At 71.5% G+C, this 203,131-nt stretch carries 174 protein-coding genes, 2 tRNA genes and 2 pseudogenes (1 of these 178 running past the window's edge); 94 read left to right on the top strand and 84 right to left on the bottom strand.

Annotation, left to right across the window (positions count from 1 at the left end; translation table 11 throughout):
- Positions 1–450: 450 nt before the first annotated feature.
- Complete coding sequence (locus ACFQO7_RS08880; RefSeq protein ID WP_360538444.1) at positions 451–1,713, top strand: amidohydrolase; 1,263 nt, start codon at positions 451–453, stop codon at positions 1,711–1,713.
- Positions 1,714–1,775: 62 nt separating this feature from the next.
- Here ACFQO7_RS08880 and ACFQO7_RS08875 read toward each other — a convergent pair whose 3' ends face one another.
- On the bottom strand, positions 1,776–2,744 hold the full coding sequence (locus ACFQO7_RS08875; RefSeq protein ID WP_376805949.1) for a DUF4349 domain-containing protein: 969 nt from the start codon (positions 2,742–2,744) through the stop codon (positions 1,776–1,778).
- An 81-nt stretch (positions 2,745–2,825) separates the two neighbouring features.
- Between ACFQO7_RS08875 and ACFQO7_RS08870 the strand changes: the two genes are divergently transcribed.
- Positions 2,826–3,464: an MBL fold metallo-hydrolase gene (locus tag ACFQO7_RS08870; RefSeq protein ID WP_376805948.1), complete on the top strand. Its 639-nt coding sequence runs from the start codon at positions 2,826–2,828 to the stop codon at positions 3,462–3,464.
- On the opposite strand, the gene ACFQO7_RS08865 is transcribed toward ACFQO7_RS08870, so the two are convergent.
- Positions 3,461–4,036 carry a 3'-5' exonuclease family protein gene (locus ACFQO7_RS08865; protein WP_376805947.1) on the bottom strand — a complete coding sequence of 192 codons (576 nt, stop codon included), beginning with the start codon at positions 4,034–4,036 and terminating at the stop codon, positions 3,461–3,463. The genes ACFQO7_RS08870 and ACFQO7_RS08865 overlap by 4 nt on opposite strands.
- A 147-nt stretch (positions 4,037–4,183) precedes the next feature.
- Here ACFQO7_RS08865 and ACFQO7_RS08860 point away from each other — a divergent pair, with 147 nt between their 5' ends.
- Both ACFQO7_RS08860 and ACFQO7_RS08855 read left to right on the top strand, forming a co-directional pair.
- Positions 4,184–4,921, top strand: a complete 738-nt coding sequence (locus ACFQO7_RS08860; RefSeq protein ID WP_361056360.1) for an SCO6745 family protein — start codon at positions 4,184–4,186, stop codon at positions 4,919–4,921.
- 40 nt (positions 4,922–4,961) lie between these two features.
- A complete protein-coding gene (locus tag ACFQO7_RS08855; protein ID WP_376805946.1) occupies positions 4,962–5,888 on the top strand; it encodes a GNAT family N-acetyltransferase in 927 nt (308 codons plus the stop codon).
- On the opposite strand, the gene ACFQO7_RS08850 is transcribed toward ACFQO7_RS08855, so the two are convergent.
- Positions 5,885–6,340 carry a gamma-glutamylcyclotransferase family protein gene (locus tag ACFQO7_RS08850; RefSeq protein ID WP_203693259.1) on the bottom strand — a complete coding sequence of 152 codons (456 nt, stop codon included), beginning with the start codon at positions 6,338–6,340 and terminating at the stop codon, positions 5,885–5,887. The two genes, ACFQO7_RS08855 and ACFQO7_RS08850, sit on opposite strands and share 4 nt — an antisense overlap.
- A 146-nt stretch (positions 6,341–6,486) precedes the next feature.
- On the opposite strand from ACFQO7_RS08850, the gene ACFQO7_RS08845 reads away from it, so the two are divergent.
- The 7 genes from ACFQO7_RS08845 (at position 6,487) to ACFQO7_RS08815 (ending at position 14,636) form a co-directional block, all read left to right on the top strand.
- Positions 6,487–7,890: an NAD(P)H-quinone dehydrogenase gene (locus ACFQO7_RS08845; protein WP_376805945.1), complete on the top strand. Its 1,404-nt coding sequence runs from the start codon at positions 6,487–6,489 to the stop codon at positions 7,888–7,890.
- Between the two features lie 240 nt (positions 7,891–8,130).
- The gene (locus ACFQO7_RS08840; RefSeq protein ID WP_376805944.1) at positions 8,131–9,717 is read left to right on the top strand and encodes a circularly permuted type 2 ATP-grasp protein; all 1,587 of its coding nucleotides are present in this window, start codon (positions 8,131–8,133) and stop codon (positions 9,715–9,717) included.
- Complete coding sequence (locus tag ACFQO7_RS08835) at positions 9,711–10,667, top strand: alpha-E domain-containing protein (RefSeq protein ID WP_376805943.1); 957 nt, start codon at positions 9,711–9,713, stop codon at positions 10,665–10,667. Before ACFQO7_RS08840 ends, ACFQO7_RS08835 begins: the two co-directional genes overlap by 7 nt.
- A 127-nt stretch (positions 10,668–10,794) precedes the next feature.
- Positions 10,795–11,655, top strand: a complete 861-nt coding sequence (locus ACFQO7_RS08830) for a transglutaminase family protein (RefSeq protein WP_376805942.1) — start codon at positions 10,795–10,797, stop codon at positions 11,653–11,655.
- A gap of 78 nt (positions 11,656–11,733) precedes the next feature.
- Positions 11,734–12,780 carry a Fic family protein gene (locus ACFQO7_RS08825; protein ID WP_376805941.1) on the top strand — a complete coding sequence of 349 codons (1,047 nt, stop codon included), beginning with the start codon at positions 11,734–11,736 and terminating at the stop codon, positions 12,778–12,780.
- Positions 12,781–12,837: 57 nt separating this feature from the next.
- A complete protein-coding gene (locus ACFQO7_RS08820) occupies positions 12,838–14,277 on the top strand; it encodes a GuaB1 family IMP dehydrogenase-related protein (protein WP_376805940.1) in 1,440 nt (479 codons plus the stop codon).
- Between the two features lie 98 nt (positions 14,278–14,375).
- A complete protein-coding gene (locus ACFQO7_RS08815) occupies positions 14,376–14,636 on the top strand; it encodes a hypothetical protein (protein WP_376805939.1) in 261 nt (86 codons plus the stop codon).
- Between the two features lie 103 nt (positions 14,637–14,739).
- Here ACFQO7_RS08815 and ACFQO7_RS08810 read toward each other — a convergent pair whose 3' ends face one another.
- The gene (locus ACFQO7_RS08810; RefSeq protein WP_376805963.1) at positions 14,740–16,488 is read right to left on the bottom strand and encodes an acetyl/propionyl/methylcrotonyl-CoA carboxylase subunit alpha; all 1,749 of its coding nucleotides are present in this window, start codon (positions 16,486–16,488) and stop codon (positions 14,740–14,742) included.
- A gap of 169 nt (positions 16,489–16,657) precedes the next feature.
- Between ACFQO7_RS08810 and ACFQO7_RS08805 the strand changes: the two genes are divergently transcribed.
- The 4 genes from ACFQO7_RS08805 to ACFQO7_RS08790 all read left to right on the top strand — a co-directional run bounded on the left by ACFQO7_RS08805 (position 16,658) and on the right by ACFQO7_RS08790 (position 20,457).
- A complete protein-coding gene (locus ACFQO7_RS08805) occupies positions 16,658–17,266 on the top strand; it encodes a helix-turn-helix transcriptional regulator (protein ID WP_376805938.1) in 609 nt (202 codons plus the stop codon).
- 67 nt (positions 17,267–17,333) lie between these two features.
- Positions 17,334–18,320 carry an ATP-binding cassette domain-containing protein gene (locus tag ACFQO7_RS08800; RefSeq protein ID WP_376805962.1) on the top strand — a complete coding sequence of 329 codons (987 nt, stop codon included), beginning with the start codon at positions 17,334–17,336 and terminating at the stop codon, positions 18,318–18,320.
- Positions 18,321–18,323: 3 nt separating this feature from the next.
- The gene (locus ACFQO7_RS08795; RefSeq protein ID WP_203693252.1) at positions 18,324–19,085 is read left to right on the top strand and encodes an ABC transporter permease; all 762 of its coding nucleotides are present in this window, start codon (positions 18,324–18,326) and stop codon (positions 19,083–19,085) included.
- Positions 19,086–19,143: 58 nt separating this feature from the next.
- Positions 19,144–20,457: an MFS transporter gene (locus ACFQO7_RS08790; protein ID WP_376805937.1), complete on the top strand. Its 1,314-nt coding sequence runs from the start codon at positions 19,144–19,146 to the stop codon at positions 20,455–20,457.
- A 120-nt stretch (positions 20,458–20,577) separates the two neighbouring features.
- On the opposite strand, the gene ACFQO7_RS08785 is transcribed toward ACFQO7_RS08790, so the two are convergent.
- From ACFQO7_RS08785 to ACFQO7_RS08750, 8 genes and pseudogenes are all read right to left on the bottom strand, one after another.
- Positions 20,578–21,237, bottom strand: coding sequence for an O-methyltransferase (locus tag ACFQO7_RS08785; protein WP_376805961.1), 660 nt, complete (start codon positions 21,235–21,237; stop codon positions 20,578–20,580).
- A 33-nt stretch (positions 21,238–21,270) separates the two neighbouring features.
- A pseudogene (locus ACFQO7_RS08780) lies at positions 21,271–21,968 on the bottom strand (Maf family protein); the annotation flags it as partial.
- Positions 21,969–22,158: 190 nt separating this feature from the next.
- The gene (locus tag ACFQO7_RS08775) at positions 22,159–23,310 is read right to left on the bottom strand and encodes a S8 family serine peptidase (protein ID WP_376805936.1); all 1,152 of its coding nucleotides are present in this window, start codon (positions 23,308–23,310) and stop codon (positions 22,159–22,161) included.
- Complete coding sequence (locus ACFQO7_RS08770; RefSeq protein ID WP_376805935.1) at positions 23,307–24,557, bottom strand: hypothetical protein; 1,251 nt, start codon at positions 24,555–24,557, stop codon at positions 23,307–23,309. Before ACFQO7_RS08770 ends, ACFQO7_RS08775 begins: the two co-directional genes overlap by 4 nt.
- On the bottom strand, positions 24,557–25,123 hold the full coding sequence (locus tag ACFQO7_RS08765; RefSeq protein WP_376805934.1) for a hypothetical protein: 567 nt from the start codon (positions 25,121–25,123) through the stop codon (positions 24,557–24,559). The genes ACFQO7_RS08770 and ACFQO7_RS08765 overlap by 1 nt, the downstream gene beginning before the upstream one ends.
- 135 nt (positions 25,124–25,258) lie before the next feature.
- Entirely contained in the window at positions 25,259–25,459 is a 201-nt protein-coding gene (locus ACFQO7_RS08760; protein ID WP_376805933.1) for an acyl-CoA carboxylase subunit epsilon, read from the bottom strand.
- Position 25,460: 1 nt separating this feature from the next.
- A complete protein-coding gene (locus ACFQO7_RS08755) occupies positions 25,461–26,423 on the bottom strand; it encodes an NYN domain-containing protein (RefSeq protein WP_360521660.1) in 963 nt (320 codons plus the stop codon).
- 77 nt (positions 26,424–26,500) lie between these two features.
- Positions 26,501–28,084 (bottom strand): acyl-CoA carboxylase subunit beta, encoded by a 1,584-nt coding sequence (locus tag ACFQO7_RS08750; RefSeq protein WP_376805960.1) that lies wholly within the window; start codon positions 28,082–28,084, stop codon positions 26,501–26,503.
- Between the two features lie 227 nt (positions 28,085–28,311).
- On the opposite strand from ACFQO7_RS08750, the gene ACFQO7_RS08745 reads away from it, so the two are divergent.
- From ACFQO7_RS08745 to ACFQO7_RS08735, 3 genes are all read left to right on the top strand, one after another.
- Complete coding sequence (locus ACFQO7_RS08745) at positions 28,312–29,022, top strand: TrbL/VirB6 family protein (RefSeq protein ID WP_376805932.1); 711 nt, start codon at positions 28,312–28,314, stop codon at positions 29,020–29,022.
- A gap of 30 nt (positions 29,023–29,052) precedes the next feature.
- Positions 29,053–29,841: a biotin--[acetyl-CoA-carboxylase] ligase gene (locus ACFQO7_RS08740; protein WP_376805959.1), complete on the top strand. Its 789-nt coding sequence runs from the start codon at positions 29,053–29,055 to the stop codon at positions 29,839–29,841.
- 146 nt (positions 29,842–29,987) lie between these two features.
- Positions 29,988–30,536 (top strand): PH domain-containing protein, encoded by a 549-nt coding sequence (locus tag ACFQO7_RS08735; RefSeq protein WP_360521651.1) that lies wholly within the window; start codon positions 29,988–29,990, stop codon positions 30,534–30,536.
- Between the two features lie 6 nt (positions 30,537–30,542).
- On the opposite strand, the gene ACFQO7_RS08730 is transcribed toward ACFQO7_RS08735, so the two are convergent.
- The 3 genes from ACFQO7_RS08730 to ACFQO7_RS08720 all read right to left on the bottom strand — a co-directional run bounded on the left by ACFQO7_RS08730 (position 30,543) and on the right by ACFQO7_RS08720 (position 34,639).
- A complete protein-coding gene (locus ACFQO7_RS08730; RefSeq protein ID WP_376805958.1) occupies positions 30,543–31,256 on the bottom strand; it encodes a GtrA family protein in 714 nt (237 codons plus the stop codon).
- 80 nt (positions 31,257–31,336) lie between these two features.
- Positions 31,337–31,849, bottom strand: coding sequence for a GtrA family protein (locus ACFQO7_RS08725; RefSeq protein ID WP_376805931.1), 513 nt, complete (start codon positions 31,847–31,849; stop codon positions 31,337–31,339).
- 9 nt (positions 31,850–31,858) lie between these two features.
- Positions 31,859–34,639 carry a sigma-70 family RNA polymerase sigma factor gene (locus ACFQO7_RS08720; RefSeq protein ID WP_376805930.1) on the bottom strand — a complete coding sequence of 927 codons (2,781 nt, stop codon included), beginning with the start codon at positions 34,637–34,639 and terminating at the stop codon, positions 31,859–31,861.
- A gap of 397 nt (positions 34,640–35,036) precedes the next feature.
- Between ACFQO7_RS08720 and ACFQO7_RS08715 the strand changes: the two genes are divergently transcribed.
- The 6 genes from ACFQO7_RS08715 to ACFQO7_RS08690 all read left to right on the top strand — a co-directional run bounded on the left by ACFQO7_RS08715 (position 35,037) and on the right by ACFQO7_RS08690 (position 41,536).
- The gene (locus tag ACFQO7_RS08715) at positions 35,037–36,872 is read left to right on the top strand and encodes a phosphoenolpyruvate carboxykinase (GTP) (RefSeq protein ID WP_360521642.1); all 1,836 of its coding nucleotides are present in this window, start codon (positions 35,037–35,039) and stop codon (positions 36,870–36,872) included.
- A 148-nt stretch (positions 36,873–37,020) separates the two neighbouring features.
- Positions 37,021–37,476, top strand: a complete 456-nt coding sequence (locus ACFQO7_RS08710; protein ID WP_203693238.1) for an RrF2 family transcriptional regulator — start codon at positions 37,021–37,023, stop codon at positions 37,474–37,476.
- Between the two features lie 29 nt (positions 37,477–37,505).
- Entirely contained in the window at positions 37,506–38,276 is a 771-nt protein-coding gene (locus ACFQO7_RS08705) for an isoprenyl transferase (protein ID WP_203693237.1), read from the top strand.
- Between the two features lie 167 nt (positions 38,277–38,443).
- Positions 38,444–39,139: an aggregation-promoting factor C-terminal-like domain-containing protein gene (locus ACFQO7_RS08700; protein ID WP_376805929.1), complete on the top strand. Its 696-nt coding sequence runs from the start codon at positions 38,444–38,446 to the stop codon at positions 39,137–39,139.
- 170 nt (positions 39,140–39,309) lie between these two features.
- The gene (locus tag ACFQO7_RS08695) at positions 39,310–40,629 is read left to right on the top strand and encodes a PhoH family protein (RefSeq protein ID WP_376805928.1); all 1,320 of its coding nucleotides are present in this window, start codon (positions 39,310–39,312) and stop codon (positions 40,627–40,629) included.
- A 241-nt stretch (positions 40,630–40,870) separates the two neighbouring features.
- Positions 40,871–41,536 (top strand): aggregation-promoting factor C-terminal-like domain-containing protein, encoded by a 666-nt coding sequence (locus ACFQO7_RS08690; RefSeq protein WP_376805927.1) that lies wholly within the window; start codon positions 40,871–40,873, stop codon positions 41,534–41,536.
- Positions 41,537–41,539: 3 nt separating this feature from the next.
- Here the strand turns inward: ACFQO7_RS08690 and ACFQO7_RS08685 are convergent, their stop codons facing one another.
- The gene (locus ACFQO7_RS08685; protein WP_376805926.1) at positions 41,540–42,172 is read right to left on the bottom strand and encodes a MerR family transcriptional regulator; all 633 of its coding nucleotides are present in this window, start codon (positions 42,170–42,172) and stop codon (positions 41,540–41,542) included.
- Positions 42,173–42,235: 63 nt separating this feature from the next.
- On the opposite strand from ACFQO7_RS08685, the gene ACFQO7_RS08680 reads away from it, so the two are divergent.
- The 3 genes from ACFQO7_RS08680 to ACFQO7_RS08670 are packed head-to-tail and all read left to right on the top strand — an operon-like array spanning position 42,236 to position 44,581.
- Entirely contained in the window at positions 42,236–42,718 is a 483-nt protein-coding gene (locus ACFQO7_RS08680; protein WP_376805925.1) for a DUF4188 domain-containing protein, read from the top strand.
- Positions 42,719–42,776: 58 nt separating this feature from the next.
- The gene (locus ACFQO7_RS08675; protein ID WP_376805924.1) at positions 42,777–43,565 is read left to right on the top strand and encodes a S1 family peptidase; all 789 of its coding nucleotides are present in this window, start codon (positions 42,777–42,779) and stop codon (positions 43,563–43,565) included.
- Positions 43,566–43,612: 47 nt separating this feature from the next.
- The gene (locus tag ACFQO7_RS08670; protein WP_376805923.1) at positions 43,613–44,581 is read left to right on the top strand and encodes an NAD(P)/FAD-dependent oxidoreductase; all 969 of its coding nucleotides are present in this window, start codon (positions 43,613–43,615) and stop codon (positions 44,579–44,581) included.
- A gap of 91 nt (positions 44,582–44,672) precedes the next feature.
- Here the strand turns inward: ACFQO7_RS08670 and ACFQO7_RS08665 are convergent, their stop codons facing one another.
- Both ACFQO7_RS08665 and ACFQO7_RS08660 read right to left on the bottom strand, forming a co-directional pair.
- Positions 44,673–45,596, bottom strand: coding sequence for a carbohydrate kinase family protein (locus ACFQO7_RS08665; RefSeq protein ID WP_376805922.1), 924 nt, complete (start codon positions 45,594–45,596; stop codon positions 44,673–44,675).
- A 46-nt stretch (positions 45,597–45,642) separates the two neighbouring features.
- On the bottom strand, positions 45,643–46,347 hold the full coding sequence (locus tag ACFQO7_RS08660) for a TetR/AcrR family transcriptional regulator (protein WP_376805921.1): 705 nt from the start codon (positions 46,345–46,347) through the stop codon (positions 45,643–45,645).
- 121 nt (positions 46,348–46,468) lie between these two features.
- Here ACFQO7_RS08660 and ACFQO7_RS08655 point away from each other — a divergent pair, with 121 nt between their 5' ends.
- Positions 46,469–47,386, top strand: a complete 918-nt coding sequence (locus ACFQO7_RS08655) for an NAD-dependent epimerase/dehydratase family protein (RefSeq protein WP_376805920.1) — start codon at positions 46,469–46,471, stop codon at positions 47,384–47,386.
- Here ACFQO7_RS08655 and ACFQO7_RS08650 read toward each other — a convergent pair whose 3' ends face one another.
- The 3 genes from ACFQO7_RS08650 to ACFQO7_RS08640 form a co-directional block, all read right to left on the bottom strand.
- Positions 47,387–48,967 carry a hypothetical protein gene (locus ACFQO7_RS08650; RefSeq protein ID WP_376805919.1) on the bottom strand — a complete coding sequence of 527 codons (1,581 nt, stop codon included), beginning with the start codon at positions 48,965–48,967 and terminating at the stop codon, positions 47,387–47,389.
- 46 nt (positions 48,968–49,013) lie between these two features.
- On the bottom strand, positions 49,014–50,006 hold the full coding sequence (locus tag ACFQO7_RS08645) for a hypothetical protein (RefSeq protein ID WP_376805918.1): 993 nt from the start codon (positions 50,004–50,006) through the stop codon (positions 49,014–49,016).
- A 247-nt stretch (positions 50,007–50,253) separates the two neighbouring features.
- Positions 50,254–50,790, bottom strand: coding sequence for a DUF4245 family protein (locus ACFQO7_RS08640; RefSeq protein ID WP_376805917.1), 537 nt, complete (start codon positions 50,788–50,790; stop codon positions 50,254–50,256).
- Positions 50,791–50,912: 122 nt separating this feature from the next.
- Here ACFQO7_RS08640 and glpX point away from each other — a divergent pair, with 122 nt between their 5' ends.
- Together glpX and ACFQO7_RS08630 are read left to right on the top strand one after the other, a co-directional pair.
- Positions 50,913–51,959, top strand: coding sequence for a class II fructose-bisphosphatase (gene glpX, locus ACFQO7_RS08635; protein ID WP_376805916.1), 1,047 nt, complete (start codon positions 50,913–50,915; stop codon positions 51,957–51,959).
- Between the two features lie 22 nt (positions 51,960–51,981).
- On the top strand, positions 51,982–52,902 hold the full coding sequence (locus ACFQO7_RS08630) for a DMT family transporter (protein ID WP_376805915.1): 921 nt from the start codon (positions 51,982–51,984) through the stop codon (positions 52,900–52,902).
- Between the two features lie 111 nt (positions 52,903–53,013).
- Here ACFQO7_RS08630 and ACFQO7_RS08625 read toward each other — a convergent pair whose 3' ends face one another.
- Complete coding sequence (locus ACFQO7_RS08625) at positions 53,014–53,223, bottom strand: exodeoxyribonuclease VII small subunit (RefSeq protein WP_376805914.1); 210 nt, start codon at positions 53,221–53,223, stop codon at positions 53,014–53,016.
- Positions 53,220–54,446 (bottom strand): exodeoxyribonuclease VII large subunit, encoded by a 1,227-nt coding sequence (xseA, locus tag ACFQO7_RS08620; RefSeq protein WP_376805913.1) that lies wholly within the window; start codon positions 54,444–54,446, stop codon positions 53,220–53,222. The genes ACFQO7_RS08625 and xseA overlap by 4 nt, the downstream gene beginning before the upstream one ends.
- Before the next feature lie 10 nt (positions 54,447–54,456).
- On the opposite strand from xseA, the gene ACFQO7_RS08615 reads away from it, so the two are divergent.
- A complete protein-coding gene (locus tag ACFQO7_RS08615) occupies positions 54,457–55,449 on the top strand; it encodes a 4-hydroxy-3-methylbut-2-enyl diphosphate reductase (protein ID WP_376805957.1) in 993 nt (330 codons plus the stop codon).
- 92 nt (positions 55,450–55,541) lie between these two features.
- Here ACFQO7_RS08615 and ACFQO7_RS08610 read toward each other — a convergent pair whose 3' ends face one another.
- The 5 genes from ACFQO7_RS08610 to ACFQO7_RS08590 all read right to left on the bottom strand — a co-directional run bounded on the left by ACFQO7_RS08610 (position 55,542) and on the right by ACFQO7_RS08590 (position 61,048).
- On the bottom strand, positions 55,542–56,762 hold the full coding sequence (locus tag ACFQO7_RS08610; RefSeq protein WP_376805912.1) for a SigE family RNA polymerase sigma factor: 1,221 nt from the start codon (positions 56,760–56,762) through the stop codon (positions 55,542–55,544).
- Between the two features lie 169 nt (positions 56,763–56,931).
- The gene (locus tag ACFQO7_RS08605; RefSeq protein WP_376805911.1) at positions 56,932–58,377 is read right to left on the bottom strand and encodes a S10 family peptidase; all 1,446 of its coding nucleotides are present in this window, start codon (positions 58,375–58,377) and stop codon (positions 56,932–56,934) included.
- Between the two features lie 30 nt (positions 58,378–58,407).
- On the bottom strand, positions 58,408–58,959 hold the full coding sequence (locus tag ACFQO7_RS08600) for a winged helix-turn-helix domain-containing protein (protein WP_376805910.1): 552 nt from the start codon (positions 58,957–58,959) through the stop codon (positions 58,408–58,410).
- 173 nt (positions 58,960–59,132) lie between these two features.
- Positions 59,133–59,582, bottom strand: a complete 450-nt coding sequence (locus ACFQO7_RS08595; protein ID WP_376805909.1) for a methylated-DNA--[protein]-cysteine S-methyltransferase — start codon at positions 59,580–59,582, stop codon at positions 59,133–59,135.
- Complete coding sequence (locus ACFQO7_RS08590) at positions 59,579–61,048, bottom strand: AlkA N-terminal domain-containing protein (RefSeq protein WP_376805908.1); 1,470 nt, start codon at positions 61,046–61,048, stop codon at positions 59,579–59,581. Before ACFQO7_RS08590 ends, ACFQO7_RS08595 begins: the two co-directional genes overlap by 4 nt.
- Before the next feature lie 306 nt (positions 61,049–61,354).
- On the opposite strand from ACFQO7_RS08590, the gene ychF reads away from it, so the two are divergent.
- Positions 61,355–62,440 (top strand): redox-regulated ATPase YchF, encoded by a 1,086-nt coding sequence (ychF, locus tag ACFQO7_RS08585; RefSeq protein WP_376805907.1) that lies wholly within the window; start codon positions 61,355–61,357, stop codon positions 62,438–62,440.
- 74 nt (positions 62,441–62,514) lie between these two features.
- On the opposite strand, the gene ACFQO7_RS08580 is transcribed toward ychF, so the two are convergent.
- Entirely contained in the window at positions 62,515–62,775 is a 261-nt protein-coding gene (locus ACFQO7_RS08580; protein WP_376805906.1) for a hypothetical protein, read from the bottom strand.
- A gap of 509 nt (positions 62,776–63,284) precedes the next feature.
- Between ACFQO7_RS08580 and ACFQO7_RS08575 the strand changes: the two genes are divergently transcribed.
- Positions 63,285–64,088: a GntR family transcriptional regulator gene (locus ACFQO7_RS08575; RefSeq protein WP_376805905.1), complete on the top strand. Its 804-nt coding sequence runs from the start codon at positions 63,285–63,287 to the stop codon at positions 64,086–64,088.
- A gap of 3 nt (positions 64,089–64,091) precedes the next feature.
- Positions 64,092–64,979, top strand: coding sequence for a DMT family transporter (locus tag ACFQO7_RS08570; RefSeq protein WP_376805904.1), 888 nt, complete (start codon positions 64,092–64,094; stop codon positions 64,977–64,979).
- 81 nt (positions 64,980–65,060) lie between these two features.
- Here ACFQO7_RS08570 and ACFQO7_RS08565 read toward each other — a convergent pair whose 3' ends face one another.
- Genes ACFQO7_RS08565 through ACFQO7_RS08555 form a run of 3 tightly spaced genes read right to left on the bottom strand, consistent with a single transcriptional unit; the run spans position 65,061 to position 66,836 of the window.
- A complete protein-coding gene (locus tag ACFQO7_RS08565) occupies positions 65,061–65,513 on the bottom strand; it encodes a GNAT family N-acetyltransferase (protein WP_376805903.1) in 453 nt (150 codons plus the stop codon).
- On the bottom strand, positions 65,510–66,490 hold the full coding sequence (locus ACFQO7_RS08560; protein WP_376805902.1) for a tetratricopeptide repeat protein: 981 nt from the start codon (positions 66,488–66,490) through the stop codon (positions 65,510–65,512). The genes ACFQO7_RS08565 and ACFQO7_RS08560 overlap by 4 nt, the downstream gene beginning before the upstream one ends.
- A gap of 40 nt (positions 66,491–66,530) precedes the next feature.
- On the bottom strand, positions 66,531–66,836 hold the full coding sequence (locus ACFQO7_RS08555; protein ID WP_360521553.1) for a 4a-hydroxytetrahydrobiopterin dehydratase: 306 nt from the start codon (positions 66,834–66,836) through the stop codon (positions 66,531–66,533).
- A 216-nt stretch (positions 66,837–67,052) separates the two neighbouring features.
- Between ACFQO7_RS08555 and ACFQO7_RS08550 the strand changes: the two genes are divergently transcribed.
- From ACFQO7_RS08550 to ACFQO7_RS08530, 5 genes are all read left to right on the top strand, one after another.
- Positions 67,053–67,466, top strand: a complete 414-nt coding sequence (locus tag ACFQO7_RS08550) for a (deoxy)nucleoside triphosphate pyrophosphohydrolase (RefSeq protein WP_376805901.1) — start codon at positions 67,053–67,055, stop codon at positions 67,464–67,466.
- 92 nt (positions 67,467–67,558) lie between these two features.
- On the top strand, positions 67,559–68,560 hold the full coding sequence (locus tag ACFQO7_RS08545; protein ID WP_376805900.1) for a FecCD family ABC transporter permease: 1,002 nt from the start codon (positions 67,559–67,561) through the stop codon (positions 68,558–68,560).
- Positions 68,557–69,561, top strand: a complete 1,005-nt coding sequence (locus ACFQO7_RS08540) for a FecCD family ABC transporter permease (protein WP_376805899.1) — start codon at positions 68,557–68,559, stop codon at positions 69,559–69,561. Before ACFQO7_RS08545 ends, ACFQO7_RS08540 begins: the two co-directional genes overlap by 4 nt.
- Positions 69,558–70,385, top strand: coding sequence for an ABC transporter ATP-binding protein (locus tag ACFQO7_RS08535; protein WP_376805898.1), 828 nt, complete (start codon positions 69,558–69,560; stop codon positions 70,383–70,385). The genes ACFQO7_RS08540 and ACFQO7_RS08535 overlap by 4 nt, the downstream gene beginning before the upstream one ends.
- A gap of 161 nt (positions 70,386–70,546) precedes the next feature.
- The gene (locus ACFQO7_RS08530; protein WP_376805897.1) at positions 70,547–71,482 is read left to right on the top strand and encodes an ABC transporter substrate-binding protein; all 936 of its coding nucleotides are present in this window, start codon (positions 70,547–70,549) and stop codon (positions 71,480–71,482) included.
- Between the two features lie 69 nt (positions 71,483–71,551).
- Here the strand turns inward: ACFQO7_RS08530 and ACFQO7_RS08525 are convergent, their stop codons facing one another.
- From ACFQO7_RS08525 to ACFQO7_RS08505, 5 genes are all read right to left on the bottom strand, one after another.
- Positions 71,552–72,547: a succinate dehydrogenase/fumarate reductase iron-sulfur subunit gene (locus tag ACFQO7_RS08525; RefSeq protein WP_360521535.1), complete on the bottom strand. Its 996-nt coding sequence runs from the start codon at positions 72,545–72,547 to the stop codon at positions 71,552–71,554.
- Positions 72,544–74,427 carry a fumarate reductase/succinate dehydrogenase flavoprotein subunit gene (locus ACFQO7_RS08520; protein WP_376805896.1) on the bottom strand — a complete coding sequence of 628 codons (1,884 nt, stop codon included), beginning with the start codon at positions 74,425–74,427 and terminating at the stop codon, positions 72,544–72,546. The genes ACFQO7_RS08525 and ACFQO7_RS08520 overlap by 4 nt, the downstream gene beginning before the upstream one ends.
- A 19-nt stretch (positions 74,428–74,446) precedes the next feature.
- Positions 74,447–75,253, bottom strand: coding sequence for a hypothetical protein (locus ACFQO7_RS08515; protein ID WP_376805895.1), 807 nt, complete (start codon positions 75,251–75,253; stop codon positions 74,447–74,449).
- A 247-nt stretch (positions 75,254–75,500) separates the two neighbouring features.
- The gene (locus ACFQO7_RS08510) at positions 75,501–76,814 is read right to left on the bottom strand and encodes a TldD/PmbA family protein (protein WP_376805894.1); all 1,314 of its coding nucleotides are present in this window, start codon (positions 76,812–76,814) and stop codon (positions 75,501–75,503) included.
- Between the two features lie 64 nt (positions 76,815–76,878).
- Positions 76,879–78,315 carry a TldD/PmbA family protein gene (locus tag ACFQO7_RS08505; RefSeq protein ID WP_376805893.1) on the bottom strand — a complete coding sequence of 479 codons (1,437 nt, stop codon included), beginning with the start codon at positions 78,313–78,315 and terminating at the stop codon, positions 76,879–76,881.
- 240 nt (positions 78,316–78,555) lie between these two features.
- Here ACFQO7_RS08505 and ACFQO7_RS08500 point away from each other — a divergent pair, with 240 nt between their 5' ends.
- From ACFQO7_RS08500 to ACFQO7_RS08480, 5 genes are all read left to right on the top strand, one after another.
- Positions 78,556–79,698, top strand: coding sequence for an ABC transporter ATP-binding protein (locus ACFQO7_RS08500; protein WP_376805892.1), 1,143 nt, complete (start codon positions 78,556–78,558; stop codon positions 79,696–79,698).
- Entirely contained in the window at positions 79,695–80,807 is a 1,113-nt protein-coding gene (locus tag ACFQO7_RS08495) for an ABC transporter ATP-binding protein (RefSeq protein ID WP_376805891.1), read from the top strand. Before ACFQO7_RS08500 ends, ACFQO7_RS08495 begins: the two co-directional genes overlap by 4 nt.
- Entirely contained in the window at positions 80,804–81,802 is a 999-nt protein-coding gene (locus ACFQO7_RS08490; protein WP_376805890.1) for an ABC transporter permease, read from the top strand. The genes ACFQO7_RS08495 and ACFQO7_RS08490 overlap by 4 nt, the downstream gene beginning before the upstream one ends.
- A gap of 10 nt (positions 81,803–81,812) precedes the next feature.
- Positions 81,813–82,799 carry an ABC transporter permease gene (locus ACFQO7_RS08485; protein WP_376805889.1) on the top strand — a complete coding sequence of 329 codons (987 nt, stop codon included), beginning with the start codon at positions 81,813–81,815 and terminating at the stop codon, positions 82,797–82,799.
- Positions 82,800–82,896: 97 nt separating this feature from the next.
- On the top strand, positions 82,897–84,627 hold the full coding sequence (locus ACFQO7_RS08480) for an ABC transporter substrate-binding protein (RefSeq protein WP_376805888.1): 1,731 nt from the start codon (positions 82,897–82,899) through the stop codon (positions 84,625–84,627).
- A 193-nt stretch (positions 84,628–84,820) separates the two neighbouring features.
- On the opposite strand, the gene ACFQO7_RS08475 is transcribed toward ACFQO7_RS08480, so the two are convergent.
- Positions 84,821–86,536 carry a S9 family peptidase gene (locus ACFQO7_RS08475; protein WP_376805887.1) on the bottom strand — a complete coding sequence of 572 codons (1,716 nt, stop codon included), beginning with the start codon at positions 86,534–86,536 and terminating at the stop codon, positions 84,821–84,823.
- 68 nt (positions 86,537–86,604) lie between these two features.
- On the opposite strand from ACFQO7_RS08475, the gene mshB reads away from it, so the two are divergent.
- The gene (gene mshB, locus ACFQO7_RS08470; RefSeq protein ID WP_376805886.1) at positions 86,605–87,483 is read left to right on the top strand and encodes an N-acetyl-1-D-myo-inositol-2-amino-2-deoxy-alpha-D-glucopyranoside deacetylase; all 879 of its coding nucleotides are present in this window, start codon (positions 86,605–86,607) and stop codon (positions 87,481–87,483) included.
- Positions 87,480–87,914 carry a hypothetical protein gene (locus tag ACFQO7_RS08465; protein ID WP_376805885.1) on the top strand — a complete coding sequence of 145 codons (435 nt, stop codon included), beginning with the start codon at positions 87,480–87,482 and terminating at the stop codon, positions 87,912–87,914. Before mshB ends, ACFQO7_RS08465 begins: the two co-directional genes overlap by 4 nt.
- A gap of 88 nt (positions 87,915–88,002) precedes the next feature.
- Here the strand turns inward: ACFQO7_RS08465 and ACFQO7_RS08460 are convergent, their stop codons facing one another.
- A complete protein-coding gene (locus ACFQO7_RS08460) occupies positions 88,003–88,758 on the bottom strand; it encodes a bestrophin-like domain (RefSeq protein WP_376805884.1) in 756 nt (251 codons plus the stop codon).
- A gap of 59 nt (positions 88,759–88,817) precedes the next feature.
- Between ACFQO7_RS08460 and ACFQO7_RS08455 the strand changes: the two are divergent.
- Positions 88,818–89,501: pseudogene (locus ACFQO7_RS08455) on the top strand (DUF6923 family protein); the annotation flags it as partial.
- Positions 89,502–90,116: 615 nt separating this feature from the next.
- Positions 90,117–90,245 carry a hypothetical protein gene (locus ACFQO7_RS08450; protein WP_376805964.1) on the top strand — a complete coding sequence of 43 codons (129 nt, stop codon included), beginning with the start codon at positions 90,117–90,119 and terminating at the stop codon, positions 90,243–90,245.
- Between the two features lie 100 nt (positions 90,246–90,345).
- Here ACFQO7_RS08450 and ACFQO7_RS08445 read toward each other — a convergent pair whose 3' ends face one another.
- Positions 90,346–91,755: a DUF2254 domain-containing protein gene (locus ACFQO7_RS08445; RefSeq protein ID WP_376805883.1), complete on the bottom strand. Its 1,410-nt coding sequence runs from the start codon at positions 91,753–91,755 to the stop codon at positions 90,346–90,348.
- 91 nt (positions 91,756–91,846) lie between these two features.
- On the opposite strand from ACFQO7_RS08445, the gene ACFQO7_RS08440 reads away from it, so the two are divergent.
- Positions 91,847–93,559: a VanW family protein gene (locus ACFQO7_RS08440; RefSeq protein WP_376805882.1), complete on the top strand. Its 1,713-nt coding sequence runs from the start codon at positions 91,847–91,849 to the stop codon at positions 93,557–93,559.
- Between the two features lie 10 nt (positions 93,560–93,569).
- Positions 93,570–94,019 carry a hypothetical protein gene (locus ACFQO7_RS08435; RefSeq protein WP_376805881.1) on the top strand — a complete coding sequence of 150 codons (450 nt, stop codon included), beginning with the start codon at positions 93,570–93,572 and terminating at the stop codon, positions 94,017–94,019.
- Between the two features lie 223 nt (positions 94,020–94,242).
- Here ACFQO7_RS08435 and ACFQO7_RS08430 read toward each other — a convergent pair whose 3' ends face one another.
- Positions 94,243–95,193: a GNAT family N-acetyltransferase gene (locus ACFQO7_RS08430; RefSeq protein WP_376805880.1), complete on the bottom strand. Its 951-nt coding sequence runs from the start codon at positions 95,191–95,193 to the stop codon at positions 94,243–94,245.
- Positions 95,194–95,299: 106 nt separating this feature from the next.
- Here ACFQO7_RS08430 and fdxA point away from each other — a divergent pair, with 106 nt between their 5' ends.
- On the top strand, positions 95,300–95,626 hold the full coding sequence (gene fdxA, locus ACFQO7_RS08425; protein ID WP_120318129.1) for a ferredoxin: 327 nt from the start codon (positions 95,300–95,302) through the stop codon (positions 95,624–95,626).
- Between the two features lie 32 nt (positions 95,627–95,658).
- The gene (dapC, locus tag ACFQO7_RS08420; protein ID WP_376805956.1) at positions 95,659–96,726 is read left to right on the top strand and encodes a succinyldiaminopimelate transaminase; all 1,068 of its coding nucleotides are present in this window, start codon (positions 95,659–95,661) and stop codon (positions 96,724–96,726) included.
- Positions 96,727–96,856: 130 nt separating this feature from the next.
- Here the strand turns inward: dapC and ACFQO7_RS08415 are convergent, their stop codons facing one another.
- From ACFQO7_RS08415 to ACFQO7_RS08400, 4 genes are read right to left on the bottom strand one after another with little or no spacing between them, the layout of a single operon-like run.
- Entirely contained in the window at positions 96,857–98,143 is a 1,287-nt protein-coding gene (locus tag ACFQO7_RS08415; RefSeq protein ID WP_376805879.1) for an AAA family ATPase, read from the bottom strand.
- The gene (locus ACFQO7_RS08410) at positions 98,140–99,603 is read right to left on the bottom strand and encodes a hypothetical protein (RefSeq protein WP_376805878.1); all 1,464 of its coding nucleotides are present in this window, start codon (positions 99,601–99,603) and stop codon (positions 98,140–98,142) included. Before ACFQO7_RS08410 ends, ACFQO7_RS08415 begins: the two co-directional genes overlap by 4 nt.
- A complete protein-coding gene (locus ACFQO7_RS08405) occupies positions 99,600–100,550 on the bottom strand; it encodes a hypothetical protein (protein ID WP_376805877.1) in 951 nt (316 codons plus the stop codon). Before ACFQO7_RS08405 ends, ACFQO7_RS08410 begins: the two co-directional genes overlap by 4 nt.
- A 20-nt stretch (positions 100,551–100,570) precedes the next feature.
- Positions 100,571–101,509: a DapH/DapD/GlmU-related protein gene (locus ACFQO7_RS08400; protein ID WP_376805876.1), complete on the bottom strand. Its 939-nt coding sequence runs from the start codon at positions 101,507–101,509 to the stop codon at positions 100,571–100,573.
- Positions 101,510–101,527: 18 nt separating this feature from the next.
- On the opposite strand from ACFQO7_RS08400, the gene dapE reads away from it, so the two are divergent.
- The gene (dapE, locus tag ACFQO7_RS08395) at positions 101,528–102,598 is read left to right on the top strand and encodes a succinyl-diaminopimelate desuccinylase (RefSeq protein ID WP_376805875.1); all 1,071 of its coding nucleotides are present in this window, start codon (positions 101,528–101,530) and stop codon (positions 102,596–102,598) included.
- A gap of 6 nt (positions 102,599–102,604) precedes the next feature.
- Here dapE and ACFQO7_RS08390 read toward each other — a convergent pair whose 3' ends face one another.
- The gene (locus tag ACFQO7_RS08390; RefSeq protein ID WP_376805874.1) at positions 102,605–102,751 is read right to left on the bottom strand and encodes a hypothetical protein; all 147 of its coding nucleotides are present in this window, start codon (positions 102,749–102,751) and stop codon (positions 102,605–102,607) included.
- Between the two features lie 117 nt (positions 102,752–102,868).
- Positions 102,869–104,125, bottom strand: coding sequence for an RNA-guided endonuclease InsQ/TnpB family protein (locus tag ACFQO7_RS08385; RefSeq protein WP_376805873.1), 1,257 nt, complete (start codon positions 104,123–104,125; stop codon positions 102,869–102,871).
- A gap of 153 nt (positions 104,126–104,278) precedes the next feature.
- On the opposite strand from ACFQO7_RS08385, the gene ACFQO7_RS08380 reads away from it, so the two are divergent.
- Positions 104,279–105,067, top strand: a complete 789-nt coding sequence (locus ACFQO7_RS08380; RefSeq protein WP_376805872.1) for an LOG family protein — start codon at positions 104,279–104,281, stop codon at positions 105,065–105,067.
- Positions 105,068–105,121: 54 nt separating this feature from the next.
- On the opposite strand, the gene ACFQO7_RS08375 is transcribed toward ACFQO7_RS08380, so the two are convergent.
- Complete coding sequence (locus ACFQO7_RS08375) at positions 105,122–106,546, bottom strand: DUF4407 domain-containing protein (RefSeq protein ID WP_376805871.1); 1,425 nt, start codon at positions 106,544–106,546, stop codon at positions 105,122–105,124.
- A gap of 383 nt (positions 106,547–106,929) precedes the next feature.
- On the opposite strand from ACFQO7_RS08375, the gene ACFQO7_RS08370 reads away from it, so the two are divergent.
- The 10 genes from ACFQO7_RS08370 (at position 106,930) to nudC (ending at position 124,638) form a co-directional block, all read left to right on the top strand.
- Positions 106,930–108,930, top strand: coding sequence for a glycosyl hydrolase family 28-related protein (locus ACFQO7_RS08370; protein WP_376805870.1), 2,001 nt, complete (start codon positions 106,930–106,932; stop codon positions 108,928–108,930).
- Positions 108,931–109,269: 339 nt separating this feature from the next.
- Positions 109,270–110,910: a PKD domain-containing protein gene (locus ACFQO7_RS08365; protein WP_376805869.1), complete on the top strand. Its 1,641-nt coding sequence runs from the start codon at positions 109,270–109,272 to the stop codon at positions 110,908–110,910.
- A gap of 159 nt (positions 110,911–111,069) precedes the next feature.
- Positions 111,070–114,384 (top strand): ATP-dependent helicase, encoded by a 3,315-nt coding sequence (locus tag ACFQO7_RS08360; RefSeq protein ID WP_376805868.1) that lies wholly within the window; start codon positions 111,070–111,072, stop codon positions 114,382–114,384.
- Positions 114,381–117,704: an ATP-dependent helicase gene (locus ACFQO7_RS08355; protein WP_376805867.1), complete on the top strand. Its 3,324-nt coding sequence runs from the start codon at positions 114,381–114,383 to the stop codon at positions 117,702–117,704. Before ACFQO7_RS08360 ends, ACFQO7_RS08355 begins: the two co-directional genes overlap by 4 nt.
- Before the next feature lie 148 nt (positions 117,705–117,852).
- Positions 117,853–118,005 (top strand): hypothetical protein, encoded by a 153-nt coding sequence (locus tag ACFQO7_RS08350; RefSeq protein ID WP_360521433.1) that lies wholly within the window; start codon positions 117,853–117,855, stop codon positions 118,003–118,005.
- A 44-nt stretch (positions 118,006–118,049) separates the two neighbouring features.
- On the top strand, positions 118,050–119,252 hold the full coding sequence (locus ACFQO7_RS08345) for a S8 family serine peptidase (protein WP_376805866.1): 1,203 nt from the start codon (positions 118,050–118,052) through the stop codon (positions 119,250–119,252).
- Positions 119,253–119,469: 217 nt separating this feature from the next.
- Entirely contained in the window at positions 119,470–120,990 is a 1,521-nt protein-coding gene (locus ACFQO7_RS08340) for an FAD/NAD(P)-binding protein (RefSeq protein ID WP_376805865.1), read from the top strand.
- Positions 120,991–121,071: 81 nt separating this feature from the next.
- Positions 121,072–122,385: a M16 family metallopeptidase gene (locus tag ACFQO7_RS08335; protein WP_376805864.1), complete on the top strand. Its 1,314-nt coding sequence runs from the start codon at positions 121,072–121,074 to the stop codon at positions 122,383–122,385.
- Entirely contained in the window at positions 122,382–123,707 is a 1,326-nt protein-coding gene (locus ACFQO7_RS08330) for a M16 family metallopeptidase (protein ID WP_376805863.1), read from the top strand. Before ACFQO7_RS08335 ends, ACFQO7_RS08330 begins: the two co-directional genes overlap by 4 nt.
- 25 nt (positions 123,708–123,732) lie before the next feature.
- The gene (gene nudC / locus ACFQO7_RS08325; protein WP_376805862.1) at positions 123,733–124,638 is read left to right on the top strand and encodes an NAD(+) diphosphatase; all 906 of its coding nucleotides are present in this window, start codon (positions 123,733–123,735) and stop codon (positions 124,636–124,638) included.
- Here the strand turns inward: nudC and ACFQO7_RS08320 are convergent.
- Both ACFQO7_RS08320 and ACFQO7_RS08315 read right to left on the bottom strand, forming a co-directional pair.
- Positions 124,561–125,817, bottom strand: coding sequence for an MFS transporter (locus ACFQO7_RS08320; RefSeq protein ID WP_376805861.1), 1,257 nt, complete (start codon positions 125,815–125,817; stop codon positions 124,561–124,563). The two genes, nudC and ACFQO7_RS08320, sit on opposite strands and share 78 nt — an antisense overlap.
- A gap of 33 nt (positions 125,818–125,850) precedes the next feature.
- The gene (locus ACFQO7_RS08315) at positions 125,851–126,423 is read right to left on the bottom strand and encodes a helix-turn-helix domain-containing protein (protein WP_376805860.1); all 573 of its coding nucleotides are present in this window, start codon (positions 126,421–126,423) and stop codon (positions 125,851–125,853) included.
- Positions 126,424–126,643: 220 nt separating this feature from the next.
- Here ACFQO7_RS08315 and ACFQO7_RS08310 point away from each other — a divergent pair, with 220 nt between their 5' ends.
- Entirely contained in the window at positions 126,644–127,579 is a 936-nt protein-coding gene (locus ACFQO7_RS08310; RefSeq protein WP_376805859.1) for a helix-turn-helix domain-containing protein, read from the top strand.
- Positions 127,580–127,756: 177 nt separating this feature from the next.
- Complete coding sequence (locus ACFQO7_RS08305; RefSeq protein ID WP_203693850.1) at positions 127,757–128,005, top strand: hypothetical protein; 249 nt, start codon at positions 127,757–127,759, stop codon at positions 128,003–128,005.
- Between the two features lie 123 nt (positions 128,006–128,128).
- Here the strand turns inward: ACFQO7_RS08305 and ACFQO7_RS08300 are convergent, their stop codons facing one another.
- Complete coding sequence (locus ACFQO7_RS08300) at positions 128,129–128,389, bottom strand: mycoredoxin (RefSeq protein WP_360521411.1); 261 nt, start codon at positions 128,387–128,389, stop codon at positions 128,129–128,131.
- 83 nt (positions 128,390–128,472) lie between these two features.
- Here ACFQO7_RS08300 and ACFQO7_RS08295 point away from each other — a divergent pair, with 83 nt between their 5' ends.
- The 3 genes from ACFQO7_RS08295 (at position 128,473) to ACFQO7_RS08285 (ending at position 131,629) form a co-directional block, all read left to right on the top strand.
- Positions 128,473–130,650: an ATP-dependent DNA helicase UvrD2 gene (locus ACFQO7_RS08295; RefSeq protein ID WP_376805858.1), complete on the top strand. Its 2,178-nt coding sequence runs from the start codon at positions 128,473–128,475 to the stop codon at positions 130,648–130,650.
- 126 nt (positions 130,651–130,776) lie between these two features.
- Positions 130,777–131,148, top strand: a complete 372-nt coding sequence (locus ACFQO7_RS08290) for a hypothetical protein (RefSeq protein ID WP_376805857.1) — start codon at positions 130,777–130,779, stop codon at positions 131,146–131,148.
- Positions 131,149–131,269: 121 nt separating this feature from the next.
- Positions 131,270–131,629, top strand: a complete 360-nt coding sequence (locus tag ACFQO7_RS08285; RefSeq protein ID WP_360521402.1) for a WhiB family transcriptional regulator — start codon at positions 131,270–131,272, stop codon at positions 131,627–131,629.
- A 280-nt stretch (positions 131,630–131,909) separates the two neighbouring features.
- Here the strand turns inward: ACFQO7_RS08285 and ACFQO7_RS08280 are convergent, their stop codons facing one another.
- From ACFQO7_RS08280 to ACFQO7_RS08270, 3 genes are all read right to left on the bottom strand, one after another.
- Positions 131,910–133,244, bottom strand: coding sequence for an ABC1 kinase family protein (locus tag ACFQO7_RS08280; protein ID WP_376805856.1), 1,335 nt, complete (start codon positions 133,242–133,244; stop codon positions 131,910–131,912).
- A gap of 65 nt (positions 133,245–133,309) precedes the next feature.
- Positions 133,310–134,281 carry a PqqD family protein gene (locus ACFQO7_RS08275; protein WP_376805855.1) on the bottom strand — a complete coding sequence of 324 codons (972 nt, stop codon included), beginning with the start codon at positions 134,279–134,281 and terminating at the stop codon, positions 133,310–133,312.
- A gap of 175 nt (positions 134,282–134,456) precedes the next feature.
- Positions 134,457–134,612 carry a DUF5679 domain-containing protein gene (locus tag ACFQO7_RS08270; protein ID WP_166381884.1) on the bottom strand — a complete coding sequence of 52 codons (156 nt, stop codon included), beginning with the start codon at positions 134,610–134,612 and terminating at the stop codon, positions 134,457–134,459.
- A gap of 362 nt (positions 134,613–134,974) precedes the next feature.
- Here ACFQO7_RS08270 and ACFQO7_RS08265 point away from each other — a divergent pair, with 362 nt between their 5' ends.
- Positions 134,975–135,502, top strand: a complete 528-nt coding sequence (locus tag ACFQO7_RS08265; RefSeq protein ID WP_360521393.1) for a M48 metallopeptidase family protein — start codon at positions 134,975–134,977, stop codon at positions 135,500–135,502.
- Between the two features lie 201 nt (positions 135,503–135,703).
- Here ACFQO7_RS08265 and ACFQO7_RS08260 read toward each other — a convergent pair whose 3' ends face one another.
- Positions 135,704–136,975: a zinc-dependent metalloprotease gene (locus ACFQO7_RS08260; RefSeq protein ID WP_376805854.1), complete on the bottom strand. Its 1,272-nt coding sequence runs from the start codon at positions 136,973–136,975 to the stop codon at positions 135,704–135,706.
- A 108-nt stretch (positions 136,976–137,083) separates the two neighbouring features.
- On the opposite strand from ACFQO7_RS08260, the gene ACFQO7_RS08255 reads away from it, so the two are divergent.
- From ACFQO7_RS08255 to ACFQO7_RS08240, 4 genes are all read left to right on the top strand, one after another.
- The gene (locus ACFQO7_RS08255; protein ID WP_376805853.1) at positions 137,084–138,157 is read left to right on the top strand and encodes a YlbL family protein; all 1,074 of its coding nucleotides are present in this window, start codon (positions 137,084–137,086) and stop codon (positions 138,155–138,157) included.
- Positions 138,158–138,341: 184 nt separating this feature from the next.
- Entirely contained in the window at positions 138,342–141,233 is a 2,892-nt protein-coding gene (locus ACFQO7_RS08250; protein ID WP_376805852.1) for a UPF0182 family membrane protein, read from the top strand.
- Positions 141,234–141,333: 100 nt separating this feature from the next.
- Positions 141,334–141,407, top strand: a tRNA-Met gene (locus tag ACFQO7_RS08245).
- Positions 141,408–141,513: 106 nt separating this feature from the next.
- Entirely contained in the window at positions 141,514–141,909 is a 396-nt protein-coding gene (locus tag ACFQO7_RS08240; RefSeq protein ID WP_376805955.1) for a helix-turn-helix transcriptional regulator, read from the top strand.
- Between the two features lie 9 nt (positions 141,910–141,918).
- Here the strand turns inward: ACFQO7_RS08240 and ACFQO7_RS08235 are convergent, their stop codons facing one another.
- Positions 141,919–143,421 (bottom strand): cellulose binding domain-containing protein, encoded by a 1,503-nt coding sequence (locus ACFQO7_RS08235; RefSeq protein ID WP_376805851.1) that lies wholly within the window; start codon positions 143,419–143,421, stop codon positions 141,919–141,921.
- Positions 143,422–143,561: 140 nt separating this feature from the next.
- Here ACFQO7_RS08235 and ACFQO7_RS08230 point away from each other — a divergent pair.
- Positions 143,562–143,638, top strand: a tRNA-Met gene (locus tag ACFQO7_RS08230).
- 64 nt (positions 143,639–143,702) lie between these two features.
- On the opposite strand, the gene ACFQO7_RS08225 is transcribed toward ACFQO7_RS08230, so the two are convergent.
- From ACFQO7_RS08225 to ACFQO7_RS08205, 5 genes are all read right to left on the bottom strand, one after another.
- The gene (locus tag ACFQO7_RS08225) at positions 143,703–145,787 is read right to left on the bottom strand and encodes an acyltransferase family protein (protein ID WP_376805850.1); all 2,085 of its coding nucleotides are present in this window, start codon (positions 145,785–145,787) and stop codon (positions 143,703–143,705) included.
- A gap of 165 nt (positions 145,788–145,952) precedes the next feature.
- Positions 145,953–147,440: a S1 family peptidase gene (locus tag ACFQO7_RS08220; protein ID WP_376805849.1), complete on the bottom strand. Its 1,488-nt coding sequence runs from the start codon at positions 147,438–147,440 to the stop codon at positions 145,953–145,955.
- Positions 147,441–147,492: 52 nt separating this feature from the next.
- Entirely contained in the window at positions 147,493–148,470 is a 978-nt protein-coding gene (locus ACFQO7_RS08215) for a LysR family transcriptional regulator (RefSeq protein ID WP_376805848.1), read from the bottom strand.
- Positions 148,471–148,633: 163 nt separating this feature from the next.
- Positions 148,634–149,719 (bottom strand): hypothetical protein, encoded by a 1,086-nt coding sequence (locus tag ACFQO7_RS08210; protein ID WP_376805847.1) that lies wholly within the window; start codon positions 149,717–149,719, stop codon positions 148,634–148,636.
- Positions 149,716–150,264, bottom strand: a complete 549-nt coding sequence (locus tag ACFQO7_RS08205; protein WP_376805846.1) for an RNA polymerase sigma factor — start codon at positions 150,262–150,264, stop codon at positions 149,716–149,718. Before ACFQO7_RS08205 ends, ACFQO7_RS08210 begins: the two co-directional genes overlap by 4 nt.
- Positions 150,265–150,363: 99 nt before the next feature.
- Here ACFQO7_RS08205 and ACFQO7_RS08200 point away from each other — a divergent pair, with 99 nt between their 5' ends.
- The 3 genes from ACFQO7_RS08200 (at position 150,364) to ACFQO7_RS08190 (ending at position 154,165) form a co-directional block, all read left to right on the top strand.
- Positions 150,364–150,732: an iron chaperone gene (locus ACFQO7_RS08200; RefSeq protein ID WP_360521364.1), complete on the top strand. Its 369-nt coding sequence runs from the start codon at positions 150,364–150,366 to the stop codon at positions 150,730–150,732.
- Between the two features lie 71 nt (positions 150,733–150,803).
- Positions 150,804–152,621, top strand: a complete 1,818-nt coding sequence (recQ, locus tag ACFQO7_RS08195) for a DNA helicase RecQ (protein ID WP_376805845.1) — start codon at positions 150,804–150,806, stop codon at positions 152,619–152,621.
- A 110-nt stretch (positions 152,622–152,731) separates the two neighbouring features.
- Positions 152,732–154,165, top strand: a complete 1,434-nt coding sequence (locus ACFQO7_RS08190) for a glycoside hydrolase family 76 protein (protein ID WP_376805844.1) — start codon at positions 152,732–152,734, stop codon at positions 154,163–154,165.
- Positions 154,166–154,335: 170 nt separating this feature from the next.
- Here the strand turns inward: ACFQO7_RS08190 and ACFQO7_RS08185 are convergent, their stop codons facing one another.
- On the bottom strand, positions 154,336–155,229 hold the full coding sequence (locus ACFQO7_RS08185) for a siderophore-interacting protein (RefSeq protein ID WP_376805843.1): 894 nt from the start codon (positions 155,227–155,229) through the stop codon (positions 154,336–154,338).
- A gap of 130 nt (positions 155,230–155,359) precedes the next feature.
- On the opposite strand from ACFQO7_RS08185, the gene ACFQO7_RS08180 reads away from it, so the two are divergent.
- Both ACFQO7_RS08180 and ACFQO7_RS08175 read left to right on the top strand, forming a co-directional pair.
- Positions 155,360–155,632 carry a hypothetical protein gene (locus ACFQO7_RS08180; RefSeq protein WP_376805842.1) on the top strand — a complete coding sequence of 91 codons (273 nt, stop codon included), beginning with the start codon at positions 155,360–155,362 and terminating at the stop codon, positions 155,630–155,632.
- A gap of 29 nt (positions 155,633–155,661) precedes the next feature.
- Positions 155,662–157,062 carry a hypothetical protein gene (locus ACFQO7_RS08175; protein WP_376805841.1) on the top strand — a complete coding sequence of 467 codons (1,401 nt, stop codon included), beginning with the start codon at positions 155,662–155,664 and terminating at the stop codon, positions 157,060–157,062.
- Here ACFQO7_RS08175 and ACFQO7_RS08170 read toward each other — a convergent pair.
- The 4 genes from ACFQO7_RS08170 to ACFQO7_RS08155 all read right to left on the bottom strand — a co-directional run bounded on the left by ACFQO7_RS08170 (position 156,946) and on the right by ACFQO7_RS08155 (position 159,745).
- A complete protein-coding gene (locus tag ACFQO7_RS08170) occupies positions 156,946–157,515 on the bottom strand; it encodes a hypothetical protein (RefSeq protein WP_376805840.1) in 570 nt (189 codons plus the stop codon). The two genes, ACFQO7_RS08175 and ACFQO7_RS08170, sit on opposite strands and share 117 nt — an antisense overlap.
- Entirely contained in the window at positions 157,512–158,081 is a 570-nt protein-coding gene (locus tag ACFQO7_RS08165) for a hypothetical protein (protein ID WP_376805839.1), read from the bottom strand. Before ACFQO7_RS08165 ends, ACFQO7_RS08170 begins: the two co-directional genes overlap by 4 nt.
- Before the next feature lie 16 nt (positions 158,082–158,097).
- Positions 158,098–158,838 (bottom strand): hypothetical protein, encoded by a 741-nt coding sequence (locus tag ACFQO7_RS08160; RefSeq protein WP_376805838.1) that lies wholly within the window; start codon positions 158,836–158,838, stop codon positions 158,098–158,100.
- Positions 158,839–158,911: 73 nt separating this feature from the next.
- Complete coding sequence (locus tag ACFQO7_RS08155; protein WP_376805837.1) at positions 158,912–159,745, bottom strand: aldo/keto reductase; 834 nt, start codon at positions 159,743–159,745, stop codon at positions 158,912–158,914.
- Between the two features lie 321 nt (positions 159,746–160,066).
- Here ACFQO7_RS08155 and ACFQO7_RS08150 point away from each other — a divergent pair, with 321 nt between their 5' ends.
- Positions 160,067–163,018, top strand: coding sequence for a glycoside hydrolase family 48 protein (locus tag ACFQO7_RS08150; RefSeq protein WP_376805836.1), 2,952 nt, complete (start codon positions 160,067–160,069; stop codon positions 163,016–163,018).
- 639 nt (positions 163,019–163,657) lie between these two features.
- Here the strand turns inward: ACFQO7_RS08150 and ACFQO7_RS08145 are convergent.
- From ACFQO7_RS08145 to ACFQO7_RS08125, 5 genes are all read right to left on the bottom strand, one after another.
- On the bottom strand, positions 163,658–164,221 hold the full coding sequence (locus tag ACFQO7_RS08145; protein ID WP_376805835.1) for a hypothetical protein: 564 nt from the start codon (positions 164,219–164,221) through the stop codon (positions 163,658–163,660).
- A 3-nt stretch (positions 164,222–164,224) separates the two neighbouring features.
- Complete coding sequence (locus ACFQO7_RS08140; protein WP_376805834.1) at positions 164,225–165,058, bottom strand: carbohydrate ABC transporter permease; 834 nt, start codon at positions 165,056–165,058, stop codon at positions 164,225–164,227.
- Complete coding sequence (locus ACFQO7_RS08135) at positions 165,058–166,044, bottom strand: carbohydrate ABC transporter permease (protein ID WP_376805833.1); 987 nt, start codon at positions 166,042–166,044, stop codon at positions 165,058–165,060. The genes ACFQO7_RS08140 and ACFQO7_RS08135 overlap by 1 nt, the downstream gene beginning before the upstream one ends.
- A gap of 156 nt (positions 166,045–166,200) precedes the next feature.
- The gene (locus ACFQO7_RS08130) at positions 166,201–167,568 is read right to left on the bottom strand and encodes an ABC transporter substrate-binding protein (RefSeq protein ID WP_376805832.1); all 1,368 of its coding nucleotides are present in this window, start codon (positions 167,566–167,568) and stop codon (positions 166,201–166,203) included.
- A 5-nt stretch (positions 167,569–167,573) separates the two neighbouring features.
- A complete protein-coding gene (locus ACFQO7_RS08125) occupies positions 167,574–168,620 on the bottom strand; it encodes a LacI family DNA-binding transcriptional regulator (protein ID WP_376805831.1) in 1,047 nt (348 codons plus the stop codon).
- Between the two features lie 248 nt (positions 168,621–168,868).
- On the opposite strand from ACFQO7_RS08125, the gene ACFQO7_RS08120 reads away from it, so the two are divergent.
- The 9 genes from ACFQO7_RS08120 to ACFQO7_RS08080 all read left to right on the top strand — a co-directional run bounded on the left by ACFQO7_RS08120 (position 168,869) and on the right by ACFQO7_RS08080 (position 179,648).
- The gene (locus ACFQO7_RS08120) at positions 168,869–170,182 is read left to right on the top strand and encodes a Gfo/Idh/MocA family protein (protein WP_376805830.1); all 1,314 of its coding nucleotides are present in this window, start codon (positions 168,869–168,871) and stop codon (positions 170,180–170,182) included.
- A gap of 4 nt (positions 170,183–170,186) precedes the next feature.
- Positions 170,187–171,644, top strand: a complete 1,458-nt coding sequence (gene uxaC / locus ACFQO7_RS08115; protein WP_376805829.1) for a glucuronate isomerase — start codon at positions 170,187–170,189, stop codon at positions 171,642–171,644.
- Entirely contained in the window at positions 171,641–172,921 is a 1,281-nt protein-coding gene (locus ACFQO7_RS08110) for an enolase C-terminal domain-like protein (protein ID WP_376805828.1), read from the top strand. Before uxaC ends, ACFQO7_RS08110 begins: the two co-directional genes overlap by 4 nt.
- Positions 172,912–174,276 (top strand): mannitol dehydrogenase family protein, encoded by a 1,365-nt coding sequence (locus tag ACFQO7_RS08105; protein WP_376805827.1) that lies wholly within the window; start codon positions 172,912–172,914, stop codon positions 174,274–174,276. The genes ACFQO7_RS08110 and ACFQO7_RS08105 overlap by 10 nt, the downstream gene beginning before the upstream one ends.
- Positions 174,277–174,466: 190 nt before the next feature.
- Complete coding sequence (locus ACFQO7_RS08100) at positions 174,467–175,582, top strand: Gfo/Idh/MocA family protein (protein ID WP_376805826.1); 1,116 nt, start codon at positions 174,467–174,469, stop codon at positions 175,580–175,582.
- A gap of 178 nt (positions 175,583–175,760) precedes the next feature.
- Complete coding sequence (locus ACFQO7_RS08095) at positions 175,761–177,116, top strand: pectate lyase family protein (RefSeq protein WP_376805825.1); 1,356 nt, start codon at positions 175,761–175,763, stop codon at positions 177,114–177,116.
- Between the two features lie 157 nt (positions 177,117–177,273).
- The gene (locus ACFQO7_RS08090; protein ID WP_376805824.1) at positions 177,274–178,920 is read left to right on the top strand and encodes a pectate lyase family protein; all 1,647 of its coding nucleotides are present in this window, start codon (positions 177,274–177,276) and stop codon (positions 178,918–178,920) included.
- A 12-nt stretch (positions 178,921–178,932) separates the two neighbouring features.
- Positions 178,933–179,157: a hypothetical protein gene (locus ACFQO7_RS08085; RefSeq protein WP_376805823.1), complete on the top strand. Its 225-nt coding sequence runs from the start codon at positions 178,933–178,935 to the stop codon at positions 179,155–179,157.
- On the top strand, positions 179,148–179,648 hold the full coding sequence (locus tag ACFQO7_RS08080; protein ID WP_376805822.1) for a pectate lyase family protein: 501 nt from the start codon (positions 179,148–179,150) through the stop codon (positions 179,646–179,648). The genes ACFQO7_RS08085 and ACFQO7_RS08080 overlap by 10 nt, the downstream gene beginning before the upstream one ends.
- Before the next feature lie 95 nt (positions 179,649–179,743).
- Here the strand turns inward: ACFQO7_RS08080 and ACFQO7_RS08075 are convergent, their stop codons facing one another.
- The 9 genes from ACFQO7_RS08075 to ACFQO7_RS08035 all read right to left on the bottom strand — a co-directional run bounded on the left by ACFQO7_RS08075 (position 179,744) and on the right by ACFQO7_RS08035 (position 192,000).
- Positions 179,744–180,220 (bottom strand): hypothetical protein, encoded by a 477-nt coding sequence (locus ACFQO7_RS08075; protein ID WP_376805821.1) that lies wholly within the window; start codon positions 180,218–180,220, stop codon positions 179,744–179,746.
- Positions 180,221–180,240: 20 nt separating this feature from the next.
- On the bottom strand, positions 180,241–181,362 hold the full coding sequence (locus ACFQO7_RS08070) for a WXG100 family type VII secretion target (RefSeq protein ID WP_376805820.1): 1,122 nt from the start codon (positions 181,360–181,362) through the stop codon (positions 180,241–180,243).
- Positions 181,359–181,679: a type VII secretion target gene (locus ACFQO7_RS08065; protein WP_376805819.1), complete on the bottom strand. Its 321-nt coding sequence runs from the start codon at positions 181,677–181,679 to the stop codon at positions 181,359–181,361. The genes ACFQO7_RS08070 and ACFQO7_RS08065 overlap by 4 nt, the downstream gene beginning before the upstream one ends.
- On the bottom strand, positions 181,669–181,989 hold the full coding sequence (locus tag ACFQO7_RS08060; protein ID WP_376805818.1) for a YbaB/EbfC family nucleoid-associated protein: 321 nt from the start codon (positions 181,987–181,989) through the stop codon (positions 181,669–181,671). The genes ACFQO7_RS08065 and ACFQO7_RS08060 overlap by 11 nt, the downstream gene beginning before the upstream one ends.
- 170 nt (positions 181,990–182,159) lie before the next feature.
- Complete coding sequence (locus tag ACFQO7_RS08055) at positions 182,160–184,946, bottom strand: glycoside hydrolase family 9 protein (RefSeq protein ID WP_376805817.1); 2,787 nt, start codon at positions 184,944–184,946, stop codon at positions 182,160–182,162.
- Positions 184,947–185,320: 374 nt separating this feature from the next.
- Positions 185,321–186,367 carry a LacI family DNA-binding transcriptional regulator gene (locus ACFQO7_RS08050; protein ID WP_376805816.1) on the bottom strand — a complete coding sequence of 349 codons (1,047 nt, stop codon included), beginning with the start codon at positions 186,365–186,367 and terminating at the stop codon, positions 185,321–185,323.
- A gap of 55 nt (positions 186,368–186,422) precedes the next feature.
- A complete protein-coding gene (locus ACFQO7_RS08045) occupies positions 186,423–189,254 on the bottom strand; it encodes a glycoside hydrolase family 3 C-terminal domain-containing protein (RefSeq protein ID WP_376805815.1) in 2,832 nt (943 codons plus the stop codon).
- Between the two features lie 324 nt (positions 189,255–189,578).
- Entirely contained in the window at positions 189,579–190,598 is a 1,020-nt protein-coding gene (locus ACFQO7_RS08040; RefSeq protein WP_376805814.1) for a sulfotransferase family protein, read from the bottom strand.
- A 190-nt stretch (positions 190,599–190,788) separates the two neighbouring features.
- Complete coding sequence (locus ACFQO7_RS08035) at positions 190,789–192,000, bottom strand: ROK family protein (protein WP_376805954.1); 1,212 nt, start codon at positions 191,998–192,000, stop codon at positions 190,789–190,791.
- 229 nt (positions 192,001–192,229) lie between these two features.
- Between ACFQO7_RS08035 and ACFQO7_RS08030 the strand changes: the two genes are divergently transcribed.
- The 3 genes from ACFQO7_RS08030 to ACFQO7_RS08020 are packed head-to-tail and all read left to right on the top strand — an operon-like array spanning position 192,230 to position 195,973.
- A complete protein-coding gene (locus ACFQO7_RS08030) occupies positions 192,230–193,900 on the top strand; it encodes an extracellular solute-binding protein (RefSeq protein WP_376805813.1) in 1,671 nt (556 codons plus the stop codon).
- Positions 193,901–193,913: 13 nt separating this feature from the next.
- Entirely contained in the window at positions 193,914–195,044 is a 1,131-nt protein-coding gene (locus tag ACFQO7_RS08025; protein ID WP_376805812.1) for an ABC transporter permease, read from the top strand.
- Between the two features lie 17 nt (positions 195,045–195,061).
- Positions 195,062–195,973, top strand: coding sequence for a carbohydrate ABC transporter permease (locus tag ACFQO7_RS08020; protein WP_376805811.1), 912 nt, complete (start codon positions 195,062–195,064; stop codon positions 195,971–195,973).
- 87 nt (positions 195,974–196,060) lie between these two features.
- On the opposite strand, the gene ACFQO7_RS08015 is transcribed toward ACFQO7_RS08020, so the two are convergent.
- The 3 genes from ACFQO7_RS08015 to ACFQO7_RS08005 form a co-directional block, all read right to left on the bottom strand.
- Positions 196,061–196,825, bottom strand: coding sequence for an alpha/beta fold hydrolase (locus ACFQO7_RS08015; RefSeq protein ID WP_376805810.1), 765 nt, complete (start codon positions 196,823–196,825; stop codon positions 196,061–196,063).
- 217 nt (positions 196,826–197,042) lie between these two features.
- Positions 197,043–198,434, bottom strand: coding sequence for a xylulokinase (xylB, locus tag ACFQO7_RS08010; protein ID WP_376805809.1), 1,392 nt, complete (start codon positions 198,432–198,434; stop codon positions 197,043–197,045).
- 5 nt (positions 198,435–198,439) lie between these two features.
- Positions 198,440–200,839, bottom strand: a complete 2,400-nt coding sequence (locus ACFQO7_RS08005) for a TIM-barrel domain-containing protein (RefSeq protein WP_376805808.1) — start codon at positions 200,837–200,839, stop codon at positions 198,440–198,442.
- A gap of 73 nt (positions 200,840–200,912) precedes the next feature.
- Here ACFQO7_RS08005 and ACFQO7_RS08000 point away from each other — a divergent pair, with 73 nt between their 5' ends.
- Positions 200,913–202,883 (top strand): beta-galactosidase, encoded by a 1,971-nt coding sequence (locus ACFQO7_RS08000; RefSeq protein WP_376805807.1) that lies wholly within the window; start codon positions 200,913–200,915, stop codon positions 202,881–202,883.
- Positions 202,884–202,892: 9 nt separating this feature from the next.
- Here the strand turns inward: ACFQO7_RS08000 and ACFQO7_RS07995 are convergent, their stop codons facing one another.
- A protein-coding gene (locus tag ACFQO7_RS07995) for a hypothetical protein (RefSeq protein WP_376805806.1) crosses the window boundary here: on the bottom strand, positions 202,893–203,131 show its 3' portion. The gene runs 154 nt beyond the window's last position; 239 of the gene's 393 nt are visible here — the last part of the coding sequence; the start codon falls outside the window, past its right edge; it ends in the stop codon at positions 202,893–202,895.

Here is a 203,131-nt window from a genome sequence, read left to right as displayed (position 1 = left end):
CACGCACGGTTTTCACCCGTGAACGGGCCGCCATTCAGGCGAAGGGACTAACCCCCCACCCCACCGGGCGACCCCCGGTGGGGTGGTCCCGCTTCGGGGTTGATCATGAACTTATGGCACGGTTCGGCGGTGTTTCCTGTCCACAGGTTCCTGATCGAATCGGCCGTGCGGTCCTCCTTGTGGGACAACGGAATCGGCGCGCACCGAATGTGCGACGGAAATATCGGTGGTGATGTCAGTCTCGCGTGTTGCGTGACCCGGCACGTCGTCACCCGTTGTAGGAGGTGAGGACACTTGCCATCGAGGGTCCTGCACGCTTGCTAAGGCTCCGACCTGCTCGAATGTGACTCTGAGCAACCCAACTACTACAAAGATGTAGTTGCGCAGAGTCACCGGTGCAGGGCTAGGCTGGACGCTGTTTATCCCATCGACCGAGATCGAGAATCTGCCGTGACGAGTGCGCTGGCGCTGCCCAAGAGCAGCTTGCTGACGTCGTCCATGGTGTCCGAGATCATGTCGGACACCGATCCGCTACCTGGCCGGCTCGACCGCTGGCTCGCCGCGCACGGCGCGAACCTGGTAGCGGTACGACGTCACCTTCACGCGCACCCGGAACTCTCGCACCAGGAGTTCGAGACCGCCGCACTGGTCGCCCGCGAGCTCGCGGCGGCCGGTCTGCAGCCGAAGTTCCTGCCGCGCGGCAACGGCGTGATGTGCGACATCGGCGAGGGCGACCGGGTCATCGCGCTGCGCGCCGACCTCGACGCGCTGCCGCTGCCGGACACCAAGGACGTGCCGTACCGCTCGACGGTCGCCAACGCGGCCCACGCCTGCGGCCACGACGTGCACACCACGGTGCTGCTCGGGGTCGGCCTGGCGCTGGCCCAGCTGGAGCAGCAGGGCGGCATCGGCGGCCGGGTGCGGCTGATCTTCCAGCCCGCCGAGGAGTCGATCAACTCGGGAGCGCCCGAGATGATCTCCGCGGGTGCGCTGAAGGACGTCGCGGCGATCTACGCGCTGCACTGTGCGCCGCAGCTGCCCGTGGGCATCGTGGGCGTGCGCTCCGGTGCGATCACCGCCGCCTGTGACGCGGTCGAGGTGCGGCTGAGCGGCAAGGGCGGCCACACCGCCCGCCCCCACCTGACCGCCGACCTGGTGTACGCGCTGGGACGGGTGGTGACGGAGGTGCCCGCGTTGCTGGGCCGCCGGGTCGACCCGCGGGCCGGGCTGTCCATGGTCTTCGGTTCGATCCACGCCGGCGAGGCCTCCAACGCGATCCCGAACGAGGGCAGCGCCAAGGGCACCATCCGGGTGCTCAACCGCGACGCCTGGCGCGAGGCCCCCGACCTGGTCACCCAGCTCATCAAGGACGTGGTCGCCGGCACGGGCGCGAAGGCCGACGTGCGCTACACCCGCGGCGTGCCCCCGGTGATCAATGACCGGATGGCCTCCGCGGTGATCGCGGGCGCGGCCGGCGCGGCGCTGGGCGCGGAGCGGGTCGTCGAGGCCGAGATCAGCATGGGCGGCGAGGACTTCGCGTTCTACCTGGAGCACGTGCCCGGCGCGATGATCCGCCTGGGCACCGGCATCCCCGGCTCCGCCCCGATGGACATCCACCAGTCCGCCTTCGACGTCGACGAGCGCGCCATCGGCTACGGCGTCCGCACCATGGTCCACACCGCTCTGGCGGCCCTGGCCTCCCCCTCCTTCTGACCTGATCCGCCACACGAAGCCCCGGCCCGCGACGGCGAGCCGGGGCTTCCGCGTTCAGCGGGTCAGTCGTCGGTGGAGTGGGTGGGCGGGGCCGCGGGCACGGTGGCGGGGGCCGGAGCGGGTGGGGTGGGCCTGCGCCGGCGGCGCAGGGCGATCACCAGGCCGACCGGGATCGCGAGGGCGATCAGGAACGGCAGCAGGAAGCCCAGGATCGCCAGCGCCACCTGCACGGAGGCGACGAAGGCGTCCCAGCCCGCCTCCAGTCCGCCCAGGAAGCCCGGCAGGGGCTCCTCCTCGGGCTCGGGCAGCGGGGTGTGCGGGCCGACCAGCGTCACGGTGATCGTGGACAGCGAGACCAGGTCGTCCAGGCCCGCCTTCTTGCGCTCCAGGGAGGCCAGCTCGGCCTGGCGCTGGTTCAGCTCGCGCTCCAGCATCACCACTTCGCTGAGCTGCTTGGCCTGCGCGAACATCCGGCGCACCGACTCGACGCTGGCCTTCTGGGCGGCGATGCGGGTGTCGAGGTCGACGACCGCCTCGGTGACGTCCTCGGTGTTCGAGCTCCGGCTGAGCTCGGTGCCCAGCTTCGCGACCTGCTCCACCACGCCGTGGAACTGCTTCGCGGGCACCCGGACCGTGATCGAGGCCTGGGACTCGGTGCCGTCGTTGACACGCTTCTCCGCCCCGATGTGCCCGCCCGCCGTGGTGACCAGCGAGGTCAGCCGGTCGGCGGACGCGGCGACGTCGTCGACGCGGACGGAGATGTCGCCCCGGTAGATCAGGGACCGGCCGACGACCGGGCCGCCGGTGGCGGTGACGCCCTCCGGAGCGACCGCGGCGCCCTCCCCGGTCTTGCCGTTCTGCTGGTATCCGAGGCCGGCGCCGCCGTCCGCGGGCGCCTCGGGCGCGGCGCCCCCCGGCATGCCCGTGTCGGTCGCCGTCCCGTCGGCCGCCGAACAACCCGCGAGCAACAGCAGAGCGCTCAGTGCCACTGTTACGAACGTCTTCTTCATGCCTTTGCGGACGTCACTCATGACCCCTCAGGTTCCGGCAGACTGGTCACGGAAGGACGACATTCGGGCCACGAATTCACGAGACACGGAAGGCGGCCACCGATGCGGGTGACGAAGTTCTCGCACTCCTGCCTGCGGATCGAGCACGACGACGCGGTCGTGGTGATCGATCCCGGGGTATGGAGCGAGTCGGAGCGCGCCCTCGACGGGGCAGACGCGGTGCTGCTCACCCACGAGCATGCCGACCACGTGGACGCCGACCGGCTGGCCGACGCGCTGGCCAAGCGGCCCTCGATCACGATCCATGCGCACCCGGACGTGGTGGACAAGTTCTCCGCGCAGTGGGCGGGCGCGGCCGTGCCGGTCACCTCCGGGCACGCGTTCACCGCGGCCAACCTGCTGGTACGGGCGTACGGCGGGCTGCACGCCGTGATCCACCCGGAGATCCCGCAGGTGGCGAACCTGGGCTTCCTGGTCAACGAATCGCTCTACCACCCCGGGGACTCGTTCGACGTGCCCGCGGGCGTGAACGTGGAGACCCTCTTCGTGCCGATCTCCGGCCCCTGGCTGAAACTGGCCGAGTCGATCGACTTCGTGCGGGCCGTCAAGCCGCGGCGGGCGTACGCCATGCACGACTGCCTGTTCAACGAGCAGGGGCTGGCGCTCACCGACGCGCACATGACGGCGCGCTCCGGAGCCGAGTACGCGCGGCTGGCCGCCGGGACCACGGTGGAGGTCTAGGCGGAGCCGTCCCAGGACATCAGGTTCGCGAACAGGTCGGCCTGCTCGACCGCGTCGTCAAGGGCGTGGTGCGTGTGCCGCCGGGTGGACATCAGGTGCCGCGGCATGGCGCGCTTGGTCGCCCGGCCGAGCGGCACGCCCGCCCTGATCGCGTACGCCGTCTTCACGTCCAGGCAGCCGGAGTGCCCGAACACGCTGGCCCCGGTGAACCGGATCAGGTACCAGTACACGAACATCCAGTCGAAACTGGCCGGATACGCGACGAACACCGGCCGGAACTCGCCGGCCGTGGCGGTGACCCACTTGCTGAACTCCCGCATCGCCACCACCGGCTCCGTGCCCTCGCGCCGCAGCGCCGCCCGGTCCAGCCCGGACACCTCCAGCGCGGCCGGCACGAACTCGTCGCTGATCGGCTTCAGCTCGCGGTAGAACGTCGCCGCGGTCGGCTCGGCCCGCGCGAAGGCCTCACCCCGGGTCCCGGCCACCGCCGCGCCGAAGCTCAGCATCGAGTACGGCCCCGGGATCGGGCCGTCGGCCTCGACATCGACCGAGAAGTACATGTCCGCGCGCACCGCGCACCACGCTTTCGACGAGGGTGTATGCAACGCGAGCCAGCCTAGGGCGGCCCGGTCCACGTCGCACCCGCTTTCCGGGGGGCTGACCCGGCGCGTCCGGCGCGGCACAATCCACATGTGACACCCCCTTTGACGGCCACGCCCATGCAGACCGCGGCGATGGCGGCCGATGCGGTGAACCGGCTCGGCGGCGCGTTCCTGGAATGCCCCCGCACCCTGCGCCGTGCCCGTGAACTCGGCCTCACCGGCTGGGCCTGTTACGTCGCCGGACGGGGCGGGGCGCTGGGGGACGTACGCCCCGACACCGTCGCCGCGGCGCTGGGCCTGATCACTCCCGAGGCGGTGCGCGACGGCTGGGACGCGGCCCGACGCGCGCTGTCGCCCCGCGAGGTCGCCGCGCACCTGCTCGCCGAGTGCTGCCGCTGGGGCAGCGAACACCTCGACGACGCGGCCAAGGTGGACCGGCTGGTGGAGCTGACCGAGAAGGCGGTGCTCGCCGCCGACGGCTCGGGCCTGCCGCTGTTCGCCGCGTGGCGGGCGATGCCGGTGCCCGACGACGGGCCGGGCGCCCGCGCCGCCGTCGCGCTGCACCTGCTGCGCGAGCACCGGGCCGGGGCGCTGCTGCTCGGGGTGCGGTCCAGCGGCCTGAGCCCGGTCCAGGCGCTGATCGCGGGCCCCGAGGGCGAGGCGGCCGCGGTCGCGTTCGGCTGGCAGCCGCCGTACCCGCCGGTGGCTCCGCTGCTGCGCCGCCGGGCCTGGGCCGACGCGGTGGCCGACCGCATCAGCGGCCAGGCCGTCCAGAACTTCACCCCCGCCGAGCGCGGCGAATGGATCACGATTCTCAAGGACACCACCCGCACCGTCTTCTCCCGCCGCCGCTAATCCGCTGGTGGTCATCGGGGTGGGTTGTCAGGATGGCGGCGTGACGAACGAACTTCCCGAGGGCTGGTCATTCCGGCCGACGCGTGACGAGGACGCCGCCGACCTGCTGGCGCTCGTGCATGCCAGCGACATGACCGCGGTCGGCTTCGCCGACTTCGCCCCGGAGGACGTCGCCGAGGCGCTGTCGGGGCCGTACAGCACGGTCGCGGTGACCGCCGCCGGTGCGATCGCCGGCTGGGGCTACCTGGAGAACCCGGGCGAAGCCCCGCGCGACTTCCTGGAGGTGTACGTCCACCCCGAGGGCGGACGCCCCGCGATGCGCCCGCTGCTGGCGCGCATGCTGGCCGAGACGGAGCGCCGGGCGCGCGAGCGCGGCGAGGGCACGGTGCGGGCCGGGGCCATCCCGGTCGAGGCCTACTGGATCGAGTCGCTGACCGCGGCGGGCTTCGAGTTCGTCAAGCAGTACGCCCGCATGCAGCTCGACCTGCCCGCCCCGGCGTTCGACCAGGTGCCCGGCGTGACCGTGCGCCCGGTGACCGACGCGGACATGCCGGAGTTCTTCGACGTGCTCGATGCCGCGTTCCGGGACACCCCCGACTACCAGCCGACCGGCTACGACCGGTGGCGCGAGCGTTTCCTCGACGGCCACCGGGTGCGCCTGGACGAGTGGTTCGTCGCCGAGGTCGACGGGGCCATGGCGGGCATCCTGCAGTCGTCGGAGCAGAGCGAGGCCGTCAACGAGGGCTGGGTGAAGCACCTGGCGGTGCGCGCCGAGTTCCGCAAGCGCGGCGTCGGCCGGGCGCTGCTCGCCGCCGCGTTCGCCCGCTACCTGGACAACGGCCGGGTCTCGGCAGGACTGGGCGTGGACCTGGCAAACCCGACCGAGGCCATCCGGCTCTACACCGGCGTCGGCATGCGGGCGGCCTACCAGGCCAACATCTACGAGCGGCCGGCCCTGCCGAGCTAGGGCCGGACGGTGCGGGTGGGCCGGGCGCGCAGGGCGGCGACGTAGTCGTCGGGCGCGCCCGCCTTCTCCGCCGCGTTCGCGATCTCGGACAGGTACCAGGCGGTCGGCAGGCCGCCCTCGTACCCGTTGAAGACGTAGACGTAGGCCAGCGCGCTGCCGTCCAGGGTCGCGACCCGCAGCTGCAGCTTGGTGTAGGTGCCCGCGTTCGCGCCCTCGACCTCGTCGAGCGCCGCCTCGTCCCACGGGTGCACGTCGTACAGCGCCACGAAGATCCGGTCTCCGGGCGACTCCACGATCGTGGTGACCGCGCCTTCCCAGCCGACCTCGTCCTCGCCTGCGAAGGTCAGCCGCCAATCTTCGAGCCAGCCGGTCCCGACCATAGGCGAGTGCGGACAGTAGGCCCGCATGCGGGCTGGGTCCAGGTTCGAGCCGTACGCTGCGTAATGACGCACGGCGATGACGATAGCCGCCCGGACGCCTTGCTGAGAATACGCCCGTGCGTGTCGGACCACTCGGTGTCTTTTCCGGCACGCTGGGTGAGCGTGAGCCCGGTCGCATCCGCGCCTGGCCGACTTGCCCGGTAGGGAAGAATGACACCGTGAGTCGGATTGTGATCATCGGTGGCGGCCCCGCCGGATACGAGGCGGCGCTCGTCGCCGCGCAGCTCGACGCGGACGTCACGGTCGTGGAGGCCGACGGCGCCGGCGGCGCCTGCGTGCTGCACGACTGCGTCCCGTCCAAGACCTTCATCGCCAGCTCCGAGGTCGTGACGAGCTATCGGGACACCGAGGAGTTCGGCGTCCACTACGAGGGCGCGGGCACCGTCACCGTCGACGCCGCCGCGGTCCACGGCCGGGTCAAGCGGCTGGCCCTGGCCCAGTCCGGCGACATCCACGCGAAGCTGATCAAGGCCGGGGTCACCCTGGTCAAGGGCACCGCGAAGATGGGCGACGACACCCTCGGCCACACCCACCGGGTGCGGGTGCGCCCGGCCGACGGCGACGCCGAGTACGCCATCGACGCGAGCACCGTGCTCATCGCGACCGGTGCGACGCCGCGCCGGCTGGCCAGCGCGCTACCCGACGGCGAGCGCATCCTGACCTGGCGCCAGGTGTACGACCTGCCCGCGCTGCCCGAGCACCTGATCGTCATCGGCTCGGGTGTCACCGGCGCCGAGTTCGCCTCGTCATACCTGGCCATGGGCGTGCCGGTGACCCTGGTGTCGTCCCGCGACCGGGTCATGCCGCACGAGGACGCCGACGCGGCCATGGCGATCGAGCGGGTGTTCCGCGCCCGCGGCATGACCATCCTGAACAACTCGCGGGCCGACGCGGTCAAGCGGGTCGGCGACGGCGTAGAGGTCACCCTCGCCGACGGCCGGGTGGTCACCGGCTCGCACGCGCTGATGGCGGTCGGCTCCATCCCCAACACCACCGACCTGGGCCTGACCGAATACGGCGTCAACGTGGGCCCTGGCGGTTACGTCACGGTCGACCGGGTGTCGCGCACCAACGTGCCCGGGGTGTACGCCGCGGGCGACTGCACCGGCGTGCTCCCGCTCGCCAGCGTCGCGGCCATGCAGGGCCGGATCGCGATGTGGCACGCGCTCGGCGAGGCGGTGGCCCCGCTGCGGCTGCGCACCGTCGCCGCGAACGTGTTCACGGACCCGGAGCTGGCCACGGTCGGCGTCTCGCAGGCCGACGTGGACAGCGGCAAGGTCCCGGCCCGGCAGGTCATGCTGCCGCTGGCCGGCAACGCCCGCGCCAAGATGGCCGGCCTGGACGACGGCTTCATCAAGCTGTTCTGCCGCCCGGCCAGCGGCATCGTGGTCGGCGGCGTCGTCGTCGCGCCCCGGGCCAGCGAGCTGATCATGCCGCTGACCATGGCCGTCGAGAACCATATGACGGTGGACCAGCTGGCCCACACCATCACCATCTACCCGTCGCTGAGCGGCAGCCTCGCCGAGGCGGCCCGCCAGCTTATGCAGCACGACGTCGAGTAGGCGATGCCATGCTCGCCGGCTACCGCGGCCTTAATCGATGCCATCCTCCGCTGCGCTGCGGATGACACCGAGCGGCCGCTACCGCTGGCGACGTGCACTTCATCGCAACTCCAGTTATGGTAACTGGAGTTGCGATGAAGTGATTCAGTCTAACCAGACATGGTGCTGACCGTTTTGTTCCGGCGTCCCACATCTCACATCGTTTACGCAATCGCAACGCTTGCCGCGTAGCGTCGGGACATGGCGGACCTTTTCGAGGATTACCCGCTCGGACCCGGCTGGGACGAGATGTTCGGGGTTCCCGGCGAGCCCCGGCCGACCTACGAGGCGCTGCACGCGACCCTGCGCCCGCTGGCCGGCGGCGAGCTGCGCATCCGGGCCGAGGTGCTGGCCAGAGCCTTCCTCGACCAGGGCATCACGTTCGCCCTCAAGGGCGTCGAGCGGCCGTTCCCGCTGGACATCGTGCCCCGCATCATCGCCGCCGAGCAGTGGCGGCACGTCGAGGCCGGTGTCGCCCAGCGGGTGCGCACGCTGGAGGCGTTCCTGGCCGACGTGTACGGCGAGGGCAACGTCCTCAAGGACGGCATCGTGCCCCGGCGGCTCATCGTGACCAGCGCCCACTTCCACCGCGAGGCGACCGGCATCGTGCCGCCGAACGGGGTGCGCGTGCACGTCGCCGGTGTCGACCTGATCCGCGACGAGGCCGGCGAGTTCCGGGTCCTGGAGGACAACGTGCGCACCCCGTCGGGGGTGAGCTACGTGATGGAGAACCGGCGCGCCATGGCGCACGTGCTGCCCGAGGTGTTCGCACAGACGCGGGTGCGGCCCGTGGAGTCGTACCCCGGCATGCTCCTGCAGGCCCTGCGCGCCTCGGCACCGGCCGGAGTGGACGATCCGACCGTGGTGGTGCTCACCCCGGGCGTGCACAACTCGGCGTACTTCGAGCACGCGCTGCTGGCCCGGGAGATGGGCGTGGAGCTGGTCGAGGGGCGTGACCTGGTCTGCGCAGGCAACGAGGTGGCCATGCGCACCACCGCGGGCGAGCAGCGCGTCGACGTCATCTACCGGCGCATCGACGACGAATTCCTCGACCCGGTGCACTTCCGGGCCGACTCGATGCTCGGCTGCGCGGGCCTGCTCAACGCCGCGCGCGCCGGCAACGTCACCATCGCGAACGCGGTCGGCAACGGCGTCGCCGACGACAAGCTGCTCTACACGTACGTGCCCGACCTGATCCGTTACTACCTGGGCGAGGAACCGCTGCTGGCCAACGTGGAGACGTACCGGCTGGACGACCCGGACGTGCGCACCCACGTGCTGAGTCGGTTGGACGAGCTGGTGCTCAAGCCGGTCGACGGGTCCGGCGGCGCGGGCATCGTGATCGGTTCGCAGGCCACCGAGGAGCAGCTGGAGCACGTACGCCAGCGCATCCGGCTCGATCCGCGCGGCTGGATCGCCCAGCGTGAGGTGAAGCTGTCCATGGTGCCGACGCTGATCGAGGACCGGCTCCGGCCCCGGCACGTGGACCTGCGGCCATTCGCGGTCAACGACGGCAACCAGGTCCGGGTGCTGCCCGGCGGGCTGACCCGGGTGGCGCTGCCCGAGGGCGCGCTGGTCGTCAACTCCAGCCAGGGCGGCGGCTCGAAGGACACCTGGGTGCTGCCCGAGCCCGGCTCCCCGGCCGAGGACTGGCAGGACCCGTTCCCCGGCGAGATCACCGTGATCCCGTCGCCACGCCGTCCCGACCCGGGACCCGGCCAGTCCGGCAACAACCAGCAACAGCAGCAGCAACAGCAGGCACGGCCGGACGGGAGGGTGCAATGCTGAGCCGCATCGCCGAATCGCTGTACTGGATCGGCCGCTACGTCGAGCGGGCCGAGGACACCGCCCGCATCCTCGACGTGCACCTGCACCGCATGCTGCAGGACCCGTGGACCGACGAGGAGCAGGCCTGCCGGTCACTGCTGTCGGTCATGGGGCTGCCGGTCGGCCCCGACGAGAGCGCCAGCCTGCCCGGCGTCGTCGAGCGCCTCGGCCTCGACCTGACCAGCACCAGCTCGGTGCTCGGCGCGCTGGCCGCCGCCCGGGAGAACGCCCGCGGCGCGCGCGAGACGGTCAGTGCGGAGATGTGGGAGTGCCTCAACACCACCTGGCTCGGCCTGGCCGGCTCGCGCCGCCGCATCGAGGAGGGCGGCGTGCACCAGTTCTTCACCTGGGTACGCGAACGCTGCTCGGTGCTGGCCGGACTCGCCGACGCCACCATGAGCCGCGACGAGGGCTGGCTGTTCCTGGTGCTGGGCCGCAGCGTGGAGCGGGTCGACATGACCGCCCGGCTGCTGTCCACGCACACCCGGGCCGGCGGCAGCATCCCGAACTGGCTGACCCTGCTGCGCTCGTGCGGGGCGTGGGAGACCTACCTGCGCACCTACCGCGGCTCGCTGCGCGACCGGCACGCGGCCGAGTTCCTGCTGCTCGACCGGCTGTTCCCGCGGTCGATCCTGGCCGCGCTGGTCACCGCCGAGTCCTGCCTGGCCGAGCTGGAACCCGTCGCGGGCACCACCCGCACCGGCCGGGTCGGCATGGGCACCGACGCGCAGCGCATCCTCGGCCGCGCCCGCACCGACCTGGCCTACCGCTCGCCCGATGAGCTGCTCGCCGACCTCGGCCCGGTCCTGTCCGGCCTGGAACGCACCTGCTCCCAGGTCAACGACGCGGTCTCCGCCCGCTACTTCCGCCAGACCGCCGCCGTCCACTGGCAGGCCGGAGCGGTCGCATGACCCCCTCCCGCCCTCTGTCGCAACTCTTGAAGAGTCGCGGCCATCGGGACGCGCCGAAGGCGCATGTCTTTAAGAGTTGCGCCGGGCCGGTGGGCCGCCGGGGCGCCGAGTGGAGTGAGGTGGGGGCGTGACGGTTTCGGGGCCGGGGTGGCGGGTGCAGATTCGGCACAGGACCGGTTTTCAGTACGGGGGGCCGGTGGCTTCGTCGTACAACGAGGCGCGGATGTCGCCGAGTTCGGAGGCGCGGCAGACGGTGCTCGACGCCCGGGTCAGCGTGTGGCCCACCGCCCGCACCTACCGCTACCAGGACTACTGGGGCACCACGGTGACCTCGTTCGACGTCCAGGTGCCGCACGAGGTGCTGGAGGTGATCGCCGACGCGACCGTGGAGACGTCCGGCCCGGCCGCGCTGCGTGCCGACGGCCCGTCCTGGGCGGAGCTGACCGACCCGAACGACGTCGACCGCTGGCAGGAGCTGCTGCTGCCGACCCCGCGCACCGCGCTCGACGAGGAACTGGGCGCGCTCGCTACGGAGCTGCGCGCCGCGCACGGGCCCGACGAGGCGGCGCTGGCGGTGTTCGACCTGGTGCGGCGGGAGGTGGAGTACACGCCGGGGGCGACCGGGGTGATGACCGACGCGGTGCACGTGTGGCGACAGAAGCAGGGCGTCTGCCAGGACATCTCGCACCTGTCGGTGGCGCTGCTGCGGGCCATGGGCCTGCCCGCCCGGTACGTCTCCGGCTACCTGCACCCGACCCCGAACGCGCCGCTGGGCAAGCCGGTGACCGGGCAGAGCCACGCGTGGGTGGAGTGGTGGTCGGGGCAGTGGCACGCGTACGACCCGACGAACGGCGTACCGGTCGGCGAGCGCCACGTGGTCGTCGGCCGCGGCCGCGACTACGGCGACGTGCCCCCGCTCAAGGGCGTCTACGCGGGCCCTTCCAACACCGGCCAGTCCGTCGAAGTCACCCTGACCCGCATCCGCTAAACGCTTAGCGCAATGAGCTAAACTAACTAATCCGGCTCGTTCTTAGTATGTTTAGCTCATTGATTGGTAGGTTTCCGCGTGCACGGGTTCACGGAACTCGACACGCTGCTGGGTAGCGTTCCGGCACGCGTCGTCACGTTGCTCAGGACGGTCGACATCGGCCAGGGTTCCGAGGGGCTCTATCGCAACCAGCTGCCCGGAGTGCTCGCATCGTTGGCCAGGCGAGCGCGGGTCGCCAGCGTCACCGCGTCGTCCGAGATCGAAGGCATCGTCGTCCCGGACCAGATTCGGGCCGAGAAGATCATCGAAGGCCGGACCATGGTCCTGCGCACCCGCAGCGAGCAGGAACTGGCCGGATACCGGGACGCGCTCGACTATCTGTTCCAGTCGTCGTGGCAACCCGTGAACCTTGGTCTGGTGCTGCACCTCCACCGGTTGCTCTTCGGCCGGACGGCCAGCCCCGGCGGGCAGTTCAAGCCGCATGACAACGTGGTGGTCGATCGTGCCGCCGACGGCAGCACCACGGTCAGGTTCCGCCCCGTGCCCGCCGCGCGCACCGAGTTCTACATGGCGGAGCTGATCGACCGGTTCCAGGCCGCGATGGCCGCCGGTGCCCACCACCCGGTGCTGCTCATCGGGCTTTTCGTGCTCGACCTGACCATCGTGCACCCCTTCGAGGACGGCAACGGACGTGTCGCCCGGGTGATCACCAATGCCCTGCTGGCCGACTCCGGATACGAGGTGGTCCGCTACGTGAGCCTCGAACAGCTGATCGCTGATTCGGCGGACGAGTACTACCAGGCATTGCTGAACTCCACCCGCGGCTGGCACGAGCACCGTGCCGATCCGTGGCCTTGGCTCGGCTACTTCGTCGCGACGCTGGCAGAGGCCTACCGGTTGTTCGGCCGGCGCGCGGCCGCCGACCGCAGCACGGGCAACAAACAGGACCGCGTCCGTGACTACGTCCGGCGGCAGGCACCCGGTGTCTTTCGGCTTGCCGACATCCGCCAGGCGCTTCCGGGGATCAGCGATCCGACCATTCGCATCGTCCTCGACCAGCTCCGCAAAGACGACATCGTGGCGGTGGACGGCGTCGGCCGCGCCGCGACCTGGCGGCGTCTCTGAGTCGGTGAAATGCCGGTCGGGGCGGGGCGTGCCCGGTTGATGGGTGAAGATGGCCTCATGCGGTTCCTGTCCGGTGCGCAGCCCGCGCACGATCTGACCTACAGCGATGTCTTCATGGCGCCGAGCCGTTCCGAGGTCGGCTCGCGCATGGAGGTGGATCTGTCCACCGCCGACGGCACCGGGTGCACCATCCCGATCGTGGTGGCGAACATGACCGCGATCGCCGGGCGGCGCATGGCCGAGACGGTGTCGCGGCGCGGCGGCCTCGCAGTGATCCCGCAGGACATCCCGAGCGCCGTGGTGACCGAGGTGGTCGGCTGGGTGAAGCAGCGGCACCTGGTGCACGACACGGCCATCACGCTACGCCCGCACGAGACCGTCGGCGACGCCATCCACCTGCTGCCCAAGCGGGCGCACGGGGCCGTGGTGGTCGTCGACGAGCAGGGCCGCCCACTGGGGCTGGTCACCGAGTCCGACACGATGGGCGTGGACCGGTTCTCCCAGGTACGCGACGTGATGTCGACGGAGCTGCTGACGGTGCCCGCCATGGCCAGCCCGCGCGAGGCGTTCGACATCCTCAACCAGGGTCGGCGCAAGGTCGCCCCGGTGGTCGACCACGAGGGGCGGCTGGCGGGGATCACGACCAGGCAGGGGGCGCTGCGGGCGACGCTGTACACCCCGGCGCTGGACGAGAAGGGGCGGCTGCGGGTTGCGGCGGCGATCGGCATCAACGGCGACGTGGCCGGCAAGGCCGCCGAGCTGCTGGAGGGCGGCGTGGACGTGCTGGTCGTGGACACCGCGCACGGCCACCAATCCCGCATGATCAACGCGCTGCGGGCGGTGCGCTCGGTCGATCCGCAGGTGCCGGTCGTGGCGGGCAACGTGGTGACCGCCGAGGGGGTACGCGACCTCGTCGAGGCGGGAGCCGACATCATCAAGGTCGGCGTGGGCCCCGGCGCGATGTGCACCACGCGCATGATGACCGGGGTGGGCCGACCCCAGTTCTCGGCGGTGCTGGAGTGCGCGGCGGCGGCCCGTGAGCTGGGCCGGCACGTGTGGGCCGACGGCGGCGTACGCCATCCTCGGGATGTGGCCCTGGCCCTGGCCGCGGGCGCGGCGAACGTGATGATCGGGTCGTGGCTGGCGGGCACCTACGAATCGCCCGGCGACCTTTACACCGACCCGGACGGGCGGCGCTACAAGGAGAACTTCGGCATGGCGTCGGCGCGGGCGGTCAGCGCGCGCACCGCCGAGGACTCGGCGTTCGACCGAGCCCGCAAGGCCGTCTTCGAGGAGGGCATCTCCACCGCCAAGATGTACCTGGACCCGGCCCGTCCCGGGGTCGAGGACGTCATCGACGAGATCGTCGCCGGGGTCCGCAGCGCCTGCACCTACGCGGGCGCCACGGACCTGGAGGAGTTCCACGCCCGAGCCCTCATCGGTGTCCAGTCGACGGCGGGCTACACCGAGGGCATGCCCCTGCCCACGTCCTGGTGAGAAGCCACCGCACGGGTCACAGGGTGTTCCGTGTCACCCGGATCAGGTCCGGCGTCCTATAGGCTGGGGCGCATATGGCTACTTATCGAAGTGCTGCAGTGCTGATCTCCGCGGACGGCACGCGAACGTCCGGCTCCGCCGCTCTGTTCACCGAACCCGGCCGCAACGGCGGCGTCCGGCCCTGGGCGGGCGATTTCCGGCTCGCGGCCGACTCCGCGGCCATCAAGAACCCGGTCGGCCTGACCCTGACCCTGGAGATGCCGGACGGCCGTTCCGCCAAGGTGGTCGTCCAGAGCCTCAAGGGCGGCTCCAAGAACACCATCCTCGCCCTGCTCGGCGAAGACCAGGCCCCCTTCTGACCCACCCGGACGCCCTCCCGGATCTTGAAAGTCGCGGCCTCAAGGAGTCTTGAGGCCGCGACTTTTCAAGAGTTGCGCCAGGTGGGGGCCGGGCAGGGCGGGCTTATTTGATCTCGCAGAGGGTGGTGCCGGACTGGACGACCTCGCCGACCGCCGCGGTCAGGCCGGTGATCACGCCGGATTTGTGGGCGGTGAGGGGCTGTTCCATCTTCATGGCTTCCAGGACCAGGACGGTGTCGCCCTCGGCCACGGTGTCGCCGTCGGCGACCGCGAGCTTGACGATGGTGCCCTGCATGGGGGCGGTCAGCGCGTCGCCGCCTGCGGCGACCTTCGCGCCGCGCTTGGCTCCGGGCCGCTTGGCGGGACGTCCGGCCGCGGCGGGCGCGGCCACGGCCGTACCCCCGAACGAGGCCGGGAGGGAGACCTCCAGGCGCTTGCCGCCGACCTCGACCACGACGGTCTGCCGCTCGCCGGCCTCCTCGTCGCCGGCGGCCGCGGCAGTGAACGGCGGCACGGTGTTGTTCCACTCCGTCTCGATCCACCGGGTGTGCACGATGAACTCGACGAACGCGGGGTCGCGCACGATGGCGCGGTGGAACGGCAGGGCGGTGGCCATGCCCTCGACGACCATCTCGTCCAGGGCGCGGCGGGCGCGCTCCAGGGCCTCGGTGCGGTTCTCGCCGGTGATGATCACCTTGGCGAGCAGCGAGTCGAAGTTGCCGCTGATGGCGTTGCCGGTCTCGAAACCGGTGTCGACGCGTACGCCGGGGCCGCCGGGCAGGTGCATCTTGGTGATCGCGCCGGGGGCGGGCAGGAAGTTGCGGCCCGGGTCCTCGCCGTTGATCCGGAACTCGATCGAGTGGCCGCGCGGGGCCGGGTCGGCCTGCAGGCGCAGCTTCTCGCCCGCGGCGATCCGGAACTGCTCGCGGACCAGGTCGATGCCGGAGGTCTCCTCGGTGACCGGGTGCTCGACCTGGAGCCGGGTGTTGACCTCCAGGAACGAGATGGTGCCGTCGACGCCGACGAGGTATTCGACGGTGCCCGCGCCGTGGTAGCCGGCCTCGCGGCAGATCGCCTTCGCGGAGTCGTGAATGGCCGCGCGCTGGGCCTCGGTCAGGAACGGCGCGGGGGCCTCCTCGACCAGCTTCTGGTGTCGGCGCTGCAGCGAGCAGTCGCGGGTGCCGACGACGATGACGTTGCCGTGCTGGTCGGCCAGCACCTGGGCTTCGACGTGACGGGGCCGGTCGAGGTAGCGCTCGACGAAGCACTCGCCGCGGCCGAACGCGGCGACGGCCTCGCGGGTGGCCGAGTCGAACAGCTCGGGGATCTCCTCCAGAGTGCGGGCGACCTTGAGGCCGCGCCCGCCGCCGCCGAACGCCGCCTTGATGGCGACGGGCAGGCCGTGCTCCTGGGCGAAGGCGACGATCTCGTCGGCGTGCTTCACCGGGTCGGGCGTGCCGGGCACCAGTGGAGCGCCGGCGCGCTGCGCGATGTGCCGGGCGGTGACCTTGTCGCCGAGGTCGCGGATGGCCTGCGGGGTCGGGCCGACCCAGGTCAGGCCCGCCTCGATGACGGCTTCGGCGAACGCGGCGTTCTCGGACAGGAAGCCGTAGCCGGGGTGCACCGCGTCGGCGCCGGAGCGCTGCGCGACCTCGATCAGCTTGTCGATGCGCAGGTACGTGTCGGCGCCGGTCTCGCCGCCGAGGGCGTACGCCTCGTCGGCGATGGTCACGTGGAGCGCGTCGCGGTCCCCGTCGGCGTACACAGCGACGCTGGCCAGGCCCGCGTCGCGGCACGCGCGTGCCACGCGTACGGCGATCTCGCCACGGTTCGCGATCAACACTTTGGACAGCATCGTCATCATCGTCCTCCCCGAACGGGCCTGCGCGGAGTCTATCGGTGGAGTTGATCATTAACGAGCGCTCAGGTGGCATGTGACCTGTGTCATGAACGCTCGTTCATGTCACCGCTGGTGGGGGTGGCATACCCCCGATCGCCGGTACGGCCGCACACTGTTCACCGTGTCGACGACCCGAATGATGATCCTCGGCGTGGTGCGGATGGCGCAGCCGGTGCACGGCTACGACGTCCGCCGGGAGCTGCTGAGCTGGCACGCGGACAAGTGGGCCAACGTGCAGCCCGGCTCGGTCTACCACGCGCTGAAGAAGCTCGCCGAGGAGGGCGCGCTGCGGGAGGTCGGCAGCGAGCAGGTGGGCGGCCGGCCCGCGCGGACGCGGTACGAGATGACCCCCAAGGGTGACGAGCAGTTCCGGGACCTGCTGTCGGCCGCGCTGTGGGAGCAGCGGGAGGTGGAGGACCCGTTCCTGGCCGGGTTCTCGCTGATGACAGAGCTGCCTCGGGAGGAGGTGGCGGCCGCGCTGCGGCACCGGGCCCGGAAGTTGCGGGCGGACAACGAGGGCGCGCAGGCCGCGATCGCCTCGGGCTGGGCGGTGCCGGAGAACAAGCCGGTCCACGTGCGCTGGATGCTCGAACTGGGCATCGCCCGCAACGAGGGCGAGATCGCGTGGTGCGAGCGGGTCGCCGAGCGGATCGAGGCGGGGGAGCCGTACCTGTCGGCGGAGTTGCAGGAGCGCTGGAAGCGCGGGTTCGATAACTCCGCAACCGATTAATCAAACTTGACTACCGTCAGACCCCAGCCCTAGGCTCCAGGTCACCCCTGACCTTGGAGTAAAAATGATCATCGAGACCTCCGGGCTGCGGAAGTCCTTCCGCTCCCGCGCCGGTCGCGCTGAGCGACATGGCGCTGACGGGCAAGCCCGCCAGCGGCAGAAGACCGTGGAGGCGGTACGCGGCGTCGACCTGAGCGTCGCCGAGGGCGAGATCTTCGGCTTCCTCGGCCCGAACGGCGCCGGCAAGACCACCACCCTGCGGATGCTCGCGACCCTGCTGGAGCCCGACGGCGGCAGCGCCGTCATCGCGGGCGCCGACCTGCGCAAGGAGCCAGGCGAGGTGCGCCGCCGCATCGGCTACGTCGCCCAGGGCGGCAGCACCTGGGACGAGTCCACCGGCCGCGAGGAACTGGTGCTGCACGCGCGCATGTACGGCATCGGCAAGGCCGACGCGCAGCGCCGCGCCGACGAGGCCCTGCAGACCTTCGAGCTGGCCGAGTACGCCGACCGCCGCTGCAAGACCTACTCCGGCGGGCAGCGCCGCCGCGTCGACATCGCGCTCGGCATCATCCACTCGCCGAAGGTCGTCTTCCTCGACGAGCCGACCACCGGCCTGGACCCGCAGTCCCGCGCCCACATGTGGGGCGAGGTACGCAAGCTGCGGGAGATGGGCATGACCGTCTTCCTCACCACGCACTACCTGGACGAGGCCGACGCGCTCTGCGACCGGCTGGCGATCATGGACCACGGCCAGATCGTGGCCGAGGGCACGCCCGCCGACCTCAAGCAGGAGGTGCTCGGCGACGTCGTCTCCGTCAACGCCCGCGAGGTCGCCAAGGCCGCCGACCTGTTCGACAACGCCGAGTACGTGCGCAAGGTCGAGACCACCGAGCAGTCGCTGCGGCTGTACGTCGAGGACGGCGCGAGCGCCATCCCGCACGTGCTGCGCACCCTGGACGCCGAAGGCGTCGCCATCGAGGGCATCGAGCTGCACCGGCCCAGCCTCGACGACGTGTTCCTGGCCAAGACCGGCCGCAGCCTGAGGGAGAGCTGAGCAGTGAAGTTCCTTCGTGACACCTGGCTGGTCTTCCAGCGCCAGATGCAGCTGCTGCTGCGCAACCCGGTCTGGGTCGCCGTCGGCATCATCCAGCCGATGTTCTACCTGCTGCTGTTCGCGCCGCTGATGAAGCAGGCGCTCAGCCAGGGCGGCCCGATGACCGACGAGCAGGCGTACCGGATCTTCGTGCCCGGCATGCTGGTCATGGTCGCCCTGTTCAGCGCCTTCTCCGGGTTCGGCATCATCGCCGAGCTGCGGGCCGGGGTGATCGAGCGCAACCGGGTCACCCCGGTCAGCCGGGTCGCGCTGCTGCTCGGCCGCTCGCTGCGTGACGTGGTGCAGTTGCTGTTCCAGGCCGTGCTCGTGACGCTGCTCGCGGTGCCGTTCGGGCTGCGGGTGGCGGTCGGCGACGCGCTGCTGGCGTACCTGCTGATCGGCCTGATGACGCTGCTGCTGTCGTCGACCGGCTACGCGCTGGGCCTGACCCTGCGCAGCGAGGACGCCATGGCCCCGATGCTGAACACGGTCATCCAGCCGATCATGCTGCTGGCGGGCATCTTCCTGCCGCTCACCTTCGCCCCGGAGTGGCTGAAGAACGTCGCCAAGGCCAACCCGTTCAAGTGGGCGACCGACGGCGTGCGCGCGCTGTTCGCGGGCAACCCCGGTGACGACGCGGTCTGGCAGGCGCTGGCGATCCTGACCCCGCTGACCGTGGTCGCGCTGATCATCTCGTCGCGGACGTTCGCCAAGTCCGTGCGCTGAGTGTTGGCTCCGTCTCAACCCGAGGCCGGGGTACCTGTAAGGAGCGTAGCTTCGGTAGGTGCCCCGGCTTTCGCGTGACCTCGCCACCTGGTTGATCTACCTTCAGCTGGGGCTCTGGGGCTACTTCAACTACGGCTTCGGCCCGATCGTGCCGCTGCTGCGTGCCGAGCAGGGCACCTCGGCCGCCGTGGCCGGGCTGCACAGCACCGCCATCGCGGTCGGCGCGGTCGCGGGCGGCGCGCTCTACCCCCACCTGTCCCGGCGCTTCGGCCGCGGACCCGTGCTCTGGGCCTGCCAGGCCGTCATCGCCGCGGGTGTGCTCGGCTTCGTGCTGCTGCCCGCGTACTTCGCGGTCACCATCGGGCTCACCGTCGTCATCGCCACAGCCGGCATCGCCGCGATCGGCGGCATCGTCTCCGCGCTGGCCGAGCGGCACGGACCGGCCGGTCCCGCCGCGATCAGCGAGGCCAACGCCGTCGCCTGCGCCGCGGGCCTGGTCGCCCCGCTGATCATCGGCGCGGCCATCCGCGCGGGCTGGGGCTGGCGGGCCGGTCTCGCCCTGCTGGTCGCCCTGATCGCCCTGGTCGCGGTGGCCGCGATGATCAAGGGGGTACGCATCCCGTCCGGCCACGCCGCGCCGGTCGTGGCCGGGACGGGCCTCGCCGTCGTGCCTGCCACCGCGGACCGCGTCGCGGCATCGGACGCCGAACGGGTCGCGGCGGTCGCCGTCGACAGCCGGGCTGCTGCGCCGGCCGGTGACGGTCCGGTCCACCCTCGGGGCGTCCGGCTACCTGGGGCGTACTGGCTGGCCTGGGGCATGATGACGGTCACCGGCGCGGTCGAGGTGGTGCTGTCGATGTGGACCGCGGAGGTGCTGCGGGGCCAGGTCGGGCTGTCCGCCGGGGCGGCCACCGCGGTCATGTCCGCCATGGTCGGCGGCATGTTCGCCGGCCGGCTGGCCGGGGCCCGGATCGCGCTGCGGATGTCCGCCATCCCGCTCTACTTCGGTGCGCTGGCGCTGAGTCTCGCCGGGTTCATCGTCTTCTGGAGCGCCGGCAGCGCGGTGGTGGCGGTGGCGGGCCTGATCGTGGTCGGGCTCGGCAACGCGATGCACTACCCGCTGGCCATCTCGCTGGCCGTGGCGGCCGCACCGGGCCAGGCGGACCGGGCCGCCGGGGTGGCGTCGTACTCGATGGCGGTCAGCTTCGGGGCGGGGCCGCTGCTGCTCGGGCTGGTCGCCGACCAGGTCGGCGCGCACGCCGCGTTCCTGTTCATCCCGCTGCTGATCGCGGGCGCTGCTTACCTGGCCTGGCGCTTCGCCGCGACCGGCCGCACCTCGCTCACCCCGGCCCTGGCCACGGACCCCGCCTGACCCGCCGCTGAGCGGTGGCCGGCGACGGGGTTGCCGGGGAAGATCGCCGTTTCGGGTCAGAACCTGGCGTCGAAACGCAGATCATGACCGGAAACGTCATGCACTTCCACGCCGGGCCGGTCAGCGCTTGCGCGCCAGGGTGACGCCGTCGGAGAAGGGGAGCATGACGACGTCGACGCGGTCGTCGGCGGCGGCCTTGGCGTTGAAGGCGATCAGCGCGGCGGTGGACGTGTCCTTGGGCTTGTCGTCCAGGACGTGGCCCGACCACAGCACGTTGTCCACGATCAGCATCCCGCCGGGGCGCATCCGCGGCACCAGGGCGTCCCAGTAGGCCGCGTAGCCCTCCTTGTCGGCGTCGATGAAGGCCAGATCCAGATGGGGTTCGGCGGGTAGCGCGGCCAGCCCTTCGACGGCCGGCCCGAGGCGCAGCTCGATGCGGTCTGCCAGCCCAGCCCGCTGCCAGTAACGCTGCGCGATGGCCGTGTACTCGGCGGAGATGTCGAAGCAGACCAGCCTGCCGCCGTCGGCCAGCCCTCGGCCGATGGCCAGCGAGGACATGCCGGTGAAGGTGCCCACCTCGACCGCGTTGCGGGCGTTCACCAGCCTGGTCAGCATCGTCAGCAGGGCGGCGTACTCGGGCTCGATCTGCATCCGGGACGCGCCGCCGGTCGCCCGCAGCGTCTCGGCGACCAGGTCGCGTTCCAGGTCGCCGGGCGGGGTGCCGTGCGCGACGACGTAATCGTGCAGCTCGTCGGTGACCGTGATGAAGGCGCGGCCCATGACTCCTCCACTCCGCCCGCCCGGGGTACGCCGGGCCGAGCTGTCCAACACGCGGGGCCCGGGTGTGCCCGGTGGCCCCACCGCCGACCCTATGCCAGGTGGGCGGGTCAGCGCTGCCGCCAGAGCTCCGTGATCGGGATGTCCAGCGCGGCCAGCAGGCGGCGCAGCAGGGGCAGGGAGAGCCCGACGACGTTGGTGTGGTCGCCCTCGATGCGCTCGACGAAGGGGCCGCCCAGCCCGTCGATGGTGAAGGAGCCCGCGACCCACAGCGGCTCACCGGTCGCGACGTACGCCTCGATCTCGGCGTCGGCGATGTCCGCGAAGTGGACCACGGTCGAGCCGACCTCCTCGGTGACCCGGCCGGTGGGCAGCTCCACCAGGCAGTGGCCGGTGTGCAGCACGCCGCTGCGTCCCCGCATGGCCTGCCAGCGCTTGACGGCGTCGTCGGCGTCGTCGGGCTTGCCGAGGATCTGCCCGTCGAAGGCGAGCACGGAGTCGCAGCCCAGGACGAGTGCCCTGGCCGGGGCGGTGGCGCTGTGCCGCAGGCGCTCGGCGACCGCGTGCGCCTTCATCCGGGCCAGCACCGCGCTCAGCGCCTCCGCCGTGGTCGCCTCGACGGCGTCCTCGTCGACCCCGCTGACGATCACCTCGGCGTCGATGCCCGCCGAGTCGAGCAGGGTGCGCCGGGCCGGGCTCGCGGAGGCGAGGATGAAGGTCGGTCGAGCTGCCATGCAGGGCAGCGTACCGGCGTCCGGAGCGCCAGGCCCGCCACGGGCGGCGGCGGCACGCGCGACCGCCGAGGCCAGCCGCTTCCGCCCAGCTTGACGGCTTACGGCGTTAGGAAGGGCACCTTTCACAACGCATAGCGATGTACCGCGTCGCTGCTCGTCTCGCTGACGCGAGCCGACGATGCCCTTCCTTTCAGCGGCGTTTGCGGAGGACCAGGAAGACGGCGATGCCGGCGACCACCAGGACGGTGCCGATGAGCAGCATGACGATCAGGCCGACGCCCATGAAGAGCCCGCTCAGCCCGCTGTTGTCCGGGGTGCCGGGCAGCTCGGGCAGGGACACCTCGATCGAGGGGGCGATGGTGGGGGCGGCGGCCGACGGCGATGCGGCCGGGGCGGTCAGCGCGGCGACGGGATCGATCAGGCCGAAGCCGTAGTCGTTGTCGCGGCCCGCGGGGCCCTTGTCCACGGCGGTGCGGGTCATCCGCTCCAGCACCTCGTCGGCAGTGAGCTGGGGGTACTTCGACCAGACCAGTGCCGCGACCCCGGCCGTGATGGCGGTCGCCGGGCTGGTGCCGCTGGACTTGCGGTACTGCGTGTTGGTGGCCTTGTTGATGCGGCTGGTGCTGGTGATGTCGACGCCTGGGGCGACGAGCTGCACCTCCGCGCCGCGGGTCGAGACCGGGGCGACCGCGCCCTTCTGGTCGACCGCGCCGACCGCGACCGCGCCGGGGTAGCGGCCCGGGGCGGCGACGTAGAAGTTCTCCGGCTGGTTGCCCGCGGCCGCGATGATCAGCACACCCGCCGCGTGGGCGCGTTCCACCGCCTTGATCAGCACCGAGGAGTCCGCGGACGGGGCCGACTCCGAGATCGAGATGATCTTCACACCGCGCTTGACGGCCTCGTCGATGCCGATCGCGATGGCGTCGCCGCCGCCGTGGCCCTTGGCCGTGGAGATCCGGATCGGCAGGATCTTCGCCTTCGGGGCCAGGCCCAGCACGCCGTCGCGGTTGCCCGCGCCGTGGCCGTGGCCGGCGATCAGGCCGGCCATGCTGCTGCCGTGGCCCTCGTCGTCGCCCCAGCCGTCGCCGTCGCCGCCGACGATCGTGTCGAAGCCCTTGAGCACGTTGCCGGTGAGGTCGGGGTGCCCGCCCTCCACCCCGCTGTCGATGAGGGCGACGGTCACGCCTTCGCCCTGGCTGATCGCGTGTGCCTCGCTGACCCGCAGGAACGGCAGGAACCACTGGTCGTTGCGGTACCGGTCGGCGTGGGCGGGAGCGCCCACCCCGACCGTGGCGACGGCGGCGAGCAGGCTCGCCGCCGCCAGACGTGCGGCGAACCTCATCGGGCGAGCCCGATCGCCGGACCCGGGTCCACCGGACCGGGCGCGTCCGGCGCGTCCAGCACCGGAGCACCGCCCTGATCCACGGCCCACAGGGTGTCCGGATCGAAGTCGGGATCGTCCTCGTCACGACGTCGGCCCGCGCCCGGCGCACCGCCCATGGGCGCGCCGAAGCCGTTCGTGCCGCGACCGCTGACCGTGCCCGCCGCGCCGCGGCCGCCCATGCCGCCGCCCGGTCCGCCGATCATGCCGCCGACCGGGTTGGCGCGCGCCCCCGCGACGCCGGGGCGGCCGCCCATGCCGGCACCGGGAGCGCCGCCGATGACCCCACCCGCGGGCATCGCGCGCGGCGCGCCGAGGCCCGGACCGGGGTTGCCGATGACGGGAGTGCCGATGGTGGGCTTGCCCATGCCGGGCAGCACGGGTGGCGGAGCGCCGATCACCGGGCCGGTGTTGAACGGCGGCGTGCCGCCGGGCGTGACCGGCGGCGGTGTGCCGGGGATCGTGGGCGTGGGGGTGGGCGCCGTCGGCGCCGGGGCCAGCCCGGTCAGGTCGGGGCCCGTGGCCACCGGCACCGGGGCCAGCGTGGCGCCGCCGACCGTGGGCGTCGGGGCGATCGCGCCGCCGTAGGGCATCACCGGCGGGATCACCGGCGGCACCACGCCGCTGTAGTCCCGCTCGTCGCCGCTCTGGTGCTTGACCGGCGGCAGGTACGGCTTGGGCGGGGCCATGCCGACCCGGACCAGCGACAGGTCCGCCGACAGCCCGCGCATCACGCCACGGGCCTCGTTCAGCTTGCCCTCCAGAAACTTCTCCGGCGTCTGTCCACTCGGGAGCGGCGTCGGCTCGCCGTTGCGCAGGGCGCGGTCGATGCGGTTGTACTCCTCGCGGATCGGCTGGAGCTTGCGCTCGGCCTCGCTGAACGCGGCCGGGATGTCCCGGGAGTACTGGTGGTTCTGGGCGGAAACGCGGGCCACGTCCTCGACCGCGACGATCAGCTCGTCGAGCTTGGCCAGGTAGGCCTTGGCGGCGTCGCTGGACTCCGGCGGCCAGGCCTGCGCCAGCCGCTCGCGGTAGGTCTGCAGGCGGCTCTTGTGCAGGTAGGCCAGCTCGCCGGCCCGCTTCCAGCCGGACGCCTGGGTGTAGTGGGGCTCCAGTTGGCGGCCCGCCACCAGGTCCCACATCTGCTGCATCGACTTGCCGTACCAGTTGGTGCCGGCCGGGGCGCGGTCCTCGGGTGGGATGCCCATCAGTAGTCCCCTCCGTCGGTCGTGGTGCCGCCCGTCGGAGTGACCTGCGGGATCGTCGTGGTCGGTGCGGTGGTGGCCGGCGCGGTGGTGGTGCCGGGCTGCTGCACGGTCGTGGGCACCTGCGCCGTGGTGGGCACCGCGACGGCCAGGTTCTTGTTCACGTCCTGGGCCTTGGCCGCGCCGAGCGCGTCGGCCTCGCCGTACTTCTTGCTGATCTGACGGGCGGCGGTGACGAACGCCAGCACCGCCTGATCGTGCTTGAGCAGCGCGTCGGAGGTCTGCACCAGCAGCTCGCGCTGCCAGCCGAGGCTGGCGCACAGCTCGATGAAGTCGGCGTGCGGGTCGGCGACCTTCGCGGACATGTCCTTGAAGACCTCCTGCGCATGTGGCCGGTAGTCCTTGGTGTGCTCCGTCTCCAGCGCTTCGGCGAAGTCGACCAGGCTCTGCAGGTCGACGGCGAGCGAGCCGTCGTCGTAACCCGTGAACGTGTTCGCCTTCGTGTACCCGCTCTCGCGACCGTAGTCGCGCAGCCAGGCAGGTCCTTTGTCCTCTTCGGGCAGACCCATCTCGCACGCCCTCCCCAGGGGTTCTCGTCCGCGATCGGCGGTGCCGCGGTCGGTGACCAACGCGGTCCAGCGCTAGCAGACTACCGAAATGGGGCAAGGATGCACACCGGGCTATCGGCCGTGCTCACCCGCTGGTCAGCGGGGCAGGCCGGAACTCCGCCAGGCGCCCGGCCCGGCCGCGATCACCGCGGGCAGCCCGCTGCGCCACCACGCGGACACCTGCGCCGACGGCTCGGCGACCGCCGCGGGACGGGCCGACAGCACCGCCACCAGTGCTGCGACCTCCTCGGCCGTCGGCGTGCCCCGTTCGATCCGGATCACCGGCTGCTCCGTCATCTCAACCCTCCCCATGCGGCCTGGCCAGGCCGAACTCGCGATACACCCGCGACCAGAAGCCGTCGCGGACCCACAGCCGTGCCTTCTCGAAGGGGCGCAGCGAGATGCCGAGCTCCTTCTCCGCCTCCACCAGCAGCTCCTTGTCGATGACCGTCGGCAGCAGCGGACCCGGCAGCAGGTCGCCGATGTTGTCACGACCGCGGGTGAGGATCCACTTCTGGGCCACGTACTCGCCGATGTCGACGAGCTGGGTGCGCTCCGGCGGTTGCGGCTGCCAGCGGCGCGCGGCCGGCACCGGGCGCGGCTCCGGGGGAGCCGAGACCTGGGCGGCGGGCAGCGCGATGGCGGGCCGGCCGGAGAACACCTCGGCGGGCGTGGGCGTACGGATCCGCCCGGTCGCCGTGAAGTACGGCCGGACGAAGTCCGCGTCCAGCGTGTACACCGTGTCGCTCTCCCAGACCAGCCGTTCGGCCTGGTTGGTGCCGTACGGCGGCTCGACGCCCCACAGGTGCACCCGCACGCCGTAGCTCTGCGCCCCCTCGACCGCCGAGAGCATGTCCTCGTCCCCGGCGACCAGCACCGCGTCGGTGACCGAGCGGTGCCGGGCCAGCGTCTCCAGGTCGCTGCGGATCTGCGCGTCCACGCCTTTCTGCTGCCCGCGCAGGTTCAGGTTGCCCAGCCGCAGTTTGACCTGCGCCATCTGGGCGATGACGCGCTGGTCGATGGTGGGCACCCGGTCGCGTGCCGCGTCGAACCAGTACAGCCGGAGCAGGTCGGCGCCGAGGCAGCTCGCGGCCTGCGCCATGAGCGCGTGAATCATCGACTCGGCGTCCACTTTGAACTCCGAGCGGTTCGACGTGCCGAGCAGCAGCTCCCCGGAGGCCGCGTACAGGTAGCCCACGTCCACCAGCACCGTGTAGCGGCGCGGCAGCAGGTGGCGATCGGCAGGCTCCTGCACGGTCATCCCGACATAGTCGCACAGCGACCGGTCAGCGTGAACGTTCTGCCACATGACCGTCACTCAACGATTAACAGGCATGCTCACAGCGGGATGTTGCCGTGCTTCTTGGGCGGCAGCGTCTCCCGCTTGGTAGCCAGCGTGCGCAGGCCCCGCACGATGTGCGCACGGGTCGCCGACGGCCTGATCACCGCGTCCACGTAGCCGCGCTCGGCGGCCACGTACGGGTTGGCCAAGGCGTCCTCGTATTCGCCGATCAGCTCGGCGCGGCGGGCCACCGGGTCGTCGGCCGCGGCCAGTTCCGCGCGGTAGAGGATGTTGACCGCGCCCTGCGCGCCCATGACCGCGATCTGCGCCGTCGGCCACGCGAAGTTGAGGTCCGCGCCGAGGTGCTTGGAGCCCATGACGTCGTACGCGCCGCCGTACGCCTTGCGGGTGATCACGGTGATCTTCGGGACGGTGGCCTCGGCGTACGCGTAGATGAGCTTCGCACCGCGGCGGATGATGCCGTCCCACTCCTGGCTCGTGCCGGGCAGGAAGCCGGGCACGTCCACGAACGTCAGCACCGGGATGTTGAACGCGTCACAGGTGCGCACGAAGCGCGCGGCCTTCTCCGACGCCGCGATGTCCAGGCAGCCCGCGAAGTGCATCGGCTGGTTCGCGACCACGCCGACCGGCCGCCCCTCGACCCGGCCGAACCCGGTCAGGATGTTCTGCGCGTACAGCGGCTGCACTTCCAGGAACTCGCCGTCGTCGAGGATCGACTCCAGCACCGCGTGCATGTCGTAGGGCTGGTTAGCCGAGTCCGGGATCAGCGTGTCCAGTTCGGCGTCCGTGTCGCTGGTGGCCAGGTCCGCGGCGGCCGGCCAGACCGGCGCGGCGTCCAGGTTGTTGCTCGGCAGGTACGACAACAGCGCCTTCACGTAGTCGACCGCGTCCTGCTCGTCGCTCGCCAGGTAGTGCGCGTTGCCGCTCTTGGTGTTGTGCGTGCGCGCGCCGCCCAGCTCTTCCATGCCCACGTCCTCGCCGGTGACCGTCTTGATGACGTCCGGCCCCGTGATGAACATGTGCGAGGTCTGATCGACCATCACCGTGAAGTCGGTGACCGCCGGCGAATACACGGCCCCGCCCGCACACGGCCCCATGACCAGCGAGATCTGCGGGATCACTCCCGAGGCCCGCACGTTCCGGAAGAAGATCTCCCCGTACAACCCGAGCGAGACCACCCCTTCCTGGATCCGCGCCCCACCCGAGTCGTTGATCCCGATGACCGGGCACCCGGTCTTCATCGCCAGGTCCATCACCTTGACGATCTTCTCCCCGAAGACCTCACCCAGCGACCCGCCGAACACGGTGAAGTCCTGCGCGAACACGTACACCGGCCGCCCGTCCACGGTCCCGTACCCGGTGACCACCCCGTCGCCGTAGGGCCGGTTCCGCTCCTGCCCGAACGCCGTCGACCGGTGCCGCGCCAGCTCGTCGAGCTCCACGAAGGAGCCCTCGTCGAGCAGCATCGCGATCCGCTCCCGCGCGGTCTTCTTCCCCCGCGCATGCTGCTTCTCCACCGCCCGAGCCGACCCCGCGTGCACGGCCTCCTCGACCCGCCGCTCGAAGTCCGCAAGCTTCCCAGCCGTGGTCCGCCCATCAACCCGGCCCTTGTCCGGCACCGTAGTAGTCACGCCCCGGACTCTATAACCCACCTGAACCCCCGTTCAGTCATCTACACCACACCACCCCACCGCCGCCCCACCCTTTCCTGGTGGCGATCTTGCGTGGACTGTGGGCGCGACACGCGCGTATGGGACGAATGGGCAAATGTTCGCGCAAGATCGTCGTGATCATGCACCGTTCGGGTCGTCGTTTCGTCCGGTTCGGGCGAATCGTTGAGAATGTTGTGACGACACTGTTCGGGGTGCTGCTGCTGGTGGGCGGCTTTACGGTGCTCGCCGTGGTGCGGCCGTGGCAGTCGGATGACCGTGCGCGCAGGGAGGTCGAGCCGCCCGTCGAGGGCGGGTTTCCGCCGTCCCGGCCGCGACCGGGACCGCGCCGGGGCACGACGGTGAGCAAGGCCGCCGGGACCGGGGCCGGTGCCGGCAAGACGGGCGTGGGCAGCGGCGCCGCGGCGGACGAGACGGCAGGCGGTTCGGTGCGCGGCTCCGCGGCGGTGGCCGGTGCCGCCCGCCGGCCCAGGCCGGTGCGTGGTGTGCCGGTCGTGGCGTCCGACCTGGTCCGTGGTGCGGCGGCCGAGACGGACAGCCCGGTGCGCGGCTCGGTGGCCGACGTGGCCAGCCTGGCGCGCGGCGCGGCCGCCGACGTCGACAACCGGTGGCGTGGTGCGGTGGCCGACATGGACAGCCCGGAGCGGGGCTCGTCGGCCGAGGCGTCGAGTCCCGTGGTGCCGCTGAAGCCGCGACCCGTCGCTCGGCGTGCCGAGCCGCGAGGCGACCGGGTTCCGTTGCGTCACCACCGGGTGGAGAGCATCCAGCGGGGACGGCGGGTGTCCGCCGAGCCGGGCGACACCGAGATCGTGCTGCCGGAGTGGCTCGGCCCGATGTCCGTGCCCGGCGACGACGCCGCGCCGGTGCGCGCCCGCCACGCCGGCTGACCCGCGGCTCGATACGCTCCCGGGGTGGAGATGAGCAGGCCGCCGCTGGACCGGGCACGACTCGCGGCACTGCCGCGCTGGCACGTCGAGGTGAGCGAGGAGACCGGCTCCACCAACGCCGACGCCGCCGCGGCCGCGCGGGACGGCGCGGCGGAGGGCCTGGTAGTGACCACGGAGTCGCAGACGGCCGGGCGGGGGAGGCTCGGCCGCACCTGGCAGTCGCCGCCGCGCGCCGGGCTGGCGGTGTCGGTGCTGCTGCGCCCGGCCTCGGACGTCTCCGGCTGGGGCTGGCTCCCGCTGCTCGGCGGGGTCGCGCTGGCCGAGGCGGTACGCGCGGTGACGGGGCTGGAGTCCGCCCTGAAGTGGCCCAACGATCTGCTGGTCGGCGGGCGCAAATGTGCCGGGCTGCTGGCCGAGGTGCCCGCGCCGGGCGCGGTGGTGATCGGCATCGGCCTGAACGTGAGCCTGCGGCCCGAGGAACTGCCCGACACCCCGACCGGCCTGCCCGCGACCTCGCTGCTGCTGTCCGGCGCGTCAGCGGCGGACCGGACCGAACTGCTGGCCGTGCTGCTGGAGCGGCTGGGCGCACGCTACGACGCGTGGCAGCAGGCGGGCGGCGACCCGGACAAGAGCGGCCTGCGGGACGCGTACCTGCGGATGTGCGCGACGCTCGGCAGGGCGGTGTCGGTGCTGCTGCCCGGCGGCGACGCGGACCTGACCGGCGAGGCGGTGACGGTCGACACCGAAGGGCGGCTCGTGGTCCGGACCGCGACCGGCGATCGGGCGGTCGCCGCGGGCGACGTCGTCCACCTGCGCTGATCTGGCTGCTCCCGGTGCTGCCTTCGCGGCGCAAAGACTGATTGCCGACGTACGCCCGATGGCGGATGGCCCGGCGTCGCCTCGTGGAACTACCCTGCTCGCGGACAATCGTGCGTTTGATCGCAGGCTGTAACGAGGAGGCACGGATGGCGTTCCCCGAGGACGTGTTGACCGCGGACGAGCACGTGGTGCTCGACCTGCACCCCCATTGGAAGGCCATGATCCGGCCGGTGACGGTCCTGGTGCTGGCGGTGGCGGCGGTGATCACCGCGCTGCTGTTCGACCTCGACGCGATCCTGGTCTACATCGTGGCGGGCCTGGCCCTGGTCGCCGTGGCCTGGCTGACGTTCTGGCCGTGGCTGGTCTGGCGCACCACGCACTACGTGCTGACCAACGAGCGCGTGCTGCTGCAGACCGGTGTCTTCTCGCGTGACCGCCGGGACATCCCGCTGTCGCGGGTGAACGACCACGCGATGAGCCAGAAGTTCATCGAGCGGCTGCTCGGCTGCGGCACGCTGACCATCGAGTCGGCGGGCGAGCGCGGCCAGTCGGTGCTCAACGACATCCCGCACGTCGAGAAGGTGCAGACGACGCTGTACGAGCTGGTCGAGGCCGACCGGGACGCGCACTCGTACAACGACAACGAGCGCCCGGCCGCCCCGGCTCAGCAGTCCAAGGTCGAAGAGAAGAAGTGAGTCGGGCTACCGCTCTGGGCGCGGCTTCGCGCGCGTGAGCTCCTCGGCGAGCTCCGTGTCGGTGAACTCCGCGTCCAGGGCGGCCAGCTGCTCGGCCTCGGCGGCGAACTCCGCCTCCAGCGGGGCGGTGAGCCGGGAGAAGTCGTCCGGGCGCACCTGCGCGGGCACCGGCACACCGGCCAGCGCGCTCGCGGCCGCCTCGGCGTCGACCAGCTCCTCGACGCTGTCGAGGTGGACGTGGGCCGGGCCGAAGTCGGCGTCGACGCCGCCGGCCGCGACGGCCACCTGGTTCGCGGGGGCGAACACGAAGGTGCGGTAGGTGTAGAAGCGGAAGAGCGTGCCGAGCACCAGGCCCAGGAGCTTGGCCGCGTTGAGCGCCAGCAGGCCGTGCAGGCCCAGCATGTACTTGGTGGCGCCCATGATGGCGAGCTCGATGGCCAGACCCGCCGCGTTGAACACGACGAACAGCAGGAACTCGCGGCCCATGGCCTGGCTCATCCGGTCGCGGTAGGTCCAGTGCCGGTTCATCAGGTAGGACGTGACCATCGCCACGATGGTGGCGACGACGTTGGCCTTCAGCTGGCCCGTCGGGAAGACCGTCAGCACCAGGGCGTTCAGCACCACGAAGTTGACCACGGTGTTCACGCCGCCGACGATGGCGAACTTGAGAGCCTCCGGACCCATCTTGCGGAGTCGGGCGGGCAGCAGGCGATCGAGCATCGTCAGGTCAGGGCGCACTGGGTCACCTTACGCGAGTCGGTGCGAACGGGGCGGCATCGCAACTCCGAATGCAAGCCAACTCACCCGACCTGGGCCGGAGCGGGCGTGGCGGCGGGTGCGCCGTTGAAGACGAACCGCCGATATGCCCAGAACCGGAAGACGCTGGCGATGGCGTTGCCGACCAGCATCTTGGCGACGTTGTCGGCCAGCCGCGTCTGGAACAGCTGCGGCCACACGGCCCCGAGCACGTCGTGGCTCAACCACAGCACGCCGACGCTGATGCCCAGCCCGACCACGTTGAAGAAGAAGTAGAGCAGGTACTCCCGGGCCAGGCTGGAGCGCTCGCGGTCGCGCCAGGTCCAGTACCGGTTGCCGATGAAGGCGCCGGTCGCCGCGACCGTGGTGGAGATGACCGTGGCCGTCAGCCAGCCGGTCGTCGACAGCAGCAGATTGAAGATCATAAGATCGACGACGTACGCGGCACCGCCGACGACACCGAACTTGCCCAGCTCATGGATCAGGTGCCGGAACTGCGCGACGAGCCTCAGCGGCAGTGCTGGGGCCGGTGGCGCGCTCGGCGGTTTGGGGGTCACCCCGCGAGCCTACCGTGCCGGCGTGGCCTTGCCCGCCGTGCGCGGCGGCCCGGTGATCACCGCGAGCAGGCCCACCTCCATCGGATCGCCGCCTGTCCGCAGCTCGGCGACGCCGCCGGCCGGGGCCTTGCCGTCCACCCGGAGCACGTCCAGGCCGGGCGTGCGCCAGGGGCACAGGCCGGGCACGGAGCGGCAGGCCAGCGCGGCGGCCCCGGCGTTGCGCCCGCCGCCGAGGTTGCCCGGCTCGCCCACCGGCGCACCGTCGATGAACAGCTCGTCGCCGGTCAGCGCGAGGTCGCCGTCCCACAGCGCGAGACCGAGGCCGACCGGTCCCGCACCGCCCAGCCCGATGACGGTCGGCGCGTCGCCGCGCCCGGTACGCGGGCCGAGGTACACGGCCGCCTCACCGCGCGGCGCGTCACGGTGCTCGTACATCACGGCCAGCGTCCAGCCCGCGAACTGCTTCTTCCCGCGCGGCAGCGGCCCGGCCGGGGCGGCCAGCCACCAGTCCCCACCGCCGCCCTTGCGAAGCAGCCTCGTGACGTCGGCGAAGCCCTGGGTCAGCGACGTGCCCGACTCGGCGTGCCCGAACCGCACCTCCACCGGCGCCCAGTCGCCTTTCGGCCCGTGCAGCGCGACCAGCTCGGGCAGCTCGGCCGCCGAGGCGGCGACGACCAGCCCGGCCCAGCGCACCTTCGCGCCGTCCGGCAGCTCCAGCCGGGCCCCGCTGGCCGCCTTCTCCCCGGCCAGCGCCGCGATCGGCCCGTCCGGCCCGGCCGGTCCCCGTTCGTCGAGCAGGCCGCCGGGTGCGGCGGGCTCGCCGAACGCGGGCAGCAGCGGCGTCATGTCCAGCACGTTGTTGTCCGAGCCGAGCAGGCACAACGGGCGCGGCCGGCACGACAGCAGGGTGCTGCCCGCCAGCGCGACGTCGACCCGGCCCCGGGCGGCGTGCCCGAGGCGCAGCCCGGACGGCGCGACGGGCACCCGGAACGCGGTCGCGCTCTGCCGCCGCCCGTACGTCGCGGCGACGCCTATCTCCTGGAAGCCGCTGACCGTGGCGTCGGCCAGCACCGGCACCCGGGCCACCGAACGAGCTCCCTTCTTCCAGCGCGGCCGGTCGCAGGACGCGCCGGTCGCGGTCGCCTCGCACTGCCAGCCATCCCCGGCCCCGGTGCCGGCCAGCCGCATACCCGAGGGCAGCGTCACATCGATGCGTACGGCCCCGGGCGGCGCGGCAGCAGAGGGAGAACCGCTCGGCGCCGGTTCGGGTTCGGCGACGCTCGCGGCCACGATCCGCGCGCCTGTCGCGGTGGCAACTTCTCCGGTCTGGTCGGCCGACGTGTCAGGGGCGTTCTCCTGTTGGTCGGCACGGTCGTCGGAGGAGGCGCGCACCGGGATGGGCAGCGTGCCCGCGCGGCCGGCCACGAGGTCGACCTCGGTGAACTCGGGGGCCGACACCTCGGCGTCCGGCTCGGCAGGGGGTGCCGGGGCCACCGGTTGCGGAGCCACGGGAGCGGGAGCCGCGGGCGGCGGCTTGGGCACGGTGACCGGGGGTCGGACCGGGGGCAGCGCGATCGCCGGGGGCTGCGTGGTGCGGCCGGGCGGCGACGGCGAGTAGGTCGGCACCAAGGTCGACGGCGCCAAGGTCGACGGCTCCGGCGACGGCGGCGCGGGTACGAACACCGGCGGCGCGGCGGGCACCGGCACCGGCACCGCTCGCGACGGGGCCGTGGGCGGCGTGGGGGTCGCCGTCATCGCGACGAACACGGCGATCCCGGCCAGCGCCGCGATGCCCACGCCGCTCCCGGCGACGATGCTCGCGCCGCCGTACCGGCTGATCAGGCGGCCGGGCGCGGTCAGCAGCCACCGCCCGGCGGCGAGCGCCACCCCGGCGGCCGCGGCCGACCACGTGCCCAGGTTCTCGCAGACCTGCTGCCACCACAGCACGAGCGCTCCCCAGGCGACGGTCAGTCGGCCGCCGAGCGCGCCCGTGCCGGCCAGGTAGGCCGGCGCGGCCGCGCCCAGTAACAGGGGTGCGACGACACCGCGCAGGCCGGCGTTCTCCTCGGTCAGCTCGCGGTGCAGGCGGCGGCATTCGGCGCAGCCGGACAGGTGCTCGTCGACCTTGCCGCGATCGCGTTTGGCCAGCGCGGCGCGCACGTATCCGGCCAGGTGCGAGCCGGTCCAGTGGCAGCGCGGGTTGCCGGTGAGCGCGATGTGCTCCTGCAGGTACATCTGGCGCAGCCCTTCCCGGGCCCGGTAGGCGAGCGCCGCGACACCGTTGGGGGTGAGCCCGAGCAGCGGGGCCACCTGGGACGGGCTCTCGCCCTCGACCTCGGTGTGCCAGAGCACGGCCCGCCAGCGTTCGGGCAGCCGGTTGAAGGCGCGGGCGGCGTACGACGTCTCCAGCCGCGAGATGGTCGGGTCGTCGACCGGTTCCGCGGTCTCGTACCGGGTGAGGTCGTCGGTGAGCTCGACGCGGCGCTCGCGCCGGGCCCGGTCGTAGCGGGTGTGCCGCATGGTGGTGAGCAGGTACGCCCGGAACGCGGTGTCCGGCCCGCCGCCGTTGCGCAGCACCGCCAGCACCTTGGCGAAGGTGTCCGCGATCAGGTCGTCGGCGTCGGCGTGATCGGTGCTGAGCACCCGCGCGAGCCGCCGCGCCGATTCGAGGTGGCGTTCGTAGAGCAGCCCGAACGCGTCGGTGTCGCCGCCGCGTACCAGGGAGATGAGTTGTGGATCGCTCTGCGCGTCGGTGGACTGATCTTGGGCAGGGTAAAACGCACTGGTCACGGCCGCCTCCGGGGGGAATGTCACGGTTTCGCCGGCTGCTAGGGACGTTAGACCAATCACCCGATTTGCGGAATATGCGGAGCTCATGATGAAGTCGCGATAGCCGCGTTCGCCGGAGCCCGAAGCGGGTACAGGTAGTGGGTGACGGGGTCCGCTCGCGTCAGTGCTGTCGCGCTGCGCTGTGATCAAAAAGGGGATTTGCGGAAACGTGCGCGTTCGGCCGAAGAATCGTGCGCGAAGAAGCACCCAGACCGACGCTTGTGCACTTATTCACAAGGCGGGAAGGGCCTCCAGCAACAAACCGGGCTTACGCTGAGGCCACATCCCGGACGACGCACGGCCACCCGGCCGTGGTCCGTCGTATCCGTCGGTCAAAGACGACCACGAGGAGAACTCCATGACCGCGCCGGCAGTCATCGCAGGGCTTGACCAGCATCCGACCTCGCACCCGAAGCTGCTCGCCTGGGTGCGCCAGATCGCAGAGCTCACCACGCCGGACAGCATCGTGTGGTGCGACGGCTCCGAGGACGAGTGGCAGCGCCTCACCGCCGAACTCGTCACCGCGGGCAGCCTGGTCCAGCTGGACCCGGTCAAGCGGCCCAACTCCTTCTGGGCGCGCACCGACCCGTCCGACGTGGCGCGGGTCGAGGAGCGCACGTTCATCTGCTCGGTGGACGAGGCCGACGCCGGCCCGACCAACAACTGGATGGCCCCGGCCGAGATGAAGCAGCTCATGACCGAGCTGTACCGGGGCTGCATGCGCGGCCGCACCATGTACGTCATCCCGTTCTGCATGGGCCCGCTCGACGCCGAGAACCCGATGTTCGGCGTGGAGATCACCGACTCGGCGTACGTCGTGGCCAGCATGCGCATCATGACCCGGATGGGCACGCACGTGCTCGAGGCGATGGGCGAGACCGCCGAGTTCGTGCCGGCGCTGCACTCGGTCGGCGCACCGCTGGAGCCGGGCCAGGCCGACGTGCCGTGGCCATGCTCGACCACCAAGTACATCTCCCACTTCCCGGAGACCCGCGAGATCTGGTCGTTCGGCTCCGGCTACGGCGGCAACTCGCTGCTGGGCAAGAAGTGCTACTCGCTGCGCATCGCCAGCGTGATGGGCCGCGACGAGGGCTGGCTCGCCGAGCACATGCTGATCCTCAAGCTGACCAGCCCGGCCGGCAAGGTCCACTACATCGCGGCGGCGTTCCCGTCGGCGTGCGGCAAGACCAACCTCGCCATGCTGGAGCCGACCATCCCCGGCTGGAAGGTCGAGACCCTGGGCGACGACATCGCCTGGATGCGCTTCGGCGCCGACGGCCGCCTGTACGCGGTGAACCCGGAGTACGGCCTGTTCGGCGTCGCGCCGGGCACCGACTGGAAGACCAACCCGAACGCGATGCGTACGCTCGCCGCCGGCAACTCGCTGTTCACCAACGTGGCCCGCACCGACGACGGCGACATCTGGTGGGAGGGCATGGGCGAGCCCCCGGCCCACCTGACCGACTGGCACGGCAACGACTGGACCCCGGACTCCGAGCAGGTCTCCAGCCACCCGAACTCGCGTTTCTGCACCCCGATCACGCAGTGCCCGATCCTGGCGCCGGAGTACGACGACCCGCAGGGTGTGCCGATCTCGGCGATCCTGTTCGGTGGCCGCCGCAAGACCACGATCCCGCTGGTCAGCCAGGCCCGCGACTGGGTGCACGGCGTCTTCCAGGGCGCGACCCTGTCCTCGGAGACCACCGCCGCCGCCGTCGGCCAGGTGGGCGTGGTCCGCCGCGACCCGATGGCGATGCTGCCGTTCATCGGCTACAACGCCGGCGACTACTTCCGCCACTGGATCGCCATGGGCAAGGGCGTCGACGGCAACGCCGACAAGCTGCCCGCGATCTTCTACGTGAACTGGTTCCGCCGCGGCGACGACGGCCGCTTCCTGTGGCCCGGATTCGGCGAGAACTCCCGCGTCCTCAAGTGGGTCGTCGAGCGCCTGGAGGGCGAGGCCGCCGCGGTCGAAACCCCCGTCGGCTTCGTCCCCCGCGCCGAGGACCTCGACCTCACCGGCCTCGACCTCCCCACCACGGACGTCGAGCTGGCCCTCGAAGTCCGCCAGGACGAGTGGGCCGCGGAGATCCCGCAGATCACCGAGTGGTTCGACAAGTTCGGCGACAAGCTCCCCGCAGTCCTCTGGTCCGAGCTCGACGCCCTCAAGGCCCGCCTCAACGTCACCGAGTAGCCGCTCGGTCGACGATCTTGCGTGAACGGTGGGCATGACACGCCCTTAACGGGCAAACTCACCACAGTTCGCGCAAGATCGTCACGATCTTGGCACAGTCGCGCAGGCCCCCCGGCGGAGTCGGGGGGCCTGCGGGCATCATGGGGGTGTGCAGATCTCGGCTAGAGGCGACTATGCGGTCCGGGCCGCTCTGGAGCTGGCCAACGCGTACCCGGCCACCATCTCGGCGCAGGCTTTGGCGGACGCGCAGGGGCTGCCGCGCAAGTTCCTGGAGGCGGTGCTCGCCGACCTGCGGCGCAGCGGCGTGATTCACGCCGTCCGGGGCGCGGACGGCGGGTACAGCCTCAGTTCGCCGCCGGCCGAGGTGACCATCGGCACGGTGCTCAGGGCCGTGGACGGGCCGCTGGCGGGTGTCCGGGGCCACCGTCCCGAGCAGACCAGCTACACCGGCACCTCCACTCACCTGCCGCTGGTATGGGTCGCGGTGCGGTCCGCGGTGCGCGGTGTCGTCGACGAGGTGACGCTGGCTCAGGCCGTCACCGGGCAGCTGCCGGAGGCGGTCCGAGATCTCACCACGGTCCCGGACGCCTGGCAGCCGCGCTGATCTGCGCAAGCGGCGTTAGGCTGCCCAGGATGAAACTCCGCGACCTCGTCTACTCCGTGTACGAACGCCGCCTGATCCAGCTGCTGGCGGGCAAACCGCGTCCCCGGCACGTCGGAGTCATGTGCGACGGCAACCGCCGCTGGGCGCGCGACATGGGCTACGTGGACCCCAACGACGGCCACCGGGTCGGCGCCGAGCGGATCAAGGAACTGCTGCGGTGGTGCGACGAGGCCGGCATCGCCCACGTCACGCTGTACCTGCTGGCCACCGACAATCTGCGCCGCCCGGCCGCCGAGCTGGACCCGCTGCTGCAGATCATCGAGGACCTGAGCACCGAGCTGGCCGAGGACGGCAACCCCTGGCAGCTGCGCATGGTCGGAGCGCTGGACCTGCTGCCCGCCGACACCGCCGCCGCGCTGAAGGCCGCCCAGGAGCGCACCGCGGGCCGCCACGGCGGCGCGCACGTCAACATCGCGGTCGGCTACACCGGCCGCCGGGAGATCGCCGACGCGGTGCGCTCCCTGCTGCAGGAGCACGCCAAGGCCGGCGCGACCCTGGAGGAGGTGGCCGAGAAGCTCGATGTCGAGCACATCGCCGAGCACCTTTACACCCGCGGTCAGCCCGATCCGGATCTGATCATCCGGACCAGCGGCGAGCAGCGGCTGTCCGGCTTCCTGCTGTGGCAGTCCGCCCACTCGGAGTTCTACTTCTGCGAGCTGAACTGGCCGGACTTCCGGCACGTGGACTTCCTGCGCGCGCTGCGGGCGTACGCCGGCCGCCAGCGCCGTTTCGGCGCATAGCTTGAGTCCGATTTCTTCCCCTCTCCCACCTGCGCTCCCGTTGAGAATGTGACCTGTTTCACGATCGACGTGACCGGGTTGGCACGTCGCCGGAAAACCCGGCAGGGTCCCTGACCAGCGCCTTCCTCCCCCGGAGGCGCGGCAACCCCCTACGAAGGGACCGACTCGTGTCGACACCCCGTTACCCCCTGCTGGGCCGCCACCGTGAAACCCGTCAGCGCAGCGGCCCGGCCCGCCTGCTGGCCGCCCACTCCCGGAAGATCGCGCTCGGCGTGCTCTGCGCCGCCGTGCTCGGCGCGCTCGGCTACGGCCTCGTCGGCAAGTCCGACCCCGAGCCGCTGGCCGCCGACCTCGCCGCCGCCCGCGCCGCCGAGGCCGAGGCGGCGACCCGCGACTACGACCGCCTCGTCGAGGCGTCGCCGAGCGCCTCGGCCACCCCGACGCCGAGCGTGAGCCCGACCCGGGCCACCACCCCGAAGGCCCACGTGCCGTCGACGGCGCCGTCGAAGCCGGCCGTCAAGCGCACCGCGTCGACGCCCACGCCGACCTCGTGCAAGAGCTTCACCGGCAACCAGCTCACCGCCTGCAAGCTGCTGCCCAGCTTCGGCTTCGCGTACAGCCAGATGGGTCCGCTGGTGAAGCTGTGGCAGCACGAGAGCGGCTGGAACCACAAGGCCGAGAACTCCGGCTCCGGCGCGTACGGCATCCCGCAGGCGCTGCCCGGCGACAAGATGGCGAAGTTCGGCGACGACTGGAAGACCAACCCCGCCACGCAGATCAAGTGGGGCCTGGACTACATCAAGAACCGATACCAGACACCCGCCGGCGCGTGGGCGCATTTCCAGGACGTCAGCTGGTACTGACCCGTGGATTCGCCGCTCGTTTCACGACTTTCAGTCACGCAGCGACTACGTGAAGCGAGCGGCGATCCGGCCTCGGCATCCCCCGACCGGGTGATGCCGACATCGGCGGATCGTCGGACAGATCGCGAAGACATGCTGGCCAAACGGGTTTCTTGCGGTTAGCGTGAGTCATGGTCGATGTCCCGATACGAACGTACGTACTCGACACCTCCGTGCTGCTGGCGGATCCGGCCGCGATCCGCCGCTTCTCCGAGCACAACGTCGTGCTGCCGCTCGTGGTCATCTCCGAGCTGGAGGGCAAGCGGCACCACCCGGAGCTCGGCTGGTTCGCCCGGCAGTCGCTGCGACTGCTCGACGACCTGCGCATCAAGCACGGCAGGCTGGACGTGCCGCTGCCGGTGAACGATTCCGGCGGAACTCTGCGCGTGGAGCTCAACCACTCCGACCCGCAGATCCTGCCCAGCGCGCTCCGCCGTGAGGTGGACCGGCAGTTCGGTCGCAATGACACGAACGACGCCCGCATCCTCGCGGTGGCGCTCGGTCTGGCGGCCGACGGGCAGCAGGTGACCCTCGTCAGCAAGGACATGCCGTTGCGAGTCAAGGCCGCGGCGGTGGGCCTGGCGGCCGACGAGTACCGGCACGACCAGGCGGTCGACCCGACCTGGTCCGGCCTGGCGGAGGTGGACCTGACGGATGCCCAGATGGCCGCCCTCTACGGCGGCGAGGACATCGACCTGGACGAAGCGGCGGGACTGCCCGTCCATACCGGACTGATCCTGCACGCCGGGCGCGGTTCGGCGCTCGGGCGCGTGCACACCGACAAGACGGTGCGGCTGGTCCGCGGCGACCGGGAGGCGTTCGGGCTGCGCGGGCGCTCGGCGGAGCAGCGCATCGCGCTGGACCTGCTGCTCGACGACAGCATCGGCATCGTCTCGCTGGGCGGCCGGGCGGGCACCGGCAAGTCGGCGCTGGCCCTGTGCGCCGGCCTGGAACAGGTGATGGAGCGAGGCAAGCACAAGAAGGTCATCGTGTTCCGCCCGCTGTATGCCGTCGGCGGCCAGGAGCTGGGCTACCTGCCCGGCACCGAGGCGGAGAAGATGTCGCCGTGGGCGCAGGCGGTGTTCGACACCCTCGGCGCGCTGGTGCACGACAACGTGCGCGACGAGGTGCTGCACCGGGGGATGCTGGAGGTGCTGCCGCTGACCCACATCCGCGGCCGCAGCCTGCACGACGCGTTCGTCATCGTCGACGAGGCGCAGTCGCTGGAGCGGGGTGTGCTGCTCACCGTGCTGTCGCGCATCGGTGCGGGTTCGCGCGTGGTGCTCACGCACGACGTCGCCCAGCGCGACAACCTGAGGGTGGGCAAACACGACGGTGTCACGGCGGTGATCGAGACCCTCAAGGGGCATCCGCTCTTCGCCCACGTGACCCTCACCCGGTCGGAGCGTTCCGCCATCGCCGAAGTGGTCACCGATCTCCTGGAGGAGTGACTCTGTCCATATTTGACACCCTTTAGGGTGTGACCGGGGTCACAGTCGCCTGGCCGGGCGACGACAGGCCCCGGTCCTTTGCGTAAGGGTGGGGTGGAGCGCCCCGCAACCCGGCGCCCCGGCGTGCCATCCCCCCGGCGCGCCGAGCGGCCCGCGCGTTGCCCGGCAAGGCGTGCTCCCCTGCGACCGTCCACCCCCGACTTCGGACGGACCCGGGGCCCCACCGCCGAGAGGATCCCCTGTGTCCCGGCAACGCCGCGCCCCTCGCCGGGCGCACCCCGCGACCGGTCGTGTGATCGTCCGTGGCCTCGCCGTGCTGACCCTGCTGGGCGGGGTGGCCGGTGCGATGCGGCTCGACGAGACCGCGCAGTGGCAGGCCGACGCGTCGACCGCGGGCGGGCAGGCGCACATCGCCGCGCAGGCCGAGTCGGCCGCGCTCACCCTGCAGCAGCACCAGCTCCTGCTGGCGGCGCAGGACCGCGCCGCGGCCGAGGCCAAGGCCGCCGCGGCCCGCGCCGCCGCCGTGGAGAAGGAGGCCAGCCGCCGCGGCGCCAACCGCACCGCCACCGTCGACTTCGGGCCCATTCCGAGCAGCTGCAACGAGTTCAGCGGCAACCGTGCGATCGGGTGCGCGCTGGTGCTCGCCGCGGGCATGGACCTCACCCAGATGGCCTGCCTCAACAAGCTGTGGACCCGGGAGTCCGGCTGGAACCACCGCGCCGAGAACAAGAGCTCCGGGGCGTATGGCATCCCGCAGTCGCTGCCCGGCGACAAGATGGCGAAGTTCGGCGACGACTGGCAGACCAACCCCGCCACGCAGATCAAGTGGGGCCTGGACTACATCAAGAAGCGCTACGGCAAGCCGTGCGACGCCTGGGCGCACTCCGAGGCCAAGGGCTGGTACTGACCGTCAGCCGGGCTCGGTGAGGCCGGCGCTGGTGTGCTCCTGGGCGAGCCGGCGCAGCGCGGTGAGCACGGCCTCGCCGAGCACGGTGCCGGTGACCAGGCCCTCGACCATGGCGGCCCGGTCGCCGCGGGCCAGCACCAGGGCCACCTCCTGGCCGGCCAGCCGCTCGGTGGCCTCGGCGTAGTCGTCGACCATCGCCAGCATGTCCTCCTGCCCGAGTTCGCGCAGCGCCGCGATGGCGTCGGCGAGCTGGTCCAGGCCGGGGGCGTTCGCGTGCACCCGCCAGCCCCGGTCGGCCACGACCCGGGCGGCCTCGGCGCGCGCCGCCGACCAGCCGGGCGTGGTGCGATCGGCGCGCGCCGCGCCCGCGATCGCCTCGTGCGCGGTGCCGAGCAGGTGGTGACCGGGCAGCTCGGCGTCGTCGACGGCCTGCAGCACCTGGCGCACCCCGGCCACGCTCAGGCCGCCCACGTCGATCAGCGCCCGGATCAGGCGCAGTCGGCGCAGGTGCGCCTCGCCGTACTCGGCCTGGTTGCGGACCAGCGAGCGGCCGGGCGGGAGCAGCCCTTCACGCAGGTAGTACTTGACTGTGGGCAGCGACACGCCACTGGTGCGGCTGAGTTCGGAAATCTTCATCGGGGTTGACGATACCCACCGGATAGCAGATAGTCATACTATCCATGATGTGAGGGGGAAGTCATGGCAGCCGTGGTTCCCGGCCGGATGTCGGCCGACATCGAGGGTGACTTCGTGGTCTTCCTGATCGGCATGCGGTTCAACAAGTTCTGGAAGATCCACAAGTGGTGGGGCGCGTTCACCGCGATGCCGCGGATGCTGAAGGTGCTCGCCGAGCGGCCGGAGCTCGGCCTGCTCGCGGTGGAGTACGCGATCACGCCGCGCGGCCCGCTGACCGTGCAGTACTGGCGCAGCGTCGAGCAGCTGGAGGCGTTCGCGCGCGACGCCGCACTGCCGCACCACCCGGCCTGGCGCGCCTTCAACAAGCTGGTCGGCGGCAGTGGCGACGTCGGGATCTGGCACGAGACCTACCTGGTCGGCGCGGGCCGGTACGAGGTCCTCTACGGCAACATGCCGCGCTTCGGGCTGGCACGGGCGGGCGAGCACGTGCCGGTGGCGCGCAAGGGCGAGACCGCTGCCGCCCGCCGGGGCGCTTCGCCAACGTAAGGGATTAATCGCCCAAACAAGCTAATATAGGCATCACTGTCGACCTCGGAGGATGCTGATGCGGGCGATCGCGCTGTTGATGTGCGTGGCGGCGATGGCCGTGGCGTCGCCCGCCGCCGCCCGGCCCGACGACCCGCCGCAGGTCGAGGTCATCGGCGGGGTCCGCGCCGGGGCGGGGGAGTTCCCGTGGATGGTGCGGTTGGACAACGGCTGCGCGGGCACCCTGGTGCGCACCCAGTACGTGCTCACCGCCGCCCACTGCGTGAGCCGCACCGGCGCCAACTCCTCGATCAGCGTGCGGGGCGGCTCGGCCGACCTCGGCTCCGGCAAGACGTTCCAGGTGCGCAGCAGTCACGTGTGGCGGGCCCGCGGCTTCTCCGACGTGACCCGCGGCGACGACTGGGCGGTGATCCGGCTGTCCCGCCCCGTCGACGTGCCGGTGGTCGCGCTGCCCTCCGGCGGGGGCCTGGACGGCGGCACGCTCACCGCGGTCGGTTGGGGCGCGACCCGCGAGGGCTCCCGCGCCCAGCAGCGCTACCTGCGCAAGGTGCAGGTGCCGTTCGTCGGCGACGGGACCTGCGGCAAGATCTACCACTCGCACGGGTACGGCTTCACCGACTCGGACATGATCTGCGCCGGCGACCTCAAGCACGGCGGCAAGGACAGCTGCCAGGGCGACTCCGGCGGCCCGCTGCTGCGGCGCGACGGCGCGCGCTGGGTGCAGGTCGGGATCGTCAGCTGGGGCGTGGGGTGCGGCCGCGCCGCATACCCCGGCGTCTACACCCAGGTGTCGCACTTCGCCGCGGATATCAACGCGGCCATTGAGGAGAAGCCCGCGCGCGGTTAGGTTCACCCCATGAGCGAACGAGTCGAATGGCTCGATGAGGAGGCGGCGTGAGCGAGCGTGGCGAGGTCGATGTCGCGATCATCGGGGCGGGGCCGACCGGCCTGTTCGCGGCGTACTACGCCGGGTTCCGAGGGCTGAGCACGCTGGTCGTCGACGCGTTGCCGGAGGCCGGCGGGCAGGTCACCGCCATGTACCCGGAGAAGATGATTTTCGACGTGGCCGGGTTCCCGGCGGTGCGCGGGCGCGAGCTGATCGCGAATCTCGTCGCGCAGGCGGGTGCCTTCTCCCCGGCGTACCGGCTGGGTGTGCAGGCCGCGACGCTGACGTACGAGGACGGCATGCCGATCCTCGGCCTGGGCGACGGCACCGAGGTGCGCTGCGGCGCGGTGCTGATCACCGGTGGCCTGGGTTCGTTCACGCCCCGCCCGCTGCCCGCGGCGGCCGGCTTCACCGGCGACGGCATCATCTTCTTCGTGCCGGACCCGACGATGCTGGCCGGCAAGCACGTGGTGATCGTGGGCGGCGGCGACTCGGCGTTCGACTGGGCGCTGGCGCTGGCCGGGGTCGCCGCGAGCGTCACCCTGGTGCACCGGCGCGACAAGTTCCGGGCGCACGCAGCGACGGTGGCCCGGGTCAAGGCGCTGCCGGTGCGGATCGAGGTCAACAGCCAGGTCACCAAGATCCTCGGCAGTGGCCGGGTGGAGTCGGTCGAGCTGAACGGCACCGAGGAGATCCCCGCCGACGTCGTCGTGGCCGCGCTCGGCTTCACCGCCGACCTCGGCCCGCTGGCCATGTGGGGCCTGGCCCTGGACAAGCGTCACATCACCGTCGACTCCACGATGGCCACCAACCTGCCCCGCGTCTTCGCCGCCGGCGACATCGTCGAGTACCCCGGCAAGGTCCGCCTCATCGCGACAGGTTTCGGCGAAGCCGCCACCGCCGTCAACAACGCCGCCATACGCATCGACCCGTCGGCCCACCTCTTCCCCGGCCACTCCTCCGAAGACGTGGTCTAACCGGCCCGCCTCGCTCTCGCCCCACTGCGGTGATCATGAAGTTATGGCAGGGACACGCCGTCGAGCCTTGCCATAAGTTCATGATCAACGCCTAGGTGAGTTGGAAGGCGCGGAGTTCGTCGAGGGTGGGCGGGTCGGCGCCGGGGCGGGTGCAGGTCAGGGCGGCGGCGTCGCACATGTGGCGGAGCATCAGGCGCAGGGTTTCCGGGGCGAGTTCGCGTTTGAGCTGGTCGGTGAGGCGGCCGGCGGTGTGGAGCCAGGCCAGGAGGGCGCCCATGGCGGTGTCGCCGGCGCCGATGGTGTCGATCATCGAGATGGCGGGGGCGGCGACGGTGACCTCGTCGGTCGCGGTCAGCGCCACCGCGCCCGCGTCGCCGTGGGTCAGCACCAGCAGGCGCGGGCCGGCCGCCAGCCAGCGCCGCGCCGTCTCCATCGGCGGCACGTGGGGGTACGCGTGCGTCAGGTCGCCTTCGCTGGCGCGTACCAGGTGGGCCAGCTCGACCAGGCGCTCCAGCCGGACCAGCGAGTCCGGGCGGGCCAGCGCGACGCCGCGCACGTTCGGGTCGAAGGTGATCGTGCACCGGTCGCGGTGGCGCAGCGCCCAGCGCTCCAGCGTGTCCGCGCCGGGCGGCAGGAACGCGGCCAGCGAGCCGATGTGGATGGTGCTGCCGTCGGGCAGCTCGGGCAGCTCGCGCTCGCGCCAGCCGAAGTCGGCGGCCCCGGCCAGCCAGAAGTCGTACTGCGCCTCGCCGCCGTCGTCGACCGTGGCCAGGGCCAGCGCCGACGGCTGCGAGGTGGCCACCAGGTATTGCCCGTCCACGCCGGACGCGGTCAGCCGCTGACGGAACGCGCTGCCGAACGAGTCGCGCCCGACCCGGGCCGCCATCGCCACGGGCGCGCCGAGCCGGGCCGCCGCGATGGCGGTGTTGGCCGGTCCGCCGCCGAGCGCGGCCCGCAGCAGGCCCTCCCCGGCCGGGACGAGGTCGACTACTTGCTCTCCGGCTACCACGATCACCCGGATAGTGTGGCGGCCCCGCGACGGCCGGGCAATGCCGTACCCGTCATCGCAGACCGATGTGTCCCGCCATCACCCGCAGCTGGTGGTCGTAGAACGCGCGGCGGTTGTCCTCGATCATGTTCTGGAAGCGCCCGAACAGCTCGAAGGTGACGACGCCGAACATCTGGATCCAGCCGGTCAATCCACGGACCAGCAGGTCGCGCGGCACGGTCGGGCTGATCAGCGCGCCGATCCGGTCCAGCTCCGCGGCGAGGTCCGGGGTCGGCGGCAGAACTGCCGTGTCCGGGCCGGGGGCGGGCAGCGTCCCGGCGGCCACGCCGTCGGCGAGCATCGTGAGCATCAGGTCCGTGGTGCGGGCGGCTGGGCCGATCGTGGTCTGCGGAGCCCGGTAGCCGGGCACCGGCGAGCCGTAGATCAGGGCGTACTCGGCGGGGTGGGCCAAAGCCCAGTCGCGGATGCCGTGGCCGATGGCGAGCCAGCGGCCGAGCAGGTCGGCGCGGTCCACCGCCGCCTCCGCGGTCTCCGCCGCCGCGCCCAGCTCGTCGTAGCAGTCGATGATCAGCGCGGTGAGCAGGTCGTCGCGGCTCGGGAAGTAGCGGTAGACCGCCGACGAGACCATGCCCAGCTCCCGGGCGACCGCGCGCAGCGACAGGTTGGCCCCTTCGGTGGCGAGCTGCCGCCGCGCGATCGCCTTGATCTCGCTGGTCAGCTCGTCGCGTACGCGGGCGCGGATGTTCTTGGCGGTCATGTCCGAGAGCGTAACAACAAAACGAGAGCAGTGCTCTTGACAGTTGTCGCCAGTGACGTGTTGACTGTTCTCAACAGAGAGCGGTGCTCTCGAAACGAAGCAGAGATCTGGGGAGACTGAGATGCACGTGATCGTCGGCGCGGGACCTGTCGGCACCGCCACCGCACTGCTGCTGGCCGAGCGCGGCGAGCAGGTCCGGATCGTCACCCGCCGCGGCACCGGCCCGCAGGCGCCCGGCATCGAACTCGTCGCCGCCGACGCCGCCGACCCGAACCGGCTCGCCGCGCTGACCGAAGGCGCGGCGGCCCTCTACAACTGCGCGAACCCGGCCTACCACCGCTGGCTCACCGACTGGCCGCCGCTGGCCGCGTCGCTGCTGCACGCCGCGGAGACCTCCGGCGCGGTCCTGGTGACCATGGGCAACCTGTACGGCTACGGCCCCGTCACCGCGCCGATCACCCACGACACCCCGCTCGCCGCCACTCACCCGAAGCTGGTGACACGGGTGCGGATGTGGGAGGACGCGCTGGCCGCGCACCGGGCCGGCCGGCTGCGCGCCACCGAGGCCAGGGCGAGCGACTTCGCCGGGCCGGGCTCGTACGGGGTGCTGAACGAGATGGCGCTGTCGCGCACCGCGAAGGGCGGCACCGCGTACGTGATGGGCGACCCGGACGCCCCGCACAGCTGGACCGCGATCGCCGACGTGGCCCGCACCCTGGTCACGCTCGCGACCGACGAGCGCGCCTGGGGCCAGGCCTGGCTGGTGCCCACCCCGCCGCCGGTGTCCATCCGCGAGGCGGCCCGGCGCGCGAACGAGCTGATCGGCCTGCCCGCGCCGCGGGTCGCCCGCATCCCCTACCCGGTCCTGTGGACCGCGGGCCTGTTCAACACCATGCTCAGGGAGATGCGGACCACCCACTACCAGTTCGCCGCGCCGTTCGTGCTGGACAGCTCGCACACCGAGCAGGTCTTCGGCCTCAAGCCGACGCCGCTGGACGACACCCTCGCCGCGACCGCGGCCGGGTATCGCGCCGCCTGATCAGCCCTCGGCGGTGTCCGCCGGCGGTGGAGCGGCAGCACGCAACGCCGGCGGACCTGCCGGTTCGGCGACCGGAGCAACCGGGTGCACGGGGGCGGGCCAAGGGGCCGGTTCCGGTGCGGGCGGGCGTCGGGCGACGGCGGCGGTCACGATCACGCCGACCAGTCCCAGCACGAACACCACGAGCGCGGCCAGCGCCGAGGCCTGGTAGTTCGTGGTCGCGCCCGAGCCCCACACGACGTACGGCACGTACACCGCGACCCCGACGAGCGCCGGGAGCAGCAGCCCGCGCGCGGTCATCACTCGCCGGCCCACACCTATCGACAACGTCACCACCGGCACGAGCACGAGCGCCGCGACACCCCCGAGGATCAGGACCGGGGAAACGTCGCCCAGCAGCGCGGAGCCGGGGCCGAGCGGCACGGCGAGGCCCGCCACGATCAGGCATGGTCCGAGCAGGGTGAGGACACCGGTCGTCACCGCCGACCCGTGGAAGTGCGCGCGGTACAGCGCGACGACGGTGCCGGCGACCAGGCACAGCAGCATCGCGAGCAGCCCCCACAGCGCCTCCGGCACGATGTGGGCGAGCCACTCGTCCACCGGCAGCAGTCCCGACGGCAGCGGCGCGGCCGGATCACGCCCGTCGCCGACCCGGGTCCAGGTGCCGGTGACGTCCCGGACCAGCACACCGTCGTGCCCGTTGGCCACCGCGACCACGTGCCCGCCGTCGGGCAGCGCATAGGTGACCAGTCCGTACGACAGGACACCGCTCGAGCCGAGGAAGCTCGAATGGTCGCGTGCCAGCAGTTCACGGGTGCGTTCGGGCAGTTCCCAGGCCACGGACCAGGTCCGCCGGTCGTCGTCGGACCGCTCGACTCGCAGCCGGCCGTACTCGACCCGGTAGCAGATCGGCTGCTTCGCGACGCAGTGCTCCGGCTGCGACCCGGTGAAGTCGGTGAACGGCAGCTCCTGCGTGAAGGTGTACGGCGTGAAGGTGCGGCCGCCGTCGGTGCTGCGCAGGTCGCCCCGTTCCGCCCGGATGACCAGGGCACCCGAGTCGTCGGAGCCGATCGCGACGTGCTCGCCGGTGGTGTCGGCGGAGGTCGCCGCGACCCCGAGCAGCGCGACCGGAAGCACCACGAGCAGGCGCAGCGCGCGGGCCGACGGGGTCGGGGCCGGGCGGGTGCGGGCGTGCCGCCACACCGCGAGCGCGCCGAGCAGGGCGGGCAGGGCCAGCAGGTCGGTGAGGTCGGCGCGCACGGTCGACGGTCCGGCCACGACGGTCCACACCGCCGAGGCGGCGGCCGCTGCCGTACCGCTGGATTTGACGGCGGCGAAGCCGACGCCGACCGCGACCGTCGCGCCGATCGCGACCGCACGGGCCGGAAGCCGCGGCGCGCACAGGGTCACCAGGACCGCGAGCAGCGGCGGCGCGACCAGCAGCCCGGCGAAGTCGCTGAGCTTGCCGGTCACCGTCCCCGGCCAGGCGGCTTTGAGCACGTGGTCGTTGACCAGCAACAGGGCGAGCGCCAGCAGCGACACCGGGTGAGCCAGCCAGGCGAGCGAGATCCGCGCGGTCATCCCCGCAGGATCGCACCCATCGGCAACCTTCGTGGCCCCGTGGCCGTCACGCCAGCTTCGCGCGGGCCTCCGCGGCGCGGGCTTCCAGGGCCGTCCACGCGGCGTCCAGTTCGGCGAGCTGGTCGGCGTGGTCCTCGGTGAACGCGGCCAGCTCGGACTGCGCCAGGCTCATCGCACCGGCCCAGGCCGGGGTGCGGCAGGTGGTGTCGGCCTTGACCGCGTCCTGCTGGTACGCCGTCGCGTGCGGCATCAGCGAGGACTCGGGCCGCAGCGGCGTGCCCTCGTCGTCGCGGAACTTCGCGCTCACCGCCGCGTACAGCTCGCCGACCGTGTGCACGGGGTAGCCGAGCTTGGCCATGCACGAGGAGTAGAACTCCATCCGCGACGCCACCTCGACGTCGGCGCCGATGCGGCGCAGCATGTCGAGGAACTCGGCGTCCAGGTCGCCGCTGACCTCGGGGGTGCTGACCTCGGTCTGCCCCTCGATCGGGGGCTCGCACATCAGCGCGGTGTCGTCGTAGAGCCGGCGCTTGGCCGCGGACAGCCGCTTGTACGACGGGTCCTTGGGCCGCTCCACCGCCGCCTCGGGCTCCTCCGCCACGGCCTGCGGGACCAGCTTGAGCGCGTCGGCGGCGCCGGGGTCGACGACCGCGGACACCTCGGTCGGCAGCAGCAGGCGCGGGCTGTCCGCGAGCGGGTCGGCGAACGGGGCGAGCGTGTACCGGAAGCCCGACGACTTCATGCACTCGCGGACCGGCTCCTCGCGGGCCACGTGGGCGATCACCAGCGCGGCGGAACGCTGGGCCGGACTGCCCTGGATGCGCTCGTACAGCGCGCGCAGGTCGGCGGCGACGGCGGTGGCCTGCGCGGTGTCCAGCGTCGGCCGGTGGGCCGCGGCAGCGCAGGTGGCCAGCGCCAGCACGGCGAGCCCGCCCGCGATCGCGGCGTTGACCCGGTTGCCGCGGCCCGCCTTGGGCCGCCTGCCGGCCGGGGCCCGGCGAGGGGCACGCGAAAGGTCCGGGGAAGGGTGAGCAGTCATGGTGATGTCCTCGTGGCTTCGCGGCGCAGAGCGGGCCCGTGCGGGGTCGTGGCCCGCGCGGCACGAGTGCGTCTCGCGACGGCGCGGCGGGCGGGTATCACCGTAGCCGTTAACAATTGCGTGCGGCGTCCGCCTGTACGGCGGAGGGGGTCCCCGGATCGTCTGGTCCCGGCTCGCCCGGCGAGGCAGAAATGGTGGGGAGAATCCGACAGAGGTGTTCCGCCCGAAGGCGCGTACGGGCGTCCGGTCAGCGGGCGATCGCCGCGGCCAGCCCGGTCAGGTCGGCATTCTCCGCGCCGATCAGCAGCGTGGTGGTGTTGCCGGCGGTTCGGGCCAGCGCGGTCTGCTCGTCCGGGCCGCGGAAGCGCTGCCAGGTCACCGCGCCGACCACGGTTTCGCCGTCGGCCACGGCCTTGCCGTCCAGCTCGTCCTTGACCAGCGTGTTCAGCGCGGCACGGGACTGCACCAGCCGGGCCCCGTGGTTGTCCGGGTCGAGGTAGCCGATGCGCAGCACGCCCGGCTCCCACTTCGCGGTGACGGTCTGCCAGCCCTCGGGCGCGGCCAGCGGCAGCGGGGCGAACGAGGCCCGCTCCGCGCTGGCGATCGCGTTCGCCGGGTCCACCGTCACGGCGGTGTCCCAGCCGTAGAACAGCCGGTAGCCCAGGACCACCAGCAGCAGCGGGACCAGCAGCACGCCGAGCGACAGGGTCATGTCCTTCGGGGTGCGGCTGCCCGACGCGGGCACGGCCGCCTGCTCGGTCTGCTCGGTCTCCACGCTGCTCACCCCACCATCTTGACCGATGTCACAGGTCACACCGCCACGAGGTCACCCCGATGCAACATCCCGAACGTACGTTCAGGTCGGGGCATGACAGGATCAGTTCAGCCGATCGTAGGAGGAGCAGCATGGCTGTGCAGGAGGGTCTGGGGGGTGCGCGGGGGGCGCAGCCCCCCGCGGGTACCCGTACTCCGCAGGATCTCGACCGGAACCTGGCACTCGATCTCGTCCGGGTGACCGAGGCGGCGGCCATGGCCGCGGGCCGCTGGGTCGGCCGCGGCGACAAGGAGGGCGGCGACGGCGCGGCCGTCGACGCCATGCGCAAGCTGATCAACTCGCTGCCCATGACCGGCACCGTCGTCATCGGCGAGGGCGAGAAGGACAACGCTCCGATGCTGTTCAACGGCGAGCGGGTCGGCGACGGCACCGGCCCCGAGGTCGACGTCGCGGTGGACCCGATCGACGGCACCACGCTGATGAGCAAGGGCATGCCGAACGCGCTGGCCGTGCTCGCCGTCGCCGAGCGCGGCGCGATGTTCGACCCCAGCGCCGTGTTCTACATGGAGAAGCTGGTCGTCGGCCCCGAGGCGGCCGACGTCATCGACATCACCGCCGGCTGGACCGAGAACCTGCGCCGCATCGCCAAGGCCAAGCGGGTGCGCGTGTCCGACCTGACCGTCTGCATCCTCGACCGGCCCCGCCACGCCGACCTGGTCCGCGAGGTACGCGACGCGGGCGCCCGGATCAACTTCATCTCCGACGGCGACATCGCCGGGGCCATCTACGCCGCCCGCGACCAGTCCGACGTCGACGTGCTGATGGGCATCGGCGGCACGCCCGAGGGCATCACCGCCGCGTGCGCGCTCAAGTGCCTCGGCGGCGCGATGCAGGGCCGGCTGTGGCCGCAGGACGACGCCGAGCGCGAGCGCGCCATCGCGGCCGGGCACGACCTCGACCGGGTGCTCACCACCGACGACCTGGTCACCGGCGAGAACGTCTTCTTCGTGGCCACCGGCGTCACCTCCGGCGACCTGCTGCGCGGCGTGCGCTACCGGGACAACGGCGCGTACACCCAGTCGATCGTCATGCGCTCGAAGTCGGGCACCATCCGCGTCATCGACTCGTACCACCGCCTGGAGAAGCTCGCCGGCTACTCCGTGGTCGACTTCGCGTGATCCGAACCGCAACGGCCCGGTCGTGAGCGTCGGCTCCGACCGGGCCGCCTTCGTGGCCCTGGCCGTGCTCGGCGGCGGCTGCCTGGCCCTGCAGTCACGCATCAACGGCGAACTCGGCCACCAGCTCGGCGACGGCATCGCCGCCGCGACCGTCTCGTTCGGCGTCGGCCTGGCCGTCATGCTGCTGGCGCTGCCGTGGATGCACCGCAACACCGGCCGCATCCTGCACGCGCTGCGCTCCGGGCAGCTGCGCTGGTGGCAGTGCATCGGCGGGGCCTGCGGCGCGTTCCTGGTCACCACCCAGGGCCTGACGGTGCCCTGGCTCGGCGTCTCGATCTTCATCGTGGCCCTGGTCGCCGGGCAGTCCGCGTCCAGCCTGGCCATGGACCGGCTCGGCGTCGGCCCCGGCGGCCCTCGCCTGATCACCCGTAATCGGGCCCTCGGCGCGCTGCTGTGCGTCGGCGCGGTCGTCATCGCGGTCGGCGACAGCTTCGGCGATCCGCGCTCCCTCGGCTTCGCGGCCCTGCCGCTGCTGGCCGGCATCGGCGTCGCCTGGCAGCAGGGCGTCAACGGGCGGGTGGCGCTCGCCGCCACCTCCCCGTGGCCGGCGACCCTGCTGAACTTCGCGGTGGGCACGGTCGCCCTGTCGGTCGCACTCGCCATCGAGTCCGCGGTACGCGGCGGCGGCCCGCCCGGCGCGTTCCCCGCCGAACCCTGGCTCTACGTCGGCGGCCCGCTCGGCATCGTCTTCATCGCCATCTCGGCGGCAGTCGTGCACCGCATCGGCGTGCTGCTGCTCGGCCTCGGCATGATCGCCGGCCAGGTCCTCGGCGCACTCGCCATCGACGCCGTCCTCCCGGGCCCCGCCGGCCGCCCCGACCTGCTTACCCTGACCGGCGCCGCCCTCACCCTGGTCGCCGTCCGCATCGCCGCCCGCGGCTGACTGCCGCCCGCCCACCCCACCCCCTACCGCAACTCTTAAAGAGTCGCGGCTTCGGCGGGCGGGTAAGGCCGCGACTCTTTAAGAGTTGCGGCCCGAAGCGGCGGGACGGGCTCAGTTCGCGGCGGCGTCGAGTTTGGCCTTGGCGCCGTCGAGCCAGCGCTGGCAGACGGCGGCGAGGTGCTCGCCGCGCTCCCAGAGGGCGAGGGACTCCTCCAGGGTCCCGCCGCCCGACTCCAGCTTCTGCACCACCTCGGCCAGTTCGCCGCGCGCCTGCTCGTAGGACAGCTTCTCCTCGGCCACGGCCTCGTTCCGCTTGCTCATGCCTTCTCCTCGCTGGTCGTGGTCACGGTGCTGGTCAGCTCGCCCTCGGCGAGGCGGATCCGCAGCGCGTCGCCGGTCGATACTTCGCCCGCAGCGCGGACCACATGGCCGTCGGCGCGCTGGACGATGGCGTACCCCCTGGTCAGAGTGGCGGCGGGGGACAGTGCCCGCAGCCGGGCCAGGGTGTGGGTGAGGTCGCCCTCGGCGCGGTGCACCCGATGGGTGAGCGCCCGCGCCGCGCGGTCGCGCAGGGCCGCGACGTCGGTCGCCCGGGTCTCGATCATCTGGTACGGCTTCGCCAGCGCCGGCCTGCTGCGCAGGCTGTCGAGGCGCTGCTGCTCGCGCTCGACGCGGTGCCGCATCGCCCGGTTGACCCGGCCCCGGGCTTGCTCGATCAGGCGAATCTCGTCACCCAGATCGGGGACCACCCGTTTGGCGGCGTCCGTCGGCGTCGACGCGCGTACGTCGGCCACCCAGTCCACCAACGGCGTGTCCGGTTCATGCCCGATCGCGGAGATCACCGGCGTACGGCAGGCGAACACCGCCCGGCACAGCGCCTCGTCACTGAACGGCAGCAGGTCCTCGACCGCGCCGCCACCGCGGGCCATGATGATCACGTCCACGCTCTCGTCGCCGTCCAGCGACTGCAGCGCGCCGATGATCGACGGGACCGCGGTCGGCCCCTGCACGGTGACGTTGACCACTCGGAAGTCCACGGCGGGCCAGCGGCGGCGCGCGTTGGTGAGCACGTCGCGCTCGGCCGCGCTGGCCCGCGCCGTGATCAGGCCGATCCGGCGGGGCAGGAACGGCAGCCGCCGCTTGCGGCGCGGGTCGAACAGGCCCTCGGCCTGCAGCAGCTTCTTCAGCTGCTCCAGGCGGGCCAGCAGCTCGCCGACGCCGACCTGGCGGATCTCGTCGGCGCGCAGGCTCAGCGTGCCGCGCTGGGCGAACCACTCCGGCTTGGCGTGCAGCACCACCCGCGCACCCTCGCTGAGCTGCGGTGCGCCGCTGTCGAGCACGTCCCGGCTGGCGGTGACGGTCAGGCTCAGGTCGGCCGACGGGTCGCGCAGGGTGAGGAACACCGTCGCCGAACCCGGACGCCGGGACAGCTGTGCCACCTGCCCGTCAACCCAGATCCAGCCAAGTCGCCCGATCCAGGCGTTGATCTTCTGGCTGACCACTCTTACGGGCCACGGCTGCTCCGCCGAGCTCTGCTCCGTCACAGGGCTCACCATAGGCCGACGGTACGATGGTCGGGTGATCGAGACTCCTCGCAAGCGTGTCCTGCTGGCCAAGCCCCGTGGTTACTGTGCCGGCGTGGACCGCGCCGTGCAGACCGTTGAGGAGGCGCTGAAGCTCTACGGCGCCCCCATCTACGTGCGCAAGGAGATCGTGCACAACAAGCACGTCGTGACGACCCTGCAGGCCAAGGGCGCCATCTTCGTCGAAGAGAACGAGGAGGTCCCCGAGGGCTCCACCGTGATCTTCTCGGCGCACGGCGTCGCCCCGGTGGTGCACGACCAGGCCCGTGAGCGCAATCTCAAGGCGATCGACGCCACCTGCCCGCTGGTGACCAAGGTCCACCACGAGGCCAAGCGCTTCGCCGCGGAGGACTACGACATCCTGCTCATCGGCCACGAGGGGCACGAGGAGGTCATCGGCACCTCCGGCGAGGCTCCCGAGCACATCCAGCTCGTCGACGGCCCCGAGGGCGTGGACGCGGTGACCGTGCGCGACCCGAGCAAGGTCGTCTGGCTGTCGCAGACCACGCTCAGCGTCGACGAGACCATGGAGACCGTGGCCAAGCTCAAGGAGAAGCTGCCGCTGCTGCAGTCGCCGCCCAGCGACGACATCTGCTATGCGACGCAGAACCGCCAGCAGGTGATGAAGCAGATCGCGCCCGAGTGCGACGTGATCCTGGTGGTCGGCTCGCGCAACTCGTCGAACTCGGTCCGCATGGTCGAGGTCGCCGTGAACGCCGGCGCGCGCCAGGGCCACCTGATCGACTTCGCCCACGAGATCGACCCCGGCTGGCTCGCCGACGCGACCACGGTCGGCCTGTCCTCCGGCGCGAGCGTCCCCGAGGAGCTGGTCACCGAGGTGCTGGCCCGCCTGGCCGAACTCGGCTTCGCCGACGTGGAGGAGGTCGTCACCGTCCAGGAGCGCCTCACCTTCTCGCTGCCCCAGGAGCTCAAGCGCGACATGAAAGCCGCCGCCGCCTCCTGACCCGTACCAAGAAGGGCACCTTCACGACGCTCCGCGTTGTAGAAGGTGCCCTTCTTGACGTCATGACGCCAGGAGCAGGCGGGACGGGCCGGTCAGCAGGGGCTCGCGCCGTTGCCCAGCTTGTTGCCACCGAAGGCGGCGTCCTGGTCGGCGACCTGGATGTCGTCGGGGAAGCTGACCGCGTTGACGCCGTAGTACCAGGCTCCGCCGCAGGCGGTGAACGCGATCGCGGTGGACCAGGTGGGTGCGTCCTTGTTCAGGTTCTGCGTGCCCGAGTCGGCCCGGTGCAACACCCCGTCCTCACCCAGCGTGTAGCTGGCCCACCACACCGCCCGCTGCGTACCGCAGAACTCCAGCTTCCCGCCGACCGCCTCGGCGGTGAACTCCAGGGCACCGCCCGAGCCGGGACCGGTGGCGGTGACGTTGACCGACACCTGGCACGGCGGCGACGGCGAGGGGGTGGGTGACTTGGTCGGGCTGGCCGGCGGGTTGCCCGGACGCGGTGAGGTGCCCGGCCGGGTCGGGCTGGGGGTCGGCCTGCCTGGGGAGGCACTGGGCTGCGCACTCGGCGGCGCGGTCGTGCCGCTCGGCGTCGGCAGCGGTTCCTCTGTCGCGGACGGTTCGGGCCAGGCGAGCTCCGGGGTGGCGCTCGCGGAGACCTCCGGCGCGGCGCTGCCGCCGGCCGGTTCGGCGGCCCACTTCGTCACGCCGACGACCCCCGCCACCAGCAGGGCCACCGCGCCGAGGGCCACCAGGGAGCCCTTACGGCGTGAGCGGCGCGTCGGGGCGAGGGAGTGCGAGCGCGCCCGCTTCGGCGGCTCGGCGTCCATACGCGCACGCGGCACCGTGATCTCCCAGCCGGTGCACAGCTGGGCGAACAGGGTGGCCGGGTCGTGGCCGGGAAGCGCGGCGGCCAGGTATTCCAGCGCCTCGTCCCATTGGGCGGCGGGGATCGCGGTCGCGCCGAGTTCGACGTATTCGTGTGAGGGCACCTCGGCCAGCAGCAGCACCACGGTCCGGCGGGTGGACGGGGGAAGCTCGGCCAGCGCGGTGACCATCGCGGGAGCGGACTCGTCGCCATCGGGCCGGGACGTGCCGAGCCACCGCTCGTCGACGCGCTGCCAGGCCTCCTGCCGGGACCAGCGGACCGGGTCCTCCTGCCGTTCCAGCCTGGTCCAGCGGCTGCCCGCCAGGCTGAAGACCTCCTGGGCGATCTCACCCGCGGCAGCGCGGTCGCCGGTGAACGCGTAGATCTCGGCGGCGATCCGGGGCTGCCAGATCTGCTGGAACTCGCGGAAATCTGACGACGACACGAACGGCTCCTCATTAGGCACGGCGCACAGAGCCTAGATGCGATCGCCCGCCCGCGGCAGACCAGGAGTGAGTTTTGTTCGGCCACCGGGAGTCACGCCACCCGGGCCGACCCGGCGACAGCTGACGTTCGGGCAGCTCTGTCGCCGGGTCGCGCCGCGGGGCGTGCGGTCAGGCCGTGACGAACTCCGCCAGGTGCTGCGCCTGGGCCAGGCGGCTCGGCTCGTGCACGTACATCATGTGGCCGGCCTCGTAGTACTTGAACTCGATGTTGCCGCGCAGCTCGGCGGGGATCTCCAGGTGCGCGAAGGTGTGCTCGGAGGCGTAGTAGGGCGTCGCCCCGTCGTGGTAGCCGCACGCCACCTGTACGCGCAGGTGCGGATTGGCGCGCATCGCGGCGGCGAGCTTGTCGGCGACGTTGACGTGCTGCCCCTCGAACTCCTTGAACGACCAGGGCTGCACGTCGCCGGTGAGCGTCTTGTACGGCAGGTCGTTGCGGTATCCCAGGTCGGACCGCAGGTACTGGTTGATCGCCGCGGTGTACGGCCCCATGATCGCGTCCAGGGACGGGTCGCTGGACCAGTGCTCGCGCCCGTAGTCGGCGTCCCAGCCCAGGAAGCGCCCGTCCAGCCGGCCCACCGTGCGCCGCCGCGAGCGCAGCAGCTCGGTGAAGAAGCGCACGTGCTCGGGCCGCAGGTCGACCCGGTCCACGTAGTCCGGGTCCAGCCCGGTCAGCCGGGCCACGGTGCCGACCGCCGCGGTGCGCTCGGCCTCGGACAGCCGCGCCCCACGCGCCAGCGCCCACGGGTAGCTGCGGTCGGCGAACTCCTCCGCCTCGGCCAGCACCTCGCGCAGCGGCCGGTCGCCGTGCAGCCCGTGGTAGTGCGCGATCGCCGCGTACGTCGGCAGGAACAGCGGGTACGCCCCGTCGTGGTGCGGGTGGAACTCCAGCGTGCCGATGTTGAGCACGCTCGACACCAGCATCAGCCCGTTGAGCCACATGCCGTGCCGGTCCTGCAGGTGGTGGGCCAGCGCCGCGGCGCGCAGCGTGCCGTACGACTCGCCGCACAGGTACTTCGGGGAGCCCCAGCGCCCGTGCCGGGACGTCCACAGCCGGATCAGCTCGCCGACGCTGTCCACGTCGCCGCTGAAGCCGTGGTGGTCCTTGCTCTTGCCGCCCTTGACCGCCCGCGAGTAACCGGTCGACACGGGGTCGATGAAGACGAGGTCGGAGTGGCGCAGCAGGGTCTCGGCGTTGTCGGCCAGCCCGTACGGCGGGGCGGTCAGCGCGCCCGCGTCACCCATCAGCACCCGCTGCGGCCCGAGCAGGCCCAGGTGCAGCCACACGCTGGACGACCCGGGGCCGCCGTTGAAGGCGAACGTCACCGGCCTGGTGGCCGGGTCGGCGCCGTCCAGCGTGTACGCGACCACGAACATCTCGGCCTTGGCCTGGTGCCCGTCGAACGCGTCGTCGGTGTGCGACTCGGCGCGTACCACGAGCCGGCCCGCGGTGGCGGTGTAGCGGAGCCCGGCGACCTCGTGGTGGGTGACGCTGAGGTCGTCGGCGGGCTCAGCGTCCGGGGTGGGAGCGCCGTTGTTCTTCTGCTCGTCTGCCATGGCGACAGACCCTACTGCGGCCTGCTGGGATCAGGCGGTGCGCCGCAGCCCGATGCCCCGGCCCGGCTCCAGCCGGTAGCCGAAGCCGTGCACCGTGGCCAGCCCCGCGCCGTGCTCGCCGAGCTTGGCTCGCAACCGGCGCACGTGCACGTCCACGGTGCGCTCGCCGCTGAACTCGTGCCCCCAGACCGCCCGCATCAGCTGCAACCGAGTGAACGCCGCGCCGGTGTGGCGTACCAGGAAGAACAGCAGCTCGAACTCGCGGCGGGTGAACCGCACCGGCGCGCCGTGCACCGTGACGGTGCGGCTCGTCGTGTCGATCAGCACCGCGTTCTCGGGGCTGGGCAGCGCGGGCGGCTCGGGCGCGGCGAGCTCGCCGTCCCAGACCGTGTCGCGCAGCGGTTCCGCGTCGGCCAGCGCGTGCACCAGGCGGGTCGCGGCGGTCGCCGCATCGGGGCCGGTCAGCTTGAGGGTCAGCGTGACCGTGAGCGGTTCGTCGCCGCCCGCCGGGATGTCGGCGGAACGGTGGACGATCGGCACCGCCACGTCGGTGTACGCGGGCTCGGTGAGCAGGACTGTCATCTCGGAACTCCTGGTCGTTGCGGGTCGGGTGGGCAGGTGCGCGAATGCCCGGCGACATCGGAACGTTCGCGGCACGGGACCCTCCACGAGCGACTCAGCAATTACCTGGACAGCGTAACTCGATAACTCCTATCGGGCTAGTAGGAAATACGTGAGCTCGCGTGAGCCCCGTCTCAGCGGCTCGCGGCCTCATGCTTGAGCAGCCATTGCTTGACCTCCACGCCCCAGCGGTAGCCGCCGGGCGTGCCGTCGGCGCGCAGCACCCGGTGGCAGGGCACGATCAGCGCGACCTGGTTGCGGGCGCAGCCCTGCGCCGCCGCGCGCACCGCCGCCGGGCGGCCGGTCAGCTCGGCCAGCCGCCGGTACGACACCGGCTCGTCCAGCGTGCGCAGCGTGTCCCAGCACTGCTCCAGGTAGGCGGTCCCGTGCTGGTTCACCGCGATGGCATCCAGCGCGCCCAGTTCGCCGCCGAAGTAGGCGCGCACCGCCTCGACCGCCCCGGGCGGCACCTCGCCGGGCGTCGCCCACCCCTCGGGCAGGGTGTCGCCGAAGACGGCCGCCGTGACGGCCGTTCCGTCACCCGTCATCGTGAACGGGCCGACCGGAGTGTCAATCGTGATCATGCTGCTCTCCAGAGTCTGATCTGTGCGTACGAGCGCCACGGCCGCCAGCGTTCGGCGTGCCGGGCGAGGTCGGCGGGGTCGTCGGGCAGGCCGAGCGCCTGCGCGCCGCGGCGGGTGCCCAGGTCGGTGGTGAGTAGGACGTCCGGGTCGCCGAGCGCGCGCAGCGCGATGTAGTCGGCGGTCCACGGGCCGACCCCGGGCAGCGCCAGCAGCGCTTCCCTGGTCGCCGCCCGGTCGCTGCCCGCGTCCAGGCGCAGCCCGTCGCGCACCGCCTCGGCGACCGCGCGCAGCGTGCGCCGCCGCGACGCGGGCATCGAGAACGCCTCGTCGGGCAGCGCCAGCAACTGCTCGGGCGTGGGGAACAACCCGGTCGGCAGGCCGGGTCCGTCCGCCGGGTCCCGGTCGGCGGGTGGGAGGAGCCGGGCCAGCACGGTACGCGCGCCCGCCACGCTGATCTGCTGCCCGACCACGGCCCGCACCGCCATCTCGAACCCGTCCACGCTGCGCGGCAGCCGTACCCCCGGCTCCGCGGCGACGACCGCGGCCAGCGCGGGATCGGCGGCCAGCACCGCGTCCACGGCCGCCGGGTCGGCGTCCAGGTCGAGCAACCGGCGGCACCGCGCCACCGCGGGCGTCAGGTCCCGCATGTCCGACAGCCGCAACTCCGCCTCGATGAACCCGGCCCCCGTCCCGGCACGTCGCGCGGCATCGAGGCCGGCCGGGTCGACGCTGGCCGGCCAGAGGGTGACCGTCGCCGGGCCGTGCGGCAGGAGCATCGACCGGGTGTAGCGCCCGTCGGCGTAGCTGTCCACGCCGGTGATCGTGCGTGCGCCGAGGAATCCGAAAAGCGCCTCGACGTGCAGCGGTGCCCGGTAGCTCAGCCGCAGCGACACCACCCCGTCGACCGCCGCGCCCTCGCGCCGCAGTGTGGAGGGCGCGCAGCCGTACACCTCGCGGAAGGTGTCGTTGAACTGCCGGACGCTGCCGAAGCCGGCCGCGAACGCGATCTCCGACAGCCCGAGCCCGGTCTTCGTGATCAGCGTCTTGGCGGTCTGCGCGCGCTGGGTCCGCGCCAACGCCAGCGGCCCCGCCCCCAGCTCCTCGCTGAGCAGCCGGTTCAGGTGCCGCTCGGTGTACCCCAGCCGCGACGCCAGCTCCGGCACCCCGCCCCGGTCCACCACCCCGTCCCCGATCAACCGCACGGCCCGCGCCGTCACATCGGCCCGGTTGTCCCACTGCGGCGACCCCGGCACCGCATCCGGCGCACACCGCCGGCAGGCCCGGAATCCGTTCCGCGCCGCCGCCGCCGCGCTCGGGAAGTAGCGCACGTTCTCCGACTTGGGCGTCCGCGCCGGGCAGGACGGCCGGCAGTAGATCCCCGTCGACGTCACGCCGAACCAGAACCGCCCGTCAAACCGCCCGTCCCGACTGCTCACCGCCCGGTAATAACTCTCCACACTCTCCACCCTGCCCGCCGCCCCGCCCCACCTGCTAGCGGAAATCGGACCTCACCTCGGCTCGCTCACCCACCCGGAGCACGACGCCGCACGCGACCCGCATGAAGATCTGTTTTTGTGGACGCTGGACGCCCCCATAGGGGCCGCCGGCGTCCACAAAAACGGATCAACGCGCGGGCGGCCGGGTGAACTGGGTCGTATGTCCGGTTGGTCGGCGGGCTGGTGGGTGCGTGGTCGGGTGGCGCGGGCGACTGCGGTCACTGCGCGGGGCGGGCACGGGCAGGGCGAGCCGCCGGGTAAGTAAGATTTGCTGTCGTGAGCCTCAGCATCGGTATCGTCGGCCTGCCCAACGTCGGCAAGAGCACCCTGTTCAATGCGCTGACCCGCAACAACGTGCTCGCGGCGAACTACCCGTTCGCCACGATCGAGCCGAACGTCGGCGTCGTCGGGCTGCCCGACCAGCGGCTGGACAAGCTCGCCGAGCTGTACGGCTCGCAGCGCATCCTGCCCGCGCCGGTGAGCTTCACCGACATCGCGGGCCTGGTCAAGGGCGCCTCGAAGGGGCAGGGCAAGGGCAACGCGTTCCTCGCCAACATCCGCGACTGCGACGCCATCTGCCAGGTCGTGCGCGCCTTCAGCGACCCGAACGTGGTGCACGTCGACGGCAAGGTCTCGCCCGCCGACGACATCGAGACCATCAACACCGAGCTGATGCTCGCCGACCTGCAGACGATCGAGAAGGCGCTGCCGCGGCTGGAGAAGGAGCTCCGGGTCCGCAAGGACCGGGCCGGCATCGTCGCCGCCGCGAAGGCCGCCCACGCCGTGCTGGACGGCGGCACGACGCTGTTCGCCGGTGCGGCCAAGGCCGGCATCGACCTCGCCGAGCTGCGCGAGCTGCACCTGATGACCGCGAAGCCGTTCCTGTATGTCTTCAACGTCGACGAGGCCGAGCTGCACAACAACGAGTTCCTCGACGAGCTGCGCGCCCTGGTCGCCCCGGCCGAGGCCGTGTTCATGGACGCGAAGATCGAGTCCGAGCTGATCGACCTGTCGCCGGAGGACGCGGCCGAGATGCTGGAGTCCATCGGGCAGTCCGAGCCGGGTCTCAACCAGCTGATCCGGGTCGGGTTTGGCACGCTCGGCCTGCAGACCTACCTCACGGCGGGCCCGAAGGAGGCGCGCGCCTGGACCATCCCGGTCGGCGCGACCGCCCCCGAGGCCGCCGGGGTCATCCACACCGACTTCCAGCGCGGCTTCATCAAGGCCGAGATCGTGGCGTACGACGACCTGATGGCGGCCGGCTCGATGGCGGCGGCGAAGGCGGCCGGCAAGGTCCGCATGGAGGGCAAGGAGTACGTCATGTCCGACGGCGACGTGGTGGAGTTCCGCTTCAACGTCTGACCCGCCAGGGTCACTCAAGCGTGCCGGGGTGCGGGTCAGGCCGGGCACCCCGGCTGGACCGGTCAGCCGTCGGTCTAGCCTTGCGAGCTGGGATCCGGAGCATCCGACATGTCCACCGTGCAACGGTCGTACGGGTGTGCCGGCTGCAACGTCTCGGGGTCGAAGTCGACCACGCCGACGGCGCCGTCGTCAGCCCACAGGCTGACCTGGGCGGGCCCGGTGAAAACGAGCCGTTCGAGCAACACCTCAGGGCTGTCCATGGTGCCGTCGCCGAAGCAGGCGATCTCGGCTGACTCGCGGCTCAGCAGACCTTCCCGCGAGCGCAGCCGCAGCACCTGGAATGTACCTGGAGGACGCCTACGCCGACGTGGCGGCGCTCTTCCGTGCGGCCGCCGCTGATCGCGAAGCAGTCCTCGTCTGGATGTCCTGACGAGATGAAGAGACCGAGCACTGCGCGAGATGGCGCGGAACCCGCCGTGCCCGGCCCCTTCGGCCTGGCCGTGTCCATGGGAGATGGGGCCAGGAGTCTGGTCAGACGATCGGGTGCCGGATGTATGGCCTTATCAACGAGTACGTCGGCAGCAGGATCGTGTAGCCACACACCCAACACTGGCAGGCGAGGCCGTGTGGCGGCGGTGCAGCGGGGGCGGTCGTAGGCGTGCTCGGCGCTGGGCGGCGGTGCACCTGTAGCCACTTCGGGAGTTTCACGGCGTCCACCTGTGCTTCCAAGATTGGCGATAGCTCTGCGACACTGGCTTAAGCCAGTAGTGGCTTGAGCCAGTGTTGGTGCCGGGCTGTCGTATCGTCAATAGGTGGCTCAAGCCAGTTGCGGTAGCGTGCGTGAGTGAACGACGACTGGGCGGATGACATGGCAGAGCAGAACGCGGACCGAAGACCGCCAAGCAGGCGTATCGCGGACACGCTGCGCGAGAAGATCGAGGGCGGCGAGTTCGCCGCCGGCGACCGACTGCCCTCGGAACGGGAACTGGCCGCCACCTACCAGACCGCGCGCAACACGGCGCGGGAGGCGCTGTCGATCCTGCAAACCGAGGGCCTCGCCATGGCACAGCACGGCAAAGGCGTCTTCGTTCGCGACCGCAAGCCGTTGATGAGGCTGGGCTCCGATCGCTACTCCAAGCGGGCACGCGACGAGAGCGGTCTGTCGCCGTTCCGGATCGAGGTCATGAAGCAGGGCCGTGTGCCCGGCACCGAATGCCGGTCGGTCACACAGGTCGCCCCGCCGGCCGATGTCGCCGAGCGCCTGGACCTGGACCCGGCGCGGGACACGGTCGTCCGTCGCGAGAACTGGTACTTCGCGGACGGGGAACCGGTGCAGGTCGGCGTCACCTACATCCCGGTGGCTGTGGCGCGAGACTCGGCGCTCGCCACGGAGAAGACCCTCGGCCGCGGCAGCATCTATGCCCGGTTCGAGGAACTCGGGCATGCCGTCACCCGCAGCCGGGAAGAGATCAGCTCGCGGATGCCCACGCCAGAGGAGGCGTCAGGGCTGCTGATGCCGCCCGGTGTGCCGGTGCTGGTCGTGCTGCACACCAGCTTCGATCAGAACCTGAAGGCGTTCGAGGTCACGAGGTTCGTCATGCGGGCGGATCTCACTGGTCTGGACTACCGCATACCGGTTGAGGACTGATCGTTGAGCAGGGCAAATGTCGGTCGGCTTGCGCTGCTGGCCCTGCTGTGGGGGTCGAGCTTCCTCTGGATCAAGTTGGCGCTCCGGGGCTTCAGCCCGGTCCAACTGGTCTTCCTGCGGTTGCTGCTCGGGTTCGCCGTGCTCGCGCCGATCGTGCTCCTCCGGCGGCTTCCCATGCCCCGTGGGCTCGCTATCTGGGGCCATCTGTTCGTCGCCGCACTGATCGCGAACGCGGTGCCGTACGTGCTGTTCGGCATCGGGGAGCAGACCGTCGACTCGAACGTGGCGGGGGTGCTCAACGCGACCACCCCACTGTGGACCGTCGTCGTCGCCTATCTCGCGGGCACGGATCGAGCGGTGACGGCCATGCGGGCCGCAGGCATCGCGCTCGGGTTCCTCGGCACGGTTCTGATCTTCTCGCCCTGGGAGACCGCCGGTGAGATCGCGAGCCCAGGGGGCCTCGCCTGCCTCGGCGCGGCGGCCTGTTACGGGGTGAGCTACGTGTACATGGGCCGATTCCTGGCCGGCCGGGGCATCGCACCCCTGATGCTGTCGGCCGGACAACTGGGCGCCGCCACCGTCCTACTGTCGCTGGCGCTGCCGTTCTTCGGGAGCCAGACGATCACGTGGCGAGCCGACGCCGTGGTCAGCGTCGCGATCCTGGGCGCACTGGGCACCGGCATGGCGTACGTGCTCAACTATCGGCTCATCGCCGACGAGGGCCCCACGGCCGCGTCGGTGGTCACCTACCTGCTACCGGTGGTGGCGATCGTCCTCGGCTCCGTCTTCCTCAGTGAGACGCTGACCGTCGCGATGGTGGGCGGCACGGTCCTGGTACTGCTGGGAGTGCTGCTGACTCAGCGAGGGAAGCAGCGCGCACACCACGGATGAGCCGGCCGAGTTCCGCTTCCGCGGCTATGGGTGAAGTCCTCACCGAAGCGCGGTGGCAGCCTCGCTCATGCTCTGCTCGCCTCAGTGCTGTTCGTTGCGTAGGACGTAGCGCAGGAAGCCGCTGTGCGGGGTGTACCGGTCGTAGAGCGCCCGCGCCCGGTAGTTGTTCTCCCTGGTCTGCCAGTACAGCGTTGCCCAGCCGCGTGCCCTCGTCTCGGCCCACAGCCAGTCGATCAGCGCCGCGCCGCAACCCTGGGCGCGGGCTGCCGGGTCGACGAACAGGTCTTGCAGGTAGCAGGACGGGGTGAGTGCGGACGTGTTCTCGTGCAGCAGGTAGTTCGCGATCCCGATGACTGCCCCGTCGGCCTCCGCGACGACGGCGTACACGGGCACGCCGTCGTCCAAGACGCGTGCCCACAGGTGCCGGGTGACGGCCTCGTCGGGCTCACGCTCGTAGAAGCGGGTGTACGCGTCCCAGAGCTCCCGCCAGCGGCTCTCGTCGGCGGGCGTGGCGGGCCGGATGACCAGGTTCATCGCATCTCCTCCGAGTGGGCGTCGGCCGGCGAGGACGTGATCTGGACGAGCAGCCGCCTGGCGTCGGCCAGCCGACGGGCTGCCAGGGCGTCTCCCGGCCGGTCGAGTTCGGAGAACCGCTGCAGGGCCTCCCGAGCCGCGGTCAGCGCCTGGTCGTCGCCCGCCCGGTGCCCGGCGTACGCCGCGGCGTAGCAGGCCAGCGCGAGCCCTTCGCCGCCCTTGACGGCCTTGGTCCGGTCCAGTCGCCGGAACTCCTCCAGCGCGGCGGCAGCGGCGGGGCAGCCGTCGAGGCCGCTGTCGGTCTGGGCCAGGGCGAGTGCCACGTTGGCCCAGCCCTGGGCCGTCTCCCGCAGATCTGCCGGCTTCGGCGGGGCGCTCGAAGCCAGCTGGGCCGCGTGCGTGGCCATCGTGAGCGCCTCCGGGATCCGGTCGCCCCGGTGCAACGCCAGGCTGGTGCCGGCGGCGAACAGGGCGCGGCTGACGAGGGCTTCGCCGTCGGGGTCGGCGGCGTCGCCGATGGCGACGGACTGTTCCAGGTGCGCGAGTGCGGTCTCGTCGCGGCCGAGCCTGGCCAGCAGACGCCCCAGCGCGTACAGGGAGGTTGCATGTCGCAGGCTGTTCGGCCGGAGCCGGGCGATGAGGTCGGCGGACGCGGTCGCGGCGGTGAGGGCGGCATCGAGGCGTCCTGCGGCGAGCGCCTGGCCGGAGTGGTATCCGAGCAGGTCGGCTAGCGCCGCATCCGGGGCCGGCCGGCGGCGTCGGCGCAGCCAGGTGCCTTGGCGCAGGAGCAGCGCCAGCCCGTCCTCGGTGTGCCCGCGCATGATGAGCTTTTCGGCGCGGGCGATGCGCCACGCCTGCCGGCGGCGTGGAAGGTGACGCCTCAGCAGGACGAGGAGGAGGCAGAACACCAGGAAGGCGATGCAGACCAGGCCTGGTCCCATGAAGATCAGTTCGAAGAGATCCGCGCCGGAGGGCATGGGCCGGGAGCCTAGCCCCCTTCGAGGGGGCGCGGGGGGACTACTGGTTCAGGGACTGGTAGGCGGCCTCGACGCGGGCTGCCATGCCGATCTCGGCGGAGGTGAGCGCACCGTTGTCACCGGCGCAGAGCTGGATCTGGGTGCGGCCGTCGAGGCGGCGGATGTGGGGGCGTACCCCGAAGGTGTCTGCGGCGACCGAGATGTGCTCGGTCAGCACGGCATGTTCGGTGTCGTCGAGGGGAAGGGTGCGCTTGAGGCAGTCGCCTTCGTGGACCCAGCCGGTGAGTTGGGAGAGTGCGTCGCTGATGTAGTCGCGTCGTCGGCCCCGTTTCCAGACCGCACCCATCCGCACCTCCGATACCTCCCACGCGGCGATATCGGCTTGTGGCCGAATCTTGTCCGCACCGACACTTCGGTGAGACCTATCCTGCCCTCTATCGCGGCGCGTGTCCACGCGAACAAAACCGACTTCCTGCACTTCACGGGACGGTGTGTGCAGCGCGGACTCGCTTGGTGACACCGCGTCCACCACGAAGCCGGTTTGTCTGGCACGCTGTCCGCCGTGCCTAACTTCTCCTCCGAGATCCGAATCATCGTCGGTGCAGCCATCATCGCCGACGGGCGCGTGCTGGCCTGTGAGCGTTCCGAACCGGCCGAGGTGGCCGGACGGTGGGAGTTTCCTGGCGGAAAGGTGGAGCCCGGTGAAACGGAGCACGACGCGCTCGTCCGCGAGTGCGAGGAGGAGCTGGGCGTGACCGTCGAGGTCGGCGAGCGGGTCGGCCAGGACGTGATGCTCGGCCACGGCCGCGCGGTGCTCAAGGTGTACACGGCGCGGCTGGTCACGGGCGTGCCGCAGCTGATCGAGCACGCCGAGTTCCGCTGGCTGGCCGCGCACGAGCTGCACACCGTGCCGTGGCTGCCCGCCGACGCGCCGATCGTCGCGGCCCTGCCGAAGTTCATGGGAGATGGGGCGTAGCTCACGCTACCTCGACAATTAAGGCCTGCCTTACCTAAGCTCCGTTTCCGTTGGCTGAACCCCTACGAAGCGGGCGGCCGGGGAGGCTCGTGGTGCACGGTGCGGTGAGGCGCGGCGGTGTCGCCGTGCTCGGCGTGCTCGTGCTGCTGGCCGCGGTCGCGGCGAGCCTGACCGTCGGCAGTCGGCACGTTCCCCTGGCCGAGGCGCTCGACGCGCTGCTGCGTCCGGCGCCGACCGAGGCCGCGCTGATCGTCCGTGAGCTGCGTGTGCCGCGTACCCTAGTCGGGCTCGAGGTAGGCGCGGCGCTGGCGCTGGCCGGCGTGATCATGCAGGCGCTGACCCGCAACCCGCTCGCCGAGGCCCGGGTCCTGGGCATCTCCGCGGGCGCGGCGACCGGTGTCGTCTGCGCGATCGCGTTTGCCGGTGCGGCGAGCCTCGCCTCCTGGATCTGGTTCGGGCTGGCCGGGGCCGCGGCCGCCGGGGCGCTGGTGTTCATCGTCGCCGCCCGCACCCGGGATGGCTCCGGCCCGGTGAGCCTCGCGCTGTCCGGCGCGGCCATCGACGCCGGGCTCGGCGCGCTCATCTACGGCGTCCTCAGCATCGACGCGGCCACCTTCGAGCAGTACCGCTTCTGGGTCGTCGGCTCCATCGCCGGGCGTACCCCCGCCATGGCCGCGCAGGTCGCGCCGTTCCTGCTGGCCGGGCTGCTGCTCGCGGCGGTCGCGGCGCGCGGCCTGGACGCGCTGGCGCTGGGCGACGACGTCGCCCGCGGCCTGGGCCACCGCATTCAGCGGGTACGCCTCGCCGCCGCCGTCGCCGCGATCGTGCTCACCGGCGCGGCCGTCGCCCTGGCCGGCCCGATCGCGTTCGTCGGCCTCGCCGTGCCGCACCTGGCCCGCGCCCTGGTCGGCACCGCGCACCGCTGGGTCCTGCCGCTGTCGGCCCTGCTCGGCGCGGCCCTGGTGCTGTTCGCAGACGTGCTGGGCCGGATCATCACGCCGCCCGGCGAGGTCCCCGCAGGTGTGGTCACCGCACTCGTTGGCGCGCCCGTGCTGCTCTGGCTGGTTCGCCGCGCCAAGGTGGTGACCGCGTGATCGTCCGGGCCGGTTTCGCGAGCTTCGTGCTGCCGCGCCGCACCCTGCTGGTCACGCTGGGGCTCGGCGTGGCGCTGGTGGCCGCGATGATCGCCGCGGTCAGCCTCGGCACGATGACCGTGCCACCGGCGGACGTGGTCCGCTCCCTGCTCACCGGCGGCACCGACTACGACCTCGTCGTACGCGAGCTGCGCTGGCCGCGCGTCGTGCTCGGGGCGGCCTGCGGGGCCGCGTTCGGGCTGGGCGGCGCGCTGATCCAGTCCGTGGCCCGCAACCCCCTGTCCAGCCCGGACGTCATCGGCGTGACCCAGGGCGCGGGGCTGGCGGCGACCATCGCGCTGACCTCCGGCATGGCGTACGAGCTGATCGCCCCCACCGCGATGGCGGGCGGCCTGCTCGCCGCGGTCGTGGTGTTCGCCTTCGGCGCGCGCACCGGGTTCGCGGCCAACCGGTTCGTGCTGGCCGGGGTCGCGGTCGCGTTCGCGCTGCGGGCCGGCATCGAGGTGGTGATGTCGTCGGCGGAGACCATCGACGCGCTGCGCGCCCAGATCTGGCTCATCGGCTCGCTCAACGGCCGCGGCTACGAGGAGGCCGGCGCGATCGGCCTGGTGCTGCTGATCGCCCTGCCGCTGCTGCTGTGGGCTGCCAGGGCACTGCGGACCAGCGCCCTGGACGACGACACCGCCCGCGCCCTCGGGACCCGTCCGGCCGCCCGCCGGGTCGCGGTCGGGGCGCTGGGCGTGGTGCTCGCCGCGGCGGCGACCGCGCAGGTCGGCGCGGTGGACTTCGTCGCACTGGTCGCGCCGCAGGTCGCCCGGCGGCTGTCCCGGGCCGAACGCCCACCCCTGGCCGCGTCCGCGCTGGCCGGTGCGACGCTGGTGGTCGCGGCCGACCTCGCCGCCCGGATGCTGCTCGCCCCGACCCAGCTGCCCGTCGGCGTGCTCACCGCCGGCATCGGCGGCCCCTACCTGGTCTACCTGCTCATCAGGAGGCGCCGATGAAGTCCGCCCCGCCCTCGGCCGACGTCGCCGGGCCCGTCCACGGGGAGGCTCCGCTGAGGCTCGCCGGACAGGATCTCGTCGTCGGCTACGACGAACGGACCGTCATCGACGGGCTCTCCGTCGACATCCCGAGCGGCCGGCTCACCGTCATCATCGGGCCGAACGCGTGCGGCAAGTCGACGCTGCTGAGGACCCTCGGCCGCCTGCTCAAGCCGAAGGGCGGCAGCGTGCTGCTCGACGGCGAGCTGCTGCACGAACTCCCGCCCCGCCGGGTCGCCCAGCGCCTCGGCGTGCTGCCGCAGTCGCCGCTGGTGCCCGAGGGCGTCACCGTCGCGGACCTGGTGGCCCGCGGCCGCCAGCCGCATCAGCGCTGGTGGCAGCAGTGGTCCCCGGCCGACCAGGAGGCTGTCAGGGCGGCCCTGGCCGACGCCGACATCGCCGACCTGGCCGACCGCCCCGTCGAGGCGCTGTCGGGCGGCCAGCGCCAGCGCGTCTGGATCGCCATGGCACTGGCCCAGCAGACCGAGGCGCTGCTGCTCGACGAGCCGACCACGTTCCTCGACGTCGCCCACCAGGTCGAGGTGCTGCGCCTGATGCGCCGCCTCCAGCAGGGCGGCCGCACCGTGGTGGCGGTCCTGCACGAGCTGAACCAGGCCGCCCGCTACGCCGACCATGTGATCGCCATGAAGGCAGGCCGCATCGTCGCTTCCGGGCCGCCCGCCGAAGTCATCACGACGGCCCTGATCACCGACGTCTTCTCCCTCGACTGCACCGTCGTCCCCTGCCCGGTCACCGCCACCCCGCTGGTGATCCCCAACCCCTGACCACCCCTGGCGATCTTGCGTGAACTGTGGGCACGACACGCGCCAAGCGGACATCTCGCCGACAGTCCGCGCAAGATCGCCGCGATCTCGGCATGAGCCGGGAGGACTTCGCCGCGGAACGAGCGGCGGAGCGTACAGAGATCCAGGAAGGAAGTGGCGCTGTGAAGAGGCGTCTTGTTCTCGTGGCGGCGGTTGCCGCCTCGCTCGCGCTGGCGGGCTGCGGCACGGCGAAGGAGGACGCCGGCGATGGCGCGGCCACCGTCGAGGTCACCCACGCGATGGGCACGACGAAGGTCCCGGCCGCGCCCAAGCGTGTCGTCGTGCTGGACACCGACAAGGTCGACACCGCGCTGACGCTGGGCGTCAAGCCGGTCGGCGCGGCCCGCGCCGGCGAGCTGACCGGCTGGCCGACGTACTTCGGCGCCGGCGCGACCGACGGCATCACCGAGGTCGGCGTGCTCGACGAGCCCGACCTCGAAGGCATCGCCGCGCTCAAGCCCGACCTGATCCTCGGCTCCAAGTTCCGCCAGGAGAAGTTCTACGCCGAGCTGTCGAAGATCGCCCCCACGGTGTTCACCGAGAACGTGGGCAAGACCTGGAAGGCCAACTTCCTGCTCGACGGCTTGGCCCTCGGCAAGGAGCAGCAGGCCAAGGACCTCCTCGCGGCGTACGAGAAGCGCGCCAAGGAGGTCGGCGCGGCCATCCCCAACGCCGCCAACCTGAAGATCTCCCTGGTCCGCTTCATGCCCGACCACATCCGCGTCTACGGCCCCGAGTCCTTCTCCGGCATCGTCCTCGGCGACACCGGCCTCGGCCGCCCCGAGCGCCAGCTCCTGTCCGCCAAGGACGACAAGCGCTTCGACAAGGTCAGCGCCGAGCGCCTCACCGAGGTCGACGGCGACTTCATCTTCATCGCCGCCTACGGCGAGAAGTCCGCCACCGAGCAGGCCAAAATCACCGCCGGCCCCCTCTGGGCGACCCTCGGCGCGGTGAAGGCCGGCAAGACCCGGATCGTCGCCGACGAAACCTGGATGACCGGCATCGGCGTCACCGCCGCCAACAAGATCCTCGACGACCTCACGAGCCACCTGAAGTAGCCCCGGTAACGACGATCGCGGCGATCACCGTGGCCCGTGGGCCACAGGGTGATCGCCGCGATCGTGTCTTCAGCGCTCGGGGTGGTAGTAGTTCAGCGTGGCCGGGTTGATGGGGAACGTGATGTCGTCGCCGAAGGGGGAGGCGGCAGCCGCCCGGTCGGAGAGCATTTCGTTCAGGTTCACGTGGCCGGAGGGGTTGACCTCTGACGGCTGGGGCGGCGTTAGTTCGCGGCCGAAGTCGACCGGGGCCTGGCCGTCGGTGACCGTCACGGGGCCGGCGTGCACGGTGGGGCCGGCGGGCACGGTGGCGGCCAGCTGGTCACGGCGGAGAATTTTGCGTCCGAATACCACCAGCGGATCATAGCGGCGATCCACGACCCGTTCCTTCATGGGGATGATGGCGTTGTCGGTGATCTTGATGTGTTCGGGGCAGACCTCGGTGCAGCACTTGGTGATGTTGCAGTAGCCCAGGCCCTGGGACTGCTGCGCGATCTCCTTGCGGTCGTGGCGGGCGTCGAGGGGGTGCATGTCCAGCTCGGCGGCGCGGATGAACAGGCGCGGGCCGGAGAAGGCCGGCTTGTTCTCGTCGTGGTCGCGTACGACGTGGCAGGTGTTCTGGCACAGGAAGCACTCGATGCACTTGCGGAACTCCTGCGAGCGCTCCACGTCGATCTGCTGCATCCGGTACTCGCCGGGGGCCACGTCGGCGGGCGGCGCGAACGCGGGCATCTCCTGTGCCTTCTGGTAGTTGAAGGACACGTCGGTGACCAGGTCGCGGATGACCGGGAAGGTCCGCAGCGGGGTGACCGTGATGGTCTCGTCCTCCTCGAAGGTGGACATCCGGGTCATGCAGCCGAGGCGGGGCATGCCGTTGATCTCCATCGAGCAGGAGCCGCACTTGCCGGCCTTGCAGTTCCAGCGGCAGGCCAGGTCGGGTTCCTGGGTGGCCTGCAGCCGGTGGATGACGTCGAGCACGACCTCACCCTCGTTGACCTCGACCTTGTAGTCGTTGAGCTGGCCGCCGGCCGCGTCCCCGCGCCACACCTTGAATTGCCGCACGGTCATGACAGCTCCTTGTCGGTCATGTACTTGGCCAGCTCGGACTTGTCGAACAGGGCGAGCAGGTCGGGGGTCATCATGGGGATCGGCTGGTGGGTGAGGTCCACGTCGCCGGTGGGGGTGAGCGCGCAGACCAGGTTGACCTGCCGCCACTTCGGGTCCATCTTCGGGAAGTCCTCGCGGGTGTGGCCGCCGCGCGACTCCTCGCGCTCCAGCGCGGCCTTCGCGGTGCACTCCGACACGACCAGCATGTTGCGCAGGTCGAGGGCGAGGTGCCAGCCCGGGTTGTACCGGCGGCCGCCGGTCGCGCCGACCTTGCGGATGCGCTCCTTCAGCTCCGACAGGCGCGACAGCGACTCCTGCAGCTCGCCCTTGCGGCGGATGATGCCGACCAGGTCGCCCATCACGTCCTGAAGGTCACTCTGCAGGGTGTACGGGTTCTCGCCGCCGTCGCGGGCCAGCGGGGTGAGCGCCTCCTCGACCGCCGCGGCGACCTGCTTGTCGTTCACCTTGGGCCGCTTGGCCAGGGTGTCGGTGTAGCTCGCCGCGTACTCGCCCGCGCGCTTGCCGAAGACCAGCAGGTCGGACAGGGAGTTGCCGCCGAGGCGGTTGGAGCCGTGCATGCCGCCGGACACCTCGCCGGCCGCGTAGAGGCCCAGCACGCCCGCGGACGCGGTGTCCGGGTCGACCTCGACGCCGCCCATCACGTAGTGGCAGGTCGGGCCGACCTCCATCGGCTGCGAGGTGATGTCGACGTCGGCCAGTTCCTTGAACTGGTGGTACATCGACGGCAGCTTCTTGAGGATCTCCGCGGCCGGGCGGCGCGAGGCGATGTCGAGGTAGACGCCGCCCGCCTTGGTGCCGCGACCGGCCTTGACCTCGGAGTTGATGGCACGGGCCACCTCGTCGCGGGGCAGCAGCTCGGGGGGACGCCGGTTGTTGTCCGGGTCGGTGTACCAGCGGTCGGCCTCCTCGGGCGTCTCCGCGTACTGCTTGCGGAACACGTCCGGGACGTACTCGAACATGAAGCGCTTGCCGTCGGAGTTCTTGAGGATGCCGCCGTCGCCGCGGACCGACTCGGTGACCAGGATGCCCCGCACCGACGGCGGCCACACCATGCCGGTCGGGTGGAACTGCAGGAACTCCATGTTGATCAGCTTCGCCCCGGCGCGCAGCGCCAGCGCGTGGCCGTCACCGGTGTACTCCCAGGAGTTCGAGGTGACCTTGTAGGAGCGGCCGACGCCGCCGGTGGCCAGCACCACGGCGGGGGCCTCGAACAGCACGAACTCGCCGGACTCGCGGTGGTAGCCGAACGCGCCCGCGATCCGCTTCTGACCGCCGGTCTCGTCGAGCAGCAGCTCGGTGATGGTGCACTCGGCGAACACGCGCAGCCGGGCGTCGTACGCGCCGTGCTGGGCCTTGTCCTCCTGCTGCAGCGAGACGATCTTCTGCTGCAGGGTGCGGATCAGTTCCAGGCCGGTGCGGTCGCCGACGTGGGCCAGGCGCGGGTACTCGTGGCCGCCGAAGTTGCGCTGCGAGATCTTGCCGTCCTTGGTCCGGTCGAAGAGCGCGCCGTACGTCTCCAGCTCCCAGATCCGCTCCGGCGCCTCCTTGGCGTGCAGCTCGGCCATCCGGTAGTTGTTCAGGAACTTGCCGCCGCGCATGGTGTCGCGGAAGTGGACCATCCAGTTGTCGTTCGGGTTGACGTTGCCCATCGCGGCGGCCGCGCCGCCCTCGGCCATGACCGTGTGGGCCTTGCCGAACAGCGACTTCGAGATGATGGCGACCTTCTTGCCGGCCAGCCGGGCCTCGATCGCGGCGCGCAGACCCGCGCCGCCGGCGCCGATCACGACGACGTCGTACCAGTGCTTCTCAATGTTGATCATTTGTGCCACCTATCCCGGCTCAGCCGATGAACCGCAGGTCGCTCCACCAGCCGGCGGCGAGACCCATGATGTAGAAGTCGGTGAGGGCCAGCGTCGCCAGCGTGATCCAGGCGAGCCCCATGTGCCGGGCGTTCAGCTTGGACACCCAACCCCAGAGCCGGTAGCGCACCGGGTGCTTGGAGAAGTGCTTGAGGCGGCCGCCGATGATGTGCCGGCAGGAGTGGCAGGAGGCGGTGTACGCCCACAGCATGATCACGTTGATCCACAGGATCACGTTGCCCAGCCCGAACCCGAAGCCGCTCGGGGAGTGCATCGCGATGACGGCGTCCCAGGTGTTCAGGAGCGAGATCAGCACGGCGGCGTAGAAGGCGTACCGGTGCGCGTTCTGGAAGATGAGCGGGAACCGGGTCTCGCCGGAGTACTTCGTGTGCCCGTCGGGCACCGCGCAGGCTGGCGGCGACAGCCAGAACGACCGGTAGTACGCCTTGCGGTAGTAGTAGCAGGTCAGCCGGAAGAGCAGCAGGAACGGCAGGGACAGCGCCGCGAACGGGATCAGCGGGCTGTCCGGGATGAACCGTCCGAACTCGGCGGCGGCCGGGTCGCAGCCCAGCGAGACGCAGGGGGAGTAGAACGGGGTCAGGTAGTGGTACGCGTCGACCCAGTACAGCTTCTGCATGAACACCCGGAAGGTCGCGTACGCGACCCAGGCGGTGAGGCCAATGACCGTCAGCACCGGTGCGAGCCACCAGCGGTCGGTGCGCAACGTCTTGGCCTCGATCGCGGCGCGCGGTTTCGCGCCGGCCGGCCTCGTTGCCGTCGTCGTCATCTTCGTCGCTCCCTGAGATACGCAGTCGTGGGAACACGTGCGTGGATCAATCACGGACACGTTACGCCGAAAGATGTCGATCATGTGACTCGGGACACTGTGATGTGTCGCATCGCAGCCTTGTCGACTGCCGCCACCAGCGGTAATGCGGCCAAGATCGCTCGACTTGCCAGGCAGGTGTGCGAATGCGAGCGCAAGATACGCACAGGTGCCGGGCAAGTCGAGCGATCAAGGGCCGGGCGGGACGTCAGCCGCTGGCGTTGCCGGTGATGTTCCAGGAGGCCAGGTGCAGGGCCGGGGAGGTCCATGCGCCGAGGAAGACGCGCGACGGCTGGGGCACCGCTTCCGCGCCGACGCCGAGCACCGCGCCCGGCCCGAGGGCCTGCGGGTAGAGCTGGGTGAAGCGCATGTTGCGCACCGGGCGGGTCACCTCGCCCCCCTCGATCAGCCAGACGCCGTTGCGGGTCAGACCGGTGAGCGCCAGGGTGCGCGGGTCGAGGACCCGGGTGTACCAGAGATCGGTGATCAGCAGGCCGCGCCGCACCCGCGAGATCATCTCCTCGACGCCGCTACTGCCCGGGGCGAAGCCGAGGTTGTTCGGCATCGGACCCCAGGCCGGGCTGCCCCCGTGGCCGGTCGACGCGGTCCCGGCCGCCGCGGCGGTGCGCCGGTCGTGCGCCAGCGCCGTCGTGACGCCCTTCTCCACCAGGGCGAGCCGGGTGCGCGGGGTGCCCTCACCGTCGAACGGCTCGCGCGGGTCGTCGTACAGGCTGATCGCCTCGTCGAACTGTGCCGCGCCCAGCTCGGCGAACGAGCGCCGCTCCTGGACCGCCTTGGCGTTGAAGCCGAACAACGAGAAGTTGGTGAGCAGGTCGGCCACGGCCTCCGGTTCGAGGACCACTTCGTAGTGGCCGGGCGGCAGTTCGACCGGGTCCGCCTGGGAGCGGGCCTTGGCCGCGGCGCGAGCGCCCTGAGCCGCCCCGTCGAGGTCGGACAGCCGCACGCTGGAGCGGCGGGCCACCCCGTCCGCGCCGTTCTCCCGCGCGATGCCGTCCAGCTCCGCGGTCGTGGCCTGTGCGGACAGCGCCTGACCCGCGGAGTTGCGGTAGACGCCGGACCAGTGGCCGGTCTGGCAGTAGCCGGCCGTCTCCAGGCCGCCCGCCGCGTCGACGAAGGCCCGCACCCTGGCCGCCCGGTCGTCGGGGGAGGCGTCGCGGGTCGCCTCGTCCACCGTGCCGGGCAGCACGAGCGGGGCCGGGCCGGCCAGGCCGGGCCAGCCGGGGTCGCGGGGAGCCGAGCGCACCGCGGCGGCCGTGCGCGCGACCAGCGAGGTCAGCCCTTCGGGGCCGGTCAGCGTGGTGGTCGTGCTGACGGTACGGCCGTCGAGGTGGGCGCGCAGCCGCACGGCGACGGTGTCCTCGGCGACGTTCTGGTGGATGCGCGAGTTGGCGAACCGGGTCAGCGCCCGGTGCACCGCGTCGGCGGTCACGTCGATCTCGGCCCCGGGCAGCGCCCGCTGGGCCAGCTCCAGCACCTGCTCGGCAGCGTTGGAAACGTTCATGCCCGCTCCTCGCTTCGCTCGTCACCGGCATGTGTCGTGCTCATGATTCGCTCGCTGTGCTCGCTCATGCCCGCACCCCCACGCGCACGTTCTGGAAGCGGGCCGGCGCGGACGGGTGGCCGGTGTGGCCGACCTGGGTCGGCTGGCCCTTGCCGCAGTTCGGCGTGCCCCAGTACTCGATCTCGCTGGACAGCATGTCCATGGACTGCCAGAACTTCGGCCCGATCCCGGTGTACGTGGGATTGCGCAGCATCCGGCCCTTCTTCCCGTTCTTCACCTCGTACGCGATCTCGCAGCCGAACTGGAAGTTGAGCCGCTTGTCGTCGATGGACCAGGAGCGGTTGTTCTCCATGAACACCCCGTCGTCGGTCTCGGCGATGATCTGCTCCAGGGTGTGCGGGCCGGGTTCGAGGCCGACGTTGGTCATCCGCACCATGGGCAGCCGGGCCCAGCCGTCGGCCCGCACGCTGCCGCCGTAGTCGAGTCCGGCCAGTGTCGCCGAGTCCCGCCCGGCCAGCACACCGACCCAGATCCCGTCCTTGACGGCGTACCGCTTGGCCGCCGGGGTGCCCTCGTCGTCGAAGCCGAAGCTGCCCAGCGCGCCGGGCAGGGTCGGGTCGATGGTGATGTTCATCAACTCCGAGCCGTAGCGCAGCGAGCCGAGCTGGGCCAGGTCCAGCCAGGACGTGCCGGCGAAGGCGGCCTCCCAGCCGAGGATGCGGTCCAGCTCGATGGCGTGCCCGACGGACTCGTGGATCTGCAGGAACAGCTGCTCGCCGCCGAGGATCAGCGCGGTCTCGCCGCTCGGGCACAGCGGCGCGGTCAGCAGCGCGCGCGACTCGTCGGCCAGGCGCGGCGCGTGGGCGAGCAGGTCCAGGCCCTGGACGAGCTCCCAGCCGCGGGTGCCGTACTGGCCGCGGGCCGCCGGGTAGGAGCGCACCTGGGTCTCGCCCTCGCCGATCGCGGTGGCCTGGATGCCCGCGCCGCACTCGCGTACGTGCTGGTCGATGCGGTGGCCTTCGCTGGAGACGAACCACTTGCGGGTGTCCCAGATCTGGTAGACGCCGGTGGCCTGGTCCGCGCCGTGCTCGACCATCGTCTTGGTGGCGTGGGTGAGCAGGTCGCCCTTGTCGGACAGCGGCACGGCGAGCGGGTCGATCAGGCACTCGCTGGCCCAGGTCGCGCTGCCGACGGTGGTCGGCACCAGGTCCACGCCCGGCCCGGCGACGCGGGCGCTGGCCTTGGCGATGGCCGTGGCACGGGCGCCGGCGAGCCGGGCCGCGCTGTCGGACAGGTCCGGTACGGCATAGAAGCCCCAGCTGGAGCCGACGAGCGCGCGTACGCCGAGGCCGGCGGACTCGTCCGAGTTCAGTTCCTCGACCTCGCCGTTGCGGGCCTCCATGGACTCGTAGCGCTTGTGCATCACCCGCGCGTCGGCGTAGCGCGCACCCGCGTCCAGCGCCGCCGCCACCGCCGCCTCCGCGACGTCGAAAAAGCTCATGATCGCCACCCTAGTCCGCGACTGACCGATCCGACGCCCCTGCGCCGTGATCGTCGGACTTGCCTGGCAATCGGGGGAATCATGGGCGCTCTTTCGCCCGTTTGCCAGGCAATTCGAGTGATCAATCCGATGGCGTTAGCCACTTGTTACTTAGCGCGTCTGGTGACGACACGCCGGGGTCCGTTACCTTTTGGCGCACGAGTATGAAAGTTTTCTTCATCGGCAGGGACGGGAGCGGCAATGACGCACGACGCTGCAAGCCCCCCGTATCTGCAGGTCGACGACCTGCGGGTGCGCTTCAACACCGCGGACGGCGAGGTCCGTGCGGTGGACGGGGTGAGCTTCGGCCTCCACAGAGGGCGAACGCTCGGCATCGTCGGCGAGTCCGGCTCGGGCAAGAGCGTCACGAGTCTAGCGGTGATGGGCCTGCACGATCCGGCCCGCACCCGGATCACCGGCGGCATCACGCTGGGCGGGCGGCAGCTCGTCGGGCTGTCCGACGGCGACATGCGCAAGCTGCGCGGCCGTGACGTCGCCATGATCTTCCAGGACCCGCTGTCGGCGCTGCACCCGTTCTACACGGTCGGCCGGCAGTTGGTGGAGGCCTACCGCACGCACCATCCGGACGCGTCGAAGGCGCAGGCCAGGCAGCGCGCACTGGACATGCTCGACCGGGTGGGCATCCCGCAGCCGGACCGGCGCCTGCACCAGTACCCGCACGAGTTCTCCGGCGGCATGCGCCAGCGCGTGATGATCGCGATGTCGCTGATGAACGATCCGGCGCTGCTCATCGCCGACGAGCCGACCACCGCGCTCGACGTGACCGTGCAGGCGCAGATCCTCGACCTGCTCGCCGACCTGCAGCGCGAGTTCCACAGCGCGATCATCCTGATCACCCACGACCTGGGCGTGGTGAGCCAGGTCGCCGACGAGGTGCTGGTCATGTACGGCGGCCGGGCCGTCGAGCACGGCACCGTCGCGCAGGTGATGCGCGGGCCGCAGCACCCGTACACGTGGGGCCTGCTGGCCAGCATCCCGAGCCTGCACGGCGACCCCGAGGTCGAGCTCAAGCCGATCAAGGGCAACCCGCCGAGCCTCATCAACGTGCCGACCGGCTGCGCGTTCCACCCGCGCTGCGCGTACGCGATGAAGCCCGAGCCGTGCGCCGCGCAGGTGCCACAGCTGCTCGCCGTGCAGGCCGACGGCCGTGACACCGGGATCCCGCTACGCGGCCTTAATCGGTCGTCGTCCTCCGCTCCGCTACAGACGACACCGAGCGGCCGCTCCGACGGGATCCCGCACCGGGTGGCCTGCCACCTGCCTGAGCCGCAGCGCATCAGCACCTATACCGACGAGATCGCACACGTGGGGGTGGCCCAGTGACGCAACCGTTGCTCAGGGTGCGGGGGCTGACCAAGCATTTCGCCGTGCGCCAGGGGGCGACCGGGGCGAAGGCGGCGGTGCGCGCGGTCGACGGGCTCGACTTCGACGTGCACGCCGGCGAGACGCTCGGGCTGGTCGGGGAGTCGGGCTGCGGCAAGACCACCACCGGCCGAATGCTGGTGCGCCTGCTGGAGCCGACCGCGGGCAGCATCGAGTTCGAGGGTCGCGACATCACCAAGTTGGGCCGCCGCGCGATGCGCCCGCTGCGGCAGGACCTGCAGATCATCTTCCAGGACCCGTACTCGTCGCTGAACCCCCGGCACACCGTCGGCAAGATCGTGGCGATGCCGCTGGAGGTCAACGGCATCAACCCGCCCGGCGGGGTCAAGGCCCGGGTGCAGGAGCTGCTGGAGCTGGTCGGGCTCAACCCGGAGCACTACAACCGCTTCCCGCACGAGTTCTCCGGCGGGCAGCGCCAGCGCATCGGCATCGCGCGGGCGCTCGCACTGCGCCCGAAGCTGATCGTCGCCGACGAGCCGGTGTCGGCCCTGGACGTGTCGATCCAGGCCCAGGTGGTGAACCTGCTGCGCGAGCTGCAGCGGGAGCTGGACCTGGCCTTCGTCTTCATCGCGCACGACCTGGCCATCGTGCGCCACTTCAGCCGCCGGGTCGCCGTGATGTACCTGGGCAAGGTCGTCGAGATCGGCGACCGGGCCGACATCTACGAGCGCCCGCGGCACCCGTACACCAAGGCACTGCTGTCGGCGGTGCCGGACGTCGCCGCGTTCGGCGAGCCCCGGCAGCGCATCCGCCTGACCGGCGACGTGCCGACCCCGCTGAACCCCCCGTCCGGCTGCCGCTTCCGCACCCGCTGCTGGAAGGCCCAGGACGTGTGCGCGACGGAAGAGCCGCCGCTGCTGGTCCGTGAAGGGAGTGGGCAGGAGGTCGCTTGTCACTTCCCGGAGCCTGCGGAGGGAAGCGGCAAGCACAGTCCGGAGCCTGCGGAGGGAAGCGGCAAGCAGAGCCCGGAGCCTGGCGACCGAACGACGGCGCCCAGCCAGGCGCATTCCGGAGCAGGCCAGGAGAACGGACACGAGGTGGCGGCATGAGCCTGTCGCAGATCGAGACGGACGCCGTCGGCGTCGACGCGGCCGTGACACCGGTCGCGCAGCCCGGCATGGTGGGCCGCTCACCCGGCCGGCTGGCCTGGGCCCGGCTGCGGGCCAACCGCACCGCGATGGTCAGCGGCTGGATCATGGTGTTCTTCGTCGTGCTCGGACTGGCCGCGCCCCTGGTCGAGCTGGTGTACGGGATCAGCCCGTTCGAGCAGTTCCAGGACAAGATCGCCAACAACAGCCTGCCGCTGGGCTACTTCGGCGGCGTCTCGGGCGAGCACTGGTTCGGCCTGGAGCCGCAGCTGGGCCGCGACATCTTCATCCGGCTCGTGTACGGACTGCGCACGTCGCTGTTCATCGCGGTCTCGGCGGCGCTGTTGACCACAGGGCTGGGCATCGTGCTCGGCATCGTCGCGGGCTACCTGGGCGGCTGGATCGACGCGGTGATCAGCTGGGTCATCGACTTCGCGCTGGCGCTGCCGTTCCTCATCTTCGCGCTGGCCATCATGCCGACGGTGACCGCACGCTTCTACGGGCCGCGCGACGAGATCCCGGTGCCGTTCCGGATCGGCGTCATGATCTTCCTGTTCGCGCTGTTCGGCTGGACCGGCACGGCCCGCCTGGTCCGCGGGCAGGTGATCTCGCTGCGCGAGCGGGAGTTCATCGAGGCGGCACGGGCCAGCGGCGCGGGGTTGTTCCACATCCTGTTCCGCCAGCTGCTGCCGAACCTGTGGGCGCCGATCCTGGTGTCGTTCTCGCTGGCGGTGCCGGGCTACATCACCGGTGAGGCGGCGCTGTCCTTCCTGGGCATCGGCGTGGTCGACCCGACCCCGGACTTCGGCGTGATGATCAACAAGAGCCTGAGCTACGCGCAGACCGATCCGGCGTACCTCATCTTCCCGGGCGTGGTGATCTTCCTGCTGGTGCTGGCGTTCAACCTGTTCGGCGACGGCCTGCGCGACGCGCTCGACCCCAAGTCGTCCCGGTAGGAGGCACGAGATGCTGCGATTCCTGATCAAGCGCCTGCTGCTCGGTGCGCTGACGATGTTCGCCGTCAGCCTGGTCGCCTTCGGCATGTTCTTCATGCTGCCGCGCGACGCGGTGGCCACCATGTGCGTGAAGAACTGCAACCCCGAGCGGCTGGAGCGGGTGCGCGTCGAGCTGGGTCTCAAGGACCCGCTGATCGACCAGTACACCGGCTACATGAAAGGCATCTTCGTGGGCCGGGACCTGGGCAGCGCGCAGGGCGGCTACTGCGACGCGCCGTGCCTGGGCTACTCGTACACCAGCAGTGAAGAGGTGTCCGACATCTTCGCCCGGGTGCTGCCGGTGACGCTGAGCATCGTGCTCCCGGCGGCCGTGCTGTGGCTGGGACTGGGCATCGGCCTGGGCATGCTGTCGGCGCTCAAGCGCGGCACCGTCTTCGACCGGCTGGCCATCGGCTTCTCGCTGACCGGCGCGTCCATGCAGCTCTACTTCGTGGGCGGCATGCTGATGATCATCTTCGTGTACACGCTGAAGATCCTGCCGGTGCCGCACTACACCTCGCTGTGGGAGGACCCGCTGGACTGGGCGGGCGGGCTGGTGCTCGCCTGGGTGGCGCTGGCCTTCCTGTTCTCCGCGGTCTACGCGCGGCTGTCGCGGGCGCAGATGCTGGAGACCCTGGCCGAGGACTTCGTGCGCACCGCGCGGGCCAAGGGCCTGAGCAGATCGCGGGCGTACGGCCGGCATGCGCTGCGCGCGGCGATCACCCCGATCGTGACCATCGCCGGGCTGGACATCGGCGGCGCGCTAGGCGGCACCGTGATCACCGAGACCACCTTCGGCATCCAGGGCCTGGGCCGCACCGCCGTCGAGGCGGTCCGCCTCGGCGACCTTCCGACGATCATGGCGACCGTGCTCATCTCGGCGGTCTTCATCGTCGTCGCCAACATCGTGGTCGACCTGCTCTACGCGGTCATCGACCCGCGGGTGCGGCTCGGCTAGCGCACCCCGCCCGCCGTACGAAGAGGTATGGCGAAATTCGTCAATCACTGCTACACAGTTCGTAAGTTTCCTTCACACCACCGGCACGGGAGTGAATATGAGATCGAGAGCGGTATTGGCCCTGGGCAGCGTGCTCGCGCTGTCCGTGGCCCTGGGCGCGTGCAGCGAGAACACGAACACCGATAGCGGCGTCGACACCGACCGCCAGTCCAGCGGCGTGATCGCGACGGACCCGAAGGACTCGATGGGCCCCGCGGCCGCGGTCTCGGGCGCCAGCAAGGGCGGCACGTTCACCGTCATCCGGCAGACCAAGATCTCGCACATGGACCCGCAGCGGGTCTACTCGTTCGTGGGCCTCAACACCGCCCCGCTCTACGCGCGCTTCCTCACCACCTGGAAGGACGACGGCAAGGGCAAGGTCGTGCTGGTAGGCGACCTCGCGGAGACCCCCGGCGTCAACGTCAACAAGGACTGCAAGGTCTGGGAATTCAAGATCAAGGACGGGGTGAAGTTCGAGGACGGCAGTGCGATCACCTCCAAGGAGATCGCGTACGGCATCGCCCGCTCGTTCGACCCGGACCTGGCCGGCGGCCCGACCTACATCCAGGAGTGGCTGGCCGACGACGCCGCCTTCGACAAGAAGTGGGACTTCAAGGCCAACAAGACGTCGCTGCCCCCGGGCCTGACCACGCCCGACGCCAAGACGCTGCGCTTCGAGTTCGCCAAGCCGCACTGCGACCTGCCCTTCGCCGCGTCGCTGCCGGCCACCGCGCCGCTGCCGCCGGCCAAGGACCTCGGTGTCGACCTGGACAACAAGCCGTTCTCGTCCGGCCCGTACAAGCTGGTCAAGAACACGGTCGGCGTGGAGATGGTGTTCGAGCGCAACGAGCACTGGGACGCCAACACCGACCCGGTGCGCAACGCGTACCCGGACAAGTTCGTCTACCAGTTCGGCCCGAACGCCGAGGCGCAGACCAACCGCCTCATCGCCGACGGTGACGCCGACAAGGCCACCCTCGGCTGGAACGGCGTGGACTCCTCGCTGGTCGCCAAGGTCGCCGGGGACAAGGCCCTGATGGACCGCACCCTGCGCGAGCCCACCCCGAGCGCGTGGCGTCTGTCCATCAACACCCAGCGGGTGCCGGACCTGTCGGTCCGCCAGGCGCTCAACTACGCCATCGACCGTCCCGGCATGGTCAAGGCCGCCGGCGGCGACCTGAAGGTGGCCCCGCTGACCACCCTGATGCCGCCGTCGACGCTCGGCTTCAAGAAGTACGACGCCTACCCGGCCGACATCGAGAAGGCGAAGTCGACGCTGGCCGGCAAGACCCCCGAGCTGGTTATGGTCATCGGCGACGACTCGGGCGCGCAGGAGCTGGGCACCCAGGTGAAGAACAACCTGGAGAAGGCCGGCTTCAAGATCACGATCAAGGTCATCCCGGCGGACAGCAAGCTGGACGAGACCAAGAAGAAGAACAACCCCTGGGACCTGTACCTGGACACCTGGGCGGCGGACTGGCCGAGCGGCGCCGCGCTGCTGCCGGTGCTCTTCGACGGCCGCACCATCAAGGACGAGGGCAACAGCAACACGTCCTACGTCAACAGCGACGCGATCAACGCCGAGTTCGACCGCGTGCTGGCCCTCGACCCGGCCGCCCAGGCGCCCGAGTGGGCCAAGCTGGACGAGCGGATCATGAGGGAGCTGGCCCCGGCCGTGCCGCTGTACGCGGACGTCATGTTCGTGATGCACGGCTCGAAGGTCGGTGGCGTCTACATCGACAGCATCTTCGGCTACCCCGCCTTCACCCGCGCCTTCGTCAAGCAGTAACGGGAACCTCGCACCACCGGGGCGGCACCCTTCGGGGCGCCGCCCTTTCCTGTCCTGGTGTTCCCGTTCGGCCATGGGCAGCTGACACCCCCACGAACCGTCCGCCCACGCATCTGGCTGCGGTGGGCGGAGTTGTCTCGCCGGTGCGGGTGCACGCGACGGGCGGCGGTCGGTGAAGGAGTGGGTCGGCGGGTCAGGTGCGGATCTCGGCCGGCTCGGTCTCCTGGATGATCACGGTGGGTGGGAGGTCGTCCAGGGCGTGCCGGGCGTAGATCTCGCTGTCCAGCTCCTGCGGGCCGAGGTAGCGCTCGGCGAGCGGGAGGGGCAGCAGCGCCCAGTCCCACGGCTCGACCGCCACCGCCGCCCGGACCGTCTCCGGCCGCCGGGCCGCCAACAGTGCCGCCAGCCACCCGCCGAAGCCGCGGCCGTACGCGGTGACCCGGGTCAGATCCAGGTCGGAGTGCTTGTCGGCGATGATGCGCAGCGCTTCGGCGTGATCGGCGACGGCCAGGTCGGCCACCCGGCGGTGGGTCACCTTCTCGAAGCTCGGCGACACCCCGACGGTGCCCCGGCCGTCGACCATGACCACGGCGAACCCGGCCTCGGCCCAGTGCCGGGCGGCGGTGAACGCGTCGTGGTCGTTGCGTACCTGCTGCTGGGTCGGGGTGTCCGGGAGGCACAGCAGCACGGGCAGGCGGCGGCCGAAGACGTGGCCCGGCGGGTACAGCACGGCGGTGGGCAGCCGCCGGTCGGTCACCCGGTCCAGGGCGGGGCGGTTCGTCGTCGCGGGCACCGGGCGGCGCGGGGTCAGTTCGGCCACCTGATTGCCGCCGAACCATACGGTGAGCTGCACGTCCTCGTCGTCGAGGCTGCGCAGGCCGGTCACCACGGTGTCCCCGCCGCAGGCGGCGCTGTGCCAGCCGGGCTGGCTGGTCAGCCGGTGCACCACCATGCCGCCGCTGGTGCTGCTGCGCACCCGGAACAGGTGCTGCTCGGCGGGCTCGCCCTCGCTGGCCTCGATGAGCAGGTCGCCCAGCTCGCCGCCGGCCGAGCCGGGGCCGAGCCGTCCGACGACGCGCCGGACGTACAGGTTCGGCGGGGTGAGCAGGGTGCCGTCGGCGAACAGGCAGCGCGCGTCGTACCCGTCATGGGAGATCTCACCGCCGACCAGCACCCGCCCGTCGGCGAGGTGGCGGGGCGTGCCGGCGATGGGGTTGACCCAGCGCGGGTCGGCCAGCTCGGCGTGCACCTGGGTCTCCCCGGTGCGGCGGTCCACCGCCAGCACCAGGCCGTGCCCCTGTGACCGGCGCAGGGCCGTGATCAGCGGACCGCCGTCGGCCCAGCGCACCATGCCCAGGTACGGGTAGATCTCGCGGTCCCAGTGCACGTCGACCCAGCCGCCGTCGAGGTCCAGCAGGTGCAGCGAGACCTGGTCGCCGCTGCGGCGGGTGGCCAGGATGCTCTCCCCGTCAGGCGACCACCACCAGCCGGTATGCCGTCCGAACCAGCCCGCGTACGGATCGGCCTCGCCCCAGCGGACCCCGTCCGGCTCGCCGGCCAGCAGCTCGTCCTCGCCGCCGGTGGCCACCCGCAGCGCGCCGTCGTGCAGGTACGCGATGCGGCGGCCGGTCGGGTCGGGCCGGGCCGCCAGGACCGGGCCCGGGGTCGGCAGGACGGCCGTGCCGTCGGCGTCGCGGCGATGGAGCCGGCCGCCCGAGGTCCAGACGACCACGGCCCCGGTGCGGTCGAACGCGAAGTCGTCCACCGCGTCGGCCACGGTATGGCTCCGGCCCGAGGCCGGTTCACACACGTCCAGCACATGATCATGCAGGTGGCCCACCCGAAGCCCGTCAGCACTGACGGCTATGCGGTGGCCAGGACCTGGACCGTCAGGCTGCTGCGCCTCCATGGCCGCGATGCTATCGACGCGGGAGGCGGGCGCGTGGCGGTTTGCCTGATGCGGGCTAGAGTGACCGGGTGGCTCGCAGCATCCTCTTCGTGCACGCGCATCCCGACGACGAGTCGATCGGCACCGGCGCGACCATGGCTCACTACGCGGCACAGGGCGCACACGTCACCCTGGTGACCTGCACGCTCGGTGAGGAGGGCGAGATCCACGTCCCCGAGCTCGCGCAGCTGGAGGCCGCACAGGGCGACCAGCTGGGCGGATACCGGCTGTCCGAGTTGAAGACGGCACTGGGCGCGCTGGGCGAGATCGACCACCGCATGCTCGGCGGGGCGGGGCGCTACCGTGACTCCGGCATGATGGGCACGCCCGCCAACGAGCACCCGCGCAGCTTCTGGGGCGCCGACCTCGAAGAGGCGTCCGCGCACCTCGTCGAGATCATGGACGAGGTCCGGCCCCAGGTCGTCGTCACGTACGACGCGAACGGCTTCTACGGCCACCCCGACCACATCCAGGCCCACCGGGTCGCCATGCGCGCCTCCGAGATCGCCGCCGAGCGCGGCTTCGGCCCGTCCAAGATCTACTGGACGGCGATGCCGCTGAGCGTGCTCAAGGCCGGTGTCGAGGCACTGGCCGACTCGACGGACAACCCGTTCGCGGGGATCACCGACGTGGCCGACTTCCCGTTCGGCACGCCCGACGAGGAGGTCGCGGCCTGCATCGACGGCTCCGACCACCACGACGCCAAGGTCGCCGCGCTGAAGGCGCACGCCACCCAGATCCCGGAGACGTCCTGGCTCTACTCCATCGCCGGCAACTTCGGCCAGGAGTTCATGGGCGTCGAGCACTACACGCTGGCGCACGGGGTGCGCGGGCGCGGCGACGGGCCGTACGGGTGGGAGACCGACCTGTTCAGCGGCCTGCCCGACGGTTCGCCGCTCGCGCGGTGAGGCTGCTGCTCGACTCCGCGCTACGCGCGATCGGGGCGCTGCTCGCGATCGTCCTGGGCACTGCGTCGGCGGTGCTGGAGGCGGTCTTCACGCCGTACCGCATCGCCGGGTGGCCGGCGGTGTGGCTGGTGCCGACGGCGCTGGTGGTCAGCCTGTTCCTGAGCTGGTTCGCCCGTGCGGCGACGGGTCTGGCCTGGGGCTGGTGGCTCGCCGCGGTACCGTGGTTCCTCGTCATGATCTTCGCGGTGGGCGGCACGCAGGAGGGCGACCAGATCGCCGCCAGCTGGCTCGGCCTGCTGGTGCTCGCCACGGGCGGCATCGGCTTCGTCGGCCCCGCGGCCTACCGCGCCGGCAAGCGCACCACCGCGCCACCCTCGCGAACCACCGCACCGCAACTCGCCGCTCCACAGCCGGGCCCATCCGCACCCTGACCGCATCCCCCCAGCTCAGAACCGCTGGCAGGTAAGGAAGGGCACCCTGCGCACCATATGCGTTAAGAAGGTGCCCTTCCTTCCTTGGTCAGGTGGTGGGGTTGTCGAGGCGGGTTATGACGTTCTGGTAGGCCGTGGCGGGGACGCGTTCGGTGCTGGTGAACGGGCGCTCGATCTGGTGGATCGTGAACAGCAGCAACGTGATCATGCCGACCACGGCGGTGGTCATCGCGAGCTGCGTGCCGATGTGGTCGAATCGGAAGAACAGGATCGGCATTCCGGCCAGCAGCGCGCCGAACAGCAGCGCGAACCAGGTCACGTCGCCGATCCGCTTGTCAGCCAGAGCGAGCCGGTCCTCGCGGGCCTGCATCACCGCGTGCACCGTGGTCTCCGGCGACTCGCTCTCCGGTGGGACCGGCACTCGGGCCGTGGCCTCGCGCAGGTCGTTGAGCAGCGTCCAGCCCTGCTCGCCGACCGGTTTTCCGGCCCGCAGCCGGGGCAGTTCCTGGTCGAGGATCTCGCGCAGGTAGGCGCGCGTCAGCAGCCGGATCGAGGCGCGCACCTCCGGCGGGCCGGTCTCGGCGGCCCACGCCACCGACTGCACCGCCTGCGCCTCGCGGTACGTCGCGTCTCGCGCGTCGTTGCCGATCTGCCACACGTCGATGAACACGAACGCGGCGACCACGGCGTACAACGTGCCGGTCATCGAGAACACCACGCTGAGCACGTCGTGGGTGTCGGCGCGGCGGTCCGGCGGCCACGAGCGGCGGATGAGCACCACGGCGAGCGCCGCGATGCCGCAGATGCCGAGGAACCACAGGAGACCGCTCGCGTACGTCCGCATGAGTTTCCTCCAAAAACACTATTCGCCCAAACAGGGCGTTTAGGGCTATACAAGATGCTATGCGTGCGACGTCCAGATTTCGACCCCTCGTCGTGGGGCTGTTCCTGGCCACGGCGATCGGCCTCCCGTCAGCCGTCGCGCTGCTGTCTCCGCGCGCCGCGCTGGGACACGCCGTCGCACCGCCGGGTGAACTGCTACAGGTGCGGTCCGCGGTGCCCAACGCACCGTCCGAGCTGGTCAGTCTGAATCCCGACACCGGTGCGGTGATACGCCGAAGATGGCTGCAGCACACCGTCAACGCCATCGGGTACGACCCGGCGCAAGGACTGCTCTTCGGCATCGCGGCGCGGTTCCGGCTGGTCCCGCTCGGTGGTGGCGGACATCTCGTCGCGATCCGTCCGGATGGGACGGTCGTCGATCACGGGTCGGTCCATGGTTCCCTGAGCAGTGCGAATGCGGGGGCCGTCGTCGGTGGGGAGTTGCTGCTTCCGGTCGGCGGGCGGTTGAAAGGCATCGACGTGCGGGCCGGTTCGGCGACGTTCGGGCAGGTCACGAGGAATGTGGCGCTGTCCGGACCGGTGCGCGTGGATGACTGGGACTACGACCCGTCCCGGCAGGTCCTGGTGGGAGTGGACGGGTCGGGGCCGTCGCCTCGGCTGGTCGCGGTGGATCCGGTCAGTGGGCAGGTCAGCCGCAGCGATCTCACCGGTGACCTGCGGTCGGGCGGGTCTTACGGTTCCGTGGCGCTGATCGGCGACACGCTGCACGTCACCGCCAACGGGCTTGGCCGGCCGCTGCGGCAGTACCGCATCGCGCTGTCCACCGGGGTCGCGACGCTGCTGTCCGGCTCGCAGCCGGTGTACCTCACGGACGCGGCCTGGCTGCCCGCCACCCCGAGCCCACCGTCCCCGAGTCCATCGCCATCGCCATCTCCGAGCCCGAGCCCATCACCGAGCCCAAGCCCGTCACCGTCGCCAAGTCCGAGCCCGTCACCAAGCCCTAGCCCGAGCCCGTCCGCGTCTCCCAGCCCTAGCCTGTCGCCGAGCCCGAGCCCGAGCCCGAGCCCGAGCCCGAGCCCGAGCCCGAGCCCGAGCCCGTCACCGTCTCCGAGTCCGTCCCCGTCACCGTCGCCAAGTCCGTCCCCGTCACCGTCTCCGAGCCCGTCCCCGTCGCCACCCCCATCCCCGAGCCCGTCACCGTCGCCGAGCCCGTCGCCCAGCGCCGTGCCGCCGCCCGTGGGGGTGGCTCCGGTCGTGCCGCTGCCGGTGCCGCCTGTGCCGCCGTCTCCGTCTCCGGAGCCCAGTCCGTCCCCGGAGCCGTCGCCCCCTCCGCCGCCGAGCCCGGCGCGGCGACCCGTCGTGTTGGTGCAGGAGCAGGTGCGTCATGTCCGGAGCGTCACCGAGACAGGCCGGAACACGGTCGTGATCTTCATCCTCGGCCTGTCGGGCAGCCGCCTGCTGCTCGCCGCGCGGAGGCGACGCCGCTGACCCGCGGCCGCGTACGCGAAGATCATCGGTCTTGCCTGGCAGCTGTGCGTATCTTGACCGCGCTTTCGCCCGGTTGCCGGGCAAGTCGAATGATCAAGGGTCAGGTCGGTGGTGGGCCGGGCGGCGTGCCGGTCGCACGGGTGGCGGCGGCTTCCACGATGGCGAGGTCGGCGGGCAGCATGTCGGTGGCGCGAGCGCCCTGCAGGGTCAGCTCGATCTGGCGGTCCAGCGCGGCGATGGTGCGTACCCGATCGGGGGTCATCTCGCCGCGGTAGCCGGACAGGCAGCAGTCGCGCAGCATGCCCATGGTCCGCAGCAGCGGCACGACGACGCTGGGATGGGGCGCGGCGTAGCGCCGCAGCTGGTTGAACGCGTGCTCGACGAACTCGGTGTGGTCCAGGTCGCACGGGGTGAGCAGGATGCGGCCCTCGGCGTCGCGTACCGCCTGGGTCGGGCAGTCGGCGAGCAGCAGGGGCCGCATGACCGAGCCGATGCGCAGCACGACCTCGACCGCGGTGGTCGGGTCGTTGACCGCGGGGGACAGGGCGCGCAGGGCGACGTCGGACAGCTGGCGCAGGCCGAAGTCGATGTCCTGCTGCATGGTGCGGGCGGGACCGACGATGACGGCTTCGGCGATGAGGCGTGCCGCGATGGCGGTGTCGGCGGGCGGCGGCCAGATGGTGGCGAGCGGGGTGCCCGCGGTGAGGAACGCGCCGACCCTGGTCTCCAGGCGCAGGACCGTGCCGGCCGGCACGGCGGCGACGACGGCACGTCGGCTGAGCTGCTGTACCCAGCCGTCGGCGGCCGCGGTGACGATCATCGGTGGGCCGAGCGTGCCGACGTCGGGCGGGTCGACGGGGTCGCCGACCTTGGCCCCGATGTGGGCGCCGTACGGCAGCTCGCTGATCAGGCCCTGGGTCTCCCGGGCGACGCGCTGCACGATCCGGCCGACGTACTGGTTGCGGCTGATCCGGTCCAGGTAGACGACGATCGCGATGACAGAGAGCAGCGTGAGCAGCAGCGCGAAGCCCACGGTGAGCGGGGGAGCGTGCACGGCGGCGGTGTCGATGCGCGCGAGTGCCAGCACGCAGAACGCGAACGTGCTGAGCAGGAGGCCGACGAGGACCTGGCCGTGGCGGTCGCGCCAGAACCCGCGCAGCACCCGCGGCGAGAACTGCCCGCTGGCCAGCTGCAGCGAGACCACCAGCAGCGAGAAGACGACACCGGCGGTGGTGATCGTGGCGCCGGCGATGATGCCGAGCAGGGTGACGGCGACGTCCGGGGTGAACGTGATCATCTCATTGGGGTTGATCATGTATCGCTCGTCGATCTCGGCGAGGACCCCGCCGAGCACTACGGCTCCGGCCAGCATCATCATCGGCAGGAACAGCAGGCTCTCCGCCAGGCGGTCGCGCAGCGCCCGGGAGCGCAGCCGGCGTACGTGCGGGGCCACCTCGTGCTCGTAGTAGGCGGCCGTCCCACCGTCACCATCTCGGACATATCCGGCCATTAGCCACCATTTTCTCGAATGTGGGCGACTTTCGTGTAATGCGCTAGCCTTGCCGGTCAACGTCTCCCACCAATGATGATGAGGTGCCGTCTTGTCCGTCGCCCCCGTTCCGCACCGACGCTGGCTGATCGCAGGTCTGGCCTCCGTGCTCGCGCTCACCGTGTCCGGCGCGTTCGCCGGCCACGCCTTCAGCGCCGACGTGCCCCGCGGCGCGAAGGTGCTCGGCATCGACATCGGCGGGACCACGACCGAGGCGGCCGACGCGCTGCGTACCGGGCTCGCGGGCAAGGCCGACCAGCTCGCCGCGCCGCTGACCGTACGCGTCGGGGAGCAGACCGCGACCGTGCAGCCGCAGGACGTCGGCCTGGCGGTCGACGTGGACGCCACCGTCGCGGCGGCTGTGAAGCGCGGTCACAACCCGTTCGCCACCCTGTTCGGCGGCGACGAGGTGGCCCCCGTGGTCACCGTCGACGAGGCGCGGCTGGCGTCGGCGCTGGCCCCGGCGGCGCAGAAGTCCGGCACGGCGATGACCCTGCCGGGGGTGAGCTTCGACGGCACCACGCCGAAGCCGGTGTACCCGAAGGCGGGTCGCGGCCTCGACTCCGCCGACGCGGCGGACGCGGTCCGCGACGGCTGGCTGCGGCACGCCGAGGTCGAGGTGCCGCTCGGCGACCGGGACCCGGCCAGCTCGAACGCCGACGTCGACAAGATGATCGCCGAGGTGGCCCAGCCTGCCGTGTCCGCGCCGGTCGCGGTCACCACGGCCAAGGGCACCGTCACCGTGTCGCCGAAGGCGATCGCGGCGAGCCTCGTGATCGGTGCAGACGCCGACGGCAAGCTCTACAGCCGGGTCGACGAGAAGCGGCTGCGCAAGGCGCTGGGCAAGGACCTGGCCAAGGTCGAGGTGCAGCCCAAGAACGCGACCATCGACGGCTCCGGCGGCGTGCCGCAGGTCGTGGCGGCCAGCGGCGGCACGCTGGTCGACACCGCGAAGCTCGCCACGGACCTGATGCCGGTGCTCAAGCGCACCACGGACCGCACCGTGCCGGCCGGCTTCAAGGAGGTCAAGCCCGCGACGACCACCGGCGACCTCGCCCAGCTGGGCATCAAGGAGCAGGTCTCCAGCTTCACGACGTACTTCACCGGCGGGCTGTCCAGCCCGCGCAGCAAGAACATCGTGCAGATCGCGAAGGAGGTCGACGGCGCGATCGTGCGGCCGGGCGAGACCTTCTCGCTGAACGGGCACACCGGTCCGCGCGGTTACGCCGAGGGCTACCACGACGCGCCCGTGATCATGGACGGCAAGCTGGTCCCCGGCGTCGGCGGCGGCGCGTCGCAGTTCACCACGACGATCTTCAACGCCTCCTACTACGCGGGCATGAAGGACGTCGAGCACAAGCCGCACTCGTACTACTTCACCCGGTACCCGGCGGTCATCGAGTCGACCATCATGTACCCGACGCTGGACCTCAGGTTCACCAACACCACGCCGTACGGCGTGCTCATCGACACCTCGCACACCGAGGACTCGGTGACGGTCAGCATGTGGTCGACCAAGGTCTACGACAGCATCACCACGCAGTACGACCCGAAGCGCGACATCGCGCAGCCGGAAAAGGTGGTGCTGGAGGACGGCCCGACCTGCATCGCTACTGCGGGTAGCGAAGGTTTCACTCAGGATGCCTGGCGTATCTTCCGCAAGGACGGTAAAGAGATCAAGCGGGAGAAGTTCACCTGGCGGTATGACGCTGAGCCGCAGTTCGTGTGCGAGGCGAAGAAGCCGCCACTGACTGCCAAGCCCTGAGGAGGCTTCGATGAAGGAGCGGTGGCTGCCGGTAGGCGTGATCGCCGGCGTGCTGTTCGTGATCAACGTGATCGCCCGCTGGGTGGCCAAGGGCATCGATGATCCGGACACGGAGGCCACGGCGGGGTTCATCGCACTGGGTGTGGTCGGGCTCGTGTTCTTCGCGATGGCGCTGTACTGGGGCCGTACCCGGCCGTGGTCGCGGGTGGCCGCCGACCTCGGCTTCGCGGCCCTGGCCGGCTGCCTGCTGAGCATCTTCCTCGGCCCCCTGGCCGCCGGTGAGAGCCCCTTCGTGCACGGCGCGGGCGCGTTCTTCCAGCAGGTCTGGTTCTACGGCGCGGTCTTCGCCGCCGGCACCGGCCTGGGCATGGCGGCCCTGATGGCGTTCGCCGCCGACTACCGGGCCAAGCAGCTCAAGGCCTACTCCGACCGCGCCAAGGCCCACCCCCGCCGCGTCTAGCCCAAAGGAAGGGCACCTTCGTCGGCTCGCGTCAGCGAGCCGAGCCGCAGCGCAGATCGCTCCGCGTTATAGAAGGTGCCCTTCTAAACGTCTCAATGCGGTTGAGCTGCGGGTTCAAAGGCCGTCAGGTTCAGCATCCAAACCCCCAGGTCGCGCTGGGGCTCGCGTTAACAAGGGCACCTTCCTCTACGCATGGCGATGGGAAGGTGCCCTTCCTTTGCGTTCAGCGGAGTTGGTAGCGGGTGTAGTGGTGATGGCGGGTGAAGGCGAGTTTGGCGTACATGGCCAGGGCGGCGGTGTTGCGGGATTCGACCTGGAGGAAGGCGTCGGTCGCGCCGCGCTGGGCGGCCCAGCGGGCCAGGGCGCCCATGGACTGCTGGGCCAGGCCGCGGCGGCGGGCGGCGGGGGCCGTTTCGACGCCGAAGACGCCCAGCCAGCGGCCCTTGCCGGTGACGGTGCCGCGGGCGCGGGCCAGCAGGGTGCCGTCGTCGTCGTACCGCTGGGCGAACACCAGCTCGGGCACCGCGGTCAGCACGTGCAGCGCGGCGTCCGGCAGCGGGCCCCGGTCGTCGGCGACCATCGCCAGGTAGCCCGGCGACATGGTCGCGGTCAGCTCGAACCCGTCGCCGGGCGGGGTCACCGCGATCAGCTCGTCGATCGGGCAGACCTGCACCTCGACCGTGCACTCGGCGTGCCAGCCGGCCTTGCGCAGCTCCCGCTCGACGCTCGCGGCCAGCGGGAGCGGCACGTCGACCTGCGGGGGCAGGCCCTGTCGGCGGTAGAAGGCGACGACGGCGTCCAGCGCCTCGGGCAGCGGCAGGCCGGGGTCGCCGACGGGCAGCGCGGAGTTGGCCCGGCCGGTGTAGCCGCCGGCCGCCCGCAGCCGCCAGGCGCCCAGTTCCTCGACCACCGGCGGCGGCCAGGCCTCGGTGGCGGCCAGTTCCAGGGCCGCGATCTCGCGGGCGGTCGGGCCGCGCCGGGCCGGCACGACCTTCGCGCGGTGCACCTCGGCCAGCGGTACGACGACCACTCCGTGGGACGTCGCGACGGTCAGGGACGTGTCGCCGAGCTCGGTGAGATCGCCCAGCACATCGGTGAACTGCGGGCGATCCTCCCGGATTCCGACGAATCTGCGTACCACCACGCGGGACCCGAGATCATGCTTAGCCAACACTGACTACCTACCTCCCTCACCCGGATACTAGGCTTTGACTTGGCCGCGTGGAGCGGCGGAACGTGCACTGTCATGTTCCGTATGAGAGTGCGTGGAGGGACGACCCGTGACCTACATCATCGCCGAGCCGTGCGTCGATGTGCTCGACAAGGCCTGCATCGAGGAGTGCCCTGTCGACTGCATCTACGAGGGCAACCGCATGCTCTACATCCACCCGGACGAGTGCGTCGACTGCGGTGCGTGTGAGCCGGTCTGCCCGGTGGAGGCGATCTTCTACGAGGACGACGTGCCGGAGCAGTGGCGCGACTACACCACCGCGAACTACGAGTTCTTCAACGAGCTCGGCTCGCCCGGTGGCGCCTCGAAGATCGGAAAGATCAGCGCGGACGCGCCGTTCGTCGCGGCCCAGCCCGCCAAGGAAGGCGACCACTGAGCACGCCGGTTTCCGGTCCAGGCCGGCGGAGGATCTCCGCCGGCCTGCCGGACTTCCCCTGGGACCTGCTGGAGCCGTCGAAGCGCCGCGCCGCGGCGCACCCTGACGGCATCGTGGACCTGTCGATCGGCACGCCGGTCGACCCGGTGCCCGCGGTCGTGCGCAAGGCGCTGGCCGAGGCGTCCGACGCGCCCGGTTACCCGCTGACCGCCGGGACCGTCGAGCTCCGGCAGGAGATCACCGCCTGGACCGCTCGGTCCTGCGGGGCTGCTCCCGGGTTCGGCGTGCTGCCCACGATCGGCTCCAAGGAGCTGGTCGCCTGGCTGCCCACGCTGCTCGGCGTCGGCGCCGGTGACACCGTCGTCATCCCCGAGGTGTGCTACCCGACGTACGAGGTCGGTGTGCAGCTGGCCGGGGCGCGGGTGCTGCGGGCCGACGTGCCTCCCGAGGGCGAGCGGCCCGCCCTGATCTGGATCAACTCGCCCGGCAACCCGCACGGACGGGTGGCGTCGGAGGCGGAACTGCGCGCGTGGATCGCGTACGCCCGCGCGACCGGCGCGGTGCTGGTGAGCGATGAGTGCTATCTCACTCTGCCGTGGACGGCGCAGCCGGTCTCGGTGCTGTCGCTGTGCGACGGGGACTACACCGGCGTGCTGGCGGTGCACTCGCTGTCCAAGCGGTCCAACCTGGCCGGATACCGTGCCGGGTTCGTGGCCGGTGACGCGGAGCTGGTGGGGGAGCTGCTGGCGGTGCGCAAGCACGCCGGCATGATCATGCCCGCGCCGGTGCAGGCCGCGATGATCGCGGCGCTGGCCGATGAGTCCCACGTGGACGAGCAGCGGGCCCGCTACGCCGCCCGCCGCGAGCTGCTGCGGGACGCCCTGCTCGGTGCGGGGTTCGCCATCGAGCACTCCGAGGCCGGGCTCTACCTGTGGGCGACCCGCGGCGAGGACTGCTGGACGACGGTGGACGCGCTGGCCGAGCTGGGGGTGCTGGTCGCTCCCGGGGCGATCTACGGGCCCGGCGGCGCGAAGCACGTCCGGGTGGCGCTGACCGCCACCGACGAGCGCGTCCGGGCCGCGGTCGAGCGGCTGTCCTGAGCCGTCAGGACGCTTTGACCGGCACCTGGACCGCCCAGTAAATCTGCTCCTGCGGGCCGTGGAAGACCAGCGCGACCAGCCCGTCAGGTGCGCAGGACTGTAGCGGCCGGCCGCCACCGGGGCTGCCCGGTCAGCGGGTGGTGATGCGGTGCGGGTTCAGCCGTTCCAGGAAAGCCCGGTTGGCCTCCCAGCCGTCGACCTGCGGCGGATCCGTGCCGAGCCAGACCGGCTCCGCTGCGGGGTACGCGTGCAGCTGCTCCTCGACGCCCGCCCGGCTGACCACGACACACGCCTGCCGGTGCCGGGACGCGAGCACGCACAGCCGTCCCGCCTCCAGGTGGAACGCGCTGGCGTCACGCCGCCCGCTGAGCGGATGCCAGGCCAGCACCACCTCGTACTGTCTGCCCTGCAGCCGGTTGGCGGTGTCGACGGTGACCCCGGTGACGCCCCGGCGCTGCAGCGCGGCTTCGACGTGCGCCTTCTGGTCCCGGTGCACCACGCCGACGGCGACGTCGGCCCGGCTCAGTGGGCGGGGCCCCGACGGGTCCACGGTGGACACCTCGGCGGTGACGAGCTGGTGCACCAGGTCGGCCAGCGTCGCGACCAGGGCCGGGTCGGTCCGCGGCACGTGCGCGGCGGGCAGTTCCAGCAGCGCCCAGCCGTGCTCGGCGGCGTGCGCCAGCGCCGGGTGGGCCAGGCTGGCCAGTTCCAGCCGCCGGTCGGTCGGGGCGGCTCCGGCGGTGAACGCGCGGGTGTAGAACGCGTCGGAGATGACCGGTGCGGTGTGCGGGGCGAGCCGCCAGCTCACCGGCAGCGGGATGACGGGCGTGTCCGGGTGGTGGCGCAGCAGCGTGCCGGCCGCGGTGTCCAGCGGCCAGGTGGCCAGCGAGCGGACCGAGTGCTCGTCGGCGACCGTGAACGGGGCGAGCTGTCCCGGGTCGCCGACCAGCAGCAACCGGTCGAACAGGTGCCCGACGCGGACCAGCGCCGCCGCCGACATCTGGTACGCCTCGTCGATGACGCCCAGCGGCCAGGTGCGCTCGTCGGCCTTGACGTACGCCCACTTCGCGGCCGTGCCCACGATGACGTCGCAGCCGCCCAGTTCGCCGAGCTTGGTGCCGGTGCGTACCTTTTGCCGGGGCCAGCCCGCGGGCGGCGTCCACTCCTGGCCGTGCAGGCGCCCCGTGGACAGCCCGGCTCCGGCGAGCGCGATCACCAGGTCGTCGGCCTGGTCGTTGGTCTGCACCACGATCGGCACGTGCTCGCCGACCGCCACCAGGCGTTTCGCGAGTTCACGGACCAGCGTGGACTTGCCCGCGCCGGGCGGGGAGTCGACGACGACCGCCCGGTCGCCGCCGCGCACCCGGTTCCAGACCTCCTCGATCGCGGCCTCGTGCCGCGCTCCGGCGCTGCTCACCGCGCACCTCGCGGGTCGGTCTCCGGGGCGGTCGCGAGGTCGGTGTCCACGTCGTCGTCGATCTCCGGCTCGGGCGCGGCCCGCGGGCGCGACGAGCGGGCCGGCCAGGGCAGCTCGTCGGGCAGGTTGTCGGGGAAGTGCTGCAACGGCCCGAACGGGGCGAGCACCACCTCGGCGTCGGCGTCGGGCAGCAGGCCCAGCTTGGGCCGGGTCACCGCGCCGCTGGTCACCATCAGCTCGACGGTGTCGTCGGTGGAGCCGCGCACCACCATGCCGACCTTGCCCCACCACAGCTCCGTGCCCGCGGGCCGGTCGAACGCGGCCGGAGTGCGCACCCACAGCAGCGGCCGCAGCACCGACCGGCCGCCGGAGTTGACGACCGTGTGCTCGGGGTCGCGTTTGATGACGACCCCGGCGACGGCCTCGCCGGTGGCCAGGTAACGGGCCATCACCAGCGGATCGTCCAGGGCCATCTGCCGCTCCAGGGCGGCCGTGCGGGTCTCCAGCTCGTGCAGGAAGCGGTACGCCGGCACGTCGGACAGCCGCGCGCTGAACGACACCGTGCCCGCGAGCACCCGCTCCCGGTGCCGGGTCCACGACCAGCGGTCCGACTCCCAGCGCTTGGCCACGTGCTCGCCCGGCGGCAGCATCCGCACCAGGTCGATCGCCGCCCAGGTGTCCCGCCAGGCCCCGTCGAGCACCTCGGCGGCGGCCAGCTTGAGCCGGCGCACGTCGCCCTGCTCCTTGGCCCGCTCCAGGGCGGGGCGCAGCACGACCTGGTCCCAGGACGGGTCGCTGGCGGGCCCGGCCGGCGGCATCGCCTCGGCGTCGCGGGCGGCCTGCCAGGCGTCGGACCCGGCGGGTGGCTCGATCCAGGCCAGCAGACGGCCCAGGTGGCCGTCCTCGGTGGGCAGCTGGCCGGTGCGCCAGTGCGTGGTGAGCAGGTCGGTCGCGGTCAGCAGCACGCTCGACCCGGGCAGGTGGCGGCGCGAGGCGATCCAGCCCAGGTGCGCCCCGGCGGCGGCGAGCACCGGGTCGTCGAGGGTGCGCAGGTACTGCCCGAGCAGGCCGACCCAGTGGGCGGTGGCCTCGTTGGGCACCACCAGCTGCGGGGCGTCCACGCAGCACTGGTCCACGTCCAGCTCGCGGCCGTTGCCGGTGGCCCTGACGACCGGCTCGGTGACGGTGTAGCGGCTCAGGTAGGTGGCCAGGTCGCGGGCGAGCCCGCCGAGCGCGGCGAAGCGCAGCGCGCGGTCGCGCGGCTCGGCGACGGTGAGCAGCTTGGGGGAGTCGCGGAAGGAGCCGTAGCGGATGGCGACCGGGGCGGACGGCTCACCGGCCAGGTGGTATCCGGTCAGCAGCCAGGGCCGCGGGGACAGGTGCCGGTGCGCGCGGGACGCCGCGGGCACCGCCCGGCCCTGCGACAGCGCCAGCAGCCGCTGGTACACGTCGAGGCTCATGAGGCATCCCGTCTACCGGCGGCAGCGGATCCGCCGACCGCCCAGCCGTACGCGGCGGCAGCGCGGGCCAGCTCGTCCGAGATCGCCTGCTCCGCCTCGCCGGACGGGGTCCGCTCGCCGTGGGCCAGGGCCAGCGCGTGCACGGCCGTGCTGACCGGCCCGCACAGGTTCGCCGCCGCACCGCCCGCACGGGCGACCGTGCCGGAGCGTTCCGCGTCCTGGCGGCAGTGGGTGTACATCGGACAGCTCGGGCAGCCGTCGCCGAACCGCGCCTCGACTTCGGTCAAGGCGTTGACCAGGGTGTCTCCGGCGAGCTGGGGCAGCCGCAGCGCGGACGGCAGGTCGACGGCGTCGAGCTGGGCCAGCGACCAGCTCAGCCGCCGCACCTGGGGCGCGACGTCGAGCAGGGTGCCGACCGGGGCGAGGCCGAAGTTGCGCGGCAGCACCAGCAGGCAGCGGCTGCTGACGCGCTCCGGCACCGGCGCGGCCTGCCGGAGCGCCGCCACGACGACTGCCAGCTCGCGGGCGGTGCCGGCGACCTTGGCCGGGTCGGCGTGACCGTCCAGGCAGGCGTACGACCTGATCTCCACCGGGTGCAGCAGCTTGCCGTCACCGGCCAGCACGATCTGCTCCGGGGTGACCGGCAGCCCGCCGAGGCGCAGCTTCGGCGAGCGCCACACCCACAGGCCCGCGCCGACCGGCAGCTCCGACGTCTCGACGGCGGCCGCGCAGTCGATGCCGAGATGCCGCCCGACCAGTTCGGGCAGCCGGGCCGTGGCCAGGTGCGTGAACGTCCCGTCCCGCTCCCGGGCGTACGGGCTCTGCCCGCCCGGCGGTGCGCCGATGGCCTCGGCCAGCAGACCGAGGTCGACCTGCGCGGCGTCCAGGACCTGCCGGCGACGGCAGCCGGGCGCGTCGAGCAGCCCGGCTATCCGTCGCGGGTCCACCAGGCGCCTCCGTGGTGAGGTCAGTCGTTGGCGTGCAGGGCGGCGTTGAGCACGATGCCGGTGCCGGTGCGCGGCCGGGCCTCGACCGCGCCGGTCACCGAGTTGCGCAGGAACAGCACGTTGGACGCGCCGGACAGGGTGGCCGCCTTGACGACCTCGCCGGTGGCCGTGAGCGTGACCTTGGTGCCCGCGGTGACGTAGCAGCCGGCCTCGACCACGCAGTCGTCGCCGAGCGAGATGCCGATGCCGGCGTTCGCGCCGACGAGGCTGCGCTGCCCGACGCTGATGGTCTCCTTGCCGCCGCCGGACAGGGTGCCCATGATGGACGCGCCCGCGCCGATGTCGGAGCCCCCGCCGACGACGACACCGGCGGAGATGCTGCCCTCGACCATGGAGGTGCCCAGCGTGCCGGCGTTGAAGTTGACGAAGCCCTTCTGCATGACCGTGGTGCCCGAGGACAGGTGCGCGCCCAGCCGCACCCGGTCGGCGTCGGCGATGCGCACGCCCGCCGGCACGACGTAGTCGGTCATCCGCGGGAACTTGTCCACGCCGTACACGGCGAGGTGGCGGCCGGCGGCGCGCTCGATCAGGCGCAGCTCGTCGACCCGGTCCGGCGGGCACACGCCGGCCGAGGTCCAGGCGTTGTTCGGCAGCAGCCCGAAGATGCCGTCGAGGTTGGCCTGGTGCGGCCGGATGAGCCGGTTCGAGAGCAGGTGCAACCGCAGGTACGCGTCGGCGGTGTCGCGCGGCGGCTCGGCCAGCGTGGGGATGACCGTGTGCACTCGCGCGACCCGCAGGCCGGGCAGGGCGGGCTCGGCGCCCTTGAGGTCCAGCGCGGAGACGCCGCAGATGTCGAGGCCGAGCTGGCCGGTCGGGTACCACACTTCGAGGGTCTGGTCGCCGCTGACGGTGGCAAGACCGAAGCCCCAGGCGGGCCGGTCGGAACGTGTGCTGCTCACGGTGTCTACGCTACCGGTATGCCCAACCCGCTGACGCCGCAGGTGCTCGCCGATCCCATCGCCCTGACCCGTGCGCTGGTCGACATCGAGTCCGTCTCGGGCAACGAGAAGGAGATCGCCGACGCGGTGCAGGAGGCGCTCGAAAGCTGCGCCCACCTGCGGGTGGAGCGCCTCGGGCACACCGTGATCGCGCGCACCGAGCTGGGCCGCGAGCAGCGGGTGGTCCTGGCCGGACACCTGGACACGGTGCCGATCGCGGACAACTTCCCGTCCACCGTGGACGGCAAGATCATGTGGGGCTGCGGCACCTCGGACATGAAAAGCGGCACGGCCATCGCGCTGCACCTGGCGGCGACCTGCCCGGACCCGCGCTACGACGTCACGTACTTCTTCTACGAGTGCGAGGAGGTCGAGGCGGTCCGCAACGGCCTGAAGATCGTCGGCGACCTGCGGCCGGAGCTGCTGGAGGCCGACTTCGCGGTGCTGCTGGAGCCGACGTACGGCATCGTCGAGGCGGGCTGTCAGGGCACCATGCGGGCACGGGTGCGCACCGGTGGCGTGCGGGCGCACGCGGCCCGCTCGTGGCTGGGCGACAACGCGATCCACAAGGCGGGCGAGGTGCTCCGGCGGCTGTCGGACTACCGGGCCCGCGAGGTCGAGATCGACGGCTGCCGGTACCGGGAAGGCCTGAACGCGGTGTCGATCAGGGGCGGGGTGGCCGGCAACGTCATCCCTGACGCCTGCGAGATCGAGGTGAACTTCCGCTTCGCCCCGGACCGCTCGGAGGAGCAGGCCGAGGCGCACCTGCGCGAGGTGTTCGGCGGATACGAGATCGAGATCACGGACTCGGCGCCGGGCGCGCTGCCCGGCCTGTCGGCGCCGCCCGCGGCGGAGTTCCTGGCGCTGACCGGGGCGACGCCCGCGGCGAAGCTGGGCTGGACGGACGTGGCGCGGTTCGCGGCACTGGGCATCCCGGCGCTCAACTTCGGGCCGGGCGATCCCAACCTGGCGCACAAGCCCGACGAGCACGTGGAGATCGACAAGATCGAGACCGGCGCGGACCTGCTCCGCCGCTGGCTGGCGGCTTGAGCCTGCTCAGCGTGCTGCGGCGGTCTCCTCGACCGGCTCGAATTCCTTGGCGTCGACCACCATGGCGATGCGGCGGGCGTGCACGGTGGCGCGGATGCGCTGGCGCATGGCCTGCTTCTGGCGGAGCACCTCGCTGCGGGTCATCACATTCATCGCCTCCCTCGTCGTCGGCCTTATTCAAGCAACGCTGTATGACAACCTTGACGCCACAGCATGGCGAAAAGTTGCGTAATCCGCTGGGAATTTGCTGGGGATGTGCGTGCCACGTCGTCACGTAAACGAGCGAGCCGGACTACGGTGATGCCTTGACATCCTCCCCGCCCTGAAGAACGGGATTCCCTTGGCCGCCCTCGGGTCTTCCTGTTTCGTCGACGACTGCCCCGTCCGAGAGGTTCCTCGTTGAGGTCTTACATCGTCTCCGCAGGCTGTCACCGCCAGTCCGGCGGCCAGGATGTTACGTGCCGCGTTCACGTCACGGTCGTGCACGGCCCCGCACGGGCAAATCCACTCCCGCACGTTCAGCGGCATCTTCTGCGCGAGTGCGCCGCAGGCCGAACAGAGCCTGGTCGAGGGGAACCAGCGGTCCACGACGATCAGGTCCCGGCCGTGCCAGGCGGCCTTGTACTCCAGCATGGTCCGCAGCTGCCGCCACGCCGCGTCACTGATCGCGCGGGCCAGCCTGTGGTTCTTGACCATGTTACGAACGGCGAGGTCCTCGATCACGATCGCTTGGGTCTCACGAACGAGCCGAGTCGTCAACTTGTGCAGGTGGTCACGCCGCCGGTCGGCGATCCGGGCATGGATCCGGGCGACCTTGACCCGGGCCTTGGCGCGGTTGGCCGAGCCTTTCTGCTTGCGGGCCAGGTCACGCTGGGCGCGGGCCAGTCGCTGCCGGTCGGCACGTTCATGCCGGGGGTTGGTGATCTTCTCGCCGGTGGACAGGGTCAGCAGGCTGTCCAGCCCGGCATCGATCCCGACAATTCCCGTGGCCGGGTCCTGGGTGGTGACATCGTCGCAGAGCAGGGACACGAACCAGCGCCCGGCCGCGTCGCACGACACGGTCACCGTCGACGGCGACGCCCCGTCGGGCAGCGGCCGCGACCACACGATGTGGAGGGGTTCGGTCATCTTCGCCAGGGTCAGCGTGCCGTTGCGCCACCGGAACGCGCTGGCTGTGTACTCCGCCGAGCGGCGCGAACGCCTTTTGGACTTGTAAGTCGGGTGCTTGGCGCGTCTGGCCCAAAAGTTGGTGTACGCGGTCTGCAGGTGCCGCAGCGCCTGCTGCAACGGAACGCAGGAGACCTCGTTGAGAAATGCGAGGTCGGCGGTCTTCTTCCAAGCGGTGAGCAGGGCGGAGGTGGCGTTGTAGTTGATCCGCTCCCGCCGCTCGGCCCACGCCTCGGCGCGGGCTTGCAGGGCCATGTTGTAGACCAGCCGGACGCACCCGAACGTGCGCGACAGCTCAGCTGCCTGCGCGTTGGTCGGGTGGAAGCGGTATTTGAACGCGCGCTTCACCGCCCTGGACACAACCGGAATCCTAACAGGATTGACGTCCTGACTCGAACTGGCGTGCGAATGAGCGCTGGTCCGCCTTCACGCCGGATCGGCTGTGCCTGCCCTGCGCCGCAGGCGTTCCGTTTCCCCCCGGCCTGAAGGCCGAGTATCCACGGAAGGAATCTGATGACGCAAAGCAACCATCGACGCGAGCGGCACCGCGGCCCGGTGACCCTGCGCCGCGACGCGGTGTCCGCGGCCACCGCCGACCAGGCCCTGCTGGACTCAGCCGGGCGTCCGGATTGGAAGGTTCGTGACTCGTGGCGGACGCTGCGCATTCTGAGTGAGTTCGTCGAAGGCTTCGACACGTTGAGTGACCTCCCTCCAGCGGTGAGCGTGTTCGGCAGCGCTCGCAGCGCCGCCGACTCGCCCGAGTGCGAGATGGCGCAACGGCTGGGCGCGGCGCTGGCCCGCGCGGGATACGCGGTGATCACCGGTGGCGGGCCGGGGGTGATGGAGGCGGCCAACCGCGGGTGCACGGAGGCCAGCGGGCTCTCCGTCGGGCTGGGCATCGAGCTGCCGTTCGAGCAGGGCATGAACGAGTGGGTCGACGTCGGCATCGACTTCCGCTACTTCTTCGTCCGCAAGACCATGTTCGTGAAGTACGCCCAGGCCTTCGTGGTGCTGCCCGGCGGCATGGGCACCATGGACGAGCTGTTCGAGGCGCTCACCCTGGTGCAGACGGAGAAGGTCACCCGGTTCCCGGTGGTGATGATGGGCACGGCCTACTGGAGCGGCCTGCTGGCCTGGATGCGCGAGACCATGCTGGCCGACGGCAAGATCAGCGCAGCGGACCTGGACCTCATCATCTGCACCGACGACGTCGACGAGGCCGTCGAGCACATCGTGCACGCCGACAAGACCCTCGCCGCCGAACAGCAGGCCATCCGCTCCTCCGGCGGCCTCGCCGACTGACGAAGCAAGGGCACCTTCACATCGCATAGCGATGTGAAGGTGCCCTTCCTTTGGTTAGACGCGTTCGCTGAGGCGGTCGGCGGCGCGGTGCAGGCGCGAGTTGAGTTCGGCTTTGTGTTCCAGGATCTCCAGGTCGATCTCGGCGCGGCGTTTGCGGAGGATCGCCTCGCGCTCGGCGTACTCGGCTTCGATGTCGTGGTTGAGGTCGCGCTCGGCGACCGCGAGCTGGGCGCTGACCAGCTTGTCGTAGGTCGTGGAGCCGCCGACGAACTTGACCAGGATCGGCATGCAGTCGACCAGGATGAAGAAGATGCGCACCGCCCAGATGCCCACGGCCAGCACGCCGCTGGAGTCGGCCAGGTCGTGCAGCGCGCCCAGGCGTTCCAGCAGGCCGATCCGGCCCTGGTGGCTGCGCTCCTCGGCGACCCGCTCCTTGATCTTCGTTTCCCGCTCGGCCTCGAACGCGGCGTGCGAGGTGCGGGCCGCGGATTCCAGTTCCGAGATCTGGGTACGCAGGTTGACCAGCTTCACGCCGTTGGCGTCGATCTGGCGGGTGCGTTTGAACGCGTCCGCCTCGGCGCGCAGCCGGCGGCAGTTGGGGCCGACGCCGCGCTGACCGGTCAGGCCGGCCCCGGAGTCGCCGACGCACTCCCGCCGGGCCATGTCGTTGATGGCCCGCAGCTGGACCGAGTCAGCGTCGACGGTCTTGGCCAGCGCGTCCGCGTCGGCGCGGCGGGTGGCCAGCTCGCGCAGCGTCGCCACCGGGGACTGGTCGAAGTTGAAGGTCTCGGTGGCCTTGCAGTCGGCGGGCGCGGCCGGTTCGGTCGAGCCGGGCACCGGGTTGCAGGTCTTGAGCCGCCCGGCGAGTTGTGCGAGCGCCTCGGTGCGCTGGTCGGCGACGTGCTGGATGACGGCGGTCTCGAAGATGCGCAGCACCAGCGGCTCGGCGATGATCACTCCGAAGAAGAACGCCATCAGCACGCGCATGGCCAGCACCGGCACCCGGCGGAACCAGCCCTCGCCGAGCCGGCTGGAGACCAGCCAGCGGTCCACGTTCAGGATGAACAGGAACCAGACCAGCACCGGGAACACGGCGAGCCAGCTCGACGCGCCCATCGCCTGGGTGATCGCGAAGTACATGGAGATGGCGGCGATGGTCGCGGTGCCCAGCACCACGCCGCCGAGCGAGGTGTACCAGGCGCGTTCCTGCGGCACCCGGTCGAGCAACTTCTCGTCGACGCCGGCCAGCACGCGCAACCGCCGCCCGAGCTGCGGCCGGGGCAGCCGCCGCCGCGGCGTGCCAGGCTTGGCCGGCGCGGTGGGCGGCTCCTTCGGGCCCGGCGCTGGCTGCTGCCCCGCTGCCGGTTCGGGTGCGGAAGCGGAGGGGCGCAGCGGCACGGTGTCATCCGGATCGGACGGCAGGGCGTGGCGGCCCGGTGGATCGGCTTCCGGTTGCGCTGAGGGTTCCGAGGGGTACACGCCTAGCTCCCTGTCGCTGGGTTGCGGTCCATCTTCCTGTCAACACACGCCCACTGTCTGTCCGGTGGTTGCCGGGGTAGGCCCCTAAGTGCACCATCGCGCCGCTTCCGATCGACTGCTGTCTTCGCAAGGAATTGCGTTGGGAGCGCAACAACCTAATGGCTACTTGTATTTGCCGTGCCAGCGTTACGAAAAGATTACGCAGAACCTTGTGGTGGGTGACACAGGGAATCTAAAGTCACCTACACCTCCTGGCGTCCGCTCCGCCTCGAGCGTCTCAGGCGTTCCATCGTTCCTCCGTTCCCTCCAGAAACGAGTCTTCGATGTCACGGAGCATCACAGGAGCTGCGGCGGGGTCCCGCCGGCCTCGGCGGTGGGCCCCGATGGCGGTCGCCTCCGCCACCGTCGCCGCCGTCGGTCTCAGCCTCGTCGGCAGCGCCGGCACGGCCAATGCCGCCACCACCGGCGCGGCGCCCGTGGTCACGCGCGCCGCGCTCGACCCGGCTCTCGTCGCGGGCCGCGGCGCCAGCGTGAACTTCCTCGAGCAGGAAGCCGAGAACGCGGCGACCAACGGCACCGTCATCGGGCCCGACCGCGCGGCGTACACGCTGCCCGCGGAGGCCTCCGGCCGCAAGGCGGTCAAGCTGACCCCCGGCCAGCACGTGGAGTTCACGCTGCCGGCCGCTGCGAACGCGATCACCGTTCGCTACAGCATCCCGGACGCGCCGAACGGCGGCGGCATCCAAGCCCCGCTGAACGTCACCGTCAACGGCAAGAACAAGCAGGTCATGACCCTGACCTCCGAGTTCGCCTGGCTGTACAACCAGTACCCGTTCAGCAACGACCCCAACGCGGGCCTGCTGCACGAGGACTGGTGGATCACCGAGTGCGCGTGCGTGCCGGCGTTCACCGACCCGAAGCCGGTCATCAGCACGCCGTTCCGCCCCATGCACTTCTACGACGAGCAGCGCCTGCTGCTCGGCAAGACGTACAAGGCGGGCGACAAGGTGCGGCTGACCGTGCCGGCCGGCAGCAACGCGGCCTGGACCGTCATCGACCTGCTCGACTCCGAGCTGGTCGGCAAGCCGCACGTGCGCCTGGTGGCGTCCAACGTGCTGGCGTTCGGCGCGGACCCGACGGGCCGCCGCGAGTCGGCCGGCGCGTTCGACCGGGCCATCGCGTTCGCCAAGAAGTGGAACCTGAAGGTGTACGTCCCGGCGGGCGTGTATCAAGTCAACCGGCACATCGTCGTCGACGACGTGACGATCGAGGGCGCGGGCAGCTGGTACACGATCATCAAGGGCAAGGAGGTCGCGCTCACCGAGCCGGCCGAGGACGGCTCGGTGCACACCGGCGTCGGCTTCTACGGCAAGTACGCCGAGGACGGCGGCAGCAGCAACGTGCACCTGTCCGGCTTCACCATCCAGGGCGACGTGCGCGAGCGCATCGACACCGACCAGGTCAACGGCATCGGCGGCGCGCTGAGCGATTCGACGATCGAGGGCCTGTACATCCGGCACACCAAGGTCGGCATGTGGTTCGACGGTCCGATGGACAACATCAAGATCAAGAACAACATCATCGTGGACCAGATCGCCGACGCGCTGAACTTCCGCAAGGGGGTCACGAACTCGCTGGTGCAGAACAACTTCGTGCGCAACACCGGTGACGACGGCCTGGCCATGTGGTCCGACGGCGTCGCCGACGCGAACAACGTGTACGACCACAACACCGTGCAGACCCCGACGCTGGCCAACGGCATCGCGATCTACGGCGGCACGAACAACACCGTGTCGAACAACCTGGTCGCCGACCCGATCCGGGAGGGCTCCGGCCTGCACGCCGGGTCCCGGTTCGGCGCGACCGCGTTCGACGGCTACCTGAAGTTCACGAACAACAGCGTGGTCCGGGCCGGCACGTACGAGCTGAACTGGAACATCGGCCTCGGCGCGATCTGGATCTACGCGCTGGACAAGACCATCGACGCGGACATCCAGGTGACCGGGGACCACTACCTCGACAGCACCTACAACGCGATCATGATGGTCAGCGAGTGGTCGGTGAAGGACCTGTACCAGATCCGCGGCGTCAAGTTCAAGGACCTGCGGATCGACGGCACCGGCACCTCCGTGGTCAGCGGCCGGGTCGAGGGCGGCGCGTCGTTCGAGAACGTGGACGCCCGCAACGTCGGCGCGGTCGGCATCAACAACTGCGGCTCGTTCCACTTCACCCCGGCCGGTTCCGAGTTCGTGGTGACCGACCTGGGCGGCAACGACGGCGGCGGCACCACCGGCCCCTGGATGGCCTCCTGGGAACTGCCGAACACCATCACCTGCGACGACCGCCCGCCGGTCGTCGTGCCCCCGGCGCCGTCCCCCTGGTGACGACGCGTTACTGCCAGACCGGATGAGGCACGGGCGGGCGTTCGAGTGCACGGACACCGGGCGCCCGACCGGAAATCCGGTACCCGCCGCGGGCGGGATGCGAGCGAAAGCGGCTCGCATCCCGCCCGCGGCCTTTTCGTATGCCCACCGTGACGGCTTTCCGACGCTCAATCGGGGACCGTCGGCCGTCCAGCCCGGATCGTGCGTTCAGCGAGGTCGCACCTTTCCGAGCGGATACGGATGCGTCCGGATGACCCCGCTTATCGGCTCATTGGGTTATGGAGCGTTCCATGCCTGCGTGCGAGGGTGTAACCCGGCCACGATGAGGGGGATCATCCTATGCAGATCAGCAAGACGCGGTTGCTCCGCTCAGTCGGCAGACTGGGCGTGGCCACCGTGCTGGTGGCCGCCGGTGTCGCCGTGGGTGCCGCACCGGCACACGCGGTCGCCACCAAGACGGTCGCCTTCTGGAGCATGGACGAGCCGAACGGCTCGACCGTGCTCGTGGACAGCAGCGGCAACGGCCGCAACGGCACCATCGGGTCGGACCTGACCACCGGTGTCGTCTACGGCGGGGCCACCGGCCATCGCTTCCCGGTCGTGCTGCCGGGCGAGATGGCCTACAAGCCTGGCCACATCAACCGGGTTCCGGCGCACAGCGACCTGAACCCCGACTCCGGCGACTTCTCGCTCACCATCCGCTACCGCAGCACCTACTCCTTCGGCAACATCATGCAGAAGGGCCAGGGCGCGACGGCCGGCGGCTACTGGAAGTTCGAAGCGCCAGGCGGCATCCCGCGCTGCCTGTTCCGGGGCGGCAACGGCGCCTCGCGGACCGGCTACGCGACCGCGTCGATCGCCGACGGGCAGTGGCATACCGTCACCTGCAACCGCACCTCCGCCTACGTCGAGATGTACGTCGACGGGGTGCGCACCAGCCGGGCCAACGGTGCGACGGGCAACATCGCGAACACGTGGCAGATGTCGATCGGCGGCAAGGGCACGTGTGACGGCGTCGAGATCACCTGTGACTACTTCATCGGTGACATCGACTACATCAAGATCCTGAAGGGATCGGGCGGCGGCAACACGCCTCCGACGGCCGACCTGGACCCGTCCTGCACGGGCCTGGTCTGCTCGTTCGACGGCACGGGCTCCACCGACACCGGCGGCGCGATCCAGAACTACGCCTGGAACTTCGGTGACGGCACCTCCGCCGACACCGACAGCGTGGGGACCGCCTCGCACACCTACGCGGCGGCGGGCACCTACAACGTCACGCTGACCGTCACCGACGACTCCGGCAGCACCGACACGGACACGCGGCAGGTCACCGTCGCGCCCGTCGCGGAGCTGATCTCGTTCGTCGGCCAGGCCACCTCGAACGCCAACGCCCTCACCCACACGGTGACGGTGCCGTCCGGCGTCCAGGCGGGCGACCAGCTGCTGCTGTTCCTGAGCCAGAACACGCACGGCACCACCGGCACGCCGACCGGCGGCGGGTGGACCCAGCTCGACCGGCTCGACGGCGGATACGCCACCACCACGGTGTGGCGCAAGACGGCCACCGCCGGCATGGCGGGCACCAATGTTCAGGTGACGCTGGGACAGCAGTCGAAGGGCAACTTCGTGCTCGCCGCCTACCGCGGCGTCGACACCGTGTCGCCCCTCGTCTTCGCCAACGGCACCGAGACGACCAGCTCGGCGGCGCGCGTCACGCCCTTCGCGACCGTGACGGCCGCGCAGAGCTGGGGCGTGTCGTACTGGGTGCACGGCGACGCCGCGTCCACCTCGCTCACGGCCCCGGCCGGCGTGGAGGTGCGCAGCAACTCGTCCCAGACGGGCGGCGGCCGGGTCACCGGTCTGCTCGCCGACACCGGCGCCTCGCTGCCGGCCGGCTCCTACGGCGGCCTGACCGCCACCGGTGCCGCGGCCAGCACCACGACCACCACGTGGACGCTGATCCTGCAGCCGGCCTGACCCGCTACACCCTGATCACGGCTGAGCCGGCCACCCCCGCACCGGGGTGGCCGGCTCGGCCGTTTTCAGGGCTTTCGCAACATCTGTGCCCGGCGTCGGGATGCAGGCGGCACCACAACCGGCTCGGCTGCTGCCGCGGTGTCGCCCGCTCATGCTGGAATGTTCGGCGTGAGCAGCGGCGTTCAGCGGGACTGGCGGCTGGTCCGGGGCAGTGGTCCCGACCGGCCGTCGTTGCGTGCCGACGCCGCTCAGCAGCGGGTGATCGAGCACGGGTCGGGCCCGCTGCTGGTGCGCGGTGGACCGGGCACCGGCAAGACGACGACCCTGGTCGAGGCGGTCGCCCGGCGCGTGGCCGAGGGCGTGGACCCGCAGCGCATCCTCGTGCTGACGTTCGGCCGGCGGGGATCGCAGTCGCTGCGGCGGCGCATCGAGGCCCGCATCGCCCAGGGCGTCGGGCACGAACCGCTGGTCAGGACCTTTCCGGCGTACGCCTTCGGCCTCCTGCGCCGCTCGGCGGCGCTGCAGGGCGACCCGTCCCCGCGCCTGCTCTCCGGCCCCGAACAAGACCTCGTCATCCGCGAGCTGCTGCCCGGCGAGGACGCCGCCTGGCCGGACCGGCTGCTCCCGGCGCTGGGCACCCGCGCGTTCGCCGAGCAGCTGCGTGACCTGCTGCTCCGGGCAGCCGAGCGCGGCATCGGCCCGGAGGACCCGCTCTGGCAGCGGCGCGACGACTGGCAGGCCGCCGCCCGTTTCCTGCACGAGTACGAGCAGACCATGGCGCTGCGCGACGCCTCCACCCGCGGCTCGGCCGGCTACGATCACGCGGAGCTGGTCCGGGCTGCCACCGCCATGCTGCGCCGCGACCCCGAGCTGCTGGCCGCCGAACGCTCCCGCCTGTCCGCCATCTTCGTCGACGAACTCGCCGACACCGACCCGGCGCAGGTCGAGCTGCTCCAGCTGATCGGGACGGGACTGCCGCTGACCGCGTTCGCCGACCCCGACTCCTCCACCTACGCCTTCCGCGGCGCCGACCCCCGGATCGTGCGCACCTTCGGCGAGCTGTTCCCGGGTACCGACCAGGTGGTGCTCGCGACCACGCACCGGGCCGCACCCGTGGTGCGCACCGCCACGGCTCGCATCGCCCGGCGACTGCCCGGCCACCTGCCGATCGTGCCCGCGCCACGCCAGGAGCAGATCGCGCTGCCCGGTGACGGATCCGCGCAGGCGGCGGATCCGGGCACCCGGCCGCCGGGCACCGTCGGAGGCGACCCGGCGGGGCAGACGACCGCCCCCGCCGGTGCCGCGCCGGCCGACGACCCTGATGTCGGCGTCGAAGTCGTCGCGCTGCGCAGCCGGGTCAGTGAGGCCGCGTTCGTGGCGCACCGGCTGCGGCGGGCGCACCTGGTCGACGGGGTGCCGTTCTCGCGCATGGCGGTCATCATGCGCTCCACGAATTCGCAGCTCCCGGCCTATGAACGGGCCCTGCGCCAGGCGGGTGTGCCGACCAAGGTGCTGGCCGAGGACCTGCCGCTGCACCAGCAGCCGGCCGTGAAGCCGCTGCTCACGTTGCTGCGCTGCGCGCTGAAGCCGGAGCTGCTCACCGAGGAGGCGGCGGTCGCGCTGCTGCACTCGCCGCTGGGCGGGGCCGATCCGATGGCCGAGCGGCGGCTGCGCCAGGGGCTGCGGGCGCTCGCGATCGCCGGTGGTGACACCCGCGGCTCCGGTGAGCTGCTGGTGGAGGCGCTGCGCGACCCGGCCGAGCTGGCGGCGCTGGACCGGCGCTGGGCCGCGCCCGCGACCCGGATCGCGATGCTGCTGGCCACGGCGCGGGAGACGGCGGGCCGGCCGAGGGCCACCGCCGAGGAGGTGCTCTGGTCGGTCTGGCGGGCCAGCGGTCTGGCCGAGCGCTGGGCCGTCGTGGCCACCGCGCCCGCGATGGGGCTGGACCAGCAGCGCCGTGCCGAGACCGCGGACCGCGACCTGGACGCGATCATGGTGCTGTTCGACGCCGCGGCGCGGTTCACCGACCGGTTGCCGGGCGCGCGTATCGACACGTTCCTCGAACACGTCGCGGACCAGCAGCTGCCCGCCGACTCGCTGGCCGCCAGCGGCGACCGGGGTGAGGCGGTGCGCCTGCTCACCGCGCACGCGGCCAAGGGCCTGGAGTGGGACGTCGTGGTGGTGGCCGGGGTGCAGGAGGGTGTCTGGCCCGACCTGCGACTGCGCGGCAGCCTGCTCGGCTCCGAGCAGCTCGTGGACGAGGTGGCGCAGCGCGCCCAGCCGGGGGAGAAGGCGCAGCGGGTCGCGCAGACCGCCGCCCTGCTCACCGAGGAGCGGCGGCTGTTCTACGTGGCGGCGACCCGGGCCCGGCGGCGGCTGGTGGTGACCGCGGTCGACTCCGGCGCGGTCGGCGGCGCGGACGGCGAGGACCGGCCCAGCCGTTTCCTGTTCGAGCTGGCCCCGCCGGTCAAGGTGGACGAGGACGAGGTGGCCGAGCTGCAGCTGGCCCGGCCGCCGCGCGCGTTGACGCTGTCCGCGCTCGTCGCCGAGCTGCGCTCCGCGGTCACCGGTCCCGACCCGGTCCGGCGGCACGCCGCCGCCCGCGAGCTGGCCCGGCTGGCCGCCGCCGGGGTGCCCGGCGCGCACCCGGACCACTGGTGGGGTCTGCCGGAGCTGTCCGACGACGGCCCGCTGCACGGCCCGGACGAGCCGGTGCGGGTCACTCCGTCCACGATGGAGAGCGCGCTGCGCTGCGGGCTGCGCTGGCTGCTGGAACGGCACGGCGGCGCGGCGGCCTCGACGGCCGCGCAGGGCGTCGGCAACCTGGTGCACGCGGCGGCGATGCTGGCCGATGAGGCGATGAGCGACCCTGCGGTGCTGGTGGACTACGTGGCGGCGCGCTTCGACGCGATCGAGCTGGCCGCGGCCTGGCTGGCCGGACGGGAGCGGGACCGCTCGGCGGAGATGCTGGGCAAGCTGACCCGCTGGCTGGCCGAGAACCCGCGGCGGCTGGTCGCGATCGAGCGCGAGTTCACCGTACGGCTGGACGCGCAGCCGCCGATCGACCTGGTCGGCCGGGTGGACCGGCTGGAGGTCGACGACCAGGGCCGGCTCGTGGTGATCGACCTCAAGACCGGCAAGACCACCACCGCGACCCGCGAGGAGCTGCCCGAGCACCCGCAGCTGGGGGCTTACCAGGTGGCGGTCGAGGCGGGCGGCTTCCCCGAGGGCGACGAGTCGGGCGGGGCGGCGCTGGTGCAGCTGGGCACCGGCCACCGGGACGCCAAGGAGCAGGTGCAGGACGCGATCGGCGAGACCGCCGACCCGCAGTGGGCGCACGCCATGGTGCACCGCACCGCGGCCACCATGGCCGCCTCCACCTTCGTCGCGAAGGTCAACGACAAGTGCCGGGTCTGCCCGGTGAAGAGCAGCTGCCCGGTCTCCGGCAAGGGTCGTCAGGTGGTCGAGCCGTGACAGAGCTGGTGAAAAAGGCTGTCGTCGAGGAGGGGCCGCGGTGGACGCCGGAGGAGCTGGCGGCGGCGCTGGGGCTCAAGCCGCCGACCGCCGAGCAGGCCGCGGTGATCAGCGCCCCGGTCGCGCCGCTGCTGGTCGTCGCGGGCGCGGGCTCGGGCAAGACGGAGACCATGGCGGCCCGGGTGCTGTGGCTGGTCGCGAACCAGCACGTACGCCCGGAGCACGTGCTGGGGCTGACCTTCACCCGCAAGGCGGCGGGCGAGCTGGCCCACCGGGTGCGGGTGCGCCTCGGCCAGTTGCGCCGCCACGTCGGCACCCGGTTCACCGAGGGGCTCGACGGCGAGCCGTCGATCGCCACGTACCACTCGTTCGCGGCGCGCATCGTCACCGAGCACGGGCTGCGCGCCGGGTACGAGCCGAGCACCCGACTGCTCACCGAGGCGTCCTGCTGGCAGCTCGCCGACGAGGTGGTGCGCTCGTACACCGGGGACATGTCGGCGGTGGAGGCCGCGCCGAGCACGGTGGTGTCGGCGGTGCTGGCGCTCGCCGGTGAGCTGGCCGAGCACCTGGTCACCGCGGACAGCCTCGCCACCTGGACGGGCCGCTTCCACGCGAGCGTCGACGCGAAGCCGGGCCGGGTGATGGCCGACGTGCGCGACCTGCTGGCCCGCCAGCGTGCCCGGCTGCAGCTGCTGCCGCTGGTGCGCAAGTACGCCGACCGCAAGCAACTGCTGGAGGCGATGGACTTCGGCGACCAGATGTCGCGCGCGGCGCGGGTGGCCCGCGACCATCCCGAGGTCGGCGCGGCCGAGCGCGACCGGTTCCGGGTGGTGCTGCTCGACGAGTACCAGGACACCAGCCATGCCCAGGTCACGTTGCTGCGGGCGCTGTTCGCCGGGGACGTGGCGGTGGTCGAGGGCGGGGTGTCCGGGCGGGGGCATCCGGTGACCGCGGTCGGCGACCCGTGCCAGTCCATCTACGGATGGCGCGGGGCGAGCGCGGGCACACTGGACCGCTTCCCGGGGGAGTTCCCCGACCGCGACGGCGAGCCGGCCGCGCAAGCGCAGCTCGGGCGCAGTTTCCGGAACCGGTCGGAGATCCTGTCGGTGGCCAATGCGATCTCCGCGCCGTTGCGCGACCGGGGCGCGCGGGTGGTCTCGCTGACCTCGGGCAGCCCCGAGCCGGGCATCGTGCAGTGCGCGCTGCTGGAGTCGCACCTGGACGAGGCGGAGTGGATCGCCGACCAGATCGTCACCGCGTGGCGCAGCGAGGCGGGCACGGCCGACGACCAGAACCCGGCGCACATCCCCGTGGACCGGCGACCCACCTCGGCGGTGCTGGTGCGGGTGCGCTCGCAGATCGCGCCGATCGAGGCGGCGCTGCGGGCCCGTGGCCTGCCCGTCGAGGTGGTCGGCCTGGGCGGCCTGCTGGACACGCCCGAGGTGCGCGACGTGGTGTGCACGCTGCGCGTGCTCAACGACCCGACCGACGGGGCGAGCCTGCTGCGGCTGCTCACCGGGGCGCGCTGGCGGATCGGGCCGCGTGACCTGGTGGCGCTGCACCGGCGGTCCCGGGCGCTGGCGCAGGAGCGCCGCCCGCCCGGCGACGACGCCGAGATCGTCACGGACCGGCTCGACGACGCGGCGCTGGCCGAGGCGCTGGAGGATCTCGGCGAGCCGGACCAGTACTCGCCCGCGGCGTACACGCGGCTGTCGGCGTACGCGAAGGAGCTGGCGGCCTTGCGTGCCCGCCTGGACCAGCCGGTGAGCGACCTGATCGCCGACATCGAGCGCACCGCGGGCCTGGACGTGGAGGTCGCGGTGCGGGCCGGGGACGCCGGGCTGGCCCGCGCGCACCTGGACACGCTCGGCGAGGTCGCGGCCCGGTTCGCGGCGGAGACCGACGGCGCGCCGCTGGGCGCGTTCCTGTCCTTCCTGTCGGCGGCCGAGGACGAGGAGCGCGGGCTGGCCCCGGGCGAGATCGACGTGGCCGAGGGCGCGGTGCAGATCCTCACCGCGCACGCCGCCAAGGGCCTGGAGTGGGACGTCGTCGCGGTGGCGGGGCTGACCAAGGACGTCTGGCCGGGCCCGAGCAAGGGCACCGACCACTTCCTCAAGGGCCTGGGCGTGCTGCCGTTCCCGCTGCGTGGCGACCGTGACGGGCTGCCCGCGCTGGCCGTGAAGAGCGCCGCGGACCAGAAGGAGCTGGGCCGCGCCGTCGCCGACTTCGAACAGCAGTGGAAGGAGCACGACGCGCGGGAGGAGCGCCGCCTGGCGTACGTCGCGGTCACCCGCCCGCGCAGCTGGCTGTTCGCCTCCGGTTACTGGTGGGGTGACAAGGTGCGCAAGCCGCGCGGCCCGTCCGTGCTGCTGGAGGAGATCGTCGAGGTGTGCCGGTCCGGGGAGGGCCACGTCGACGTGTGGACGCCGGAGCCGGAGCCGGACGCGGCGAATCCCACCAGCGGTGAGGTGGCGACCACCTGGCCCAGCGATCCGCTGGGGGCGCGCAGGCCCACCGTCCAGGCGGCGGCGGACCTGGTCCTGGCCATGCTCGGCGAAGCCGGCGACGGGGCGGTAGCCGCCGGTTCCGGCTCGGTCGGCGCGGCGGTCACGGCCGAGCACGACGAGGTGACGCGGCGCTGGCGGCAGGAGGCCGACCTGCTGCTGATCGAACGCGAGGAGCAGGCCCGCCGGGCGAACCGGGCGGACGTCGTGCTGCCCGCGCACCTGTCGGTGTCGCAGCTGGTGGCACTGCGCAAGGACCCGGCCGCGCTGGCCCGGCGACTGCGCAGGCCGCTGCCGGCCGCCCCGGACCCGTACGCCCGCCGCGGCACGGCCTTCCACCACTGGCTGGAGCAGCGCTACGGCGCCGACCAGCTGCTCGACCTGGACGACCTGCCCGGCGCGGCCGACGAGGACGCCGCGCCCGACGAGGCGCTGGGGGTGCTGAAGGAGCGTTTCGAGCAGAGCGTCTGGGCCGACCGGGTGCCGGTCGAGGTGGAGACGCCGTTCGTGGTGGAGCTGGGCGGCACCGTCGTGCGTGGACGGATGGACGCGGTCTTCCGTGACCCCGAGGGCGGTTATGAGGTGGTCGACTGGAAGACCGGCCGGGTGCCGACCGGCGCGACGGCGACCGCGGCCGCGGTGCAGCTGGCGGCCTACCGTCTTGCCTGGGCGGCGCTGGCGGGGGTGCCGGTCGACAAGGTCAGCGCCGCGTTCCACTACGTACGCGACAACCTGACCGTGCGGCCCGCCGACCTGCTCGACGAAGCCGGGCTGGCTGCGCTGCTGACGGCACTGCCCACGCAGGACGCCGACTAGTCGGATGTCCGACCCGGGGCGTGCCGTCATCCTTTTCGGTGGCATCTCAGCCGAACCGGTGGACAGACCGGTCCGGAAACCGACTGCGTGATGTCGCACGCAGCGGGCATTGTGTGTGCGGACACACGCATCCCGAGGGAGGCGCGCCGTGGAGTCATCGGTCCGGGAACTGCTCCTGGTGATGCTCCTTGCGCTGATCGGTGTCGGGGTGGCCGGTGCCGTGGTGCTCGCGCCGTGGCACGCGGCGCAGGCCGGTATCGTCGTGGAGGTGCATCCGCCGGCCCCGCCCATGGCCGGCTGACGATGACCGTGCTGAACGCCTCGATACCCGCCGGAGTACGTGCGATGTCTGGTCCGAAGTCCCTGATCACGGCTGCTGTCTCGGCTGCCGTGCTGCTGCTGGGCGTGCCCGCGGCCGCGGCCGAGCCGGACGTGGTGCGTGGCATGCAGTGGCAGCTCGCGAACCTCGACCTGCCCGCGGTGCACCAGCGGGCCACCGGTGCCGGAGTGCTGGTCGCGGTCCTGGACTCCGGTGTGGACAGAACCCACCCCGACCTGAGCGGCCAGGTGCTCGGCGGCCCCGACCCGGTCTCGAACACCGATGTGGATGGTCGGGGCACCGGGCTCGCCGGACTCATCGCAGGTCACGGCCATGTTCCTGGGGTGTCGGCCGGTGCGCCGCGGCCGACGTCGTCCGGCTCGCCAGCGCCGAGCGCGAGCGCGGCCCCGGCCGACCCGCGTACGGCGGGCGTGCTCGGAGTGGCCCCCGGCGCGCAGATCCTGCCGATCGCGTTCGCGCCCTCGCCCGGCGCGACCGGTGATCCGGACGCGCTGGCCACCGCGATCGACCGGGCCGTGTTCGGTGGCGCGAAGATCATCTGCATCGGGCGAGGCGTCGTGCCCGGCAGCAAGCTGCAGGCCTCGGTCGAGGCGGCCGTGGCACGGGGCGTGCTGATCGTCGCGGCGGACGCGGACCGGGCGGGCCGGCCGTTCACGCCGTGGCCGGCCTCGTATCCCGGGGTGCTCAACGCGATCCCCGCGGACCGTTCGGGGCAGGTGCCCGTCGCGCCGCTGAGCGGGCGCACCACCGGCATCACGGTGCCCGGCGTCGACCTGATCACGACCGGGGTCGGCGGCGGCTACCGGATGGACGGCGGATCGAGCGCGGCGGCGGTGCTGGCGGGCGCGGCGGCGGTGGTGTGGTCGGCATACCCGCAGGCCACCGTCGCGCAGGTGCTGCAGCGGCTGCGTACGACCGCGACCGACGCCGGCGCTCCCGGCGCGGACAGCCGGTTCGGGGCGGGCATGCTCAACCTGAGCGCGGCGCTGGCCGCGAAGGTGCCGCAGGAGGCCGCGCCGAGCGTGCAGCCCAGCCCGGCGCCGTCGAGCCAGGCCGCCTCGCCCAGCCCGTCGCCGGTGCCGGTCGCTCTCGCCGACAGCCGAGACTGGCGGCGCTGGCTGGTGGCACTGCCGCTGCTGGTCTTCCTGGCCGGCCTCACCGTGTGGGCGGTCCGCTCGGCCCGGGTGCGGCAGCAGCCGGCCGCCTGATCCGTCCAGGGATCGGGACCGCGGCCGGAGCGGGCGCGGGACGGGTTAACAGATCATTGCCGAAGGCGGCTGCTCGCGCCCTGCGGTCGGCCGCCACTGGCGCGTGTACGCTGTATATCCTATCGTGCCGGTAGGTTATATGGGCTTTACGGCGGCCTCCGCGCGTTCCGCAGGCGGTCGGCGCTAACTTGATCAGCGACACGGAGGAGGTACGGCCATGGGCATCGCGGTGGTGGTCGGCGGCGGTTGCAGTGGCGTGCTCGCCACCCGTGAGCTGCTGCGAGCCGGCTGGCACGTGGTGCTGGTCGATCCCGGCGCGCGGCCCGGCCGAGGGCTGGCCTACAGCACCGCCGCGCCGTGGCACCTGCTGAACTCGCCCGTCGCCGCGATGAGCGCCGATCCCGACCAGCCCGACGACTTCCTGCGCTGGTGCCGCCGGCGCGACCCGCGCACCGCTCCCACCGATTTTGTGCCGCGCAGCTGGTACGGCGACTACCTGACCGAGGTGCTGCGGACCGCCGACGAGACCGCGCAGGGCCGGCTCACCGTGCAGCGCGGCCGGGTGGCCCGCATCTTCGAGCCGTCCGGCAGCGGGGGCCCGCTCACCGTGCTGCTCGCCGACGACGTGGTGATCCCCGCCGACCGCGTGGTGCTGGCCCTCGGCCACCCCGCCCCGTCGGCCCCGGCCCGGCTCGACGCCGCCGCGGCCCGCTCGGGGGCGTACGTGGCCGACCCGTGGCGGCCGGGCGCGCTGGACGACCTGCCCGAGGGCCCGATCCTGCTCATCGGCACCGGGCTGACCGCCGTCGACGTGGCGCTGACCCTGTCGAACGCGGGCCGGCACGACCTCACCGCGGTGTCCCGGCACGGGTTGCTGCCGCAGCCCCATCGGCGGCCCGCCGCCCTCGGCCCGGACACCGTCACGACCTGGGCCACGCAAGTCGCCGCGACCACCGCGGGAGCCGTCCTGCCAGCCCCGGCGGCAGCTGCCGGCGCGGTGGCCACGTCCGCGGCAGCCGCGGTGTCCGCGCCGGTGTCGCCCACGCAGGCGGCGGCACAGGTCCAGGCCGCGCTACCAGAGTTGCTGGCCGCAGGGTCGGTCGCTGAACTGCTGCGCTCGCTGCGGCGGCTGGCCGCCGAGACCGGGGACTGGCGGGCCGTGTTCGACGCGCTGCGGCCGCACTGGGACGCGCTGTGGCAGAGCCTGCCCGAGCCAGGCCAGCACCGCTTCCTGCGGCACCTGGCGCGCTACTGGGAGGTGCACCGCCACCGGATGGCCCCGGGGGTCGCGGACGGCATCGCCGCGCTGCGCGACAGCGGCGCGCTGCGCATCCGTGCCGCCGAGCTGTGCGGCATCGAGGCCGCCGACCAGGGGGTACGCGTCGCGCTGCGCGAACGCCACAGCGGAGCGATCGCCGCGCCGACGTTCGCCGCCGTGGTCAACTGCACCGGCCCCGGCCGCATCGTCGAGTCCGACCCGCTGGTCCGCGCGCTGGTCGCCGAGGGCATGGCCCGGCCGGGCCCCTACCGGCTGGGACTGGACACCGACCCGCACGGAGCGCTGCTGCGCCGTGACGGCTCGGCGCACCCGGCCCTGTGGACGCTCGGCCCGACCCGCCGCGGCGTGCTCTGGGAGACCACGGCCGCGCCGGAGATCCGCACGCAGGCGCGGGCGCTCGCCGTCGCGCTGGGCGACGCGGGGGACCGCTCGCCGGTCGCCGAGTGCGTGGAGTCCTGACCCGCCCGAAGCGGCGGCGGTCGTACATTTCACCGCCGCTGCTGCGGACGCCTCCTCCGCCAGCTTGCTAGGGTCGGCTTTGTGTCCACCGAGACCAGCATCCAGATCCCGCGCACGGCGTACGAGGTCGAGCGGTTCACGCTCCCCAACGGTTTGCGCGTCGTGCTCAGCCCGGACCGCAGCGCACCGGTGATCGGTGTCGCGGTCGTCTACGACGTGGGAATCCGGTCCGAGCCGCAGGGCCGCACCGGCTTCGCCCACCTCTTCGAACACCTGATGTTCCAAGGCTCGGCCAACCTGGAGAAGCTGGCCCACTTCCGGCACGTGCAGGGGGCGGGCGGCACCTTCAACGGCTCCACCCACCTGGACTACACCGACTACTTCGAGACGGTGCCGAGCAACGCGCTGGAGCGCATGCTCTTCCTGGAGGCCGACCGCATGCGCGGGCCCCGGCTCACCGAGGAGAACCTCAAGAACCAGATCGACGTGGTCAAGGAGGAGATCCGGGTCAACGTGCTGAACCGCCCGTACGGCGGCTTCCCGTGGCTCAAGCTCCCGCCGGTCATGTTCGACACGTTCCCCAACGCGCACGACGGCTACGGCTCCTTCAGCGACCTGGAAGCGGCCACCGTCCCGGACGCGGCGGAGTTCTTCGACAAGTACTACGCCTGCGGCAACGCGACGCTCAGCGTCTCCGGCGACTTCGCGTCCGGACACGCCCGGATGCTGATCGAGCGTCACTTCAGCGATGTGCCGGCCCGCCCGGCGCCGTCGCGGGCCGACTTCGCCGAGCCCGACCTGACCGCCGAGCGGCGCGAGTCGTACGTGGACAAGCTCGCCCCGCTGCCCGCGGTCGCCTCGGCGTGGCGCGTCCCGGACCCGATCACCGACTTCGCCGGCTACCTGCCGTACGTGGTGCTGGCCGAGGTGCTCACCGACGGCGACGCGTCCCGGCTGGTGGAGCGCCTGGTGCTGAAGGACCGCAGCGTCACCAGCGTCGGCGGCTACCTGGGCTTCATGGGCGAGCCGTTCGAGGTGCGCGACCCCACGGCGCTGCTGCTGCAGTCGCACCTGCCGCCCGGCGGCAGTGTGGACAAGGTGCTGGTCACCATCGACGAGGAGCTGGACCGGCTGGCCACCGACGGGCTGACCCCGGGTGAGCTGGCCCGCACCCAGGCCCGGATGGCCACCCACCTGCTGCGCGAGACGGACGCGGTGCTCGGCCGCGCGCTGCGCATGGCCGTGCTGGAGCTGCAGCGGGGCAACCCGGGGCTGCTCAACGACCTGCCGCACCAGATCGCGGAGGTGACCGAGGAGCAGGTCCGGTCGGCCGCCGCCACCCTGCGCCCGCACCGCCGGGCTTCGATCGAGGTCGTGCCCGGAGGAAACCAGTGAGTATCGCCCTTCCCGAGCTTGATGAGAACCGGCCGCTGGCGCTGCCGCTGGAGGCGGAGCAGACGCTGCCCAACGGGCTGACCGTGCTGGCCATCCGCCGGCCGAGCGTGCCGCTGGCCGAGGTGCGGCTGCGCGTGCCGTTCGCCAAGGCCGAGCTGGCCGAGGCGGCGGTGCTGGCGCAGACGCTGTTCTCCGGCACCAGCACGCGCAGCACCGTCGAGATCGCCGCCGAGCTGCAGACCGTCGGTGGCGGCCTGGGCGCCGGGATCGACCCGGACCGCCTGCAGATCAGCGGCAACTCGCTGGTGTCCGGGCTGGACCGGCTGCTGGAGCTGCTGGCCGAGGTGCTCGACGACGCCGTCTACCCGGAGGGCGAGGTCACCACCGAGGTGGAGCGGCTGGCCGACCGGATCCAGGTCGCCCAGAGCCAGCCCGCGCACCTGGCCCGCGTCGCGCTGCTCAAGCGCATCTACCCGGGGCACCCGTACGCGGTGCAGACGCCGTCGGTGGAGGAGGTCCGCGCGGTCAGCCCGGAGGCGCTGCGCGCGCTGCACGCCCGGCGGCTGCACCCGGCCGGGGCGACGCTGGTCATCGTCGGCGACATCGACCCGGAGCAGGCGGTGCAGACCGCGGCCAAGCGCCTCGGCGCGTGGAACGGCGGCGGCGAGAGCGCCGACCTGCCGCCCATCCCGCTGCTGGTGCCGGGCCCGCTGCTGCTGGTCGACCGGCCCGGCGCGGTGCAGTCGTCGCTGCGCCTCGCGCTGCCGGCGGTGGGGCGTACCCATCCCGACCACGCCGCGCTCCAGCTCGCGAACATGGTCTTCGGCGGCTACTTCTCCTCCCGCTGGGTGGAGAACATCCGCGAGGACAAGGGCTACACGTACGGCCCGCACTCGGTGATCGAGCACTCGGTGGCCGGTTCCACGCTGACCGTCTCCGCCGAGGTGGCCACCGAGGTCACCGCCCCGGCCCTGGTCGAGACGCTGTACGAGCTGGGCCGCATCGCGGCGCTGCCGGTGCGCGAGGAGGAGCTGGAGCAGGCGCGGCAGTACGCGCTGGGCACGCTGCAGCTGGGCATGTCGACGCAGTCCGGCCTGGCCGGTCTGGCCAGCACCTACGCCGGTTTCGGGCTGCGGCTGAGCTTCCTGGCCGAGCACTCGGCCCGGCTGGCCGCGGCCACCCTGGAGGACGTGCACCGGGTCGCGGCGACGTACCTCGCGCCGGCCGTGGCTGCCCCGGTGATCCTCGGCGACGCCGAGAAGATCCAGGCCGCGGTGGCGGCGATCGTGCCGATCCAGGTCGAGTCGAGGCCTGCGGCGTGACGGTGAGCGGAGCGAGTTGCCGGTAATGAACGAAACACCTTCCGCGACCCGGTCGGATCTCGACCGGGCCGCGTTCCGGCGCGCCGACCCGCAGTGGCTGGCCGACGCCTGGGCCCGCGGCCAGGTCGTGCTGATCGGAGACGACGGCCGCGCGCTGATCCGCGACGACCGGCTCGTGCTGGTGGGCTCGGCGCAGGTCGGCACCGGCGGTCCGGCCGCCGAGCCGCTGTTCCTCGGCGTCGACGCGGGCGGCACGGCCTACTTCGCGGTGAACAGCGCGCTGCCCGAGGTGCCCGGCGCCGAGCCGAAGCACCTGTGGGAGGTCGGCGCGGACCTGCCGCCCCGCGACACGGCGCTGCTGACCCAGGCGCTGGCCCTGGTGCGCTGGCACCGCGACCACCTGTACGCCCCGCGCAGCGGCAAGCCGACCACGGTCGAGCAGGGCGGCTGGGTGCGCCGGGACGCCGACGGCGACCTGCATTTCCCGCGTACCGACCCGGCTGTGATCATGGCGGTGCACGACGGGGTGGCCGGCCCGCAGGGACGCATCCTGCTCGGCGCGAACGTGGTGTGGGCCGGGGCGGCCAAGCGCCGCTACTCGGTGCTCGCCGGATTCGTCGAGGCGGGGGAGACCGCCGAGGACGCGGTCGCCCGCGAGGTGTACGAGGAGGCGGGGGTCCGGGTCTCCGACATCCGCTACCACGGCAGCCAGGCGTTCCCGTACCCCCGCTCGTTGATGTTGGGTTTCATCGCGGTCGCCGACCCGGCGGCCGCGCCGCTGCGCACCGACCCCGACGAGCTGATCGACGCGCAGTGGTTCACGCGCGAGCAGGTCGCCCGGGTGCTGGACGGTTCAGACGACTCCTTCACGCTCCCGAACCGCTCCTCCATCGCCCACCAGCTCGTCCTCACCTGGCTGCGCGCCGGCTGACGGCGGGGTCAGCCCGCGCCCGGCCCACAGGTACAGCGCGGACACCGCCATCACCGCGCTCATGACGACCAGCAGCACCCGGAAGTCGACCAGCTCGACGAGCACGGCCCCGAATCCGATCGCGAGCGTCTGCGGGGCGCTGATCAGCGCGTCCATCGCCGCCGAGACCCGGCCCATCAGCGCGGCGGGGGTGGTGCGCTGCATCAGCGTCATCAGGCCGACGAGCAGGTAGGGCAGGCCGAAGCCGGAGATCAGGCAGGTGGCGAAAGCGAGTCCCAGGTTCGGGGTCAGGCTGGTGAGCAGCAGCGGCAGGAACAGCGCGATGCCGATGGCGTTGGCGGACAGCTCGCCGACCCGGCGGATCAGCCAGGGCGAGGTCAGGCCGCCGAGCAGGCCGCCGACGCCCTGCACGCTGATCAGCACGCCGATGAACGCCGGCGGCCGGTGCAGGCCCTGGTCGACGAAGGCGAAGAAGACGGTCTCGCTGAACCCGAAGACGAGGATCGAGATCACGTTGCCGATCAGGGCGCGCCGCAGCGGCACGCTGCCCGTCAGGTGGCGTACGCCCGCACCGACCTCGGTCAGCCAGTGCGACTCGACGCGCTCGGGCCTGTCCTCGCGCACCCGCAGCACGGCGATGACCGCGGCCGCGATGAGGAAGCCCGCCATGCCGAGCGTGGCCAGGCCCCAGCCTTTCGTGGCGGCGTAGAGCGCGGCGCCCAGCAGCGGCCCGACCAGGCGCAGGCCCTGGCGCACCGTCTGCAGTGCACCGTTCGCCTCGGCCAGCAGGTCCGGCGGGATGACTTCCTTGATCAGGCCGTTGAGCGAGCCGCTGACCAGGATGTACGAGACGCCGTAGCAGATCGCGACGGCGAAGATGATCCACAGGTCTTCCCGGCCGTCGACCGCCAGCAGCGGCGTCAGCATGACTGCCGAACCGACCAGGGCCGCGATCAGGAACGGCCGGCGGCGGAACCGGTCCACCACCACGCCGAGCAGCGGCGCGAACACGACCGGCGCCACCACGCACAGGATCGCCGCCCCCGCCATGCCGTCGGAGCCGGTGAGGTCCTTGGCCCAGATGGCCAGCGCCAGCACCAGCATCGACTCGGCGGTCATGCTGAAGAACAGGCCCGCGAACAGCAGGCGGAAGTCGGGTCGGCGCAGTACGGCGCGCATAGGGGTGTGCCTCCGGGGTGATGGGGGTGAAGGTCAGCTGGGGTCGGGATGGGCCCAGGCGACCATGCGAACGGGGCGGGAATCCTCGGGCCGGTCGGCCTCGTCGGTGATCCGCCGGTTGTACTTCGTCAGCACCGCGACCAGCTCGTCCTCCAGCGCCGTCAGCTCGTCGGCGGTGAGCCAGGTGACGTTCTGCACGGAGAACGCGGCGTGCCGCCACGCCGAGTCGTCGGCCTGCCGCCGCTCGTCCCACTGGTTGCGCTGGGCCAGCTCCTGCGCCAGCAGCGTGGCGTTCAGCTCGCTACCGGCCTGGATCATCTCCGGCGGATCCGCCGGACCACCCCACCGGTTGCCCATCGGCACCCAACGCCACGGCCGGTTACGCCCGACCCCGCCTTCCGCCTCCTCGATGAACCCGAACTTCGCCAACTGCCGCAGGTGCCACGAGCAGTTCGCCGCCGACTCACCGACCCGCTCGGCCAGCTGCGTCGCCGTCGCCGGCCCCCGCAACCCCAACTCATTGATCAGCCGCAACCGCACCGGATGCGCCATCGCCCGCAACATCCGCGGATCCGTGATCTCCCGCATCGGCAATCTCTCCGTCACATCAAAAGCATCCTTTCAAAAGAACCCTTTCGTCAACCCCCTGCCGCGCCTCCGACTGCGTTGATCATGAAGTTGTGGACAGGGCGCGCCGCCGAACCTGCCCATAAGTTCATGATCAACGTGGAAGGAAGGTGATCAACCGGGTGAAAGGTGTGTCGGTGTTGGGGTGGGGGTGGGTGGGCGGCTTAGCCTGAGGGCTGGTTCGCCGACGGAGGTCCCCTTGTCGCGAGGATCCAGCCCGATCGTCCGCCGCCAGCGCCTCGGCGTGGAGCTGCGCCGCCTGCGTGAGACCGCCGGTCTCACCGGGGAGCAGGTCGTCGACCAGGTGGGCTGGGCGGCCAAGTCGAAACTGTCGCGTTTGGAGAACGGGCGCAGCCGTCCGGATCTCGCCGATGTGCTGGACCTGCTCGACCTGTACGAGGTGCGCGGGCGGGACCGGGACCAGCTGGTGGCCATCGCGCGCGACGCCGGCAACACCCGGGGCTGGCTGCGGGCGTACCCGGTGATGACCCAGCGGCAGCGCGGTTATGCCGAGCTGGAGGCGGGCAGCGCCCGGATCAGGGAGTACGGCCTGTCGATCGTTCCCGGTCTGCTGCAGACGCCGGAGTACGCGCGGGCCCGCATCCTGTCCTCGCGGCCGCTGTCCGGGCAGGAGTCACCCGCGGGCGCAGTGCCCGCGCAGCGCCCGAATCCGGCGGTGGGGCCGGTGGCGGAGCTGCCCGCGCCGCAGGAGCCGGACACCGAGGTGGCGGCGCGGCTGGCCCGCCAGACGATTCTGACCAGGACCTCGGACGCGCCCCGCTACGAGGCGATCCTGGACGAGCAGGCGCTGCTTGGCCGGGGTGCGCCGGACGAGGTGCGGGACGGGCAGCTGGCCCACCTGGCGACCCTCGCGCAGTTACCCAACGTGACCATCAGAGTACTGCCGTGCGCGGCCCTGATCGGCCGGCACTTCATACCATATTCCGGGTTTTCTATCTATCACTTTCCCGACCCGGATGATCCGGAGACGGTGGCTGTCGAGACGCTCGCCCGTGAGCTGGTGCTCACCGACCGCAACAGCGTCGAGCGATATGCACGTGTCTTCGGCTGGCTCGGCGAAGCCGCGCTGGACCCGCCGCGGTCGCGGGCGTGGATAAGCGCCCGGATCAGCTGATCTCCTCGGCGGAAAACTACGCTCCGTCACCCGTTCGGGCGGTGCTGCCCGACGATCGTCGCGTCTTGCTTGATTCCAGCTGGGGAAATGCACAAGCATGACATCAGCCGAATGTGGAAGTTCCACCCATGGACTCCACAGTCGACCTCCGCCCGGCAGGCAGTGACGGAGCAGCGCATGCGGTACCTGATCGTTCGCACCGAGGTACGACCCTTCGCGCCCGAGGACGTGAACGCGTCGTTCCTCGATGAGCAGCCGCTGCGCGACGAGACAGCCAGTCCTGAGCAGCGCCGCCAGGTGGCGGAGGCGGACAGCCTCGACGCCGCGCTCCAGCTCGCCCGCGCCCTCGCCTCGGTCGGCGCCGTCCGATCCGGCCGCCAGCGCGTCAAAGTCGTCCGCCTGGACGCCCCCCGCTGGCCCAGCTGACCGTCCCGCCGCGCCCCGGGGACCGGTGCGCCGCAGCCGCGGCGCACGCGAAGATCGCCGTTTGAGGTCGGAAGGTGAGGTCTGGCCTCACTCCGTGACCCGAAACGGCGATCTTGAAAAACCTCAGGCCGGATCGGCGGCGGTTTCGGCGATCGCGGCCAGGTGGGCCTTGACCTGGATGACGCTGGGGTTGGTCAGGGCGCTGCCGTCGGCGAAGCGCAGGGTCGGCACGGTCTGGTTGCCGCCGTTCACGCTCATCACGAAGTCCGCCGCGTTCGGGTCCTGCTCGATGTCGATCACCGTGTAGGCGATGCCCTCACGGTCGAGCTGGCTGCGCAGCCGGTGGCAGTAACCACACCACGTGGTCGAGTACATGGTCAGCATGGCGATCCTCGGGTCGGGGGAGCGGGGGCTCCCGGGGACTCTAGCGGTGGCAACATCAACGACACCTGGGATGATTCCCTGTTGTGACCCGAGACGCTGCCCCCGACACGGCCCGAAAGGTACTTGCCGGCCTGGACGAGGAGCAGGCGGCCGCGGTCACGGCGCCGCCCGGTCCGGTGTGCATCCTGGCGGGCGCGGGCACCGGCAAGACCCGGGCGATCACCCACCGGATCGCGCACCGCGTGATCACCGGGCAGGTCCAGCCGAAGCACGTGCTCGCCGTCACCTTCACCGCACGCGCCGCGGCGCAACTGCGCGAGCGGTTGGCCGGGCTCGACGCGCACGGCGTGCAGGCCCGGACGTTCCATGCCGCCGCCCTGCGCCAGCTGCGTTTCTTCGCGCCTCGGCTGCTGCGCGGCCGGGAGATGCCGGAGCTGGTCGAGAGCAAGGCGCGGCTGATCGTGCTCGCCGCGGCACGGGCCGGGGTGCGGGCCGACCGCACCGGTGCGCGCGACCTCGCCGCCGAGATCGAGTGGTCGAAGTCGTCGCTGGTGGAACCCGGCGAGTACGTGGTCGCCGCCGCCAAGGCCGGCCGGGAGACCCCGCTGGAAGCGGCCCAGGTCGCCGCCGTGTTCACGGCGTACGAGCACGTCAAGCGCCAGCAGGGCGTGATCGATTTCGAGGACCTGCTGCGCGCCATGTGCTGGGGCATCGAGGAGCACGCCGACGTCGCCGAGCAGGTCCGCGCGCAGTACCGGCACTTCGTCGTCGACGAGTACCAGGACGTGAACCCGCTGCAGCAGCGGCTGCTGGAGGCGTGGCTGGGCGGGCGCAGGGACCTGACCGTGGTCGGCGACGCGGCGCAGACCATCTACTCGTTCACCGGCGCGACCTCGTCGTACCTGGTGGACTTCGCCCGTACGCACCGCGACGCGACCGTGGTCCGGCTGGTCCGTGACTACCGGTCCACCCCGCAGGTGGTGGGCCTGGCCAACGCCGTCATCCGGCAGGCCAAGGGCAGCGAGGCCCGGCTGCGGCTGGACCTGGTCGGCCAGCGCCCCGCCGGACCCGAGCCGGACGCGCGGGTCTTCCCCGACGAGCACGCCGAGGCCGTCGCGGTGGCCCGCCGCTGCGCCGACCTGATCGCGGCGGGCACCCCCGCGTCGGAGATCGCGGTGCTGTTCCGCGCCAACGCCCAGTCGGAGACGTACGAGGAGGCGCTGGCCGACGCCGGGGTGCCGTACGTGCTGCGCGGCGGGGAGCGCTTCTTCGAGCGGGCCGAGATCCGCCAGGCGATGGTGGCGCTGCGCTCGGCCTCCCGCGCCGACGGCGGCGACGACCTGGTCGGCACGGTCAGCGCGGTGCTGGTCGGCCTCGGCTGGCAACCCGAGCGGCCGCCGTCCGGCGGAGCCGCCCGGGAGCGCTGGGAGGCGCTGGCAGCCCTGGTCCGCCTGGCCGCCGAGTTCCGCCCCGCGCCGGGCGTCGACGAGGGGCTCGCCGGGTTCACCGCCGAGCTGGGCCGGCGCGCCCAGGCGCAGCACGCCCCGACCGTCGCCGGGGTGACCCTGGCCAGCCTGCACTCCGCCAAGGGCCTGGAGTGGGACGCGGTGTTCCTGGTCGGGCTCGTCGAGGGCACCATGCCCACCGCGTACGCCCGCAGCGCCGAGGCGCTGGAGGAGGAGCGCCGGCTGCTGTACGTCGGCGTGACCCGGGCACGGCGGGTGCTGTGGCTCAGTTACGGCGAGGCCCGCTCGTCGGGCGGTCGGGCCCGGCGTCCGTGCCGGTTCCTGCAGGGTGTGCCGGGGCTCTCGCCGTTCGGTGGGCAGGCCGCCGCACCGCGGGCCGAGCGGCCCGGACCCGGTGCGCCGCGGGTGCCGCGCAAGACCGTGATCGTGAGCTGCCGGGTGTGCGGGGCGACGCTGCTCGCCGGGCCCGAGCGCAAGCTGGGCCGGTGTGCGGGCTGTCCCTCCTCGCTGGACGAGGAGCTGTTCGAGCGGCTGGGCGACTGGCGGGCCCGGGTCGCCGCGGCGGCGAAGATCCCGGCGTACGTCGTCTTCACCGACGCCACCCTCACCGCGCTGGCCGAGCGTCAGCCATCCGACAGAGCCGGCCTCGTGGAGATCGCCGGCATCGGCCCGCGCAAGTTGGAGCTCTACGGCGAGGCAGTTCTCGCGCTGTTGAAGGGCGCTTCGGTGGCGGATTTGCTGCCTGAACAACCGACTTCAGAAGATCTTCAAAAAGATTTGGCAACAGAGCCGTAAAACCGTTTGCGCCTTCCCGCCCGGGAGGCATAGCCTTCGGTCACACCTCCAAGAGCGCGCATCAGTGCTGCTCCTGGATGGCGGATCACGTTCTGTACCGACGAGGCAAGTAAGGAGGCGAGTCCCATGGAGATCACGTTCAAGACCACGAACGCGGCCGTTCCGGCGGCGCTCGCCGCTGCCTGTGCTCAGTCGGTCAAGGTCGCGCCGTTCGCCCTGGAACTCGCACCCGCCGGCCACGCCACGCGTGGCGTCAAGGGCGCACTGGGCGCACTGGGCGGCTCGACCGCCACCGGTCTGCCGGTGGAGCAGCTGCCGGTCCTGCGACAGCTGGCCTGGAACCCGAACCCGATCAAGGTGGCCCCCGCGGGAGCCGCCAAGCCGAAGAGCATCACCAGCACCATCAGCACCACCCTGGCCTACCGGAACCAGGAGTCCTCGGGCATGAAGCTCGATGGATTCAGCGGGCTCCCACCTCGAGGTAAACCAAAGGTCTAAACCAGACCACCGGCTCACCTCGAGGCCGCGGAACCCGTACACCGGGATCCGCGGCCTTAGTTATTTCCACCCCCATGGAAAGCGATCCACGAGATCGAGATGAAAGGAAGGTGACCGGAAGATGAGTCTGGCGTTGGCCCCAGTCCTCGACTTCAGCGTCGAGCTGGGTGCGGAGCTGCCCTGCCGGAAGTTCGACCCGGACCTGTGGTTCTCTGACGCTCCTGCGGAGCTTGAGCTGGCGAAGTCGCTGTGCGGCGAGTGCCCGCTCAAGGCCGAGTGCCTCTCCGGGGCACTGGAGCGCGAGGAGCCCTGGGGCGTCTGGGGTGGCGAGATCTTCGAGCGTGGTGCGGTCGTGGCGCGCAAGCGTCCGCGTGGCCGTCCGCGCAAGGACGACCTCGCTCGCGAGGCGGCCCTGGTGGCCGAGACCGAGGCGCGGGTCGCCGCGGTCACCGCTCGCGAGTCCGTCCGTCTCGCAGCCTGAGCAACTCCGCAACACCCAATCCAGCCGCCTGCCGGCTAAGTCACTACCAGCGCAACGGAGAGAAGCAATGAGAAACGGAATCAGCGACATCTATATGATCCACGAAATCATGAGTCGGGCCCGAATGCTTGAGCCTCAGAACATCCCCTCTGAGGCTTCCCGTTCCGCCCGTCAGATCACCATCGCCGCGCGCCGGCGTGCACGTGAGCTGTCGCAGCGATAAGTGAATCAAAGACGGATGCCCGCCGGCTGCACCGGCGGGCATCCGCATTTCTGCAGCTCAGTTGGTCGGTTCGGCGAAGCCGGGAAGCCAGCGCTCCAGGATCGCGCGGTACGGCGCCTTGGCCTCCAGCTGGCACAGCACGCCGATGGAGCCCAGCGTCACCCGGTGGATCATCAGGTACGACGGCGGCAGGTTCAGCTGCCGCCCCAGCTGGTACGCGGGGCTGCGCGGGCTGGCCAGCCGGGCGGCCTCCTCGCGCAGCCAGGCCCGGGTGAACCGGAACTCCTCGGCGGCCAGCGGCTCCAGCATCGGCCGCACGTAGTCCAGCACCGCCTGCGCGTCGATGTCGGCGTTGGCGCGCACGAAACCCTCGCCCTGCAGCCCCTTGAGCACCTCGTCGGCGCGCCCGGCCAGGGCAAGCCGGGTGATCCGGCCCACCGGCTCGGGCAGGCCCTGGGGCAGGCGCGCGACCGCGCCGAAGTCGATGACGGCGAGCCGGTCGTCGGGCAGCAGCCGGTAGTTGCCCGGGTGCGGGTCGGCGTGCAGCAGCCCGGCCCGCTCGGGGGCGGAGAAGTGCAGCGTGGCCATGAGCGCCCCGGCCCGGTCGCGCTGGGCCACCGTGCCACTGCCGATGATCTTCGACAGCGGGATGCCTTCGACCCACTCGGTGACCAGCACCCGCGGCGCGGCGGCCAGCACCTTCGGCACCAGGATCTGCTTGTCCCCCGCGTACGCCGCCGCGAAGGCGCGCTGGCTGGCCGCCTCCAGCTCGTAATCCAGCTCCTCGACCACCCGCGCGCGCAGCTCGGTGACCAGCGGCTTGACGTCCAGGCCAGGCTGGATCACCTTGAACAGCCCGGCCAGCCGGGAGAGCTGGGCCAGATCCGCGATCAGCGCGTCGCCGGCGCCCGGGTACTGGATCTTCACGGCGACCGGGATGCCGGCGCGCTTGCGCGGCACCTTCCACTCGGCCCGGTGCACCTGGCCGATGCTGGCCGCGGCAGCAGGCGTGTCGTCGAACTCGCGGAACAGCGCCCGCCAGTCGCTGCCCAGCTGCTCCGCCAGCACCTTGTGCACCGTGGCCGCGGGCAGCGGCGGGGCCGCCTCCTGGAGCTTGGTGAGTGCGTCGCGGTAGGGCTCCGCCAGGGCGTCCGGCAGCGCCGCCTCGAACACGCTCAGCGCCTGGCCGAGCTTCATCGCGCCGCCCTTGAGCTGACCCAGCACGCTGAACAGCTGCTCGGCCGTCCGCTCCTGGATCTCCGCGGAGATCACGTCGGAGGCGAGGCCGGTCACCCGCTTGCCGAAGCCGAGCACGGTCCGCCCGGCGAAGCCCAGGGGAAGAGAAGCCAGCTTGGCGGTCCGGGAAACGGCACGGCGCGGGATGTCGGTCACCGTGCCATTGTTGCCGACCACGCGGATTTCGGCCTGTTCCGGCCGGTGAAGACCCTGTGGAGATGTCAGCCGCGCCGCGGCCGGGTGCAGTCGCAGGACGGGTGGGGCGACCAGGAGCGCCGCCGCCAGGGCAGCACGCCGTTGATCTCCACCGTGCTGCCGATCGTGGTCGGCGCGGCCCCGTCGAGGTAGGCCAGCACCTCGGCGGCGGCGAAACCGGCGGCGGTGAGCCGGGTCGCCGCCGGGCACGGGTCGCTCCCGGCCGGGGCCTGGGCGAGCTGGGCCGCCAGCCGGGGCCAGGACGGGTCGCGGTCGGTGCGGTGCAGGTCGAGGCAGCGCAGGCAGGGCCCGCCCGAGGCGGGCACGAGCGGTCCGACCACGGCCACCCCGTCGCGTACGGTCAGCGCCAGGTGCGGCACCCTGCGGCGGGTTCCGCGAGTGGAGACCGCGTGCCCCACCTGGACGCGGAACGTGGCGTCAGTGGCGCGCAGGGTGGCGGCGTGCGGCCCTGGCGGGCTGTTCAGGGTGGCTGCCGCGCCGGGGGAGGCCACCGTGCCCACCTTGCCCACTCCGGCGTCCAGCAGGGCAGTGGCGACCAGGCGGGCGGTGGGGCCTGCCCCCGCGATGATCACGCGGGCCTGGCCCCGCCGCTGGAGCACCCGGGCCGGGGTCCCGGCGGTCTCGGTCCGGCGCAGGGCGAGCGCGGCCGCCTCGTCGGCCAGCCGGGCCCGGTGGTCGGCGGGCAGCGCCGCCGGCATCAGCGCGTGTGCCGGCAGGACCAGCCCGTGTGCGGCCAGCGCGGCCAGCACCTCGTGGACGTCGTCGGCCCGCATGCCGAGCCGTGCCATCTCGGCCAGCACGGCCCGCTCGGTGCGGGAGCCGTCCAGGAGGTCGAGCAGCCGGGCCGCGGAGCGGTGCGGTAGCTCCAGCACGACGGCGTGCTCGGGATCCGTGCCGAGCTGGACGGTGTGCCGGTCGCGCCACATCGGGCGCAGCCCCGGCAGCAGGGCCGGGCGGGACATCGGGGAGGGGCTCACAGCCGAGAGGGTGCCAGTGCCCGGCGGGGTACGCCTGCGGTTATCCACAGCCTGTCCCCGGTGATCAAGAGGTTTTCCACAGTACTGACCTGGGTTATCCACAGATCTTGGGGAAGATTGTCGGGAAAGCGACAGGAGCCCGCAGTGTCTGCGGGCTCCTGTCTCGCGTTGTCCCTCAGGCCTTGCCGAGAATGCGGTTCACGGTCGTCCCGCAGACGGGGCAGGGCCCCTTGGCCATCCGCATGCCAGTCTTGGAGATCTCCACCTTGCCGGTGAAATCACGCTTTTCCTTACACTTCACGCAGTAGCCGTTGTACTTCTCTTCGGCCACGATTCCTCCTCATGATCCACGGTGACTCGTCCCGGCGGCTTGCGCTGTGACGGTGGAAGTCTGCCTGCCCGAATCGATCTGAGTAGTCAGGTTACGCGGGACACGCCGGAGTCATCACGCTTGTAGAAAATGAGGCATTTTCTTAAAGACGCCTGTGCATTGAGTAATGTCCCTTATGCGTACCAGTGGCGCGGGTCACGGCCAGAAGAATTTTCTTGGCGAAGGCCACCTATCCCGGCAAATCTGGCGATGATCACAAGATTGACTCTTGCGCCCCCCTGGCACCCGGCCGCTAGCGTCCCTTCCGTGAGTAACACCCCCCTGGTTACCCCCGGGTGCCCCCTGGTCTGCGCCGGTCGCTAATGGCCGCCGCACGCAAGCCCGTGGTAGAGGTCCGGCGCAGTGAGCGCCGGCGGCGGACGGTGTCCGCCTACCGCGAGGGGGAGCGGGTCGTGGTGCTCATTCCCAGCCAGTTCTCCCGGGCCGAGGAGAGCGAGTGGGTGAGCAAGATGCTCGCCCGGCTCGCCGCGCGCGATCAGCGCAGTCAGCGCAGCGACGCCGATCTCGAAGTCCGCGCCCGCCAGCTCGCCTGCCGCTACCTGCCCGAGTTCGGGGCCGTCGCGGTGCCCGCGACCGTGCGCTGGGTCGGCAACCAGAACGGCCGCTGGGGTTCCTGCACCCCCGCCGACCGCACCATCCGGCTGTCCGAGCGAGTGCGCGAGATGCCGGGCTGGGTCGGTGACTACGTGCTGCTCCACGAGCTGGTGCACCTGATCGTGCCCAGCCACAACGCCCGGTTCTGGGCCCTGGTCGGCCGGTATCCGCGCACCGAGCGCGCCCGGGGCTACCTCGAGGGCATCGCCGCTGCCGAACACGCCCGCGCCGAATAGCCTCCCCGGGCCCGCCCCGTCGACTCCGCCGACCGCCGCCGGCCGTCGGGCCGCTGTTCCGCCGGCACCGTAGCCCCGTCTGTGGCGTCACGTCGGCATCCATCCGGCAATCGACGTTGGCCCATCACATCGATTCCGGGGCGCGGATTTTCGCTGTAATAGGCCAACGTCGATGAAAAAGCGGGTGTGGGCGGGTAGAGGTCAGTCCTGCTTGGGGCCGTTGTCGGGGTTGCCCTCGTCGTGGCTGGGGAGGTCGTCCAGGCCGCTGAGGTCGAGGACCGTGGTGTCGGCGGCGGCCGCGTAACCGACCGGGTCGGCGAAGTCCTCGTCGTCGGGCAGCAGGTCAGGGTGCTCCCACAGAGCGTCGCGGCCGGACACGCCGCGGTGCTCGGTGAGCGCCGCCCACAGCGCCGCCGCCTCGCGCAGCCGACGGGGCCGCAGCTCCAGGCCGACGAGCGCGGCGAACGTCTGCTCCGCGGGTCCACCGGCCGCGCGGCGACGGCGGAACGTCTCGGAGAGGCGTACGACGTTGGGCAGGCGGTTGCCCGCGGCCTGCTCGACCACGTGCGTCACCCAGCCTTCGACCAGCGCGAGCACGCTCTCCAGGCGGCGCAGGGCGGCCTGCTGCTGGGGGCTGTCGTCGGGGGTGAAGATGCCTTCGAGCTGCAGCTCGGCCATCGACTCCGGGTCGGCGGGGTTGACCCGTCCGAGCGCCTCCTCGATGGCCTCCCGGTCGACCCGGATGCCGTTGGCGTACGCCTCCACGGCGCTGAGCACGTGCCCGCGCAGCCACGGCACGTGGCCGAAGAGCCGCTGGTGGGCGGTCTCCCGCAGGGCCACGAACAGGCGCAGCTCGCTGGCGTCGATGTCGAGGCCGTCGCCGTACGCCCGGATGTTGGCGGGCACGAGGGCGGCGGTGCCGCTGGGGCCGAGCGGCAGGCCGATGTCGCCGGCCGAGAGCACCTCGACGGCGAGCTTGGCCAGCGCGGTGCCGAACTGACCGCCGAACAACGCACCGCCCAGGCTGCTGATCATCGCGGCCATCGGGCCGAGCTGGGCGCGGGCCTCCGGCGGGACCAGATCGCCCATGGCGTTGACCATGCGGTCGGCGACCGGGTCGGCCAGCTTGCGCCAGACGTCCAGCGTGTTGAAGATCCACTCGTTGCGGTTCCACGCGGCGGTGGTGAGCACGCCGCTGGGTAGCGCGGTGGCGGGGTCGAGCCACAGGTCGGCCAGGCGCAGCGCCTCGTCGACCGCGGCACGGTCGGCGGCGGTCACGGCCGGGTCGCCCTCGCTGTTGAGCGAGGTGGTGGCGACCTGCCGGGCGAGGTCCCAGTTGACGGGGCCGCCGCCGCTGGAACTCATCGCCATCAGCTGCTGCAGCCCGGCGAGGAACTGCTGCATCTGCTGCGGGTCGTTGGGGTCTGGTGGTTGGCCGCCAGGAAGGGCGAACCCGAACGGGGTGTCAGGCACGCTCTCCACCGTACGCGAAGTTGAGCCGAAGTGACTCATACCCTCCCCGTGATCGGGGACAAGTCAGGGTCCGGCGCGCGCGAGGGACGCCCGGATAGGCTGGCCGCCATGAGACGTCGCGGGTTGACTGTGGTGCTGGGCGCGGTCCTGGCCGTGCTGCTGCTGTTCGCCATCGGGCAGGTGCGGGTGCCGTACGTGGTGGAGAGCGCCGGCCCGACCGTGGACACGCTGACCGCCGTCGACGACAAGGGCGAGCTGTGCACGCCGGGCGCGGCCGGCGCCGGGGAGGGCTGCCACGAGGTCATCTCGATCACCGGCGGTCCCGCGGTCTCGAAGTCCGACGGGCAGCTGCGGCTGGTCACCGTCAACGTGCAGTCGTCCACCGACCTGGTCTCGGTGATCCGGGGCTGGTGGTCCGACGAGGAGGCGGTCGTGCCGTACGAGCTGCTCTACCCGCCGGAGGCGACCCGCGAGGAGATCGACCAGCAGGGCCAGGAAGACTTCAAGAACTCGCAGTCCAGCGCGGAGACCGCGGCGCTGCGCGAGCTGGGCTACCCGGTGCGCATCTCGGTGGAGAAGGTCGTCGCGGGCGGCGCGTCGGACGGCAAGCTGAAGCCGGGCGACGTGATCGACACGGTCGACGGCGCCGCGGTGACCTCCAACGGCAAGCTGCTGGAGCTGATCCAGGCCAAGCCCGCGGGCTCCACCCTCAAGCTCGGCGTCACCCGCGACAAGGCCCCGACCACGGTCGAGGTGACCACCAAGCCCGCCTCGGCCGAGGACGACACGCCGCGGGTCGGCATCGAGGTCAAGACCGACCAGCCGCACCCGTTCACGCTGAACATCAAGCTCGACGACATCGCCGGCCCGAGCGCCGGGCTGATGTTCGCGCTCGGCATCATCGACAAGCTCACGCCCGAGGACCTCACCGGTGGCAAGGTCATCGCGGGCACCGGCACCATCGACGACGAGGGCAACGTCGGGCCGATCGGCGGCATCCCGCAGAAGCTGTACGGGGCGAAGGCGGCCGGTGCCAAGATCTTCCTGACCCCCGCGGCGAACTGCGAGGAGGCCAAGGCGAACGCGCTGCCCGGCCTGCCGCTGGCCAAGGTGGCCACCCTGGACGACGCGCTGGCCGCCCTGGCGACGGTGCGCTCCGGCGGCACCCCGCCGACCTGCTGATCGGCCGCGTCGACACTTTCCTGTTAATAAGCTGAGAAACGCGGGCCCCGCTCCGGCGCGGGCCCGCGTGAAACAGCACGTCAGACGACTCACCACGGTTCCGTAAGGCCTGCCATCAGTGCCGCGCTCTTGCACGGCAACGTAGGCTTCCACCGTGGTGACCCGATCAAGTCAACTGCCGCACATGAGCCGCCGCGGACGAGCCTGGCTCATCGTGCTGACCGGCCTTCTTGTCTTCTTCGCCGTCCTGGGCTGGGTGGTCGAGGCCTGGACCGAATGGCTCTGGTTCGACGAACTGGGCGCGACCCAGGTCTTCACCGGCCAGCTCGGCACGCGGATAGGCCTGTTCGCGGTGTTCGGCCTGATCATCTGGGCCTTCCTCTTCGGCAACCTGTACCTGGCGTACAAGCTGCGCCCGTTCCTGCCGCCGACCGGGGTCGAGCAGCAGGCGCTGGAGCGCTACCGGTATCTGCTCGGCCCGCACCTGATGCGCTGGTTCGCGCTGGCCGCGGGTGCGGTCGCGTTCTTCGCCGGGCTGGCCGCGCAGGGGCGCTGGCAGCAGTGGCTGCTGTTCGAGAACGCGGTGCCGTTCCACCAGACGGACCCGCAGTTCAACATCGACATCGGGTTCTACGTGTTCAAGCTGCCGTTCTGGCAGTACCTGCTGAACACCGGCTTCACCGTGACGGTGCTGGCGCTGATCGGCGCGCTCGGCGTGCACTACCTCTACGGCGGGGTGCGGCTGTCCGGCGCGGGCGACCGGATGACCACCGGCGCGCGGGCCCACCTGACCGGCCTGGTCGCGCTGTTCGTCAGCCTCAAGGCGATCGCGTACGTGCTCGACCGCCGGGCGCTGCTGCTGGACACCATCTCGGGCACCGACCTGACCGGCGCGGGTTACACCGACATCCAGGCGCTGCTGCCGGCCAAGGAGATGCTCACCTACATCTCGGTGATCGTCGTCATCGCCATCCTGATCTTCTCGAACGCGGTGATGCGCAACCTGGTGTGGCCGGGCGTCGCGCTGGGCCTGCTGGCCATCTCCGCGGTCGCCATCGGCGGCATCTACCCGTGGGGCGTGCAGACGTTCCAGGTGGACCCGAGCCGCAACGTCAAGGAAGCGCCGTACATCGACCGGACGATCCAGGCCACGCGCGCCGCGTACGGCCTCGACACCGCGACGACCACGCCGTACGCCTCGGACACGGTCGTTCCGCCGGCCGCGCTGGCGCAGGACAAGACGATCGTGCCGAGCATCCGCCTGCTCGACCCGGCGGTGGTCGCCGAGACCTACACGCAGCTGTCGCAGGTGCGCAGCTTCTACCAGTTCGGCGACAAGCTCGACATCGACCGCTACACCATCGACGGCAAGACCGCCGACTACGTGGTCGGCGTGCGCGAGATCGAGTACAGCAAGCTGACCACCGCGCAGAGCAACTGGATCAACAAGCACACGGTCTACACCCACGGCTACGGCCTGGTCGCGGCGCCCGCCAACACCACGGTCTGCGCCGGCCAGCCCTACTTCGTCTCCGGCTTCTTCACCGGCCAGGCGCAGGGCGCGGACCAGGGCTGCTCGTCGTCGACCGACAAGTTGCCGGTCGAGCAGCCGCGCATCTACTACGGCGAGCGCATGGGCGAGTACGCCATCGTCGGCAAGGCCGACGGCGGCACCAGCGCCGAGTACGACCGGCCCACCGGCGAGGCCACCGACGCCCGCTACACCTACACCGGCACGGGCGGCGTCGACCTCGGTTCCACCTGGCGGCGGCTGCTCTACTCGATCAAGTACGCCGAGTCGAACTTCCTGCTGGCCGACGCGGTCAACGACAACTCCAAGATCCTCTACGAGCGTGACCCGCGCACCCGGGTGCAGAAGGTCGCCCCGTTCCTGACGCTGGACGGCGACCCGTACCCGGCCGCGGTCGGCGGGCGCATCGTGTGGATCGTCGACGGCTACACGACCAGCGCGAACTACCCCTACGCGCAGCGCATCGACCTGCAGGACGCGACCAGTGACTCGCTGACCGGCGACGGCACGTTCCGGCTCGCCCGGCAGGACATCAACTACATCCGCAACTCGGTGAAGGCGACCGTCGACGCGTACGACGGCACCGTCACGCTGTACGAGTTCGACGACAAGGACCCGATCCTCAAGGCGTGGAACAACGCCTTCGGCGGCAAGCTGATCACGGAGAAGGCGAAGATCCCGGCGGAGCTGGCCGAGCACTTCCGCTACCCGGCGGACATGTTCAAGGTGCAGCGCGACCTGCTCACCCGGTTCCACGTCAACAACGCCAACGACTTCTTCAACGCGCCCGACTTCTGGGCCGTGCCCAACGACCCGGCCAACGCGGGTTCGGCCAAGCAGCCGCCGTACTACCTGCTGACCCAGCTGCCGGGGCAGACCGGGCCGCGCTTCCAGCTCACCGCCGCGGTGACCCCGCGGGAACGGCAGAACCTCGCGGCGCTGATCTCCGGGTCGTACGTCGACGGCAAGCCGACCCTGCAGGTGCTGGAGCTGAGCAAGGACGGCCGGATCCCCGGACCGGGCCAGGCGCAGCAGCTGATGGAGAACTTCGAGTCGGCGCGCAGCGACCTCAACATCTGGGGTGCCAACGTCGTCAAGGGCAACCTGCTGTCCCTGCCGTACGGCGGCGGCATGCTCTACGTCGAGCCGATCTACCTGCGCTCCAGCGGGGAGAAGGCGTACCCGCTGATGAAGAAGGTGCTGGTCAGCTACGGCGACAAGGTGGCCTTCGCGGACACCCTCACCGACGGCATCAAACAGCTGGTCGGCACCGGCACCGGCACACCACCGGTGACCACGCCCGGCAACCAGCCGCCGCCGACGACGGGTTCGCCGACCCTGGCAGCCGCCGCCGAGAAGGTCAACAAGGCCATCGACGACGTGCGGGCCGCCCAGCAGTCCGGCAACTTCGAGGCGTACGGCAAGGCGCTGGCCGCGCTGGAGGCGGCGATGAAGGAGTTCGAGCAGGCGAGCGGCACGACGCCGCCCCCGGCTGCCTCGCCCTCCGCACCCGCGCCCTCCCCGTCGCCGGCCACTACCGGCTGACGACGGCAGGCGGAGACGACACGGGGTGAGCGCTGAGACGGCGCTCACCCCGTGTCGATTTGCGGGCGATGCGATCAACCGGCTATGGTTTAGAGACCGACGCGGGGTGGAGCAGCTCGGTAGCTCGCTGGGCTCATAACCCAGAGGTCGCAGGTTCAAATCCTGTCCCCGCTACGAACGAAGGACCCGGTTCCGATGGAGCCGGGTCCTTCTGCATGTGGGTAAGGTGACCAGAGTGACGAGGGAAGACCTGGTCCGGCTGCGGCAGGCCCGGGACCGGATGGACCGCGAATACGCGCAGCCGCTGGACGTGGCCGCGCTGGCGCGGACTGCGCTGATGTCGCCGGGGCACTTCTCACGAAGCTTCCGGGCCGCCTTCGGCGAGACGCCCTACAGCTACCTGATGAGCCGCCGGATCGAACGGGCCCAGGCCCTGCTGCGCCGGGGCGACCTCAGCGTCACCGAGGTCTGCCTGGCCGTCGGGTTCACCTCGCTGGGCTCGTTCAGCAGCCGGTTCACCGAGGTCGTCGGCGAGAGCCCGAGCGCCTACCGGGCCGGTGACCACTCCTGGAGCGCGGCCCTGCCGGGGTGCGTGGCGAAGATGTTCATGCGGCAGGTCAGGAACGGCGAATCCGCCCGGCCGCCCCGGGCCCCGGCGCGACCGGCCGGGGCCTGAGCCCGCCTTTCAGGGTGTGACCGCGATGTTCGTCAGGCCCGCGGTGGCGTTGGCGACCGTGTTGGAGGCGTGCACCACGTTGAGGTTGCCGGCGCACTTCGAGGTCGAGGTGATCCGGATCGCGTACTGGCCGACGCCGCCCAGGTCCGAGCTGTTGCCGCGCCACACGTTGCCGCAGCCGTTCAGGAAGGACGGGGTGGTCACCGGGTTGTGCGTCTCGTAGCCGTTGGCGAACACGCCCGGCGCGGCGAACGTGCCGGTGTTGTTCTCGATGACGTAGCCGATGCCCTTGACGTCGATCCAGGAGTCGGCCGAGTTCTGCCCGGAGATGCCGCGCCCGTCGAACGTGTTGCCGCGGATCACCCCGTCGAACGTGCCCTCCTTGATGTCGATGTGCTCCGCGGCGACGTACGGGCCGATGCGGTTGTTCAGCACCTGGACCCGGTCGGAGCGGTCGACGCCGCCGGAGTTGCCGTGGCAGGCCCAGTTGGAGGCGGCCGAGCCGAGGTAGACGCCCTCGCCGTAGCCGGGCTGGACCAGGCCGGTGTATTCGATGACCGAGTCGCGGATGATGCCGTCGGCCGAGGAGCGGCGGAAGTGCACGCCCTCGTCCTCGGTGTGGTGCACGTGCACGCCGCTGACCGTCACGTGGTGGGAGTCGTCGAGCACGATGCCCTTCTTCGACTCGGCCACGGTGAACCCGGTGAGGTTCCAGTACGGCGCGCCGAACAGCCACAGGCCGTACCCGGAGTCCCAGCCGGCGGTGGGCGCCGGGCAGGACGGCGCGGTGCCGCTCGGCCCGTCGTTGATCAGCACCGCGGTACGCGGCCCGGTCAGTGTGATCCGTGCGTCGGCGGTGCCCGGCCGGGTGGTGGCGAACGCTCCGCGGTAGGTTCCGGCCGCGAGCCGGATGGTGGTGCCCGGGATCGCGCTGTTCAGGGCACTGCTCAGCTGCGCGGCGGTGGCGACGTCGACGACCGGGCCGCCGGGCGGGGGCGGCGACGACGGCGGTGGGCCGGACGGTGAGGCGGACGGGGACGGCGACGCGGTGGGGGAGGCGCTAGGGGAGGCGCTGGGCGACGCGGGGGCGGACGGCGACGGGCTGGGGCCGCCGGTGCAGGACGCGCCGTTCACGGTGCAGTTGGTCGGGGCGCCGATCCCGGCGGCGTTGAAGCCGAAGGTCTGCGAGGCGCCCGGGTTGACGGTGCCGTTCCAGCCGACGTTGGTGAAGGTGTAGCGCTGCCCGCTCTGGGTGCGGGTCGAGCTCCACGACGAGCTGACGGTGGTACCCGTGGGCAGGTCGAATGCGACGGTCCAGCCGGTGGCGGGGGCGTCGCCGGTGTTGGTGATCGTGACGTCGGCGCCGTACCCGGTGGCCCATACGCTGACCTGGGTGACCGTCACCCGCAGCACCGGTCCGGCGGCGTGTGCCGCGGTGCTGGTCAGGTAGGGGATCGCCGCACCCAGCAGGGCGACGGCTGCCGTGACCGCGACCGCGCGGAGGGTTCGCATCGACCGGCTCCTTTCTGGAAGGTTTGTTGCCAGTCATCGAACACGGTGGCGGCCGTCCTGCCAAGGGATGGCGTCCATGAATGTCGGGCGGAAATCGATTGGACACGGTCGACAACGGTGACATAGTCTGGACCAGCCGACGCGGGGTGGAGCAGCTCGGTAGCTCGCTGGGCTCATAACCCAGAGGTCGCAGGTTCAAATCCTGTCCCCGCTACCAACAGCACGAAGATCGAGGGCCCTCATCCGGGAACGGACGAGGGCCCTCGGTCTTGTGTGCGCCCCTACGTGAGCGGGCCCGCGGCCTTCACGAAGGCCTGCCAGAACGCCGGAGCGAGCGTCTGGGCGTACTGCCAGGTGAGGTGGTTGCTGTCGCGGTAGACGACCACATCGCCCGCGAAGCCGTAGCACCACTGCGCATCGCACAGCCCGTCACTGAGATCCATGACGGTGACCCGGGGGTCGCCGAGGGCGGCCGCCGCCGCCGAGATCAGGTCGGGCTTCAGGGCCTTGTCCCGGGCCACCGCGCAGCGGCGCAGGTTGGCCTGCTCCTTCTCGACGCAGGACGGAATGGATTTGCCGAGCATGCTCGGGGTGTCGCGCAGCACGACGACGCGCTTGCCGGCCGCCAGCAGCCGCTGCCACTTGCCGATGAAGGCCGCGTTCTGATCGGCGAGCGCCGGGCGGCCCGGCAGCGCCTCGAACCGGTAGGCCGCCGAGTACGCGGTGACCAGCACGTAGTCGATCTCCGGATCGTCGACGATGCGGCTGGTGACCTCCTCCTGCCACGCCGTGCAGTTGTCCTGCCGCTCCTTCGCCTCGCGCGGCAGCACTCGGATCGCCTCGGCGAACGGGCACGACATCTTGAAGTAGGTCTTCACCCGGAGCCGGTTCTCGTCGGCCAGCCTGCGCAGCGTGCCCAGCCACTGGGTGGCGTGCGAGTCGCCGACCACGGCCACCCGGTAGGCCGCGTCCTTCGGGCCGAAGGAGCACTCCAGGACGTGGCGGGTGTCGAGCGTCGGGTCGCAGGCCGTGTACTCCGGATTGGACTGGTCCTTGACGGCCAGCGTCGCCGACATCCGCGGACCCGGACCGAAGGGCGGCGCGCAGTCGGTGCCGGTGAACACGGCCGCGCCGATGCACCCGCCCCCCGCCTCGTCGAGCCGGCTGGTGTAGCTGGCGGCGGCCTCGGCGGCGCGGTCGTCGAGCTCCGCGTTCGCCTGGACGGAAGCGGCGAACATGGCGGCGACCAGGGACACGGCGATCGCGAGCGAGGGCCAGCGGCGCACCTTGAGCGCTCGGCTCGCGCGCAGCGGGGTCTCGAAGTAGTGGGTGCTGAGCCAGGCCAGGAGCAGGGTGGCCGCCAGCACCGCGACCTTGGCGGGCAGCGCGAGCGGCACCTCCAGCGCGAGCGGCAGCAGCAGGAGCAGGGGCCAGTGCCACAGGTAGACGGCGTACGAGATGTCGCCGATCGCGGTGGCCGGCCGCAGCGACAGCCACCGGCCCACCGAACCGCGGCCCTCGGGGCGCGCCAGGATGAGCGCGGCGGTGCCGAGCACCGGCAGCAGCGCGGCGTAGCCGGGGAACGCCGTGGCCTTGGTGTAGAGCACGGCCGAGGCGAGCACGGCGGCCAGGCCCAGCCAGCCCCAGACGGCCCGGGCCTTGACGGTCACCAGGGCGCACAGGGCGCCGGCGGCGAACTCCCACACCCGGGTCGGGGTGATGAAGTAGGCCTGCTTCGGGTCGGCCCCGGTCTGGTAGACCGAGTAGGCGAGGGAGACGAGCAGCAGCGCCGAGAGCACCGCGACGACGGCCTGCTTCCGCCTGACCAGCCGCATGGTGACGAGGATGAGCAGCGGCCAGAAGGCGTAGAACTGCTCCTCCACCGACAGCGACCAGAAGTGCTGCACCGGGCTGTCCGGCGCGTTCTGCAGCAGGTAGTCAACGGAGTTGCCGGCGAGCACCCAGTTCTGGACATATGCCGCACTGGCCACCAGCTGCTTGAACGTGTCGGCCCAGCGGTCGTCGGGCAGCAGCAGGTAGCCGGCCACCGCCGTGGCCACCAGCACCAGCCCCGCCGCGGGCAGCAGTCGCAGCGCGCGCCTGGCGTAGAAGGAGCCGAGCCGGATGGTGCCGCGCGTCTCGATCTCGCGCCACAGATGTCCGGTGATGAGGAAGCCGGAGATCACGAAGAACACGTCGACGCCCACATAACCGCCGGTCAGGTGCGTCGGCCAGAGGTGGTAGAGCACCACCACCATGACCGCTATCGCCCGGAGGCCCTGAATGTCGGGCCGGAACCCTCGGTCGGTCGGCGTCGGCTGCACCGTCGTCGGGGCAGCCGGCGTCGGGTGCGCCATGAGTTGCATGCGGTCGTCCATCCCCAAGATGAGGAATGCACGCTAACACAATCGGGGCTTTCGGAATCCGCCTCGTGAGCTGGGCGGAAAGCTCGCCTGCGGCCCGCCGGGCAAGACCGGAGCCCGGTTCCTGGCCAGGAACCGGGCTCCGGCGTTTCGGGGGTCAGCAGGCCGTCACGGGTTGGTGAAGCCCATCGCGTACGAGCCCGAGCCGCTGTACGCGTACACCCGGTACCGGTAGTAGCCGGCGGTGCCGGAGTAGGTCAGCGTCTCCGCGTTCGACGGGGTCGTGCCGGAGGCCACGTTCGCCCACGCCGACCCGTTCCACTTCTGCAGGTAGAGGTCGAAGTCCGTGCCCGACGGGCCCGCCACGCAGCCGCGGTGGGTGCCGGAGCTGGTCGACTGGTAGTAGCTGTTGTCCGGCTGGTAGGCGCTGCCGCCGCTGGACAGCGAGCCGCTGCGGCTGAACTCGTAGCCGGTGCAGCCGCTGCCGCCGGGCGGCGGGGACGACGGCGGCGGGCCGCTGCCGGTCACCAGGGTCAGGCTGTACGCCGACAGGATCTCGTTGACCGGCTGGAAGTAGGTCGTGCCGCCCGACGAGCAGTTGCCGGAGCCGCCGGAGGTGACGCCCTGCGCCTGGCTGCCCGCGATGAGCGAGCCGCCGGAGTCGCCCGGCTCGGCGCAGACGTTCGTGCGGATCAGGCCGTTGACGGTGCCCTGCGGGTAGGTGACCGACGAGTTGCGGGCCTGGATGGTGCCGCAGTGCCAGCCGGTGGTGGAGCCGGACCGGCAGACCGACGCGCCGACGGCGGCCTCGGTCGAGCCGGACACCGTCACGGTGCCGCCCGCGTAGTTGTTGACCAGCCCGCGCGGGGTGTTGCCGGAGTTGACCCGCACCCAGGCGTAGTCGTTGCCGGGGAAGCTGGACCCGGCGAACGTGCCGCTCGGCTGCGTCGTGGTCGACCCGGTGCTGCCGCAGTGGCCGGCGGTGATGAAGCCGCCGTTGACCGAGAAGCCGACCGAGCAGCGGCTGCCGCTGCCGATGTAGTACGCGTTGCCGCCGATGACGTCGATGTAGGGCACCGGGGTCTCGGCGCTCGCCTCGACGCGCACCGCGGCGGCGTCGACTCCGCTCTGCCTGACGAAGGCGGCCGCGTCGGCGCCCGACTTGGCGAGCACCACGACCTGGTTGGTGGTCACGTCGACGTACCAGCCGGGGACCGTCTTGGGGGCCTTGGCCGCGACGGTGTCGAGCTGGGCCTTGACCGCGTCGAGCTGGGTGAGGCTGCGGGCGACCAGCTGCGGGGTCGCTCCGGCGGCGCGTACCTTCGCGGCCTGGGCCTCGCTGGTGACGCCGACGGTGAACGTCTTCGCGTCGGCCGACAGCCAGCCGCCGCCGTAGGCCCCGCCGAGCGACTTGCGCAGCGACAGATCGGCCTTGCCGGCCTTGGTCTCGTTGGCGAGCCGCGCCTGCACGCCGGCCGGGTCGAGCTTGAGGTCACGGGCGAGGGCCTGGAAGACCTGGGGCGAGATGCCCGCCGCGGTGGCGGCGTCGGACGCGGCGTCGGGGCTTTGTCCCGCCGCGGCCGGATACGTCAGTGCGACGGTGATACCCAGGGTGAGGGTCGCCGCCGCCGAAGCGAAGAGGAGTCTGCGGTTCATGCAGCGAAAACTAGACGCATATATATAGGTGATGGTAGATATCGCTTACGTCCTACCGTGATGCGATGGAAACCCGCGGGCCGAACTGCGGGTTGGCCTTGCCCCATTCCAGGTAGTGCGGGTTGCGCGCGGCCGACTCCGCGTACGCCGCCGCGGCGTGGGCGAGCATCGCGTCGGCGTAACCCGCGGCCTGGCTGCGCGGGTGCCAGCCCAGCAGGTGCCGCCACCGCAGCGGCCCGCCCGCGATGGGCACCGTGGCGATGCCGTCCACCCGGCGGAAGGTCGCCTTGCACAGCCCCACCGCATGCCCCGACAGCACCGCGTCGACGGCGTTGCCGATGTCCATCTCGTACATCGTGCGCGGGGTGAACCCGGCCCGCGCGCACGCGGCGGCGAAGCAGTCGCCGAAGCAGCCGTCGCCCGGCATGCTGGCCCACTGCGCGTCGGCCAGCTCGGCCAGGTCGATCTCCCACCGGTGGGCCAGCGGGTGGTTCTCCGGCAGCATCACGAAGACGGCGTCGATCGCGATCTCCCGCCAGGTCAGCCCGTCGTCCGGGCTGCCCGGCACGGTGTCGCCGCAGACGCCGACGATGCAGAAGTCGAGCTTGCCGGCGACGGCCAGCTCGCACAGCTGATCGGCCCAGTGCGACGGGTGGGTGAGCACCTCCGTGCCGTCCTTCTCGGCGGCCAGCCGGGACATCAGACCGCCGAGGATCGGGCCGTTGACCGCGCCGATCCGCCACTGGTTCGGCCGGGCCCGGACGCCGGTGAGCTGCGCCGCGTCGTCCTGCAGGCCCTTCATCGCGGGCAGCACCACCCGGGCTCGGGCCAGCACCAGCTCGCCCAGCGCGGTGGGCGTGGCGCCGTGGCGGCCGCGCTCGAACAGCGGGCCGCCCAGCGACCGCTCGATGCGCTGCAACTGCGCGGTGACCGCGGGCTGGGCGAGCCCGAGCAGCGAGGCCGCCTTGGTCACGCTGCCGGTGTCCGCGATCGCGCAGACCACGCGAAGGTGGCGGATCTCCAGATTCATGGCCGCTCCACTGTGGAAGGTGCAACCGGCGAGAGATCCACGCAGTGTAGACAGACTATAGATGACTGTCACTTGTCCGGCGAGTGGTTGTCCCTTTCGTTACCGGGCGGAACCGCGCGTGTCGGTGCCCTTGCGCCGCGTCGCCAGGCCAGGCGGCATCCCGTTACCGCCGTGCGGTTGCGGACGGGCTGGCCCAGCTCGACGCAGGCTGGAACGCGTATCCCAGCATTTCCTGCCGGACCGGAACCAGCGCGCCGCCGCCCGGGCCCGGTGAGGATCCGGGTCCGCCGCTCACGGCCGCTCCGATCAGTTCGACGTGTCCGGCCAGGCGACCCGTGCCCGGGTTGAACAGCAGCTCGTCACCGACCGTGCCGCTGGTCAGGCGCACCGCCAGGAGGCGCTTGCCCGACTCGGTGAAGGCCTCGGCCGCGGTGAGGCCGTCGAGCCCGCCCATCATCCGGTGGAAGGCGGCGCGCTGGGCGGCCGGCAGCAGGGGATCGACCCGGGTCAGGAAGCGCCCGTACTGCTGCCAGCGGGTGAGGTCGTCGACGTCGGCGGGGCCTCGTGAAGCCGCCTGGAAGTCGGCGAGCAGCAGATCGGGGTCCGTGGGCAGGGCGGCCAGCCAGGCCGCGGTCGGATACCCCCAACCGGGCCCGGCGGCGGCGAAACCGTCCCGCGCGGCGGCGAGCTGCTCCTCGGGGGACTGCCCCTTGACCTCGCCGAGAACCGGCGCAGGGATCTCGATCAGCCCTTCGGGCTCGAAGCAGCGCGCCTGCACCTGCTCGGACGAAGGCGCGCTGCCAGGCGCGGGCGAGGGGCCGGACCGCGTGAGCACGAAGGTGGTCGAGCACAGCAACTGGCCCGTGCGCGGCACGGCCGGTGAGCCGGCGGATGCGACCTGGTCCAGCTCGGCGAAGACCGCGGCGACCGGCACGGGCGCGCCGTACTTCAGCCACGGCGTGTCTCTGCCCTCCGGTGCGGTGGGCGCGGCTGGTCCGGCCGTCGGCCCGCCCGGCTGCGGGGTGCCGTCGCCTGCCGTGCCCAGCGCCGCCACTCCGATGACCACCACCGCCAGCACCGCGGCGGCCGCGGCGGGCGCGGTCCAGCGGGGGAGGGGGCGGCGCCGCGGCGGGTGCGGCGCGGTCGCGGTCTGGACACGCCGGCGCACCCGGTCGAGCGCGCCGGGGGCGAGCGCGGGCCGGTGCTGGTGGAATTCGCGCACGCTGCGCAGGTCGGCGTCGTCGGTCATCGGGAGCCTCCGGGAGCGGTGCGATCGGCGTCGGGGTCGGTGGCGAGGGCGGCGCGTAGTTTCACCCGTGCCCGGTGCAGCGACGACTGCACCGAGCCCAGCGGTATGCCGAGCGTGGCGGCGATCTCCTCGTAGCCGAGCTCCGCCACGGCGTGCAGCAGCAGCACGTCGCGCTGGCGGGCGGGCAGCGCGGCGAGCACCGCGGCCAGCCGCCGGGTCTGCGCCGACGCGTCGGCCCGCGCGGCGGCCCGCTCGGCGATGTCGGACACGTCCGGTTCGCGGCCGGTGCGGGCCAGCGCCCGCAGTCCCCGGGTCTCGCTGCGCCGGTGCCGCCGCAGCAGGTTGGTGGCGATGCCGTAGAGCCAGGCTCGGGCGGGACCGTCCCCGAGCCGGTGCCGGCGCTGGTGCGCGATGAGGAAGGTGTCGGCCACGACGTCCTCGGCGACGGTCGGACCGACTCGGCCCGCGCAGTAGCGCAGCAGCTCAGCCCCGTGCTCGTCGAAGAGGCCCGCCACGTCGGAGCGGCTCGCGCGCGGCTCGGCCATGGTGTGCAACATACTCATGACTGCCCGCAGGCCGCTGTTCTGTTCCCCGCCGCCCGCGCCGGGCTGCCGGGTTCGGCCCGCAGGCGCGATGATGAATGAATGGCGGCCCGGTTCACCACGATCGACGACTACATCGACTCGTTCCCCGAGGAGGTGCAGGACGTGCTGCGGGAGGTCAGGCGGACCATCCTGGCCGCCGCACCGGCGCAGGCGGGTCAGGGCATCAGCTACGGGATCCCCACCATCACCCTGGACGGGCGGTATCTCGTCTACTTCGCCGGCTGGAAGCACCACGTCTCGGTGTACCCGGTGCCGGACGGGGACGCCTCGTTCGAGGAGGTCGTCGCGCCGTACCGGGCGGCCAAGGGCACCCTGCGCTTCCCACTGCGCGAGCCGATCCCGTACGACGTGATCACCCGTGTGACGAGCGCGCTGGTGGCGCAGCGGGCGCGTCCGGCGGGTGAGTGACGCGCCCCTGGTCGTGTTGCCGTCGTCGCACCGGCATGCGTGCCGTCGGGGCCGGTCCATAGGATCGACGGGTGCAGGATGCTTCGCAGGTGTTGAGCAGGATCTTCGGCTACGACTCGTTCCGCGGCGAGCAGCAGGAGATCATCGACCATGTGATCGGCGGCGGCGACGCCCTGGTGCTCATGCCGACCGGTGGCGGCAAGTCGCTGTGCTACCAGATCCCGGCCCTGGTCCGGCCCGGCGTCGGCGTGGTGGTCTCGCCGCTGATCGCGCTCATGCAGGACCAGGTCGACGCGCTCACCGCGCTGGGCGTGAAGGCGGACTTCCTCAACTCGACGCTCGACCTCGACGAGCGGCGCGTGGTCGAGGCGCAGTTCGTCGCGGGTGAGTTGGACCTGCTCTACCTCGCACCCGAAGGGCTGAGCTCGGGCTCGGCGCTGCGCCTGCTGGAGCGCGGCAAGATCTCGCTGTTCGCGATCGACGAGGCGCACTGCGTGTCGCAGTGGGGCCACGACTTCCGGCCCGACTACCTGGCCCTGTCCGTGCTGCACGAGCGCTGGCCGGACGTGCCGCGCATCGCGCTGACCGCGACCGCGACCACCGCCACCCGCACCGAGATCGCGCAGCGGCTGCAGCTGACGCAGGCGCGCCTGTTCGTCTCCAGCTTCGACCGGCCCAACATCCAGTACCGCATCGTGCCGAAGAACGACCCGAAGAAGCAGCTGCTGGAGCTGCTGCGCACCGAGCACGCCGGGGACGCGGGCATCGTCTACTGCCTGTCCCGCGCGTCGGTGGAGAAGACCGCGGAGTTCCTCGTGCAGCAGGGCATCGACGCGCTGCCCTACCACGCCGGGCTGGACTCGGGCACGCGTGCGAGGAACCAGTCCCGCTTTCTGCGCGAGGACGGGCTGGTCATGGTGGCCACCATCGCGTTCGGCATGGGCATCGACAAGCCGGACGTGCGCTTCGTCGCGCATCTCGACCTGCCGAAGTCGGTCGAGGGCTACTACCAGGAGACCGGCCGCGCCGGGCGCGACGGGCTGCCGTCCACGGCCTGGCTGGCGTACGGCCTGCAGGACGTGGTGCAGCAGCGCAAGATGATCGACAGCTCGGCCGGGGACGCCGCCTACCGGCGCGGGCTCGCCGCGCACCTGGACGCGATGCTGGCACTGTGCGAGACGGTGCAGTGCCGCCGCACGCAGCTGCTGGCCTACTTCGGCCAGCAGGCCGAGCCGTGCGGCAACTGCGACACGTGCCTGGTCCCGCCGGAGTCGTGGGACGGCACGGTGCCCGCGCAGAAGCTGCTGTCGACGGTGCTGCGGCTGCAGCGCGAGCGCAACCAGCGCTTCGGCGCGGGGCAGTCGATCGACATCCTGCTCGGCCGCAAGACCGACAAGGTGGCGCAGCACCGCCACGACGAGCTGACTGTGTTCGGCATCGGCACCGAGCTGCAGGAGTCCGAGTGGCGCGGCGTGGTGCGCCAGCTGCTGGCCCAGGGGCTGCTGGCGGTGCAGGGCGAGCACGGCACCCTGGCGCTGACCGATGCCAGTGCCGACGTGCTGGGCCGCCGCCGTGAGGTGATGATGCGCCGCGAGCCGGAGCGCGCGACCCGCTCGTCGGGTTCGTCCCGCAAGTCCGCGGCCGCGGCAGCCGTGGCGGAGCTGCCCGCCGACGCGGTGCCCCGGTTCGAGGCGCTGCGGGCCTGGCGCGCGGCGACCGCCAAGGAGCAGGGCGTCCCGGCATACGTCATCTTCCACGACGCGACCCTGCGCGAGATCGCCGCGCAGGCTCCGGACTCGCTGGGCAAGCTGCGCGGGATCAGCGGGGTCGGCGAGAACAAGCTGGCCAAGTACGGCGACGGAGTGCTGGAGACGCTGGCCGCGGCCTGACCGAGGTTGGCATTCCATCGACGTTGACGAAAATGTAAACCTCCTGTTACATGAGTGCTCAGTGAGAGCGCTCTCCTGCATGCCGGTTCATCCCTGAGCAGGAGGTTCACATGCGACTGCCGGTACGTCTCCTGGCCGCCGGGCTCGCCGTCGCGGGCCTGATCGCCGGGCCGATGGCGAGCGCCGCCGCGGCGGCCCCGATCTGCAACCGCTACTGCGACGGGCGCGATCCGGCCCTGTCCCCGGGCGACCGGACCCCGGTCAGCGCCGGGGTCTGGGGTCGGCAGATCGTGCTGCACTTCGACGACGCCGACGCCATGGGCTGGGCGAGCATCGCCAACGGCAACGCGGGCGACCGGGTCTGGCTCGACCGCTCCTTCAACGGCGGCCGCACCTGGACGGGCCTGCTCGGCGACGTGGCCGTGCCGGCGGGACAGCGCGGCTGGCGCACCGCGATGTTCAACGTGGACGACTGGGCCGGGCTCGGCGTCGGCGCGCTGCGCGCCTGCGGCAAGGCCGGCGACCGCCCCGAGATCGCCTGCACCACCTGGGCACGCACCACCTGGAACGCCGGCAACCGGCGCACCGCCGCCGCCACCGGGCTGATGACCTCCTACAACCTGGCCACCGGGCGGTTCGACACCACCGGCTGGTGGAACACGGCCAACGCGCTGACCGCGCTCATCGACAACGTCCGGGTCACCGGCATGGGCAGCTACCGGTACGCCATCGGGCGCACCTACGACCTCAACCTGGGGGCGTACCAGGGGAGTTTCCGCAACGAGTACATCGACGACACCGGCTGGTGGGCGCTGGCCTGGATCGCCGCGTACGACCTCACCGGCGAGGCCCGCTACCTGAGCACGGCCCGGGTGGCCGCCGACCACATGGCGGCGTACTGGGACGGGGTCTGCGGCGGCGGGGTCTGGTGGAGCACCGCGCGGACCGCGAAGAACGCCATCGCGAACGGCCTCTACCTGCACGTCAACGCGGCCCTGCACAACCGGATCGCGGACGACACGGTGTACCTGAACCGCGCGCGGGCGACGTGGACCTGGTTCCAGGGCACCGGGATGATCAACGCCTCGTCGCTGATCAACGACGGGATCAGTCTGTCCACCTGCCGGAACAATAACCAGCCGGTGTGGTCGTACAACCAGGGCGTGCCCCTGGGCGGGCTGGTGGAACTGCACCGGGCGACCGGGGACGCGAGCCTGCTGACCACCGCGCGGCGGCTCGCCGACGCGTCCACCACGACCGGGCTGCTGCACGTCAACGGCATCCTGCGCGACCCGTGCGAGGGTGGGGACTGCGGCGCGGACGGGCCTTCGTTCAAGGGGGCGTACGTGCGCGGCCTCGCCGCCCTGAACAACGCCTTGCCCGACCGCCCCTACACGGCCTACCTGCGCCGCCAGGCCGACGCCGCGTACGCCGCCGACCGCACCCCGCTGGACCTGTACGGCCTGCGCTGGGCCGGTCCCGTCGACAAACTCGACGCCGCCCGTCAGCAGAGCGCCCTGGACCTGATGAACGCCGCCCCGTAACCCGCACCGCGGCCACTCGGCCGCCTTGGACGGCCGTTCCCGGGCCACGTCAGAAGGAAGATCGCCGTTTGCGGTCAGAACCTGCAGCCGAACCGCAGCTCCTGCCCGCAAACGCCGATCTTGACCGCGAGCCGCGAGCCGCGGGGACGGCGGACCGCGAGTCGGGCGGGTCAGCCCTCCTCGGTGCGGCCCTGGCGCCAGTAGCCCATGAACGCGACCGACTTGCGGTCCAGGCCGCGCTCGCCGACCAGGTGGCGGCGCAGGGTGCGGATCACCGCGGCCTCACCGGCGAGCCAGGCGTACAACCGCCCGCTGGCCGCGGTCTCGGGGACCTCCCACAGGATGTCGTGGTCCACGTCGACGTCCTCGACGGCCTCGGCCGCGCCGGGCACCGGCACCAGGCGCGCCGCGGCCTCCTGCACCGCGGGCACGAGCAGGCTGCCGTGGGCGGCGCCGTCGCGGGCCCGCCAGCGTACGGAGACCCCGGCGGGAGCGGTCAGCGCCAGCACGTCGGCGGCGTACGGCACCTCCAGCAGTGCCGCGCCGAACGTGTCCGCGGGCAGCCGCTCCAGGATCGCCGCGATGGCGGGCACCGCGGTCTCGTCCCCGGCCAGCAGCACCGGCACGCCGGGCGCGGGCGGCACGAACTCGACACCGCCGTGCGGGCCGGGGTGCGCGGCGTTGGGTCCCATCAGGACGATCTTGTCGCCGGGCCGGGCCGTCCGGGCCCAGCGCGAGGCGGGCCCGGCGTCGCCGTGCAGGGCCACGTCCACGTCGACCTCACACCGCTGCGGGCGCACGTACCGGGCCGTGTAGGTGCGCAGCGGGTTGCGCCGCTCGTCAGGAGTGGCGCGCCAGGTGGCGTACCAGTCCGGGCCGTGGTCCAGGTCGGCGAACCCGCCCGTGGGCGCGGGCAGCACCAGCTTCAGGCGCAGGTCGTACCCGCAGTCGGCGAAGTCGGCGAGGTCCGGCCCCGCGAAGGTGAACCGCTTGAAGGTGGGGCTGAGTTCGGCGACGGACTGCACCTGCACGGTGAACAGCCGCCAGACCATCGGTTCGGTCATGCGCGGGAGCTCCAGAGGGCCGGAGGACGGAAGGATGCCAGGCGCGGCCACCGGCGCGTGGCATCCCGCAGGAGGCCGACGGCCGCCGAGCACGACCTTAGGTTAGGTTAGCCTTCCCTCTGATTGTCAAATGCGGGCCGTCCGGTCCCGTGCTGTCTGGTCCGCGGCCGGCTCCGGCACCCGTGCGGCCGGGGCCGCCGACACCTCACTGGACGAGGCGATCTCGGCCTACGGGAAGCTGCTGAAGCTGCTCGTCGACCCGGCGCGGTTCCCGGCGCTGGGGCGGGTCATCGCGGCCGGGGTGTTCGACCAGGCCGACGAGCCGTACGACGAGTTCGTGTTCGGACTCGACCGCATCCTCGACGGGGTCGGTCTGCTCATCGCGCCGCGGGCGGACGGCTGACCATCCGCCGTGGACGGTACCGTGCTCCCGTGACGGTCACCCCCTCTCCGCTCGCGCCGGTGTCGCCCGTGGTCGAGACACCCGCACCCCGCCACGGCATCGTCTGGTCGCTGCGCCACCTCGCGGCGGTGCTCGGCACCGTCGGGGTGCTGCTGCTGCGGCACTGGCCGGTGCTGTTCGCGCTGGTGTTCGCCGGGTTCGCGGCCCGGCGCGGGGTGACCCTGGTGGCCGTGCAGGCCAGCAAGCTCGACGGCGTCTTCGGCTTCCTGGTCTTCGCCCTGGTCCCGGTCGCGGTGATGACCGCGCTGGTGCTGATGCTGCGGGTGCTGTCACGCTCGCTGCCGACCGGCACGCCGGACGGTGAGCCGGGGCAGCGTTTCCGCACCCTGGCGCACGTGGCGAGTGTGCTGCTGCCGTTCATCGTGGTGTACGCGTCCTACGACTACTTCGCCGACGACCGCAGCACGTACCTGTTGGAGGTGTTCCAGGACGAGCACAGCAAAGCCGAGGCGATCACCGATCCGTCCGCGCTGACGCTCGCCGACCGCCTGCCGTTCACGCTGAACACGACGCTGATCGTGGTGTCGGTCATCGCGTTGGCGCTGCGCTTCCTGCTGGGTCTGCGCGCCGACCGGATGTGGAGCTGGATCGGCTTCGTGCGGGCCTACCTGGAGGTGCTGTCGCTGACCCTGGTCGCGGTGTTCGTGTCGGGAGTCAGCGACAAGGTGCTGCCCTACGTCGAGCACCGGCGGGCCTACCAGGCGGCGCTGGACGGCTGGCATCAGGCCGTCGCGCAGCTCGGCCCGCTGGAGGAGCCGGTGCGCGCGGTCGGGACGTGGTTCTCGGCACTGTTCCTGTCCCTCGACGTCGTGCTCGTCGTGCCACTGGCCTGGCTCATCGTCGGCGCGGTGGTGTACGGGCAGAGCCTGGGCACGCCGCCGATGAACCGCAAGGCCGCCGCGCGGGCCGTGCGGGCGGCCCGCCGGTGGGCGAAGCTGCCCGCGCCGATCCGCAAGCTCAGCGCCGCGAGCACCGCCAACGTGCGCGAGACCATCGCGCCGCTGGCCCAGAGCTTCCGGCTGCTCGCGCATGCGGGCAAGGTGCCGATGCTGATGTTCTGCGTGCTGTTCGTCGCCGTGCAGACGCTGCCGACCTGGCTGTGGGAGCTGGAGCGGGCCCTGATCGGCGCGCAGGACGTCAACGAGGTCTGGCGGCCGCTGTCCGGCCCGCTCAGCGTGCTGAACGACGCGGTCAGCATGGTGCTGCTGCTGTGCCTGGTCGCCGCTACCGTAGACCGCGTGCTGCGGGTGCAGTCAGCGGTCGAACCGCACGTACCGGGTCTGGTCGACGCCGCCGAAGAAGACCCGCACCGCGGCGATCTCCACCCCGCGCGGCGTGACGAAATGGGCGACGGTCTGGTATCGGCCTGACCCGGCGGGCACGGGGCTGTTCTCCGGATTGCAGTTGCCCAGCGGCGTACGCGCCGAGGACAGCTCCCGCGGCTGGTCGCCGTAGCGGTTGCCGGCGGTGTCCTCGATGCTGATGTCGCAGTAGATCACCTCGTCCGGTCCGAGGTCGGTGGGGCCCTCGACGTCGAGCACCACCCGCCAGGCCGTCATGCTGTCCGGCACGACGAAGGGGCGGTCGCCGCCGCGCTTCAAGTCCGTGGCCGGGGCCAGTTCGGCCACCCGCATCCGCAGCCCCGCGAACTCGGCGACGCCGTCCGCGGCGGGCCGCACCACCTGCGGCTTGCCGCGCTGCCAGAACTCCAGATCGGAGTAGCCCGCCGCGGCGAGCATCAGCGCCATCGTCGGGAGCACGGCGACCAGGCCCCACACGTTGCGTCGCCACCAGCCGCGGCCCAGCGAGTCCGGGCCCCTCACGACACGGCCCGCGCGGCGAGCAGGGTGGTGGGCTCGGGCGAGCACGCCGACCCGTCGGAGATCGGCAGCGGGATCTCGGTCATGGAGTCCAGTCGCTGGTCGATGCTGTTGTCGGCGAGCAGCAGGGTGAGGCCCCCCGCTGCCGCAGTGGGCACCTCGATGGCGATCTCTCCCTCGTACGGCAGCCCCGGCTGCATGGTGAGCCCGCCCGTGACCAGGTCCAGCGAGACGCGGTCAGTGGTCTGGAAGACCCGGTCGGCGGCGTCCCGCGCCGCGGCGTACGCGATGCTGGTCGGCTCGGACCGGGCGCCCACCCGCAGCTTGGCGACGATCCAGACGCCCTGGGTGTCCAGCACGTGCTCGCCGATCTTCAAGGCGGCCGCGCAGCGCACCTGCTGCACCCGGACGGTGAAGGTGCGGGCGTGCACGTCCTCGCCGACCTGTCCGACCACCGGGAAGGGCCGCCGGGCGTCGTTGAGGGTGGGTTCGGCGGTCTGCACGGCCTGCGCCGCGGCGAGCGCGGCCAGCACGAACACGGCGGACCCCAACCAGCGCAGCAGTTTCACGCGTCATCTCCTCGGCTCACGGCGTCGGCCCGGCGCTCGGAGAGCGGCTGGTGGACGGCTTCGGACTCGCCGACGGCCGGGGCCGGGTGGACGCCGAAGGCTCGGCGCTGGGCGACGGACTGGCCGACGGAGGAGTCGTATCGGCCTTGACGGGCACGGTGACGCGGCCGGCCGGATTGTCGTCGCCCTTGGCGTCCACGTCCATCCAGTGCCACTCGCCGCCGAGGGAGTCCTCGCGCCAGGTGCGCTGCTCCACCGAGATGGTCAGCGACGTGGGCACGGGCGCGCTGCCCGACTGCTCCCAGACGAACCAGATCCGCTCGGGCATGTCCGGCTGCAGCAGGCGCAGGCGGCTGCCGTCACGCTCCAGCGCGGACTCCTCCGGAGTCGGCGCGACAAGCCCGGTCACGCCGTCCAGCACCAGCAGGTCGGAGGGCAGCATCGTGCTCTCCTCGGCGGTGATCCGGACCGTGGCGATCACGTACAGCCAGCGGTCGCCCTCGTTCTTCAGCCGCAGCTTGCCCAACTCCCGGCGGATGCCCGCCTCGTGGATGGTCACCTCCCACGGCCCACCCGGCACGGGCGTGCCCGCGGCGACGGTTTCCGCCTGCGGATCGGCCACCGTGTCGAGGCCGCCGAACAGCCCGGACACCCCCAGCAGCACCACCGCCACGGCCCAGCGCAGCCCGGGTGCCGCCTGGTCCACGAGTCCTCTGGTCAACCTGCGGCTGAGACCGCCCCGCCCCGTGACAGACACGTCGGCGAGCATACGAGACGGACGCCTTGCGGCATAACCGAGCCGCGAGGCGTCCGTCCGTTGTGGATGCCGGTCAGCCCATCCAGGCGAACACGGCCGGGTCGGGGCCGATGCGGCCGCCGTTGTCCAGGCCGGCGATCGCTGCCATGTCCTCGTCGTCGAGGGCGAAGCCGAAGACGTCGATGTTCTCGGCGATGCGCGACGGGGTCACCGACTTGGGGATGACCACGTTGCCCAGCTGCAGGTGCCAGCGCAGCACCACCTGTGCCGGGGTCCGGCCGTGCTTGGCCGCGATCCGCGCCAGGACCGGGTCGTCGAGCAGGCCCTTGCCCTGGCCCAGCGGGCTCCACGCCTCGGTCGCGATGTCGTGCACCGCGTGCAGCTTGCGCAGCTCCTCCTGCGGGAAGTGCGGGTGCAGCTCGATCTGGTTGACCGCGGGCACCACGTCGAACTCGTCGAGCAGGCGGCTCATCGTCTGCACGGTGAAGTTGGACACGCCGATGGCGCGCACCCGCTTGTCGGCGTACAGCTTCTCCATCGCGCGCCAGGCCTCGGTGTAGCGGTCCTGCGACGGCACCGGCCAGTGCATCAGGTACAGGTCGAGGTAGTCGAGGCCGAGCCGGTCCAGGCTCGCGTCGAAGGCGCGCAGGGCCTTGTCGTACTCGTGGTCGGTGTTCCACAGCTTCGTGGTGACGAACAGCTGCTCGCGGGGCACTCCGGCGGCGCTCAGCGCACGGCCGACGCCCTGCTCGTTGCCGTAGATCATGGCGGTGTCGATGCTCCGGTAGCCCGCCCGCAGTGCCGTGGTCACGGCGTGCTCGGCCGCGTCGTCATCGACCTGCCACACACCGAAGCCGAGCTGGGGCATCAGGACGCCGTTGTTGAGGGTCACGTCAGGAACGGTCATACCGATCATTCTTCCAGTGCGGTGGCCCGCGTTCGGCGCGGTCCGCCTTGATCCGCCGACTTGCCGGACAAACGTGCGTATCGTGAGCCCGCTTTCGCCCGGTTGCCCGGCATGTTAGACGATCTTGGCAAGGAAGGTAGTGACCTCTTGCGATGGAAGCGCTCCCATGCAAGACTGATCGGAATTCGCGATCGGGAGCCACGTTCGCGCGACACGGCACGTCAGGGCATGGATGCGCCGCTGCGGCACCGCCGTCATCGCCGACGGCTCGAACGGTTTCCCGCCGGGACCTGCTCCCGGCGTCTTCGCGAGGAGCTCATCTTGTTGCACACACTGCGGCGTTCCCGCCACAGAATCCTGCGGCGCTCAGGCGCCGTCGCCACGGCGGCGGTCGTCGCCCTCGGCGGTCTGGTGGTGGCGGCGAGCCCGGCCCAGGCCGCAGTCGCCTGCGAGGTCGTCTACACCGCCAACCCGTGGACCGAAGCCCCCGGCTCCGGCGGCTTCACCGCCAACCTGACCCTGAAGAACCTCGGTGACCCGTGGACGAGCTGGACGCTCGGCTTCACGCTGCCCTCCGGGCAGACCGTCACCCTGCCCGGCTGGTCGGCGAACTACGCCGTGTCCGGCCAGAACGTCACCGCGACCAACCTCGGCTACAACGGAAACGTGCCGACGAACGCTTCCACCGGCATCGGCTTCAACGGCCGCTGGAGCGGCACGTACTCGTCGCCGACAGCGTTCACCATCAACGGCACGGCGTGCACCGGGGCCAACCCGGCGCCGACGGTGAGCATCACCGCCCCGGCCAACAACACCCACTACACCGCCCCCGCGGCGTTCACCATCGCGGCGACCGCTGCGGACACCTCGCCAGGCACCGTGTCGAAGGTCGAGTTCTACCGCGACGGGCTGCTGCTCGGCTCGGACACCGCGTCGCCGTACACCTGGGACGTCTCGGCGCTGCCGGTCGGCACGTACGTGTTCCAGGCCAAGGCGACCGACAACGGCGGCGCGACCGCCACGGCGAACACCACGGTCGTCGTCGACGCCTCCGTCGCGCCGAAGGTGCTGGTCAACGCGGCGAGCACGGCGGCGGTGAGCGTGCCCGAGGGCGGCACCAACACGTTCAAGGTCAAGCTGTCGGCCGCGCCGTCGGCGAACCTGACCGTGGCCGTGGCCCGCACCGCCGGTGACACCGACGTGTCGGTCTCCACCGGCGCGACGCTGACGTTCAGCACCAGCAACTGGGGCACCGAGCAGACGGTCACCCTGGCGGCGGCGCAGGACGCGGACAACGCCTCCGGCTCGGCGACCATCACCGCCAGCGCCACCGGGTACGACCCCGGCGTCGTCACCGCGACCGAGGCCGACGACGAGGTCAACGTCTACACGCAGCGCTTCATCGAGCAGTACAACAAGATCAAGAACACGGCCAACGGATACTTCTCGCCCGAGGGCGTGCCGTACCACTCCATCGAGACGCTGATCGTCGAGGCGCCCGACTACGGCCACGAGACCACCAGCGAGGCGTTCTCCTACTGGCTGTGGCTGGAGGCCTATTACGGCCGGTTCACCCAGGACTGGACCAAGTTCAACCAGGCCTGGACGGTGATGGAGCAGTACATCATCCCGTCGGCGACCGACCAGCCCAACGCGGGCGTGGCCGGCACCCCGCAGTACGCGGCCGAGCACCTGACCCCGGCCAACTACCCGTCGCAGCTGCAGCCCAGCGTGCCCGTCGGGGTCGACCCGCTGCGCAGCGAGCTGACCAGCACCTACGGCAACGGCAGCATCTACGGCATGCACTGGCTGCTCGACGTCGACAACAAGTACGGCTTCGGCCGCTGCGGCAACGGGACCACGCGCCCGGCGTACATCAACACCTTCCAGCGGGGCCCGCAGGAGTCGGTGTGGGAGACCATCCCGCAGCCGAGCTGCGACAACCTCAACCACGGCGGCCCCAACGGCTACCTGGACCTGTTCGTCAAGGAGTCCAGCGCGCCCGCGGCGCAGTGGAAGTACACCAACGCCCCCGACGCCGACGCCCGCGCCATCGAGGCGGCTTACTGGGCGCTGACCTGGGCCACCGAGCAGGGCAAGCAGTCGCAGATCGCGTCGACGCTGACCAAGGCGGCGAAGATGGGCGACTACCTGCGCTACGCCATGTTCGACAAGTACTTCAAGAAGATCGGCAACTGCGTCGGCGCGACCACCTGCGCCGCCGGCACCGGCCGTGACTCGATGCACTACCTGATGTCCTGGTACTACGCCTGGGGCGGCGGTCTCACGTCGGCCTGGTCGTGGCGCATCGGCTCCAGCTTCAACCACTTCGGCTACCAGAACCCGATGGCGGCGTACGCGCTGGCCAACGTCAACGAGCTGAAGCCGCAGTCGCCGACCGCGAACGCGGACTGGACCAACAGCTTCAACCGCCAGCTCGAGTTCTACCAGTGGCTGCAGTCCGCCGAGGGCGGCATCGCCGGCGGCGCGACCAACAGCTGGGCCGGCTCGTATGCCACGCCGCCCGCGAACACGCCCACCTTCTACGGCATGTTCTACGACGAGAAGCCGGTCTACCACGACCCGCCGTCGAACCAGTGGTTCGGCATGCAGGTCTGGTCGATGGGCCGCATCGCCGAGCTGTACTACGCCACCGGCAACCTCAAGGCCAAGGCGCTGCTCGACAAGTGGGTGCCGTGGGCCGTCGCCAACACCACGGTCAGCGGCACGAACTTCGCCGTCCCGTCCGAGCTCGGCTGGTCCGGCGCGCCCGCGACCTGGAACCCGTCCAGCCCGGCGAGCAACACCAACCTGCACGTCACGGTGACCAGCACCGGCCAGGACGTCGGCGTCGCCGCGTCGCTGGCCCGTGCGCTGCTGTTCTACGCCGCCAAGTCCGGCAACGCCGCGGCGAAGACCACCGGCAAGGGCCTCATCGACGCGCTGTACGCCAAGGCCGAGAGCAAGGGCGTCTCGACGACCGAGACCCGCGGCGACTACTCGCGGTTCGACGACGTCTACAACGCCACCACCGGCCAGGGCATCTACGTCCCGTCCGGCTGGACCGGCGACATGCCCAACGGCGACATCATCACGGCCGGCAAGTCGTTCCTCGACATCCGGTCCTGGTACAAGCAGGACCCGGACTGGGCCAAGGTCCAGGCGCACCTGGACGGCGGCCCCGCGCCGAGCTTCAACTACCACCGGTTCTGGGCGCAGAGCGACGTCGCGATGGCCTTCGCCGACTTCGCCATGCTGTTCCCGAACGGCTGACCCCGGTCAGCATCAGCGCGACGCGGCGGGCGCCCTCGGGTGCCCGCCGTTTTTTCATCCGCGACTTGTGGTTAGCCGCATCCAGACCTCCAAGCCCCGCAAGATCTGCTTTTGTGGACGCTGAGTGCCCCTATGGGGGCGTCCAGCGTCCACAAAAACAGATCTTGTAAGGCATGTGCTCAATCGGATGACCTTGGCTGTCGCGACCATGGCCACGACAGAGGTCGCTTTCGCGCCCTTTCCTCGAAAAGTGGCCGGACTGAAGCCCGCTCGTGCTGGGCCAGGTTTCCGTAGAGAGTGAGCGCAGTTTCCGAGGGAGTCCTCACCCAGAGCGGCGCTCCGACTAGTATCCGATCGAAATCCTCGCTTAAAGGCGGTAGCCGCGAAACTCGACGTCGATGAAGACCTCCATCGTCAACGGGAAACTCGTGCAGGACCGCGGGGGACAGAGCGAATCCGCCGGGTGTGCGAAGCACAAGCTCCATTACGGGAATTTGGCCGCTTATCGGCTGCCCGTTCACCCACGCGAGTAGGTCGCGGTGAAGATGGCGCATTGATGTCATGGCACACCCATCGGCGGTACGGTCGGAATTCACGGCTCTCGCACGGAAGGGCAAGTCATGTCTGGCGTGATCTGGCTCAGGGGACGCGGCGGGCAATGGTGTGCAGGGCCAGCAGGACGTAGCCGACCAGGAGGGGGGCGGTGATGGGGAGGATGGAGCCGAGCAGGAAGGCGATGCCGATGACGCCCGCGCAGGTCACGATCAGGGCCGGGCGGGAGAGCGCGGTGCGCAGGGCGCGGCGGTAGGTGTGGCCGCGGCCGAGGAAGGGGATCGCGAGCGCGGCCAGGCCGAGGACCGCCACCGCCGCGACGGCCGTGACGCCCAGCAGCACCCCGCCGCCGGGGACCAGGCCCTGGTTCAGCCAGAAGATGTTGAGGGTGAGCAGCAGCAGCGCGGCCAGCACGACCAGGGTGGCCAGCGCGCCGGGCAGCAGGCGCCGGCCGAAGGAGCGGAGCAGGTCGCGCGGGCCGGGCCAGTGGCCGTCGGTGAAGCGCTGCTGGACGGCTTGCGCACCGACGGCGGCGGCGGCGCCGGTCGTCACGACCGGCACCGCCGCGACGGTCACCACGATGCCGACCAGGGCGAGGTCGGCCGCGTCACGCAGGGTGTCGCGCCAGTCCGTGGTGGTCGTCGCCGTCATGTCTCAGCCCTTCAGTCCGCTGGTGTTGATGCCCTGGACCAGGAAGCGCTGGAAGCCCAGGAAGAACAGGAACACCGGAAGCAGGGAGAGTACCGACATGGCCAGCATCGGGCCGATGGAGGTCTGGCCGCTGGAGTCGATGAACAGCCGCAGCGCCACCGGCACGGTGTAGCTGGGCACGCTGGGCAGGTAGACCAGCTGGGTGAAGAAGTCGTTCCAGGTCCAGATGAAGGAGAAGATCGCCGTCGTGATCAGGGCAGGTCGCGACAGCGGGAGGATGACGTGCCAGAACGTGCGGTACGGGTCGCAACCGTCGATCTTGGCGGCGTCGTCGAGTTCGCGGGGGATGCCCCGCATGAACTGGACCATGAGGAAGATGAAGAACGCCTCCGTGGCCAGCAGTTTCGGCAGGATCAGCGGCAGCGGGGTGTCGATCCAGCCGAACTCGCTGAACAGCACGTACTGCGGCACGATCAGGACGTGGCCGGGCAGCAGCAGCGTCGCGATCATGAGCGCGAAGTAGCCTTTGCGGCCCCAGAACCGCAGCCGCGCGAAGGCGTACGCGGTGACCAGGCAGGATGCGGCGTTCGCGAGCACCGTGGCCAGCGAGATCACCAGGCTGTTGCCGAAGAAGCGGGCGAAGCTGACGCCGGGGATGTAGCTCCAGCCGTCGGAGTAGTTCGACCAGGTCAGTTCCTCGGGCCAGACGGAGAGGTTGCTGGTCACCTCGGTGGGCGACTTCAGCGACGAGCCCAGTACCCAGATCAGCGGGTAGAGCACGATCGCCAGCACGCCGAGCAGGGCCAGCACCCGCACCCAGCCACGTACGCGGGCCATCAGTTCTCTCCGTCCGAGTAGTGCACCCAGAACTTGCCGGTGCTGAAGAAGACGATCGTGATGAGGCCGATCGCCGCCAGGAAGATCCAGGCCAGCGCGGAGGCGTAACCCATCTCGAAGTCGGTGAAGGCCTTGTCGTAGATGTGCAGGGTGTAGAGCTTGGTCGCGCCCAGCGGGCCGCCGGTGCCGTTGCTGATGACGAAGGCCGACGTGAAGCCCTGGAAGCCGTTGATCGTCTCCAGTAGCAGGTTGAAGAAGATGACCGGCGACAGCATCGGCAGCGTGATGTGGAAGAACTGCTTGACCTTGCTGGCCCCGTCGACCTGCGCGGCCTCGTAGAGTTCGGTCGGCACCTGCTTGAGGCCGGCCAGGAAGATGACCATCGGCGCGCCGAACTGCCAGATGGTGAGGACCATGAGGGTGGCCAGCGCCCAGTCCGGGTTGTTGATCCAGTTCTCACCCTCGATGCCGAAGATGCTCAGACCGGCGTTGAACGCGCCCTCGCCGTTGAACATGGCGACCCAGACCAGGGCCAGCGCGACCGAGCCGCCGAGCAGCGACGGCAGGTAGAACATGCTGCGGAACAGGCCGACGCCGCGGCGTTCCCGGTTGAGCAGCAGGGCCACGCCCAGTGAGGCGATCAGCTTCAGTGGGATCGCGATCAGGCCGAAGGTGAGGGTGACCCGCACCGACTGCCAGAAGGTCGGGTCGAGGGTGAAGATCTTCTTGTAGTTGTCGAGGCCGACCCACTCCACGAACTCCCAGCTCGACAGCACGTCGTAGTTGGTGAAGCTGAGGTAGAGCGAGAGCAGCATCGGGAACGCGGTGATCGCCATCAGGCCGATCAGCCACGGAGAGAGGAAGACGTAGCCTGCCAGGCCCTCGGAGCGGCGGGCGGCGTAGTTCTTCTTGCGCCGGCCGCGCGCCGCCGGCGGCGTTGCCGCCGGGACCGGGAGGGCCGGTCGGGAGGCCGTGGTGAGTGCCACGCGCGGTCCCCTTCCAGGAACGAGAACGAAAAACGGCGGAATGGAACGGGCCCGGCCCCGGGCCGCCGATCGGCCGGGCCGGGCCCGTGTCCGCTGGTGGTGATCCGGCGGCCCGCCTGTACCGCGGGCCGCCGGGGGAGTCCCACCAGCGTCAGGTCACGCCAGAGCGGCGGCTGCCTCGGTGAAGAACTGCTTGGCCGCGGCCTCGGGCGTGGCCTTGCCGTACGACACCGTCTCGGCGATGTCGCGCAGCGTGTTGCGCAGGCCGCTGTGGCCCTTCGGCGGCGGCGCGGGGGCCGGGCCGAACTTCGGCGTGATCTCGTTCTCGAAGGTGACGGTGTCCTTCATCTTCTGGTCGGTCAGCGCGTCGGAGACCGCCTTGCGCACGTCGAGGTTGTTCGGCAGGCCCCGGTCCACGCCCAGGATCTTGCCGGCCTCCACGTCGTTGACCAGGAAGTTGATGATGTCGGCCACCACGTCGGGCGCCTTGGTGGTGCGCGAGGCCGCCCAGTACGTCGACGCGCGCGCCCACTGGCCCTTCGGGTCGCCCGGGTACGCCGTCATGCCCAGGTCGTTCTTGGTGGCCTTCTGCATCTCGGAGAGCTGGTTGGACCACATGAAGGACACGGCGGCCTTCTTGGTGACCACGAGCTGCGTCGCGACGCTGCCGGTGACGGCCTCGTGGCAGATGTCGGCGGGCGGGGTCGCGCCCTTGGTCCGGGCGTCCACCCACAGCTGGAACCACGCGACCAGGTCCGCCTCGCTGAAGGCGATCTTGGGGCCGTCGTAGAACTCCTTGCCCTGGGCGCGCAGCCACAGCCACAGCGCCTTGTAGTCCGAGCTCGGGTCCATCAGGCCCCAGTACTTGCCGCCCGCCTTGGTGGTGACGCCGGCGCCCCAGGTGATGATCTGGTCGTACGTCCAGCCGATCTGCGGGACCTCGATGCCCAGCTCGGTCAGCTTCGTCTTGTCGTAGATGATCGCCGGGGTGTTCTCGCCGGTGGCGATGGCCACCTGCTTGCCGCCGAGCTGCCCGTACTTGGTGAGGCTCTCGGGGTGCTTGGACACGTCGATCTTCTTGTTCGCCGTGTACTTGGACAGGTCCAGGGTGACGTTGCGGCCGGCGTACTCGGCCAGGCCGTTGTCGTCGATCTGGAAGATGTCGGGCGCGTTGCCGCCGGCGGAGATCGTGGCCAGCTTGTCGTAGTAGCCGGTGAACGCCTGCCAGGTGGGCGTGATCGTGACGTTGGGGTGCTTGCTCGTGTAGAGCTTCAGCGCCTCCTCGGTCAGCTTGGCGCGGGCCTCGCCACCCCACCAGAAGAAGGAGACGGTGTACTTGGCGTTCGGGTCGAGCGCCGCCGGCTCCTCCTCGCCGCCGCAGGCGGCCAGCAGGCTGCCGACGGGAACGGCGATGGCCGTTCCGGCGAGCATGCGCAGCAGATGGCGGCGATTCCAACCGCCCGCCGGCAGGCTACCGTTGTGCTGCGTCGGCTCGTCGGCCGGCGCAGGTGTCGCTGGGTGCATAGCTTTCACTCCCTGCTCTCGGAAGCGACACCGTCAACGGGCGGTTGCTGCCGCCTGCCCGGGCCCGCAGTGCGATGCGGGCCCGGGCCTGACGAGTCGCGGATGACCAACTCGGTCTGGAGCGTTACCAGTGCGGTGGTGCGGCGGTCGTCGCCATGCTGGAGCAGCATGTCGACGGCTGCCCGTCCGGCGGCCGCCGTGGGGGTGGCCACCGTCGTCAACATGGGGCGGGTGCGGCGGCTCAGCGCGGTGTCGTCTATCCCGACGACGCTGATCTGATCCGGCACCTTGACCCCGCGGTGGTCGAGTGCGTCGATCAGGCCGACGGCCATGAGGTCGTTGTAGGCGAGCACGGCGCTGACGCCGGCCCGCAGCACGGCCTCGGCCTGGGCCGACCCGCTCTCCTCGGTGGGCGCGTTGGGTCCGAGGACCACCAGCTCGGCTCCCGCGGTGCGGGCGGCGAGGGTGGCCGCGCGGCGGATCTCGCGGTTGGTCCAGGACCCGCGCGGGCCGCCCAGCAGGGCGATCTCGCGGTGGCCGAGGCTCACCAGGTGTTCGACCGCGAGCTTGGCGCCCTGCGCGACGTCCATCACGACCGCGGGCAGGCCGGGGACCGGCCTGTTGACCACGACCAGCGGGACCTCGCGGGACAGCTGCTCGATCTGGGTGTTGCTCATGCGGGGGCTGCACAGCAGCACCCCGTCAACCTGCTTGGCCAGGGCGAGCACCAGCTCCTCCTCGACACCGGCGTCCTCATTGGTGTCGGCGACGAAGACGTGGTAGTCGCGGCCGCGGGCATGGCTCTCCGCCGCCTTGATCAGCGGCGGGAAGAACGGGTTGGCGATGTCCGCCACGATCAGCCCGATGTTGTGCGTGCGCCCGGTGATCAGCGCGCGGGCGGCCCGGTTGGGCCGGTAGCCCAGCTCTTCTGCCGCGGCGAGCACGTGGGCCCGGGTCTCGGCGTTCACCAACTGCGGTGCGCTGAACGCGCGGGACACGGTGGAGACGTGCACGCCACTGGCCTTGGCGACATCGCGGATTGTGGCCGGCACCTGCACTCCTTTGTGTACACGCGATCGGCGTGTTGGCTATCACGGTGGTGACCCATTAATGCAAACGGTTGCGACCGTGTCAACGGTCGAAGATGTCGATCTGGTTTCGACAGTGGACCTTGGTGGTGTCCTCAGCCGGAAAATTCGGGACAATCAAGGCGGATTCTGGGCCAGCCATTGACGCGATAGGACCGCGATGGTTAGTTCTGCTGCAAACGTTTGTAGTCGCATGAGGCCCAGGAGGCCGGATGACCACGCGGTACGCGATCGTGGGGACCGGGGCTCGAGCGCAGATGTTCGCCCAGGCCCTCACCAGGCACGGCGAACTCGTCGCACTCGCCGACGTCAACCCCGCCCGGATCGCCGCCCAGCAGCGCCGCCTGCAGGCGGCGGGCGCTCCGCCCGCCGTGGCCTACGACGCCGGCGACGTGCCGGCGATGCTGGCCAAGGAGCGCGTCGACACCCTGGTCGTGTGCAGCGTCGACGCCACGCACGACGAGTACATCGTCGCGGCGCTCGACGCCGGGTGCGCGGTGGTGACCGAGAAGCCGATGACCGTGGACGTGCCGAAGTGCCGGCGCATCCTGGAGGCGGTGCGGCGCAATGACGGCAAGGTCGGGGTCGCCTTCAACTACCGCTTCCACCCGGTGCACGAGCAGGTCAAGACGCTGCTGGCCGAGGGTGCGATCGGTGAGATCGGCTCGGTGCACTTCGAGTGGCTGCTCGACGTGCGCCACGGCGCGGACTACTTCCGCCGCTGGCATCGCGACCGGGCCAACTCCGGCGGCCTGCTGGTGCACAAGGCCACCCACCACTTCGACTTGGTCAACTGGTGGCTGAACAGCACGCCGGTCCGGGTCACCGCGGAGGGCCGGCTGTTCCTGTACGGCGAGAGCGGCGCCCGCCACGGCTACGCCCGTGACTACACCCGCGCCCACGGCGACCCTGCCGCGTTGGGTGACCCGTTCGCGCTGCACCTGGCCGACAACCCGAATCTGGCCGAGCTCTACCTCGATGCCGAGTCCCACGACGGGTATCACCGCGACGTGAACGTGTTCGCCCCCGGCACCGACATCGAGGACGACATGGCGGTGCTGGTCCGCTACGCCAGCGGCGCGACCATGTCGTACCACCTCACCGCGTACTCGCCCTGGGAGGGTTACCGGATCGCCTTCAACGGCAGCCGGGGCCGCCTGGAGCTGGACATCGTCGAGTCGGACCACGTCGCACCCGGGGTGGCCGGCGCGGTCAAGGGCCACTCGGCCGCGCTGCACGGCGTCGAGGCGGCCGCCGAGTCCGGCAGCGTCTCGCTGCGGCTGCGCCGGTACTGGGAGCCGCCGGTCGAGGTGCCGGTGGCGGCGTACGACCGGCAGGGCCACGGCGGCGCGGACGTGCGCATGACCGGCGTGCTCTTCGGCGGCGACGCCGACCCGCTGCACCGGTCGGCGACGGCGCTCGACGGCGCGCGCTCGCTGCTGACCGGCCTGGCCGCGAACGCGTCGATCGCCTCCGGGCGCAGCGTGGACGTGGCGGAACTGCTCGACATCTCGGAATGGGAGTGACCACGTGGACGACCTGCTGTTCCCGGCGGAGGCGCGCACCCGGGCGATCGCCCGGGAGCTCTACACGCATGCGCGGAACCTGCCGCTGATCAGCCCGCACGGCCACGTCGACCCCGGCATCCTGGCCGAGGACGCGCCGTTCCCGGACCCGGCCCGGCTCATCATCGTGCCCGACCACTACGTGACGCGCATGCTGCTCAGCCAGGGGGTGACCCCCGACCGGCTGGGCGTGCCGCGCGTCGACGGCGGCCCGACCGAGACCGACCCGCGGGTCATCTGGCGCACCTTCGCCCAGCACTGGCACCTGTTCCGGGGCACGCCGTCGCGGCTGTGGCTGGAGCAGACGTTCAAGACCGTGTTCGACATCGAGACCCCGTTCGGGCCGCAGACCGCCGACCGGGTGTACGACGAACTGGCCGCGCGCCTGGAGCAGCCGGAATACCGGCCCCGGGCGCTGTTCGGCAAGTTCAACCTGGAGGTGCTGGCCACCACCGAGTCGCCGCTGGACGACCTGTCCCGCCACGCCAAGCTGGCCGCGGACGGCTGGGGTGGCCCCGGCGGCCGCGTGATCACCACGTTCCGCCCGGACGACCTGGTGGACATGGACTGGCCCGGCTGGGCCGCGCGGGTGGCCAAGCTCGGCGAGCTGACCGGCCACGACACCACCACCTACGAGGGCTTCCTGGCGGCGCTGGCGCAGCGGCGGCTGGACTTCATCGCCGCGGGCGCGACCTGCTCCGACCACGGGCACCCGACCGCGGCCACCGGCGGCCTGACCGCCGACGAGGCCAAACTGCTGTTCGAACGTGCCCTGCACGACGGTTTGGCGCAGACGCCCGACGGCACGCCCGTGATCCCCGGCCCGCCCGCCACCCCCGCCGAAGCGGAGGCGTTCCGGGCGCACATGCTGATCGAGTTCGCCCGCATGTCGGTCGAGGACGGCCTGGTCATGCAGCTGCACCCGGGTTCGTCGCGCAACCACAACGCGGCGCTGTTCCGCACGCACGGGCGCGACGTCGGCGGGGACATCCCGGTGGCGACCGAGTACACCAACGCGCTGCGGCCGCTGCTGGACGAGTTCGGGCACGACCCGCGGTTCCGGGTCGTCGTCTACACGCTCGACGAGTACACCTTCACCCGCGAGCTGGCCCCGCTGGCCGGCGGCTACCCGGCGATGTTCGTCGGCGCGCCGTGGTGGTTCCTCGACGCGCCGGAGGCGCTACGCCGCTGGCGGGAGGCGGTCACCGAGACCGCGGGCTTCTACAACACCGCCGGGTTCGTCGACGACACCCGCGCGTACTGCTCCATCCCGGTGCGCCACGACGTGGCCCGGCGCGTGGACGCCGGCTGGCTCGCGCGCCTGGTCGCCGAGCACCGCCTCGGCCTCGACGAGGCCGCCGAGACCATCGCCGACCTGGCATACCACCTGCCCAAGAAGATCTTCCGAGTAGGACAGTCATGAAAATCATCGACGCCAAGGTGCACGACGTACGCTTCCCGACCGCCGCGAAGGGCGACGGCTCGGACGCGATCAACCGCGGGGACTACAGCGCCGCGTACGTCGAGCTGCACACCGAGCCCGGCCTGTTCGGCGCGGGCTTCACCTTCACCAACGGGCGCGGCAACGAGATCGCCTGCGCGGCGATCGAGGCACTGTCGCACCATGTGGTCGGCCGCACGCTGGAGGAGATCTTCGCCGACCCGGTGGCGTTCTGGCGCTCGCTGAGCGCCGACGTGCAGCTGCGCTGGCTGGGCCCGGAGAAGGGCGTCATCCACATGGCGACCGGCGCGCTGGTCAACGCGGTGTGGGACCTGCGGGCCAAGGCCGAGGGCAAGCCGATGTGGCGGCTGCTGGCCGAGATGCCGGCCGAGGAGCTGGTGAACAGCGTCGACTTCCACCACATCACCGACGCGATCACCCGCGAGGAGGCGCTGGCGCTGCTGGCCGACGACGGCGGCTACGCCGAGCGGCTGGCGGTGCTGGAGCGCGACGGGTTCCCGTCGTACACCACGTCGGTGGGCTGGCTGGGTTACCCGGACGAGCAGGTGCGCGAGCTGACGAAGGCGGCGTACGCCCAGGGGTGGCGGGCGATGAAGATGAAGGTCGGTGGGCCGATCGAGGACGACCTGCGCCGCGCCCGGCTCATCCGCGCGGAGATCGGCCCCGACGCGCTGCTGATGATGGACGCGAACCAGGTGTGGGACGTCGACGAGGCGATCGCCAACATGGCGGTGCTGGCCGAGGTGAACCCGTACTGGATCGAGGAGCCCACGCACGCCGACGACGTGCTCGGGCACGCGGCCGTGGCTCGCTCGGTGCGGCCCATCCGGGTCGCGACCGGCGAGGTCGCCGCGAACCGGGTCATCTTCAAGCAGCTCATGCAGGCTGACGCGATCCAGGTGTGCCAGATCGACGCCTGCCGGGTCGGCGGCGTCAACGAGGTGCTGTCGATCCTGCTGATGGCCGCGAAGTTCGGCGTGCCGGTGTGCCCGCACGCGGGCGGCGTCGGGCTGTGCGAGTACGTGCAGCACCTGTCGATCTTCGACTACCTGCGGCTGGGCCGCTCCCTCGACGGCCGCATGGTGGAGTACGTCGCGCACCTGCACGAGCACTTCGAGGACCCGATCACCGTGGTCGACGGCCGCTACCGGCTGCCGAGCAAGCCCGGCTACTCGGTCACCTTCAAGCCGGAGTCGATCGCCGAGTTCTCGTTCCCGGACGGCCCGACATGGCGATGACGGTCCCCGCGACCCGGCTCGGCCGGGCGACGCTGTCGCGGCTGCCCGCGGAGAGCCGCCCGGCCGTGCGGCCCGGCGAGGCGAAGGCCGGCGTGCTGCACCTGGGCCTGGGCGCGTTCTTCCGGGCCCACCAGGCCGTCTACATCGAGGCGGCGATGGCCGCGCGCGGCGGCGACTGGGGCATCGTCGCGGTCGCGCCGCGCTCGCGGGACGTGCTGGAGGCGCTGCGGGCGCAGGACCACCTCTACAGCGTGGTGACGCTCGACGCGTCGGCCGAGCGCACCCGGGTGCTGGGCGCGCTCAACGACACGGTGCACGCCGCGAGCGATCCGGCGGCCGTGGTGGCGCTGCTGGCCGACCCGGCGATCCGGGTGGTGACGCTGACCGTGACCGAGAAGGCGTACGCCCCCGACGCGGCGGTGCCGCGCCTGCTGATCGACGGCCTGGTCGCCCGCGCCCGCGCGGACAGCGGCCCGATCACCGTGCTCAGTTGCGACAACCTGCCGTCGAACGGCGTCGTGCTGGGCAAGCTGCTGGCGGGGATGATCCCCGACGCGCAACGCGAGTGGTTCGACAGCTCGGTGCGCTGCCCGTCGAGCATGGTGGACCGGATCGTGCCCGCCACCACCGCCGCCACCCTGGCCGCCGCGGAACGCTGCCTCGGGGCCCGCGACCTGGCCGCGGTCGCCGGGGAGCCGTTCCGTCAGTGGGTCATCGAGAACTCCTTCGCCGGGGCGCACCCCGACTGGGCGGCGGGGGGCGCGGTGCTCACCGGCGACGTCACCCCGTGGGAGCACCTCAAACTGCGCGCCCTCAACGGCGTGCACAGCGCGCTGGCCTATCTGGGCGCACTGGCGGGTTGCGAGAGCATCGCCGACGCCATCGCTCTGCCCGGCATGACCGACCTGCTGCGCCGTTACGTCGCCACCGAGGTCGCGGCGTCGATGACGCCTCCCGACGGGGTGACGGTCGTCGACTACGGTGATGCGGCGCTGGAGCGGTTCGCCAACGCCCGGCTCGGGCACCGCTGCCTGCAGGTGGCGATGGACGGCACGCAGAAGCTGCCGCAGCGCGCGCTGTCGGTGCTGAACACGGTCGCCGAACCGACCCTGGCCACGCTGATCCTGGCGGCCTGGGCCCGTTTCGCCGAGGGCGCGGGCGACGCCGGGCAGGCGCTGCCACTGGACGACCCGCGCGCCGCCGAGGTCCGCGCCGACCTCAGCACGGAAGGGCTGTTCGGCCCCGGCGGCGTGCTCGAAGTGCCGGACCCGGCCCGACGCCGCATGATCGAGGCGTGGCGCACGGCACTGGCCACCCACGGCGCGGCGGACGTGGTCCGGACGGCGGTGAAGTGATGGCGGTTCCGGCGTTCGCGGTGCTCGACGCCGATCGGTCGGCACGTCCTCGGCCTGCTGCCGGCGACACCGCCCGAGGAGTCGGTGCGGGCAGCAAGGGCGCCGGACACCTCCGCGCCGCGAGCCGCGTTCACCTGAACGGGCCGGGCGCGCGGCGGTGCGTGACCTGGACAAGGCGAAGGAGGACGGCATGACCGCCACGTCGGTGGCGCTGATCGGCGCGAACGGGCACGGCCTGCACCACCGGGAGCAGCTCGCCGAGCAGGAGAAGCGCGGGCTGGTCCGGCTGGTGGGGCTGGCCGACACGCGGCCGGTGGTGGACCCGCCGGACGGCGTGCCCGTCTATGCCGACCACACCGCGCTGCTCGCCGAGACCAAGCCCGAAGTCGTCATCGTGTGCACGCCACCGCACACGCACCTGGCGCTGACCCGCGACGCGCTGCACGCGGGCGCGGACGTGCTGCTGGAGAAGCCGCCCGTGCTCGACAGGGCTGAGCACGACGCGCTGCTCGCCGAGCAGGACGCGACCGGGCGGGTGGTGCAGGTCGGCTTCCAGTCGCTCGCCTCACCCGCCCTGGTCCGGCTGCGCGACGCGGTCGCGGCGGGCGGGCTGGGCACGGTACGGCAGATCTCGGTGCTCGGCTGCTGGCGGCGCGACGACAGCTACTGGGCACGTTCGCCCTGGTCGGGGCGGCGCAGCGTGAACGGCCGGCCGTCGCTGGACGGCGCGCTGGCCAACCCGTTCGCGCACGCGGTCATGCAGGCGCTGGCGGTGCTGGACCTGCCGGTGATCCGGGTCGAGGTGGACTGGCTGAGGGTGCGCCCGATCGAGGTCGAGGACACCGCCACCCTGCGCATCACCCTGGCGGGCGGGGTGCGGGTGCTGGTCGCGGTGACGCTGGCGGGGGAGGACTTCGTCGACGGCGAACTCACCGTGTACGGCGACCGCGGCACTGCCGAGCTGACCTTCCGCGAGGACCGGCTGCGCCTGCCCGGCGAACCGGTGGCGGAGCTGGTGGAGGGCCGGTCGACGTTGCTGGAGAACCTGCTGGCGTTCCGCGCGTCGGGCACACCGCTGCTGTCCGGGCTGGCCCGGACCGCCTCGTTCACCACGGTCATCGAGCAGCTGCGCGCGGCGGAACCGCCCTACCAGGTCGCGCCGGAGGTGCTGGCCGTCGAGGACGGGCACCGCACGCTGGTCGGCGTGAACGACGTGCTGCGCCGCTGCGCGGCCGAGGGGGCCCTGATGAACGAGCTTTCCGCGCCGTGGCATGCAACTGTTCCGGGCGGGACTGCAAACGCTTGAAAAGACGTGGCAAGGTCGATATGAATAGTCCCTGCTTCCAGCCATTCCGATAGCTGGAACAGGGAAAACTGTGCTTTAAGGGCTGCAACAAAGCTGCATTCACCATCCATTGACTTCACTGCCGTCTCTTCTTATGTTGCCAGATGAGTAACACGTCGGACACATAATGGAGAGCGCGATGCGAAGGCAAGACAATGTGGTCGGTCGCCGGGTCCGGCGAGTCGTCGCCGGATCCGCCCTCGGCGTCCTGTTGCTGCTGACGGGCGCGTCGCCCGCGGCGGCGACCGGTGACCCCAGCGGCCCCGGCTGGTGGGCGCAGCAGCTCGCCCGCCAGCCGCTTGCGGCGAACGACGGCTGGGCCGCCTCCGGCGCCGGCACCACGGGCGGCTCGGCCGCCGACGACGCGCACGTGTTCACGGTGCGCAACCGGGACGAGCTGGCCGCGGCGCTGACCGGCGCGGACCCGAAGATCGTCTTCGTGGAGGGCGTCATCGACGGCCTCAAGACCGCCGACGGCACCACGCTCACCTGCGCGGACCTCGCCGACCCGGGCTACACGCTGGAGAGCTACCTCGCCGCGTACGACCCGGCGGTCTGGGGCCGCGCCACCGACCCGAGCGGGCCGATCGAGCAGGCCCGGGTGCGTTCGGTGGCCAACCAGCGGGCCCGCACCGAGCTGCGGGTCGGCCCGAACACCACGATCCTCGGCCTCGGGCACGCCACCCTGCGCCACCTCACGCTGATGATCGACGGCGGCAACAACGTGATCGTCCGCAACCTGAACTTCGAGGACGCGGCCGACTGCTTCCCGCGCTGGCGGCCCACCGACGGCGCCGAAGGCAACTGGAACTCCGAGTACGACCTGGTCTCGGTGCGCCGCTCGACGAACGTGTGGATCGACCACAACACCTTCAGCGACGGCGACAACCCGGACGCGAACCAGCCGGTGTACTTCGGCCGGCCGTACCAGGTGCACGACGGCGCGTGCGACATCACGCATACCTCCGACCTGGTCACCGTGTCGGCGAACGTGTTCACCGACCACGACAAGACGATGCTCATCGGCTCCTCGGACACCGTCGGCCCGGACGTCGGCAAGCTGCGGGTCACCCTGCGGCACAACGTGTTCGACGGGGTCGGCCAGCGCGCGCCGCGCGTCCGGTTCGGGCAGGTCGACGTGTACAACAACACGTTCCGCATCGCCGAGTTCTACGACTACAGCGTCGGCCTGGGCATCCAGTCCGCGGTGTACCTGGAGAACAACCACTTCACGCTCACCGACGGCATCACCGCCGACCGGGTGCTGAAGGACTGGAAGGGCACCGTCGTCACCGAGCGCGGCAGCTACGGCCGGGTCGGCAGCGGCCGCCCGGGGCCGCTGAACCTGCTCGCGGCGTACAACGCGGTCAACGACCCGGACTTCGGCGCGGACGCCGGCTGGACGCCGACGCTGCGCGCGTACCAGCCGCTGCCCGGCTGGGCTGTGCCGCTGGCCACGCTGCTCTCCGGCGCCGGAAAGCTCGGCGCCCGCTGACCCGGCGCCCGGCGGCCGGACCCTGCCCGGCCGCCGGGCCCCGTTAGCCGGCGGTCCCGCTCAACCGACGGCGCACAGAGCTCCCGCACCCTGGTGGCGCCCTCCGGCACACCCGTGCCGGACCACCGGGTGCGGTTCCTCCAAGGAGGTACCGCTCATGTCCTTGCTCACACGCGCGGCTCCACGGCGTCGCGGAGTGGCCGCGGCACTCGGCGCGGGGCTGACCGCCCTCGTCCTGGCCCTGGGGACGACCTGGTTCGGCGGCACCGCGTACGCGGCCACGCTGTTCTCGGACGACTTCGAGGACGGCAACTCGACCGGCTGGTCGAAGTCCGGTGGCAGCTGGTCGGTGGTTGCCGACGGCAGCCAGGCGTACCGGCAGACCAGCACCGGTGCCGACGCCAAGGCGCAGGCCGGCTCGACCTGGACCGCCCAGTCGGTCTCGGCCCGGGTCAAGCCGATCGCCTTCGGCAACAGCACCCGCTCGGTCGGCGTGGCCGCCCGGCTGCAGAGCCTGTCCAACTACTACTCGCTGGTGCTGACCGGCTCCGGCACGGCGCAGCTGCGCCGCGTCTCCGGCGGCGGGATCACCACGCTGGCCACCGCGACCGTCGCGGTGTCGCCGGGCACCTGGTACACGCTGCGGCTGGACGCGTTCGGCTCGTCGCTGACCGCGTTCGTCAACGGCACGCAGGTGGCCACGGCCACCGACAGCACGTTCGCCTCCGGCAAGGTCGGCCTGATGGCGTCGTACGCCAGCGCCGCGTTCGACGACGTCACCGTCACCGACACGGCCGGGCCGAGCAACCCCAGCCCGTCCGGCACAGGGCAGCCGCCGTCACCCTCGCCGAGCAGCTCCCCGCCGCCGCCTGGCACCTGCAACACCGGCGGCAGCCCGGTCGGCTTCGCGGCCGTGAACGCCTGGGGCCGCAACGGCACCACCGGCGGCGCGGGCGGCGCGACCATCGAGGTCGACACGGCCGCCGAGCTGATCACGGCGATCGCGCAGACCGGCCCGCTCAACATCTGCGTCAAGGGGCTGATCACGGTCCCGGCGGGCATGTACAACGTCAGCTCGCACAAGTCGATCATCGGCGTCGGGTCGAACTCCGGGATCTCCGGCGGCGGCTTCAACATCGGCCTGCCGATCGACGACGCGATCACGTCGCCGCCCGCGAACGCGGTGCAGAACGTGATCATCCGCAACATGGTTTTCCGCAACGCCAGCGACGACTCGATCAACGTCCAGATGTTCTCGCACCACATCTGGCTCGACCACAACGACCTCGCCCAGGGTTACGACGGTCTGATCGACGTCAAGCGCGGCTCGTCGTACGTGACCATCTCGTGGAACCACACCCACGACCACAGCAAGAACATGCTGCTGGGGCGCGACGACGCCGACGATCTGCAGGACACCGGCCGGCTGAAGGTCAGCTACCACCACAACTGGTTCGACGAGACCCCGCAGCGCAACCCGCGGGTGCGCTACGGCGAGCCGGTGCACATCTACAACAACTACTACTTCCACAACACCGACGTCGGCGTGGCCTGCCAGACCGACGCGGGCTGCGTGGTCGAGGGCAACTACTTCGAGAGCGTCGAGGAGCCCGTCACGAACAGCTACGCAGGTCCGGGCGGTCGCTGCGTGGCTCGCAACAACGTCTACACCGGCAACGAGCCCGGTGCCCCCGACTGCTCCGGCACCGTCGAGGAGCCCAGCGCCTACTACGGCTACGTGCTGGACAACCCCGCCGACGTCAAGGCCATCGTGATGGCCGGCGCCGGCGTCGGAAAGATCTGAGGAGGATCTTCCATGCGACACGCGCACAGCCCGGGCGCGCACCGCGCCAGGCGAGCCGGTCTGGTGACCGCCGCCGCCACCGCAGCACTCGCCGTCGTGATGACGATGCTGCTGAACCTCACCGGCGGCGTCGCCATGGCCGCCACGCTGTTCTCCGACAACTTCAACAGCGGCTCGGCCACGTATGGATCGACCACAACGAGTTCTGGCCCGGCTACGACGGCTCGGTGGACGTGAAGCGGCAGTCGAACTTCGTCACCGTGTCCTGGAACGTCTTCCACGGCACCGACAAGTCCATGCTGCTCGGGCACTCCGACACGTTCCCCGACGACATCGGGCACCTGAAGGTGACCTATCACCACAACCTGTTCGACGGGTCCAACCAGCGGCACCCGCGGGTCCGCTTCGGCGAGCCGGTGCACGTGTACAACAACCACTACCGCAACGTCGGCCTGTACGGCGTCGCGTCCACGGAGAACGCGGGCGTGGTCGTGGAGGGCAACTACTTCGAGAACACGGCGTTCCCGTGCTACTCGACGAGCGGCTACGCCGACAGCGCCCCGGGCCGCCTGGTTCAGCGTGCGAACGCGTTCGCCAACTCGGGCCCCTGTGAAGCGAACGGCACCGTCACCGAGCCCGGCACCTTCTACGGCTACCAGCTCGACGCTGCCGCCACGGTGCCGGGCAAGGTCAGTGCCGGTGCCGGCGTCGGCGTCGGCCGGATCTAAGCAGGTCTGACAGCATTGCTGCCTGCTCTCGGGCAGTCCGGTGTCGGGGAGGCGCTTTCTGCGACGCTTCGTGTCGCAGAAAGCGCCCTTTCGTCTCAGTGCTCCCAGGGCAGCCGGTGCGGGCGGCGGGACCAGCGTGGGCTGAGCTGTTCGGACTCGAAGCGGGAGGTCCACCGTCGCCGCTCCGCGCCGCCGTCGAACTCGGTCGCTGCCTCGAATCTGCGGTCGAGCGCTGCCAGCAGCGGGCCCAACTCGCCGGCCGCCAACTCCGGATGCGCGTCCAGCAGCGTTCCGAGCGTGTCACGGCTGGTCAGATCGTTGAAGTAGAGGTCGATCAGGTAGCCCTCGTCGAGGCGGTCCTGTTCCAGCCGCCGGATCAGGTGCTCCCAGAGCCGGAACCGGTTGCGGACCGAGTACTTCGGCTCGATCAGGGCCTCGGCGAACCGGGGTGCCATGCCGGCACGTTCGCGCTCCAGTCGTTCGGCGTCCACCTGGTCGATCGAGGCCCGCTCCGCGGGAGTCAGCCGTGTCCAGGCGGCTTCCGTCGCAGGGGCGTCGTCAGCCCAGTTCACCGCCATCTGCCGGTGCCCCTTCACTCGTCGAGCTGCTGCAGGTAATAGGCGTAACCGTTGTCGGGCTGCATGAACGTGCCCCGGTCGCCCTCTCTGATGATGATCGTGCCCGTGTCGGCGTCCCACCAGACATAGCGGGGGACGCGGCCGGGTGTGTCCCGCACCCGGTGGCCCGGGTTCGCCCGCATGACGTCCTCCAGGTGACCGGCCAGGTCGGTGTCTTCGACGCCGGGGATGCTGCGCTGACCTGCGTGCTCAGCGATCTTGTCGGCGAGCAGGCCCACATCGCCGGCCTGGCTCGCCGGGTCGGGCGGGCGGGTGAGGCCGCCGAGGTCGCCGGTCGGCGTCACGCCCCGGCCGGGCAGCTCGGGCCGCTGGCGCTTGGCGAACACGATGAAGGTGCCCATGCCGGTGTCGACCTGCTTGATCACCGGGATGAGGTTGCCGAGGCTGCGGACCAGCGCCTTCATGATCCGGGCGATCTTCGCCGCCCAGCGGGCGACCACGGTGCTGACCTGGGCGACGACCACCGGTGTGGCCAGGCCGAAGGTGAACACCTCCTCGGCGGTCCAGATCGGCAGCCGGGCCAGCAGCGTGGCGACGCACTCGCCGATCAGGTCCCGCACGATGGTGCGCACCGCCTCGACCAGCGCACCGGACGCCTCGACGAGGACGGCCATGCACTCGCCGATCTTGGAGAGTGCGAACAGCATCTCCATGCTGCGCTGGGCATGCGTGCCGTACGCCGCCGCGGCCTGCCCGGTCCAGTCGGGGATGTCGGCTACCGTGCCACGGCCGTATCCGTCGGCGATCCGCTGATGCTCGGCGGCGATGTCGCGCCAGGTCTGGGCGTTCGCCCGCAACTGGTCCGGATCGCCCGCGAGCTGGTCCAGGCACCAGGACAGCGGTTCGACGTGCTCCACGACCCAGCCGAACCCGGCGGTGACCAGCATGCCGAAGGGGTCGAACGCCCAGGCGGCGCCTTCGGCGACCAGGGTCGCGCCACCGAGGGTGCCGTCGATCCAGGAGCCGTTCTCGATGCCGTCGATGAGCATGTCCAGCGACTCGGCGATGCCGACTCCGGAGAACCAGGTCGTGGTGTCGACCCGGTCGGCGACCAGCGTGTCGCCGGGCTCGTTCATCGCACGCCCCGCACGGTGGTGTCGGCGGCGGCGTCGCCCGCGGCGTAGGTGTCGGCGACCGTGCGCAGCCCGTCGGCGATGGTGTCCATGGTGCGGGAGGTCTGGTCGACGCACTCGACGGCACGGTCGACCAGGTCGTCGATCAGGCGCGGCAGCCATCCGTTGAGCAGCCCGTAGGAGCCGCTGTCGTAGCCGACGCGGGCGGCCGCCGCGCGGGTCTCCGCGACGCGCTCCACCAGGTGGTCGATGGTTCGGCCGTGGTCGCGGATCTGATCGGGCAGCGCCCGCAGCGGCGGGCCGCCGTCGTCAGGTCGCATCACGCAGCCCCGACCCGTCGATGAGCCGACTCAGCTCGGCTCGCAGCGCCCACCGGGCGGCGTCGTTCGCCTCGATCACGGTCCGCGACAGCTTCTCCAGCGACCAGGCACGCACGCGGTCGTCGAGCTTCAGCGTCGTCAGCCGACCCGTGTGGTCCACGGTCGCGGTCACCGAGCCCTCGGCGACCGCGACGGTGACGGCCAGCTCACCCTGCCGCTGCGCCAGCTCCCGGGCGCGGGCCGCGCTGGCCTCGACGGCCGCCTGCCAGTCGTCGATGCGTTGACTCGCCTGCTCCGGATCACCGAACATCGCGAACCTCGCACCCGACGCGATCGTCGACCATCACCCGAACCTCCCGCTCCGCCGCCGGTGCCTTCGTCTCGTCAGCCTAGGCACGGCCCTGCGACGTCAGAAGTCCGATGAGGACGGAAGGGGCGCTTTCCACAACACATCGCGTTGTGGAAAGCGCCCCTGGTAACTCAGCTGACAGTGCAGGTCGCGCCGTTGACCTTGAAGGCGGTCGGTTCGGGGTTGGCGGTGGTCCAGACGCCGTTGTAGCCGATCGTGGTGGAGGCGTTCGGGGCCAGGTTGGCGTTCCAGGAGAGGTTCGTGGCGGTGACGTTGAGGCCGGACTGGGACCAGTTCGCGCTGTGGCCGCTGCTGACGGCCTGCCCCGACGCGGGGAACGGGTAGGTCAGCGTCCAGCCGTTGATCGCCGTCGTGCCGGTGTTCTTGATGGTGACCTTCACGGAGAATCCGCCGGGCCACTGGCTCTCGATCAGGTATGCCACGTCGCAGCTCGCCCCGCCGCCGGTGCCCGACGTGGTGAACGTGACGGGCGAGGACGCGGCCGAGGTGTTGCCCGCGCCGTCCACGGCGACGACGTAGTAGGTGTACGAGGTCGACGCGGTGAGACCGCTGAGGGCGAAGGAGTTCGTGGTCGGCGACCCGGCGAGCACGTCGGTGGTGCCCGCTTCCCGGTAGACGCGGTAGCCGGCCAGGCCGCTGCCGCCGCTGTCGGTGGAGACGGTCCACACCAGCGTCGCGCCGGTCTGTGTGATCGAGGTGGCTGTCGGCGTGCCCGGCTGCGTCGGCGCGGTGGTGTCGTTCGGCGGGGCCGTGGTGCTGAAGGTGACGGGCGAGGAGGCCGTGGAGGCGTTTCCCGCGCCGTCGACGGCGATGACGTAGTAGGTGTACGAGGTCGAGGCCGTCAGGCCGGTCAGCGCGAACGTGTTGGTGGTCGGTGACCCGGCCAGCACGTCGGTGGTGCCCGCCTCGCGGTAGACGCGGTAGCCCGCGAGCCCGCTGCCGCCGGTGTCGGTGGACGCGGTCCACGACAGCGTCGCGCCGGTCGCGGTGATCGAGGACGCCGCGGGGGTGCCCGGTGTGCTGGGCGCGACGGTGTCCGGGGTGCCGCCGCCGGGGGCGTCGCCCCAGACCTTGGTGGTCCCGTCGTACAGCGTGATCTTGCTGTTGCGGGCCAGGGTCGCCTGGTAGGACCAGTCGTTGCTGACGTCCCAGGTGCCGGAGCTGGTGATCCGGAACTGGATCTCGCGCCGCCAGTCGGACTGCCCGGCCGGGATGATGTTCTGCCCCGCGCACGAGATCGTCACGTAGTACACGTTGCCGCTGTGCTGGTTCGGCCCGGTCGGCGGCGAGCACTGGCTGTACGCCACCGACGTGCTGATCTGGCTCGGCGTGGTCGCCCCGTCGAGGGTGAAGTAGTACCGGAACGAGCCGTTGCTCAGCGCGCGCGCCGGCCATGCCGACTTGTTGTAGACCAGCGCCTTGACCTCGGTGAAGGTGGTCCCCGTGGTGTTCAGCCCGGACTCGACGTACATCTCGGCGTCGTCGGGGGCCTCCGTCGGCGGGAAGCTCGCCAGGGGCGTGCCGCCGAACTCGCTGTACATACGCACCAGCGCGGAGGTGAAGCCGCCGTTGTAGTCGGTGGCGACCTCGTTCATCTGGAAGTTGCCGCGGTCGTCGGTGTACGCGTCGTTGGCCGAGCCGGGCCCGCCGACCAGCGCGCCGTACAGCACGTGCCGGTTGTTGACCGGGCTGGTCAGGCTGTCGGTCCACGAGCCGTGCGCGGTGCGGTGGTGCGGGTTGATCGGCGGGTTGTTCCCGAAACCGTTGACGTAGCTGCGGTTGTTCGGGTTGTCGCCGAGGATGTAGTTGATCTGCCGGACCGCGAAGTCGTGGTAGCGCGCCTTGCGGGTGGCGTCGCTGATCCAGTCCGAGTACACGAAGGCCACCCAGGCGGTGTTCGCCGAGTAGCGCAGCGAACCCCACTGCTGCAGCCAGGCCTGCCCGCCGGGGGAGTACGTGATGCGCTGGCCGTTGACGCCGACGGTCCAGTAGTCCAGCCACCGGTTGGCGTCGTCGACGTACTGCTGCTTGCCGGTGAGCTTGGCCAGCAGCACGTACGAGCCGTAGGTCTTGTCGTCCCAGTCGTGCGTCCACTTGTAGGAGTGGGTGCTCGACTGCGGCTCGGTGCCCAGGTTGGCGTAGTAGGACTCGGCCTTGCTCAGGTAGGCCGCCTCGCCGGTGGCCCGGTGCAGCCAGAGCGCGCCCCAGACCAGCTCGTCGTTGAAGCCGCTCCACGAGTTGTAGTAGCTGCTCGCGTCGGTGATGCACTCGCTGTACTTCCTGCGCACCGTGTCGGCGAAGGTGTACAGCTGACGCGCGTGGCTGACCAGCGTGTTCGCGTAGGTCGGGTCGGTCGGCCGGAAGACCATCGAGGCCGCTGCCATCGCGGCCGCCGTCTCCGCCGCCAGGTCCGTGCCGCCGCAACTAGAATCGATCTTGTACGCGGGCCGCGCCATCTTCATCACCTCGGCCGGACCCCACCACTGGTGGTCCGCCCCGCCGTTGCCGACCTGCCCGTAGAGCACGTTGGCCGACGGGTGCGCCTTGATGAAGTAGTCGTTGACGAAGCGCAGGTTGTTCAGCAGCGGGGTGAGCTGGCCGGATGCCGAGTAGGCGGCGCGGTACTCGACCGCGCCCCAGGCCAGCATGGTGGCCGTGGCGGCCATCGGGAAGCCGAACTTGACGTGGTCGCCCGCGTCGAACCAGCCGCCGGTTAGGTTCAGGCCGACGTCGGAGCCGTCGTTCAGGGCGGAGTTGCCGCGCCAGGCGACACGGTTCCACGACGGCTTGGGTCCGGCGGCCTGTGCCTCGTAGAAGAACAGGGACTTCTGCAGCGCTTCGCCGTAGTTGTACGGAGCGGCGGCCTGCGCGGGCGCTGCGGCCAGGCCCGTTGCCATGGAACTGACGATGAGCACGCCGCAGGCTCCGGCGAACAACCGACGCCACCGGCCCGGAGGGCGGATGCCGTCACTGTGGGTAGGCACTAGGATTCTCCTGTCCGTGGAGCCGCGCGACGCGAGTCGCTGCGGTAGGGCACAGGTGGGGCGGATGTGGGCGCATCCGCCCCACCGCTATCGCAGTTCGCGGTGCGGTGGGTTAGTCAGGGTTTTCCTGTACGTTTCGTTCGACATCGATGGAAGCGCTCCCACCTCTGCCAAGCACGATTTAACCGCGCGGTTGCCTTCTTGTGAAGCCCCGATTTCGGCCGCGCCGCCGCCCGCCGATGGTCATGCTCTGACCAGGTGCTTTGTGGACGCCGCGAGCGGGGGCGTCAGGCGGCGGCGGGGGCGGTGCTGGCGCGCGGGGTGAGGATCGGCGGCAGCAGCGTTGCCGGCGGCACCGCGCGGTCGTCGAGTTTGCGCATCAGCAGCTCCACGGCCTGCCGCCCGACGTCCTCGGCCGGGATCTGCACCGAGCTGAGCGCCGGGGACGACCGCTCGGCCAGCTCGTCGGGGCAGATCGCCACCACGGACACGTCCTCGGGCACCCGGCGGCCCAGCGCGCGCAGCGAGCTCAGCACGTGCGCCACCGCGGCCTCGTTGTGCACCACCAAGCCGGTCAGACGCGGGTGATGGGCGAGCAACTGGGCCAGGGACTCCTGCACCGCCTGCGGGTGCTCCTCGAACGGCTGCGCGTACGCGGTCAGCCGCAGCCGCTTCGCGGCCTCCACGAAGCCGTCGCGGGTGCGGTGGGCGAAACCGGTGTCCCGGTCGTACACCACGCGCGGCGCGCCGAGCAGCGCGATCTCCCGGTGGCCCAGCGCCGCCAGGTGCTCCACGCACACCGCCCCGGCCCGGTGGAAGTCCAGGTCGACACAGGTCAGCCCGGCCGAGTCGGCGGGCAGCCCGATCAGCACGCTGGGCCGTTCCAGCTTACGCAGGGTCGGCACCCGCGGGTCGTGCATCTCCACGTCCATCAGCACCAGGCCGTCCACCATCGCGCCCGCGGCGACCCGGCGCAGCCCGGCCGGGCCCTCGTCGGCGGTGACCAGCAGCACGTCGTGGTGGTGCCGGCGGGCGCTGGTGACCACCGCGGTGGCGAACTGCATCAGCACCGGCAGGTGCATGCCCTGCCGCAGCGGCAGCACCAGCGCGATCACGCTGGAGCGTTTGCTTGCCAGCGAACGCGCGCCCGCGTGCGGGTGGAAGCCCAGCGCGCGGATGCTGGCGTGCACCCGGGCGCTGGTCGTGGCGGAGATGGCCCGCTTGCCGCTGAGCACGTACGACACCGTGCTCGTGGAGACACCGGCGTGCCGGGCCACGTCGGCGATGGTCACCACGCTGTCGCGCTGGGACGACCGCTGTGGACGGCTCCTCATCGGCGGCACCTCCCCGCTGCTCCCGTTCATGCCCACACCCCGCCGCCCATGACGCTCATGAGAAGGCGAGCTCGCTGACGATGATGCCCGGTGCGTCGTACACCAGGTATAGGTCCGTCCGGCCGGATGTGCCAAGCGCGCAGCTGATCTTCTCGTACGCGTACCGGCCCGCCCCCGCGCCGACCGCCTCCGCGAGCACCTCGCCGTCGAGCGGATCGTCGGCCACCAGCGCGACCCGGCCCGCGCCGCCCGCGACCGCGAAGGTCACCTGCTCGCAGCCGGTCAGATCGGTCGCGCCGAAGGACAGCCACGCGCCCGCGTCCGTGGCGCGCACCGCGTCGCCCCGGTCCAGGGCCGCGTCGACCAGCACCACGCCGCAGGCCTCGTCGTGGTCGATCGCGCGCAGCAGGCCGGGTCGGCGGGGGCCGATCCGCTCACCGCGTACGGTCAGCGTGGCGCAGCCGCGGATGTCGGTCGCCGAGCGGCCCACCATCACCTTGTGCCGGGCCGCCTCCACCACGGGCCGTCCCGTGGTCACGTCCCAGAACGACAGGTCGGCGGCGGCCAGCGCGATGCTGACCACGGTGCGCTCGCCTGGTGCGAGCCGGACGCGGCGGAACCCGCGCAGCCGCCGCAGCGGCTGCTTGACCCGCGAGCGCTGCTGGTGCGTGTAGAGCTGCACGACCTCCTCGCCGGGCCGCTGCCCGACGTTGGCCACCTCGACGGTGACGGTGACCGTGCCGTCGGCGTCGATCGCGTCGGCGTCCAGGCCGACCGCGCCGTACTCGAACTCGCCCCAGCTCAGGCCGTGTCCGAACGGGTACAGCGGGGTGCCGCGGTAGTACAGGTACGTCGCGTCGCTGGTGATGATGTCGTAGTCGTAGAGGTCGGGCAGCTCGCAGTGGCTGCGGTACCAGGTCTGCGGCAGCCGCCCGGCGGGCTCGGCGTCGCCGAACAGCACGTCGGCGAGCGCGTGCCCGAACTCCTGGCCGCCGTGGCTGCTCCACAGCACCGCGGGCAGGTGCACGTCGGCCCAGCTGACCGCGTACGGGTAGCTGCTGGTCAGCACGAGGGCGGTGCGCGGGTTGGCGGCGTACACGGCGCGCAGCAGCGCCTCCTGCGCGGGCGGCAGGGCCAGGTTCTCCCGGTCCTCGGTCTCGCGCCCGTTGACCAGCGGATGGTTGCCCAGCACCACGACCACGGCGTCCGCCTCGGCGGCCACGGCGGCGGCCTGCTCGGCCCCGCTGTGGCGCAGCTCCAGCTGGAGCCGGGACGCCTGCTCGAAGCTCGCGCCGACCGCGGCCACCCCGTCCTCGCCGACGACGAGGTAGCTACGGCTCAGCTCGTGGTGCAGGGACAGCGTGCCGTCGGACCGTTCGACCAGCCGGAACGTCTCGTGCACGTCCCAGCCGTGCGGGCCGGGCGCGTCGGCGACCAGCAGGTTGTCCCGTACGGTCAGGTGCCGCCCGTTGGCGGCCGAGCGCAGCGCCAGCACGCTGGTGCCGTGGTGCCCGGCCGGGCCCGGGTGGCTGCCCCAGTCGAACACGTCGAACCCGTGCGGGTCGGCGAACGCCCGCCGCAACGGCTTGGCCTCCTGCGGGTCGGCGACCGCCAGGTAACCGCCGCCCACCAGGCGCAGCGCCACCCGGTCCGCGCCCTCGTCGAAGGTCACCTGGTCCGAGCCGAGCCGGGCGGCCAGGCCGTCGAGCGCGGTGACCTGGTACGGCAGCGTGCCGCTGTACCAGTCGGCCATCAGCTGGTCGCCGAGCGGCCCGATCACCGCGACCCGGCGCACCTGCTCCGGGTCGAACGGCAGCAGCCGGCACTCCTGCTTGAGCAGCACGATGCTGCGGGTCGCGGCCTCGCGGGCCAGCGCCTGGTGCGCGGGGCAGTTCACCGTGTCCGGGTCGAGGCCGGTGAACGGGTTCGCCTCGGCCGGGTCGAACTCGCCCAGCCGCATCCGGATCGTCAGCACCCGCCGCACCGCCGTGTCCACGTCGGCCTCGGTGATCAGGCCGCGGTCGAGGGCCTCGGTGAGCCGTCCGATGGTGACGTGCGAGTTCGCGTCGGCGTCGGTGAAACTGTCCACCCCGGCCTTCAGCGAAGCGGCGTGGCTGCTCGCGTGGTCGGGGAAGTAGGCCTGCTGGGCCGGGTCGGCCAGGTTGCTCGGCGCGTACGCGTCCGACACCACCAGCACCTCGTCGCCGGTCCAGGACCGCAGGTCGTCGTCCAGGTGCGGGCTGACGTGCGCCGGACGGCCGTTGACCAGGTTGTACGACGCCATCACGGCCACCGCCGCGCCGCTTTCGATCGCGGGGCGGTACGCGGGCAGCTCGTACTCGTGCAGCACCCGGGGGCCGAGGTTGCTGGAGCTGACACAGCGGTCGTTCTCGTTGTTGTAGCCGAGGAAGTGCTTCAGCGTCGGCGCGGTCTTCAGGTAGACGGGGTGGTCACCGCGCAGGCCCTGCGCGTACGCCGCGCCCATCAGCCCGGTCAGCCAGGCGTCCTCGCTGTACCCCTCCTCGTTGCGGCCCCAGCGCGGGTCGCGCAGCGGGTTGACCACCGGCGCCCACACGTTGAGCCCGGCCCCGGACGGGTCCTTGTGGTGGCTGGCCCGGACCTCGTCACCGACCGCCGCGCCGACCCGGCGCACCAGGTCCGGGTCCCAGCTCGCGCCGAGGCCCACCGCCTGTGGGAACACCGTCGCCTCGCCGAGCCAGGCGAGGCCGTGCAGCGCTTCGGTGCCGGTGCGGAACCCGCCCACCGACAGCCGGGGCACGGGTGGCTGGTGCTGGTGCAGCAGCGCGATCTTCTCGGGGAGCGTGAGCCGGCCGAGCAGGTCGGCGACGCGGTCGGACAGCGGTGCGGAGGGGTCGCGGAAGTTCATCGCCGGGTTCCTTCGTCTGGGCGGACGGTCGGAAGATGCGTCGTGGAGGGGCGGTGCGTCGTGTCGAAGCGCTTCGACAGAAGGTCGCGCTTATTCCGGATCCTGATCCACAGTCGAAGCGCTTCGACGATCGTCTGAAAAAGACCCCGCGCGGCATGTGTTTCTGCCTGATTTCGCAACGGAGTACGCCCAGAGATTTACCGTGTTCCACCGGCCGTCGTCAAGGGAGCGTTCCCACGGCAGGTGGGCCGCCATCGAAGGGCGATCGGCTCACCAGCGCCGATGCCCCCGCCCGGCGAAACTTTCGGGATCGGGCCCGCGGTGTCAGCCCGGCAGGAGCTCGCGCGGCGAGGGCGGACGGTATGCCAGCTCCTCGACGGGGCGCAGGCGGTCGCGCAGCCGGGACAGCCCGCGGCGCGCCGCGACGGTGCGGCGCGGCCCGTCCACGTGGGCGTAGTGCAGGTGGTGCACCCGGCCGGGACCGCGCCACCAGGGCGAACCTGCCCCGGACAGCGGGTAGTCCCGCTCCCGCAGCCGGCTGCCCAGCTTCGCCTCGCACAGGGTGATCTGCCAGGGCTCCAGCCGCTCCCGCCAGCTGCCCACCCGATCCGTGGTCACCGGCTCGTGGGTGAGGCGGTGCCAGCTCTTGCGGCTGGGCACGGCGACGTCGGCCAGCCGCGCCGGCTCGGCCATCGCCGGGTCGTACTCCTCGCCCAGGAAACGGCAGATCGCTCGCAGCTCCGGCTCGGGATCGGCGACCAGGTGCTCGTAACGCACCTCGTGGTAGGAGTCCTCGTCCAGGATCCGGCGGGCGTACGCGGAGGAGTCCATCGCCCGCGCCCAGTCGGAGATCGCGTGGCACACGTCCTTGCCTTGCTGCCAGGGCGTCTCGCCGAGCGAGGCGACGCAGTCGCGGCCGTCGCGCACGATGTTGACGATCTGCGCGTCGGGGAACAGCCGCAGCAGCGGGACCAGGTTGTTCAGGTACGCCGGGCGCTTGTCGCCCCAGCGGGGCTTGTCGAACCGGCGGGCGTAGGCGCGGAACACGGTGCCGAGCGCGGAGCCGAGCGTAGGCGGGCCGGTCACGATCTCCTCGACCACGGCGTCCGGGTCGAGGCCCAGGTCACCGAACGCGGTCCGGGTCCCGGTGATCCACTCGGCCAGGCCGCGCCGGTTGGCGGGTTCGCGCAGGTCGCCGAAGCTCGCCCGGTCGGTGTACGCACCGAGCAGGAAGCGCGTCTCCGGCGGGATCGCGATCCGCGGGTGCGCGTGCAGCATGAGCTGCAGCATCGTGGTGCCCGACCGCGGGCACCCCACGACGAACACCGGCCGATCACTGCCCACAGGTGGCTCCGTCCATAAGGGTGTCTTGTCCGGATTACACCCTTATTAACGACCCGCGAACAACCAACGATGCGCCGCCCCCGCCCCTGCCGCAACTCTTAAAGACTTGCGGCCTCAGGGCTGCCCGGATGCCGCGACTCTTTAAGAGTTGCGGCAGGTGGGGTGGGCCGGCGGGCGGTGTGGGTGGGGGTCAGAGGCGGGGGAGGCGGCCGGCGTCGACGTGGTCGAGGACGGTGGCGGCACCGCCGGTGGCGGCCGCGCCGTGGTCGAGGATCGAGGCGACGACCTGGGCACCGCCCTGCTCGGGACCGATGCGGCGGGCTTTCAGTTCGGCCTCGACCGGGGGCAGGAGCCAGGGGGCGAGGGGGACGAAGTAGCCGCCGAGGACGACGACCTCCGGGTCGAGCAGATTGGCCAGAATGGAGACGCCCTGGCCGAGAGCCCGGCCCACCTCGTCGAGGGCTCGCAGCGCGGCGGGGTCGCCGGCGCGCGCTCGGCGTACCACCTCGTCGACCTCGGGTTGCAGGTCGGTGAGGTCGCCGTCGCCGGCCAGGTCGGGCAGCACCCGCGCGATGATCGCGCTGATGCCCGCGATCGCCTCCAGGCAGCCGCGGCGGCCGCAGGCGCACGGCGGGCCCTGCGGGTCGATGGTGATGTGGCCGATCTCGCCGGGGAAGCCGCGGTGGCCGCGCAGCGGCCGGCCGTCGCTGATGATGCCCGCGCCGATGCCGACCTCGCCGGTCAGGTAGATCAGGTTCTGCGAGCCGGCGAACGCGCCGTAGCGCGATTCGGCCAGCACCGCGAGGTTGGCGTCGTTGTCGACGGCGACCGGGAAGCCGGGTTCGCCGAGGGCGCGGTTGACGATGTCGCGCAGGTTGACGTCCTGCCAGCCCAGGTTGGGAGCCATGATGACGACGCCGTCGGGGGAGACCAGGCCGGGCACGCCGACGGTCAGGCCGAGCACCCGGCGGTCCTCCTTGAGGACGCGGTTGACCGCGCGCCGGCCGAGTGCCGCGATCGCGGTGGCGGCCTGTGCGGGGCTGGACGCGAGCCCGGCGAACGAGCGCCGCCAGGACAGCACCTGCTGCCCGGCCAGGTCGATGGCGACCGCGGTGAGGTAGTCGGCGTTGACCTCGATGCCGATCGCCGCGTACGGCGAGCCGTCGAGCACCAGCATCGTCGCCGGGCGGCCGATCCGGTGCTCGGTCAGCCCGGTCTCGCGCAGCAGCCGGCGTTCGATCAGGTCGGCGACGAGGCTGGACACGGTGGCCTTGTTGAGGCCGGTGGTGGCGGCGATCTCCGCGCGGGAGCATGGCGCGTGGTTGCGCACGTAGCGCAGCACGACGGCCAGGTTCGTGGCCCTGACATCGGCGAAGTCCGCCGGTTGAGGGCCGCGCTGCATCGTGATCACCGTCTGCCCTCCGGTGTGGCTGCACTGGTCGCCCCATCATGCCGTATGGAGCCGTCGGTCAGCATCGCCGTCGACGTCGGCGTGGGAACGCTCCCTTGTGGTCGCTCTGACCTTCGGCTAGTTTGTTTAGTCGAAAGCCGAACTAACTGTACCGCGTAACCGCTCCACCGACACCCCTTTCCCTGATCCTGAGCTTGACAAATGACGAAGGGAGCACGCCGTGGACAACCCCCTCGCGGGCGCGGCGGCGAACCGCCGATCGTTCCTGAGCCTGCTCGGCCTGGGCGCGATCGCCGTCGCGGGCAGCGGCACACTCGCCGCCTGCGGTGAGAAGGCGGCGGACGAGGGCACGACGCAGCAGCTGGACAAGCTGCAGGCGGTCCTGCCCAAGTACCAGCCGCTGGAACTGGTGCAGCCCGACATCAAGGGCGTCTCGCCGGTCGCCAACGGCTTCACCAAGTACCCGTCCTCGCTGGTCGACGCGATCACCGAGAAGCCCGGCCGGGGCAGCACCATCACCACGATGACGCCGTACTGGGGGCAGGTGCCGGCTGGTCCGGGGCAGAACGCCTACCTCGACGCGATCAACGCGGAGCTGGGCGCCGTGGTCACCCCGGGCATCCAGGACGGCAACACGTACGCCGACAAGCTGAACGCGATCCTGCCAGCCCGTGACATCCCGGACGTGCTCTGCATCCCGGGCTGGGAGATCAGCAAGATCCCCAACTTCTCGGAGGCGGCCAAGGCGCTGTTCGAGGACCTCACCGACCACCTGGCCGGGGACAAGGTCGCGCCGTACCAGATGCTGGCCAGCCTGCCGACCGTCGCCTGGGGCAACGCCGTCTGGAACGAGCGGCTGATGGCGGTGCCGTGGCCGACCGACGGCCCCTACCCGTGGGCGCTGTTCTACCGCAAGGACCTCGTCGACGCGGCCGGTGTCGGGATCCCGAAGACGGCCGACGAGCTGTACGACTTCGGCAAGAAGATGACCAACCCCGGCAAGGGCGTCTGGGCGTTCAACGACGTCCAGGCGATGGTCGAGATGATCTTCCGGGTGCCGAACTCGAAGGACGGCTGGGGCTCCAAGAACGGCAAGGTCGTCTTCAAGTACGAGACCGACGAGTTCAAGGCGGCGCTGGAGTTCCTCACCAAGTTGTACAAGGACGGCCTGATCCACCCCGAGGTCGTGGCCAGCAAGGGCGCGGACGCCAAGCTGCTGTTCTCCGGCGGCAAGATCGCGATGATCCAGGACGGCGTGGGCGCGTGGCTCGGCATGCAGGCCGAGCAGCAGAAGGTCACCACCGGCTTCAACATGCAGCCGGTGCCGTTCTTCGCCGCCGACGGCGGTGCGCCGCTGGTCTGGGGCTCGGGCGACCCGGTCTTCTACACCTTCGTCAAGAAGGGCCTGGGCAAGGAGAAGACCGAGGAGATCCTGCGCATCCTCAACTTCGTCGCCGCGCCCCTGGGCACCAAGGAGTTCGAGCTCATCGAGTACGGCGTCGAGGGCAAGCACTTCACCAAGGGCGCCGACGGCTGGCCGGCCGGCACCGACCTGCAGGGCAAGGAGAAGGCGGACCAGTTCCGCTTCCTGGCCGGCACCGCCCCCACGATCAAGTACGACGCACGGGTTCCCCACTACGTGACCGATCTGATCAACTGGGAGAACGCCGCGGTCAAGCACCTCGAAGTCGACCCGTGGCTGGGCATGAAGCTGGAGATGCCGGCGGAGTACGTGAAGGTCAAGCAGCCGACCGAGGACAAGGTAAAGGACATCGCCCGCGGGCGGCGTCCGCTGTCCGACCTGGACGCGGTGCTCAAGGAGTGGCGCGACGGGGGCGGCGAGGCCGGCCGCGCGCACATGGCGAAGGCGCTGAGCGACGCTGGTCGATGAACAGGGAGTCGCTGTGAAAGGCACCACCGACGCCGGTGGGCAGCCGCCGGCGGTCCGTCTTGCGGACGGGCCGCCGGGGCAGGCCACCGGCACCGTGAAGGCCGAGGATCGAGCCGGCGAGCCCCGCAGGACGAACCTCGACAGTCCAGTGGCCGGGTCTTCGGCGGCCCGGCCACTTCCCACACCCCCGGACGGCGCGCCGCCCACCCGGCGGCGGGCCTCGTTCGGGGCGCGCTGGCGGCGGGACTGGCCGCTGCTGCTGATGGCGCTGCCCGCCGTACTGCTGCTGGTGGTCTTCCACTACGTGCCGACACTCGGCAACGTGGTGGCGTTCAAGGACTACGACCAGTGGTCCGGCGACACCGCCATCGAGGCGATCGTCAACAGCCCCTGGATCGGCTTCACCAACTTCGCGGAGCTGTTCGCCGACTCCCAGTTCTGGGACGCGCTGCGCAACACGCTGCTGATCACCACGTTCCAGCTGGTCTTCTTCTTCCCGCTGCCGATCGCGCTGGCGATCCTGCTCAACAGCGTGGTGTCGACGCGGCTGCGCGGCTTCGTGCAGACCGTGGTCTACCTGCCCCACTTCTTCAGCTGGGTGCTCGTCATCACGTTCTTCCTGCAGATGCTCGGCGGCTCCGGCCTGCTGGCGCAGGTGCTGCGGGACAACGGTCTGGAACCGTGGGACGTCATGACCAATCCGGACACATTCATCCTGCTGGTCAGCTCCGAGTCGCTGTGGAAGGACGTCGGCTGGGGCACCATCATCTTCCTGGCCGCGCTGACCGCTATCGACCAGAGCCTGTACGAGGCGGCCGCCTCCGACGGGGCCAACCGGTGGCGGCGGCTGTGGCACGTCACCCTGCCCGGCCTGCGCCCGGTCGTGGTGCTGCTGCTCATCCTGCAGCTGGGCAACGCGCTGTCGGTCGGCTTCGAGCAGTTCATCCTGCAGCGTGACGCGGTCGGGCGGCAGGCCGCCGAGGTGCTCGACACCTACGTGTACCACCTCGGCCTGCTCACTCAGGACTACGGCGTCGGCGCGGCCGCCGGGCTGTTCAAGGCCGTCATCGGTCTGATCCTGATCCTGGTCGCGAACCGGGTGGCCCGCCGCTTCGGCGAGGAGGGGGTGTTCGTCCGCTCATGACTGTCCTCACTTCGGCCATGAGGGCCCGCCGTCGGCGGGCCCAGCGGCCCGCCTGGGAGGAGCCGCCCACGATCGCCGGGCGGATCGGCAAGGGCGTGCTGCTCACCGCCGTGGTGCTGGCGGTGCTGATCCCGTTGTGGTCGGTGCTCGTGACGAGTTTCTCGTCGCAGAAGGCGATCGCCGACGCGGGCGGCATGGTGTTCCTGCCGCGCGACTTCGACATCTCGGCGTACGTGCTGATCTTCACCCGGGGCGAGGTGTCGCAGGCGGTCTGGAACAGCATGTTCGTCACCGTCGTCGGCACCACACTCAGCGTGCTCTGCACCGTGCTCGCCGCGTACGGGCTGTCCCGGCCGGGCAGTCTCTGGCACCGCCCGCTGCTGATGTTCTTCCTGATCACGTTCCTGATCGGCCCCGGTCTGGTGCCCACCTACGTGGTGGTGACCAGCCTCGGGCTCAAGGACTCGCACTGGGCGCTGATCCTGCCCGCGGCGGTCAACGCGTTCAACCTGATGGTGGTGCGCCAGTTCTTCATGGGCATCCCGGCCGAGCTGCTCGACAGCGCCCGCATCGACGGGGCCGGGGAGTGGACCATCCTGACCCGCATCGTGCTGCCGCTGTCCAAGGCCGTCGTGGCGGTCGTCGGGCTGTTCTACGCGGTCGGGTACTGGAACATCTACTTCAACGCGGTCCTGTACCTCAACGACGCCGAGGACCGGGTGGTGCAGCAGGTGCTGCAGGCGTACATCATCGCCGGCCAGAGCCCCGCGGGCATCGGCTCCCCGCCCGCACTCGGCTTCAACGCTCCACCCAGCCTCGCCGTCAAGATGGCCGTGGTCGTAGTGGTCCTCATCCCGGTGGTCGCCGTGTACCCCTTCATCCAGCGCCACTTCACCAAGGGCGTCATCACCGGCGCCCTCAAGGGCTGACCAGTCACCCCACCCTCGCCCCGCCCAGACCGATCGCCGCGGCTCTCCCTTCGCCGCGGCGATCTCTTTCCCTGGGCGGGGTGAGGGTCAGGCGAGGAAGGTGACGATGGCGGTGGCGAATTCGGGGTTGCGGACCACGGTGAGGTGGTCGCCGGCCAGGACCTTCCAGCGGGCGTCGGGGAGCGCGGCGGCGAGAACCTCGGGGCGGGTGGCGAGCCAGTCGTCCGTCCCGGCGAGGACCAGGGTGGGGATCGTGATCCGGTCCAGGGCTATCGGCGTGCGGTGGCCCGCTTCGGCCTGGGCTGCGAGGGCTCTGCGATCCGCGCCGGAGGCGTCGGCGAACAAGCGGAAGCCCATCACCCGCTCGTCGGTGATGGTGCTCGGGTCGTCGGTGAGCAGGCCGTCGATCAGCGCGCGGCCGGGCAGCGCGGACCGGTCCACGCCGCCCTGCTCGACGGCGCCCGCGCCGATGCCGCCGGTGACCAGTCGCCGGACGCGGCGGTCCGCGGCGGCGGTGAGCAGGGCGACGACGCCGCCCATGGAGTAGCCGACCAGGTCCACCTGCGCCAGACCGAGCAGGTCGAAGAGGGCGGCCAGGTCGCGGGCCATCTTGTCCTCGCCGTACCGGGCGGGGTCGTGGGGCTTCTCGGACGAGCCGTGGCCGCGGGCGTCGATCGCGATCACGTGGCGGCCCGCGCCGACCAGCGCGTCGACGACACCGGGGGCCTTCCAGTTGGCCGCCGCGGAGGTGCTGAACCCGTGGTGCAGCACCACGGGCGGCCGGCCGGCGGTGGGCTCGCCCCAGGTGTGGTACGCCAGGGTGGTGCCGTCGAAGGACGGGAAGGTCTGCATGCGGCTCTCCGATCAGGTCAGGGCTCGGAGCCGCCGCACCCGGCCGGCGTGCCACCGGGGCACACGATGCCAGGGCGCACGGTGCCGGCGGCTACTTGATCAGTCTGCGCAGTGGCCCGTCACCGCGGCATCGGCGATTTCACCGGTCCGCGGCGAGCCGCCGTTAGGAAGGGCACCTTCTACAACGCGGAGCGTTGTGAAGGTGCCCTTCCTTGCACTACAGGCGGGGGAGGGTGAGGTTGCGGGCCTCGGCGTAGCGGGCGCGGACGGCGGGGAGCGCGTCGGCTTCGAAGAGTTCGAGGCCGTCGAGGGTCCAGGCGGGGGCCGTGCCGGTGGCGATCCAGGCGGCCTGGCGGGCGGCGCCGTCGGCGACATACTCGCCGGGCGGGGGGACGACGACCGGGCAGCCGAAGACGGCCGGGGCGATGCGGCGTACCGCCTCGGACTTCGCGCCGCCGCCGACGAGGACCACGCGGTTGACGGTCGCGCCCTGGCCGCGCAGGGCGTCGAGGCCGTCGGCCAGCGCGCAGAGCATGCCTTCGACGGCGGCGCGGGCCAGGTGGGCGGGGGTGGACGTGCCCAGGGTGAGGCCATGCAGGGAGCCGGTCGCGTCGGGCTTGTTCGGGGTGCGCTCGCCCTCCAGGTAGGGGACGAGGACCAGGCCGTCGCTGCCGGCAGGGGCGGACAGGGCCAGCCGGGACAGCTCCGCGTGGTCCACGCCCAGCATGGTCGCGGCGGCGTCGAGCACGCGGGCGGCGTTGAGGGTGCAGACCAGGGGCAGGTAGTGGCCGGTGGCGTCGGCGAAGCCGGCGACCGTGCCGGTGTCGTCGGCGGCGGGGACCGTCGCGACGCTGAACACGGTGCCGGAGGTGCCGATGGAGACGATCACGTCGCCCGGCTGCGCGCCCACGCCCAGCGCGGCGGCGGCGTTGTCGCCCGCGCCGGGGCCGAGCAGCATGCCGCCCGGGGTCCGGCCCGGCGAGCCGTCGGGGCCGAGCACGGCCGGCAGCAGCACGTCCCGGCCGAGGGCCAGCTTGAGCAGGTCGCGGCGGTACTCGCCGGTGCTCGGGGACCAGTAGCCGGTGCCGGAGGCGTCGCTGCGGTCGGTGGCCAGCGCGGACAGGTCGCCGGTGCCGCCCAGCCGCCAGGTCAGCCAGTCGTGCGGCAGGCAGACGGCGGCCGTACGGGCGGCGTTGTCCGGTTCGTGCTGGGCCAGCCAGCGCAGCTTCGTCACGGTGAACGAGGCGACCGGCACGCTGCCGACGGCGTCGGCCCAGGCGCGCGGCCCGCCGAGCTCGCCGACCAGGTCGGTGGCGGCCTGGGCGCTGCGGGTGTCGTTCCACAGCAGGGCGTCGCGCACGACCTGGCCGTCAGCGTCGAGGCAGACCATGCCGTGCTGCTGGCCACCGACCGAGACGGCGGCGACGTCGGCCAGCCCGCCCGCCGCGGTGATCGCCGTCTGCAGGGCGGACCACCAGGCGTCGGGTGGGCAGGAGGTGCCGTCGGGGTGGCTCGCCCGCCCCTGGCGGACGAGCGCGCCGGTGTCGGCGTCACGGACCACCACCTTGCACGATTGGGTGGAGGAGTCGATGCCGGCGACGAGTGCCATGGGGTTCAGTCTCCTGGTGCCTGCCAGGTCGCCGTGAGCAAGCCGTCCACCGGGCCCAGCGTGGCCCGCACGCCGTTGACCAGCACGGTGGCCGGAGGGGTGCCGCCGGCGACGGTGGGGAACGCGATCGCCGTGACCCGGGCCGGCCCGGCGATGGTCACCGAGAGCGTATCCCCGTCCCGGCGTGCGGCGACAGTGCTTACGTAACCGTCGTCCCGGATCTCGGTCACGGCGTCGCCGCCGCCGAAGCTGAGCAGCGTGAGCTGCGCCCACGGCCCGTCGGCCAGATGCGCGGCGGGTGCGGTGACCGGTAGCAGAGCGTCACGGCGTACCCACAGCGGCAGTTGGGTCAGCGGGGGATCGACCCGCGACGTGACGCCGCCGACGATCACGTCGCCGCTCCACCAGTCGACCCACTCGCCCGGCGGCAGGTAGACGTCCCGCTGCTGACTGGCGCTGATCATGGGCGCGACCAGCAGCTCCGGCCCGAGCCGGTACACGTGCTCGGCCCGCCACGACGCCGCGTCGGCGGGGGTGTCCACGCCGAGCGCGCGCATCATCGGCTCGCCGGTCTCCGCCGAGCGCAGCGCGGCCGAGTACAGGTACGGCAGCAGCCGGTAGCGCAGCCGCAGCGCCTCGATCACGTCGGCCTCGACGGCCGGGAAGCGCCACGGTTCGCGGGTGGTGGTGCCGTGGAAACGGACCAGCGGAGACAGCGCCCCGAACTGGGCCCAGCGCAGGTACAGGTCGTCGCTGGGGGTGCCGCAGAAGCCGCCGCTGTCGTGCGACCAGTACGGCACACCGGACAGCCCGTGCGCGAGCCCGCCGTTCATCGACGACGCCATGGCCTCGTACGAGCACATGGTGTCCCCGCCCCACTGCGCGGCATGGCGCTGCCCGCCCAGGTACGACGAGCGCCCCCACACCGTCGAGTGCCCGTGCACCTCGCGGGTGACCTCGGCGACGGCGTCGTTGAACAGCAGCGCGTACACGTTGTGCAGCTCGGTGCCGGTCATGCCGTTGAAGGCGACCGCTTCGGCGGGCACGCCCTCGGCGAAGTCGGTCTTGAAGACGTCCACGCCCTGCCGGGCCAGCGGCCGCAGCAGGTCCTGGAACCAGGCCGTCGCCTCCGGGTTGGTGAAGTCGACGATGCCGCCGGCGGGGAACGAGCCGTGCCAGGAGTCGGCGACGTACACCGCGCCGTCGGCCCGGCGCAGCAGGAAGCCCCGCTCGGCGGCCTCGGCGAAGCGGTCGGTGCGGTGCGACAGGTACGAGTTCATCCAGACGCAGACCCGGAAGCCCTGCTCGTGCAGGGTGGCCAGCATGGCGTCCGGGTCGGGGAACGCCACCGGGTCCCACAGCAGGTGCGACCAGGTGCCCTCGGCCTGCCAGTAGGTGTCCAGGTGCAGCACGTCGCAGGGGATGCCATGTTCGCGGATCGTCGCCGCGCGGGCCAGCACCTGCTCCTGGGTGTCGCGGCAGAAGCCGGACGAGATCCAGGAGCCGAACGCCCACTTCGGCGGGCACGCCGGCCGGCCGGTGAGCGCGTTGTACCGGGCCAGCACGTCGGCCGGGGTGGGCCCGGCGAGCACGTAGTACTCGATCAGGTCGTCGGGCACGATCAGCTGGGTGACGCTGCCGGTCGACGCGCCGAAGTCGAACTCCACCGGCATGCCCGAGTCGACCACGATGCCGTAGCCCCTGCTGGACTGGTAGAACGGCACGTTCTTGTACGCCCGGTCGGACTCGCTGCCGAAGGCGTCGAAGTTCCACATCACCGGCCGCTGGCCGCGCAGGTTCAGCGCGGTGAACCGCTCGCCGGTGCCGGACAGCACCTCGTCGGCGGGCATGAGGAAGCTCTCGTGGTAGGCCACGATCCGCCCGTCCACCCGGGAGCAGCCCAGCGGCAGGGTGCGCATGCGGCCGGAGATGTCGGTGAGCCCGGGGTCCGCGCCCAGCAGGCGGCGGCCGTCGGCGTCGTGGAAGGACAGCCGCCACGGGCTCAGCGTCACCTCGGCGGTCAGCGGGCCGGCCGTGACGGTGACGGTGTTCTCGCCGGTCACCACGGTCGCCACCGCACCCGGGTCGGGCTGGGTGAGCGGGAGCAGCCGGGCGCTGCGGCTGCGCGCGCCGGACTCCTCGGACAGCCGCACCCGCAGGATGCCGTCGCCGGCCGCGCCGACGTGCAGTTGCAGCGTGGTGCCCGCGTCGGTGTGCGCGTGCAGCGTCGCGCCGGTGGAGTCCTTGCCGGTCAGCTCGGCCCACACGACGGACTCGGGGCCGTGCTCGCCGTGCGCGCGCCGGGGCAGTTCCGGCGGGTCGGCGGAGAAGTACTCGTGGGCCACCAGCGGTGGGCGGAACGGCATGATCGGCTCCCAGTGCGGCGTCTGCTGCAGGTACGTCATCTTTTAGTTTTCCGTGTAGCCAAACAAACGTCAACGGTTGACGCTCGTGAGTGATCCCTCTACTTTGGCCGCCGTGCCAACTAACCCGCTCTTCTTCGGCGCCGACTGGAACCCCGAGCAGTGGCCCGAGCACGTCCGCGACACCGACCTCGCCCTCATGCGCGAGGCCCGCGTCACCGCGGCCACCGTCGGCGTCTTCAGCTGGTCGCGCCTGGAGCCGAGCCCGGGGGTGTACGACTTCGGCTGGCTCGACCGGGTCCTCGACGGCCTGCACGAGCACGGGATCGGCGCGGTGCTGGCCACCCCGACCGCCTCCCCGCCGCCCTGGTTCACCCAGGCCCACCCGGGCGCGCTGGCGAAACGCCGCGACGGCGTACGCCTGGTCCACGGCTCCCGCGACACCTACTGCGTCAACGCCCCCGCCTACCGCGCCGCGAGCCTGCGTATCGCGACCGTGCTGGCCGAGCGTTACGCGAGGCACCCGGCCGTGCGGCTGTGGCACGTGCACAACGAGTACGGCACCTGGTGCTTCTGCGACCACTGCGCCCGCGCCTTCCGCACCTGGCTGCGCGAACGCCACGGCACCGTGGCCAAGCTCAACGACGCCTGGACCGCGGACTTCTGGAGCCAGCGCTACACCGACTGGGCCCAGGTGCTTCCACCCCGCGCCACCCAGTACCTCGGCAACCCCGCCCACGAACTGGACTACCGCCGCTTCCTGTCCGACAGCATGCTCGCCGCGTACGCCGAGCAGCGCGACGCGATCAAGGCGGTCGCGCCGGACGCGCAGGTCACCACGAACTTCGTGCTCGGCGGCTGGGTGCCCGTCGACCACGCCCGCTGGTCCCGCGAGGTCGACCTGGTCGCCATCGACCACTACCCGTCCTCGCTGGACGGCACACCGGCCCAGAGCGCCTTCGCCGCCGACGCCGCCCGAGGCTGGTCGGCCGCCGCCGGCCACGACGGCACCTGGCTCCTCATGGAACACGCCCCCGCCCACGTCACCGAGAACGGCGTACAGCGCCGCAAGCCACCCGGCATGCTCGCCCGCATCGCCCTCGCCCACCTCGCCCGCGGCTCCCAGGGCGCGATGTACTTCCAGTGGCGCGCCAGCGCGGGCGGCGCCGAGCAGTGGCACACCGCGATCGTCGGCCACCCCGGCCCCGACATCCGCGTCTACCGCGAATTCCGCGCCCTCGGCGAAACCCTCGCAGGCGAAGGAAGGGCACCTTCTTATCGCTCCGCGTATAACAAGGTGCCCTTCCCAACCGGCGAAGCGGGGTCACCTGCGGCTGGTGTCGGCCGCGGTGAGGTGGCGGTGTGGTTCGACGAGGTGTGCGGGTGGGCGGTCGGGGCGTCGCACCTGCCCGCGCCGCTGGACTACCAGGGCGTCGTCGAGAGCTGGCACCGTGCGCTGTGGCGGCGGGGGTATCCGATCGACGTCGTGCCGCCCACGGCGGCGCTCGCCGAGTATCGCGTGCTGGTCGTGCCCGCGGCGTACCTGCTCACCGATGAATCCGTGCGCAGGTTGGACAATTACGTCCAGGCGGGCGGGCACTTGGTGGTGACCTACCTGTCCGGGATCGTGGACGAGCACCTGCGGGTGCGGACCGGCGGCTACCCGGGTGCGCTGCGCGAACTGCTCGGCATCCGGGTCGAGGAGTTCGACCCGCTGCCGCCCGGTGCGGTGGTCACCCTCGACACCGGTGACCTGGCCGCGGGCTGGACGGAGCACCTGACCGCGCCCGGCGTGGAGGTGCTCGCCCGCTACCCGGACGGCCGCCAGGCCGTGACCCGGCGCGAGCACGGCGCGGGCACCGCGTACTACGTGTCCTGCGCCCTGGACGACGCGGCGACGGCTCGTCTGCTCGACGGGATCTGCGCCGCCACCGGAACCGTCCCGATCCTGCCCCACCTGCCCGACGGCGTGGAGGCGGTGCGCACCCCCGACGGCGTCTGGCTCTTCAACCACACGGACGAACCGCACACGATCGCAGGCCGTCTCCTCGCCCAGGGCACCGCCGCAGGACTCGCCGCCGCATAGCGGCTCCGGTCAGGCGGGACGATGGTCGACGAAACGGTCACCGCCGTGTGCCGCGAGCGTCGCCGCGATCTGATCCGGCGTGTCCTTGACCTTGGCCAGGTCGAGCAGGACCCGGCAGGGGCGGCCGTCGACCGGGTTGGGCGCGTGCACCAGCCCTCGGTCGAGCAGCGCGCCCGGGACCGGCACGAGCAGCAGCCGGCAGACGACACCACCGTCGAGGCCCGGTCCCCGGTACAGGATCACGGTTT

The organism is Catellatospora aurea (assembly GCF_042663325.1).
GTDB lineage: Bacteria > Actinomycetota > Actinomycetes > Mycobacteriales > Micromonosporaceae > Catellatospora > Catellatospora aurea.
Note: the sequence above shows the minus strand (reverse complement) of the source record. Positions and strands in the feature narration are given on the sequence as shown.

Bases quoted from the DNA above. Each gene is read 5' to 3' on its own strand.
- ACFQO7_RS08875 (WP_376805949.1), bottom strand. From the start codon at position 2,744: ATGAGTGACGTCCGCAAAGGCATGAAGAAGACGTTCGTAACAGTGGCA.
- ACFQO7_RS08870 (WP_376805948.1), top strand. From the start codon at position 2,826: ATGCGGGTGACGAAGTTCTCGCACTCCTGCCTGCGGATCGAGCACGAC.
- ACFQO7_RS08860 (WP_361056360.1), top strand. From the start codon at position 4,184: ATGCAGACCGCGGCGATGGCGGCCGATGCGGTGAACCGGCTCGGCGGC.
- ACFQO7_RS08840 (WP_376805944.1), top strand. From the start codon at position 8,131: ATGGCGGACCTTTTCGAGGATTACCCGCTCGGACCCGGCTGGGACGAG.
- ACFQO7_RS08835 (WP_376805943.1), top strand. From the start codon at position 9,711: ATGCTGAGCCGCATCGCCGAATCGCTGTACTGGATCGGCCGCTACGTC.
- ACFQO7_RS08820 (WP_376805940.1), top strand. From the start codon at position 12,838: ATGCGGTTCCTGTCCGGTGCGCAGCCCGCGCACGATCTGACCTACAGC.
- ACFQO7_RS08785 (WP_376805961.1), bottom strand. From the start codon at position 21,237: ATGGGCCGCGCCTTCATCACGGTCACCGACGAGCTGCACGATTACGTC.
- ACFQO7_RS08775 (WP_376805936.1), bottom strand. From the start codon at position 23,310: ATGAGGTTCGCCGCACGTCTGGCGGCGGCGAGCCTGCTCGCCGCCGTC.
- ACFQO7_RS08770 (WP_376805935.1), bottom strand. From the start codon at position 24,557: ATGGGCATCCCACCCGAGGACCGCGCCCCGGCCGGCACCAACTGGTAC.
- ACFQO7_RS08765 (WP_376805934.1), bottom strand. From the start codon at position 25,123: ATGGGTCTGCCCGAAGAGGACAAAGGACCTGCCTGGCTGCGCGACTAC.
- ACFQO7_RS08760 (WP_376805933.1), bottom strand. From the start codon at position 25,459: ATGACGGAGCAGCCGGTGATCCGGATCGAACGGGGCACGCCGACGGCC.
- ACFQO7_RS08755 (WP_360521660.1), bottom strand. From the start codon at position 26,423: ATGACCGTGCAGGAGCCTGCCGATCGCCACCTGCTGCCGCGCCGCTAC.
- ACFQO7_RS08740 (WP_376805959.1), top strand. From the start codon at position 29,053: ATGAGCAGGCCGCCGCTGGACCGGGCACGACTCGCGGCACTGCCGCGC.
- ACFQO7_RS08735 (WP_360521651.1), top strand. From the start codon at position 29,988: ATGGCGTTCCCCGAGGACGTGTTGACCGCGGACGAGCACGTGGTGCTC.
- ACFQO7_RS08730 (WP_376805958.1), bottom strand. From the start codon at position 31,256: ATGCTCGATCGCCTGCTGCCCGCCCGACTCCGCAAGATGGGTCCGGAG.
- ACFQO7_RS08715 (WP_360521642.1), top strand. From the start codon at position 35,037: ATGACCGCGCCGGCAGTCATCGCAGGGCTTGACCAGCATCCGACCTCG.
- ACFQO7_RS08705 (WP_203693237.1), top strand. From the start codon at position 37,506: ATGAAACTCCGCGACCTCGTCTACTCCGTGTACGAACGCCGCCTGATC.
- ACFQO7_RS08695 (WP_376805928.1), top strand. From the start codon at position 39,310: ATGGTCGATGTCCCGATACGAACGTACGTACTCGACACCTCCGTGCTG.
- ACFQO7_RS08685 (WP_376805926.1), bottom strand. From the start codon at position 42,172: ATGAAGATTTCCGAACTCAGCCGCACCAGTGGCGTGTCGCTGCCCACA.
- ACFQO7_RS08680 (WP_376805925.1), top strand. From the start codon at position 42,236: ATGGCAGCCGTGGTTCCCGGCCGGATGTCGGCCGACATCGAGGGTGAC.
- ACFQO7_RS08675 (WP_376805924.1), top strand. From the start codon at position 42,777: ATGCGGGCGATCGCGCTGTTGATGTGCGTGGCGGCGATGGCCGTGGCG.
- ACFQO7_RS08660 (WP_376805921.1), bottom strand. From the start codon at position 46,347: ATGACCGCCAAGAACATCCGCGCCCGCGTACGCGACGAGCTGACCAGC.
- ACFQO7_RS08655 (WP_376805920.1), top strand. From the start codon at position 46,469: ATGCACGTGATCGTCGGCGCGGGACCTGTCGGCACCGCCACCGCACTG.
- ACFQO7_RS08650 (WP_376805919.1), bottom strand. From the start codon at position 48,967: ATGACCGCGCGGATCTCGCTCGCCTGGCTGGCTCACCCGGTGTCGCTG.
- ACFQO7_RS08645 (WP_376805918.1), bottom strand. From the start codon at position 50,006: ATGACTGCTCACCCTTCCCCGGACCTTTCGCGTGCCCCTCGCCGGGCC.
- glpX (WP_376805916.1), top strand. From the start codon at position 50,913: ATGGCTGTGCAGGAGGGTCTGGGGGGTGCGCGGGGGGCGCAGCCCCCC.
- ACFQO7_RS08625 (WP_376805914.1), bottom strand. From the start codon at position 53,223: ATGAGCAAGCGGAACGAGGCCGTGGCCGAGGAGAAGCTGTCCTACGAG.
- ACFQO7_RS08605 (WP_376805911.1), bottom strand. From the start codon at position 58,377: ATGGCAGACGAGCAGAAGAACAACGGCGCTCCCACCCCGGACGCTGAG.
- ACFQO7_RS08600 (WP_376805910.1), bottom strand. From the start codon at position 58,959: ATGACAGTCCTGCTCACCGAGCCCGCGTACACCGACGTGGCGGTGCCG.
- ACFQO7_RS08595 (WP_376805909.1), bottom strand. From the start codon at position 59,582: ATGATCACGATTGACACTCCGGTCGGCCCGTTCACGATGACGGGTGAC.
- ACFQO7_RS08565 (WP_376805903.1), bottom strand. From the start codon at position 65,513: ATGAACCTGGTCATCCGGCCCGCCACGCCCGCCGACGAGAGCCGCTGG.
- ACFQO7_RS08560 (WP_376805902.1), bottom strand. From the start codon at position 66,490: ATGCCCTCCGGCGCGGATCTCTTCGAACTGATCTTCATGGGACCAGGC.
- ACFQO7_RS08555 (WP_360521553.1), bottom strand. From the start codon at position 66,836: ATGGGTGCGGTCTGGAAACGGGGCCGACGACGCGACTACATCAGCGAC.
- ACFQO7_RS08535 (WP_376805898.1), top strand. From the start codon at position 69,558: ATGAAGTCCGCCCCGCCCTCGGCCGACGTCGCCGGGCCCGTCCACGGG.
- ACFQO7_RS08525 (WP_360521535.1), bottom strand. From the start codon at position 72,547: ATGACCGTGCGGCAATTCAAGGTGTGGCGCGGGGACGCGGCCGGCGGC.
- ACFQO7_RS08520 (WP_376805896.1), bottom strand. From the start codon at position 74,427: ATGATCAACATTGAGAAGCACTGGTACGACGTCGTCGTGATCGGCGCC.
- ACFQO7_RS08515 (WP_376805895.1), bottom strand. From the start codon at position 75,253: ATGACGACGACGGCAACGAGGCCGGCCGGCGCGAAACCGCGCGCCGCG.
- ACFQO7_RS08510 (WP_376805894.1), bottom strand. From the start codon at position 76,814: ATGAACGTTTCCAACGCTGCCGAGCAGGTGCTGGAGCTGGCCCAGCGG.
- ACFQO7_RS08505 (WP_376805893.1), bottom strand. From the start codon at position 78,315: ATGAGCTTTTTCGACGTCGCGGAGGCGGCGGTGGCGGCGGCGCTGGAC.
- ACFQO7_RS08500 (WP_376805892.1), top strand. From the start codon at position 78,556: ATGACGCACGACGCTGCAAGCCCCCCGTATCTGCAGGTCGACGACCTG.
- ACFQO7_RS08490 (WP_376805890.1), top strand. From the start codon at position 80,804: ATGAGCCTGTCGCAGATCGAGACGGACGCCGTCGGCGTCGACGCGGCC.
- ACFQO7_RS08485 (WP_376805889.1), top strand. From the start codon at position 81,813: ATGCTGCGATTCCTGATCAAGCGCCTGCTGCTCGGTGCGCTGACGATG.
- ACFQO7_RS08480 (WP_376805888.1), top strand. From the start codon at position 82,897: ATGAGATCGAGAGCGGTATTGGCCCTGGGCAGCGTGCTCGCGCTGTCC.
- ACFQO7_RS08475 (WP_376805887.1), bottom strand. From the start codon at position 86,536: ATGGAGGCGCAGCAGCCTGACGGTCCAGGTCCTGGCCACCGCATAGCC.
- ACFQO7_RS08460 (WP_376805884.1), bottom strand. From the start codon at position 88,758: ATGCGGACGTACGCGAGCGGTCTCCTGTGGTTCCTCGGCATCTGCGGC.
- ACFQO7_RS08445 (WP_376805883.1), bottom strand. From the start codon at position 91,755: ATGGCCGGATATGTCCGAGATGGTGACGGTGGGACGGCCGCCTACTAC.
- ACFQO7_RS08435 (WP_376805881.1), top strand. From the start codon at position 93,570: ATGAAGGAGCGGTGGCTGCCGGTAGGCGTGATCGCCGGCGTGCTGTTC.
- ACFQO7_RS08410 (WP_376805878.1), bottom strand. From the start codon at position 99,603: ATGAGCCTCGACGTGTACCAGCGGCTGCTGGCGCTGTCGCAGGGCCGG.
- dapE (WP_376805875.1), top strand. From the start codon at position 101,528: ATGCCCAACCCGCTGACGCCGCAGGTGCTCGCCGATCCCATCGCCCTG.
- ACFQO7_RS08390 (WP_376805874.1), bottom strand. From the start codon at position 102,751: ATGAATGTGATGACCCGCAGCGAGGTGCTCCGCCAGAAGCAGGCCATG.
- ACFQO7_RS08380 (WP_376805872.1), top strand. From the start codon at position 104,279: ATGACGCAAAGCAACCATCGACGCGAGCGGCACCGCGGCCCGGTGACC.
- ACFQO7_RS08370 (WP_376805870.1), top strand. From the start codon at position 106,930: ATGGCGGTCGCCTCCGCCACCGTCGCCGCCGTCGGTCTCAGCCTCGTC.
- ACFQO7_RS08365 (WP_376805869.1), top strand. From the start codon at position 109,270: ATGCAGATCAGCAAGACGCGGTTGCTCCGCTCAGTCGGCAGACTGGGC.
- ACFQO7_RS08360 (WP_376805868.1), top strand. From the start codon at position 111,070: ATGTTCGGCGTGAGCAGCGGCGTTCAGCGGGACTGGCGGCTGGTCCGG.
- ACFQO7_RS08345 (WP_376805866.1), top strand. From the start codon at position 118,050: ATGTCTGGTCCGAAGTCCCTGATCACGGCTGCTGTCTCGGCTGCCGTG.
- ACFQO7_RS08340 (WP_376805865.1), top strand. From the start codon at position 119,470: ATGGGCATCGCGGTGGTGGTCGGCGGCGGTTGCAGTGGCGTGCTCGCC.
- nudC (WP_376805862.1), top strand. From the start codon at position 123,733: ATGAACGAAACACCTTCCGCGACCCGGTCGGATCTCGACCGGGCCGCG.
- ACFQO7_RS08320 (WP_376805861.1), bottom strand. From the start codon at position 125,817: ATGCGCGCCGTACTGCGCCGACCCGACTTCCGCCTGCTGTTCGCGGGC.
- ACFQO7_RS08305 (WP_203693850.1), top strand. From the start codon at position 127,757: ATGCGGTACCTGATCGTTCGCACCGAGGTACGACCCTTCGCGCCCGAG.
- ACFQO7_RS08300 (WP_360521411.1), bottom strand. From the start codon at position 128,389: ATGCTGACCATGTACTCGACCACGTGGTGTGGTTACTGCCACCGGCTG.
- ACFQO7_RS08290 (WP_376805857.1), top strand. From the start codon at position 130,777: ATGGAGATCACGTTCAAGACCACGAACGCGGCCGTTCCGGCGGCGCTC.
- ACFQO7_RS08285 (WP_360521402.1), top strand. From the start codon at position 131,270: ATGAGTCTGGCGTTGGCCCCAGTCCTCGACTTCAGCGTCGAGCTGGGT.
- ACFQO7_RS08265 (WP_360521393.1), top strand. From the start codon at position 134,975: ATGGCCGCCGCACGCAAGCCCGTGGTAGAGGTCCGGCGCAGTGAGCGC.
- ACFQO7_RS08255 (WP_376805853.1), top strand. From the start codon at position 137,084: ATGAGACGTCGCGGGTTGACTGTGGTGCTGGGCGCGGTCCTGGCCGTG.
- ACFQO7_RS08250 (WP_376805852.1), top strand. From the start codon at position 138,342: ATGAGCCGCCGCGGACGAGCCTGGCTCATCGTGCTGACCGGCCTTCTT.
- ACFQO7_RS08240 (WP_376805955.1), top strand. From the start codon at position 141,514: ATGGACCGCGAATACGCGCAGCCGCTGGACGTGGCCGCGCTGGCGCGG.
- ACFQO7_RS08235 (WP_376805851.1), bottom strand. From the start codon at position 143,421: ATGCGAACCCTCCGCGCGGTCGCGGTCACGGCAGCCGTCGCCCTGCTG.
- ACFQO7_RS08225 (WP_376805850.1), bottom strand. From the start codon at position 145,787: ATGCAACTCATGGCGCACCCGACGCCGGCTGCCCCGACGACGGTGCAG.
- ACFQO7_RS08220 (WP_376805849.1), bottom strand. From the start codon at position 147,440: ATGAACCGCAGACTCCTCTTCGCTTCGGCGGCGGCGACCCTCACCCTG.
- ACFQO7_RS08215 (WP_376805848.1), bottom strand. From the start codon at position 148,470: ATGAATCTGGAGATCCGCCACCTTCGCGTGGTCTGCGCGATCGCGGAC.
- ACFQO7_RS08210 (WP_376805847.1), bottom strand. From the start codon at position 149,719: ATGACCGACGACGCCGACCTGCGCAGCGTGCGCGAATTCCACCAGCAC.
- ACFQO7_RS08205 (WP_376805846.1), bottom strand. From the start codon at position 150,264: ATGGCCGAGCCGCGCGCGAGCCGCTCCGACGTGGCGGGCCTCTTCGAC.
- ACFQO7_RS08200 (WP_360521364.1), top strand. From the start codon at position 150,364: ATGGCGGCCCGGTTCACCACGATCGACGACTACATCGACTCGTTCCCC.
- ACFQO7_RS08190 (WP_376805844.1), top strand. From the start codon at position 152,732: ATGCGACTGCCGGTACGTCTCCTGGCCGCCGGGCTCGCCGTCGCGGGC.
- ACFQO7_RS08185 (WP_376805843.1), bottom strand. From the start codon at position 155,229: ATGACCGAACCGATGGTCTGGCGGCTGTTCACCGTGCAGGTGCAGTCC.
- ACFQO7_RS08180 (WP_376805842.1), top strand. From the start codon at position 155,360: ATGCGGGCCGTCCGGTCCCGTGCTGTCTGGTCCGCGGCCGGCTCCGGC.
- ACFQO7_RS08155 (WP_376805837.1), bottom strand. From the start codon at position 159,745: ATGACCGTTCCTGACGTGACCCTCAACAACGGCGTCCTGATGCCCCAG.
- ACFQO7_RS08145 (WP_376805835.1), bottom strand. From the start codon at position 164,221: ATGACGGCGACGACCACCACGGACTGGCGCGACACCCTGCGTGACGCG.
- ACFQO7_RS08140 (WP_376805834.1), bottom strand. From the start codon at position 165,058: ATGGCCCGCGTACGTGGCTGGGTGCGGGTGCTGGCCCTGCTCGGCGTG.
- ACFQO7_RS08130 (WP_376805832.1), bottom strand. From the start codon at position 167,568: ATGCACCCAGCGACACCTGCGCCGGCCGACGAGCCGACGCAGCACAAC.
- ACFQO7_RS08120 (WP_376805830.1), top strand. From the start codon at position 168,869: ATGACCACGCGGTACGCGATCGTGGGGACCGGGGCTCGAGCGCAGATG.
- ACFQO7_RS08110 (WP_376805828.1), top strand. From the start codon at position 171,641: ATGAAAATCATCGACGCCAAGGTGCACGACGTACGCTTCCCGACCGCC.
- ACFQO7_RS08105 (WP_376805827.1), top strand. From the start codon at position 172,912: ATGGCGATGACGGTCCCCGCGACCCGGCTCGGCCGGGCGACGCTGTCG.
- ACFQO7_RS08100 (WP_376805826.1), top strand. From the start codon at position 174,467: ATGACCGCCACGTCGGTGGCGCTGATCGGCGCGAACGGGCACGGCCTG.
- ACFQO7_RS08095 (WP_376805825.1), top strand. From the start codon at position 175,761: ATGCGAAGGCAAGACAATGTGGTCGGTCGCCGGGTCCGGCGAGTCGTC.
- ACFQO7_RS08090 (WP_376805824.1), top strand. From the start codon at position 177,274: ATGTCCTTGCTCACACGCGCGGCTCCACGGCGTCGCGGAGTGGCCGCG.
- ACFQO7_RS08085 (WP_376805823.1), top strand. From the start codon at position 178,933: ATGCGACACGCGCACAGCCCGGGCGCGCACCGCGCCAGGCGAGCCGGT.
- ACFQO7_RS08070 (WP_376805820.1), bottom strand. From the start codon at position 181,362: ATGAACGAGCCCGGCGACACGCTGGTCGCCGACCGGGTCGACACCACG.
- ACFQO7_RS08065 (WP_376805819.1), bottom strand. From the start codon at position 181,679: ATGCGACCTGACGACGGCGGCCCGCCGCTGCGGGCGCTGCCCGATCAG.
- ACFQO7_RS08060 (WP_376805818.1), bottom strand. From the start codon at position 181,989: ATGTTCGGTGATCCGGAGCAGGCGAGTCAACGCATCGACGACTGGCAG.
- ACFQO7_RS08055 (WP_376805817.1), bottom strand. From the start codon at position 184,946: ATGGCAACGGGCCTGGCCGCAGCGCCCGCGCAGGCCGCCGCTCCGTAC.
- ACFQO7_RS08050 (WP_376805816.1), bottom strand. From the start codon at position 186,367: ATGAGGAGCCGTCCACAGCGGTCGTCCCAGCGCGACAGCGTGGTGACC.
- ACFQO7_RS08045 (WP_376805815.1), bottom strand. From the start codon at position 189,254: ATGAACTTCCGCGACCCCTCCGCACCGCTGTCCGACCGCGTCGCCGAC.
- ACFQO7_RS08035 (WP_376805954.1), bottom strand. From the start codon at position 192,000: ATGCAGCGCGGCCCTCAACCGGCGGACTTCGCCGATGTCAGGGCCACG.
- ACFQO7_RS08020 (WP_376805811.1), top strand. From the start codon at position 195,062: ATGAGGGCCCGCCGTCGGCGGGCCCAGCGGCCCGCCTGGGAGGAGCCG.
- ACFQO7_RS08015 (WP_376805810.1), bottom strand. From the start codon at position 196,825: ATGCAGACCTTCCCGTCCTTCGACGGCACCACCCTGGCGTACCACACC.
- xylB (WP_376805809.1), bottom strand. From the start codon at position 198,434: ATGGCACTCGTCGCCGGCATCGACTCCTCCACCCAATCGTGCAAGGTG.
- ACFQO7_RS08005 (WP_376805808.1), bottom strand. From the start codon at position 200,839: ATGACGTACCTGCAGCAGACGCCGCACTGGGAGCCGATCATGCCGTTC.